Origin of the sequence: Burkholderia sp. MSMB2157WGS (assembly GCF_001532755.1) — a bacterium.
GTDB lineage: Bacteria > Pseudomonadota > Gammaproteobacteria > Burkholderiales > Burkholderiaceae > Burkholderia.
Map to the genome: position 1 here is coordinate 1 of NZ_LPJG01000010.1, position 225,312 is coordinate 225,312.

Genomic DNA, 225,312 nt, shown 5'->3' on the forward strand with positions numbered 1-225,312 from the left:
ATCAGGCCGGCGATGATGCGCAGCAGCGTCGACTTGCCCGAGCCCGATCGGCCGAGCAGGCCGACGATCTCGCCTTCGCGCAGCGACAGGTTCGCGTCGTCGAGCACGAGCAGTTCGCCCTGCGTCTTGTTGAAGCCGCGGCAGACGTGATCGACGCGCAGGATCTCTTCACCGAGGCGCGGCGGCTGGGACGTCTGGACGGGGGCGTTTACAGCATTCGGATTGTGCATCGCGTTTCGCTCTCAATCGGTCTCAGTCGAGCCGCAGCTTCGCTTCGGCGAAGGCATACAGCGGGCGCCACAGCAGGCGGTTGAACAAGGTGACGAACAGGGACATCACGGCGATGCCCAGGATGATCTTCGGAAAATCGCCGGCGGCGGTGGTCTGCGCGATGTAGGCGCCGAGGCCGTGCGCCTCGATCCGGGTGCTGCCCCACTGCACGGCTTCCGACACGATGCTCGCGTTCCACGCGCCGCCCGATGCGGTGATCGCGCCCGTCACGTAGTACGGGAAGATGCCGGGCAGAATCGCCTGGCGCCACCACTGCCAGCCGCGAATGCGGAAGTTGGTCGCCGCTTCGCGATAGTCGTTCGGGTAGGACGTTGCGCCGGCAATCACGTTGAACAGGATATACCACTGCGTGCCGAGCACGATCAGCGGCGACAGCCAGATATCCGCGTTCAGGTGGAAGCGCGCGATCACGATCACGAACACCGGGAACAGCAGGTTCGCCGGGAACGCGGCGAGGAACTGCGCGAGCGGCTGCAGTTTCTCGGCCAGCTTCGGGCGCAGCCCGACCCACACGCCGATCGGCACCCAGATCACGGACGCGATCGAGATCAGCACGACCACGCGCAGCAGCGTGATGAGCCCGAGCACGAGCACGTGGCCGACCTCGGCCATCGTCACGCCGGTCGCGACGAAACTGACGACGCGCCATACGATATAGGCGGTGCCGATCAGCACGAGCCCCGCCCACGCGATGTCGACCGTGCGCGACGCCTTCTTCTCGACTTTCGGCAACGTGAAGCGCATCGCACCGGACAGCGGCAGGCGCAGCGGGATCCGCGCGGCCTTCGCGAAAAACCAGCCGGCCGGTACGAGCAGCTGATGGATCAGCCGCGTGCGGCGCACGAGGTCGAGCAGCCACGATTGCGGCGCGTCGCCCGACGCGGTGTTCTCCATCCGGAACTTGTCGGCCCACGCGATGAGCGGGCGGAACAGGAACTGGTCATACGCGAGGATCACGACCGTCATCGTCAGGATCACCCAGCCGATCGCGCCGAAGTTCTTGTCCGAGATCGCCTGCGCGAGATACGCGCCGATGCCCGGCAGCGTGATCGTCTGGTTGCCGACCGTGATCGCCTCCGACGCGACGACGAAGAACCAGCCGCCCGACATCGACATCATCATGTTCCAGATCAGGCCCGGCATCGAGAACGGCACTTCGAGCTTCCAGAAGCGCTGCCAGGACGTCAGGTGGAAGCCGCGCGACACTTCGTCCAGATCGCGCGGCACCGTGCGCAGCGACTGGTAGAAGCTGAACGTCATGTTCCATGCCTGGCTCGTGAAGATCGCGAAGATCGCGGCCAGCTCGGCGCCGAGCACGCGGCTCGGAAACAGCGCGAGAAAGAACGTGACCGTAAACGAGATGAAGCCGAGCACCGGCACCGACTGCAGGATGTCGAGGATCGGGATCAGCACCATGCCCGCGCGGCGGCTTTTCGCGGCGAGCGTGCCGTAGACGAGCGTAAACACGAGCGACGCGACCATCGCGGCGAGCATCCGCAGCGTGGTGCGCAGCGCATATTCGGGCAGGTTCGACGGATCGAGCGAGATCTTCTGCGTCTGCAGCACGCCGATCGGCGCCATCGTTTCGTGAAAGCCGACCACCGCCATCGCGATCAGGCAGATGATCAGCGGAAATGCGATGAAGTCCCACCGGTTCGGCAGCACGCGCCACGCGGATGCGTTGGCGGTCCGGTTCGGATTGAAGAATCCGACGTTCATCAGGCGCCCTCCCCGGTAAGGCCGATCGAAGCCGGCAGTCGATGTTGATTCATGGCAAAGCGCACGGGCGCGGTAATTCGATTGACTGGCGATCTCGTGCACGCGCGGCGCGCCGTGCACGCACGCATGCGCAGCCGCGGCCGGTCGAGCCGGGCCGCGACGGCACGACACTACACCAACCTGTATTTCAGGTACAACCGTCCCCGGACGGCGCAGGCAGCGCAGGGATCGTGCCCGGCGCGTGGGCGGATGGCGGGCGCGCGGTACGGAACGGCCTGGCCGCAATCCCGCGGCCGGCACGCAGGCCCGAATTATGCCGCGATCCGGGCCGGCCGTGAACCCGCCACCCGCACGCGGGCACAAACCGTGTCCGGCATCAGCAGCCGGAGACGACGAAGCAGGTATGATCGGGGCTAGCCCCCGGGGGTCGTTTCGGCCGTGTCGCGGCAATGCGCACGCATTTTGTGTCGACAGGCCCCGGGGATCGACCGACGAGCGGGAGGAAGGGAATGGCAGGAAACTTGGTGATCGTCTGTCGCGATCAGGATGCCGATGCGTTCTATGAACTCATGCAGGAGTACGGGTCGTTCCAGACGCGGCTGTCGTCCACGGCGTGGTACCTGAACATGAACGTCGTGCCGGAATCGCTGCAGGAGGAAATCCTGGAGCGTCTCGGCCGGTATACGACCGTCTACATCTTCGAGGCCACCACGGTGACCTACAACACGATAGACAGCAACGCGGCCGAGACGCTCGGCACGCTGTTCGGCGAATGACGCCGCGCGGCGCCTGCCCGGTGGGGCAGGCGCCGCGGCCGCTCATGCGGCCTGTGCGTGACGTTCGTCGTCCTTCGGCACGACCTCGAACGGGAACGTCATCGACACGCGCAGACCGCCTTCGGGGCGATTGCCGATGTCGCACGCGCCCCCGAGCCTGAGCACGAGCCGCTCGACGATCGCAAGCCCGAGCCCGCTGTGGCCGTTCCCGCCGCGCGCGGGATCGAGCCGCACGAACGGCCGCGTGGCGGCCGCGAGGTCGCGCGGCGCGATGCCGCCGCCGCTGTCGCTGACCGAAAGCACGTAGCCGGTCGGCGTGCGCGCCGTCTCGACGAGCACGGGCGGTGCGCCGTACGCATGCGCGTTGTCCAGCAGGTTCGACAGGATCCGGTCGAGCGTCGCCGTCGGCAGCCGGAAGCCGGGATCGGCCTCCAGCCGCGTCTGGACCGTCGGCGCGTTCGGCGCGACCGCGCGGTAGCTGCGCGCGATCCGCTCGCACGCCTGGTCGACCGGCACCGGCTCGCTGCGATCGGCCCCGCCATGTGCAAATACCAGGAACTGGTCGACGATGTGCGACATCGAGTCGACGTCGCGCACGACGCCGTCGCGCAGCCGCGCGTCGTCCATCATTTCCGCCCGCAGGCGCATCCGGGCGAGCGGCGTGCGCAGGTCGTGCGCGACGCCGGCCAGCATCACCGCGCGATCGCTCTCGGCCTGCGACACCTGCTCCACCATCTGGTTGAAGCCACGCGTGAGCTGGCGCAGCTCGCGCGGCCCGCGTTCGCGCAGCGGCGGCACCGGCTGCCCGCGGCCGAAACGCGCGACCGCGCGCGCGAGCGAGCGCAGCGGCTGCTGCAACTGCCAGGCCGCGAACAGCGCGGCGATCACGCCGGCCGAGAAGATCGTACCGAGCCACAGCAGCATCCGGTCGAGCGAGCGCGGCGGCCGCAGCGGCTGCACGGGCACCACGATCCAGTTGCGGTCGGCCGGCTCCTTCACCCACAGCACCGGCGGATGGCCGGGCGTGCCGATCTCGACCTGCGTGCCGGGCGGCATGCGGTCGCTCACGTCGTCGCGGAACCGCTTCAGCGGCGGCGGCAGCCCCGCATCGCCGCCCTTCGGCACGTCGGCGCTGTCCGGCGACACGAGCCGCACGCGCGACGGCAGCGGCTGGTCGGGCGTGCGCGCCACGTGCTGGCGCACCGCATCGACGAGGAACGCCGCCTCCTCGACCGCATAACGCGTCTGCATCTGGTTGCGCTCGAGCCGCATCGCGAAGAACCACGCGAAGTGCGACAGGAGCAGGACGCCGACGACGAGCAGCGCCAGCCGCCCGAACAGCGAATCAATGGGTTTGCGCATGGGCCTCGCCATCGGGCACGAACACGTAGCCGCGCCCGCGGACCGTCTGGATGAAGCGCGGCGTCGACGGATCCGTTTCGAGGATGCGGCGCAGGCGCCACACCTGGACGTCGATGCCGCGGTCGGTGCCGTCGTACTCGGGCCCGTGCAGCAACTCGAGCAGCCGCTCGCGCGTGAGCGTGCGCAGCGCGTGGTTCACGAAGATCTTCAGCAGCGCGAATTCGCTGCTCGACAGCGTGGCCGGCTTGCCGTCGACCGACAGCGTGCGCGCCTGGAAGTCGAGCAGGAAGCGGCCGAACGCGAACGGCTCGCGCTGCTCGGGCGCGGCCGCCGACGGCGTCGCGCGGCGGCGGCGCAACACGGCCTGCACGCGTGCGAGCAGCTCGCGCGGGTTGAACGGCTTGCCGAGGTAGTCGTCCGCGCCGAGCTCGAGCCCGACGATGCGGTCGACGTCGTCCGCCCGCGCGGTCAGCATGATCACGGGGATGTCGTCGCCGGCCGCGCGCAACTGGCGCAGCGCGGTCAGGCCGTCCACGCCCGGCATCATCAGGTCCAGCACGATCAGGTCGGGCCGTTCGCGCTCGAGGCGTTTCTCGAGCGTCGCCGCGTCGTGCAGCACGGACACTTCCATCCCCTGGCGCACGAGATAGTCGCGCAGCAGGTCTCGGAGTTCTTGGTCGTCGTCGACGATGAGGATCTGGGTAGTCATGGCTCGAAGTTTATCGCGCGAGGGCGGAGTGGAAGAACGAAACAAAGGGGCGAAAGGGTTACTGCGGGTTACCGCGCAAGGGAACTGTAATGCACGGTAACCGGGCCGCCACCCCGCGTAACACCCGTCGGGGCCCGGATCGCTAACCTGCGTCTTACCGGATGCGGTACCCGGCTTTCCCGGCACCGCATCGCCGGACCCTTTGGATACAAGGAGTTTCTGAAATGTATAAGAAGACTTCCCGCGTGGCCATCGCGGCCGCCACCGTGCTCGCTCTCGCATTCGGCACCGCGCATGCCGCGCAGCCCAACGACATGCCGCCGCCGGGCGGCCCCGGCATGCACCGGATGCATGACGGCCACGAAGGCGGCCCGTTCGGCGCGATCATGAAACTGCACGATCAGTTGAAGCTCAACGCGTCGCAGGAGCAGCAATGGCAGGCGGCCGTCAACACGATGAAGCAGAACCGTGACGCGATGCGCAAGAGCCACGAGCAGATGCGCGAGCAGTTCAAGGCGCAGCAGAACCAGCCGATCCTCGACCTGAGCGCGATGCATTCGGCACGCCAGCAGGCGGAGGCGCAGAACGCCCAACTGCGCGAGCAGACGTCCGCCGCGTGGCTCACGTTCTACAACGGGCTGAACGACTCGCAGAAGACGATGGTCAGCACGGCGCTCAAGCAGCAGTTCGCGAAGATGGAGCAGCGCCACGAGAAGATGAAGGAGCGCTGGGAGCAGCATCGCGCGGCCGCCAAGAGCGCGTCGGCGCCGGCGCAGTAAGCCGGCGGGCCGCTCCCGCAGCGGCGCGGAAGGGGAACGCAGGCACCTGCCTGCGTTCCCCTTTTCGTTTCAGGCGACGTCGAACAGCAGCACCTCGGCCGCCCGGCCGCGCGCGAACGCCACCGCGTCCACGCCGCCGATCCGCGCGCCGTCGCCGACGGCCAGCGCGCGGCCGTTGACCTCGACCTCGCCGCGCGCCACGTGCACGTAGACGCTGCGCCCGGCCGGCACGTCGAATGCGGTCGTCTCGTCGCCGTCGATCAGCCCCGCGAAGATGCGGGCGTCCGCCCGCATCGACAGCGCGTCGTCGCCGCCGTCGGGCGCCGCGACGAGCCTCAACCGGCCGCGCTTCTCGTCGTCGGCGAAACGCCGTTCCTCGTAGCCGGGCCGCCCGCCCCGCTCGGCCGGCTGCAGCCAGATCTGCAACAGGTGCAGCGGCCGATCGCGCGACGCGTTGGTTTCACTATGCACGAGCCCCGTGCCGGCGCTCATCCGCTGGATGCCGCCGGCACGGACGATCGCGCCGCAGCCGAGGCTGTCGCGGTGCGCGAGCGCGCCGTCCAGCACGTAAGTGACGATCTCCACGTCGCGGCGCGGCTGCATCCCGAACCCGCGCGTCGGCGCGATCAGGTCCTCGCTCAGCACGCACAGCGCGCCGACGGGCGGACGCACCGGCACATGGGCAGGCGCCGAGCGGCACGCGGACGAAAAACTGTGACTCGATTCGAGCCAGCCGTGGCGCGTGTGGCAGCGGTCTTCGGCGCGCAGGATCTGGAACATGGGGTGAACGTTCGGGACGCAGAGTGTCGGTTCGGGTTTACCTCCACTGTAGGGTGGGGTCGAACACGCCACAATCCGTCGCCCGCGCACCGCATCGTTGCATTCGCGCAATCAATTGCCGGAATATCCGCCCCGAATGCCACGATTGCCGCAACAGCCGAATCGAGGAATCGGTCGACCGTGCCGGATTGCCGTTTTCCGGGTATCGCGTTCGGGTAAAATACCGCCCTTTTGGCGTTCGCCGTTCCGGCAGCCGCCAACGCCAGAGCGCCGATCGGCGATTTTTGGCCGTCTAGAATACGCCGCGGCGCCCGGTCCGACCGGCCGCGAGCGCCCCCGGAAAGTCAGCAACAGAAGGATGGAAATGAAGAAGGCCGCCCTGTGCGCCGCCCTCGCCCTCGTGGCGGGCAGCGCCTTCGCGAAGGAGTGGAAGACCGTGCGGATCGGTGTCGATGCCAGTTACCCGCCGTTCGAGTCGACCGCGCCGAGCGGCGAGATCGTCGGTTTCGACGTGGATCTCACCAAGGAAATCTGCAAGCGGATCAACGTGAAATGCGTGTGGGTGGCGCAGGATCTCGACGGGATCATTCCGGCGCTGAAGGCGAAGAAGTACGACGTCATCGTGTCGTCGCTGACCGTCACGGACAAGCGCCGCGAACAGATCGACTTCTCCGACAAGGTGTACGACGCGCCCGCGCGCATGATCGCGAAGACCGGCTCGCCGCTGCTGCCGACGGTCGCGTCGCTGAAAGGCAAACGCGTCGGCGTCGAGCAGGGTTCGACGCAGGAAACCTACGCGAAGGCGTACTGGGAACCGCAGGGCGTGACGATCGTTCCTTACCAGAATCAGGACCAGGTCTATACCGATCTCGGCTCGGGCCGCCTCGACGCGACGCTGCAGGACGAGCTGCAGGCCGATTACGGCTTCCTGCGCACGCCGCGCGGCAAGGGCTTCGCGTTCGCCGGGCCGGAGGTGAAGGATCCGAAGACGATCGGCGACGGCACCGCGATCGGCCTGCGCAAGGAAGATACCGACCTGAAGCGCAAGATCAATCAGGCGCTGGCCGACATGCACAAGGACGGCACGTACGACCGGCTGTCGCACAAGTACTTCTCGTTCAGCGTCTATTCGGCGCCGGCTCGCTGAGCGCCGACGTGAAGCAGCAGCGGATGCGGGGGCGGCCCCGCGTCCGGGCAGTACAGGCAGTCAACCACGCGCCGCCCGCTCCCTTGCCCGCCGCTCGCGCGACGGGCGGGCCCGGCCCCGTTGCCGGGGCGGACGGTCATGATACGCACGGGGCGTTCCGCGCAGCTTGGCGGGCGCGTCTTTCGCGGCGCACTGCGTGCGCCCTCAGGGACCACACCAGGGACCCCATATGTTTCTACAAGGCTACGGCCCGCTGATCCTCGCCGGCACCTGGCAAACCGTCAAACTGGCGGTGCTTTCGCTTGCGCTGTCGTTCCTGCTGGGGCTGCTCGGCGCCGGCGCGAAACTGTCGCGCAATCGCGTGACGAACGGCGTCGGCACCCTCTACACGACGCTGATCCGCGGCGTACCCGATCTCGTGCTGATGCTGCTGCTGTTCTACAGCCTGCAGATCTGGCTGAACATGGCGACCGACGCGCTCGGCTGGGACCAGATCGACATCGATCCGTTCCTCGCCGGCGTGCTCGTGCTCGGCTTCATCTACGGCGCGTACTTCACCGAGACGTTCCGTGGCGCGTTCCTGTCGGTGCCGCGCGGCCAGCTCGAGGCCGGCAGCGCGTACGGGATGACGAACTGGCAGGTGTTCACGCGAATCATGTTCCCGCAGATGATGCGTTTCGCGCTGCCGGGCATCGGCAACAACTGGCAGGTGCTCGTGAAGTCGACCGCGCTCGTGTCGATCATCGGCCTGGCCGACGTCGTGAAGGCGTCGCAGGACGCCGGCAAGGGCACGCTGCGGTTCTTCTTCTTCACGCTGATCGCGGGTGCCGTCTACCTCGCCATCACGACGATTTCGAACTTCGTGCTGATGTGGCTCGAAAAGCGCTACTCGACCGGCGTCCGCAAGGCTGACCTATGATCGAACTCATCCAAGAATACTGGCGCAACTATCTCTACACCGACGGCTATCGCATCACCGGCGTCGCGATCACGCTGTGGCTGCTGGTCGTGTCGATCGGCCTCGGCTTCTGCCTGTCGGTGCCGCTCGCCGTGGCGCGCGTGTCGAAGAAGAAGTGGCTGTCGGGCGCCGTGTGGCTGTACACGTACGTGTTCCGCGGCACGCCGCTCTACGTGCAGCTGCTGCTCTGCTACACGGGCCTCTACAGCCTGCAGGTCGTGCGCGGCACGCCGATGCTCGACGCGTTCTTCCGCGACGGGATGCATTGCACGCTGCTCGCGTTCACGCTGAACACCTGCGCATACACCACCGAAATCTTCGCGGGCGCGATCAAGGCGACGTCGTACGGGGAAATCGAAGCCGCGCGCGCATACGGAATGTCCACGTTCACGATGTACCGCCGCGTGATCCTGCCGTCGGCGCTGCGCCGCGCGCTGCCGCTGTACAGCAACGAAGTGATCCTGATGCTGCACGCGACGACGGTGGCGTTCACCGCGACCGTGCCGGACATCCTGAAGATCGCGCGCGACGTGAACTCGGCGACCTACATGTCGTTCCACGCGTTCGGCATCGCCGCCCTGCTCTACCTCGTGATCTCGTTCACGCTCGTGTGGCTGTTCCGCCAGGCCGAGCGCCGCTGGCTCGCGTATCTGCGCCCGCAAGGCAAGTAAGTTTCCGCAGGAATACTGATGAACTCCCAGAATCAAAAGCTTTTCGTCGACGATCTCCACAAGCGGTACGGCGACAACGAGGTGCTCAAGGGCGTGTCGCTGAAGGCGAACTCGGGCGACGTGATCAGCGTGATCGGCTCGTCCGGTTCCGGCAAGAGCACGATGCTGCGCTGTATCAACTTCCTCGAGCAGCCGAACGCGGGCCGCATCTTCGTCGACGGCGAGGAAGTGCGCACGGCGCTCGACAAGACGGGCGCGCTGCGCGCGGCCGATTCGAAGCAGCTTCAGCGCGTGCGCACCAAGCTGTCGATGGTGTTCCAGCACTTCAACCTCTGGTCGCACATGAACGTGCTCGAGAACGTGATGGAAGCGCCGGTGAACGTGCTCGGCATCCCGAAGAAGGAAGCCGAGGACCGTGCGCGCGAATACCTCGAGAAGGTCGGCCTCGCGCCGCGCGTCGAGAAGCAGTATCCGTCGCATCTGTCCGGCGGCCAACAGCAGCGTGTCGCGATCGCGCGAGCGCTGGCGATGCATCCGGACGTGATGCTGTTCGACGAGCCGACCTCCGCGCTCGATCCGGAACTGGTCGGCGAAGTGCTGAAGGTGATGCAGAAGCTGGCCGAGGAAGGCCGCACGATGATCGTCGTCACGCACGAGATGGGTTTCGCGCGCAACGTGTCGAATCACGTGATGTTCCTGCATCAGGGCCGCGTCGAGGAAGAAGGCGTGCCGGCCGAGGTGTTCGCCAATCCGAAGAGTGAGCGCCTGCGCGGCTTCCTGTCGGGCAGCCTCAAGTAACGCGTCCGTCACGCACGACGCCCGAACGGGCGCCCCGCGGTTCGCCGCGCGGCGCCCGTTTTGCGTTTACGCGGCGCTCACCGGCGCGCCGTCGGCGAACGCGCGCAATTCGTCGCCCGCCAGCCGGTAACGCACCCATTCGCTCTGAGGCGCCGCGCCGACGCGCTCGTAGAAGCGGATCGCCGGCTCGTTCCAGTCGAGCACGCTCCATTCGAAACGCCCGCAGCCCGACTCGACCGCGATCCGCGCGAGCGCCTTCAGCAGCCGCAGCCCCGCGCCGGCGCCGCGAAAACGCGGCGATACGTACAGATCCTCCAGATACAGCCCCTGCCGCGCGAGCCACGTCGAATACGAGAAGAAATACACGGCGAAGCCGGCCGGCTCGCCGTCGACCTCGCAGATCAGCGCACGCGCCGGCGAGCCTTCGCCGAACAGGCTGCGCTCGAGCGATTCCGGCGTCGCGACGACTTCGTGTTGCGCCTTCTCGTAGACGGCCAGTTCGGTGATGAAGCGCAGGATCAGCGGCGCGTCGGCGACGGTGGCGGAACGGATATCGATTTGCACGGTGGGGAGCCCTCCTTCGGCCCGGACGGAAAACGGAATACGGCGCCGGCGCTGTCGCACCTGGCGCCGGTCGGATCGACATGCTACGTTCACGGCACAACTGCAGGAAGTGCAGTCTTTTCATTCCGACCTGAACATGATGCATCCCGACCTGCGCCGCCTCGACCTGAACCTGCTGCTCGTGTTCGACGCGTTGTACCGCCACCGGTCGGTCGCGGCGGCCGCGCATGAACTCGCGCTGAGCCCGTCGGCGTTGAGCCATGCGCTCGCGCGGCTGCGCGACGCGATCGGCGATGCGCTGTTCGTGCGCCTCGGCAACGAGATGCAGCCGACCGTGCGCGCCGACGACATCGCCACGTGGGCCGGCGACGCGCTCGACGCGATGTCGAAGGGGCTCGCCCGCGCGCGCCGCTTCGATCCCGCGCAAAGCGACCGAACGTTCGTGTTCGCTGCGACCGACTACACGGCGTTCGCGGTGCTGCCGGCGTTCCTGGCCCGCATCCAGCACGTCGCGCCGCACCTGCGGATCCGCGTCATCCATTCGGACCGCAAGATTTCCGTCGACGAGCTCGCGGCCGGCCGCATCGACTTCGCGCTCGGCTACCACGAGGAATCGGCGGCCGACGCGCCCGGCATCGAGGATTTCGACTGGTTCTCCGACGACTATGTCGTGATCGCGAGCGCCACGCATCCGGACATCCGTCGGCGGCTGACGCTCGACCAGTATCTGGCGGCCCGCCACGTGGTCGTCACGCCGTGGAACGAAGCGCGCGGCGTCGTCGACCACGTGCTCGACCGGCTCGGTCTCGCGCGGCAGGTGGCCGTGCAGTTGCCGACCGTGCTGGCCGCGCCGTTCGTGATCGCGGAGTCGGCGCTGCTGATGACCGTACCGAACCGCGCCGCGCAGGCGCTGCGCCACGCGGCGCCGATCCGCATCTTCCCGGCGCCGTTCGAGATCCCGCGCTACACGGTGAAGGTCTACTCGCATGCGAAGCACGCGCGCACCGATGCGCATCGCTGGATTCGCGCCCAGTTGCTCGACGCACGACCGCGCCCGGCCTAAGCGCGACGCGTTGCGCGACGGGCATTTCAGACATCGATCGACGACGGCGGCAATCGCCCGAATCATTACGAAATACTTACCAATTTCGCGACTTTCGCGCTTACGCCGGCGCCTCGGCAACGTCAATAGTGGCAATCCTTGACCCATGCCTGCGAAATCCATGTCTGCCTTGCGGGACAAGGGTTTTCCGGCAATCGAGCACCCTTGGCCCCCCTGTTGCGCAGCGTGTTGCATGGCAATTTGGCGACAGCGGTTAGTCAAACAACGATTTCCGTCGCCACAAAATTGTATTTTTGCTAAATTAGTAACCAAAGTAGCAAAACGAAGTTCGTGAAATGTAGTTTAGCTTCACGACACAACAAGGAGACCCCGCAGGCCGACCCGGCTGCGCGGGACCGCTCAACGGTTTTCCGTCTGCTTGCCCGCGTGCCGCGCTTACCGGCCCTGCACGAGGTCTCCCTGGTTATCCCGCTTTTGCCCGGCGCTCGCGCTCCGGGCATCTCGTGCAGTCTGGGTTGACTTTTTGACAGGGTATGGAGGAGATGATGAAGAAAGCTTTGGTCGCGGCCGCGCTGATGGCTGCTGGGGTGGTGACGGCGCACGCGCAGAGCAGCGTCACGCTGTATGGCCGCCTGGATGCAGGCATCGAGTACATGAACGGCCTGCAGAACGGCCACCAAGTGCGCGCGGAAAGCGGCGACTGGGGCACGAGCCTGTGGGGCTTGAAGGGTAGCGAGGACATCGGCGGCGGCAACAAGGTCCTGTTCCACCTCGAAGGCGCGTTCAACACGATGACGGGCGGCTTCAGCGGCTCGATCTGGGATCGTTTCGCGACCGTCGGTATCTCCAACGACCGTTACGGTACGCTGCTGCTGGGTCGCGAACTCGCGATCGCCAACGGCGTGTGGGACTTCGACCCGTTCGGCCAGTCGGCGTGGTCGACGGCCTCGCTGGTACGCGGCCGTAACTGGAACAAGACCAGCAACAACGTGTCGTACCAGTCGCCGTCGCTCTACGGCCTCGACTTCTACGGCCAGTTCTCGTTCTCGAACTCGACCAGCTTCAACGGCAACACGACGGCCGGCCAACCGGGCCGTGCAATGGGCGGTCAGGTCACCTACACGAACTCGCTGTTCCAGTTGCGCGGCATCTACGACGAAACGCGCGACAGCAACGGCCGCTTCTCGGACGTGTTCAACTACTCGCGTGAATACTTCGCGGGCGTGAACGTGTTCCTCGGCCAGTTCAAGGTTCAGGCGGCCTACCAGGCATCGCGCGCCGACGGCAGCGGTGGCCCGGCAGTGAACGCCGGCGTGACGGGTACGCAACAGGTGTGGGGCGGCGTGACGTGGCAAGCAACGCCGGCAGCGGCGCTGATCGCGGCCGTGTATCACGTGAACGCGAACCACGGCGGCGGCAACGCGAACATCTATACGGTCGGCGGCTCGTACAACATCTCGAAGCGCACGCTGTTCGACCTGCAGGTCGCGACGGTGCGTAACAGCTCGACGGCCAACTTCGGTCTGAACGCGAACAACGCCGGCACGGCCGTGTCGACCGGCAACCCGCATCCGGGCGGCAGCCAGACCGGCGTCTACGCCGGCATCCAGCACCTGTTCTGATCAGGCGCCGTCAAAGAACGATTCGACAACACTTTCCACGCTGCTGCGAGAGGCGCGTATCGGTGCGGTACCCAACCGGGTATCCGCACCGTTTTTTCTTGGGCGGCGGGTTCGTGCGACCCGGCGCGCGCTCGGCCGAAGCGGCCGCGCGTGACCGAACGGCGCGAACGCAGCGCTCAGACGGCCGCTTCGTTCTCTTCGCCGGTGCGAATGCGGATCACGCGCTCGACGTCCGACACGAAGATCTTGCCGTCGCCGATCTTGCCGGTACGCGCCGCACCGATCACCGCGTCGATCACCTGATCGACCTGCGCTTCCGCGACGACCACCTCGATCTTCATCTTCGGCAGGAAGTCGACGACGTATTCGGCGCCGCGATACAGCTCGGTATGGCCCTTCTGGCGACCGAAGCCCTTCACTTCCGTCACGGTCAGGCCCGTGAGCCCCACTTCGGCGAGCGCTTCGCGGACTTCGTCCAGCTTGAAAGGCTTGATGATGGCGGTAATGCGTTTCATGGTGGTTGTCCCCCAATGCTCGTTTGGATGAAAAATCGCTTTCTCGATTGTAAGCCGGCGGGCCGCATCCGGCCCAGCGCCGCTCAATCGAGCCGTTCGGTAAAGCGTGACGTGATCGGGTAGCGCCAGTCGCGCCCGAAGGCGCGATGCGTGACGCGGATGCCGATCGGCGCCTGCCGGCGCTTGTATTCGTTGATCTTGATGAGCCGCGTTACGCGCTCGACGTCGGCCCGCGCGTAGCCGACCGCGACGATCTCGGCGAGCGGCCGGTCTTCCTCCATGTACATCCGCATGATCGCGTCGAGCACGTCGTACGGCGGCAGGCTGTCCTGGTCGGTCTGGTTCTCGCGCAGCTCGGCCGACGGCGCGCGCGTCAGGATCCGCTCGGGAATCACGTCGCGCAGCCCGTAATCGGCCGTTGCGTTGCGATAGCGGCACAGCCGGTACACGAGCGTCTTCGCGATGTCCTTGATCACCGCGAACCCGCCGGCCATGTCGCCGTACAGCGTGCAGTAGCCGACCGCCATCTCGCTCTTGTTGCCGGTCGTCAGTACGATCGAGCCGAACTTGTTCGACAGCGCCATCAGCAGCGTGCCGCGGATGCGTGCCTGGATGTTCTCCTCCGTCGCATCTTCCGCGCGGCCCGCGAACTCGCCCGCGAGCGCGGCGCGGAAGGCATCGAACATCGGCGCGATCGCGATCTCGTCGTAGCGCACGCCGACGCGCCGCGCCATCTCCGCGGCGTCCGTCGTCGAGATGTCGGCCGTGAAGCGCGACGGCATCATCACCGCGCGCACGCGCTCGGGCCCGAGCGCATCGCACGCGACGGCCAGCACCAGCGCCGAGTCGACGCCGCCCGACAGCCCGATCAGCACGCCGGGAAAGCCGTTCTTGCCGATGTAGTCGCGCACGCCGGTGACGAGCGCGCGATACACCTGCGCGTCGGTCGACAGCTCGGGCGCGATCGCACCGGGCAGCGGCCGCGCACCGTCGAATTCGACGATCGCGTGCCCCTCGTCGAACTGCGGCATCTTCGCGACGAGCGCACCCTGCGCGTCGAGCACGAACGACCCGCCGTCGAACACGAGTTCGTCCTGGCCGCCGACGAGGTTCACGTACACCATCGGCAGCCCGGTCTCGCGAATCCGCGCGCGCAGGATGTCGATGCGCACCGCTTCCTTGTTCATGTGATACGGCGAGCCGTTCGGGATCAGCAGCACCTGCGCGCCCGCCGCCTTCGCGATCTGCGCGGCCGACGCATGCCACGCGTCCTCGCAGATGATCACGCCGTATTTCACGCCGTTCAGCTCGAACACGAGCGGCTCGGTGTCGGTCGCGAAATAGCGTTTCTCGTCGAACACCTCGGCGTTCGGCAGATCCTGCTTGCGGTAGGTGCCGACGATCTCGCCGCCGACGATCAGCGACACCGCGTTGAAGGTGTCGGTGGGCGGCACGCCGCGCTCGATCGGGCGGTTTGCATTACCATCGACGGCTGACGCGCTGCCCGCACCGCCGCCCGACCCCCGCATCGGATGGCCGACCAGCACCGCGAGCCCGTCGAACGCCTTCAGCGCGTCGGCGAGCGCGTCGAGCGCGGCGGCGGCCGCCGCGTAGAACGCGGGCCGCAGCAGCAGGTCTTCGGGCGGATAGCCGGACAGCACGAGTTCGGGTGCGACCATCAGCTGCGCACCATCGTTGTGCGCGGCACGCGCGGCCGCGACGATGCGCGCGACGTTGCCGGCGAAATCGCCGACGGTGACGTTGATCTGGGCGAGAGCGAGTCGGGTCTTCATGGCGGGATCGGCGCAACCCGGCGGCGCGCCTCGAGCGGCTGACGAAATCGACCCGGGCGCGGGCCATGGCGGCCCGCACCCGGCAACATCCAACGGTACGGATTCACGCTTGAAACACGAACGCATCGATTATCGCACGGGCATCCTGTCGTCCCCCGCCGAGGTGCCAGCCGACGAATGGAACGCGCTGCTCGCGCGCGACGCGCAGCCCACGCCGTTCCTGCGCCACGAATTCCTCGACGCACTGCACGTCGCGCGCTGCGCGGTGGACGACACCGGCTGGTCGCCGCACTTCGTCACGCTGACCGACGCGCGCACCGGCCGCCTCGCGGCGGCCGCCCCCGTCTACGCGAAACAGCATTCGTACGGCGAATACGTGTTCGACTGGGCGTGGGCCGACGCGTACCAGCGCAACGACCTGCCCTATTACCCGAAGCTGCTGTGCGCGGTGCCGTTCACGCCGGTGCAGGGCACGCGGCTGCTCGCGGCCGACGACGACGCGCGCCGCCGGCTCGCGGCCACGCTGCTCGCGTTCGCCGAGCAGAGCGACGTGTCGTCGCTGCACGTGCTGTTTCCGACCGGCGACGAAGCGCGGCTCCTCGAATCGATGGGGATGATGCTGCGCGAAGGCGTGCAGTTCCACTGGCTCAACGACGGCTACCGCCACTTCGACGATTTCCTCGGCACGCTCGAGCAGAAGAAGCGCAAGAACATCCGCGCGGAGCGGCGCAAGGTGCACGACGCGGGTGTGACCTTCCGGCGGCTCACCGGCGATCGAATCGCCGACGCCGACTGGCGCTTCTTCTCGCGCTGCTATCGGCAGACCTACCGCGAGCACTATTCGAGCCCGTACCTGAACCTCGACTTCTTCCGCACGATCGGCGCGACGATGCCCGAGAACCTGCTGCTCGTGATCGCGGAAGCCGACGGCCGGCCAATCGCGAGCGCGCTCGCCGTCTACCGGCGCGGCGAACACGGCGGCGGCACGCTGTACGGCCGCTACTGGGGTGCGATCGAGCACGTGCCCTGCCTGCACTTCGAAACGGCCTACTACCAGTTGCTCGAATTCTGCATCGAGGCCGGGCTCGACACGTTCGAGGGCGGCGCGCAGGGCGAGCACAAGCTCGCACGCGGTTTCCTGCCGACCGTCACGCACTCCGCGCACTGGCTCGCGCATCCGGCTTTTTCCGATGCGGTCGCGCGCTTTCTCGAACGCGAGACCGAGCATATCCACGCGTACGTCGACGAACTGCGCGAGCACGATCCGTTTCGGCGCGGCGCCCGCTAGCGTCATCCCGCGCACCGGCATGCGGCGAAGCCATGCATGGGCTCGCCGCATGCCGCACGGCCGCCGCCGGCTCAGTGCGCGGCGAGCGTCACCGTCTGCGACAGCGCCTGCGGGTCGCGCGACGACGCGGCCGCCGACAGCCCGTAGCTGCCCGCGCCGACCCGCCACGCGTGCGCGCTCGCATCCCACACCGCGAAGCGCTGCGCCGGCACCGCGACGCTGACCGTGCGCGCCTCGCCCGGCTGCAGCGCGACCTTGGTCCAGCCGACGAGCCGCTTCGGCGGCTCGCCGAGCGACGCGGGCAGCGCCGCGTAGATCTGCACCGTATGCGTACCGGCGCGCGCCCCGGCATTCGTCACCGTCACGCCGACCGTCACGTTGCCGGCGGCGTCGGCCTGCGCGGACATCGCCGACAACGCATACGTCGTGTACGACAGCCCGTAGCCGAACGGGAACAGCGGCTCGATCGCCTTCGCGTCGAACCAGCGATAGCCGTACGCGAGCCCTTCCGCATAAACGTTCTGCAGGTTCGACGGATCGATCGTCGGCTGCGGCAGGTCGGCCTCCTGCTTCGGGAACGTCAGCGGCAGCCGGCCCGACGGATTCGCGTCGCCGAACAGCAGGTCGGCGATCGCCTGGCCGCCTTGCGCGCCCGGATACCACACGTCCAGCACGCCATGCACGTTCGCGAGCCACGGCATCAGCACCGGGCTACCGTTCTCGAGCACGACGATCACGCGCCTGGCCTTCGCGGCGACCGCGGCGATCAGCGCGTTCTGGTCGTATTGCTGGTTGTACGGGTCCGCCTTCGCATCGGGCAGCGACAGGCTCGCGAGGTCGAGCCCTTCCGTCTGCCACTGCGTGGCGAACACGATCGCGACATCGGCCTGTGCGGCCGCGCTCGCCGCGGCATTCGCGTCGGTCCCGTCGAGATAGCTGACCGACGCGCTCGGCGCCTTCGCGCGAATCGCCGCGAGCGGCGCGGACTTGTACCAGGTCGCGCAGCCGCCGAACAGCATGCCGGCCGGTTGTTGGCAGGACGTCACCGCATTGCCGTCGATCGCCGGCACCGCCCCCGAGCCGCCGCCCGACAGCACGCCCGCGTCCGCATGGCCGCCAATCACGACGACCGACTTGAGCGCGCCGGCGGCGAGCGGCAGCACCGGCTGCGTGTCGCCCGGCGCGGCCGCGTTCTTCAGCAGCACCGCCGCTTGCCGTGCGATCGCGAGCGCATCGGCATTGCCGGCGGCTTCGTCGATCGCGCCGCCCGGCTTCGGCGGCGCGTCCATCACGCCGATGCGGATCAGCGTGCGCAGCTTGCGCTGCACCATGTCGTTCAGCCGCGCGACCGACACGCCGCCGGCCTGCAGCGCCGCGCGCAGCTTCGAATTGAAGTACGAGCCGAGCGGCGCGTTGCCGTCGTCGGCCGCGCCCGGCTGTTCCTCGTCCAGCCCGGCCTGCACGGCCGCGACCGTCGAGTGCGTCGCGCCCCAGTCGGACTGCACGACGCCCTTGAAACCCCACTCGTTCTTCAGCACCGTCGTCAGCAAATACGGGTTCTCGCACGCATATACGCCGTTCAGCTTGTTGTACGAGCACATCACGTTGCCCGGCTGGCCGTCCTTCACGCCGATCTCGAACGCGAGCAGTTCCGCCTCGCGCATGGTTCGCTCGTCGACGACCGAATCGACCGTCATCCGGTTGGTTTCCTGGTCGTTGAACGCGAAATGCTTGATCGTCGCGACCACCTTCTGCGCCTGCGTGGCCTGCGTGCGCGCGGCGCTCAGCGTGCCCGCGAGCACCGGGTCCTCGCCCATGTATTCGAAGGTGCGGCCGTTGCGCGGCTCGCGCGCGAGGTTCACGCCCCCGCCGAGCCCCTCCGCGAAACCGAGCGCACGCAGCTCGAGCGCGATGCGCGTGCCGTAGGCGCCCGCGAGCGCCGGGTCCCACGTCGCCGCAAGCGCGACCGGCGCGGGAAGCGCGGTGACGCGTGCGTTCTTCACGTTCACGCCGCCCGCCGAATCGGCGCTGCTGACCGCCGGAATGCCGAGCCGCGGCACGCCCGGGATATAGCTCGCGCCGTTCAGCGCATCGGCCGGAAACGGGCCGCCCAGGCCGAGCGCCGGCATGCCGGTGCCATGCACGAGCTGCAGCTTTTCGTCGGTCGTCAGTTGCGCGACGAGGGCCGCCGCGCGCTGGTCGGCTGCCGCGTCGGGGTCGGTCGGGGCATGAATGTCGTCGCCGCCGCACGATGCGAGCAACACCGTGAGCGCGCATGCGCACGCAATCGTCGAATACCGGAACAGCGAAGTTTTCATTGATCCTCCAGAATCGTTCTGTTAGTACTTGTCGTCTCACTCCAGCGTCCAAGTCTAAAAATCGATCGGTCACCACGCTTGACCGGCAGGAGCATGCGTTGACCTCTCGCAGCGGGGACAAACCCGAACGGCATGACGACAGGGAGACAGACATGGAGTTGCAACAGAAATCGGTATCCGTCCGGATCTACCGCTGGCTGTGCGAAGACGCGCGTGCGAACGGCATCGATCCCGCACCGCTTTACGAAACGCTCGGCATCGGGCCGGCCGAGCTCGCCGACGACACGCGCCGCATCGCGGGCGACCGGCACGTGGCCGCGATGCAACTGACGAGCGGCTGGCCGTTGTCGTGGCATCGCCCGCCGCCGCAGGTCGTGCCGTGGCTCGTGCCGTTTCCCGAACTCGCGGGCATCACGTGCAATGCCGCGACGCTGCGCGACGCGCTGCACGGCTACCTGCACTATCGCGAGCTGATCGGCAACGTCGACTGGGTGTTCGCGCACGAGAACGGCGACGCGATCGCGCTCGAGTACGTGAACGAAGGCGACGGCCGGCACGCGGGCAGCGCGTTCGCGAATCTCGCGATCCTCGCGGCGCTCGCGCGCCTGTACGATCCGCACGTGCACGTCGACGACGCCGCATTCGCCGGCCGCGCATTCGCGCCCGTTGCCGCGCTGCGCGACATGCTCGGCGCGCCGGTGTCGTTCGATGCCGCGCACAACCGCATCGTGCTGCGCTCCGCGCGCTTCGACACGCCGTTCGAGCGCTACAACGCGCCGCTCGCCGGCATCCAGCGTCATGCGGCCGACGCCGCACGCGAGCGCGTGCGCGCACGTTCGACGTTCGGCGCGTCGGTCGAGCAATGCGTGCGCGACTGGCTGCGCACGTCCGACGACACCGACGTGCCGACCGATACGCTGATGCAGCACGTATGCACGCGCTTCGCGATGTCGCGCTGGACGTTGCGCCGGCGCCTGCATCGCGAAGCGGTCGGTTTCCACGCGCTCGTCGCGCAGGCGCGGCTCGGCGAGGCACGCGACCTGCTGCTCAACACGCGGTTGCCGATCGGCGAGATCGGCGTGCGCGTCGGCTTCCGTTCGACGAGCGCGTTCACGCGCTTCTTCACGCGCGAACTCGGTGCGGCGCCGAGCCGCTTTCGCGACGGGCATGGCGACCGGTGGCGTTGACGCGCATTTTTTCTGAGACACTGGCGGCTTCGCATCCCGCCGCCCTGCCATGTCCTGGTTTCTGTATCTGATCGAATGCGCCGACGACAGCGTCTACACGGGCATCACGACCGATGTCGCCGCGCGCTTCGACGAACACGCGTCCGGCAAGGGCGCGCGCTACACGCGCTCGCGCAAGCCGCGCGCGGTGCTCGCGTCGTTTCCGCTGCCCGACCGGTCGAGCGCGTCGCGCGCCGAATACTGGGTGAAGCGGCTCACGCCCGCGAAAAAGCGCGAGCTGGCGGCCGGTTTGCGGACGCTGGAATCGGTGTTGCCGGCGGCGATCACGCTCGACGAAAGCGGCGACACGGCCGGGACGAACGCGATGGCGCGCGGGCGGAAGAAAAGGAAGGCGGAAAACGTCGACGATGCGCAGAAGACGGCCGCAACGGAGGCGGCCACCGCGAAAAGGGCGAAAACCGGGAAACGTGCCGGATCCGCAACGGCCGCGAAGCCTGCGAAGGGCAAACCAGCGTCGAAGTCGACGAAGGCAAATAAAGCCGCGCCGGACGCGAAACATGCAAAAACCGACGGTGATGCCGCCGCAAAAAAGACCGCGTCGCGTGGCACACCGGTAAAAAAGGCACGCTCGCCCTCCTCCACGCAGTCGAAAAGAAGGGCCCCGGCTGCCGCCGCAGCGGCCGCGAACGTACGCGAAGACGCCGCTTCCGCACCGGGCCGGCGCCGACCGGCGGCCACGAAAGCCGCCGCGGCGATCGCTCCGGCCGTTGCCCCGCCCCGCGCGAAACGCGCGAAGCCGGCACCGGCCACCCCACTGCCGCCCGTCTCCCCGTCCACCCGCAGGAAAACCGTGCGCGCAAAACAAAACCGCGCGGTCTCCTGAAGAGACACGCGCGGTTCGTTCCGTACGCGCCGGCCGTCGGCCGGCACGCCGCTTACTTCTTGTAGTTCGCGGCGCCGTCGGTGATTTCCTTGTGCGCGGCTTCGATGCCGGCCCAGCCTTCGACCTTCACCCACTTGCCCTTCTCGAGCGCCTTGTATTGCTCAAAGAAGTGCTTGATCTGGTCCTTCAGGTACTCGGGCACGTCGTCGATCGTCTTCAGGTTCGCCGTCATCGGGCAGATCTTGTCGTGCGGCACTGCGATCAGCTTCGCGTCGACGCCCGATTCGTCCGTCATCTGCAGCATGCCGAGCACGCGCGAACGCACGATCGAGCCGGCCAGCAGCGGGAACGGCGTGATCACCAGCACGTCGACCGGATCGCCGTCGCCCGACAGCGTCTGCGGGATGTAGCCGTAGTTCACCGGGTAGCGCATGCCCGTGCCGATGAAGCGGTCGACGACGAGAAGGCCCAGTTCCTTGTCCGCCTCGTACTTCACCGGATCGCTTTGCGCGGGAATCTCGATGATCACGTTGAAATCTTGCGGCAGGTCCTTGCCGGCCGGAACATGATTGAAGCTCATGAGCACTCTCTGTAGGTCGATGGGAATTCGGGACAGGGCGCCTCGGCCGATGCATCGCCGCAGGCGTCCCCCAAAAGGAATGCGCCATTATAGCCAATCGACCGGTGGCGTCCGGATGACGATCGGCGCGATAATCGTTCCGGATGTCCGGCCGTCGAACCGGCGGCGGCGTTGCACGTCGACCGCAAAGCACGGGATCCGGGCAAGCGCCAACGCGCCAGCTTGGGTCGACCGCGATGCATGGGACCCAAGCAAGCGCTAAAGCGCTAACTTGGGTCGACCGCGTTGCATGGGACCCAAGTAAGCGCTAAAGCGCTAACTTGGGTCGACAGGAGCAGGCATGGAAGAGGCGAAGCACTTCATCGCGGGCGAATGGACGTTGCCCGCGCAACTGGAAACCATCGCGGTCGTCGATCCGTCCGACGGCCAGCCGTTCGCGACGATCGCGCGCGGCACGGCGCCCGACGTCGAACGCGCGGTCGCCGCGGCCCGCGACGCCTTCGCAGGCCCGTGGGGCGCCGCGAGCGCCGCCGAACGCGGCCGCGTACTGATGCGGCTGTCGGCTCGCGTGGCCGACCATCTCGAGGAACTCGCCGCGATCGAGGCGCGCGACACCGGCAAGCCGCTCAAGCAGGCGCGCGCCGATGCAGCCGCGCTCGCGCGCTACTTCGAGTTCTACGCGGGCGCCGCCGACAAGCTGCACGGCGAAACCCTCCCCTATCAGGCCGGCTACACGGTGCTGACGGTGCGCGAGCCGCACGGCGTCACGGGCCATATCGTGCCGTGGAACTACCCGATGCAGATCTTCGGGCGCAGCGTCGGCGCGGCGCTCGCGGCCGGCAACGCCTGCGTGGTCAAGCCGGCCGAGGACGCGTGCCTGTCCGTGCTGCGCGTCGCCGAACTGGCCGCCGAAGCCGGACTGCCGGCCGGCGCGCTCAACGTCGTCACCGGCTACGGCCATGAAGCGGGCGCCGCGCTCGCCCGCCATCCGGGCATCGACCACATCTCGTTTACGGGGTCCCCGGCCACCGGCAAGCTGGTCACGCAGATGGCGGCCGAGAATCACGTGCCGGTCACACTCGAACTCGGCGGCAAGTCGCCGCAGATCGTGTTCGCCGATGCCGATCTCGACGCGGCGCTGCCCGTACTCGTGTCCGCGATCGTGCAGAACGGCGGGCAGACCTGCTCGGCCGGCAGCCGCGTGCTGATCGAGCGCGCGGTATACGAGCCGCTCGTCGAGCGCCTCGCCACCGCGTTCAACGGGCTGCGCGTCGGCCCGAGCCGCGCCGATCTCGACTGCGGCCCGCTGATCAACGCGAAGCAGCAGCAACGCGTGTGGGATTTCCTGTCCGACGCGCAGCACGACGGCATTCCGATGGCCGCGCACGGGCAGGTCGTCGCCGACGCGCCCGAAAGCGGCTTCTACCAGGCGCCCGCGCTGTTGCGCGACGTGCCGCCGGCGCATCGGCTCGCGCAGGAGGAAGTGTTCGGCCCCGTGCTCGCGGCGATGCGTTTCGTCGACGAGGACGAAGCCGTCGCGCTCGCGAACGGCACGCCGTACGGCCTCGTCGCGGGCATCTGGACACGCGACGGCGCACGCCAGATGCGGCTCGCGCGGCGCCTGCGCGCGGGCCAGGTGTTCATCAACAACTATGGCGCGGGCGGCGGCGTCGAGCTGCCGTTCGGCGGCGTCGGCCATTCGGGCCACGGCCGCGAGAAAGGCTTCGAGGCGCTTTACGGCTTCACCGCGCTCAAGACGATCGCGATCCGGCACGGCTGAACGCACGGCGCGCGACAGTCGGCAGGCAACGCCCGGGCGCCTGCCGACGCACGACGACTCTCATGACCGGCACAGCCGTGATTCGAACTCAATGGCTCGCATGAGACACACGCTGTGCCATGGCCGCCAACCGGTCAGGCAGCCCGCCTCACGGCGGGCCACAACTGAAGTTCGAAGCAAATCGAAGATATGAGGAGACACACCATGCGGTTGAGCGGCAAGACGGCCATCGTCACGGGCGGCGGCTCGGGGTTCGGCGAAGGCATCGCGAAGACGTATGCGCGCGAAGGCGCGAACGTCGTCGTCAACGACCTGAACGGCGCGGCGGCCGAGCGCGTCGCGAGCGAGATCGCGCTCGCGGGCGGCAAGGCGATCGCGGTGGCCGGCGACGTATCGAAAGAGGACGACTGGCGCGCGCTGCTGCAGGCGGCGCTCGACGATTTCCATGCGGTGCAGATCGTCGTGAACAACGCCGGCACCACGCACCGCAACAAGCCCGTGCTCGACGTGACGGAAGCCGAATTCGACCGCGTGTACGCGGTCAACATGAAGAGCCTGTTCTGGTGCGTGCAGACCTTCGTGCCGTACTTCCGCGCACAGGGCGGCGGCGTGTTCGTGAACGTCGCGTCGACGGCCGGCGTGCGGCCGCGCCCGGGCCTCGTCTGGTACAACAGCACGAAGGGCGCGATGATCACCGCGAGCAAGTCGCTCGCGGCCGAGCTCGGCGCCGACCGCATCCGCGTGAACTGCATCAACCCGGTACTCGGCGAAACCGCGTTGATGACCGAGTTCATGGGCTGCGAGGACACCCCGGAAAATCGCCGCCGCTTCCTCGCGACGATCCCGCTCGGCCGCTTCTCGACGCCGCAGGACATCGCGAACGCCGCGCTGTACCTCGCGTCCGACGAGGCCGAATTCATCACCGGCGTCTGCCTCGAAGTCGACGGCGGGCGCTGCATCTAGCCGTACCGGGCATCACGATCATTCTCTTGCTTCGCACGAAACCGGCTCGGACGCACCGCTGCGTCTGCTCCGGCCAACGACAACGACAGTGGCGCACGGGATCCGGACAATCGCTCGAGCGCCCACCCTGATCGACAGGAGACAACATGGCAACATCGACGCAGTCGCTGCCGGGCTCGTCCGGCGCATTCGAGGAAGCAACCTACCGCAAGGTGTCGTGGCGACTCGTGCCGCTCCTGCTGCTGTGCTACGTGGTCGCGTATCTCGACCGCGTGAACGTCGGGTTCGCGAAGCTGCAGATGGCGAGCGACCTGAACCTGAGCGATACCGTGTACGGGCTCGGCGCCGGGATCTTCTTCTTCGGCTATTTCCTGTTCGAGGTGCCGAGCAACATCATCCTGCACCGCGTGGGCGCACGCGTCTGGATCGCCCGCATCATGGCGACGTGGGGCGTGATCTCGATCCTGACGATGTTCGTCACGACACCCGCGATGTTCTACGTGATGCGCTTTCTGCTCGGCGTCGCCGAAGCGGGCTTCTTTCCCGGCGTGATCCTCTACCTCACCTACTGGTATCCCGCGCACCGGCGCGGCCGGATGACGACGTTCTTCATGACGGCCGTCGCGCTGTCCGGCGTGATCGGCGGGCCGATCTCGGGCTTCATCCTGAAGGCGTTCGACGGCGTGAGCGGCTGGCACGGCTGGCAATGGCTGTTCCTGCTCGAAGGCATTCCGTCGGTGCTCGCCGGCGTGCTCGTGTTCTTCACGCTCGACGAGCGGATCGCGAAGGCGACCTGGCTGACCGATGAAGAAAAGGCGCTGCTCGCCCGCAACGTCGACGCCGAGGAAGCCACCAAGGAAGACCTGCCGCTCGGCGCGGTGATGTCGAGCCCGCGCGTGTGGCTGATGGCGCTGATCTACTTCTCGTTCGTGATGGGGCTCTACGGCGTCGGCTTCTGGCTGCCGACGATCATCAAGGCGACGGGCGTGACCGATACGATCGTGATCGGCCTGCTGTCGGCGATTCCGTATGCGGCCGCGGTGGTCGCGATGATCCTGATCGCGCGCAGCGCGGACAAGCGCCGCGAACGCCGCTGGCACCTCGCGATTCCGGCCGCGATCGGCGCGCTCGGCCTCGTGCTGTCGGTGATCTGGGCGCACCAGACTGCGCTCGCGATGCTCGGCCTCACGCTCGCGACGATCGGCATCCTGACGACGCTGCCGCTGTTCTGGAGCCTGCCGACCGCGTTCCTCGGCGGCACGGCCGCCGCGGCCGGCATCGCGATGATCAACTCGATCGGCAACCTCGCCGGCTTCCTGAGCCCGTACCTGATGGGCTGGCTCAAGCAGGCGACGGGCGCCAACGATGCGGGCATGTACATGCTGGCCGGGTTCCTCGTGCTCGGCGGGCTGCTCGCGCTGTCGGTGCCGAAGCGGCTCGTCGACAAGTGACGCGCGGCGCGTAAAGGCGCGCCGGACGTACCGAGCATCAAGCGCCCAAGCATCGAACACGCCGGTCGACGGCCGGCCCCACGAAACGCCCCGACGCCCGGCACTGCCCGGCCGCCGGGGCGTTTTCGATTCCGGACAGGCAAGACCCTGCGGCCGAATGCTTCGCCGACCGGATGACGGCGCGATGCGTCCGCACTGCGTCGCGACGGACGAAAAAAAGCCCCGAAGGCCGTTCGGCGTTCGGGGCTTTTACGCTCGCGGCGCAGCGCCGCGTCAGACCACGGTGATCGCGAGCGCGCTTTCGCGGTAGTGCTTCGCGGCCTTGTCGGTTTCGCCGAGATGCTCGAACAGACGGGCGAGCGCACGATGCGCCCGCACCTTCAGCGCCTCGTTGTCGGCCAGCTTCAGCGCCGCTTCGAGGAACGACTGCGCCTTGCCCCACAACTGCTGCTGCTGGCAGAGGCGGCCGAGTGCGAACAGCAGGTCGGCATCTTCCGGATGATCCTTCTTCCAGCCTTCGGCCTTCTGGATCAGCGGCAGCGCATCGGCGCCGGCCGTGTCCGGATAACGGCGCAGCAGGCGCGCATCCCAGTTGTGCGCGAGCGCGTCCTCGACGATCCGGCGCGCTTCGTTGCGGCGCTCGAGCGGCACGAGCAGCTCGGCCGCGAGATCGGCCAGACGCGGCGACTGGCGCTCGACCGGCGACAGCGACTGCCACACTTCGAGCAACGCGTCCGGGTCGTGCCGGCGTTCGCGCAGCAGGTTTTCCGCCGCCTGCTGGCGCAGCCGCACGGCCGCGGCCGGATGCAGCGCCTCGCGCTTTTCGAGCGCCTTCGCGAGCTTCAGCACCTCGGCCCAGTTCTTCAGTTGCTGCTGCGCACGCAACGCGACCTGCTGCGCGTGGATGCGCTTGCCGCCGGCCTGCATGTCGGCCAGCGCGGCGAGCGCACCGTCGGCATCGCGGGCGTCCGCGCGCATGTCGGCGGCGGCGAGCAGCCGTGCATCCTGCCAGTCGGGCGCGTCGATCTTCGACAGCCAGTCGTCGCGACGCGTGTACTCGTGCATCCGATGCGCGGCGGTGGCCGCGACGAGACTCGCGGCGCCCAGGTTCGCGTCGACCGACAGCGCTTCGCGCGCGGCCTTCTCCGCACGCGAGAAGCGGCCCGCGTACAGGTTCGCGATCGCATCGCGCAGCGACGCCTGCGCCTTCTCGTTGCGCGAGCGCGCGCGATAGGCGGCGACCCGCTGCGGCATGCGCCAGATGTTGCGCACGATGCGCAGCAGCGCATACACGACGATGAACAGCACGACGATGGCGATCACGAACAAGTTCAGCGACACGTCGACCCGGTACGGCGGATAGACGAGCAGCACCTGCCCCGCGTCGAAACGGCCGACGGTGGCGAGCGCGGCGGCGAGCGCGAACAGGACCGCGAGCCAGACGATTCCTCGAAGCGTCATCGTTACCCCCGGCTCTTGAACTGCTGAACGGCGTTCAGGCTCGTGTTCAGGTTCGGCACCGCGACGCTCAGCGATGCGCCGTCGACCTGCTTGAGCAGATCCTCGACGGTCTGCGTGTCCTTCGACGCCTGATCGAAATACTTGCCGAGCGACGCCTGGGCGGCGTGCAGGTCGGCCTTCATCGCGCTGTCGTTGCGCGCCAGCAGCGACAGCCGCGCGGTGAGCAGACGCAGCTTCACGTTCTCGCGCACGAAGTAGCCCTGGTCGGGCGACGCGAGCATCGCATCCGCGTGGTCGATCCGGCGCACCTGCACGAGGCCCTTCAGTTGCTGACCGAGACCGGCCGAGAAGTCGTGCCACCACACCTTCCAGCGCGGCTCGCCGGCGGCGACCGACGAAGCGGCGTCGGCCGGCGCGGCCTTCGGCGCCGCGTGCGGCACGATCGCCTCGCCCGACAGCGGCAGCGCGTCGATCTTGCCGATCGCGTCGTCGAGCTTGATCGCGAGGCCGGTGAGATCGGCTGTCGGCGCGGCCTTCAGCTTCTCGATGTCCTGCGCGAGCGCCTTGCGCACCGTGACGGCCTGTGCGCTCTGCGACGTCGCGAGACGCGCGTCGGCGTTCTGCAGCGCGATCAGCGCGAGCTGCGTGTTGCCGGTCAGCTGAAGCTGCTGGCTCGCGCTCGACAGCATCTGGTCGACTTCCTCGAGCATCCACGCATCGCGGTTGCGCGACAGGTCCTGGTATTGCTGCTGCAGCGCCTGCTGCGCGCTCTGCGCATCGGCAAGCTTGCCGTCGAGCTGCGCGAGCTGCGTGTCGACCTGGTGCGTGCCGGCGAGCGCCTGCTCGGTCTTCATCCGCGTTTCGGCCGCTTGCGCGTCGAGCGCCTTCTGGCGCGCGACGAACGTACCGTCGAGCCGATCGATCTTGCGGTTCAGCGCGTAGCCGCCGACACCCGCCGCGCAGCCGAGCACGACGACGACGAACCACAGCGCCGCGCTGCCGCCGCGGCGCGCACGCGGCTCGGGCGCGAGATAAGGAGGGTTGGGCGGCGGTGCGGATGCAGCGGCCGGCTGGGAAGCGACGCTTTTGGAATCGTTGGTATCTGTCATGCGTTTAGTCACCGGTGCGGCTGTCGCCGGTTGGACGGCCTCGTCGGCCATCGTTCGAAACGCGCGGACGATGCGCTCATCGCCCGCGCCGGTCAGCGTAATCCTATCAAAACCCAATGCGCGCGCGGTCTGCTCGATCCGCGGGTGCGGCGTCACGAGCGGCGCATGCTTCAGCGCGTCGATCTCGGCGTCGTTCAGGTGGGCGCGCGCGAGCTCGTGCAGGTTGCGCACGCCTTCCGAGCTCGTGACGAGCCATGCGTGCGGCTGGCCGTCGAGCAGCGCATGCACGCGCTCCCACGCGCCGACGCGCGGCTCGGGCACGACGCGCCGGTACGCGGCGACGAGCGTGACGTCCGCCCCGGCCTCGCGCAGGCGGTCGGCGAGCCACTCGCGCCCGCCGTCGCCGCGCACGATCAGCACGCGCTTGCCCGCCAGCGCCTGCGCGCCGCCGAACGCGGCCTCGATGCTCGCGAACAGGCTTTCCGAATCGTAATGGGGCACGCCGCCGTCGGGCGGCGCCTGCGGCGCGATCACGCGATGCGCGGGCGCCGCGATGCCGTGACGTTCGAGCGCCGCGACGCTGCCGGGCCCGACCACGCCGACCGGCAGCGCGTTCGGCCAGATCGCGCCGTAGCGCGCGAGCGCGCGGTCGATCGCGTTCGGCGACACGAAAATCACCAGCGCGTAGTCGGCCAGCGCCGCGAACGCGGCGTCGAGCGGCGCCGGATCGTTGACCGGCGCGATGTCGATCAGCGGGAATTCGAGCACGTCGCAACCGGCATCGGCCAGTTGCGACGCAAGCGCGTCGGACTGGCCGTCCGGACGCGTCAGAACAGCGGTGAACGCGCGCGCGCCGCCCGCCATCAGGCGTCGCCCTTGCCCGCGGCCTGCGAGCCCGCGAGCAGCGCCTGGACGATGTCGAGCGCGCCTTGCGCCTCGAGCTCGTCGGACACCGCGCGGCCGAGCGCGAGCGCATCGGCGACGGTCACGACGGCCCCGCACTCCTCGGCCGTCAGCACGCGCTTGCCGTCGGTGGTCGACACGCGGCCCGTCAGGTACAGCTCGCCCGCACGCCACACCGCGTGCGCGGCGAGTGGCACCTCGCAACTGCCGCCGAGCGCGCGCGACACCATCCGCTCGGCCTCGACCGCGAGCGCGGTCTGCGGGTCGTGCAGCGGCGCGAGCCACGCGGCGACGTCGTCGCGGCGCGCGGCGATCTCGATGCCGAGCGCGCCCTGGCCGGCCGCAGGCGGGCTGGCCTCGACGTCGAGCAGCGTGCGGATCCGCGCGTCGAGGCCGAGGCGTTTCAGGCCGGCCGCCGCCAGGATGATCGCCGCGTAGTCGCCGCGATCGAGTTTCGCGAGACGCGTGTCGAGGTTGCCGCGCAGCGGCAGGACCTCGAGATGCGGATAACGCGAACGCAGCATCGCTTCGCGACGCAGGCTCGATGTGCCGACGACCGCGCCGGCCGGCAGCGCGTCGAGCGACGCGTAGTCGTTCGACACGAATGCGTCGCGCGGGTCTTCGCGTTCCATGATCGCGGCGAGCGAGAAGCCGTCGGGCAGCGCCATCGGCACGTCCTTCAGCGAGTGCACCGCGAGATCGGCGCGGCCGTCGGCCAGCGCGCTCTCCAGTTCCTTCACGAACAGGCCCTTGCCGCCGACCTTCGACAGCGTGCGATCGAGAATCTGATCGCCGCGCGTCGTCATCCCGAGGATTTTCACGTCACAAGCTGGATATAATTTGCGCAGCGCATCACGCACATGTTCGGCTTGCCACATCGCCAGGCGGCTCTCGCGCGAAGCGATCGTCAACGTCGCGGGCGGCCGTGCCTGTTGCGGCCCGGCCGCGGGGGTCTCGGAATTCATTGCTGGAACATCGAAGGACGGGATTGAAGACCGAACAATGGTAGCACGCACGCCCCGGCCGCCCGAGCCCGGAGCCTGCGCCCGGCCTGCCTCCGTGCGGGTCGCGGCGCCGTGGTGCGGATGTGCCGCACGTAGCTGGTTGCTTGACCGCAGTTCCCGCAGTTTCCGCAGTTCCTTTTGACTCGAGCTTTCCCAAGGAAACCCATCGTGAAGTCTTCCGGATCGGCGCGTACGGCGCGCCGCAATGCTGCCTTGCCCTCCTCCGACGCCCCGACGGGCACGCTCGCCACCGCCGCGAACGGCCGTGCGAAAACGGCGACGAAACCCACGGCAACGAAACCGAAAGACCCGATACGTCAGACAAAAACGGCGACGAAAGCCGCCGGCGCAGCCGCCCGCCCAACCGTCGCGACGAAGGCCGGCACCCGCGCGCGCGACGACAAGGACCGTCCGCTGTTCGAAGACATCCGCTTCCTCGGCCGCCTGCTCGGCGACGTCGTGCGCGAACAGGAAGGCGATACCGTGTTCGACGTGGTCGAGACGATCCGCCAGACCGCGGTCAAGTTCCGTCGCGAGGACGACAGCGAAGCCGCGCAGACGCTCGAGAAGAAGCTGCGCAAGCTGACGCCGGAGCAGACGGTGAGCGTCGTGCGCGCGTTCAGCTATTTCTCGCACCTCGCGAACATCGCGGAAGACCGCCATCACAACCGCCGCCGCCGCATCCACGCGCTGGCCGGCTCCGCGCCGCAGCCCGGCACGGTCGCGTACGCGCTCGATCAATTGAAAACCACCGGCAACGCGTCGAAGCGCCTGCTGCAACGCTTCTTCGACGATGCGCTGATCGTGCCGGTGCTGACCGCGCACCCGACCGAAGTGCAGCGCAAGAGCATCCTCGACGCGCAGCACGACATCGCGCGCCTGCTCGCCGAGCGCGACCAGGAACTGACCGCGCGCGAGCGCCAGTACAACGAAGCAATGCTGCGCGCGCGCGTGACCGCGCTGTGGCAGACGCGCATGCTGCGCGACTCGCGCCTGACGGTCGGCGACGAAATCGACAACGCGCTGTCGTACTACCGCGCGACCTTCCTCGACGAGCTGCCCGCGCTGTACGGCGACATCGAGGCCGCGCTCGCCGAGCACGGCCTGTCGGCCCGCGTGCCTGCGTTCTTCCAGATGGGCAGCTGGATCGGCGGCGACCGCGACGGCAACCCGAACGTGACCGCTGCGACGCTCGACGAGGCGATCAACCGCCAGGCCGCGGTGATCCTCGAGCACTATCTGGAACAGGTGCACAAGCTCGGCGCCGAACTGTCGGTGTCGAACCTGCTGGTCGGCGCGAGCGACGCGGTGAAGGCGCTCGCGGCAGCATCGCCCGACCAGTCGCCGCACCGTGTCGACGAACCGTATCGCCGCGCGCTGATCGGCATCTACACGCGGCTCGCCGCGAGCGCGCGCGTGCGCGTCGGCGAAGGCACGGTACCCGTGCGCAGCGCGGGCCGCGGCGCGCCGCCGGTGCGCGCGATTCCGTACGAGGATTCCGAAGCGTTCGTTGCCGATCTGAAGGTGCTGACCGCGTCGCTCGACGAACACCACGGCACGTCGCTCGCCGCGCCGCGCCTCGCGCCGCTCGTGCGCGCGGCCGAAGTGTTCGGCTTCCATCTGGCGAGCATCGACCTGCGCCAGAGCTCCGACATCCACGAGGCGGTGGTCGCCGAGCTGTTCGCGCGCGCGGGCGTCGAGGCCGACTATGCGGCGCTCGCCGAGGAAGACAAGCTGCGCGTGCTGCTCGCCGCACTCGCCGATCCGCGCCCGCTGCGCTCGCCGTACCTCGAATACTCGGCGCTCGCGCAGAGCGAGCTCGGCGTGTTCGAGAAGGCGCGCGAGGTCCGCGCGCAATTCGGCGCGCGCGCGGTGCGCAACTACATCATTTCGCACACGGAAACCGTCAGCGACCTCGTCGAGGTATTGCTGCTGCAGAAGGAGACGGGCCTGCTCGAAGGCACGCTCGGCGTGCCGGGCGGCGACGCGCGCAACAGCCTGATGGTGATCCCGCTGTTCGAGACGATCCCCGACCTGCGCGACGCGTCGCGCATCATGCGCGAATACTTCGCGCTGCCGGGCATCGACGCGTTGATCGCGCACCAGGGCGCGGAACAGGAAGTGATGCTCGGCTACTCCGACAGCAACAAGGACGGCGGCTTCCTCACGTCGAACTGGGAGCTGTATCGCGCGGAGCTCGCGCTCGTCGACCTGTTCCGCGAGCGCAAGATCACGCTGCGGCTGTTCCACGGCCGCGGCGGCACGGTCGGCCGCGGGGGCGGCCCGACCTACCAGGCGATCCTGTCGCAGCCGCCGGGCACCGTGAACGGCCAGATCCGCCTGACCGAACAGGGCGAGGTGATCGCGAGCAAGTTCTCGAACCCGTCGATCGGCCGGCGCAACCTCGAGACGGTCGTCGCCGCGACGCTCGAGGCGTCGCTGCTGCCGCAGTCGAACGCGCCGGCGCAATTGCCGGCGTTCGAAGCCGCGATGCAGACGCTGTCCGACGCGGCGATGGCCGCGTATCGCGCGCTCGTCTACGAAACCCCGGGCTTCACCGACTACTTCTTCGCGTCGACGCCGATCACCGAGATCGCCGAGCTGAACATCGGCAGCCGCCCGGCGTCGCGCAAGCTGCAGGATCCGAAGCAGCGCAAGATCGAGGATCTGCGCGCGATTCCGTGGGGCTTCTCGTGGGGTCAGTGCCGGCTGCTGCTGACCGGCTGGTACGGCTTCGGCAGCGCGGTGAGCGCGTATCTCGACGGCGCGTCCGACGACGCAGAACGCGCGAAACGCGTCGCGCTGCTCAAGAAGATGAACAAGACCTGGCCGTTCTTCTCGAACCTGCTGTCGAACATGGACATGGTGCTCGCGAAGACCGATCTCGCGGTCGCGTCGCGCTATGCGCAACTCGTGCCCGACCGCAAGCTGCGCAAGCACGTGTTCGAGCGGATCGTCGCGGAATGGGAGCGCACGTCGCAGGCGCTCGCGGAAATCACCGGGCACGAAGGCCGCCTCGCGACCAACCCGCTGCTCGCGCGCTCGATCAAGAACCGCTTCCCCTATCTCGATCCGCTGAACCACCTGCAGGTCGAACTGATCAAGCGTCACCGCGCGGGCGACACGAACGCGCGGCTGCGCCGCGGGATTCACCTGACGATCAACGGGATCGCGGCCGGCCTGCGCAACACCGGCTGATCCGCGCGCGGCGCGGGTGCATTCCGCGCCGCCCGGGACAACGAAAGCCGCGATACGCGCCCATGCGTATCGCGGCTTTTTTCATGCGACGAGAAACGGCGCGGCGTGCGCCGCACGCTCAGCGCGCGTCGATCAGCAACGCATCGTGCTCGAACGAACCGTCGGGCTGCACCGCGTAATAGCCGCGCACCTCGTCCGGCGCATGCGCCCACAGCGCGCGAATGCCGGCGACGCTGTCGGCCGGCGTGCGGATGCGCGCGACCCACGTGTCGAAATCGATCGGCAACCGCCAGCGGCTGTGCACCTGCGCGTCGAAACCGGCCGCACGAAACATCGCGAGCCATTCGTCCGCGCGGTAGTCGCGCACGTGCGACGCGTCGCGCAGCACTTCCGCGGCCTGCAGGTACGTATCGAGGAGCGGGTGGTCGTTGCCGGCGATGTCGATCATCAGCACGCGGCCGCCCGGCTTCAGCACGCGGCGCACCTCGGCGAGCGCCGCGCGCATGTCGTGCCAGTGGTGCGCGCTCATCCGGCTCACGACCCAGTCGAACGTCGCGGCGTCGAACGGCAGCCGCTCGGCCGGGCCCTGCTGCGTGCGGATGTTCGCGAGCCCGCGCGCGCGTGCGGCCGCGTCGACGGTCGCGAGCATCGGCGCGGCGAGATCGTACGCGACCACGTCGCGCACGTGCGGCGCGACCGCGAAGCTCGCGTGGCCGGCGCCGCAACCGAGATCGAGCACCGCCGCATCGGGCGTCGCACGCACCGCGTCGGCGAGCGTCTGCAGGTCGGCGCCCGTCGCATGAACCGTGCTCGTCAGATAGGCGGCGGCCGTCGTGCCGAATGCGTCGGCGACCTGGTCGTGGTGTTTCATCGTTCGCTCCTTTTCTTGATGCAGCCGGCCGAACCCGGCGCGCCCGCGCGCGATCCGGCCCCGTGCAACGTCTCGTGGGACGCACGCTGTGTCCTGCCGGCGCGCGAGCCGCTACAATAGGCCCGCACGTGTACCAGTACAAGTTAAGCAGTTATTCTGGTATTCGATCCACCTGTCTGATCGTTGCAGACGGATCGTTGCCGCGTCTTCGTCTCCATTTCGCCGTTTCCGCATGAACCAGCCGTCCTCCGCTCCCGTCCCGCCGCTCGACGCCACGCCCGCTCGCGCGCTCGGCGAATTCATCCGCGCCCATCGCGAGCGACTGTCGCCGCAGGCGGTCGGCCTGCCGCCCGGCCCGCGCCGCCGCACGCCGGGGCTGCGGCGCGAGGAAGTCGCGCAGCTGTGCGGCGTCAGCCCGACCTGGTACACGTGGATCGAGCAGGGCCGGCCCGTATCGGCGTCGGCCGACGCGCTCGCCCGGATCGCCGTCGCGCTGCAACTGTCGAAGGCCGAGCGCGCGTACCTGTTCGAGCTGGCCGCGCAGCGCGACCCGGCCGAGCCCGATGTCGCGGGCGGCGACCTGCCGCCGACGCTCGCCGCGACCGTCGCGGCGATCGCGACGCCCGCCTACGTGCTCGACCGCCAATGGAACGCGCTCGCGTGGAATGCGCCGGCCGCCGCACTGTTTTCCGGCTGGCTCGACGGCGAGCACGACCGCAACCTGCTGCGCTTCACGTTCATGTCGCCGGCCGCCCGCACGCTGATCGTCGACTGGGAAACCCGCGCGCGGCGGCTCGCGGCCGAATTCCGCGCCGATGCGATCCGCCACCTGACCGATGCGCCGACGCGCGCGCTGATCGACGCGCTGACGGCCGGCAGCGACGCGTTCGCGCAGTACTGGGCATCCCAGGACGTGTTCGAGCGCGAAGGCGGGTTGCGCGAATTCGACCACCCGGCCGACGGCCGCCTCGTGTACCAGCAGATCACGCTGAAGCCCGCGCACCGCGAGGACCTGAAGCTCGTCGTGCTGGTGCGCGACTGAGCACCGGCCGCGCCCGCAAGGGCCGGTAGGCCGGCCCGCGAATGTTAGAATCGCGGGATTCCCTCGGCGGCGCACGCCGCCCAACTCCCCTTCGAAGAAACGCCATGACGTCCCAACTGCACAAAAAGGGCGAGGCCTGGTCGGCCCGCTTCTCGGAACCGATGTCGGAGCTGGTCAAGCGCTACACGTCGTCGGTGTTTTTCGACAAGCGCCTCGCGCTCGTCGACATCGCCGGCTCGCTCGCGCACGCGAACATGCTCGCCGCGCAGCGGATCATCAGCGCCGACGACCTGGCCGCGATCGAACGCGGGATGGCGCAGATCAAGGGCGAAATCGAGCGCGGCGAATTCGAATGGCAGCTCGACCTCGAAGACGTTCACCTGAACATCGAGGCGCGCCTGACCGCGCTGATCGGCGATGCCGGCAAGCGCCTGCACACGGGCCGCTCGCGCAACGACCAGGTCGCGACCGACATCCGCCTGTGGCTGCGCGGCGAGATCGACCGCATCGGCGGCCTGCTGAACGACCTGCGCGGCGCGCTGATCGACCTCGCGGAACGGAACGCCGACACGATCATGCCGGGCTTCACGCATCTGCAGGTCGCGCAGCCGGTCACGTTCGGCCATCACCTGCTCGCGTACGTCGAGATGTTCACGCGCGACGCCGAACGCATGCGCGACTGCCGCACCCGCGTGAACCGCCTGCCGCTCGGCGCGGCCGCGCTCGCGGGCACGAGCTACCCGATCGATCGTCACGCGGTCGCGAAGACGCTCGGCTTCGACGGCATCTGCGCGAACTCGCTCGACGCGGTGTCGGATCGCGACTTCGCGATCGAATTCACCGCCGCGGCCGCGCTCGTGATGACGCACGTGTCGCGCTTCTCCGAAGAGCTCGTGCTGTGGATGAGCCCGCGCGTCGGCTTCATCGACATCGCCGATCGCTTCTGCACCGGCAGCTCGATCATGCCGCAGAAGAAGAACCCGGACGTGCCCGAGCTCGCGCGCGGCAAGACCGGCCGCGTGAACGGCCACCTGATGGCGCTGCTCACGCTGATGAAGGGCCAGCCGCTCGCGTACAACAAGGACAACCAGGAAGACAAGGAACCGCTGTTCGACACGGTCGACACCGTCGCCGACACGCTGCGGATCTTCGCCGAGATGGTCGCCGGCATCACCGTGAAGCCGGACGCGATGCGCGCGGCCGCGCTGCAGGGCTTCTCGACCGCCACCGACCTCGCCGACTACCTCGTGAAGCGCGGCCTGCCGTTCCGCGACGCGCACGAAGCCGTCGCGCACGCGGTCAAGATCTGCGACGACCGCGGCATCGACCTCGCCGACCTGACGCTCGACGAGATGAAGCGAGAACTGCCGAACGTCGCGCACCTGATCGGCGACGACGTGTTCGGCTACCTGACGCTCGAAGGGTCGGTCGCAAGCCGCAACCATCCGGGCGGCACCGCGCCCGACCAGGTGCGTGCGGCCGTCAACGCCGCCCGCGCCGCGCTGGGCAAGTAACGAGCTGCAGCCCCCGACGGACGCCTTCGGCGTCCGTTTTTCATTCGGGCGGCCGACGCGCCGCCCGCCGCCTTCCCCGCTTCACGGATGCCCCCGATGACCTTTTCCGCCGCGCTCTTCGACATGGACGGCCTGCTCGTCGATTCCGAGCGGACCATCATGAACACGTGGATCGACGTGTCGAATGCGCACGGCGTCGTGCTGACCGAGCTCGATTACCTGCAGATCGTCGGCCGCTCGTTCGCCGAAGGCCAGGTGATCCTCGCGCGACTGATCGGCGACCCCGACACGTTCGACGCGGTGCGCATCCGCGTGCGCGAGCAACTCGCCGCACCTGAGCCCCATCCGAAGTTTCCGCTGAAGTCGGGCGCGCGTGCGCTGCTCGACACGCTCGCGCAGGCCGGCATTCCGTGCGCGGTCGCGTCGTCGTCCGCGCGCGACGTGATCCGCGCGCGGCTCGACGCCGTCGGCGTGCTGCCGTTCTTCCGCGCGATCGCGGGCGGCGACGAAGTCGCGCGCGGCAAACCCGACCCGGCCGTCTACCGGCTCGCGGCCGAGCGCCTCGGCGTGCCGGCCCACGCGTGCGTCGCGTTCGAGGACAGCGACTTCGGCGCGCTGTCGGCCGCCGGCGCGGGCGCCGCGGTCGTCACCGTGCCCGACCTGAAGGCGCCGACGCCCGACATCGTCGCGCTGAGCCTGCACGTGCTCGCGTCGCTCGACGACGCGGTCTCGCTCGTGCCGACGTGGTTCGGCCGGCTGGACACGCAGCAGAGCGCGTAGGCGACGCACACGGGCCGCCAACGCAAACGGGCACCCTCAGGTGCCCGTTTGCGTTGCCGCGCCGGATCATCGGCATCGCGGCGATGCCTACCGGTTGCCGGCCGTCTCCGACAGCCGCTTCATCGTCGCGATGCGCGCACCGATCAGGTCGACGCGGCCGTCCTCGCCGACGAGCGGCGCCGTCGCATCGCGGAACGCCACCCACGCGCGCTGCGCGCGCACGAGCGTCGCGGCCGAATGCGCGGGCATCTTGCGGCGCAGCTTCTGGTAATAGCGGTTCAGGTCGAACAGCGCGTGTTCGCACGCGGCGTCCTGCGCGCACGGCCGAACGCGGCGGATCGCCGGATCGCGCGGCGCGTTCGCCGGCTTGGCGCCGGCCGGTGCAGCCGCACCGCCCTGCGCGCCGCTCGTCGCCGCGACCGGCACGGCGGCGGGCGGCGGTGCATAGCGGTCGGCCGCCCCGCGCAGCGCCAGCGCGCGATCGCGCACCGGCTGCAGTTGCAGGTCCGCGCTCGACATCGCATACGCGGTGCCGCGCGTGGTGTCGTACACGGCCTTCAGCAGTTGCACTTCGTCCTTGCGCCACGTGAGCCAGCGACGCTGACTCTCCTGCCAGCCGCGCTTCGCGTCGGCCGGCGCATCCTTCGACAGGCGCTGGTACGCGCCGTCCATCACTGCCTGCCACTGCTGCTGCGCTTCGCCCATGCACTGGATCTGGCCGGCCGGCGACGACCGGTCGCGCCGCGCGAGGCACTGCCGCATCGCGACGTCGATCGGGTCGGCCGCCGCGACTTCCGCATGCACGACACCCGCGCCTGCGAGCCCCATCAATCCTGCCGCCCAGACGACGAGCGCGGCCAGCGCCGCGCGCATCGTCCGGAGTCGTCCGTGCGTCGCCATCAGTCGCGCACGCAGTCGACGAAGTACTCGACGCGGCCGTTCACCTCTTCCGCGACGAGGCCGTGGATGTCGGTGTGGAAGCCCGGGAAACGCTCGTTGAAGTCGCGCGCGAACCGCAGGTAGTTCACGATCGTCTTGTTGAAGCGCTCGCCCGGGATCAGCAGCGGAATGCCCGGCGGGTACGGCGTGAGCAGGATGCTCGTCACGCGGCCTTCGAGCTCGTCGAGCGGCACGCGGTCGATCTTGCGGTGCGCGAGCTTCGCGAACGCGTCCGACGGCTTCATCGCCGGCTCCATGTCCGACAGGTACATCTCGGTCGTCAGGCGGGCGATGTCGTTCGCGCGGTACACGTCGTGGATCTGCGTGCACAGGTCGCGCAGGCCGACGCGCTCGTAGCGCGGATGCTGCGCGACGAATTCCGGCAGCACGCGCCACAGCGGCTGGTTGTTGTCGTAGTCGTCCTTGAACTGCTGCAGCTCGGTCACCATCGAGTTCCAGCGGCCCTTCGTGATGCCGATCGTGAACATGATGAAGAACGAGTACAGGCCGGTCTTCTCGACGATGATCCCGTGCTCGGCCAGGTACTTCGTGACGATCGCGGCCGGAATGCCGGTCTCGCCGAACTCGCCGTCGACGTCGAGCCCCGGCGTGATGATCGTCGCCTTGATCGGGTCGAGCATGTTGAAGCCTTCGGCGAGCGGGCCGAAGCCGTGCCAGTGGTCGTTCGGCTTCAGCATCCAGTCTTCGCGCGAACCGATGCCTTCCTCGGACAGGTTGTCCGGCCCCCACACGCTGAAGAACCAGTCGTCGCCGTATTCGGCGTCGACCTTGCGCATCGCGCGGCGGAAGTCGATCGCCTCGGCGATCGATTCCTCGACGAGCGCGGTGCCGCCCGGCGGCTCCATCATCGCGGCCGCGACGTCGCACGACGCGATGATCGCGTACTGCGGGCTCGTCGACGTGTGCATCAGGTACGCCTCGTTGAAGCGATGCTTGTCGAACGTGCGGTTCTCCGAATCCTGCACGACGATCTGCGAGGCCTGCGAGATGCCGGCGAGCAGCTTGTGCGTCGAGTGCGTCGCGAACACGAGCGCGCCCGTGCGCGGACGGCCGTCGCCGATCGCGTGCATGTCGCGGTAGAAATCGTGGAACGTCGCGTGCGGCAGCCATGCTTCGTCGAAGTGCAGCGTGTCGAGCAGGTCGCCGAGCAGGTCCTTGATCATCTCGACGTTGTAGACGACGCCGTCGTACGTGCTCTGCGTGATCGTCAGGATCCGCGGCTTCATGTCCGGGTTCTGGCGCATCGCCTCGCGCGCGAACGGGTTCGCCTCGATCTTCTTGCGGATGTTCTCCGGCTTGAATTCGTCGCGCGGGATCGGCCCGATGATGCCGAAATGATTGCGCGTCGGCGTGAGGAACACCGGGATCGCGCCCGTCATCGTGATCGCGTGCAGGATCGACTTGTGGCAGTTGCGGTCGACCAGCACGATGTCGCCGGGCGCGACCGTCGCGTGCCAGACGATCTTGTTCGACGTCGACGTGCCGTTGGTCACGAAGAATAGATGGTCGGCACTGAAGATGCGCGCCGCATTGCGCTCGGACGCCGCGACGGGGCCCGTGTGATCGAGCAACTGGCCGAGTTCGTCCACCGCGTTGCAGACGTCCGCGCGCAGCATGTTCTCGCCGAAGAACTGATGGAACATCTGGCCGAGCGGATTCTTCAGGAACGCGACGCCGCCCGAGTGACCGGGGCAGTGCCACGAGTACGAGCCTTCGTCCGCATACTTGACGAGCTCCTTGAAGAACGGCGGCGCGAGCGAATCGAGATAGACCTTCGCTTCGCGGATGATGTGGCGCGCGACGAACTCCGGCGTGTCCTCGAACATGTGGATGAAGCCGTGCAGTTCGCGCAGGATGTCGTTCGGCAGATGTCGCGACGTGCGCGTCTCGCCGTACAGGAAGATCGGGATGTCCGCGTTGCGGCGGCGCACTTCGGCGACGAACGCGCGCAGCTCGATGATCGCGGTCGCGAGCTCGGGCAGCTCGCCGTCCGCGCCGGTTTCGCCGAGCATGAGTTCGTCGTCGTCGATCGACAGGATGAAGCACGACGCGCGGCTCGATTGCTGCGCGAACGACGTCAGATCGCCATAGCTCGTGAGGCCGAGGACTTCGACGCCCTCCTTCTCGATCGCTTCGGCCAACGCCCGGATGCCGGAGCCCGAGATGTTCTCGGAGCGGAAATCTTCGTCGATGATGACGACGGGGAAACGAAACTTCATGGGCGATTCTCCAAAAAGAACGACCGCGGCGCGTCACGCGCAGCGGTCACCCGGAAACTGGTGAGACGTTATGCAACCAGATCAGGTTTTCGGCAGCGTGACACCGCGCTGACCCTGATACTTGCCGCCGCGATCGGCGTACGACACGTCGCACACCTCGTCGCTCTCGAAGAACAAGACCTGCGCGACGCCTTCGTTCGCGTAGATCTTCGCGGGCAGCGGCGTGGTATTCGAGAATTCCAGCGTGACGTAGCCTTCCCACTCGGGTTCGAACGGCGTCACGTTGACGATGATCCCGCAGCGCGCGTAGGTCGACTTGCCGAGGCAGACCGTCAGCACGGTGCGCGGGATGCGGAAATATTCGACGGTGCGGGCCAGCGCGAACGAATTCGGCGGGATGATGCACACGTCGCCCTTGAAATCGACAAACGAGCCCTCGTCGAAGTTCTTCGGATCGACGATCGTCGAGTTGATGTTCGTGAAGATCTTGAATTCGTCCGCGCAGCGGATATCGTAGCCGTAGCTCGACGTGCCGTAGCTGACGATCCGGCGGCCGTCCTCGGACGCGCGGACCTGATCGGGCACGAACGGCTCGATCATCTTGTGCTCTTCGGCCATGCGCCGAATCCATTTGTCGGACTTGATGCTCATGCCAGCCTCCGCAGGGCCGTCCCGGAGGGGCTGACCGTCCCCTCGTGGGACAGCGAACGAAGTGAGCGTTGGGGTCGTTTCATATCGGGGCGCCAGGAAACGCTGCGTGACAGTCGGGAAGGGCCGCTCGCGCCAGGCGGCGGCCGGGAAAGGCGCACATTTTACGCGATCATCGGCTCACGCACGCGGCGGCCGTCAACGGATCACGCCGCAAGCCAGCGCGGGCCCCGCGCCATGCTGCGGAAACGCCGGGTCGCTCGAGTCGCGGTGCACCAGCGCCGCGCGGTTCATCGCCGAGCGCACACCGTCGAGGGCCAGATCGGGCGCGACGATGAAGCCGGCCGCGACGCCGTTCGCATCCGCATGGATGTTGCCGAGATCGCCGGCGACGCGCGCGCCCGCGCGCAGCCGGTCGGCGGCCGGCGCGAACACTTGGCCGGCGCTCGAGCCGTCGCCCGCGTTGCAGTCGCCGCGTTCGTGCACCTGCAGCGCGTGATCGCTGTTCGGCGGCAGGCCGACCAGGTTGTAGGTGACCTGCACGCCGTCCGGGCGCTCGACGAACGTCACCGCGCCGCGCGCCTGCGAGCCGACCGTCGGCTGCAGTTGCGCGTCGGCCCGTTTTTCGTGCGACGAGGAAAAGGAGGTACAGCCGGCCAGCAGGCCCAGCGCGGCGGCGGCCAGCAGCGCGCGCCGCGCGCGGCCGGCGCGCACGCCGTGATGTCGTTGTTTCATTCGATCCTCATACCGGCTGGCGGCCGTTCGAGACGACGGCCGTGCCGGGTGGGTAAAGGGACCCGGGAAAAGTCGCCATGATACCGCGCCTCGCGGCGCCGTAAACAGCGTGAGGCCCCGCCCCGCAAGGGTTTTACGTATTTTGAACAACGATCGACGGGAACTTCGACGTCATGTCGCGCGATCGCTCGGCAATCGCCAGCGCGACGCCGCGCGCGATATCGCGGTAGCGCCGCGCGAGCGCGCCGTCCGGCTCGGCCGCAACCGTCGGCGTGCCGCCGTCGGCACGCTCGCGAATCGCGATGTCGAGCGGCAGGCTGCCCAGCACGTTCACGCCGTAATCCTTCGCCATCCGCTCCGCGCCGCCCGCGCCGAAGATGTGCTCCTCGTGGCCGCAATTCGAGCAGATGTGGATGCTCATGTTCTCGACGATGCCGAGGATCGGGATGCCGACCTTCTCGAACATCTTCAGCCCCTTCTTCGCGTCGAGCAGCGCGATGTCCTGCGGCGTCGTGACGATCACCGCGCCGGTGACGGGCACGCGCTGCGCGAGCGTGAGCTGGATGTCGCCCGTACCGGGCGGCATGTCGACGATCAGGTAGTCGAGCTCGCGCCAGTTGGTCTGGCGCAGCAGTTGTTCGAGCGCGGACGTCGCCATCGGGCCGCGCCACACCATCGGGTTGTCCTCCTCGATCAGGAAGCCGATCGAGTTCGCCTGCAGCCCGTGGCCGACGAGCGGGTTCATCGACTGGTTGTCCGGCGACTCGGGGCGCTGGCCGTGGATGCCGAGCATCGTCGGCAGCGACGGGCCGTAGATGTCGGCGTCGAGGATGCCGACCGACGCGCCTTCCGCGGCGAGCGCGAGCGCGAGGTTCACGGCCGTCGTGCTCTTGCCGACGCCGCCCTTGCCCGACGCGACCGCGACGATGTTCTTCACATTCGGCAACAGCTTCACGCCGCGCTGCACCGTATGCGCGACGATCTCCTGCGACACGGCGACGCGCGCGTCGCGCACGCCCGGCACGGCCTGCAGCGCCGTGGCGACGCGCGCGCGCACGTCGTCGTGCTGGCTGCGCGCCGGATAACCGAGCACCACGTCGAGCGCCACGACATCGCCGTCGATCGCGACGTTGCGCACGCCCTTGTTCGCCGTATACGGCCGGCCGGTATTGGGGTCGACGACTGCCGCCAGCGCGGCGTCGACTTGTGCCCGGTCAATGCTCATCGAAACTCCGTGAAAACGTTTTTCTCGCGCGCAAACGTCAAAAAATATCAAATTACGCTGCGAAAAACGGGAAAAGTGAAAGAATCTGTTGCACGCCATTGCGCGAACGCGCGACCCGGCGCACTCTTCGCGTGCGGCACGCTATAGGGCCAAATCGGCCGCTTACCGCCTATATTGTAGAGGCTGACGCGTCGCACTGCCCGAACAGCCACGCTGACGGACAGGGCATGCGACCGCCTCGGCGGCTGCCGCGAGCGCAGGCCGGCCTTCCTTTTTCGGCCGGCCCGCGCAGGGAGCCGTAGCTGTTGTTTGTCGTCGTTGTCGACTCGTTCAACCAAGAGAGGAATCCAACATGAACATGAAAATCGCGACTCGCCTGTCCGTCTTCGCACTCGCCGGCGCGCTGCTGGCAGGCTGCGCCACGCAGCAGGGCAACAATACGGCCGTCGGCACCGGCACGGGCGCGGCGCTGGGCGCAGGGATCGGCGCACTGGCCGGCGGCGGCAAGGGCGCGGCGATCGGCGCGGGCGTCGGCGCACTGGTCGGCGGCGTGACGGGTTACAACTGGCAAGCGATCAAGAACAAGCTCGCACCGTCGGCAGCGCAGACGGGTACGCAGGTCACCGAACAGCCGGACGGCTCGCTGAAGCTGAACGTGCCGAGCTCGGTCACGTTCGCGACGAACCAGTACGCGATCACGCCGGCGTTCACGCCGCTGCTGAACGACCTGGCGACGACGCTGAACCAGAACCCGCAAGTGACGGCGTCGATCGTCGGCTACACGGACAGCACGGGCTCGGCGCAGCTGAACCAGACGCTGTCGCAGAACCGCGCGCAAAGCGTCGTGAACGCGCTCGTGCAGCGCGGCGTGAACGGCGGCCGTCTGTCGGCTCAAGGCATGGGCGCATCGAACCCGATCGCGGACAACGCGACCGAAGCCGGCCGCGCACAAAACCGCCGCGTCGAGATCTACCTGCGCGCGCCGCAACAGCATCAGTAAGCGCGACCACGAGAGGAAACGTGCGGGCGTCCTGCCCGCACAGCCCCGCCTCACAAGGCTTTCGGCGGGGCCGGTAACAAATCGAAAAATTTTTCGAACTTCTGTCGCAGGCCGTGGTCAGTATTTACGGTACGCGGCTGGTGTTGCCGGCGCGTCACCATTCTCCTCTTGTCGTTGTTGCTCCGGGGCCGTATCCGCCCCGGTTTTTTTTGTCCGCGAAATTCGTGCTGCAACGCAGCATGGCTCTGTCAGGCGCGCCACCTGCGCGGCCTCGCCCCTTCTGCCGCCCGGTCCGCGGCGCGTGCCCGCCGCGCTGGCCCTTGCCCCTGCTAGAATCGCGGTTTCCCGTCGTTTTTCCCGCTGTTCTTCTCCAGACCCTATGTCCGCATCCGACCTCACTTCCGTGCAGGCTGCGGCGCCGCAAGGCGGCCGCCAGATCCTCGTTACGTCCGCACTGCCCTACGCCAACGGGCAGATCCACATCGGCCACCTGGTCGAGTACATCCAGACCGACATCTGGGTGCGGGCGCTGCGAATGCATGGCCACGAGGTCTACTACATCGGCGCCGACGATACGCACGGCACGCCGATCATGCTGCGCGCGGAGCAGGAAGGCCTGACCCCGAAGCAGCTGATCGACCGCGTGTGGACCGAGCACAAGCGCGACTTCGACAGCTTCGGCGTGTCGTTCGACAACTTCTACTCGACCGATTCGGACGAGAACCGCGTGCTGAGCGAGAAGATCTATCTCGCGCTGCAGGAAGCCGGCCTGATCGCCGAACGCGAAATCGAGCAAGCGTACGATCCGGTCAAGGAAATGTTCCTGCCGGACCGCTTCATCAAGGGCGAGTGCCCGAAGTGCCACGCGAAGGACCAGTACGGCGACAGCTGCGAAGTGTGCGGCTCGACGTACCTGCCGACCGATCTGCTGAACCCGTATTCGGTCGTGTCGGGCGCGACGCCGGTGCGCAAGACTTCGAAGCACTACTTCTTCCGCCTGTCCGACCCGCGCTGCGAATCGTTCCTGCGCGAATGGGTGAGCGGTCTCGCGCAGCCCGAAGCGACCAACAAGATGCGCGAATGGCTCGGCGACGCCGGCGAAGCCAAGCTCGCCGACTGGGACATCTCGCGCGACGCGCCGTACTTCGGCTTCGAGATCCCCGGCGCGCCCGGCAAGTATTTCTACGTGTGGCTCGACGCGCCGGTCGGCTACTACGCGAGCTTCAAGAACCTGTGCGACCGCAACGGCATCGATTTCGACGCGTGGATCCGCCCGGGCTCGAAGGCCGAGCAATATCACTTCATCGGCAAGGACATCCTGTACTTCCACACGCTGTTCTGGCCGGCGATGCTCGAGTTCTCGGGCCACCGCACGCCGACCAACGTGTTCGCGCACGGCTTCCTGACGGTCGACGGCGCGAAGATGTCGAAATCGCGCGGCACGTTCATCACCGCGCGGAGCTACATCGACACGGGCCTGAACCCCGAGTGGCTGCGCTACTACTTCGCCGCGAAGCTGAACGCGACGATGGAAGACATCGACCTGAACCTCGACGACTTCCAGGCGCGCGTGAACAGCGATCTCGTCGGCAAGTACGTGAACATCGCGAGTCGCGCGGCCGGCTTCCTGATCAAGCGTTTCGACGGCCGCGTGCAGGACAGCGCGATGAATCATCCGCTCGTCGCGAAGCTGCGCGATGCGATCGCGCAGATCGCCGCGAACTACGAAGCACGCGAATACGGCCGCGCGCTGCGCCACACGATGGAGCTCGCGGACGAAGTGAACGCGTACGTCGACGGCGCGAAGCCGTGGGATCTCGCGAAGGATCCGGCCAACGCGGTCGCGCTGCACGAAACCTGCAGCGTGAGCCTCGAAGCCTTCCGCCTGCTGTCGCTCGCACTGAAGCCGGTGATCCCGCGCGTCGCCGAAGCGGTCGAGGCGTTCTTCGGGATCGCGCCGCTCGTGTGGGCCGATGCCGCGAAGCCGCTGTCGTCGGCGCAGCCGATCAAGGCGTACCAGCACCTGATGACGCGCGTCGATGCGAAGCAGATCGAAGCGCTGCTGGCCGCGAACCGCGATTCGCTGCAGGCCGAAGCAACGGGTGCAGCGGCCGCGAGCGCGAACGCCGCGAAGCATGCGAAGCGCGATGCCAACGCGAACGCGAAGCCGGCCGCCGCGAACGGCGCCGACGACGCGCCGATCTCGATCGACGATTTCGCGAAGATCGACCTGCGCATCGCGAAGATCGTCGCGTGCCAGGCCGTCGAAGGCTCGGACAAGCTGCTGCAGCTCACGCTCGACGTCGGCGAGGAAAAGACCCGCAACGTGTTTTCGGGCATCAAGTCCGCGTATCAGCCGGAGCAGCTCGTCGGCAAGCTGACGGTGATGGTCGCGAACCTCGCGCCGCGCAAGATGAAGTTCGGCCTGTCCGAAGGGATGGTGCTCGCCGCGTCGGCCGCCGACGAAAAGGCGGAACCGGGCCTCTACATCCTCGAACCGCACAGCGGCGCGAAGCCCGGCATGCGCGTGAAGTAAGCCGAACGCGCTGCTGCCGGCGCAAAAAAGCCCCGCACGATGTCGAATCGTGCGGGGCTTTTTCATTGCCGCCCGCTACGCCGCGCCCGCGCTCAGCGCTGCCCGAACCAGCGGTCGAAACGCCGCGTGTAGTTCAAGTCGACGCCCTGGAACGTGCCGCCGTACGCGGACACCGACCAGAAGCGCGTCAGGTTGATCGTCGCCTTGAACGCGTTGCTCGCCGATTGCAGCCCCTGCTCGAAGCCGAGCACGAACCGCTCGTTGATCGCCTTCGACACCAGCACGACCTGCGGATCGGTCAGGCCGACTTCGCTGCGGCCGACCGAGACCTCGTCGAGACCGAAGGTCTGCGCGACCCGCTTGCCGGTCACGCTGCCGAGCAGCCCGAGCGCCGCGGTCATCGCCCCCTGCTGGCCGACGTTGTTGCCCTGGTCGGTGCCGTGCCCGAACAGCAGCCACGACAGCTTTTCGTTGTCCGTGACGTTCGGCTCCGACACCAGCTTGGCCGTCGGCGACTGGATCGTGCCCGTCACCTGCACGCCGGCCTCGACCTCCTGGTTGCGCCGCATCGCGAGGATGTTGACGCCCGGGTTCGACACGGGGCCGTTGAACGTGAAGAAGCCGTTCTCGACCGCGAGCTTGCGGCCGAACGTCGTGTACGTCGAGCCTTCGGTCACGCGCACGTTGCCGACCGCTCGCAGCGGCACGCCCGGCGCGCTCATCACGGTGATCGTGCCGCGCAGCCCGAGATCGGCGCCGTGCCCCTTGAAGCGGAAGTTGTTGCCGAGGCCGACGTCGATGTTCGCGCGCGGCGCCAGCGACGGCGCCGGCTTGTTTTCGACCGGCTTCGGCTTCGCGGCCGCAGTGCCGGTCGGCGTCTCGCCGCGCACCGTGCCGTCCGGCTGCACGATCACGACGTCGTCGGACAGGTGCGGCGCCGATTGCTCCGGCAGGTCGAACAGCGCGCGATCGACCACGAACTTGCCGTCGATCGACAACGCGCCGCGCGGCCCGTCGTTCGCGACGGTGGCCTTGCCCGACAGCGACAGCTTGCGGTCCGGCGCCGCGAACAGTTCGAGCTTGTCCGCGACGATGCTGGCGGTCAGGTCGGGCGCCTCGCCGTCGAGGCGCACGCGGCCGAGCGCGCGCAGCGTGCCGTCGCCGCCGTGAAATTCGACCTGCTGGAATTCGACGAGGTTGTCCGACAGCTTCACGCGCACGATGCCGTCCTTCAGCTGCACGCCCTGGTCGATGAGCGTCGCGGACAGGTCGTCGCCCGTCAGCGTCCCCGACAGGTTCGGTTTCACCGGCGTGCCGGAGACCGTCAGCTTCAGCGCCGCGCGTCCGCCGAGCAGGTAGCTCGGCCCGAACAGGTTGCCGGTGGTCTTCAGCGCCGGGATGTCGGCATCGATGCGGCCCGACAGCGGACCGTCGTCGACGACCCCGAACACGCCGTCGCGCAGCGCGAACGGCACCGCGACGTTCGCATCGAGCGTGCCGATCCGGCTCGCCTTCGCGAGCGCCGTCACGTTGAGGCGGTTCCCGGGCGCGAAGCTCGCGCGTGCGGACAGATCGGTCAGGCCGAGCGACGCGATGCCGCGCCCGGTCTCGATCGTCACGTCGCCGCCGCGGCGCTTCACCTGCACGTAACCCGTCGCGTTCGCGCCGAGCGAGAAATCCCAGTCGGCATCGAGCACGACGTCGGTGCGCACAGGCGGCCGCTGTCCCGTCAGTTCCTGGCGGACCTCGAGGAAACGCGCGACCGACGCGCCGCTCACCGAACCGGCCGAACGCATCTGGCCGCGATCGAACACGAACGACTTCAGGTCGATCGCCGCGCCTTCGAGCGTGAGCCGCGTCGCGCCGAGCGTCACGCGGCCGGCGCCGGCCGATATCGTCAGCGGCGCCTGCAGCGCGAGCGCCGGCGTGCCGCGATTCGCGAGACGCGTAACGGTGCCGTCCCAGCGCATGCCGTCGCGGTTCTCGACCACGCCGCCGTTCGCCGCGAGCGTCAGGTCGATCACGCGGCCGCCGGCCGCTCCGAGCGCCGACGCGTCCAACGTGTGCTTCGCGCGCGTGCCGTCGAGGTTCGCGCGCAACGACTTCAGCTTGAACGAGCCGAGCGCGATGTCGGCCGCGTCCGCCGTGAACACGAGCGCGCCGTGCGCGCCGTCGCGGATGTCCGCGCGGCCCTGTGCGGTGCCGATCCGGTTCGACCCGACGACGACGTGCTCGGCCTTGTAGGTGGCCGTCACGTTCGGATGCGCGAAGCTGCCGGTCAGGTCGCCCTGCGCCTGCACGAGCCCTTCGACGCCGAAGCCGAGCCGGTCGAGCTGCGGCGCGTCGACGACGAAGCGCAGCCGGTCGCCGGGCACGCCGAAGCTGCCGCGCAGGTCGACGTGGTTGCCGGCGATCGACAGGGTCGCGTTGCTCGGCAGGATCCGCGAGCCGGCGAGCTGCACGACGCCGGCGCCGGTCAGCGGCACGCCGTCGTACAGGCTGTCGGCGAGCTTGAAGGTCGCCTTCGTCGAGACCTGCGGCGCAAATGCGCCCGACGCGGTCAACGTGCCCGACACGCGCGTCTCGCCGCGCTTGGCCGGCGCCCTGCCGGCCTTCGCCGGCGCCTTGCCGCCGCTCGCCTTCGGTGCGCTCGTCGCGGCGAGCAGCAGCGGATCGAACGCGGTGAGCGTCGCCTTCGCGTCGTAGCTCGAATGCGCGTCGTGGCGGAATACGCCGGTCAGGTCGATGCGCCCCTTGGCCGCCGTCACGCGCGTGTCGGTCAGCACGGTCTGCTTCTGCGTCAGCGCGACCTTGGCGCGCGCGCCGAGCGCGAGCTTCGGGTCGTTCAGGTCGAAATCGACGGTCGTCGCGTCGCCCGCGAGCGTGACGCCGAGCGGGCCGCCAAGGCGCATCGGCCGCAGCTCGGCGACGAACGCGTTCAGGTCGAGGTTCGCGACCTTCAGGTCGAAGCGGCCCTTGCCGCCCACGAGCGTGCCGCCGCCCGTCACGCTGCCGTCGCGGATCAGCTTCAGCGCGAGGCCGTCGATCCGTTGCGCGTGCGCGTCGAGATGCACGTTCGCATGCGCGTCGATCAGCGGCAGCAGATGGTCGCCGAGCGTGCCCGGCTTCGCATTGACGATCGACACCGGGCCCGTCACCGCGAACCCCTTCGCCGGCGCCGAACCTGCCGGCGCGGTCACCGGCGCGAGTTCCGCGCGCACCGCAAGATCGGCCGCCGGCGCGCCGGGCGAAAGCGCTTGCGGGTTCACGTGATCGAACGCGAGCGTCGCGCGCGTGAGCGGCACGGCGCCGAACGGCGCGGCCTCGACGTGCGCGCGCCCGTTCAGCTTCATCCCGCTCGCATCGACCTCGGCGACGAGCGCCTCGAGCGAGCCCGACACGCGGGCCCGCGCGTCGACCGCTTCGTCGGACAGCTTGCCTGCATAGGTAGCTTCGCCCGTCAGCGCGAACGGCTTCACGCCGTCGAGCTTCGCACGCGCGGTCAGCGCGCCGTACGGCGTGTCGACGCCGTCGAGCACGAGTTCATGGTGACGGCCGTCGCTGCGGCCGTTCAGCGCGAGATGGTCGAGCTGCGTCGTCGAACCGCCCTCGTGAATGGCGAGGCGGTCGACGCGCAGGTCGTCGATCCGCACCTGCAGCGGCAGGCTCAGGTCCTGCGGCATCGTACTCGGCGTCGACGGCCCCGGCGCGATCCGCACGTCGATCGTGCCGGCGCGCAGATACGCGACGGACAGCCGCCACGGCGCACGCGTCAGCGCCCAGCGGCCGTCGAGGCGGTCGATGCGCATCTCGGTGCCGGTGCCGTCGGGGCTGGTCCACGCGAACCCGCGCAGGCGCACGCCGGTCGCGAGCGAGCCGCCTTCGAGCGTGCCCGCGAGCCGCGTGCCGAGCACCTTGCCGGCCGCCTGCCACGCGAGCCGCGTCCCGCGCTCGGTCGTCACCGCGCCCAGCACGAGCGCCGCCGCCAGCACGACGAGCAGCACGACCGTCGCGAGCGTCCACGCGACGACACGCCACGCGCGGCCGCGGCGCGGCGCGCGCGGCGGCGTGTCGGGCGCGCCGTCGGGCGAATCCGGATCGTGAGGCGGCGGCGTGTCGTTCGGGTCCTTCGTCATGCGGTTCGTCGTGCGGGTCGTCGTCAATAGGGCGACAGGTTCAGAAAGCGATGCCGAGCGTCAGATACGGGCGCACGCTGTGGTTGCGCAACCCGTACGCGACGTCGACGTTGATCGGGCCGACCGGGCTGCGCCAGCGCGCCCCGACGCCCACGCCCGAGTAAAACACGCGCTCGCCCCACGCATCGGTCGCGGTGCCGATGTCGAAGAACGTCGCGGCGCCCCAGTCGCGGTTGAACCAGTGCTGGTATTCGGCCGTGCCCGTCACCAGATACTTGGTCGGCAGAACGGAGCCGTCGACGCTGTTGCCGATGCTCTGGTAGCCGTAGCCGCGCACCGAATTCGAGCCGCCGGCGCGGAACAGCAGCGACGCCGGCACGCCGGTCGAGCTGCCGCTCGTAAACACGCCGCCGAGCTCCGCGCGGAACACGAACAGGTCGCGCTTGCCGATCGGCAGGTACTGCTGCCCGCGCGCGTAGCCGCGGATGAAGGTTTCGTCGGCCAGCACGTGCTTGACCGCAAAGCCCGCCTCCGCGTGAATCAGGTTGCCCGAACGCGGAAACAGCGGATCGTCGACGTTGCGGCGGGTCCACGCCCATTGCGGCACGAGCGCGCGGCTCGTGGTCGGCCCCGCGCCGTTCTGGTCGAGCCGGTCCTGGTAATACATCAGCGAATACGAATAGTCGATGAACTGGCCGGTGCGCGTGCGCTGCACGCCGACCCGCGCGCTGTAGATACGCGTGTCGGACACGTTGGTGTTCGTGTACGACGCGAGCACGCTGTTGGTCCAGCCCTTCTCGCCCGGCGGCATCGACAGCTGGACCTGCCCGTACTGCTGGATCTGGTCGAGCCGGCCCGATACGGTCAGCGGCCACGCGGCGCCGAAGGTGTCGAGATACGTATAGGAGCCTTGCACGTGCGGCCCGGTATCGGTGGCGAAGCCGACGCCGCCGCGGATGTTGTTGTACGGGAACTCGCTGACCTTCACGTGCACGGGCGTGCGCTCGGGCTTCGACGTGTCGTCGCCGACGTCGATCGCGACGCTCGCGTAGTACGGCGTGTTCTGCAACTGCCGCTGCAATTCGTTGATCCGCCGCACGTCGTAGATCTCGCCTTCCGACAGCGGATTGACGTTCGTGACGATCTTTTCCGGATAACGGCGCACGCCGTCGACGTCGACCTTGCCGATCGTAAACGTCGGGCCGCTGTCGAACGTGACCGCGAGCGTCGCGCGCTGCGTGCGCGGATCGATGCGCGCCTCGGACGACGCGATCTTCGCGCCGAGATAGCGGCGCGCCTGCAACTGCCGGAGCGCCGCCCCCTTCGCGTCGTCCCAGTCGGACTGCGTGAACGGGTCGCCCGGCTTCATCGAGAACGCGAAACGGGTGGCCGTCTCCTGCGCCGGATCCTCGGTTTCGACGGGCCCCTTGAACGCCAGGTCGACCGTCGACACGACGGTCTGCTTCCCCGGATCAACCGCGATGCGCACGTCGCGCTTGCCGTCGCGGGTGCGCACGTCGGTACGCACGACCGGCGAGAAATAGCCGGCCGTCGCGGCCAGATCGCGCACCTGCTGCGGCGTGGCGGTCACGAGGAAGTCGAACTGGTCGTCGCTGATGTCGTCGCGCTTGGCGAAGCGGGCGATATCGAGATGGGTCTTGAGGAGCTTGCGGATCGAGCGCGGCGCGTCGATGTCGACGTCGTACTTCGCGTGGGCCGGCAGCGCGAAGCACGCGGCCAGGCAACCCGCGAGGGCCGCCCGCGCGACGCGGGCCGCGGCGCCGGCGCGATCGCGTGCCGCGCGCGGGCCCGCGTCATGTGCCGTGTGTGCTTGCTGGTTCGACTGCCCCGCCAAATATGACCTCGCCGTCCTGGATCGTTACGGTTTCGTGGAAAACCCTGTATTTGACCACAGGGCGCGGGCGTCGCAGCCAAACGATTGTGAAAGAGTGCCAGCGCCCGACAGGGCCGCCGCCCAATGGCCGTCGGCCCGCCGGCACCGCCCGCGGTTTCGACGCGCGATTGGCGCCGGCTGTTCCCCGCGATGCGGTAAAATCCCGCCATCGCGAATCCGGCGCATCGTGCGCCGCCCGAAACGGAAGATCCAGCCATGCCGTACCAGTCCGACGTCACGCAGTTCCTGAACCAGCTCAAGCAGCAGAAGCCGACGCTCGAGGAAGAGCAACGCAAGGGCCGTTCCCTGTTGTGGGACAAGCAGCCGATCGATCTCGACGAGCGCGCCGAGCAGCAGGAATCGCGCGTGAAGCAAACGCCGTACGTCTACTACCAGAACTTCTGACGACGTGAGCGCCGCCGACGAGGCCAGCGCCGCCCGGCAGGACGACGCGATCGCCGCGCCCGCGGGCGCCGATTCGACGCCCGACACGGTCGACGGTGTCGCGGCCTTCGCTCGCCTGTACGGCGAGCCGCTCTTCAAGCTGCCGCAGGATCTCTACATCCCGCCCGATGCGCTCGAGGTGTTCCTCGAGACGTTCGAAGGCCCGCTCGACCTGCTGCTATACCTGATCCGCAAGCAGAACTTCAACGTGCTCGACATCCCGATGGCGCAGGTCACCGCGCAGTATCTGGGCTACGTCGACCAGATCCGCGCATCGAATCTCGAGCTGGCGGCCGAATACCTGCTGATGGCTGCGATGCTGATCGAAATCAAGTCGCGGATGCTGCTGCCGGTGAAGAAGGCCGACACCGGCGAGGAAGCCGAGGATCCGCGCGCCGAACTCGTGCGCCGGCTGCTCGAGTACGAGCAGATGAAGCTCGCCGCGCAGCGGCTCGACCAGTTGCCGCAGCTCGGCCGCGATTTCCTGCGCGCCGAGGTGTATATCGAGCAAAGCGTCACGCCGCGCTTTCCCGACGTGAATTCGGACGATCTGCGCGCCGCGTGGGCCGACGTGCTCAAGCGCGCGAAGCTCGTCCAGCATCACAAGATCTCCCGCGAGGAGCTGTCGGTGCGCGAACACATGAGCCTGATCCTGCGCCGGCTGCAGAACGCGCGCTTCATGGAGTTCGCCGACCTGTTCGACACGTCGCGCGGCGTGCCGGTCGTCGTCGTGAACTTCATCGCGATGCTCGAACTCGCGCGCGAATCGCTGCTCGAGATCACGCAGGCCGAGCCGTTCGCGCCGATCTACGTGCGCCTCGCGTACCTGCCCGCGTAAGGGCCGCCCCCGCCGCTTCCCGTTCCCGGTTCGTTCCGACGCTCGCCGCTGCGCCGCGGCGAGTGGCCATCCGGCGGGTGTCGGGCACGCCTCGATAAAAAGTGAACGATCGTTCTTTTATCGATGCGTGCCGCGGCCAAATCCTCTACAATCCGCCGACGCCCGATGCGCCGCCCGCGCGCCGGCGTTCTCCGCTTCGACCCCGACGCCGCTGCCGCGGCGTCAACGCGCGCCTGCGCGAGGAACCCGTTACCCGATCATGAAAGTCATCAGCTCGATCCAGGAACTGCGCGACCAGCTGCGCGGACAGAACCGCACGGCGTTCGTGCCGACGATGGGCAACCTGCACGAAGGGCACCTGTCGCTGATGCGCCTCGCGCGCCAGCACGGCGACCCGGTCGTGGCGAGCATCTTCGTCAACCGGCTGCAATTCGGCCCGAACGAGGATTTCGACAAGTATCCGCGCACGCTCCAGGACGATATCGAGAAGCTGCAGCAGGAAAACGTGTACGTGCTGTTCGCGCCGACCGAGCGCGACATGTACCCCGAGCCGCAGGAATACCGCGTGCTGCCGCCGGACGATCTCGGCGGGATTCTCGAAGGCGAATTCCGTCCGGGCTTCTTCGCCGGCGTGTGCACGGTGGTCACGAAGCTGATGTCCTGCGTGCAGCCGCGCGTCGCCGTGTTCGGCAAGAAGGACTACCAGCAGTTGATGATCGTGCGCCGGATGTGCCAGCAGCTCGCGCTGCCGGTCGACATCGTCGCAGCCGAAACCGTGCGCGACGAGGACGGCCTCGCACTGTCGTCGCGCAACCGCTACCTGACCACCGACGAGCGCAAGGAAGCGCCCGAACTGGCGAAAACGCTGCAGCGCGTGCGCGACAGCGTGCTCGGCGGCGAACGCGATCTCGGCAAGCTCGAGCGGCACGCGCACACGCACCTGGCCGAACGCGGCTGGGTGCCCGACTACATCGCGATCCGCCGCCGCGCGAACCTGATCGCACCGAGCGCCGCCGAACTCGAAGCCGGCGAGCCGCTCGTCGTGCTCGCGGCCGCGAAGCTCGGCGCGACGCGCCTCATCGACAACCTGGAAATCTGACGGGCGCCCGCCCGCGCCTCTCACGACGCCTCACCGGAGACACCATGCAGCGCCACATGCTCAAATCGAAGATCCACCGTGCGGCGGTCACGCACTGCGAACTGCATTACGAAGGTTCGTGCGCGATCGACGAAGACCTGCTCGAAGCGGCGGGCCTGATCGAAAACGAACGGATCGACATCTGGAACATCAACAACGGCGAGCGCTTCTCGACGTACGCGATCAAGGGCGAGCGCGGCAGCGGGATGATCTCGCTGAACGGCTCGGCCGCGCGCCGCGCGCAGCTCGGCGACCTCGTGATCATCGCGGCGTTCGCGATGGTCGACGAAGCCGAATTGCAGGCCGGCTGGAAGCCGAAGCTCGTGTTCATCGACGACGGCAACAAGATCAAGGGCCACCGGGACCACGTGCCGACGCAGAGCTGGAGCTGATCCGCGCGGCCGCCGGGGTGTCGCGACACGCCGGGTGTCGCCGCGATGCGGCGGGCGCCCGGCGGCCCACACCGAGCCGCCACATACGGACGGAGGCCCTGATTCGGCGCGATGCCGGATCAGGCCCTTTGTCCTTTTGACGGAATCCGCCGCGCTCGCCGCCTGCAGCGCGGCCCGCGCGCGGGCGGGTCAGGACGCTTTCGCGGCCTTGTCGGCCTTCGGCATGCGGCGCTCGGCCCATTCGACGATCGGCCGCCACTGTTCGAGATCCTTCTCGACGCGGCTTTTCGCGACGTCCCACAGCGTCAGGCCGTGCGCGGCGATCTGCACGTAGTTCTGCGTGTCGCGCACGTAGCCGAGCACCGGCAGGCCGAGCCCTTCGACGAACCGGTGCAGTTGATCGGACGAGCGCGTGCGCGCATCGACCCGCATCCCGACGATCCCGACCTCGACGCCGCCCTTGCGCACGGCCTTCTCACCGGCGAGGCGCTCCAGAAACTGCTGGGTTGCGAGAATATCGAACATCGACGGCTGCAGCGGCACGATCACCTTGTCGGCCAGTTGCAGCGCGACGTTCAGCCGCGTGCCGTGCAGGCCGGCCGGCGTATCGATCACCGCATATTCGAGGCCGCGCGGCGGCTTCGACGGCGCGTCCGGATCGAGATCCCACGCCTCGATCGTCGGCAAGCCGGCCGGCCGCAGGTCGAGCCACGCATGCGCGGACTGCTGCCGGTCCAGGTCGGCCAGCGCGACCCACGCGCCCTGCGCCGCGAAATAGCCGGCTAGATTGGTGGACAGCGTGCTCTTCCCCACGCCGCCCTTCGGATTCGCCACCACGATGACCGTCATGAATTCCCCCGATAAAGCCGCGCGGCGCCGGCCGCATGGCAGGCGCCGCTCGATTGCGGATACAGGGAGCGATGATATCGGCAAACGGGGTGTCACCGGAACCGGTCGCGGCGACCCGCGGGCCGCTTTCGTGCGCGTTCCTTCACGTTACGCGCGCCCGGCCGCGGCCTCCGCCGCGCCGATCGCGAACGCGCCGCCGCCCAGCAGGGCCTGCACGGCCAGCGTGACGGCCCAGAACGCCGGATATTCCCAGCCGCCGTGCGGCGACGAGAAGCTCCAGCCGTTCGGCAGATGCGCGGCGAGCGCGCCGAGCATGAACGGCAGCAGCACCAGCGCGGCGATGCGCACGCGGAACCCCGCGAGCAGCGCCAGGCCGCCCGCCAGTTCGACGAACGTGGTCAGGTACGCAAGCCAGCCCGGCAAGCCGATCGACGCGAAGAACTGCGCGGTGCCGGGCAGCGTGAAGACGAATACTTTCTGCGCGACGTGCGCGAGGTACAGCACGCCGAGGGCGACGCGCAGCAGCGTCGCGGCGAAATCGTTCAGGCGGTTGGCGTTCATGACGGCTTCCTTCGGGAGTGGATGGGAATGGATCGCACTCTATTCGAATCGATTCGTCCGATAAACACGCCATGCCGATTAAATTGATTCTTATCCAGAACGAATCGAAGCGAAAAAAGGGCATGACCGAACATGCCCTCCGTCCTGCTCAGTAACCGCTCTTGCCTTGCGTTGCGTCGCCGCCGGACTGGCCGCCGCCCGGCGCATACGAATCGTACGCATGCGCCGCCGCCGACGCGCCCAGCAGCGCCGCAAGCAGCACGCTCCACCACCATCGAACCTTCATCGTCGCCCTCCTGCGGGCGGACCTCCGCCCTCCTTCGTTGTACGCGATCGGGCGGAAAAAGCGAGGGCGGACCGGCCCGCCGTCACCGAAACTCGGCGTACAGCGCGTCGAGGTCGAGATGCGCGGCGAACGTGTCGGCCAGCCGCTCGAGCGAAGCCTCGCGCAGCGCCGGGTAGTCGATGCGCGCCGCCCCATCGAGCCCCGCCCACGCGAGCAGCGCCGCGCACGCGTCGGGCGCGTCGAACAGCCCGTGCACATAGGTCGCGAGGATCTGGCCGTCGGCCGACATCGCGCCGTCGGGACGCACGCCATCCTGCGCGGCATCGGCGGCCAGCGTCAGCGCGGGCGTCGCGAGCGCCGGCCCGCGCGTGTCGCCCATGTGGATCTCGTAACCGCGCACGGCTGCCTCGCCCGGCAGCGCGAGTTGCCCGGTCACGTTCTTCAGCGTCTTGTCGGGTTGCAGCGTCGTGTCGAAATCGAGCAGCCCGAACCCCGGCACGCTGCCGGGCGCACCTTCGAGGCCGAGCGGATCGTCGAGCGTGCGGCCGAGCATCTGCATGCCGCCGCAGATGCCGATCACCTTGCCGCCGTAGCGCAGATGACGCCGGATCAGCGCGTCCCAGCCCGTGTCGCGCAGCCACGCGAGGTCGCGCTGCACGCTCTTCGAACCGGGCAGGATCAGCAGGTCCGCGTCGGGCACGGGGCCGCTCTTCCAGTACGTGAATTCGACCTGCGGATGCGCGCGCAGCGGGTCGAAATCGGTGTGGTTGCTGATGCGCGGCAGCGCGGGCACGACGACGCGCAACACGCCGGCATCGCCGCGAGCGGCGGCGCTGCGCGCCTGCGTGGGCAGCATGTCCTCCGCGTCGAGCAGCAACCCGTGCAGGTACGGCAGCACGCCGAACACCGGCTTGCCCGTCCGGGCGCGCAGCCAGTCGAGCCCGGGTTCGAGCAGCGCGAGGTCGCCGCGGAAGCGGTTGATCACGAAGCCGCGCACGCGCGCGCGCTCGCTGTCCGACAGGCAGGCGAGCGTGCCGACCAGATGCGCGAACACGCCGCCGCGATCGATGTCGGCGACGAGCACGACCGGGCAGTCGACGCGCTCGGCAAACCCCATGTTCGCGATGTCGCCGTCGCGCAGGTTGATCTCGGCCGGGCTGCCCGCGCCTTCGACGATCACCGTGTCGTACCCGGCGCGCAGGCGCGCATACGATTCGAGCACCGCATCGAACGCGACCGGCTTGTAGTCGTGATACGCCCGCGCGTCGAGGTTCATGCGCGCCTTGCCGTGAATGATCACCTGCGCGCCGCGGTCGCTCGTCGGCTTCAGCAGGACCGGATTGAAATCCGTATGCGGCGCGACGCCGGCGGCCAGCGCCTGCAACGCCTGTGCGCGGCCGATCTCGCCGCCGTCGACCGTCACCGCGCTGTTGAGCGCCATGTTCTGCGGCTTGAACGGCGCCACGCGTGCGCCGCCGCGGCGCGCGAGGCGGCACAGGCCCGCGACGAGCGTGCTCTTGCCCGCGTCGGACGTCGTGCCCTGGATCATCAGCGTGCCGCGCGGCCGCGGCTCGGGTGCATTCATCGTGTAAAAGGTCGTCGCGAAGCAAAGGCGGCATTATCGCCCGCGGCGGGTCGCGCGCGCCGTTACAATCACGCGATGATTCCGCACGACCTCACCTTCGTCCTCGGCGGCGCGCGCTCGGGCAAGAGCGCGCATGCCGAGCGGCTCGCCGCCGACAGCGGCCGCCCCGTCACCTACATCGCGACCGCGACCGCCGCCGATGCCGAATTCGCGCAACGCATCGCGCATCATCGCGCGCGCCGGCCGGCCGACTGGGGATTCGCCGACGCGCCCGTCGATCTCGCGGGCACGCTCGCGCGGCTCGACGATCCGCACGCGTGCCTGCTCGTCGACTGCCTGACGCTGTGGCTCACGAACCTGCTGTGCCCCGCAGAAGGCGACCCGCTCGACGACGCGCAGTACGCGACGCACGTCGAGCGGCTCGAGCACGCGTTGCGCGGCGCGCGCGCGAAGGTGATCGTCGTCAGCAACGAGATCGGGCTCGGCGTCGTGCCGCTCGGGTCGGTCACGCGCCGCTACGTCGACGAGCTCGGGCGCCTGAACCAGCGCGTCGCCGCGCTCGCGACGCGCGTCACGCTGCTGGTTGCCGGGCTGCCGCTCGATCTCAAGGCGAGCGCGCAGCCATGCTGATGCTGTCGCTGCCCGTCGTCGCGATGCTCGCCGTCGCGGCCGCGCTCGTCGACCGCGCCATCGGCGAGCCGGCCGGCTGGCATCCGCTCGTCGCGTTCGGCCGCGTCGCCGCGCGCATCGAAGCCGCGCTGAACACGGGCCGGCGCGGCCGCCTGGTCGGCGTCGCCGCATGGCTCGCGGCGGTCGTGCCGCCGGTGGCCGTCGCGGCCTGGCTCGTCTGCGCGCTGCCGTGGCCGTTCGCGGCTGCGCTGCACGTCGCGCTGCTGTGGTTCGCGCTCGGCGCGAAGAGCCTCGCCGACCACGTCGCGCCGATCGCCGCCGCGCTGCTGCGGCGCGACCTCGACGCGGCGCGCACGCTGACCGCACGCATCGTGTCGCGCGACACCGGCAGCGCGGACGAAGGCGCGCTGTCGCGCGCGGCCGTCGAATCGGCGCTCGAGAACGGCAACGACGCGATCTTCGGCGCGCTCTTCTGGTTCGTCGTCGCGGGCGGTCCCGGCGCGTTGCTGTTCCGGCTCGCGAACACGCTCGACGCGATGTGGGGCTATCGCACGCCGCGCTTCCTGACCTTCGGCTGGGCCGCCGCACGCATCGACGACGCGCTGAACTGGATGCCCGCACGCCTCACCGCCGCGAGCTACGCGCTGCTCGGCGACACGGCCGCCGCGTGGCGCTGCTGGCGCACGCAAGCGCGCCACTGGGACAGCCCGAACGCGGGCCCCGTGATGGCCGCGGGTGCCGGCAGCCTGAACGTGCAGCTCGGCGGCCCGGCCGTCTATCACGGCGAGATCGAGGATCGCCCAGCGCTCGGCACCGGCGCCACGGCAACTGCCGTCCACATCGTCGCCGCGCTGTCGCTCGTCACGCGCACGCTCGCCCTGTGGCTCGCGCTGCTGGTCGCGAGCGGCGCACTCGTCATGGCCACCCATCATGTCTGATTCATCCATCGCGCACGGCGGCAACCTGCACGAAGCCGCCCGCCGCCACGGCATTCCGTACGACGCGTGGCTCGACCTGTCGACCGGCATCAATCCGGCGGGCTTCCCGGTGCCGCCCGTCCCGGCCGACGCATGGCGCCGACTACCCGACGACGGCGACGGCCTCGCGGCCTGCGCTGCGCAGTACTACCGCGCGCCCGATGCCGCGCACGTGCTGCCGGTCGCCGGCAGCCAGGCCGCGATCCGCGCGTTGCCCGGCTTGCTGCCGGCCGGCGACGCCGGCGTCGCGGCGCTCGCGTACGGCGAATATGCGCCCGCGTTCGCGCGCCACGGCCATCGTGTCGTCGCGCTGGACATCCGCGCCGATACGCTGCCCGCGACGCTGCGCCACGTCATCGTCGGGAATCCGAACAATCCGACCGCCGAGTTCGTGCCGACCGCGCGCCTGCTCGGCTGGCATGCGCAACTGGCGGCACGCGGCGGAACGCTGATCGTCGACGAAGCGTTCGCCGATACGGGCGCCACGCCATCGCTCGCGCCGCAGGTCGATCGTCCCGGCCTCGTCGTGCTGCGCTCGGTCGGCAAGTTCTTCGGGCTCGCCGGAATCCGCGCGGGCTTCGTGCTCGCGTGCCCCGACCGCGTCGTCGCGTTGCGCGACAGACTCGGCGCGTGGACGGTCAGCGGCCCCGCACGCCACGCGGTCGCCGCGGCATTCGCCGATCGCGCGTGGCAAGCGGCCGCCCGCGAGCGGCTCGCGGCCGACGGCGAACGACTGGCCGCGCTGCTGCGCACGCACGGCTTCGCGGTTCGCGCGACACCGCTCTTCAGTTGGACCGACGACCCGCGAGCCGAGGCGCTGCATGCTGCGCTCGCCGCGCGCGGGATCTGGACGCGGCACTTCCCGACCCCGTCGAGCGTGCGCGTCGGCCTGCCGGGCAGCGAAGCCGAATGGCGGCGCCTCGGCGATGCGCTCGCACATTGCGTGCCGTTGCTGCAGCGAGTCCCGGCATGAGGCCGCGCCCGTTCCGCCGGCTCGCGCCGGCCGCACTGCTGGCGGCGCTCGCCCATGCGCCGCTCGTCCACGCCGATGTCGCGACGCGCGACGACGCCGGCGACACGGTCACGCTGCCCGCGCCCGCGCAGCGCGTGATCAGCCTCGCGCCGCACGCGACCGAGCTCGTCTACGCGGCCGGCGGCGGCGCGAAGCTCGTCGGCACCGTCACGTACAGCGACTATCCGGCCGCCGCGCAAGCGGTGCCGCGCGTCGGCGACAACAAGGCGCTCGATCTCGAACGCATCGCCGCGCTGAAGCCCGACCTGATCGTCGTCTGGCGGCACGGCAACGCCGAGCGGCAGACCGATGCGCTGCGCGCGCTGCACATCCCGCTGTTCTTCAGCGAACCGAAGCATCTCGACGACGTGTCGTCGTCGCTGCGCCGGCTCGGCACGCTGCTCGGCACGCAACCGACCGCCGATGCCGCCGCCGCTGCGTTCACGCGGGACCTCGCGGCGCTACGCGCACGCTACGCGGCACGCCCGCCCGTCACGCTGTTCTTCCAGGTGTGGGACCGCCCGCTGACGACGCTCAACGGCGCGCACCTGATCGACGAAGTATTCGAACTGTGCGGCGGCCGCAACGTATTCGCGTCGCTCAAGCCGCTCGCGCCGACCGTGACCGACGAGGCCGTGCTCGCGGCGAATCCGGAAGCGATCGTGACGACGAGCGCGGGGGCGACCCGTTCGACCGAACCGCTGCCGAGCCTCGCGCGGTGGCGTGCATGGCCCGCGCTGAAGGCCGTCGCGCGCCACAACCTGTTCGCGATCGACGGCGATCTGCTGACGCGGCCGTCGCCGCGGATCGTGCAGGGCGCGGCCGCGCTGTGCGAGGATCTGGATGCCGCGCGTGCGCGGCGGCCGGCGCGCTGATTGCCGGCGGCTGGCGCATTGTCGTGCACCGATGCCGGATGCGTGCGGCGCCCGAGACGGATCGAACGTGCGCGGCGTCGTTCATTGCGGACGCACGTGCGCCCATGCGTCCCAGTGCACGATTTCCCATGCTTGCGCGTCGTCGTTCGTGCGCAGCCAGACGACCCCGCCCGTCGGCACGGGCCGCGACAGCAGCGTGTCGAGCGGCACGCGCAACACATGCGACGCGAACGCGCGGATCACGCCCGCATGCGTGACGACCCATTGCGAGCCGTCGAGCGTCGCCATCGTATCGGCCTGCCGCGCGACCCGCGCGACGAATCGCGCCACGCTTTCTCCGCCGTGCGCGCATGCATGCATCAGGTCGGCCGCCCACGCATCGAGGGCCGCGCGGTCGATAGCGTCCCAGCGCTGCATTTCCCATGCGCCGAAATCCATTTCCTGCCAGTCGGCATCGCACCGCAGCGGCACGTCGAATGCCCGCGCGAGCCGTTCGGCAATCGACGCGCAACGTGCGAGCGGGCTCGTCCAGACCCGTTCGGGTGACGGCGCGCCGAGTGCCGACAGATGCGCACGCACGGCCTGCGCGCCGTCGTCGGCCGATTCGGCGAGCGGCACGTCGCTGCGTCCGTAGCAGATGCCCGGCTCGATGCCGACGGCCGGATGACGGATCAGGACGACGTCCATCCGAGCACCACGAGATAGAGCGCCAGTTCGCCCAGTTGCTGCGCGAAACCGAGACAGTCGCCCGTATAGCCGCCGATCCGCTTCACGAAATAGCGCGCGAGCCACGCACGCACGAGCACGAGCACCACGCACGCGGCGACGCCCATGCGCCAGTCCGGCCAGAACAGCCACGGCATCCCGAACGCCGCCGCGATGCACGCCGCGCGTGCGCCCATGCGTTGCGCAACCGGCTTCGCCTTGCCTTCGGGCCGCACGTAGTCGAGCGACATCAGCAGGCTCACGGCCATCGCGCGGCTCGCCGCATGCGCGGCGATCATCGTCCATGCGGCACGCAACGGCAGCATCGACATCAGCGCCTGCCATTTCAGTCCGAGCGCGATCACGAGCGCGACCGCGCCGAACGTGCCGATCCGCGAATCGTGCATGATGCGCAGCACGTCGTCGCGCGTGTAACCGCCGCCGAACGCATCGCAACTGTCGGCCAGGCCGTCTTCGTGGAATGCGCCGGTCGCGAGCAGCGTCGCGGCCATCGACAGCCCGACCGCGATCGACACGGGCAGCGCGCGCAGTGCGACGAGATAGACCAGCGCGCCCCATGCGCCCACGCACGCGCCGACGAGCGGGAAATAACGCGCGGCCTGATCGAGATCGCCAGCCGCGTAGCCGATCGAGCGCGGCACGGGCACGCGTGTGAAATAGCCGAGCGCGACGAAGAAGTAGCGCAGTTCGGCCCGCATGCCGCGCGCGCGCTCAGGCGTCACGATCGTCGACGCCGGCGGACTCGAAGCTCGCCATCTCGGCGAGGAACGCGGCCGCCGCGCGCACGAGCGGCAGCGCGAGCGCGGCGCCCGTGCCTTCGCCGAGCCGCAGGTCGAGCGCGAGCAGCGGCTTCGCGCCGAAATGCTCGAGCATGCGCCGGTGGCCGGCCTCGTGCGACGTATGCGAGAACACGCAGTAGTCGCGCACGCCGGGCGCGATGCGCTCGGCGACGAGCAGCGCGGCGCTCGCGATGAAGCCGTCGACGAGAATCGTCATCCGCTCGCTCGCGGCCGCGAGGTACGCGCCCGCCATCATCGCGATCTCGAAGCCGCCGAACGTCGCGAGCACGTCGAGCGGCGCGATCGCATGCGCGTGCTTGACGAGCGCGCGGCCGAGCACCGCGCGCTTGTGCGCGAGGCCCTGGTCGTCGAGCCCCGTGCCGCGACCGACGCATGCGTCGATCGGCACGTCGAGCAGGCGGCTCATCAGGCACGCGGCCGACGACGTGTTCGCGATCCCCATCTCGCCGAAGCCGATCACGTTCGTGCCGAGCGACGCGTGCAGACGCACGCGCGCCGCGCCGGCGGCCAGCGCCGTCATCGCTTCTTCGCGCGTCATCGCCGGTTCCGTCGCGAAGTTGCGCGTACCGCGCGCGACCGGCAGCGACACCAGCCGCTCCGACGGCGGCAGCGGCGACGCGACGCCCGCATCGACGATCTCGAGCGTGCTCTGCGCGACGCCCGAGAACGCGTTGATCGCCGCGCCGCCGGCCAGGAAGTTCGCGACCATCTGCGCGGTCACCGCTTGCGGATAAGGACTGACGCCTTCGGCCGCGATGCCGTGGTCGCCCGCGAACACGATCGTCACGGGACGCTGCACGACCGGCCGCTCGGTGCGCTGGATCAGGCCGATCTGCAGCGCGAGCGCCTCGAGCTGGCCGAGGCTGCCGGGCGGCTTGGTCTTGTGGTCGATCACATGTTGCAGGCGCGTGCGCAGCGCGTCGTCGAGCGGCGCGATCGCGGGCGGGAAACAGGTCGGAGTCGTCATCGGGGAGCCGTGTCGTGGGCGCGGCAGGCGCCGCGCATCGGAAAAATCGGAACGGAAAGGGTCATTGTCGCGCAGGCCATGCCGGCAGCAGCGCATCGCGGCCGTTCTCGCGGATCAGCACGAGCGGATAGCCGAACGCGTCGCTCGCGCGCTCGGGCGTCAGCACGTCGTGCACGGGGCCGGCCCACGCATGGCCGCGGCCGTCGAGCAACAGTGCATGCGTCGCGAAACGCCGCGCGAGGTTCAGGTCGTGACACGAAAACATCACCGTGCGCGGGCCTGCCGCGAGCCACGCGGCCAACGCGGTCAGGCAGTCGATCTGGTGATGCAGGTCGAGATGCGCGAGCGGCTCGTCGAGCAGCATCAGCGGCGCATCCTGGCACAGCGTCGCGGCTAGTGCGACCCGCTGCCGCTCGCCGCCCGACAGCGACATCACGTCGCGCGACGCGAGCGCGCTCAGGTCGAACGTCGCGAGCGCATCGCGCGCGGCCGTGCGGTCGCCGTCGCGCTCCCAGCCCCAGCCGCCGAGATACGGAAAGCGGTTCAGCAGCACCGTGTCGAACACGGTCGCGCTGAACGCATCGTGCAATTGCTGCGGCATCAGCGCGCGGCGCTGCGCGAGTTGCCCGGGACGCCACGCGGCAAGCGGCCGGCCGTCGATCTCGACGTGTCCGCCGGCCGGCGGCTGCAATCCCGCGAGCGTGGCGAGCAGCGTCGTCTTGCCCGCGCCGTTCGGTCCGGCGACACACCAGATCTCGCCGGGGCGGAACGCCTGCGTGAAGCGCTCGAGCAGCGTGCGCGCGCCGGCCTTCAGCGTCAGCTCGACGGCCCTGTAGCGCATGTCGCCGGCAGCGGCGTGCGGTGCGGCGGCGCCCGTCATCGCATCGGTCTCCTCAGCAACATCCACAGGAACACCGGCACGCCGATCAACGCGGTCATCGCGCCCACCGGCAATTGCGCGGGCGCGATCGCGGTGCGCGCCAGCAGGTCGGCCGCCATCACGCCGCCGCCACCCGCAATCATCGCGGCCGGCAGCAGCATCCGCTGGTCGTTGCCGAACGCGAGCCGCAACCCATGCGGCACGACGAGCCCGACGAAGCCGATCGTACCGGCCGTCGTCACGGCGGCCGCGGCGGCCAGCGACGCGACGAGATAGATCCGCACGCGCAGGCGTGCGACCGGCACGCCGAGCGCGAGCGCGGTCGCGTCGCCGCGCAGCAGCACGTTCAGTTGCGGCGCGGCCGGCAGCGCGACGCATGCGCTCAGCAACAGCGCGCCCCACGCGAACCACGGCGCCGTCGCGCCGTTCAGGTCGCCCGTCAGCCAGAAGATGATGCCGCGCAGCCGCGCGTCGGGCGCGAGCGACAGCAACAGCGTGACGAGCGCGCCCCACCCCGCCGCGATCACGACGCCCGTGAGCAGCAGCCGCGGCGAGGCGTCGCGCGATTCGCCGCGCCACAGCTCGCGCCTCGCGAGCCCGAGCACGAGCGCGACCGAGACGAGCGAACCGGCGAACGCCGACGCGTCGACGAGCCACCACGCGCCGCCCGCGATCATCGCGACGAGCGCGAAGCCGGCCGCGCCGCCGGACACGCCGAGCACGTACGGCTCCGCGAGCGGATTGCGCAGCAGCACCTGCAACAGCGCACCGGCCAGCGCGAGCAGCGCGCCGCACGCGAAACCCGCGAGCGCGCGCGGCAGGCGCAGCGTCCGGACGATATCGGCGAACAGGGTATCGCCGCCGTGCGGCACGAGCGACGCGAGCGCCTGCCACGGCGACATCGGCACGCTGCCGATCGACAGCGACGCGACGAACAGCAGCGCGACCACGGCGGCCAGCGCGGCCCAGATCGCGGCGGCGCGCGCGGCGCTCATGCCGCGCCCGGCCGCGCGCACGACGCGCGGCACATCCGCTTGCGGGAGCCGGCCGGGCGCGACAGCGGCGCGTGGCGGACGATTGGGGTCGGCATCGAAGAAACGTTCCGTGAAACATTGCGCGCCCCGCTTCCCCGCAGGCCGCGCGTCATGGAGCCCGTGCGGGCTCCCCGTCTCGGCCGGTATCCGGGCTGGCGGCGGTCCGGCTCGCCTTCCCGCGCGATGACGCGCAGTGGCCCGCGCCCGCATGCGACTGCATGCGAAACGCGCCCGAGCCGGCCTGCGTCACGCGACGCGGCCGCTTACCGTTGCGGGGGCAGCGCAGGTCGGCGCGCTCCTGGAGCCCGCACCCTGCTTCCCGTTTAACCGCGCGTCCTGCGCGCGAGCACCGAGGCGGCGCCAGTTTAGGAGCCGGTCGCGCGAGCGTCAAGGAAGCGTCCGGACCCGCGCGGGACGCGCCTATTCGCGGCAAGAAGCAGGGGTGTTACGACTGGAAACGTTACAGATGTCGGATTGCGCGTTATTCCGCGCTAAAATGCTGGGTCTTTAGAGGACGCAGCAAATGCTCAACGAACTCGAAACCCTATCTCAAAATATTGGCCGTCTGATTTCGCTGAACAAGCGCTATCACTCGGAACGGCTCGCGCTCGAGGAGCAGGTCGCGCAATTGCGCGCGGAAGCGGACACGGTCCGCGCGGAGCTCGCGCAGCTGCGCGACGAACGCAATGCGCTCGCGGCCGAGCGCGACACGTTGTCGGCGAAGATCGACGACGCCCAGGTGAAACTGAACGCGATTCTCGAAAAGCTGCCGCGCTCGAAGGGCGCGGAGCAAGCCGACAACCAGCTCGACCTGCTGGATGCGCAGGCGCGCACGGATGGCGATGACACGGCCAGCCACGGAGAACATGCATGAGCACCAAGCAGATCGAAGTCTCGATTCTCGGTCAGCCCTATCGGCTCGCCTGTTCGGCCGAGACCGAAGCGGCGCTGCTCGAAGCGGTCGCGCGCGTCGACGCCGAAATGTCGAAAATCCGCTCGAACAGCTCGGTGCGCGGCACCGATCGCATCGCGGTGATGGCGGCGCTGTCGCTCGCATCGGAATTGCTGCGGCTGCAAACGAGCGTGCGGCATGGTGAAGCATTTCCGGCGGAGGAAATCCGTCGTACAATGCACCAGATGAACGAACAGCTCGGCGCGGTGCTCGCACAGCACGAGACGCAGTAACGTTTCAAACGATGCGTCGATTCCCCTTGATCTCGACGGTCAACGGTGGTCAAATTGGCGCATCGAATCACAGTTCAGTCAGCTTCCCTGCCTGGTTCGCCAAGGTCATATATTCCTTGAACCAATGCCATGTGCACGGTTGCGGAAATTTGTAGCACGGGCGCGCGCGTCACTCTGTCTGATGTACCCGAAGTGCTGCTAACTGCGACCAATTCTGAACCTCAGGTTCAGGATGCCGGCCTAGCGGCCAAGGTGGGGGCCTATCCAACGGCATCGGGCAAGTCCCGGTGCCGTTTTCTTTTGTAGCAGCCTTTTCTGCGTCGACCACGACCATGCAATACTGGCTGATGAAGTCCGAACCGGACGAAGCAAGCATCGACGATCTCGCCGACGCACCGCAGCGCTCGCTGCCGTGGACCGGCGTGCGCAACTATCAGGCGCGCAATTTCATGCGCGACACGATGAAGATCGGCGACGGCGTGCTGTTCTATCACTCGAGCTGCCCCGAGCCGGGCATCGCCGGGCTCGCCGAAGTCTCGTCGACGCCCTACCCCGATCCCACGCAGTTCGATCCGAAAAGCCCCTATTACGACCCGAAATCGACGCAGGAAGCGCCACGCTGGCTGCTCGTCGACGTGCGCTTCGTGAAGAAGTCGCCGCTCGTGCCGCTCGCCACGCTGCGCGAGCACGACGAACTCGCCGACATGCGCGTGCTCGCGCGCGGCAACCGGCTGTCGATCACGCCCGTCACGCGTGCGGAATGGCGATTCATCACCGAAAAGCTGATGAAGTAGGCGCGCGCCAAAGGTCAAATCCGGTCAGTACGCGCGACCGTAACGGAACTCGCGGCACTGTCGCGCAGCCTAAGCAACCACTGCCGGCCGAACGGGCCGGCCGTCGTTTTTTCGTTGCGCGGTACGCCCGCGTCGCGCACGCGTGACCCGCGTGCGCGCCCTCGCACAAGGAATCCAACAATGCCCAAGAAATCCGCACTCGCGCTGTCGCTCGCCCTCGCCGCAGCCGTTCCCGTCGCGCTGACGCTCGCGTCGCCCGCCGCACACGCGCAGGCGGCGAACCCGCACTTTCCGGAGCCGGCCGGCGTGCTGTCGCTTTCGTCGCAGGCCAGTGCCGACGTGCCGCAGGACATCATCCACATCACGCTGTTCTACGAGCAGCAGGCCAAGGATCCGGGCAGCCTCACCGCGCAGCTGAACCAGCGCGCGGACGCGGCCCTGTCGCAGGCGAAGGGCGTGTCGGGCGTCACCGCGCACACGGGCGCGTTCTCCGTGTATCCGAGCACCGATCGCGACGGGAAGATCTCCGCATGGCGCGGCCGCACCGAGGTCGCGCTCGAATCGCGCGATTTCGCCGCGGCGTCGAAGCTGGCGGGCCAGTTGTCGAACCTGATGCAGGTCGCGAACGTCGAGTTCTCGCTGTCGCCGGAAGCGCAGCGCACGGCCGAGCAGAAGCTCACGACCGAAGCGATCAAGTCGTTCCGCGCCCGCGCGGACGAAGCCGCGAAGGCGTTCGGCTACAGCAGCTACACGATCCGCGACGTGAACGTCGGCAGCGGCCGCAACGTGCAGCCGTACCCGCGCATGATGGCGATGGCCGCGGCGCCGATGGACAGCGCGAAGATGAGCGCGCCGATCGCGGTCGAAGGCGGCAAGGCCACCGTGTCGGTCACCGTCAACGGCTCCGTGCAGATGAAGTAACGCGCATCGCGCGGCTGTCGGAAACGAAAAACGCCGGCCCGAGGGCCGGCGTTTTTTTATGCGCGTCCGGGTATCGATGCACGCGCCGATCGCGCATGCATCGATACCGCGTCATGCAGCCACGTCACGCAGCCGCATTCGCGTTCGCCGCGCGGCGGCGATACGCCCAGACCATCAGCGCGATCCCCGCGAGAATCATCGGCAGCGACAGCCACTGCCCCATCGACAGGCCGAGCGCGAGCAGCCCGAGGAAGTCGTCCGGCTCGCGCGCAAACTCGACCGTGAAACGCGCGAGGCCATAACCGATCAGGAACAGCGCGGATATCGCGCCCATCGGCCGCGGCTTGCGCGCGAACAAGAACAGCACGAAGAACAGCGCGATCCCCTCGAGCGCGATTTCATAGAGCTGCGAAGGATGGCGCGGCAGCATCTGGTATTGCATGAACACGTCGGCGAGATGCCACTTCTCGACGAGCTCCGGATGTTTCGGCAACCAGGCCGCGTCGTCGCGCATCGCGCCCGGGAACAGCATCGCCCAAGGCGCCGTCGGATCGGTCACGCGGCCCCACAGTTCGCCGTTGATGAAGTTGCCGAGACGCCCGGCCGCCAGCCCCGTCGGCACCATCGGCGCGACGAAATCGGTGACCTGGAGCCAGTGCCGCTTGCGCTGCCACGCGAACAGCATCATCGCGAGCGTCACGCCGAGGAAGCCGCCGTGAAACGACATGCCGCCTTCCCACACCTTGAACACGTCGAGCGGATGCGAGAAGTAGAAACCGGCCTTGTAGAACAGCACGTAGCCGAGCCGGCCGCCGAGCACGGTGCCGAGCACGCCGTAGAACATCATGTCGTCGATGTCCTTCGCGGTCCAGCCCTGCGCCGCGACATGCGGCAGCTTCAGGCGGATCCGGCCGACGACGATCGCCGCGATGAAGCCGACGAGATACATGAGGCCGTACCAGCGCACGGCCAGCGGCCCGAGATGGATCGCAACGGGGTCGAAATTCGGGTGAATGATCATGGATTAGCGAAGAAGTTTTCGAATACGGTACGGCCGTCGCACGCGCAGCACCGCGCGTTGGACGGCGCCCGCACGCCATCGTTCACGTCATGCGGCAAGACCCTGCGCGCGCACGACGTCGATGAACCCGGCAAGCACGGGGCTCACGTCGTCGGTACGCCACACGAGGCCCGTCTCGACGAGCGGCGCGTGGCCGGCGAGCGGCCGGTAGACCACGCCGGTGCGCCGCAGGTTACGCAGCGATTGCGGCACCAGTGCGACGCCCATGCCGGCCGACACGAGGCTGACGATCGTCTGCATCTGGATTGCTTCCTGACCGATGCGCGGGGTTTCCCCCGCCGCGCCGTAGCAGCCCGTAATGATGTCATAAAAGCCGGGCGCCAAACGACGCGGAAAGATCACGAGCGGCAACGCGGCGACGTCGGCAAGCTGCACCGGCTCGTCCTCGGGCGCGTCGGAAGCCGTACTCGGCATCGCGACCACCAGCGGCTCGCGCACGACGGGCAGGTACGACAAGCCGGCCGCGTGACGCGGCGGCACTGGCGGAATGACGAGCCCGGCGTCGATGCGCCCGGCGACGAGTTCGTCGATCTGCACGTCGCTCGTCGCTTCCGCGAGCTGCAGCCGCACCTGCGGATAGCGCGCGCCGAACGCACGCAGCAACGACGGCAACAGCCCGTAATCGGCGGTCGACACGAACGCGAGCGACAGCGAACCGGCCTCGCCGCGCGCGAGCCGGCGCGCGAGCGGCGGCAGCGCATCGGCCGACGCCAGCAGCCGGCGCACGTCGGGCAGCAGCGCCGCGCCGACCGCCGTCAGCGCCACCGAGCGCTTGGTGCGCACGAACAGCGCGACGCCCAGCGCATCCTCCAGCGCGCGAATCGCCTGCGACAGCGGCGGCTGCGTCATCGACAGGCGCTCGGCCGCGCGGCCGAAATGGCGCTCGTCGGCGACGGTCGCGAAATAGCGCCATTGGCGCAGGTCGGGGATCGGATCGGCCATGTTCGACTCATTCGCAAAACGACTTAATAGACGACAAATAATATATTGGACATCCCAATCGGGAAACTCCATGCTTGGTCGATCCGAACCGGCGCGCCCTCGCGAGCGACGCCCATACCACGATGGAGTCCCCCATGTCGTACAACCGTCGCTCGAAGCACATCACGCAAGGCGTGGCCCGTTCGCCGAACCGCTCGATGTATTACGCCCTCGGCTACCAGAAGGACGATTTCGACAAGCCGATGATCGGCATTGCCAACGGTCATTCGACGATCACGCCGTGCAATTCCGGCTTGCAGCGCCTGTCGGACGCGGCCGTCGACGCCGTCAAGGCCGCCGGCGCGAACCCGCAGATCTTCGGCACGCCGACGATTTCGGACGGCATGTCGATGGGCACCGAAGGGATGAAGTACTCGCTCGTGTCGCGCGAAGTGATCGCCGACTGCATCGAGACCTGCGTGCAGGGCCAGTGGATGGACGGCGTCGTGGTGGTCGGCGGCTGCGACAAGAACATGCCCGGCGGCATGATCGCGCTCGCGCGCCTGAACGTGCCGGGCATCTACGTCTACGGCGGCACGATCCGCCCGGGCAACTGGAAGGGCCGCGACCTGACGATCGTGTCGTCGTTCGAAGCCGTCGGCGAATTCACCGCGGGCCGGATGTCGCAGGAGGACTTCGAAGGCGTCGAGAAAAACGCGTGCCCGACGTCCGGTTCGTGCGGCGGCATGTACACCGCGAACACGATGAGTTCATCGTTCGAGGCGCTCGGCATGTCGCTGCTGTATTCGTCGACGATGGCGAACCCCGATCAGGAGAAGGTCGATTCGGCCGCCGAATCGGCGCGTGTGCTGGTCGAGGCCGTGAAGCGCGACCTGAAGCCGCGCGACATCATCACGAAGGAATCGATCGAGAACGCGGTGTCGGTGATCATGGCCACCGGCGGCTCGACCAATGCGGTGCTGCACTATCTCGCGATCGCGCACGCGGCCGAGGTCGACTGGACGATCGACGATTTCGAGCGCATCCGCAAGCGCGTGCCGGTGATCTGCGACCTGAAGCCGTCGGGGAAGTACGTCGCGACCGACCTGCACCGGGCCGGCGGGATTCCGCAGGTGCTGAAGATCCTGCTCGACGCGGGGCTGCTGCACGGCGACTGCATGACGATCACGGGCCGCACGATCGCCGACGAGTTGAAGGACGTGCCGAGCGTGCCGCGCGCGGACCAGGACGTGATCTTCCCGATCGAGCGCGCACTGTACAACGAGGGCCATCTCGCGATCCTGAAGGGCAATCTCGCGGAGGACGGCGCGGTCGCGAAGATCACCGGCCTGAAGAACCCGGTGATCACGGGCCCGGCGCGCGTATTCGACGACGAGCAGAGCGCGATGGATGCGATCCTCGGCGACCGGATCCGCGCGGGCGACATCCTCGTGCTGCGCTACCTCGGCCCGCAGGGCGGCCCCGGCATGCCGGAAATGCTCGCACCGACGTCCGCGATCATCGGCAAGGGGCTCGGCGAATCGGTCGGCTTCATCACGGACGGCCGCTTCTCGGGCGGCACTTGGGGCATGGTGGTCGGCCACGTCGCGCCTGAGGCGTTCGTCGGCGGCACGATCGCGCTGGTGCAGGAAGGCGATTCGATCACGATCGACGCGCACCGGTTGCTGCTGCAACTGAACGTCGACGACGCGGAACTCGCGCGCCGCCGCGCTGCGTGGCAGAAGCCGGCACCCCGCTATACGCGCGGCGTGCTCGCCAAATTCGCGGCGCTCGCCCGGCCGGCGAACCAGGGGGCGGTCACGGGTTGATGCAGAGGCGTCATCGCATGCGACCCCGATAAACGGGCCGCCCGGGGAACGCGCAAAACGTGCGTTCCCTTTGCTTCTATAATGCGCGGACCATGAAGCCGGCCGTCCCCGCCGGCGGAGAACCGCATGAAACAGACGATATTGCGCGTGCTGCTCGCCCTGCTGCTGACCGGCGGCGCGACGGCGGCACGTGCCGACCAGGCCGACGGGCTCGCGCTGGCGCAGCGCAAGAACTGCATGGCCTGCCATGCGATCAGCAAGCCGCTGATGGGTCCGTCGTTCCGCGACATCGCCGGCAAGTACGCGGTGCGCGGCGACGGCGTCGACTACCTGGCGCAATCGATCGTGAAAGGCAGCGTCGGCGTATGGGGCAGCGTGCCGATGCCCGCCAATACGCAACTGACGAGCACCGAGGCCCATACGCTCGCCCAGTGGGTGCTGTCGGTACGCTGAAAGCGAATACCCGCGCGAGTACCCACCTTGTGCGCTTGTGCGCGGGACGTCGCGAGAGGACGGCCGCGTACTGACCGACCGGCCCCTCCCCAGCGGCTTCGCACGCGTTTACTGCGCTTACTGAACCCGCATTCTCTTTTTCGCCGCCGCGAACGATTGCCCTTTCAGCCGGAATGACCGGCGCGACGGCGAGCGATCTCTTCATCGACCGCCTCGCGCACCCAGTCCATCACCTCGGTTTCCAGCGCGAGTGCGACTTCGCGCGTGACCTGGCCGACCAGCCAGGCCGAATGCTCGTGCAGCGCATCGCGACAACGCGCTTCGATGGCGTCGCGCCCTGCCCCGGTCAGATAGTTCGTCAGGCGATTGCGAAGCCGTTCGGCGATGTGCTGCGCATCTTCCGGCGTCAGCGCGACTGCGGCCTGCACATCCGGCTGCGGCGGCACCGCGCCCGGTAGGGCCACCTCCGGCGTCGCCGATTCGGGCGCGTGCGCGGCCGCGTCGCGCGCCATCGCGGCGAACGTGTGTTTCGGCAGGTCGTCATCGACGAGCGACGAGCGCAGCGGCGCCGTCATCGCCGCCGCATCCTCCGCGACCACGTGCTCGGCGGCGCCAGGCTCGGCCGGCGCATCGGTTTCGCCCACGGCGGCGGCCGTCGTCGCGTCGCCCGGCAGCTCGACCGCCGGCACGTGCGGCGTCGGCACGGGTTCGATCACGACGGAATCGGGGTCGGCCTCGGTTTTACGCGATTCGGCCGACGCGGCGCCCGCGGCGGCCGGTGGCGCGATCACGTCGGTGAGCACCGGAATCGCCGCATCGTCGTGCGGCCGGGGGGCGGCCGACGCGGGCGAGCGCGCCGGCGCCGGCTTGCCCGGCACCAGCACGTCAGTCAGCGTCGGAATCGAGGATGAATCGGCTTCTGTCACGGGAACACTCCGTCGACGGTTGCGGCTAGCCGCCCTGCTTGTAGTTGTTCAGCGCATAGCCGCGGTCGCGGTAGAACCGGTAGCGGTCGCGGCCCGCGGCCAGCTCGTCCGGCGCGTTGCCGACCACTTCGAGCAGGCGTTCGAAGCGGGCGAACTGCGCGGGCACGGTCGCGCCGAGGTTCAGCAGCACGTGATGATGCGGCGCGCGGTCGAGATCGGCGGCCAGCACGATCGGCGTGCCGGCGGCGTGCTCGCTGTCGATGCCGCAATGCGGGATGAAATCGAGCGGCGAGAACGTCCAGAGCCGCTCGTCGAGCGCGCGCAGGCGCGCGGGCTCGGCGAGCACGACGACCGGCTGCCCGGCCTGATAGGCCTTGCGCAGCAGCCGGCACGCGTACGCAAGCGAATCGCCGACGTTCGAGTGGAAATCGATCCGCGTCATTGCCCGCGCACCCGCAGCGTCGTCAGCCCCGCCATCACTGGCCGGCGCGGTCGATCAGGAACTGCGCGAGCAACGGCACCGGACGGCCCGTCGCGCCCTTCGCCGCACCGCCCTTCCATGCGGTGCCCGCGATGTCGAGGTGAGCCCACGGATAGCTCTCGGTGAAGCGCGACAGGAAGCACGCGGCCGTCACGGCGCCGGCCGGACGCCCGCCGATGTTCGCGAGATCCGCGAAATTCGACTTCAGCTGTTCCTGGTACTCGTCGTCGAGCGGCATGCGCCATGCCGGGTCGTTCGCCTCGCGCGACGCGTCGAGCAGCTCGCCGGCGAGCGCGTCGTTCGTCGAGAACAGCCCGCTGTTGTGGCCGCCCAGCGCGATCACGCACGCGCCCGTCAACGTCGCGACGTCGATCACGGCGGCCGGCTTGAAGCGCTCGGCATACGTGAGCGCGTCGCACAGGATCAGGCGGCCTTCGGCGTCGGTGTTCAGCACCTCGATCGTCAGCCCCTTCATGCTGGTGACGATGTCGCCCGGCTTCGTCGCATTGCCGCCCGGCATGTTCTCGCAGGTCGGCACGATCGCGACGACGTTGATCTTCAGGCCCATCTCGGCGACCGCGCGGATCGTGCCGAGCACCGAGCCCGCGCCGCACATGTCGTACTTCATCTCGTCCATGCCTTCGCCCGGCTTCAGCGAGATGCCGCCCGTATCGAACGTGATGCCCTTGCCGACCAGCACGACGGGCGCGGCCTTCGCGGCGGCGCCCTGGTAGTGCAGCACGATGAACTGCGGCGGCTCGACCGACGCGCGTGCGACCGACAGGAACGACCCCATCTTCAGCGCCTGGATCTGCTTGAGCCCGAGGACCTCGGCCTTCAGGCCCCAATCCTTCGCGATCTTCTTCGCGGTGTTGCCGAGATAGGTCGGCGTGCAGACGTTGCCCGGCAGGTTGCCGAGGTCGCGGGTCAGATCCATCCCGTTCGCGAGCGCGACGGCCTGCTTGATCGCGACCTTCGCGGCCTTTTCGTCCGCCGGATCGACGCTGAACACGACGCGCTTGAGCGTGTGCGACGCCGGTTCCGGCTTGCTCTTCATCTGCGTGAAGCGGTAGGTCTCGTTGCGCAGCGCGAGGATCGCGGCGCGCACGCCCCAGTCGGAGCTGCGCTCGTCGACCGGCAGTTGCGCGAGCGAGAACGTGACCTGGACGACCTTGGTCGCCAGCAGCGCGCGCCAGGCGGCGGTCACCGCGTCGTTATAGGCTTTCTGATTGAAAGCATCCTGCTTGCCGAGCCCGACGAGCAGCACGCGCGACGCGCCGATGCCCGACACTTCGTGCAGGAACAGCGTCTTGCCGCGCTTGCCGTCCATGTCGCCGGCCTTCACCACGCGCGAGATCAGCCCCTTGGTGGCCGTGTCGATGTCGAGCGCCGCGCCCGACAGGGTCTGCGCCTCGAAGATGCCGAGCACGATGCAGTCGGACTTCCCGGTCAGGAACCCCTTGGCCTCGCCTTTGCTCCAATCACAGCCTTTTATGCTAAAGTCCATCGCGCTTGTCCTCGGATAAAATCTGGGCTAAGGATGAAAGCCGCAATTATCCGCTATTTTTCCCGTGGCGGCGCGAGCGCCCCACCACGCGTGCGCAGCCTCCCGCCCTCTTCTCATCAAGAATGATCTTCGAACGCTCCCTCCAGCGCGAGCTTGCGTATACGGCTGGCGCCGTGTTCATGGTGCTGCTCACGATCATGCTCACGACGATGATGATTCGCATCGTCGGCTACGCCGCGTCCGGCGAAATCGATCCGCGGGACGTGCTCGTGCTGATCGGCCTGACCGTGATCGGCTACCTCGCCGTGATGCTCGTCGTCACGCTGTTCGTGTCGATCCTGTTCGTGCTGACCCGGTGGTACCGGGACTCCGAAATGGTGGTGTGGCTCGCGTCCGGCGTGAGCCTCACGCGCCTCATCAAGCCGATCGGCGTGTTCGCCACGCCGATCGTCCTGCTGATCGCCTTCTTCGCGTTCGTCGGCTGGCCGTGGTCGAACCAGCAGAGCAAGATGATCAAGGCACGTTTCCAGCAGCGCGACGAAATCTCGCTGCTCGCGCCCGGCCAGTTCCGCGAATCGGCCGCGAACCATCGCGTGTTCTTCATCGAGAAGATGTCGCCCGACCAGAGCAAGGTCCAGAACGTGTTCGTCACGTCGACGGAAAACGGCAAGCTCAACGTGGTCGTGTCGCAGACGGGCCATACGGAAACCGCGAAGGACGGCGATCGTTTCGTCGTCCTCGAAGACGGCCGCCGCTACGACGGCACGCCCGGCCAGCCGAACTTCAAGATCATGGAATTCGAGCGCTACGGCGTGAAGATCACCAGCAAGCCGGTCGTCAACGTGCAGACCACCAACAGCACGCCCACGCCCGACCTGCTGCGCAACCCGACGCGCGACAATCTCGCGGAATTCGCGTGGCGCGCGGGGCTGCCGCTGATCGCGCTGAACCTGATGGTGCTCGGCATCCCGCTCGCGTACCAGAACCCGCGCCGCAGCCGCACGATCAACCTCGTGATGGCCGTGCTGATCTACCTCACGTATTCGAACCTGCTGAACGTCGTGCAAGCGCAGATCGAGCAGGGCAAGATGTCGTTCGGCGTCGGTCTCGTCGGGCTGCACGTGCTCGTCGCGGCGATCGTCGCGTTCATTTTCTGGTTGCGCGTGCGCAATCGTCCGTTGTTGTCACGCGCGCTGTTCGGCCGCTCGGGAGCATGATCGATGCGGCTCTATGAAAAGTACTTCGCGCGGCAGATCTACATCACGTTCATCTTCATCCTGTTCGCGTTCTCCGGTCTGTTCTTCTTCTTCGACCTGATCAGCGAGCTGAACTCGGTCGGGCACGGCAACTACAAGTTCGGCTACGCGGTGCTCCGCGTCGCGCTGCAGACGCCGTCGCGCTTCTACGAGATCATCCCGGTCGCCGCGCTGATCAGCGCGATCTACGTGTTCGCGCAGATGGCCGCGAACTCGGAATTCACGATCTTCCGCGTGTCGGGCCTCGCGACCAACCAGGCGCTGCGTTCGCTGCTGAAGATCGGCGTGCCGCTCGTGATCGTCACCTATCTGATCGGCGAATTCGTCGGCCCGTACGCCGACCAGCTGTCCGAACGCGTGCGGCTGCAGGCGCTCGGCGCATCGGTGTCGTCGAACTTCCAGTCGGGCGTATGGGTGAAGGACACGCTCGCGGCCCGCGAGAACGGCGAGCAGGTCACGCGCTTCGTCAACGTCGGCAGCCTGTCGCCCGACTCGACGATCAGCAACGTGCGCATCTACGAGTTCGACTCGAAATTCCAGCTGCAGAACGTGCGGATCGCTCAAACCGGCCGCTACGAGCCACCCGGCCACTGGCTGCTGAAAGGCGTCACCGAAACGGAGCTGACGCCGATCAAGCCGGTCAGCGGCCAGCCGGCCGATGCGCTGAACCCCGTGTACCGGTCGCAGCAGGTGTCGCTGCCCGAATACCGGCTGCGCTCCGACCTGACGCCGCAGATCCTGTCGGTGCTGCTCGTGTCGCCGGAGCGCATGTCGATCATCAACCTGTTCCGCTACATCCAGCACTTGCGCGAGAACCAGCAGGACACGCAGCGCTACGACATCGCGCTGTGGCGCAAGCTGCTGTATCCGTTCGCGGTATTCGTGATGCTCGTGCTGTCGCTGCCGTTCGCCTACCTGCACACGCGGGCGGGCGTGGTCGGCGTGAAGGTGTTCGGCGGCATCATGCTCGGCATGAGCTTCCAGCTGCTCAACACGCTGTTCTCGCACATCGGCACGCTGAACACGTGGCCCGCGCCGCTCACCGCCGCGACGCCGGGTCTCATCTATCTCGCGCTCGGCCTGTTCGCGCTCAAGTGGGTCGACCGGCACTGAGCGCCGCGCGCGACGGAGGCTTCGACATGCATTCGCACGGTATCGTCCTGTTCGGCCACGGCGCCCGCGACCCGCGCTGGGCCGAGCCGTTCGAGCGGCTCGCCGCGCGGCTGCGCGGCGCCGGCTCCCCTGCCGCGCAGGTGTCGCTCGCGTTCCTCGAACTGATGCCGCCGTCGCTCGCCGAGGCCGTGGCCGCGCAAGTCGCGGCCGGCTGCGCGCGCATCACCGTGGTGCCCGTGTTCTTCGGCCAGGGCGGCCATGTTCGCCGCGACCTGCCGCAGCTCGTCGACGCATGCCGCGCCGCGCATCCGGGCGTCGAGATCCGCTGCGCGACGGCCGTCGGCGAAGACGACGGCGTGCTCGACGCGGTCGCGCGCTATTGCGTCGATCAGCTCGGCGACGACGCGTAGGCCACGTCTTCGCCGCGCCCAAAGAAAAAGCGCCGGCATCTGCCGGCGCTTTTTGCGTTTGGGACCGCGCGCGAGCCGCGCTCAGGCGGCATTGCGCACCGGATCGCCCGCCTGCGCCTGCCGTGTGCGTTCGGCGAATGCATCGCCGATCATCAGCAGGCTCGGTTCCGCGGGGTCGAGCCACGCCTGCGCATCGCCGGCCGCCATCCGGGCGAGCGTCAGCGTCAGCGTGCGTTCGCGCGCGGTGCTGCATGCCTCGACGATCGCCACCGGCGTCGCCGGCGCACGGCCGGCGTCGATCAATTCCTGCGCGATGCCGGGCGCGCTGTCGCGGCCCATGTAGTAGACGATCGAATCGGCGCGTGCGGCTTCGCGAATCTCGTCGCTACCCGGTGCGCGGCTGTGCGTCGCGAACGCGACGCTGCGCGATACGCCGCGCAACGTGAGCGAACGCTTCAGCGTCGCCGCGCCGGCCAGCGCCGCGGTGATGCCCGGCACGATCTCGTAGTCGATGCCGGCCGCGTCGAGTGCGCGCATTTCCTCTTCGGCGCGACCGAACAGCATCGGATCGCCGCCCTTCAACCGCACGACGCACGCGTGCTCGCGCGCCGCGTCGACGATCTGCTTGTTGATGAAATGCTGCGCGGTCGAGCGCTGCCCGCAGCGCTTGCCGACCGCGATCTTCCGCGCGTTCGGCGCATAGTCGAGCATCGCAGGCTCGACGAGCGCGTCGTGCAGCACGACGTCGGCCTGCTCGAGCAGCCGCATGCCGCGCACCGTGATGAGGTCCGCGGCGCCCGGTCCTGCTCCGATCAGATATACCTTGCCCATGTTTGTCGCTTCGCTAGGGTCCTGCAGCGGCGGCCGGTTCGCCGCCGCGCAGATTGACGATTACGCCGAGAACGCGCGGATCATCCCGGCGGCGACCGTGTGGTGCGTCGCCTCGTCGATCAGCACGAACGCGCCCGTGCCGGGGTGCGCATCGTACGTGTCGCACACGATCGGCTTCTGCAGCGTCAGCGCCACGCGGCCGATATCGTTCATCTTCAGGTCCTGGCGATCGGTCGCGTGCGACAGCGTATGCACGTCGAGCACCTGCTTGACGCCGCCGATCTTCGCGAACACCGTACTGGTGGTCTGCTTCAGCAGGTACTTGCGCTGCGGCGACAGCGGCGTCTCGTCGAACCAGCACAGGTCCGCCTCGAGCTTCTTCGCCGGCTCGACCGGCTCGGCGGCCGTGACGAACATGTCACCGCGCGACACGTCGACATCCTCTTCGAGACGGATCGTCACCGTCTGGCCCGCGAACGCGTGCGCGACCGATGCGGTGCCGCCCGGCACCGGCGCGACGATCTCGGCGACCGTCGCGGTGCGGTTCGACGGCAGCACGACGATCGCGTCGCCGACCTTCACTTCGCCCGACTCGATCCGGCCCATGTAGCCGCGGAAATCGTCGGCCGAGCTGCCGTCCTGGCGCGCGACCCACTGCACCGGGAAGCGCAGCGCGTCGTGCGCCTGCGTCTCGACCGGCAGCGACTCGAGCACGTCGAGCAGCGGCTCGCCGGCGTACCACGGCATGCGCTCGCTCGCGCCGACGATGTTGTCGCCCTTCAGCGCCGACACCGGCACGAAGCGCACGTCGGTCAGGCCGAGCTGCTTCGCGAGCGCGACGTACGCGTCGCGGATCTCGTTGAAGCGCGCCTCGCTGTAGTCGACGAGGTCCATCTTGTTGATCGCGACGATCACGTGCTGCAGCCCGAGCAGCTTGACGATCGCGCTGTGGCGCTTGGTCTGCGGCAGGAGTTGCACGACGCCGTTCTCGACCGTGATGCGTGTCGCGTCGATCAGGATGATCGCCGCGTGCGCGGTCGACGCGCCCGTCACCATGTTGCGCGTGTACTGCTCGTGGCCCGGCGTGTCGGCGATGATGAACTTGCGCTTCGCGGTCGCGAAATAGCGGTACGCGACGTCGATCGTGATGCCCTGCTCGCGCTCGGCCTCCAGCCCGTCCGTCAGCAGCGCGAGATCGAGCTCGTCGCCGACCGTGCGCTTGTTCTTCGCGCGCGACAGCGCGGACAGCTGGTCGGACAGCACGGCCTTGCTGTCGTACAGCAGGCGGCCGATCAGCGTGCTCTTGCCGTCGTCGACGCTGCCCGCGGTGATGAAGCGCAACACGCCGAGGTCTTCGGTGTTCTCGATGATGCTCATGATGTGAATGTCCTCGTGTGCTTCAGAAATAACCTTGCTTCTTGCGCTGTTCCATCGCGGCTTCGGACGCCTGGTCGTCCATCCGGGTCGCGCCGCGCTCGGTGATCTCGGTCACCGCCGTCTCGGCGATGATCTTCTCGACGTCGTCCGCGTCGCTTTCGACCGGGCACGTGCAGCTGATGTCGCCGACCGTGCGGAAGCGCACCTGCGCCAGCTCGCTCGTCTCGCCGTCACGCATCGGCGTGAGCGGCGTGACCGGCACGAGCAGCCCGTTGCGGCGCACGATCTCGCGCTGGTGCGCGTAATAGATCGACGGCAGCTCGAGGTTCTCGCGCGCGATGTACTGCCACACGTCGAGCTCGGTCCAGTTCGAGATCGGGAACACGCGCAGATGCTCACCCTTGTGCAGGCGGGCGTTGTACAGGCTCCACAGTTCCGGGCGCTGCGCCTTCGGGTCCCACTGGCCGAATTCGTCGCGGAACGAGAAGATGCGCTCCTTCGCGCGCGCCTTCTCTTCGTCGCGGCGCGCGCCGCCGATCAGCGCCGTATAGCCGTGCTGTTCGATCGTCTCGAGCAGCGTGACGGCCTGCGCGGCGTTGCGCGAATCGGTTTCGCGGCGCAGCACGACCGTGCCGCGCTTGATCGAATCCTCGACGTGGCCGACCACCAGCTCGGCGCCGAGCTCCTGCGCGCGGCGGTCGCGGAAGTCGATCACCTCCTCGTAGTTGTGGCCCGTGTCGATATGCACGAGCGGGAACGGCAGCGTCGTCTTGCGGTTCGCGCCGAGGCCGAACGCCTTCAGCGCCAGATGCAGCACGACGACCGAATCCTTGCCGCCCGAGAACAACAGCGCCGGCTTGCTGCATTCGGCAACGAGTTCGCGCAGGATGTGGATCGACTCGGCTTCGAGCCAGTCGAGGTGGCCCATGCGGCTGTCGGCGCCGGTGGGCGGGGCAAAGGCGGATTGCTCGAGCGTCGTGCTCATGATTTCAGTCCTTCTCTTCCGGGTTCGTGCCGCCCGCTGTCGCAGGCGGCGCAATATTCAGTTTCTTGTCGGTTTTCAATGCGCGGCGCCGGCGTCGGCATTCGCGGGAATCGGCGTGATCGTCGTGATGTGCAGCCCGCATTCCTTCGTGTCGCGCGACTCCCACCACCAGCGGCCCGCGCGGCTGTCCTCGCCGGGACGGATCGCGCGCGTGCACGGCTCGCAGCCGATGCTCGGGTAGCCGCGCGCGTGCAGCGGGTTCACCGGCACGTCGAACGCGTTAAGGTACGCCCACACGTCGGCTTCCGTCCAGTCGGCGAGCGGGTTGTACTTCGCGATCCCGCGCGCTTCGTCCTGTTCTTCCTCGTGCAGCTCCGCGCGCGTGACCGACTGCTCGCGGCGCTGGCCCGTCACCCACGCGCCGACGTCGGCCAGCGCGCGGTTCAGCGGCTCGACCTTGCGGATGTGGCAGCACGCCTTGCGCAGCTCGACGCTCTCGTAGAACGCGTTCAGGCCGTGCTCGGCGACGTACTGGTCCACCGCGTCCTGCTGCGGGTGGAACTGCTCGATCTCGTAGCCGTAGCGCTCGCGCACGCGGTCGATCATGCCGAGCGTTTCCGCATGCAGGCGGCCCGTGTTCAGCGAGAAGATGCCGATCGGCACGCCCTTCGACAGGATCGCGTGCGTGAGCAGCATGTCCTCCGCGGCAAGGCTGCTCGCGAATTTCACCTTGTCGTGACGGGCGCCGATCCGCGCGAGCAGCGCGTCGAGGCGCTCGACCTTCGCGGCGAGTTCCGGCGTCAGCTCGGTGGCGGTCGCGGTGCTCATGCGCTCACCTTGGTGTCGGCCGCGGCCTCGCGGCGGCGGAACAGCGGCGCCGGCTCGTCGAATGCGCCCTGGTAACGCTGCGTGAATTCCGTGAACGCATTCAGCGCGTCGTGGATGTCCTTGTCGGCGCGCACCGCGAACGCGTCGAAGCCGCAGCGCGACATGTACAGCAGTTGATCGCGCAGCACGTCGCCGATCGCGCGCAGCTCGCCCGTCCAGCCGTGGCGCTCGCGCAGCAGGCGCGCGATGCTGTAGCCGCGGCCGTCCGCGAAGCGCGGGAAATCGACGGCGACCAGCGAGATCGCGCCGAAATCGGCCACGAGATCGGCCGGTTCGCTGTCCGGCGCGAGCCACACGCCGAGTTCGTCCTTCGTCTTCGCGGCGACGAGCGCCGCACGCTCGGCCTGCCACAACGCGAACGGCACCAGCACCTTGCCGACCGGCAACGCGTCGACCGCGGGCAGCGCGCCGTCTTCCGCCGCGCGCACGACCTGCCATGCATCGTCGATCACTGCGCGGTTCTTGATAATCGAAGCCATCTGCAAATTCCTTCTACCCGGTTGATTACGCGTTCACGGCCTGGCGCGCCGCATACACGCGCTCCTTGAACGGCGCGATGCCGATGCGGTCGTACGTGTCGATGAAGCGCTCGCCGTCGATGCGCGCTTCGACGAACGTGTCGATCAGCGTCGCGATCACGTCCGGCACTTCTTGCGCGGAGAACGACGGCCCGATCACGCGGCCGAGGCGCGCGCCGTTGCGGCCCGTGCCCTGCTCGCCGCCGAGCGACACCTGATACCACTCGGCGCCATCCTTGTCGACGCCGAGGATGCCGATGTTGCCGACGTGGTGATGGCCGCACGAGTTCATGCAACCGGAAATGTTCAGCGACAGGTCGCCGAGGTCGTACACGTAGTCCAGATCGTCGAAACGCTGCTGGATCGCGAGCGCGATCGGGATCGACTTCGCGTTCGCGAGCGAGCAGAAGTCGCCGCCCGGGCACGCGATGATGTCGGTCAGCAGGCCGACGTTCGGCGTCGCGAAACCGGCCGCCTTGGCCTTTTCCCACAACGCGAACAGGTCGCGCTTCTTCACGTTCGCGAGAATCAGGTTCTGCTCGTGCGACACGCGCAGTTCGCCGAGCGAGTAGGCGTCGGCCCAGTCGGCGACCAGGTCCATCTGCGCGTCGGTCGCGTCGCCCGGGGCCACGCGGTGATCCTTCAGCGACAGCGTGACGGCGGCATAGCCCGGCACCTTGTGCGGCGCGACGTTACGCTCGACCCAGCGCGCGAACGCCTTGTTCTCGAGCAGATGCTGTTCGAACGACGCGTCGGTGTCGGCGAGCTTTTCGTAGACCGGCGGCTGGAAGTACTGCGACACGCGGTCGATTTCGGCCTGCGTGAGCGTCGACGGGCCGTCCTTCAGGTGCTGCCATTCTTCCTCGACCTGCTGCGCGAACTTCGCCGGCGACAGCGCCTTCACGAGGATCTTGATCCGCGCCTTGTACAGGTTGTCGCGGCGGCCGTAGCGGTTGTACACGCGCAGCACGGCCTCGCAGTACGTGAGCAGGTGCTGCCACGGCAGGTCTTCCTTGATCACCGCGCCGACGATCGGCGTACGGCCGAGGCCGCCGCCCGCGAGGATGCTCGCGACCACCTCGCCCTGCGCGTTCTTCTTCAGGTACACGCCGAGGTCGTGGATCTGCACGGCCGCGCGGTCGTGCTTCGAGCCCGACACCGCGATCTTGAACTTGCGCGGCAGCCACGCGAATTCGGGATGGAACGTCGACCACTGGCGCAGGATCTCGGCCCACGGGCGCGGATCGATCTCTTCGTCCTGCGCGACGCCGGCGAACTGGTCGGCCGTGATGTTGCGGATGCAGTTGCCCGACGTCTGGATGCCATGCATCTGCACCGACGCGAGCTTCGCGAGAATCTCGGGCGTCTCTTCCAGTTCGATCCAGTTGAACTGGATGTTCGAGCGGGTCGAGAAGTGGCCGTAGCCGCGGTCGTGTTCGCGGGCGATGCGCGCCAGCATCCGGAGCTGGTCGCTGCGCAGGTTGCCGTACGGAATCGCGATGCGGTGCATGTACGCGTGGCGCTGCATGTACAGGCCGTTCTGCAGACGCAGCGGACGGAATTCGTCTTCGCTCAACTCGCCCGACAGCCGGCGGCGCACCTGATCGCGGTACTGCGCGACTCGCTCGTCGACGATCGTCTGGTCGTATTGGTCGTACTGATACATTCGGGGACCCCAGGGTTTTCGTGTTGACCGCGCGACGTCCTAGCCACGTCGCGCCCGAATCTCCGTTCCGTCGTCACCGCCGCCATCCGCTGCCGGCTGGATTGCTAATGACGAAAACAGATATCCATATTTGAAAAACTCTGGTGAATCGTAATAAACTCGCCTTATATTTCAAACGACTAAAAAATTCTGTTGATATGCGGAAGGGTTATAAATGAACCTGCACCAATTTCGCTTCGTGCGCGAGGCCGTCCGGCAGAATTTCAACCTCACCGAGGCCGCCAAGGCGCTCTACACGTCGCAACCGGGGGTATCGAAGGCGATCATCGAGCTCGAGGACGAGCTGGGCGTCGAGATCTTCACGCGGCACGGCAAGCGCGTGCGCTCGCTCACCGAACCGGGCCGGATCATCCTCGCATCGGTCGAGCGGATTCTTCAGGAAGTTGAAAGCTTGAAGAGGGTCGGGAAAGATTATGCGGCGCAGGACCAGGGCAACCTGACCATCGCGGCGACCCACACGCAGGCCCGCTACTCGCTGCCGGCGGCGATCGCCGAGTTCAAGAAGCGCTTCCCGAAGGTGCACCTGTCGATCCTGCAGGGCAGCCCGACGCAGGTGGCCGAAATGGTGATCCACGACCAGGCCGATCTCGCGATCGCGACCGAGGCGATCTCCGACTACAAGGAACTCGTGTCGCTGCCCTGCTTCCAGTGGCATCACGCGGCCGTCGTGCCGGCCGACCATCCGCTGCTCGAACGCAAGCCGGTCACGCTGGACGATCTCGCGCAATACCCGCTGATCACGTACGACGACGCGTTCGCGGGCCGCAAGAAGATCAATCATGCGTTCGCGCTGCGCGGACTGTCGCCGGACATCGTGCTCGAGGCGATCGACGCCGACGTGATCAAGACCTATGTCGAACTCGGCCTGGGCGTCGGCATCATGGCCGACATCGCGTTCAATCCCGAGCGCGATCGCGGCTTGCGGCTGATCCCGGTCGGCCATCTGTTCGGCAGCAACGTGACGCGCGTCGCGCTCAAGCAGGGCGCCTACCTGCGCAGCTATGTGTATACGCTCGTCGAGCTGCTGTCGCCGACGCTGAACCGCAAGCTGATCGAGCAGGCGCTCAAGGGCGAAGCCGAATCGTACGAGCTTTGACGGACAGGTATGAACCGGGGGGCGCACATTGCGCCCCTTTTCGTTGCCCGACGGACATGGAGATTCCCGCATGACGCTTCCCGCCCTGTTGCGCCGCGCCGCCGGCGCCGCCCTCGTGTTCGCCTGCGCGGTCGCGCATGCCGACCTGAAGATCGGCGTCGATCTGTCGTCGACCGGCCCGGCCGCCGCGATCGGCATCACGAGCAAGAACGCGATCCTGATGTGGCCGAAGACGATCGCCGGGCAGCCGGTGCAGGTGACGGTGCTCGACGACGCGTCCGATCCGGGCACCGCCGTGCGCAACATTCGCAAGCTGGTCGACGAGGATCACGTCGACGTCGTGGTCGGGCCGAACATCACGCCGGCCGCGCTCGCGGCGCTCGACGCGGTGGCGGCCGCGCAGACGGCGATGATCACGCTGGTCGGCTCGGGCGCGATCGTCGAGCCGCAGGAAGGCGCGCGGACCTGGGCGTTCAAGATGGCGCAGAGCGACCGCGCGATGGCCGACGTGATGACGCGCTACATGGCCAACCACGGCGTGAAGACGGTCGGCTTCATCGGCTTCGCGGACAGCTACGGCGACAGCTGGCTCAACGAATTCACGCGCTTCGCGGACCTGCGCAAGATCCGCGTGGTCGCGACCGAGCGCTTCAATCGCACCGACGCGAGCGTCACCGGCCAGGCGCTGAAGCTGATCGCGGCGAAACCCGATGCGATCCTGATCGCGGGCTCAGGCACGCCGGCCGTGCTGCCGCAGCGCACGCTGATAGAGCGCGGCTACAAGGGCGCGATCTACCAGACCCACGGGATCGCGACGCCGGAATTCATCAAGCTCGGCGGCAAGGACGTCGACGGCACGCTGTTCCCGACCCAGCCGGTGGTCGTCGCACGCACGCTGCCTGCCGACCATCCGGCGCGCAAGGCCGCGTTGGCATTCGTCGACGCGTATGAAACGAAATACGGCGCCGGCACCGTCACGCAGTTCGCGGGCGATGCGGCGGGCGTCTATCCGCGCCTCGCCGACGCGGTCGGCCGCGCGCTGAAGGCCGCGCAGCCCGGCACGCCCGCGTTCCGCGCGGCGCTGCGGCGCGAACTCGAACGCGCGCACGAGCTCGTCGTGCCGAACGGCGTCGTCAACACGAGCGACAAGGATCACGTGGGGCTCGACCAGCGAGCGAGCGTGATGGGGATCGTGAAACAGGGTCGCTTCGTCTATCTGAGCCAGTGACTCGTACGCCGGATGCCGGGTAGCTTGCCCGCCGTCCGGATTTCCGCCATAATCCGCGTTTCGCCGCGCACCACCGCATGCGCGGCCAGAATCACGCCCAGGTGGTGAAATTGGTAGACGCAGGGGACTCAAAATCCCCCGCCGCAAGGCGTGCCGGTTCGATTCCGGCCCTGGGCACCAGTCTTCCGCAGCGTCATCCGCTGCAACGCTCGAAACCCGCGCAAGCTCGCCGCTTCGCGGTTTTTTGTTTTTGCGCCGCATCGCCGCGACGGACGTCCCGCCCGGCAGTCCAAGCATCGGGGAGATGCCGACCACGGAGGCCGCCCATGTCCATGCGCAGGATTTCATGCCGGGTCTGCCGCGCCGTGCTCGCCACCGTGCTGGCGCTCGCGCTCGGCGGTTGCGACATACTAAGCGCGCCGCCCGTACCCGACTGGCCCGGGCCGCATGCGCCGTATCCATTCCCGGACACCCTTCCCCATCGCACCGAATGACCTGACGGCAGCCTTCGTCGTGCAGCCACTTGACTCAGGCCATCAGCTCGCGGACGAAGTCGAGAAACACCCTCACCTTCGCCGACACGAGATTCGACGCGTGGTGATACGCGTAAAGCGGGAAAGTCTCGTCCGCCCACTCGGGCAACAACTGCACCAACCGACCGTCGGCCAGGACGTCCCGCGCATAGAGTTCCAGCAGTTGCGCAATGCCGACGCCGCCCAGGCACGCGCCGAGCAGCCCGCCCGTATCGTTGACCGTCAGCCTGCCGGCGGCGTCGACCGGCACGACTTCCTTGCCGCGATGAAATTCCCATTCGTACGGCCGCCCCGTCACCGGATTGCGGATCAGCACGCACCGGTGACCGTCCGCGAGATCCCGCGGGTGCCGCGGTTCGCCATGACGCGCGACATAGGCCGCCGACGCGCAGGTCAGCACGCGCGTCTCGACCAGCAGGCGCGCACGATATGACGACGGCTCCGGGATGCCGAAGCGCACGGCCACGTCGAAGCCGTCGGCGACGAGGTCGCCCATCCGGTCGCGCACGCTGATCTCGACGGACAGGTCGGGAAAGCGATCGAGAAATTCCGCCATCCGCGGCGCGAGCACGTAGTGACCGAACGTGCCGTCCACGTTCACGCGCAGCCGCCCCCTCACGCGCGCCTTCGACTGGCCGGCGTCGAGCGCCGCCTCCTCGATGCCGGCCAGCAGCGGCGCGACCGCCTCGTAAAAGCGCCGCCCTTCGTCGGTCAGCGTGATCGCGCGCGCCGTCCGGTTGAAGATCCGGATGCCGACGCGCTGTTCCAGCCGGGCGACGGCGCGGCTCACCGCCGGTTGAGTCAGCCCCATCGCCTCGCCCGCGCGCGCGAAGGTGCCGGCCTCGATCACCGCGGAGAGCACTCCGATACCGCTGAGCAGCCTGCTGTCGAACCCCATGAGACATACTTTTAGTCATTCATTGACTGATCATTATTCATTATTTTTATTGATCGAGGAAGCCTACAGTAGTCCTGTCGCCGGATCGAACGGCATTCATCCCTTCACCAAGGAGCAGGACATGAGCACATCGGAACAGGTCGCCCTCGTCACGGGTTCGTCGCGCGGCATCGGCGCGGAAATCGCCCGTCAGCTCGCCCGGGACGGTTTCCGGGTCGTCGTCAACTATGCCGGCAGCGCCGGCCCGGCCCGCGACGTGGTCGATGCGATCGTCGCCGACGGCGGCCGTGCCGTCGCGGTGCAGGCGAACGTCGCCGACCCCGCGGCCGTGGCCGCGCTGTTCGACGCCGCCCGCGACGCATTCGGCGGCATCGACGTGGTGGTCAATTCGGCGGGCGTGATGAAGCTGGCCGCGATCGCCGACTGCGACGACGCGCTGTTCGACGAAACGATCGCCATCAACGTGAAAGGCACGTTCAACGTATGCCGCGAAGCGGCGAAACGGGTGCGTGACGGCGGACGCATCATCAACCTATCGACCAGCGTGATCGGCATGCGCATGCCGACTTACGGCGTGTACGTCGCAAGCAAGGCGGCGGTCGAAAGCCTCACGCAGGTGCTCGCGCAGGAAATGCGCGGGCGCGGCGTCCGCGTGAACGCCGTCGCGCCGGGACCGGTCGCGACCGAGTTGTTCCTGCAGGGCAAGAGCGCCGAACTCGTCGATCGGCTCGCGAAGCTGAACCCGCTCGAGCGGCTCGGCCAGCCCGACGACATCGCGCGCGTCGTCGCGTTCCTCGCCGGCCCGGACGGCGCGTGGATCAACGGCCAGATCCTGCGCGCCAACGGCGGCATGTGCTGACGGACCGCCCGCTACCCACTCGTCTTTCCGCCAGGAGATCGCTCATGAAGGAAGTCATCCTCGTCACCGGCGCGTCCAGCGGCTTCGGCCTGCTGACGGCCCAGGCGCTCGCCCGCGCCGGTCACACGGTCTACGCATCGATGCGCGAGAGCACCGGGCGCAACGCGCCGCGCGTCGCCGCCGTCACCGCCTATGCGCAAGAACACGGCGTCGACCTGCGCAGCCTCGAGCTCGACGTCGGCGACGATGCGTCGGTCGACGCCGCAATCGATCGCGTGATCGCCGACGACGGCCGTCTGGACGTCGTCGTCCACAACGCCGGCCACATGGTGTTCGGGCCGGCCGAAGCGTTCACGCCCGAACAGCTCGCGCAGCTTTACGACGTCAACGTCGTGTCGACCCAGCGCGTGAACCGCGCGGCGCTGCCGCACCTGCGCCGCCAAGGCCGCGGCCTGCTCGTCTGGGTGTCGTCCTCGTCGGCGCGCGGCGGCACCCCGCCGTTCCTCGCGCCCTACTTCGCCGCGAAAGCCGCGATGGACTCGCTCGCGGTGTCCTACGCGGCCGAACTCGCGCGCTGGGGCATCGAAACGTCGATCGTCGTGCCGGGTGCGTTCACCCGGGGCACGAATCACTTCCTCCATGCGGGCAAGCCGGCCGATACCGTCGTGCAGGCCGCCTACGACAGCGGACCGTACGCGGGCGTCGCCGATCAGGCATTGCAGGGCCTCGCCGCGCTCGAGCCGGCTAACGCCGATGCAGGCGCCGTCGCCACGGCGATTGCCGCGCTCGTCGCGGCGCCGGCCGGCAAGCGCCCTTACCGCGTGTTCGTCGACCCGTCGCAGGACGGCGCCGAGGAAGTGTTCCGCGTCGGCGATCGCATCCGTCGCGAGATGTTCAGAAACATCGGGCTCGCCGACCTGCTCGCGCCGCGCGTGCACGGTTGACCCTTCCCGCGCCGGGCCGGCCGGCGCGGGTCACCCCCGCTCGCAGAACCCGAGAATCGCGTCCGCGACCGCCGCCGCGGATTCGCGCTGCGGGAAGTGCCCGACGCCATCGAGCACCTGCCGCTCGTAACGCCCGGCGAAGAACCGCTCGCGCCGGGCCGAGCTGTCCGGATGATTGCAGGTGTCCGCGCCGCCATGCAGCACGAGCGTCGGCACCGCCAGCACGGGCGCCGGGTTCAGCCGCGCGTCGTCGTCCGCATAGGCCGGCGTGCCCGGCGCGAAGCCCCAGCGCTGCCGGTACGAATGCAGCACGACGTCGATCCAGTCGGGTCCGTCGAACGCGACGGCCGCCGCGTCGAAATCGCCGTCGCGATACCAGCCCGGCGGCGACCACGTATCCCACATCAGGCGCGCGAACGCACGGCGGTCGTCGCGCAGCGCCTGCTCGCCGCGCGGCGTCGCCATGAACCAGTGGTACCAGTAGTTGCGCGCCTGCTGCAGCGACAGCGACTGAGCGGGATCGTTGGTGCCGTACCCGACCGACAGCATCACGAGATGCGATGCGGCCCCGCCGCGCAGCCCGCAGGCGTTCGCGGCCGCGCGGGCGCCCCAGTCGTGCCCGACCAGCACGGGCCGCGCGATACCGAGCGCGTCGACGAATTCGAGCAGGTCGCGCCCGAGCGCCGCGAGCTGGCCGCTGCGCGGCACGGACGCATCGCGAAAGCGCGTCGGCGCAAAACCGCGCAATGCGGGCGCGAACACGCGGTAGCCGCGTGCGGCGAGTGCCGCTGCCACCGCTTCCCAGCCGACCGGACTGTCCGGCCAGCCATGCAGCAGCACGGCGACGCGTTCGCCGCGCGGGTTCCATTCGAGATAGGCAATGTCGAGCGACGCGGTCGTCGCATGCGCATAGGTCGTCATCGGGTCCTCCATCAGGTCAAGGTCGGCACGAACGTACGATGGTAGGCCGGCCTTTCATCACGATTCGCGGAGTATCATGAATTACTCTTCAAATATTGCGTTGAATCGATCCATGGAACCGCTGACCGACCCCGCATCGACCGCGCTCGACATCGCGCTGCTGCGCACTTTTCTCGAAGTGGTCGACAGTCGCGGGTTCGCGCCGGCCGCCGAGCGCCTCGCGCTGACGCCGTCCGCCGTCAGCGGCCACATCAAGCGGCTGGAACAGGCGGCCGGCACCGTGCTGCTCGCGCGCACGACGCGCCGTATCGCGCTGACGCCGGCCGGCGACACGCTGTACGCGTACGCGCGCAACATCGTCGACATGGAGCGCGAAGTGCGCGCGCGGCTGCGCGGCGCGCCGGCGCACGGGCCGCTGCGGGTCGGCGCGTCGGAGGATTTCGCGGGCACGTGGCTGCCGCAGGTGCTGCGCACGTTCCGCGACAGCCATCCGCGCACCTCGATCGAACTGAAGGTCGGCATCACCGCGTCGCTGTTGCGGGAGCAATCGCTGGGCCGGCTCGACGTCGTGTTCGGCAAGCAGTGCCGACAGGTCGACACGCCCGGCGAACTGCTGTGGGAGGAGCCGCTCGTGTGGGCATTCGCGGCCGATACGGCGCTCGACACCGACGAAGGCGTGCCGCTCGCGCTGTTTCCGGAGCCGTGCGTGTATCGGCAAGCCGCGGTGTCCGCGCTCGCCGCGGCGCTGCGGCCGTTTCGCGTGCTGTTCGAAAGCGGGAGCATGGCCGGCTGCATGTCGGCCGCGCTCGCCGGTTTCGCGGTCACGGCGCTCGCGCGCAGCCAGTTGCGCGACGGCCTGCGCGAGTGCGGGCCGCACGACGGCCTGCCGGCGCTGCCGGCCGCACGCTTTTACGCATTCGCGTCGAAACCCGCGGGCGTCGGCGCCGCGCTGATCGACGCGGTACGGGCCACCGGGCGCACCCGGCAGTTCGCCGCTTGAGCATGCGCGGCGCGGTCGCCGCCCGTGCCGCAGCGCGCCTCGGGCGGCGTCGCGAGCCGGCGAACGGCGGAACGGCCCGTGGATACCGGCACGACGCCGCCTTCAGTCGCCGCTGCCGCTCGCGCCCGCGTCGTTCAACGCATCGGCCATCAACTCGCCGAACCACTCGATGAACGCGTTGAGCCGCCTCGAGCGATGCCGGCGGTGCGGATACACGGCCGCCACGTCCATCGGCTCGGCGCGGTGGCCGGGCATCACGTCGACGAGTGCGCCGCTGGCCAGCAGATGCTCGACGTCGAAGCGCGGAATCTGGATCAGCCCCATTCCCGCGATGCAGCTGGCGATATAGGTTTCGGCGTTGTTGACGATCACGCGGCTCGGCAGCGTCAGCGCATGCCGCTGCCCGTCCGCGCAGTATTCCCAGCCGAGCTCGCGCCCCGTCGTCGGCGACGCATAGCCGATCGCCCAGTGCCCGTGCGCGAGCGCATCCGGATGCTCGGGCACGCCGCATTCGCGCAGGTAGTCGGGGCTCGCGCAGTTGATCAGCGCGAACTGCCCGAGCGGTCGCACGACGAGGCTGCTGTCCGCGAGCCGCCCGACGCGGATCGCGCAATCGACCCCCTCCTGCACGAGGTCGATCGTGCGGTCCGTCGAGCCGAGGGACAGTTGCAGCTTCGGGTGGCGGCGAAACAGCGACGGCAGCGCGGGCGCCACGACGCGGCGCGCGATCCGGCTCGGCACGTCGACGTTCAGCCGCCCGACCACGTCGCGGTCGCGGCGCCGAAACAGGCGGTCGAGTTCGTCGGCTTCCGCGAGCAGGCGCCGGCCGCGTTCGAGCAGCAGCGCGCCGTCGGCGGTCAGCTGCACCTGGCGCGTCGTGCGATGCAACAGGCGCGTGCCGAGCGCCGTCTCGAGCTGCTGGACGGCCGCCGACACGGTCGCGCGCGGCACGTCGAGCGCATGCGCGGCCTTGATGAAGCTGCCCATCTCGGCAACCTGCAGGAAGATCCTGACCTGATCCAGCTTGTCCATCGGTGGGAAACCCGGGTTCGAACGGTCGCGGCCGCCGGCTGCCGCGCATCGCGGCCGGCTTCGACGACACAGGAAAAACGGGCGCGCGGCCTCGTGACCGCGCGCCCGTCCATTGTCCACGCAAACGCGCCATTGCGGTGCGCCGCGCGGCCGCAACGGCCGCCGGCGCGGCCCGTGAGCTGCCCGTGAGCGGCCCGGTTACTTGGTCGTATAGCCGCCGTTGATCAGGATCGTCTGGCCCGTGATCCACCAGCCGTCGGTCACGAGATGGCGGATGAACGGCACGACGTCCTCGATGTCGGTCAGCCCCGTCTTGCTGAACGGCGACAGCGCGGCGGCCGTCTTGTGGTACGCGACCGCATCGGCGCCTTCGGCCGGATAGAAGAACGGCGTGTCCATCGGGCCCGGCCCGACGGCCGTCACCGAGATGCCGCGCGCGCCGTATTCCTTCGACGCCGCGCGCGTGAAGTGCTCGACCGGCGCCTTCGACCCTTCGTACGCCGCGTAGAACGGCGTGAACGCGCCGAGCAGCGACGTCACGAGCGTGACGAGCTTGCCGTGATCCTCGAGGTGCCGCCCGGCTTCCTTGATGAAGAAGAACGCCGACTTGCTGTTGACCGCGAACATCTCGTCGTACTCGGCCTCGCTGATCTCGGTGAACGGCTTCTTCAGCACCTTGCCGACCGTGTTGATCGCGATGTCGATCTTGCCGAAGCGCTGCTTCGCGTCGTCGAACAGCTTCTCGACCGCGGCAGCGGTCGTCAGGTCCGCCTGGAACGTCGCGGCTTGCGCGCCGGCCGCGCGCACCGCGGCGGCCGTCTCCTCGGCCTGCGCCTGCGATGCCGCGCTGTTGTAGTGAATCGCCACCGCCTTCGCGCCGTGGCCAGCCAGGTCCCGGGCGATCAGGCCGCCGAGATTCTTTGCGCCGCCTGCGATCAGGACGACCTTGTCTGCGAGCGTATGAGTTGCCACGGTTGACTCCTTTTTTCGGTGAACGAAGCTAGGAGTGTAGGCATGCGCGAGCCGCCGGTCAGCCGGCCGCGGCTGGATGGATTATCCAGACAATCGATCCAATCGAAGCAATCCAAGGCGGCCTGCCGCACCGACAAGAGCGCCGGATTGCGCGGTCGATGGCACGGCCGCCGGCCGGATCAGCGTGCGTACAGCGCCGCGTCGATCTTGCCGAGCAACCACTGCATGCCGGCCAGATGCTGCTGATCGTGGCTGCACAGGTAGTGGACGAGCCCACGCACGGTCAGCGCACCGTAGCCCTCGAACTCGCCGGTACGCCCGAACTGTTCGGGCGTGAGGCGCGACAGCAACTCCAGCGTCTCGCGCCGCGCGTCGCGAATCGCCGCGAGCACGTCGGACGCATACGCGTCGTTGTAGCGCCGCTCGATCGCGAGCGCGTTGCCGTCGATCGAGACGAGCACCGGCCGGTCTTCGTCGAGCATGCGGCGCAGCCGCACGTGATAACCGTCGATCTCGATGTCGCGCACGTGGCAGAGCTGCCCGAGCGGCGAGAAATGCTCGCTCGGAATGCCGGCCCAGTCGTCGGGTGTCCAGCGCGCATAGCCGTCGGGGACGGCCGCGAAATGCGCTTCGAGCTGGCGGGGGAAATCGGCGAGTGCGTCGAGCGTCGTCGGATTCATGCCGGAGACTCCTGTCGGATAAAGGCGGCGGCAATCCTGGCACGGGCTTGCCGCCGCCGTTGCGTCACTTCACGCCGAAGCCGTACGCGCCCTGCGTGCGATGCCCGTCGGTCGCGACGGCCACCCACTTCACCGTGTACGCGCCCGCGCCGAGCGCCACGAGCGGCACCGTCATCCGCTTGCGGTTGGACGCGTCGATGCGCGCGCGGCCGTTCGACACCGTCTTGCCGTCGCCGTCGACGACGACGATCGAACTGAACGCCGGCTCCAGCGGCTCGGTGAAGTCGATCGTGACGGCCGCCGGTGCGGCTGCCAGCGCGGCGCCCGCCGGCGGATCGCTCTTCGCGAGATGCGCATGCGCGAACGCGGTCGACGAAACGGTCGCGGCGACGATGACGGCGGCAGCATGGCGGCCGAACGGGAACGAATCGAAAGGCATGGGCTTTCCGTGAAGAATGAACGGGCGCCGCGCGCCGCGCAGCGTTCCGGCAGCTTACCAGCGCATGCGCGTCCATGCCGGCCCTGCGCCGGCGCTTGATAGAATGCGCGCGCTATGGATCTCGAAAGCATTCTCTACACCCAGGGCTTCGGCTCGCGCCGCCAGTGCCGCGGCCTGATCGAAGCAGGCCGCGTCGCCGTCGCCGGCGCGGCCGCGACCGACCCGGACGCCACCTTCGATACCGACGGCCTCGTGTTCTCGGTCGACGATACGGCATGGCCGTTCCATGCGCGCGCGTATCTCGCGCTCAACAAGCCGGCCGGCTACGAGTGTTCGCGCGATCCGCAGCACCATGCGAGCGTGTTCAGCCTGTTGCCCGCGCCGCTCGTCGCACGCGGCGTGCAGTGCGTCGGCCGGCTCGACCAGGACACGACCGGCCTGCTGCTGCTGTCCGACGACGGCCAGTTCGTGCACGCGTACACGTCGCCGAAGCGCAAGGTGCCGAAGACCTACGTCGCGACCGTACGCCACCCGCTCGACGACACGCAACTGCAGGCACTGCGCACCGGCGTGCAATTGCATGGCGAGCCGAAGCCGATCGCGGCCGTCGCCGCCGCCGCCCGCGACACGCACGCGCTCGCGCTGACCGTGCTCGAAGGCAAGTACCACCAGGTCAAGCGGATGGTTGCGGCGGCGAGCAACCGCGTCGAGTCGCTGCATCGCGAAAGCATCGGCGGCTTCGCGCTGCCGGACGATCTCGCCCCCGGCGCATGGCGGTGGCTCGACGAAGCCGACCTTGCCGCGCTGCGCAATCCCGTCGAAACCCTGTAAGGGAAAATCCGCACGACCGTTCGGCATCCGGCCGCCCCTGCGCCGCAGGTTCCCCCGCTATACTGAAATCACAAGCTGCAAGAGCAGCGATGCAGGGGGGACATCATGAACATCAACCATTCTTTCGAACTGTCGTCGGTGATGATCGCGTTCGCGGTCGTCGGCGTCATCGCGATCGGCGGCCTGCTGGCCACGATGCATCTGAAGCACAAATATCATCCGAACCTGATCGGCGCGCTGATCGGTGCGCTGCTGTGCTTCCTGCTGATCGAGGCGTTACCGGCGCTCACCTGACGCGCTGCCCGGCGCGAGCGTTTGAAGGAAATCGTCTACGGTCGGATAGCGCAACGTCACGCACAATTCGGCCTTGAGCCGTGCGTTGGACAGGCGCCGCGACTCGCGCATGAACGACAGCAGCGTCGGCTCGAGCAGGCGCTCCGCGTCCGCGCGGCTGACGCGCGGCGGCCTCGGCAGGCCGAGCGCCTGCGCGACCCGGTCGAAATACTCCCCCATCCGCAGTTCGGTGTCGTCCGACGCGTGCACGACGCGCGCCGGCTTGCCGCGCTCGGCCGCACGGCGCAGGATCGCCGCGAGATCGTCCGCGTGGATGTGGTTCGTGTACACGTCGTCGGCCGGCTCGAGCGCCGGCGTGCCGCGCTCGAGCCGCGCGAGCGGCAGGCGGTTCGCCGCATAGATGCCGGGAATGCGCACGATGCGCGCCGACAACGCGCCGCGCACCGTCGCCGCGCGCAGTTGCCGCTCGGCCGACACGCGCCGGAACGCGCGCGGGTTCGCGGGGCGCAGGGGTTGCGTTTCGTCGATGCGCGCGCCGCCGCAATCGCCGTAGACGCCCGTCGTACTGGCGTAGACGAGCCTCGGCGCGCGAAGACCGTCGGGTACAATACGCGCTGCCCGAACGGGCGCGCCGGCCTGTCGCGCCGCGCTGCGCAGCGTTCGGAGCCGGCCGGCCGCCGGTGCCGGCGGCGCCGCCGGCCGACGCGCGGGCATGGACGTTGCGGCGATCAGCGCACGCGTGCGCCGGTCGTCGCGGCCGTCGGATTGCGGCGGCGCGAGATGCAGGATCGTGCGGGCGAGGCCCGCGAGGCGGCCGAGCGTCGCCGGGCGATCGAGATCGCCGACGATCGGCGTCGCGCCCACGGCGCGCAGTTCGTCGCGGCGGGCCGGGTGGCTCGTCAGCGCGAAGATGCGCAGATTGCGGCGCGCGTCACGCCATTGCGCGACGCAGCGCATGCCGACGTCGCCGCAGCCGACGATCAGTACGCGCGGCCGGCGCAGGATTCGTGTCGCGATCATGTTGGTTGCGAAATCAGTAGCCGCCGTTGCGCGACGCGCAACGGTTTTGCATTGTAGCTGCCGTGCGCGACACGCACGGTCCCCCCATTTTGTTCTAGTTTGGTTCTATGGCATTCAACGTCACTCTCAAGCAAAGCGGCCGGCAGTTCCAGGTCGAGTCGGACGAAACCGTGCTGGCGGCCGCGCTGCGCCAGAACGTCCATCTGCCGTACGGCTGCAAGAACGGCGCGTGCGGCTCCTGCAAGGGCCAGATCGTGTCGGGCCAGATCGAACAGGGCCCGCATGCCGCGTCGGCGCTGTCCAACGACGAACGCACGCGCGGCCTCGCGCTGCTGTGCTGCTCGAAGGCGCAATGCGATCTCGAGATCGACGTGCGCGAGATCGCCGGCGTCGACGGCGTGCAGGTCAAGAAGCTGCCGTGCCGGATCGCCGCGCTCGAACGCAAGGCGGACGACGTGATGGTCGTGAAGCTGCAGTTGCCGGCCAACGAACGCCTGCAGTACCTCGCGGGCCAGTACGTCGAATTCATCCTGAAGGACGGCTCGCGCCGCAGCTACTCGATGGCGAACGCGCCGCACGAGGAAGGCCCGATCGAGCTGCACATCCGCCACATGCCGGGCGGCAAGTTCACCGACCACGTGTTCGGTGCGATGAAGGAGCGCGACATCCTGCGCTTCGAAGGCCCGCTCGGCACGTTCTTCCTGCGCGAGGATTCCGACAAGCCGATCGTGCTGCTCGCGTCGGGCACCGGCTTCGCGCCGATCAAGGCGATCATCGAGCACGTGAAGCACGCGGGCATCACGCGCCCGATGACGCTCTACTGGGGCGCGCGCCGCAAGAAGGACATCTACCTCGCCGAACTCGCCGAGCAGTGGGCGCGCGACATCCCGAACTTCAAGTACGTGCCGGTGCTCTCCGAGCCGGACGATGCCGACCAGTGGACGGGCCGCACGGGCTTCGTCCATCGCGCGGTGATCGAGGACCTGCCCGATCTGTCGGGCCACCAGGTGTACGCGTGCGGCGCGCCGGTGATGGTCGAATCCGCGCAGCGCGACTTCACGCAGCACCACGCGCTGCCGGCCGACGAGTTCTACGCGGACTCGTTCACGAGCGCCGCCGATCTCGCGCATCCGGTCTGAGCGCCGGGCGCGCCCTCGCCCCGCTGCGCGCCGCCCGTGTCACATTCGTGGCATCGCGGCGGTTTACAGTGGGACGCGGGATGCCTTATGCTTGCGCACATGAACCGCTTCCTGTCCGCTCTCCGACGTCGCCGCTCGCCGCTCCGCCCGGATGCCGCCGGCTCGTCACGGACTCGCGCGTAACCGTCCTCCGCTTCACCGGTTACGCACAAGCTGTTCGACCCACCAGCCACGGCCTTCCGTGGCTTTTTTATTGCCCGTTTCCTTTCAACGCCCGCTGGAGTCTGCCGCCATGCCCCTGAACGATTATCCGATCGACTCGCTGATGTACATCACGAACCGCCCCGACATCGTGTTTACGCACGGCAAGGGTTCGTGGCTCTACGATCACACGGGCAAGCGCTATCTGGACTTCATCCAGGGCTGGGCCGTCAACAGCCTCGGCCACTGCAACGACGGTGTCGTCGAAGCACTGAAAACGCAGGCCGACAAGCTGCTGAACCCGTCGCCGGCGTTCTACAACGAGCCGATGGCGAAGCTCGCGGGCCTCCTCACGCAGCACAGCGTGTTCGACAAGGTGTTCTTCACGAACAGCGGCGCGGAAGCGAACGAAGGCGCGATCAAGCTCGCGCGCAAGTGGGGCCGCAAGTTCAGGAACGGCGCGTACGAGATCATCACGTTCGATCACAGCTTCCACGGCCGTACGCTCGCGACGATGTCGGCCAGCGGCAAGCCGGGCTGGGACACGATCTACGCGCCGCAGGTGCCGGGCTTCCCGAAAGCCGAACTGAACAACATCAACTCGGTCGAGAAGCTGATCACCGACAAGACCGTCGCGGTGATGCTCGAACCGATCCAGGGCGAAGGCGGCGTGATTCCGGCCACGCGCGAATTCATGCGCGAGCTGCGCGCGCTGACGAAACAGCACAACCTGCTGCTGATCGTCGACGAAGTGCAGAGCGGCTGCGGTCGCGCGGGCACGCTGTTCGCGTACGAACTCGCCGATATCGAGCCAGACGTCATGACGCTCGGCAAGGGCATCGGCAGCGGCGTGCCGCTCGCGGCGCTGCTGTCGAAGGCCGATGTCGCGGTGTTCGAGGCCGGCGACCAGGGCGGCACGTACAACGGCAACCCGCTGATGACGGCGGTCGGTCATTCGGTCATCTCGCAGCTCGTCGCGCCCGGCTTCCTCGAAGGCGTGCGCGAGCGCGGCGAATACCTGAAGCGCAAGCTGCTCGAGCTGTCGGAGGAGCGCGGCTTCGAGGGCGAACGCGGCGAAGGGCTGCTGCGCGCGCTGCTGCTCGGCAAGGACATCGGCCCGCAGATCGTCGAGAAGGCGCGCGACATGCAGCCCGACGGCCTGCTGCTGAATGCCGCGCGGCCGAACCTGCTGCGCTTCATGCCCGCGCTGAACGTGACGACCGAAGAAATCGACCGGATGATGGCGATGCTGCGGTCGATCCTCGACACGCTGTAAGGAGACCGCCGCGATGGATGCCGCCGCCGATGCCGTCGTGATCCGCCCGTTCGAACGCGCCGACACCGATGCCGTCCTCGCGGTATGGCGCGACGCGTTCCCGCAGTACGACGAAGCCGGTGCGCCGCCGCACCGCGATCCGCTGCGATCGATCGAGCTGAAGCTCGCGACGCAGCCGGAGCTGTTCTTCGTCGCGACCAGCGGGGCGCGCGTCGTCGGCACGCTGATGGCCGGGTTCGACGGACATCGCGGCTGGCTCTATTCGTTCGGCGTCGCGAACGACGTACGCCGGCTCGGCGTCGGCCGCGCGCTGATCGCGCATGCGGAACGCGCGCTCGCCGCGCGCGGCTGCCTGAAGATCAACCTGCAGGTGCTGCCCGGCAACGACGATGCATGCCGCTTCTACGCGGCGCTCGGCTATCGCGTCGAGGAGCGCATCTCGTTCGGCAAGACGCTGCCTGCCGCGTAACGCGGCCGCCGGCCGCGCAACGGCTCAGCGCGTGATCGGCCCCGCGCCCGGCAGCGGATTGCCGAGCGCGTCGGTCGGCACGGCCTGCTGCTCGAACGCCGCGAAATACGCGGCCCACTGCGTGTCGCTCACGCGCACGATCAGCGCGCCGTCCTGCCACACGTCGTTGTGGTCGTTGCGGTCGTCGCCCGCACGGTGCAGGTAGTTCGAACCTGTCGAGCCCTGGTTCATGTGCGTGTCGTGGATGCCGTTGCCTTGCGCATACGTGCGGCCGAACACGACCACGTCGAGCCCTTGCGACTGGGCGGCATTGACGAGCCGCAGCAGCGACGGAATCGGCTCCGCGTGCTCGGTGCCGTCCATCACGGCGCTCGCGCGCCATGCCCCCGTCTCGTTCAGGATATCGCTGCGCAGATAGTCGAGCGCAGGTAGCGCGGTGTGCCCGGTGAGGTCCGTATATCCTTCGGCTGCGGCCGCCAGCGTCGCCGTGATCGGATGATGGAAATCGTAGACGAGCTTGTAGTTCAGCAGGTCGTCCGCATCGTTGGTGCCGACGTTGATCGCGACATCCCAGTCGCCGCTCGGCAACGCGAGCGTCAGGTGGATGTGATACTGGATCTCGCTGCCGTGCGGCGAGCCCTTCAGCTGCGCCACCGACGTCACCTTCGCCTTCACGAAACCGTAGTCCAGACTCATGCGTGCTCTCCGTATCGCGATGGATCGACCATGCTACGCCACCCGCGTGTCGGTTTGCGGACGGCCGGTTGCGGACGGCCGGTCGCGGACGGCTGCCGGCAAACCGACACGCTGCCGTGTCCCGCACCGCGTCGCCGGCCTCGCTACCCGATGAATGGAGTCGCATCCGCGATGCACAGTTCGCCGCCGGACACGCCGGACGAAAAAAAAGGCCGTCACGGCATCCCGTGACAGCCTTTCGACAGCCCTTGCGCGACGCGCCAGCATCCGCCGCCGCACCGGGCCCGCTCATTCATTCACCGAGATACGCGGCCCGCACCTTCGGATCGTCGAGCATCTGCTTCGCGTCGCCTTCCATCGTGACCGTGCCCGAATCCATCACGTAGCCGCGGTCGGCCGCCTGCAGCGCGAGGCGTGCATTCTGCTCGACCAGCAGCACCGTGATGCCTTCCTTCGAGATCTCGCGCACCACTTCGAAGATCTTCTCGACCATGATCGGCGACAGGCCCATCGACGGCTCGTCGAGCAGCAGCAGCTTCGGCTTGGAGAGAATCGCGCGCGACATCGCCAGCATCTGCTGCTCGCCGCCCGACAGCGTGCCCGCGAGCTGCGTCGCCCGTTCCTTCAGGCGCGGGAAGAAGCCGAACATCCGGTCGACGTCCTTCTTGATCTGCTCGTTGTCGTTGCGCAGGTACGCGCCCATCTGCATGTTCTCGATGATCGACATCCGCGCGAAGATCCCGCGGCCTTCCGGCACCATCGCGAGGCCGCGCTTGAGCAGTTCGTGCGACGGTACGCCCTTGATCGACTTGCCGTCGTACTCGATGTCGCCCGCCGAGTACGGCTTCAGGCCGGTGATCGCCTTCATCGTCGTGGTCTTGCCGGCGCCGTTCGCGCCGATCAGCGTCACGAGCTCGCCCTGACGGACTTCCATGTCGACGCCCTTGACGGCCTGAATGCCGCCGTAGTTGACCTGCAAGCCCTTGATTTTCAACATTGCCGCTGCCATCAGTGCACCCCTGCGCCGAGATATGCCTCAATCACCTTCGGATTCTTCTGCACGTCCTGCGGCAGACCCTCGGCGATCACCTTGCCGTAATCGAGCACCGTCATCCGGTTGCACAGCCCCATCACGAGCTTCACGTCGTGCTCGATCAGCAGGATCGTGCGGCCGTCCGAGCGGATCTTGTCGAGCAGGCGCGTGAGTTCGACCTTCTCGGTCGCGTTCATCCCGGCGGCCGGCTCGTCGAGCGCGAGCAGCTTCGGATCGGTCGCGAGGGCCCGTGCGATTTCCAGACGACGCTGGTGACCGTACGACAGGTTGCGCGACGTGTAGTCGGCGTACTGCAGCACGCCGACGTATTCGAGCAGCTCGATCGCGCGTTCCTTGATCTCGCGCTCTTCCTGGCGTTCGGCCGGCGTCTGGAACACCGCGCCGAGCAGCCCGTGCTTGGTGCGCACGTGGCGACCCACCATCACGTTCTCGAGCGCCGTCATCCCGCCGAACAGGCGGATGTTCTGGAACGTGCGCGCGATGCCGGCCTTGGCCACCTGGTGCACGGCCGTCGGCGTGTAGTTCTGGCCGTCCAGCTTGAAGTCGCCGGAGTCCGGCGTGTAGAGGCCCGTGATCACGTTGAAGAACGTCGTCTTGCCGGCGCCGTTCGGGCCGATCAGGCCGTAGATCTCGCCTTCCTTGATCTGCAGGCCGACGTCGGACAGCGCCTGCAGGCCGCCGAAACGCTTGTTCACGCCCTGCACGGACAGTCGGATTTGCTTGTCGCTCATGTGTGTATCCCCTTGTCCGTCGGTTAAGCGCGCACCGGCTTCTTGCCGTTGCGCTTCGCCAGTTTCGCGATCTTGTCCTCATGCTTCGGCGCGGGCCACAGGCCTTCCGAGCGGTACAGCATGATGATCACCATCGCGAGGCCGTACAGCGCCTGACGGATCACTTCGGTATCGACGACGTCGTGACCGAACAGCGCATGCTGCAGCGGGCTCATCGTCGAGCGCAGGAATTCCGGGAAGATCGCGAGCAGCACCGCACCCAGGATCACGCCCGGGATATGGCCCATGCCGCCGAGCACCACGCAGGCGAGCACGACGATCGATTCCCAGAACGTGAACGACTCGGGTGACACGAAGCCCTGGAACGCGCCGAACATCGAGCCCGACAGGCCGCCGAACGACGCGCCCATCGCGAACGCGAGCAGCTTCACGTTACGGGTGTTGATGCCCATCGCCTTCGCCGCGATCTCGTCTTCGCGGATCGCGGCCCACGCACGACCGATACGCGAGTGCTGCAGACGCGTACACACCCAGATCACCAGCAGCGAGCAGAGCACGAACAGGTAGTAGTACATGTAGACCGACGGCAGCTGGAAGCCGAACAGCGTATGCGTCTGCGACAGGTTGAAGCCGCCGACGTGCACCGGGTCGATGCCCGTGATCCCCTTCGGGCCGTTGGTGATGTTCACCGGACGGTCGAGGTTGTTCATGAAGATCCGGACGATTTCACCGAAGCCGAGCGTCACGATTGCCAGATAGTCGCCGCGCAGGCGCAGCGTCGGCGCGCCGAGCAGGATCCCGAAGGTCGCCGCGAGCGCCATCGCGATCGGCACGATGATCAGGAACGGCACGTGCAGGCCGTTCGGCGCGAGCGCCGCGATCCACTCGAATTGCGAGGTCAGGTGCGGTGAGCTCAGCAGTGCCGCCGTGTACGCGCCCACCGCGTAGAACGCGATGTAGCCGAGGTCGAGCAGGCCGGCGAAGCCGACCACCACGTTCAGGCCCAGCGCGAGCATCACGTACAGCATCGCGAAGTCGAGCACGCGGACCCAGTAGTTGCCGCCTGCCGAGCCGATCACGATCGGCGCGGCGATCACGAGGACCGCGGTGAGAAGGCCGATGACGACGGTCTTGGCGGTGTTGCGCTCTTCGACGAGCGACGTCGACGATTCGATCGGTTGAATGGATGTCATGTTGTTTGCTCCCCTTCCGTTACGCGCGATCCGCGACCCGTTCGCCCAGCAGGCCCGACGGACGGAACACCAGCACGACGATCAGCACGATGAAGGCGAACACGTCCTGGTAGTTGCTGCCGAATACGCCGCCCGTGAGGTTGCCGATGTAGCCGGCCCCGAGTTGCTCGATCAGGCCGAGCAGCACGCCGCCGACCATTGCGCCGCCGAGGTTGCCGATCCCGCCGAGCACGGCCGCGGTGAACGCTTTCATGCCGGGGATGAAGCCCATGTAGAAGTGCACGTTGCCGTATTCGGACGCGATCATCACGCCGGCCAGTGCGGCGAGCGCGGAGCCGATCATGAAGGTTGCCGAGATCACGAAGTTCGGGTTCACGCCCATCAGGCTCGCGGTGTTCGGGCTTTCGGCGATCGCGCGCATCGCGCGGCCGAGCTTGGTCTTGTGCACGAGCAGCAGCAGGCCGCCCATCACGATGAACGCGACGGCGATGATCACGATTTCAGTGACCGAGATCACGGCGCCGGGCGTCGTGTCGGTCGCCTTGATCACGTTGATCGGGTCGGTCGGCAGCAATTGCGGGAACGGCAGCGGGTTGCGCGACCAGATGATCATCGCGGCCGTCTGCAGCAGGATCGACACGCCGATCGCGGTGATCAGCGGCGCGAGACGCGGCGCGCGGCGCAGCGGCCGGTACGCGACGCGCTCGATCGTGAAGCCGACGAACGCACAGACGACCGCGGCGATGCCCAGGCCGATCGTCAGCGTCGCGACGTTGCCGAGTCCGGGAAAGTGGTTCTGCAGCACGGTGATGGCCGACAGCGCGACCATCGCGCCGATCATCAGCACGTCGCCGTGCGCGAAGTTGATGATGCCGAGAATGCCGTACACCATCGTGTATCCCAACGCGATGATGGCGTACACACTGCCGAGCACCAGCCCGTTGAGAACCTGCTGGACGAAAATATCCATTTAAAGCTCCTTGGCCCATGCTGCCGGAGGACGTTGCGCCCCGCGGGTAAGCGAGGATTCGCGCCTTCTCGGCGACACTGCGGGTACTAGTCGATACCGGTAAGGGTGGATCGTCCCGGCGCGCGCCGCCCGGCCTGTACGGCCGGGCCTGCCGCCGGAGCGGATACAAAAACGGCACCGCACTGTTTCGGTGCCGTCATGAGTCCCGTCGCTAAATCGTCACGACATCGAGGACGGTGTTCGTGGCCTCCTTGAAGTCGTGGGGCAGCATGCCGAGACGGCCGTCGTCCGGTTGCCCGGCCTCCGTGCCTTGGCCCGTCCGATGCCACGCAAGCATCGCGCCCGGACGGAGCGGATTCCGCGCCGCGTCGCCCGGCAAGGCGTTGCGGCAATCGCGCCCGACTTCCGTCAGGACTGCATCGGAATCCATCGTACGAAGCAGGCTGCGCGCCCCGACACGGGCGGTCGCGGCGGCACGCCGTTTCGTCGAATCGAATCGAAGGGGGGACAGTGGCCTCGGCACGCTGCCGGCAACGCCGCGATCGCCCGGCATCCGTCGACCGGCCGCTTGCCGCGACACAGCCTGCATGCCCGCTGCCGGCCCGCTCGTCGGGCCAGGCGCGTGGATTTCATCGATCGTCAAACGTGCCCCGTATTCCGTGTCCGTGCCTAGTTGCGCGAGACGGCGCGCCGATGGCGCTCCCCGTCCGCTTCCGGCGACGCGCCCGCCGCTGGCCGATGGTGCCGCGAACCCCGCAGCCTCCCTGCCCGCCCCGTCGTCGCTCTTTTTGCTGCAGCCGGCAAGGATTGCAACCGGTGCGGCGACGGACACGGCGTAAGCCAACTTCACATGCATTGAATGGTCTCCCGCGCCTTGCCAAAACCCGATTTCAAAGCCATTCCGGCTTGAAAACGGGCGCATTGTAACTCCATTTATAGGACGCCAATATTCCTGATTCGATGGGGTTTTCCTGCATTGCAACCAATTTTGAGACACGATTGAACACACCGGGAGCAACCGGGTTGCACCAAGATCGGGAATCATGGTTGCGATCGCAATTTCGACGCACGAAAAAAAGCGCGCCGGGAGGCGCGCTTCGGTGTTCCGCGGGTGCGATGCGGCAATCAGGCGGCGGGCGGCAGGTTCAACCCGCGCGGCAGCGGAAACGACACGTTTTCCTCGATGCCGTCGAGTGCGCGGACGTTGCGCACGCCGAGTTCGCGCAGCCGTGCGATCACGGCCTGGGCGAGCACCTCGGGTGCCGACGCGCCGGCCGTCACGCCGATGCGGCGCTTGCCGGCGACCCATGCCGGATCGATCTGGTCGGGTGCATCGACCATGTACGCGGCCACGCCGCGCTTTTCCGCCACTTCACGCAGCCGGCTCGAGTTCGAACTGTTCGGGCTGCCGACCACGATCACGACGTCGCATTGCGGCGCCATGAACTTCACCGCGTCCTGGCGGTTCTGCGTCGCGTAGCAGATGTCCTGCTTCTTCGGTTCGCGGATCTTCGGGTACTTCGCCTTCAGCGCGCCGATGATCTCGGCCGCGTCGTCGACGGACAGCGTCGTCTGCGTGACGAGCGCGATGCGCTCGGGATCGGCGAGCTCGAGCTTGTGCACGTCCTCGACGCTTTCGACGAGGTGCATGCCGCGCTCGACCTGGCCCATCGTGCCTTCGACTTCGGGATGGCCCTTGTGCCCGATCATGACGATGTCGACGCCGTCCTGGCGCATCTTCGCGACCTCGACGTGCACCTTCGTGACGAGCGGGCAGGTGGCGTCGTAAATGCGCAACCCGCGCACGTCGGCCTCGTCGCGCACGGCTTTCGACACGCCGTGCGCACTGAAGATCACGGTGTTGCCGGCCGGCACTTCCTCGAGTTCCTCGACGAAGATCGCGCCCTTCTTCTTCAGATCCTCGACCACGTACTTGTTGTGGACGATTTCGTGACGCACGTAGATCGGCGCGCCGTGCATCGCGATGGCGCGCTCGACGATCTCGATCGCGCGGTCGACGCCCGCGCAGAAGCCGCGCGGCTGGGCCAGCAGGATTTCGGCGTCGGCGGCGACGGTCTGTCCGGACAGCGTATCGGTGGTACTCATGATTACAGGATTCCGATGATTTTCACTTCGAACGTGAGCGCCTGGCCCGCGAGCGGATGATTGAAGTCGAACAGCGCCGAGGTCTCGCCGACCTCCTTCAGCACCCCCGCGTAGCGACCGCCATCCGGTGCATTGAACTCGATGAGTTCGCCCGGCGTGAAATCGTCGCCGACCATTCCGTTCTCGCGCAGCGTCGACAGCGTCACGCGCTGGAGCATGTCGGGATTGCGGGGACCGAACCCCTGATCGGGGGCTAGCTGAAAAGTCGAGTGGTCGCCGACCCGGAGCCCGAGCAGAATCTGTTCCAGCGACGGCGCCAGTTGCCCCGCGCCCAGCAACAGCGTGGCCGGCTTGTCCGAGAAGGTGTTGACGATGTCGGCGCCGTCGGCCAGTGCCAGCCGGTAATGCAACGTGACGTGGGAACCGGGCTTCACTTCGGATAAATCGATGAGGCTCATGAATTACTCGTTCAGTCGGCGCCCGATACGGCCGAATGGCCCGGCGCAAAACCAATATTGTAAGTCACCTGAGCGTGCAAGGCGGAAAGTGCGACGACGTTGCACCCGCCGCCCGCCGCCAATGGAGTTCCGATCATGCCGTCACCCCGCCTCATCGCGCCGTCGGCCGAATGCCGTGACACCGCCGACGCGCCGGCCGATCCGCCCGGCCGCGTCATCCCGATCAACCGCCGCAGGCGCCGCCTGGGCGACTGGCGGCCCGAGCGGCCGCGCGAACGGCTGGTGGAACGCGGGCCGGCCGCGCTGACCGACGACGAGCTGATCGCGCTGCTGCTCGGCACCGGCAAGCCCGGTCACGACGTATTCGTCACCGCCCGCAGGCTGGTCGAGCAGTTCGGCACGTTGCACGGGCTGCTCGAAGCGACCACCGACGATTTCGAGGCGCACCCCGGCATCGGCCCCGCACGCTCCGCGCGGCTCGTCGCGGTCACCGAGATCGCGCGGCGCATGCTGGTGGAGAAAGCGGAAGAACGGATGCAGATCGACTCGCCCGGCGCCGTCGAGGATTGTCTGCGACTGAAGATCGGCACGCGCCAGTACGAAGTATTCATGGCGGTCTATCTCGACGCGCGCAACTGCCTGATCGACATGGAGGAAATCGCGCGCGGCTCGCTCACGCGCATGGCCGTCTATCCGCGCGAGATCGTGCGCCGCGCGATGAAACGGAACGCCGCGGCGCTGATCGTCGCGCACAACCATCCGTCGGGCGCGGTGCAGCCGAGCGCGGAAGACCGCCGCCTGACCCGCGTGCTGAAAGACGCGCTCGAGCTCGTCGACGTGCGGCTGCTCGATCACATCGTCGTCGGCGTCAGCGATACTTTTTCGTTCGCGCGGGCCGGTTGGCTGTAGACTGTGGCGCGGCGGCCCGTCCCGAGGCGCCGCAACGGCGAAGCGAAATTAGGTTTGATTTTTCTGAGCTTTTTCTGCTAGAATCGCCGTCTGTCTTTTTTCCAACCAGTTCTAGCCATCGAAGGGCCTTGTCTGTAAGGGCTACGGCGTTCTGAGTGCAGCCATGGATCACGTGGCGGTGCGATGGAACCTTCACCGGCGATCGAACCCCGAATTTAGCGTATTAGGAGTGCTCTCATGGCACGCGTATGCCAAGTAACTGGGAAAGCGCCGATGAGCGGCAACAACGTTTCCCACGCCAACAACAAGACGAAGCGTCGCTTCCTGCCGAACCTGCAAAACCGCCGGTTCTGGGTAGAGAGCGAAAACCGCTGGGTGCGCCTGCGCGTCTCGAACGCCGGCCTGCGCCTGATCGACAAGAACGGCATCGATTCCGTGCTCGCTGACCTGCGCGCACGCGGCGAAGCCTAAGCCCAAGGAGCACAATCATGGCAAAAGGCGCCCGCGACAAGATCAAGCTCGAGTCGACCGCTGGTACGGGTCACTTCTACACGACCACGAAGAACAAGCGCAACATGCCGGAAAAGATGGCGATCAAGAAGTTCGATCCCGTCGTCCGCAAGCATGTGGAATACAAAGAAACCAAGATCAAGTAATCTCCGGTTTCTGCCAGCCTGACGGCGACCGAAAAGCCCCGCACCTGCGGGGCTTTTTGTTTTGGCGCGCACGCTCGGGCTCCCGACGCGGTATGCTCTCCCCTTTCCGCGGCCGCGGCCGCCGGAACGCACAAGATCAAAAGCGTAACGATGGAGATGCAGCATGAAATTCGACGTGGCGATCGTCGGCAGCGGCCTGGCAGGGCTGTCGGTCGCACTCAACCTGGCCAGCACGCGGCGTGTCGCGCTGATCGCGAAACGTTCGATGATGGAGGGGGCGAGCGATAACGCGCAGGGCGGCATCGCGGCGGTCCTCGACTCGGCGGACAGCATCGAGAACCACGTCGACGACACGCTGGTCGCCGGTGGCGGCTTGTGCGACGAAGGCGCGACGCGCTACATCGTCGAGCACGGCCGCGAAGCGATCGAATGGCTGATCTCGCAAGGCGTGCCGTTCACGAAGGACGACGCGGCCGAACTCGGCTTTCACCTGACGCGCGAAGGTGGCCACAGCCACCGCCGGATCATCCATGCGGCCGATGCGACCGGCCATGCGGTGCTGGCGACGCTGTCGGCGCGCGCGCGCCAGCATCCGAACATCACGTTTTTCGAAAACTACCATGCGATCGACCTGATCACGTCGGACCGGCTCGGCCTGCCCGGCCGCCGCTGTCACGGCCTGTATGCGCTCGACGTCGACAACGACCGGACGATCACGATCGAGGCGCCGCATACGGTGCTCGCCACCGGCGGCGCCGGCAAGGTCTACCTGTACACGACGAATCCCGACACCGCGACCGGCGACGGCATCGCGATGGCGTGGCGTGCCGGCTGCCGCGTGTCGAACATGGAATTCATCCAGTTCCACCCGACCTGCCTGTTCCATCCGTACGCGAAGTCGTTCCTGATTTCGGAAGCCGTGCGCGGCGAAGGCGGCCTCCTGAAGCTGCCCGACGGCACGCGCTTCATGCCCGCGCACGATCCGCGCGCCGAACTCGCGCCGCGCGACATCGTCGCCCGCGCGATCGACTTCGAGATCAAGAAGCGCGGGATCGACTGCGTGTATCTCGACATCAGCCACCAGCCGGAAGCGTTCCTGCGCGAACATTTCCCGACGATCCATGCGCGCTGCCTCGAATTCGGCATCGACATCGCGAAACAGCCGATTCCCGTCGTGCCGGCCGCACACTATACGTGCGGCGGCGTCGTCACCGATCTCGCCGGCCGCACCGATCTCGCCGGCCTGTATGCGGTCGGCGAAACGTCGTACACGGGGTTGCACGGCGCGAACCGGCTCGCGAGCAACTCGCTGCTCGAATGTCTCGTGATCGGCCGCGCGGCGGCCGGGGCGATCGAGGCGGCCGGCTTCGACGCCGACGCGCCCACCGCGCTGCCCGCTTGGGACGAAAGCCGCGTGTCGGATGCGGACGAGGAAGTCGTCGTCGCACACAACTGGGACGAACTGCGCCGCCTGATGTGGAACTACGTCGGCATCGTGCGCACCGACAAGCGCCTCGAGCGCGCGAAGCACCGGCTGTCGCTGCTGCGCGACGAGATCCACGAGTACTACGCGAATTTCCGCGTGACGCGCGATTTGCTCGAACTGCGCAACCTCGTCGACGTGGCAACGCTGATCGTGAAGAGCGCGCACTCGCGCCGCGAAAGCCGCGGGCTGCACTACAGCCGCGACTGGCCGCATACGCTGCCGAAGGCATTGCCGAGCGTGCTCACGCCGCGCGTGCGCCGCTGAGCGGCGCCCCGCCCTCCCCGCTGCGTCCGCTTGATCCCTTGTTCCACTTGCCACCTCTTCGTCTCGGCGAAAAAGTGTCAACCTATTTCAGGACGGGTCAAGCACGAGAAAAAAGCCGCTGGCGTTTGCGCGCCAACGGCTTTTTTCTGTTTGGACGACATTCGATCAGTCGACGATCCGCATCGAATAGTCCGTCGCCCGCACGTCCTTCGTCAGCGCGCCGATCGAGATGCGATCGACGCCCGTCTCCGCGAACGTGCGCACCGTATCGAAATTGACGCCGCCCGATACTTCGAGCACGGCCTTGCCATTCGCCACACGCACCGCTTCGCGCATCATGTCGAGCGTGAAGTTGTCGAGCAGCACCGACTGCGCGCCATGCGCGAGCGCCGTGTGGAGCTGCGCGAGCGTCTCGACCTCGACCTGCACGGGCACGCCCGACTCCAGCGCGAACGCCGCATCGAGCGCCTCGCCGACACCGCCAGCCGCCGCGATGTGGTTTTCCTTGATCAGGATGCCGTCGTACAGCGCGAGACGCTGGTTCTCGCCGCCACCCACGCGCACGGCGTACTTCTGCGCGAGCCGCAGCCCCGGCAGCGTCTTGCGCGTATCGAGTATTTTCGCGCGCGTGCCTTCGACGCGATCGACGTAACGCCGCGTCGCGGTCGCGACGCCCGACAGCAGTTGCAGGAAGTTCAGCCCGTTGCGCTCGGCCGTCAGCAGCGCGCGCGCCGGCCCTTCGAGTTCGCACACGGTCGAATCCGCCGTCATCCGGTCGCCTTCGCGATAGCGCCATTGCACGACGATCGACGGATCGATCCGGGCGATCACGGCGTCGAACCACGGCACGCCGCACAGCACGGCTTCCTCGCGCACGATGATCCGGGCCCGGCGGCGCTCGCCGGCCGGCACGAGCCGCCCGGTCTGGTCGCCAGTGCCGACGTCTTCGGCGATCGCATCGGCCACGTTACGCGCGATCGCTGCGTCGAATGCCGCGCCGTATTGCGCGCGGACGGCTTCGAACAGCGGCGAGACTGCAGTCGCAGCGCCTTCCGCCGGGCCGTCCCCAGGGAAGGCGGGCGCCCCCTCGGTCGACAGCGAACGAATGTGAGCGTGGGGGCCGTTCATTACGCCGCTCCCACGTTCGCAAACAGTTGCTGGTCGCGCTGCAAATCGCCGCTCGCCTGCACGCGCTTCTTGTGCGCGGCCGCGAATTCGAGCATCCGGTCGATCGGCAAACGCGCGCGCTCGCCGATCGCGGGATCGACGAAAATCTCGTTGTGGCCGCGTTCGAGCACGTCGGCCAGGTTCGCGAGGCCGTTCATCGCCATCCACGGGCAGTGCGCGCAGCTCTTGCAGGTCGCGCTGTTGCCGGCCGTCGGCGCCGCGATGAAGGTCTTGCCGGGCGCCGCAAGCTGCATCTTGTGCAGGATGCCGAGATCGGTCGCGACGATGAAGCGCTTCGCGTCGAACTTGACGGCCGCGTCGATCAGTTGCGTGGTCGAACCGACGACATCGGCCTGCGCCACGACGTTTTCCGGCGACTCGGGATGGACGAGCACCTTCGCGTCCGGATATTCGGCGCGCAGCAGGTCGAGCTCGATGCCCTTGAACTCGTCGTGAACGAGACACGAGCCCTGCCACAGCAGCATGTCCGCGCCGGTCTTCTTCTGGATATAGCTGCCCAGATGGCGATCGGGGGCCCAGATGATCTTTTCGCCGCGCGCGTGCAGGTCGGCCACGATCTCGAGGCCGATCGACGACGTGACCATCCAGTCCGCGCGCGCCTTCACGGCCGCACTGGTGTTCGCGTAGACGACGACGGTACGGTCCGGATGTGCATCGCAGAAGGCCGAGAATTCGTCGACCGGGCAGCCGAGGTCGAGCGAACAGGTCGCGTCGAGATCGGGCATCAGGATCCGTTTGTTCGGGCTCAGGATCTTCGCGGTTTCGCCCATGAAGCGCACGCCGGCGACGACCAGCGTCTGCGCGTCGTGATCGCGGCCGAAGCGGGCCATTTCGAGCGAATCGGCCACGCAGCCGCCGGTTTCGTCGGCGAGTTCCTGCAGTTCGGCATCCACGTAGTAGTGGGCGACCAGCACGGCCTTTTCACGGGCGAGCAACGCCTTGATGCGCGCCTTCAGCGCAGCGCGCTCCTCGGCGGACGGCGCCTCGGGCACCTTGGCCCACGCCTGTCCCACGCCGCATACGGTCCCTGCGGCGACGGGCCGGTCGTACTCGACGGGTTTGATCGTCGATTGCATCTCCATATCTCCTGTCGATCGGAGTTAGCGCTTTAGCGCTTACTCCGATCCCATGCTTCGCGGTCGATCAGAGTTAGTGCTTTAGCACTTACTCTGATCCCATGCTTCGCGGTCGATCGGCGTGGGCGCTTCGGCGCCCTGCCCCGATCCCATCCCTTGCACTCGCCCGGGGCGCCCACTTGCCACCGCCCCAAGCCTCATACCCATTCAGGCGCTGCCGATCCGTCAAAAACCAGCGACCCAAATGAAAAAACCCCGCCAACGCGGGGTTTGTGACGTCCTGAGATTCTAATCGATTTCGAATCAGGCGTAGCGACGCAGGCGCGTCGCGAATTCCTGCAGCGCCTTGATGCCGCTTTGTTCTGCGCGATGGCACCAATCCTGCAATTGCGCGAGCAGCTGTTCGCGCGACGCGGTCGAACGATCCCAGATCGCGGCGAGATCCTGGCGCAGTTGGAAGTACGTATGCAGCTTCTGGCTGTTCGCGAAGATCTCCGGCAGCAGCTTTTTCTGCGGCTCGTCGAGGCCGTCGGCATCCTTGTGGAACCACTTGCGCGCGCTACGCATCAACTGGTACTTCTCGCTCGAACCGAGCTCCTTCAGGTGCGCGAGCTCCTGGCGGTACGCACGCTTCACGGCCTTGCCGTAGCGCGCCATCACTTCGTAGCGGTTCGACAGCACGGCCTGCAGCGTTTCCTGGTCGAGCACCGTCTTCGGCTTGTTCAGGCGCGGCGTGGGCGCAACCTTCTTCACCTTGGCGAGGCCGAATGCCGACATGATCCGGATGTACATCCAGCCGATGTCGAACTCGTACCACTTGTTCGACAGCTTCGCCGACGTCGCGAACGTGTGGTGGTTGTTGTGCAGCTCTTCGCCGCCGATCACGATGCCCCACGGGAACAGGTTCGTGCTCGCGTCGGCCGAGTTGAAGTTGCGATAGCCCCAGAAGTGCCCGAAGCCGTTGACGACGCCCGCCGCCCAGAACGGGATCCACACCATCTGCACGGCCCACACGGTCAGGCCGAGCACGCCGAACAGCGCGACGTCGATCACCATCATCATGCTGATGCCGAGGATCGGGTACTTCGAGTAGAGATTGCGCTCGAGCCAGTCGTTCGGCGTGCCGTGGCTGAACTTGCGCATCGTCTCCTCGTTCTTCGCTTCCGCGCGGTACAGCTCGGCGCCCTCGAGGAACACCTTCCAGATGCCGCGCGTCTGCGGGCTGTGCGGATCTTCCTCGGTTTCGCACTTCGCGTGGTGCTTGCGATGGATCGCGGCCCACTGGCCGGTCAGCATCCCGGTCGTCATCCACAGCCAGAAACGGAAGAAATGGCTCGCGATCGGATGCAGCTCCAGCGCGCGGTGCGCCTGGCAGCGGTGCAGGTAGACCGTGACGCCGATGATCGTGACGTGCGTGACGGCGAGCGCGAACAGCGCGACCTGCCACCACGAAAAATGCAGAAGCCCGTGGGAAAGAAAATCGAGCAGGGAATTCAACAAGGCAGTTACCCGTGATGAGAAGCGACGCCGGCTCATGCCGACGTCAGAAAAATGAAAGCATACCGCGTGTAGACCAGAATTTTACTTCAACCGTTCCAAGTCTTTGTAAAAAATGAATATTTTCTTGCCCTGACGCAATCTGCAGGGTCCACCGGCGGACTGGGAAAGGCGCGCGATCCGGTTTCGACCGCGGAATCGGTACGATTGACCGTACCCGCCCGCTACGCCGCCGGCGTGCGCGCGTCCAGCGCACCGTTGGCGGCCGCCGGATCGGGCCCGGCCGCCACGCCCGGCGCGGGATAGCCGTCCGGCAGCCCGACCACGCGCACTTCGCGCTGGGGGAACGGAATCGAAATCCCGTGCTCGCCGAACAGCCGCCAGATGTTGCGGTTCACGCTCGAGCGCACGCCCGACGTGCCTTTCGCCGCATCCTCGATCCAGAAGCCGAGCTCCAGGTCGATCCCGTCCGCGCCGAAACTCACGAGATACGGGGTCGGCGCCGGCTCGGCCAGCACGCGCGGCACGTCCTTCGCGGCGTCGGCGAGCAACGCGAGCGCCCGCTCGACGTCGCTCGTGTACGCGACCTGCACCGCGACTTTCGCATAGCCGCGCGTCAGGTACGACGACTGGTTCTGCACGACGTCGGTGATCAGCTTCTCGTTCGGGATCAGCGTCTCGTTGCCGTCGAGGCCGCGCACGACCGTGTAGCGCGTGCGGATCTGCGTGACGACGCCCTGCAGCCCGCCGACGCTGATCGCATCGCCGAGCCGCAGCGAGCGGTCGAGCAGGATGATGAAGCCCGACACGTAGTTGCTCGCGATCTTCTGCAACCCGAAACCGAGGCCGACGCCCACCGCGCCGCCGAACACGCCGAGCACCGTCACGTCGATGCCGACGAGCGACAGCCCGATCAGGATCGCCGCGAACACGAGCAGCGCGCGGCCGACACGCGACAGCACGACCTTCAGGTTCGCGTCGAGCGTGCTCGCGCGCGACAGGCGATCCTCGAGCACCGAGCCGAGCCACATCGCGACCATCAGCGTCACGCAGACCCACAGCGCGCCGGAAATCACCGACAGCAGCGTGAGGTGCGCGGTCGCGACCCGGAACTGCACGCTGTCGAGCCAGCCGAGCACGTCGCGCTGGATGCCGAGCACGGTCATCACCATCGCGGCCCACACGACGGTCGACACGATCTTCTCGACGATCGACAGCCACGCGTGCGTGTGGCCGTCGCGCGCGAACACACGCCGCGCGAAGAAGAACAGCACGTAGATCAGCCCGATACCGAACAGCGGCACGAGCGCGAGCGACAGCAGCGACGTCGACATGAACGGGTCGAACGCGAGTTGCGCGCCGCCGACGAACACGCTGCCGAACAGCGGAAACAGCGCACGCTTCAGGCTTTGCGCGCCCGCGCCCGGCGCGCGTCCGGCGGCCCGGCGCCGCGCGTCGATCCGGCCGTGCACGAAGCGCGCGGCCACCCACGCGAAACCCAGCGCCCCGACGAGGATCGCCGCCTGCCAGATCATCACCGGCTGGTGGAAATCGCGAATCACCGACGCCAGCCGGTGCGACAGCAGGCGGCTCTGCAGAGTCTCCATCGTCCGTCCGGGCGTGGTTACTGCGCGGCGCTGCGTTCGAGCACCGCGGCGAAGAAGCCGTCGGTCGCGTGACGGTGCGGCCACAACGACAGGTAATCGCCCGTCTCGAGCGCGATGCGCTGGTCGGCCAGCACCTGCTGCGCCGGCACCAGCACGAAGTCGGGGTGATCGGCCAGGAACTGTTCGACGATGCGCTCGTTCTCAGCATCGAGCACGCTGCAGGTCGCGTAGACGAGCCGGCCGCCCTTCTTCACGAGCCGCGCGGCGCTCGCGAGGATCGACGCCTGCTTGGGCGTCAGCTCGTCGATCGCCGTGCGCGTCTGCCGCCACTTCAGGTCCGGATTGCGGCGCAGCGTGCCGAGGCCGCTACACGGCGCGTCGACCAGCACGCGGTCGATCTTGCCGGCGAGCCGCTTGATCTTCGCGTCGTGCTCGCTGTCGATCAGCACCGGGTTCACGTTCGACAGCCCGCTGCGCGCGAGGCGCGGCTTCAGCTTGGCGAGGCGCTTTTCCGAGACGTCGAACGCATACAGGCGCCCGGTCGAGCGCATCATCGCGCCGAGCGCGAGCGTCTTGCCGCCCGCGCCCGCGCAGAAATCGACCACCATCTCGCCGCGCCGCGGCGCCACCAGCGAGCACAGCAGCTGGCTGCCTTCGTCCTGCACCTCGATCGCCCCTTCCTCGAACAGCTTCAGGCGCGTCAGCGCCGGCTTGCCGACCACGCGCACCCCGAACGGCGCGAACGGCGTCGCGCCCGCGTCGATGCCGCTCACGCGCAGCGCCTCGATCACCTGGTCGCGGCTCGCCTTCTGCGCGTTGGCACGCAGGTCGAGCGGCGCCGGGTAGTTCAGCGCGGCGGCGAGTTGCGCGAGCTCGTCGGCGTCGAAACGGGCCGACAGCGCCTGGTGAATCCAGTCGGGCAGATTCGTGCGAATGCGCACGGGCAGGCTCGCAGGATCGATCTTCGACACGTGCTCGAGCCATGCGGACTCGGTGTCGGACAGGAAAGGCTTCAGCGCATTGCGACCGACCGTCTGCATCAGGCCGAGCAGCGTGAGGCGTCGCGCGGGCGTGCCCGTGCCGCTCTCGGCCAGATGCGAAAACTCCATCTTCCGGCGCAGCACCGCGAACACGGCCTCGGCGATCACGCCGCGCTCGGCATGCCCGAGCTTCGGGTGCGCGCGGAAGAACCGGCTCGTCGTCGCGTCGGCGGGGCCGGCGAACTTCAGCACCTCGGCCAGCAAAGTCTCGGTCTGGCCGATCAGGAATCCGTGCAGCTTCATACGCCCTCACTCGTTTCGGTATGCGGTTCATCCGCGAAAATCCAGCGCGCCTCGTCGGCCGCCACCACTGCACGGCCGTTCTCGAGGCGCAACCGGCCGTCGACGAACCAGCGCACCGCACGCGGATACAGAACGTGCTCGACCGCCAGCACGCGCCGCGCGAGCGCGGCCGCGTCGTCGCCGGCGCGCACGGGCACCGCGCCCTGCGCGACGATCGCGCCGCTGTCGAGCTCGGGAATGACGAAATGCACGCTCGCGCCATGCAGCGCGACGCCGGCATCCAGCGCCTGCTGGTGCGTGTGGATGCCCTTGAAGCTCGGCAGCAGCGACGGATGGATATTCAGCAGCCGGCCCTCGTAACGTCTGACGAAAGCGGGCGTGAGGATGCGCATGAAGCCGGCGAGGACGACGAGATCGGGCGAGAAACGGTCGATCTCCGCAGCGAGCGCCGCGTCGAAGCTGTCGCGGCCGTCGAACGACCGGTGGTCGACCACCGCCGTCGCCACCCCGTGCGACGCGGCAAAAGCCAGGCCGGCCGCGTCGGGCCGGTTGGCGATCACGGCGGCGACCTCGGCCGGCCAGCGTTCCTGCGCGCATGCGCGGACGATGGCCTCCATGTTGCTGCCGCGACCGGAAATCAGGATCACGAGTTTTTTCATCCGCGAATTTTACCATTCGCCCCCGCGTTTCCCGCCTTCTCGGCCGCCGACCCGCCCGAACGTTTATAATCTTCTGCTTTGCGGCATCCCACCGCCCATTCCCCCGACGCTGCATCCGCTATCGTGAAAGTCTTCCGCGGCCTGCCCAACGCCGAGAGTCGCGCCCCGTGCGCGCTGACGATCGGCAACTTCGACGGTGTCCATCGCGGCCACCAGGCCTTGCTCGCGCGCGTGCGCGCGGCAGCGGACGCGCGCGGCCTGCCCGTGTGCGTGATGACGTTCGAGCCGCACCCGCGCGAATTCTTCAATCCGGCCGGCGCGCCGCCGCGCATCGCGATGCTGCGCGACAAGCTCGAGGCGCTGCGCGACCACGGGGTCGACCGCGTCGTCGTCGAGCACTTCAATCACACGTTCGCGAGCCAGTCGCCGCAGGCGTTCGTCGAGCGCACGCTGGTGAACGGGCTGCACACGCGCTGGATGATGGTCGGCGACGATTTCTGCTACGGCGCGAAACGCGCGGGCACGTTCGACACGCTGAAGGCGGCCGGCGAGCAGTACGGCTTCGAGGTCGAGCAGATGGGCACGGTCGCCGGCAGCGACGGCACGCGCATCTCGAGTTCCGGCGTGCGCACGGCGCTCGCCGCGGGCGATCTCGACGCAGCCGCGCAGGCGCTCGGCCACGGCTACCTGATCAGCGGCCACGTCGCGCACGGGCTGAAGCTCGGCCGCGATCTCGGCTTCCCGACGCTGAACCTGCCGATCGCGCACAAACGGCCGGCGCTCCAGGGCATCTTCGTCGTGCAGGTGCACGGCCTCGGCCCCACCCCGCTGCCGGGCGTCGCGAGCCTCGGGCTGCGCCCGACGGTCGACGATTCCGGCCGCACGCTGCTCGAAGTCCATCTGCTCGACTGGCACGGCGATGCATACGGCAAACTGATCCGCGTCGAATTCCTGAAGAAGCTGCGCGACGAGGCGAAGTTCGACGATCTCGAGGCGCTGTCGCGGGCGATCGCGCTCGACGTCGCGAATGCGCGCGCGTACTTCGTCGAGCGCGACCGCGCGCCGGGCAGCCGCGCGACAGGCTTCGCGACGTCGGCGACCGACCGAATTAGCTGATCCGGACGGCGGCGCCTCGCGCCGCACCCTCGCGCCGCCTTCTCGCGCGCCTACCCGATTCACGACGCCAGAGCGTCCCCCGATTTAGATAGCGATCCCATCATGAGCAACAAGAAAGCCGATTCGAAACCGCAGGCCAAGTATCCGGTCAACCTGCTCGACACGCCGTTCCCGATGCGCGGCGACCTGCCCAAGCGCGAACCGCAGTGGGTCAAGGAGTGGGAAGAGCGCGGCATCTACGACAAGATCCGCGCGGCCAGCCAGGGCCGGCCGAAGTTCATCCTGCACGACGGCCCGCCGTATGCGAACGGCGACATCCACCTCGGCCACGCGGTCAACAAGATCCTGAAGGACATCGTCGTCAAGTCGCGCAACATGGCCGGCTTCGACGCGCCGTACGTGCCGGGCTGGGATTGCCACGGGATGCCGATCGAGATCCAGATCGAGAAGCAGTTCGGCAAGTCGCTGCCGGCCGCCGAAGTGATGAGCAAGGCGCGCGCGTACGCGACCGAGCAGATCGAGAAGCAGAAGGTCGGCTTCAAGCGCCTCGGCGTGCTCGGCGACTGGGCCAACCCGTACAAGACGATGAACTTCGTGAACGAGGCGGAAGAAATCCGCGCGCTCGGCAAGATCATCGAGAAGGGCTTCGTGTATCGCGGGCTGAAGCCGGTGAACTGGTGCTTCGACTGCGGCTCGGCGCTCGCGGAAGCGGAAGTCGAGTACAAGGACCGCACCGATCCGACGATCGACGTGATGTTCGCGTTCGCGGAACCCGAAAAGACCGCGCAGGCGTTCGGCCTGCCGGCGCTGCCGCGCGCCGACGGCGGCATCGTGATCTGGACGACCACGCCGTGGACGATTCCCGCGAACCAGGCGCTGAACCTCCATCCGGAAATCGTCTACGCGCTGGTCGACACCGAGCGCGGGCTGCTGATCATCGCGGAAGAGCGCGTCGAAGCCTGCATGACCGACTTCAAGCTGACCGGCCGCGTCGTCGCGACCGCACCCGGCGTGAAGCTCGCGAACCTGCGCTTCCACCACCCGCTCGCGTCTGCGCACCCCGGCTACAAGCGCACCGCGCCCGTCTACCTCGGCGACTACGTGACGACCGACACGGGTACCGGCGTCGTGCACTCGTCGCCCGCGTACGGTATCGAGGACTTCGTGTCGTGCAAGGCGCACGGGATGACCGACTCGGACATCATCAACCCGGTGATGGGCGACGGCCGCTATATCGAATCGCTGCCGCTGTTCGGCGGCCTGTCGATCTGGGACGCGAACCCGAAGATCGTCGACGCGCTGAACGCGGCCGGCTCGCTGCTGCGCAGCGAGAAGTACACGCACAGCTACATGCACTGCTGGCGCCACAAGACGCCGATCATCTACCGCGCGACGTCGCAGTGGTTCGCCGGCATGGACACGACGCCGCGCGACGGCGGCAAGACGCTGCGCGAGACGGCGCTCGAAGGCGTCGACGCGACCGCGTTCTACCCGTCGTGGGGCAAGCAGCGGCTGTTCAGCATGATCGCGAACCGTCCGGACTGGACGCTGTCGCGCCAGCGCCAGTGGGGCGTGCCGATGGCGTTCTTCGTGCACAAGGAAACCGGCGAGCTGCACCCGCGCACGCTCGAGCTGCTCGAGGAAGTCGCGAAGCGCGTCGAGCAGTCGGGCATCGAGGCGTGGCAGTCGCTCGACCCGCGCGAGCTGATCGGCGACGACGCGAACCTGTACGAAAAAAACCGCGACACGCTCGACGTGTGGTTCGACTCGGGCACGACGCACTGGCACGTGCTGCGCGGCTCGCACAAGGATCAGCTGCAGTTCCCGGCCGATCTGTACCTCGAAGGCTCGGACCAGCATCGCGGCTGGTTCCACTCGTCGCTGCTGACGGCATCGATGCTCGACGGCCGCGCGCCGTACAAGGGCCTGCTCACGCACGGCTTCACGGTCGACGGCGAAGGCCGCAAGATGAGCAAGTCGCTCGGCAACGGCATCGACCCGCACGAAGTCGCGAACCGCCTCGGCGCGGAAATCATCCGCCTGTGGATCGCGTCGACCGACTACTCGGGCGAGCTCGCGATCTCCGAGGAAATCCTGAAGCGCGTGACCGAAGGCTATCGCCGCATCCGCAACACGCTGCGCTTCCTGCTCGCGAACCTGTCGGACTTCGACTTCGCGCAGCACGCGGTGCCGGTCGACGAATGGCTCGAGATCGACCGTTACGCGGTCGCGTTCTCCGCCCAGCTGCAGGCGGAACTGCTCGGCCACTACGAGAAGTACGAATTCCACCCGGTCGTCGCGAAGCTGCAGACGTACTGCTCGGAAGATCTCGGCGGCTTCTATCTCGACGTGCTGAAGGACCGCCTGTACACGAGCGCCGCCGATTCGCGCGCGCGCCGCTCCGCGCAGACCGCGCTGTACCACCTGACGCACGGCCTGCTGCGCGTGCTCGCGCCGTTCCTGTCGTTCACGGCCGAAGAAGCGTGGAAGGTGTTCCAGCCGGCCAGCGACACGATCTTCACGGAAACCTACTATGCGTATCCGGAAGTCGCCGGCTCGGCCGCGCTGATCGAGAAGTGGGCGCTGCTGCGCGACGTGCGCGGCAACGTGACCAAGGCGCTCGAGGAAGCGCGCACCGCGAACCGCATCGGTTCGTCGCTGCAGGCCGAAGTGGCCGTGCATGCGAGCGGCGCGCGCTACGACGCGCTCGCGAGCCTCGGCGACGACCTGAAGTTCGTGCTGATCACGTCGGCCGCGACGGTCGTCAAGGTCGACGACGAAGCGCAGGAAAGCGTCGACGTGGTCGCGTCGAAGTACCAGAAGTGCGAGCGCTGCTGGCACTACCGCGAAGACGTCGGCGCGCACGCCGAGCATCCGACGCTGTGCGGCCGCTGCTTCTCGAATCTGTTTGAAAACGGCGAAATCCGGAGCGCTGCTTAAACCATGGCGAAGACCCTGTCGAAACCGGCCAGCGGCGCGCTCGCGCCCTGGCTCGGCATTTCGCTGATCGTGATTCTGTTCGATCAACTGTCGAAGATCGCGATCCTGAAAACGTTCGCGTACGGCGCGCAGCACGCGCTGACGTCGTTCTTCAACCTCGTGCTGGTGTACAACCGCGGCGCCGCGTTCGGCTTCCTGTCGACCGCGAGCGGCTGGCAGCGCTGGGCGTTCACCGCGCTCGGCGTCGGTGCGACGCTCGTGATCTGCTTCCTGCTGCGCCGTCACGGCCAGCAGCGGCTCTTCAGCCTGTCGCTCGCGCTGATCCTCGGCGGCGCGCTCGGCAACGTGATCGACCGGCTCGTCTACGGCCACGTGATCGACTTCCTCGATTTCCACCTCGGCTCGTGGCACTTCCCGGCGTTCAACCTCGCCGATTCCGCGATCACGGTCGGTGCGGTGCTGCTGATCTACGACGAGCTGCGGCGCGTGCGCGGCTCGCGCTGAGCGCGCATACTCCGTGTCGACGGCCGGCTTCGCGCCGGCCGTTCCGTTTGACCCCAGGAGGCCTGAGTTGGCACACGCAGAACTCGCAGGAAAACACCTCGTTCTCGGCCTGACGGGCGGCATCGCCTGCTACAAGATCGCCGAGCTCACGCGGCTGCTCGTGAAGGCCGGCGCGACCGTGCAGGTCGCGATGACCGACGCCGCTACCCAGTTCATCACGCCCGTCACGATGCAGGCGCTGTCGGGCCGGCCCGTCTATACGAGCCAGTGGGACGCGCGCATCGACAACAACATGGCGCACATCGACCTGTCGCGCGAAGCCGACGCGATCGTGATCGCGCCCGCGTCGACGGATTTCCTCGCCAAGCTCGCGCATGGGTTCGCCGACGATCTGCTGTCGACGCTGTGCATCGCGCGCGACTGTCCGCTGCTCGTCGTCCCCGCGATGAACCGCCAGATGTGGCAAAACCCGGCCACGCAACGCAATGCCGCGCAGTTGCGCGCCGACGGCGTGTCGGTGCTCGGCCCGGATTCGGGCGCGCAGGCATGCGGCGAAGTCGGCGACGGCCGCATGCTCGAGCCCGAGGCGATCTACGAAGCGATCGTCGCGCACTTCGCGCCGAAGGTGCTCGCGCATCGCCGCGTGCTGATCACGGCCGGGCCGACGTTCGAGCCGCTCGATCCGGTGCGTGGCCTCACGAACCGTTCGAGCGGCAAGATGGGCTTCGCGCTCGCCCGCGCCGCGCAGCAAGCCGGCGCCGACGTGCATCTCGTCGCCGGGCCGGTCGCGCTCGACACGCCGTGGGGCGTCTACCGTCAGGACGTGCAGACCGCGCAGCAGATGTACGACGCGGTGATGCATGCGGTCGCCGATGCCGACATCTTCATCGCGGTGGCTGCGGTCGCCGACTGGCGCGTCGATCAGCCGGCCGAGCACAAGATGAAGAAGACGGCCGACCGCAAGATGCCGGCGCTTGCGTTCGTCGAGAACCCCGACATCCTCGCGTCGGTCGCGGCGCTGCCCGATCCACCGTTCTGCGTCGGCTTCGCGGCCGAAAGCGGCGACCTCGACGTGCACGGCGACGAGAAGCGCAAGCGCAAGAACGTGCCGCTGCTCGTCGGCAACCTCGGCCCGCTGACGTTCGGCCGCGACGACAACGAAGTCGTGCTGTTCGAGGCCGCCGGCCTCACACGCCTGCCGCGCGCGCCCAAGGACGAACTCGCGCATGCGCTCGTCGCGGAAATCGCGAAGCGCCTGCCCGACAACCGCCTGATCTGATCCCCGCGCGACGGCCCGTGCCGCCGCGCCCTTCCCGACCGATTCGACGACCGCATGAAACTCGACCTGAAAATTCTCGACGCGCGCATGCGCGACTACCTGCCCGCCTATGCGACGACCGGCAGCGCCGGCCTCGACCTGCGCGCCTGCCTCGACGCACCGGTCACGCTGCAGCCGGGCGAAACCACGCTGGTGCCGACCGGCCTCGCGATCCACCTCGCCGATCCCGGCTATGCGGCGCTGATCCTGCCGCGCTCGGGCCTCGGCCACAAGCACGGGATCGTGCTCGGCAACCTCGTCGGCCTGATCGACTCCGATTACCAGGGCCAGTTGATGGTCTCGACGTGGAACCGCGGCCAGACCGAGTTCGTGCTGAACCCGTTCGAACGGCTCGCGCAACTCGTGATCGTGCCGGTCGTGCAGGCGCAGTTCAACATCGTCGACGAATTCACCGCGAGCGATCGCGGCGCCGGCGGCTTCGGCAGCACCGGCCGCCACTGAGCCGCGCAGCACGGAAAAAGGGGCCTCGGCCCCTTTTCCTTTTCACGCGCCGTCACTTGCCGGTCGGTTGCGCGATTCGCGCGAGCGCCGGCTCACGCCGCCGCGCCTGCGCAATACTTGCGTAGACGACCATCGCGGCCAGCACGCCGAGCAGCACGGCGGACGAGCCGACCGTGCCGAGTGCGAGGCCGCCCTTCGCGACCGGCTTCGTCAGCAGGTCGCCGACCGTCGCACCGAACGGCCGGGTGAGCACGAACGCGGCCCAGAACAGCAGCACGCCGGAAATGCGCGTGAAGTAGTGCGCGAGCACGATCGCCGCCAGCAGGCCGCCGATCAGCAATGCGCCGCCGCCGAAACCGAGCCCCGAGCTGTCGGCGAGGAAGTCGCCGAGCGCGGTGCCGAGCGTGTTCGAGAACAGGATCGCGATCCAGTACAGCAGCTCGACCTTGCGCGTACGGATCAGGTCGACCGACAGCGATTCGCCGCTGAGGCGCCAGACCGCGAAGATCGCCAGCAGGATCGCGACGAGAATCGACGAGCCGGCCGCATAGCCGAGGCCGAGCGTGCGATCCATGAAGTCGGACATCGTCGTGCCGGCCGTGCTCGTCGCGACGATCACGGCCCAGTAGATCGCCGGGCGATAGCGCGTCGTCCTGAGCTGGGCGCCCAGCGTCGCGAGGAAGAAACCGAACAGCAGGATCGAGCTCACAGCGTAGCCGACGTTCAGCGTCATCGACAGCAAGTCGCCGCCCGTTTCGCCGAGCGTCGTCGCGCAGATCTTCATGATCCAGAACGCGAGCGTGATTTCGGGAAGTTTGTTCATTCGAACCCCTTTTTGCAGGAAATGGCGCGCCGATGCGGGCCCGCGCGCCGTGCAGACAGGATCGAATGTAGTCGCCGTTCGCTTAACGGAACCTTAGCAAGTGTGAAGAACGGCATCGGCCGCCACACCCGCGCAGTCAGCGCGCGTGCTGGTGCCGGTAATGCAGTGCGTAGGCGAGCGTCAGCAGCACGACGAACACGACGCCGACCACCATCGTCATCCGGAATTCGCGCGTGAAAGCGGTCGTCAGCAGGATCGCGGCCACGAGCCCCGCGCCGAGCAGGCTGCCGAACGGGTGTCCCCACATCCGGAACGCGAGCGCGGGACCGCGATACCGCGAACGGAACCGCAGATGCGTGACGAAGATCATCAGCCATGTGAACAGCGCGCCGAACATCGCGATCGCCATCATCACCGTGAACGCGGTGTCGGGCGCCAGCGCGACCAGCACGGCCGCCACCGCGACGCCGCTCGTCGAGATCCACAGCGCCGCGCGCGGCACGCCGTTCGCGCCGAGCCGGCCGAACACCGCGGGCGCGAGGCGCGCGCGCGACAGGCTGAACATCATCCGCGTCGTCACGTACAGCTGACTGTTCATCGCCGACAGCGCCGCGATCAGCAGCACGAAATTGATCACGCCCGCCGCGTACGGCACGTGCGTGGCGGCCATCACCTTCACGAACGGGCTTTCGTCGGTGCCGGCCTGCGTCCACGGCACGATCGCGAGCATCAGCGCGAGTGTCAACAGGTAGAACAGCACGAGCCGGAACACGGTCGAGCGGAATGCGCGCGTGACCGCGTGCTGCGGATCGCGCGCCTCGCCGGCCGCGATCGCGACGGCTTCGATGCTCATGTAGCTGAAGATCGCGACGATCACCGCGACCCACGTACCCCACGGCCCCTTCGGCATGAAGCCGCCGTGCGCGGTGTAGTTCGCGAAACCGATGCCCGCTGCGGCCGGCGCCGCCCAGACGAGATAGCCGCCCAGCACGATGAACACGACGATCGCCGCAATCTTCAGCAGCGAAAACGCGTATTCGACCGTCCCGTACAACGTCACGCTCGCGAGGTTCACCGCGATCAGCAGCGCGGAGAAGCCGATCACCCAGTACCAGCCGGGCACGGCCGGGAACCAGTACTTCATGAACACGGCGATCGCGCTGATCTCGGTGCCGATCGCGAACACGACCGCGAACCAGTACGCATAACGCACGAGAAAACCCGCGAGCGAGCCGACGTAGTGCTCGGCGTACGCACCGAACGAGCCGGCCGTCGGATGCGCGACGGTCATTTCCGCGAGCGCGCCCATCAGCAGCAACGCGATCAGCGCGCCGATCGCATAGGAAACCAGCACGCTCGGGCCGGCGAGCCCGATCGCGAACCCGCTGCCGAGGAACAGCCCCGTGCCGATCGCGCCGCCGATCGCGATCATCGCCATCTGCCCCGACGTCAGCGCATGGCGCAACCCTTGTTCGCGCGCGACGATATCGTCGAACGACCGTTGTTGTTGTGTCACTGCGTCACCACTCCCCTGCACCACCATCGCGCCGCCGGCGCCGGATAAAACGAAACGGCGCGGAGAACTTCCCGCGCCGTTCGCATGAACAACGAATTATCGCTTACTCGACTTCGACCGTCTCTTCGTTCGGCTTGTGCGGCGGATTCGCCAACTTGTCGAACGACAACTGCACCTTGTCGGCCTCGTCGACGTCGACCGTCACGTGGCCGCCGTTCAGCAGCTTGCCGAACAGCAGTTCGTCGGCCAGCGCGCGCCGGATCGTGTCCTGGATCAGCCGCTGCATCGGCCGCGCGCCCATCAGCGGGTCGAAACCGTGCTTCGCGAGATGCTTGCGCAGCGCGTCGGTGAAGAGCGCGTCGACCTTCTTCTCGTGCAACTGCTCCTCGAGCTGGATCAGGAACTTGTCGACCACGCGCATGATGATTTCCTCATCGAGCGAGCGGAAGCTGATGATCGCATCCAGACGGTTGCGGAACTCCGGCGTGAACAGCCGCTTGATGTCGGTCATCTCGTCGCCGGTTTCGCGGCGCGTCGTGAAGCCGATCGTCGCCTTCTGCATCGATTCGGCGCCCGCGTTCGTCGTCATGATGATGATGACGTTGCGGAAATCCGCCTTGCGGCCGTTGTTGTCCGTCAGCGTGCCGTGGTCCATCACCTGCAGCAGCACGTTGAAGATGTCCGGATGCGCCTTCTCGATTTCGTCGAGCAGCAGCACGCAATGCGGCTTCTTCGTGACGGCTTCGGTCAAGAGCCCGCCTTGGTCGAACCCGACATAGCCCGGCGGCGCGCCGATCAGCCGGCTGACCGCATGACGCTCCATGTATTCCGACATGTCGAAGCGGATCAGCTCGATGCCGAGCGTGAACGCGAGCTGACGCGCCACTTCGGTCTTGCCGACGCCCGTCGGGCCGGAGAACAGGAACGCGCCGATCGGCTTGTCCATCTTGCCGAGGCCCGCGCGCGCCATCTTGATCGACGCCGCGAGCGCGTCGATCGCCGGATCCTGGCCGAACACGACGCTCTTCAGGTCGCGATCGAGCGTCTGCAGCTTGCTGCGGTCGTCCTGCGACACGCTTTGCGCCGGCACGCGCGCGATCTTCGAGATGATTTCCTCGATCTCGCTCTTGCCGATCGTCTTCTTCTGCTTCGACTTCGGCAGGATGCGCTGCGCGGCGCCCGCTTCGTCGATCACGTCGATCGCCTTGTCCGGCAGGTGACGGTCGGTGATGAAGCGCGCCGACAGTTCGGCCGCGGCCGACAGCGCGCCCGACGAATACTTGACGCCGTGGTGCTCCTCGAAGCGCGACTTCAGCCCGCGCAGGATCGCGACCGTCTGCTCGACGCTCGGCTCCGTCACGTCGACCTTCTGGAAGCGCCGCGACAGCGCCGCGTCCTTCTCGAAGATGCCGCGATATTCGGTGAACGTGGTTGCGCCGATGCACTTGAGCGTGCCTGACGACAGCGCCGGCTTCAGCAGGTTCGATGCGTCGAGCGTACCGCCCGATGCGGCGCCCGCGCCGATCAGCGTATGGATTTCGTCGATGAACAGGATCGCGTGCGGGCGCTCCTTCAGCTCCTTCAGCACCGTCTTCAGACGCTGCTCGAAATCGCCGCGATACTTGGTGCCTGCCAGCAACGCGCCCATGTCGAGCGAGTACACCTGCGCGTTCGCGAGGATGTCCGGCACCTCGCCGCGCGTGATCCGATACGCGAGCCCTTCCGCGATCGCGGTCTTGCCGACGCCGGCTTCGCCGACGAGCAGCGGGTTGTTCTTGCGGCGGCGGCACAGGACCTGCACGACGCGCTCGACCTCGGGCTCGCGACCGATCAGCGGATCGATGCGGCCGTCCTTCGCCATCTGGTTCAGGTTCTGCGTGAACTGCGCGAGCGGCGTTTCCTTCTGCGCGTTCGCGTCTTCGCTTTCCGCGTTCGCGTCGGCCGACTTCGCGGCTTCGCCGCTGTTCGTCTTCGCGATGCCGTGCGAAATGAAGTTCACCACGTCGAGGCGCGTGACGCCCTGCTGCTGCAGGTAGTACACGGCGTGCGAATCCTTCTCGCCGAAGATCGCGACCAGCACGTTCGCGCCGGTCACTTCCTTCTTGCCGTTCGACGTCGACTGGACGTGCATGATCGCGCGCTGGATCACGCGCTGGAAACCGAGCGTCGGCTGGGTATCGACATCGTCGGTGCCCGGGACGGTAGGTGTGTTGTCGTGGATGAAATTGCGCAGGTTCTGACGCAGGTCCTCGATGTTTGCCGCGCACGCGCGCAACACCTCGGCCGCCGTCGGATTATCCAGCAGGGCCAGCAGCAGATGCTCGACCGTAATGAACTCATGGCGCGCCTGGCGTGCTTCCATGAACGCCATGTGCAGGCTGACTTCCAATTCCTGGGCAATCATGCTTCCTCCATCACGCACTGCAGCGGATGCCCTGCCTGCCGCGCATGGGTAACGACTTGCTCAACCTTGGTCGACGCGATGTCCCGCGTATAGACCCCACAAACCCCTCGCCCTTCGCGATGGACCTTCAGCATGATCTGCGTGGCCGTCTCGCGATCCTTCTTGAAATACTCCTGGACCACCATCACGACGAACTCCATCGGCGTGAAATCGTCGTTCAGCAGCACCACCTTGTACATCGAAGGCGGCTTGAGCTTCTGCTGCTTGCGTTCCAGGACGGTACTGTCCTGCTTGTCCGGGATAATCGCCATACACCCATTCTAAACAACTCGGACAGGCCCGCAATCCTGCCATTACCCGACCGACCGGCCGGCGCCCTCCCCGGTATCCCGGAACACGCGATCGCTCTCGCGCCATACGAAAGCCGGCTGCGGTGCCGGCTTTCACGCATGGCGCGGAACACGAACCGTCAGGGGGAATCGCACCGGAACGTCGTGTCCGCATCCAGTATCCCACAAGCCGGGACGACTCGAACGCGTGTCACTCGAGCCTGGTATATGAGCCGATTATGCGGCTTTTCAAGCCCTCGCGCTCGGCCGCATGCTGCAAAGCAAAGCCGGAAAAACCCTGAAAATGGGTTCTTTACAACGACCCTCTAAACGTCGAAAAATTCCGCTTGACACTCCAATAAAGAGCGCCAACAATCAAGCTGGCACTTTTTTCAATTCGCCGATTGGCGAAACGAGAGAGGCCGAGGTGAGCTTGTGAGGGGGGAACGGCTGTATTTTCAGTCGTTTAGCTTTTCGAGCGTGCTCGTGGTAAGTAGCAGCGACTGTGTGACAGGGGAAGTAGGAAAATGGCAACTGGTATCGTTAAGTGGTTCAACGACGCGAAGGGCTTCGGCTTCATCACTCCCGACGAGGGCGGTGAGGATCTGTTTGCGCACTTCTCGGCTATCAGCATGAATGGTTTCAAGACGCTGAAGGAAGGCCAGAAGGTGAGCTTTGACGTCGTTCAAGGGCCGAAGGGCAAGCAAGCGTCGAACATCCAGGCCGCATAAAGGCATCGGATATCGGACGAAGAAACCCGGCGCACAGCGCCGGGTTTCTTTTTTTGAGGCCGGCCCATCGATAATCGATTGGCCGGCCTTTTCGTTCAATCCCGATAATTGAACGCACATTGTCTCGTCACGCATGCGGATCGCCTGTCGAATCCGCACGTGAAACACATTCGCGGTTTCGTTACACGACCTTCAGCGTACCCATCATGCCGAGATCTTCGTGTTCGAGAATGTGGCAGTGAAACATGCGCTCTCCGGGCATGTCTTGCGTGACGAGAATCGACACGGTTTCACCGCTGCGCACGTTCACGGTATCGCGCCACGCGCGGAACGGTTCGCTCGTGCGCGAACCGGCCGACGCCCGCTCGATGACCTGAAACTGCGTGCCGTGCAGATGGAACGGGTGATCCATGTCCGTCGTATTGCGGATCTCCCAGCGCTCGACGTCGCCGCGACGGCTCGTCAGCGTCGCGCGGTGCGGCGCGTAGGTGTCGCCGTTGATCGTGAAGCGCATGCCGGCCGGGCGGCCGTGCGTCGCGCCGCTCATCATCGCGTCCATGTCCATTTCCTCGCCGAACGCGACCGTCTTGTGCGCCACCGGTTCGCCCAGCGGCCGCACCGCGCGCAGCGTGGCAGGCACCGCACGGGCCTCGGCGGGCGCAAACGCGACATCGGCCAGCGCCAGCGCCGGATCGGGCGGCAGGCTGCCGTGGCCGTCGTCGTGCGACATCGCCATCTTGCGGCGGTCGTACTCGGCCGCCTGCAGCACCGCGCGCGACGCGCGGTCGCCGGCACGCACCAACAGCTCCGCGCGCTCGCCCGGCGCAATCAGCAGCGACGTCGCGCGCCGCGGCGCGTCGAACAACCCGCCGTCGGTGCCCACGTGCTCGAACGCGCGGCCGTCGTCGAAGGCGATACGCAGGTAGCGTGCGCTGCACGCGTTCCAGACACGCCAGCGTTCGTCGCCCGCGACGTCGATGCGCGGCCGACGCGCGCCATTGATCAGCACGAACTGGCCTTCACGGCCGTTCATCCAGTCCATCATGTCGTTCGGCGCAATCGTGCCGTCGCGCGCAAGCTTCAGGTCCGACACGAACAGGTGGCGCTCGGGCCAGCCGGCAAGCGGATCGTCGGCGGCGCGCACGACGAACGGGCCGGCCAGCCCGCGGAACACCTGCTCGGCGGTCATCATGTGCGGATGCGGGTGGTACCAGTAGGTGCCGGCGCTGCCCTTCGGCAGCGTGAAGCGATATACGCGCGACGCGCCGGGCGCGACGGGATCGGACGGGTTGCCGTCCTGGTCGGGCGGCACGGGTAAGCCGTGCCAGTGGATCGTCGACGGCTGCGGCAGCTTGTTCACGAACCGGATCTCGACCGTATCGCCCTCGCGCACGTCGATCAGCGGGCCGACGACGGGGCCTTGCGTGCCCGCGCCGAACTGCCAGAAGGGGGTCGGCCGCGCACCGTGCAGCATCGGACGCGCGACGGGCTGCGCGACCAGCGTCGCGCGAAACGTGCCGGGCTCACGACTTTCGTTGGCCAGGGTACGCAACGTCGCGAGCGGCGCGCCGGCCGGCAGCGCGTCGGCGGCCGCGAGCGCGACCGGCGCGGACTTGCCGTGCTGCGCATGCGCCGACATCCCCGACATACTCGACATGCCCGGCATGTCGCTCATCGAATCCATGCCGGCCATGCCCGCGTGACCGGCATGCTGCGCCCACGCAGCGCGTGCGCATAGCGACGCGGCCGCGACGCCGACGGCGTGCGACAGGAAGGTTCTCCGTCTCATCAATCGATCCTCGTTATTCATGCGGCGCCGCGCGACAGCCGCGGCGGTCGCGTCATCATAACCGCAGGCCTTCATCGAAAAACGCCGTCGCCGGGCGGGCGGCGATACGTCGCAGCAAAGCGTCGCGACAAGGCCGGACACGGCGCCACGCTTGGCATCGCCGAGCGGCGCGTCGACAACCACCGCTGCGCTCCAGCCGTGCCTTGCACCCGCCTGCAAACGAGCTTGGCGCCTTCCGCCTCGGCCCCGCTCTTGCCCCCGCTGCATCGATGATCCACAAACCCGCCGATTTTTCACGATGCGGAACAAATCACTGCGTTATAAAAATTCGTGGTGCACGGCACAAATTTCCTGTTTCGCGATGCCGAAAAACGTTCCACAATACAAAACAACAGAAATAATTATTTGTTTTTAAACGAGAAATTTTGTTTGGAGAAGCCGTTCTACCTGCACCATCCGAGCAGGTCGCGGACGTAGACTTTGTCCCATGCACTGACGCTTCGCCACGACGTTCGATACGAAACCCGGCGCAAGCAGCCAGTCGGGCCACAGCCGGCCGAGCCGGCAGGCGGCACAACAGAATCGCTCGTGATCAGAAAGGGAGAACGGAAATGAAGGGATTTCGCTTTGGTTCAGCGCTCGGGTCGTTCTACATCCTGCCGGCAAACGGCGGCTGGGAAGCGACGTTCGGCAACGCCCTGCTCGGCGCATTCTCGTGCCCGGAAGCGGCGGCCGACCACATCTCCCGCGGCGACTGTGCGCAACCGTCCGAACTGGACACGGCCACGCTCGAAGTGCCGGACGAAATCGCCGAATGGGAAATCGTTCACGTCTGAATGGCAAGCCTGCAACGACAAACGCCCCGGGCGACCGGGGCGTTTTTCTTGAGTGCCGGGCGGCGAACGGTTCAACGCGCCGCGCCCGCACATGCATCGGCTCGCGCGATCGCGCGGCCGGCGTCAGGCGACCGCGTCGACGATGCCGTTCAGCGTCGCGCTCGGGCGCATGGCCTGGCTCGTCAGCTCGACGTTCGGACGGTAGTAGCCGCCGATCGCCTGCGGCTTGCCTTGCGCGGCCGCCAGTTCTTCCAGGATGCGCGCTTCGCTGTCGGACAGCGCCTTCGCCACGCCTTCGAACTGCGCCTTCAGCGCGGCGTCCTCGGTCTGCTCGGCCAGCGCCTGCGCCCAGTACAGGCACAGGTAGAAATGGCTGCCGCGGTTGTCGAGGCCGCCGACCTTGCGCGCCGGCGACTTGTTCTCGTCGAGGAACTTGCCGGTCGCCTGGTCGAGCGTCTTCGCGAGGACGAGCGCCTTCGGGTTCCGGTAAGCGTTGCCGAGATGTTCGAGCGACGCGGCCAGCGCGAGGAATTCGCCGAGCGAATCCCAGCGCAGGAAACCTTCCTCGACGAACTGCTGCACGTGCTTCGGTGCGGAGCCGCCCGCCCCCGTTTCGAACATCCCGCCGCCGGCCATCAGCGGCACGATCGACAGCATCTTCGCGCTGGTGCCGAGTTCCATGATCGGGAACAGGTCGGTCAGGTAGTCGCGCAGCACGTTACCGGTGACCGAAATCGTGTCCTTGCCCGCGCGGATGCGCTCGAGCGAGAAACGCGTCGCGTCGACGGGCGTCATGATGCGGATGTCGAGGCCGTTCGTGTCGTGATCCTTCAGGTAGCGCTCGACCTTCGCGATGATCTGCGCATCGTGCGCACGCGCCGGATCGAGCCAGAACACGGCCGGCGCGCCGGTCGCGCGGGCGCGGTTGACCGCCAGCTTGACCCAGTCCTGCACCGGCGCGTCCTTCGTCTGGCACATGCGCCAGATGTCGCCCGACTCGACCGCGTGCTCGAGCAGCACGTTGCCGGCTTCGTCGATGACGCGCACGACGCCGTCCGCCGGGATCTGGAACGTCTTGTCGTGCGAACCGTATTCTTCGGCCGCCTGCGCCATCAGGCCCACGTTCGGCACGCTGCCCATCGTGACCGGATCGAACGCGCCGTGCTGCTTGCAGTCCTCGATCACGGCCTGGTAGACGCCCGCGTAGCAGCGGTCCGGAATCACGGCCTTCGCGTCGTACAGTTGACCGTCCGGGCCCCACATGCCGCCCGAATCGCGGATCATCGCCGGCATCGATGCGTCGACGATCACGTCGCTCGGCACGTGCAGGTTCGTGATGCCCTTGTCCGAGTTGACCATCGCGAGACGCGGGCGCACCGCATACTCGGCCTTGACGTCGGCTTCGATCGCTTCGCGCGTGTCGGCCGGCAGATCCTTCAGGCGCGCGTACAGATCGCCGATCCCGTTGTTCGGGTTGAAACCGACCTTCGCCAGCACGTCCGCGTGCTTCGCGAGCGCGTCGCGGTAGAACACCGACACGAAGTGACCGAACAGGATCGGGTCCGAGACCTTCATCATGGTCGCCTTCAGGTGCACCGAGAACAGCACGTCCTGCGCCTTCGCGTCGGCGATCTGCGCCTCGATGAAGCTGCGCAGCGCGTTGCGGCTCATCACCGATGCGTCGATGATTTCACCGGCCTTCACGGCCGTCTTTTCCTTCAGCACCTTCTTCGCGCCGTCGGCGGTCGTGAGTTCGATCTTCACGCTGCCGGCGTCGGCGATCAGCGCCGACTTCTCGCTGCCGTAGAAGTCGCCTTCGGTCATGTGCGCGACGTGGGCCTTCGACGTGGGCTTCCACGCACCCATCTTGTGCGGATGCTTGCGTGCGTAGTTCTTGACCGACAGCGGCGCGCGGCGGTCGGAGTTGCCTTCGCGCAGCACCGGGTTCACCGCGCTGCCCTTGATCTTGTCGTAGCGCGCCTTGACGGCCTTCTCTTCGTCCGTCGACGGATCTTCCGGATAGGCCGGCAGCGCGTAGCCCTGCGCCTGCAGTTCGGCGATCGCGGCCTTCAGTTGCGGCACCGATGCGCTGATGTTCGGCAGCTTGATGATGTTCGCTTCCGGCTTCAGCGTGAGCTGGCCCAGCTCGGCCAGATCGTCGGAACCCTTCTGCTCCGACGGCAGGACGTCTGCGAAGGCCGCGATGATGCGGCCGGCGAGCGAGATGTCGCGCGTTTCGACGGCGACGCCGGACGAACGCGTGAAGGCCTTGACGATCGGCAGCAGCGAATAGGTCGCGAGCGCCGGCGCTTCGTCGGTGAGGGTGTAGATGATCTTGGGCGAAGTGGACATGGTGGTCAAAGCATTGCTACGTGATGATGGGACTGAGGAGCGCCGGCGGTAACCGGCGGGGAGCGACCGGGTCGATCGCGAAAGGGGCGCGCCGGTTCAGCCGGGCGGTGGTGTTGCGAGGGCCGTCATGGTCTACCTTGCAGGGCTTGCGGGCCGCATCGCGACGCCGCGGCCCGCATGCCGGGCCGCCCTGCCAACAAAACCTGCCATCCACGAAACGCTCCGGCGCCGGCAGTCAGCGCCGGGGCGGCCGGCAACCTGCCGGCCCACCCCGGAAGGGGTCTTACATGTTCTCGATCAGCACTTCGCCGAAACCGGAGCACGACACCTGCGTCGCGCCTTCCATCAGGCGCGCGAAGTCGTACGTGACGCGCTTCTGCAGGATCGACTTCTCCATCGCGGCGATGATCGTATCGGCTGCTTCCGTCCAGCCGAGGTGGCGCAGCATCATTTCCGCCGACAGGATCTCGGAACCCGGGTTCACGTAATCCTTGCCCGCGTACTTCGGCGCCGTGCCGTGCGTCGCCTCGAACATCGCGACCGAATCCGACAGGTTCGCGCCCGGCGCGATCCCGATGCCGCCGACCTGCGCGGCCAGCGCGTCGGAGATGTAGTCGCCGTTCAGGTTCAGCGTCGCGATCACGTCGTATTCGGCCGGGCGCAGCAGGATCTGCTGCAGGAACGCGTCGGCGATCGAATCCTTGATCACGATCTCGTTGCCCGTCTTCGGGTTCTTCACGCGCATCCACGGGCCGCCGTCGATCAGCTCGCCGCCGAATTCCTTTTGCGCGAGCGCGTAGCCGGCGTCACGGAACAGGCCTTCCGTGAACTTCATGATGTTGCCCTTGTGCACCAGCGTGACCGACTTGCGATCGTTGTCGATCGCGTACTGGATCGCCTTGCGCACGAGACGCTCGGTGCCTTCGGTCGACACGGGCTTGACACCGATCCCGGAGGTTTCCGGGAAGCGGATCTTCTTCACGCCCATCTCGTCCTGCAGGAACTTGATCACCTTCTTCGCCTGCTCGGAGCCCGCGGCCCATTCGATGCCCGCGTAGATGTCTTCCGAGTTCTCGCGGAAGATCACCATGTCGATCTTCTGCGGCTCGCGCACCGGCGACGGCACGCCCTTGAAGTACTGGACCGGGCGCAGGCACACGTACAGGTCGAGCTCCTGGCGCAGCGCGACGTTCAGCGAACGGATGCCGCCGCCGACCGGGGTCGTGAGCGGCCCCTTGATCGACACCACGTATTCCTTCAGCACCTGCAGCGTTTCGTCCGGCAGCCACACGTCCGGACCGTACACCTTGGTCGCCTTCTCGCCCGCGAAAATCTCCATCCAGTGGATCTTGCGCTTGCCCTTGTAGGCATGCGCGACCGCCGCGTCGACGACCTTGATCATGACCGGCGTGATATCGAAGCCCGTACCGTCGCCTTCGATATAGGGAATGATCGGCTGATCGGAAACGTTGAGCGAGAAGTCCTTGTTGACGGTGATCTTGTCACCGCCCTCCGGAACCTTGATGTGCTGATACGGCATGATCGACTCCAGTGACGTGGCTGAGCAGGTGATGCTGGTCGAAACTGCGCGCGCGGCGGGGGCGCGGCATGGCCACCCCGTGACGGCAACAGCGAGCCGCTATTCTAGCGCCCCAACCGGGCACTTCGGCGCGAACCGCGGCACTGCGCATCGAGACCTCACTTATGTCTTATATAAGACAGAGGACTTGCCGTTCCGTATTATGCATTAAGATTCCGCCATTTGCCATAGACCGCCCGCCCCGGCTTCCTGCGGGGCGCCGGGCGGCCCCCGCCATGAACCTGATCGCCCTCAACAAGCCGTTCGGCACGATTTGCCAGTTTTCCGCGCACGAGACGCGGCCGTCGCTCGGCGACTGGGTAAAAACGCCCGGCGTGTATCCGGCCGGCCGGCTCGACGCGGACAGCGAGGGACTGCTGCTGCTCACCGACGACGGCGCACTGCAGGCCCGCATCGCCGAGCCGCGCCACAAGCTGGTGAAACGCTACTGGGCGCAAGTCGAAGGCGCGCCGGGGCCCGCCGACCTGAAGGCGCTCGCACGCGGCGTCGACCTCGGCGACTACGTGACGCGCCCGTGCCGCGCCGAATTCATCGAGCCGCCCGACACGCTGTGGCCGCGCAATCCGCCGATCCGCTACCGCGCCGCGATCCCGACCACGTGGATCGAGCTGGCGATCACCGAGGGCAAGAACCGGCAGGTGCGCCGGATGACGGCGGCCGTCGGCTTCCCGACGTTGCGCCTGGTGCGCGTCGGCATCGGCGCGCTGGATATATTCGCGCTCGGCATTGCACCGGGCGAAACGATCGCCCTGCCGCCACGCGCGCCGTGGGACGGTTTCGCGACCGCCGGATGACGCATCCGGGACACGCGAATTTTTTCGTCATCTTTTTCGTCAACCGGCCGCGGAGATCGCGCGTTAAACCACGCAGATGCCAACCTTAGCTATCCGGCATTGGCAGCCGAACCCGTGTTTGCGTCACGAAAGCGACGTTTTATTCGAATACGATTCGGCGCCCGCAGCGCAAAGAGAAATTTCTCGAAGCGTCTGTCAACCGAAAGGTGGATGGCACCGTTAGACGACATGACTCCTATTGCCGGGTCATTTGGTTAATTAACTAAAGCTGAGGAACACAACATGAACAAACTGATCGCCGCTCTGGTCGCTGGCCTCTTCGCAACGGCTGCTTTCGCACAAGCTTCGGCTCCGGAAGCTGCTCCGGCAGCAGCAGAAGCTGCTTCGGCACCGGCTAAGCACGCTGCCAAGAAGCACCACGCTGCCAAGAAGCACCACAAGGCATCGAAGAAGGCTGCAGCAAGCGACGCAGCAGCACCGGCAGCTGCTTCGAACTAAGTAAGCAAGCTGTAATAACGCAGTCAAGAACACGCAGTTCTGCCGTTCTTACGGCGTTGAAAGGCAGATCACCGCAAGGCGATCTGCCTTTTTCTTTTTTGTGCCCGCCGGCGCGCATCGCGTACCATGCGGGTCTCGTTTTCCAGACAGGAGCCACGCTGTGCCATTCTCCCTGCGCCCGTCGCTCGGCCGCCTTGCGCGCGCCGCCGTGTTTCCCGCCGCCCTCGCCGTCCTCGCGCTCGGCATGCAGGCCGCCGGCGCGCAAGTGCCGCCCGGCGCCAAGCAGCCGAGCGAGTTCCCGCGCGTGAAGCTGCGCGCCGGCATGTACGTGATCGACGCGGCCGTCGCCGCCAACGACGCCGATCGCGAACAGGGGCTGATGTACCGTTCGCAGCTCGCGCCGAACGAAGGCATGCTGTTCGTCTTCAACGAGAACGCCGTGCACTGTTTCTGGATGAAGAACACGCTGATTCCGCTGTCGATCGCGTTCATTCGCGCGGACGGCACGATCACCGACATCGACGAGATGAAGGCCGAGACGACCGACAACCACTGTCCGCGCAACAACGGCGTCTATGCGCTCGAAATGAGCAAGGGCTGGTTCGCCGCGAAGGGCATCAAGCCCGGCATGAAGCTCGACGGGCTGCCCAAGCCCCAGTAACGGCGAATGCCGCGGCGGCGCCGCGCATCGACCGAAGCCGGCCGCCCGCAGCGCGCCGGCTTTTTTTCGCCCGCCGGCGGCGGCCGCCTTGATTCGGCCGACGGTGCCCGCATCTGCAAAAGCCACGGACAAGCGCTATCCTTTAAATCTTGCTAGTTCCAGCCCGGGCCGGCACCCATCAGCCGGCCCGCTTACGATCCGAACCACCAGGAGGTTCACGTGCCCCGCAAAACCCCCATCGAGCGCTATCGAAATATCGGGATCAGCGCTCACATCGATGCCGGCAAGACCACGACGACCGAGCGCATCCTGTTTTACACCGGCGTGAGCCACAAGATCGGTGAAGTGCACGACGGCGCGGCCACGATGGACTGGATGGAGCAGGAGCAGGAACGCGGCATCACGATCACGTCGGCGGCGACCACGGCCTTCTGGAAGGGCATGGCCGGCAACTATCCGGAACACCGGATCAACATCATCGACACGCCCGGGCACGTCGACTTCACGATCGAAGTCGAGCGCTCGATGCGCGTGCTCGACGGCGCGTGCATGGTCTACGACTCGGTCGGCGGCGTGCAGCCGCAATCGGAAACCGTGTGGCGCCAGGCGAACAAGTACAAGGTGCCGCGCATCGCGTTCGTCAACAAGATGGACCGGATCGGCGCCGACTTCTTCCGCGTGCAGAAGCAGATCGGCGAGCGCCTGAAAGGCGTCGCCGTGCCGATCCAGATTCCGATCGGCGCGGAAGATCATTTCCAGGGCGTCGTCGATCTCGTGAAGATGAAGGCGATCGTGTGGGACGACGAAAGCCAGGGCGTGAAGTTCACGTACGAGGACATCCCCGCGAACCTCGTCGAGGTCGCGCACGAATGGCGCGAGAAGATGGTCGAGGCCGCGGCCGAAGCGAGCGAGGAGCTGCTCGAGAAGTATCTGCACGACCACGAATCGCTGACCGAGGACGAGATCAAGGCCGCGCTGCGCCAGCGCACGATCGCGAACGAGATCGTGCCGATGCTGTGCGGCAGCGCGTTCAAGAACAAGGGCGTGCAGGCGATGCTCGACGCGGTGATCGACTACCTGCCGTCGCCGGTCGACGTGCCCGCGATCCTCGGTCACGATTTCGCCGATCCGGAAAAGCCGGCGGAACGCCACCCGAGCGACGACGAGCCGTTCTCGTCGCTCGCGTTCAAGATCATGACCGACCCGTTCGTCGGCCAGTTGATCTTCTTCCGCGTGTATTCGGGCGTCGTCGAGTCGGGCGACACGGTGCTCAACGCGACGAAGGACAAGAAGGAGCGGCTCGGCCGGATCCTGCAGATGCACGCGAACGAGCGCAAGGAAATCAAGGAAGTGCGCGCGGGCGACATCGCGGCGGCCGTCGGCCTGAAGGAAGCGACCACCGGCGACACGCTGTGCGACCCGGCCAAGCCGATCATCCTCGAGAAGATGGAATTCCCGGAGCCGGTGATCTCGCAGGCCGTCGAGCCGAAGACGAAGGCCGACCAGGAAAAGATGGGCCTCGCGCTGAACCGCCTCGCGCAGGAAGATCCGTCGTTCCGCGTGCAGACTGACGAAGAGTCCGGCCAGACGATCATTTCGGGGATGGGCGAGCTGCACCTCGAAATCCTGGTCGACCGGATGAAGCGCGAGTTCGGCGTCGAAGCGACGGTCGGCAAGCCGCAGGTCGCGTATCGCGAGACGGTGCGCACGACGGCCGCCGACGTCGAAGGGAAGTTCGTCAAGCAGTCGGGCGGTCGCGGTCAGTACGGCCATGCGGTGATCACGCTCGAGCCGAACCCGGGCAAGGGCTACGAGTTCCTCGACGAGATCAAGGGCGGCGTGATTCCGCGCGAGTACATCCCGGCGGTCGACAAGGGCATCCAGGACACGCTGAAGAGCGGCGTGCTCGCCGGCTACCCGGTCGTCGACGTGAAGGTGCACCTGACGTTCGGCTCGTACCACGACGTCGACTCGAACGAAAACGCGTTCCGGATGGCCGGCTCGATGGCGTTCAAGGAAGCGATGCGCAAGGCCAAGCCCGTGCTGCTCGAGCCGATGATGGCCGTCGAGGTCGAGACGCCCGAGGACTTCATGGGCAACGTGATGGGCGACCTGTCGAGCCGGCGCGGCATCGTGCAGGGGATGGAGGACATCGCGGGCGGCGGCGGCAAGCTGGTGCGTGCCGAGGTGCCGCTCGCGGAGATGTTCGGCTATTCGACGTCGCTGCGCTCGGCGACGCAAGGTCGTGCGACGTACACGATGGAGTTCAAGCATTACGCGGAAACGCCGGCGAACGTGTCGGAAGCCGTGATCAACGCGAAGACGAAGTAAGCGCCGCGCGCGCCCCGGCGCATGCACGCGAAGCCCGTCCGGTTCCGGACGGGCTTTTTTTCATCCGGCGCGGCGCCTCGCACTCGCGGCGTATTGATCGGCGCGCCGCGCTTTTTTTCGCGTGCCACAATGGATGGCGAATCGTCAGATGGAACCCGCCCGATGCCGCCCACCCCTGCCCTGCGCCGCCTGCTGACCCTCTATGCCGGCCTGATCGCCGCGAACGTCGCCGTCTGGCTGTGGGCGCTCGCGGTGCTGCGCGACCATCCGCTGCTGCTCGGCACCGCGGCGATCGCGTACGGGCTCGGGCTGCGTCATGCGGTCGACGCGGATCACATCGCCGCGATCGACGTCGCGACGCGCAAGCTGATGCAGGACGGCCAGCGTCCGGTGAGCGTCGGCCTGTTCTTCTCGCTCGGCCATTCGACGATCGTGATCGCCGCGACGCTCGGCATCGCGCTGACCGCGTACGCGCTGCGCGACCGGTTCGATGCGTTCCGCGAGATCGGCGGCACGATCGGCACGGCGGTATCGGCCACGTTCCTGCTGGTGCTCGCGTGCGTGAACCTGATGATCCTGCGCGACGTGTGGCGACGCTATCGCGGCAAATCCGCGCACACGCACGACGGCGCGCATGACCATCGTCCCGCCGGACTCGTATCGCGGATGCTGCGCCCGCTGTTCCGGTTCGTGTCGAAGAGCTGGCACATGTATCCGGTGGGCGTGCTGTTCGGGCTCGGTTTCGATACTGCAACCGAAATCGGCCTGCTCGCGATCGCCGCCGCGCAGGCGAGCCAGGGGCTGCCGGTCTATACGATCATGCTGTTCCCCGCGCTTTTCACCGCCGGCATGACGCTGATCGACTCTACCGACAACGTGCTGATGATTCACGCATACGGCTGGGCAATGGACGATCCGCAGCGCAAGCTGCTCTACAACGCGAGCATCACGTTCGTGTCCGCGGCCGTCGCGCTGGCGATCGGCGGGATCGAGGCGGCCGGCCTGCTGGCCGACAAGCTGGCGCTGACGGGCCCCGTGCGCGACACGCTCGATGCGCTCGGCGAACGCTTCGGGTCGATCGGCTACGGCATCGTCGCGCTGTTCCTCGTCTGCTGGATCGCGTCGATCCTGTTCCACCGCTGGCAACGCGCGGCCGGCGCGCCGGCGCGCTGAACGACGCTCCCGACGTTTCATTCCGGAAACAAAACGCTCCCCTGCGACGTTGCAGGCGTGGTCACGCGACGGCGACCGCCTTTCGCCACGGGCCCGAGCGGCCGATGGCACGAATCTCGCAGATAGGGATTCGCACGGCGGGCCCGCGTGCCGATCCGTGTTCGCGGCTGGCGTCGAGCGTCGGCCCGAACGCGATCGGATCACGATAGGACAACGAATCTTTTACGCCCCCCCTGCACCACACGTAGATCGTCGCGCGGCAACGAGGCATCGCGCGCATGGGGAGGCCATGATGCATAAGACGAAACAACCGTTCCGCGCAGCGGGACGGCGCCCTCGTGCAACCTTGCTGGCCGCGGCCGCGTTTGCGTGCTGCTGCTCGTATGCCGTCGCACAGAACACGACGCCCGATGCCGCGCCCGACGCGAAGGCCAGCGCGGACACTATCATGACGCTGGTCGAGAACGCATCGCCGTGCGCCGCCAATCCGGCTGCGTGCGCGGTGCACGTTTATGCCGGCCGGGGCGTCGGTAATGGCGGTGCCGGTGCGAGCGGCAGCGGCAGCGGCAATGGGAATGGAAACGGCAGTGGCACCGGTAGCGGCGGTGGCAACGGTAGCGGCGGAAATAACGGGAACGGGGCCGTCGGACCGGCCGGTGTCGGTGGAACGACAGGCGGAACTTCAGGCAGTACGAGCGGCACGGGCCGGGGAGGCAATGCGTCGGGTAACGGTGGTTCGGGTGGTGGTAGCTCGGGTGGTGGTAGCTCGGGTGGCGGCACTTCGGGCGGAGGCACTTCGGGTGGCGGTACTTCGGGTGGCGGTACTTCGGGTGGCGGCACCTCGGGTGGCGGCACCTCCGGTGGCGGTACTTCGGGTGGCGGCACCTCGGGTGGCGGCACCTCCGGTGGCGGCACTTCGGGTGGCGGCACCTCGGGCGGCGGTACTTCGGGTGGCGGTACTTCGGGCGGCGGTACTTCGGGTGGCGGTACTTCGGGTGGCGGTACTTCGGGTGGCGGTACTTCGGGTGGCGGTACTTCGGGCGGCGGTAGCTCGGGTGGCGGCACTTCAGGTGGCGGTACCTCGGGTGGCGGCCACGGTGGTGGTGGTGGCGATGGTGACGGCGGCGGCCACGGTCATGGTGGCGGCCATGGTGATGGCGACGGTGATGGCGGCGGTCACGGCCACGGTGGTGGCCATGGCGACGGCGACGGTAATGGCGGCGGTCACGGCCACGGTGGCGGCCATGGCGACGGCGACGGTGATGGTGGCGGTCACGGCCACGGTGGTGGCCATGGCGACGGCGACGGTAACGGCGGCGGTCACGGCCACGGTGGTGGCCATGGCGACGGCGACGGTAATGGCGGCGGTCACGGCCACGGTGGTGGCCATGGCGACGGCGACGGTAATGGGGGCGGTCACGGCCACGGTGGCGGCCATGGCGATGGCGACGGTAATGGCGGCGGTCACGGACACGGTGGCGGCCACGGCGATGGCGACGGTAATGGCGGCGGTCACGGTGGCGGCCATGGCGATGGCGGCGGCGGTCACGGCAACGGCGGCGGCAATGGCGGCGGCAATGGCAATGGCGGTGGTGGTCACGGCAACGGCGGAGGCCATGGTGACGGCGGTGGCGGCCATGGCAACGGCGGTGGCAACGGCGGCGGCGGTCACGGCAATGGTGGCGGCAACGGCAATGGCAACGGCAGTGGCGGAGCCGGCAATGGCGGCGCTAACGGTGTCGGCAACGGCCGTGGTAATGGTGGTAATGGTGGCAATAGCGGCAATGCCGGCGGCGGCGCGGGCAACGGTGGCGGAAACGGTAACGGCGGTGGAGGCGCGGGTAACGGCGGCGGGAGCGGCGGCGCCAATGGCACCGGCGGCCACGGCAATGGCGGCGGCAACGGTAACGGCAACGGCAGTGGCGGCGCCGGCAACGGCGGGGCCAACGGCGTCGGCAACGGCCGTGGCACCGGCAACGGCAACGGCGGCGGTCACGGCAACGGCGGATCGTCCGGCGGCAACCACTGACCCGAAGCGTTGCCCGGCCGAATATGGTCAGAGCATCTCGAGCGCGCGCTTGCTGCGCGGCGGACGGAAATACGCGTCAAGCTGCGCGCGCTCGTCATCGCTCAACACGAAATCGAGCGCGGCGCGGTTGTCGTGCACGTGTTCGATCCGCGACGCCTTCGGAATCGCGAATACCCCCGGCTGCGCGAGCACCCATGCCAGTGCGACGCGCATCACCGACACGCCGCGCAGCCGCGCGATATCGTCGAGCGGCGAGCGTTTGGGCAGCCGCCCGTGATCGACCGGGCTGTACGCCATCGCCGGAATCCGATGGTCGGCCAGCCACGGCAGCAGGTCGAATTCCGGGCCGCGTCGCGCGATGTTGTAGAGAATCTGGTTGGTTGCGCACGCACCGCCGCCCGCCTCGCCGACGAGTTCGGCCATGTCGGCCGTATCGAAATTGCTCACGCCCCAATGGCGGATCTTGCCCGCACGTTGCAACGCGTCGAAACCTTCGACGGTTTCCTCGAGCGGCACCGAACCGCGCCAGTGCAGCAGGTACAGATCGAGGCGGTCGGTACGCAGGCGCTTGAGGCTCGCGTCGCACGCGGCGACGACCCCGCGCCGGCTCGCATGGTGCGGATAGACCTTGCTGACGAGAAACACGTCGTCGCGCAGGCCCGCGAGCGCGTCGCCGACCAGTTCCTCGGTCGCGCCGTCGCCATACATCTCGGCCGTATCGACCAGCGTCATCCCGAGTTCGACGCCCTCGCGCAGCGCGGCGATCTCGTCCGCGCGCCGCGCCGGCCGCTCGCCCATTTCCCAGGTGCCCAGGCCCAGCTTCGGAATCGTCTCGCCGTTCGGCAAGGCGACCGTGGCGATCGTGTCTGTCATGCGTTCCTCGTTGCGGATTCGTGGCCGCACACCGCGGCCGAAGCATCGGATACGACGCATCAGTGTAGTCAATCGGTGCGCCGCTGGCCTATTACACGGCAAAAACCGGCTATAACGGCGCGGCATGATGACTTAGAATGGCCGCAACCTGATCGATACCCATTGTATGAAGGCACCCACGGACGACCGCTGGCAGGACCTGCGCCCCGACCCCGACAACGATACGCCGCTCTACCTGCAGCTCGCCCGCAAGCTCGGCGACGCGATCCACGACAACCGCTGGACGGCCGGCGAAGCGCTGCCCTCCGAGCGTGTGCTGTCCGAAGCGCTCGGCGTGTCGCGCATCACCGCGCGCAAGGCGATCGCGCTGCTCGTCGAGCAAGGCTTGATCCGCCGCACGCAGGGCGCGGGCAACTTCATCCAGCCGCGCTACGAGGATCCGCTGTCGCGGCTGTCGAGCTTCAGCGAAATGCTCGAGCGCCGCGGCTTCAAACCGAGCTCGCAGTGGCTCGCGCGCGAAATTCAGCCCGCGAACCGCGACGAAGTGATCCAGCTCGGGCTGTCGCCGGCCGCCTCGGTTACACGCTTGAAACGCCTGCGTCTCGCCGACGGCATCGTGATGGCCGTCGAGAACTCGACGTTCCCCGCCACGCTGATTCCCGATCCGCAGGCGATCGTCGGCTCGCTGTACAGCTATCTCGAAGCGCGCGGCACGCCGATCGTGCGCGCGCTGCAGCATTTCCGCGCGGTCAATGCGACCGACGAGATCGCCGAGCAGATGGGCATCGCTCCGCACGACGCCCTCCTGCTGATCACGCGGATCGGCTATACGTCCGACCAGCGTGCGATCGAACTGACCGATACCTACTGCCGCAACGACTACTACGATTTCGTCGTCGAACTGCGCAAGTAACGCGAGCGCACGTCGCCGGCCCTCACAGCCAGCGTGCGTCGTCGGTGCCGAGCGGCACGGGCGGCCGCGCGAACGACGGCGGCGTCGCCGACAAGCGCTCGGCCGGCCGCACGGTGTCGAGCACGCCGAACGGCGAGGCGATGCGGTCGATCCGGTCCCGCACGTCGGCCAGCGCGAGATCGGGCGCGTGCAGCCCGTCCGGCACGACGCCGAACGACTGCAGCCAGCGCCCCGTCTGCGCGAGCGACATCCGTACGTGCCAGCTTCCCCCTTCGCGCGCCCGCCGTGCGAGCGCGATCATCGCGCCGAACGCCGCGAGATACCCCGTTGCATGATCGAGCGCCTGGCACGGCAGATGGCGCGGCCCGCTCGCCTGCGCGGCCTGCTGCTCCTGCCACGCGATCCCGCTCGCCGACTGCACGAGGCTGTCGAACCCGCGCCGCACCGCCCACGGTCCTGCATGCCCGTACGCCGACACCGACACGTAAACGATGCCGGGCCGCCGCGCCGCCAGGGCCTGCGGCGCGAAGCCGCGCGCCGCGAGCGCGCCGGGCCGGTACGACTGCAGAAACACGTCCGCATCGCGCGCCAGGGCGTGCAGCGTATCGACGCCTGCCGAGTCGCGCAGATCGACCCACGTCGAACGCTTGCCGCGCCCGTTGTCGATCACGAGCGGCGCAATGTTCGGCAGGTGCGGACCGTTGACGAGCAGCGTCTGCGCGCCATGCGACGCCAGCGTGCGGCCCGCGACCGGCCCCGCGATGATGCGCGTGAGATCGAGCACGCGCACGCCCGCCAGCGGCTGGTCGGCGTCGCCGCGGCCGATCGGCTCGGCCGGCGCGTCGCCGATCCGCTCGATCTCGAACAGCGGCAGCGACGCGATCGCGCGCGCCTGCTCGTGAGCCGCCCATTCCTCAGGGGTTCTGATCAATGCCGCGCAGAGGCCGGCATCGGCCAGCGCCGTGTCGAGTGCCGCGCCGTCCCACGTACGGATCGCCGCGGCCACGTCGGCGGGCTGCGAGCCGCAGCCGAGCACGTCGAGAATGCCGTGCAGGTGATGCGGAAAATTCGCGTGCAGTTGAATCCAGCGTCCGTCGCCCGTCTCGAAGAAGCCGGTCACCGGATGGCGCAACTCCGGCGGCGGCCCGTCGTCCACGCGCAGGTAGCGTTCGCTGCGGAACGCCACGAGCGCGTCGCGCACCGACACGTCGACCGTTTGCGTCACGCCCGTTCGCAGCCGATGGCATTCGGCCGCCGCGAGCCCGGCTGCGGCGATCGTCGCGGCGGCAAGCGTGCCGACATGAAACGTCGACGGCAGCGCCGGGTCCTGCCCGGTCACGGTCGTCCGGGCCAGCGCGTCGCGCGCGCCGTCTGCGAGTTGCCAAAGATGCGCCAATGCGAATTCGGGTGTCATGGTGAAGGAGACGCCGTTGGGGAGACGGAATCGAGTCTAGAATTCGCGACGGGCACGATCAATCTTGATTGTGCGAATCAATACATAACGAATAGTTGTAGCGGACCCGCGTTTCATGCGCGGCGACAGGAGCGAGCGGCATGACATCCGTCAGCGCACAGGAAGCCGCCGGCATGCTCGGCGTCAGCGTGAGCACCCTCTACGCATACGTGAGCCGCGGCCTGCTGCGCTCGCTGCCCGACGGCGCGACCAAGCGCCGCCGCTACGACGCGAACGAGGTGCGCCTGCTCGCGCGCCGCCGCGCCGACGCGAAGCGCGCGGGCGGCGTCGCCGAACGTTCGCTCGACTGGGGCGTGCCGGTATTGGAATCGCGCATCACGCAGATCGCCGACGGCCGCCTGCGGTACCGCGGCGCCGATGCGATCGCGCTGGCCGACGCAGCGACGCTCGAAGAAACGGCCGCGCGGCTGTGGGACTGTCCACCCGCGCGGCTGGCCGCCACGTCGCTCGCATCGACCGGTTTCGATGCGGCGCAGTGGGACGACTGGGCGCGTCGCTGGGCGCATCTCGCACCGCTCGAACGGGCGCTGGTGCTGCTGCCGGCCGCGGCCGCATCGCTGCCGCGCCTATGGGCGCAGGGGCGCAACGCGCAGCTCGATTCCGCGGCGCTGCTGCTGCGCGTCGCGACGGCCGCGCTCGCCGGCATCGCGCCGGGCGACGCACCCGTGCACCACCAGCTCGCGGCCGCGTGGCGCGTGCGGCGGCGCGACGAAGCCGACCTGCTGCGGCGTGCGCTCGTGCTGTGCGCCGATCACGAACTGAATCCGTCGACCTTCGCGGTGCGCTGCATCGCATCGACCGGCACCCATCTGTTCGGCGCGATCTCGGGCGGGCTCGCGGCGCTGTCGGGGCCGCGCCACGGCGGCGAGACGTTCCGCGCCGGCACGCTGCTCGACGAAGCCGCCCGCGCCGCCGATCTCGATCGCTACCTCGCGCTGCGGCTGGCGCACGACGAACGCGCGGACGGCGGGCGCACGGCCCTGTCCGGCTTCGCGCACCCGCTGTACCCCGACGGCGACCCGCGCGCGCGGGCGCTCCTCGATGCGCTGCACGCGGCGACACCCGAGCGGCCGGCGCTGCGCAGGGCGCGCGCGCTCGCTTCGCGCGTCGAAGCGGCGACGGGCCTGCGGCCGACGATCGATTTCGCGCTCGCGGTGCTGGAGCGCACGCTCGCGCTGCCCGACGGCGCGGCGTTCACGCTGTTCGCGGCCGGCCGCACGGCCGGCTGGATTGCGCATGCGCTCGAACAGTACGCGGACGGGAAACTGATCCGGCCGCGGGCGCGCTACGTCGGCAGCGACGCGGCCGCGTGACGCCGGCCGCCGCGCCATGCGGCGAACGGGCGCCACCATGCCGGCGCGCGGCGCTCGGCCGGCGCCGCGAGCGGGCCGAACGCGAACGTCGCGCCGCGCGGCCCGGCGCTGACCCACGCGCGCGTGCCGGGCAGCAACGTCAGCGATGCGCCCGCACCCAGCCAGTGATCGTCGGGCCGGCCCTCGACGGTCACCCACACGTCGCCTGCGGCCACCTCGAGCAGCGTGCGATCGACGATCCGCCACCGTCCGGCCGGCTCGTCGCCGTCCATCACGTAAAGTCGCAGTTCGCGCATGGCAGCCTCCTGGTCGCACGGGGTCGATGCCGCCAGTATTTCGGATAGCGGCGGCACACGGACAGATACGGCCGCAGACGCTTTCGGCTGAACTGTACTGGCCGCCCGACGGAGACAGGCATCCGGCGGCCGAGCCGGGCGGGCCACCCGACACAGCACCCCGAACTGCACGGCGCGGCGGCTTTCCCTACAATGTCGGCTGTCCCGCGCCACCGTCCCCGCCGTCATGTTCCAACGCCCGCCCGCCGCCGCTCCCGGCGAAAAGAACCTCACCGTGATGCTCTGGCTCGTTGCGACGGGCTTCTTCATGCAGACGCTCGACGCGACGATCGTCAACACGGCGCTGCCGTCGATGGCCGCGAGCCTCGGTGAATCGCCGCTGCGGATGCAATCGGTCGTGATCGCATACTCGCTGACGATGGCGGTGATGATCCCCGTATCGGGCTGGCTTGCCGACACGTTCGGCACGCGGCGCGTGTTCTTCAGCGCGATCCTGGTGTTCTCGCTCGGCTCGCTGCTGTGCGCGAACGCCCATACGCTGACGCAGCTCGTCGCGTTCCGCGTCGTGCAGGGCGTCGGCGGCGCGATGCTGCTGCCGGTCGGGCGGCTCGCGGTGCTGCGCACGTTCCCGGCCGAGCGCTACCTGCCCGCGCTGTCGTTCGTCGCGATTCCGGGGCTGATCGGCCCGTTGATCGGGCCGACGCTCGGCGGCTGGCTCGTGAAGATCGCGTCGTGGCACTGGATCTTCCTGATCAACGTGCCGGTCGGCGTCGCGGGCTGCATCGCGACCTTCTATTCGATGCCCGATTCGCGCAACCCGGCCGCCGGCCGCTTCGACCTGAAGGGCTATCTGCTGCTGACGATCGGGATGGTCGCGATCTCGCTGTCGCTCGACGGGCTCGCCGATCTCGGCATGCAGCACGCGGCCGTGCTGGTGCTGCTGATCCTGAGCCTCGCATGCTTCGTCGCGTACGGGCTGTACGCGGTGCGCGCGCCGCAGCCGATCTTCTCGCTGGAGTTGTTCAAGATCCACACGTTCAGCGTCGGGCTGCTCGGCAACCTGTTCGCGCGGATCGGCAGCGGCGCGATGCCGTACCTGATCCCGCTGCTGCTGCAGGTGAGCCTCGGCTACTCGGCGTTCGAGGCCGGGCTGATGATGCTGCCGGTCGCGGCGGCCGGCATGTTCTCGAAACGGATCATCACGCGCCTGATCACGCGGCACGGCTACCGCAAGGTGCTGCTCGCGAACACGATCATGGTCGGCGTGATGATGGCGAGCTTCGCGCTGATGCGCGACACGGTGCCGGTGTGGGTGAAGGTCGTGCATCTCGCGCTGTTCGGCGGCTTCAACTCGATGCAGTTCACCGCGATGAACACGCTGACGCTGAAGGATCTCGGCACCGGCGGCGCGAGCAGCGGCAACAGCCTGTTCTCGCTCGTGCAGATGCTGTCGATGAGCCTCGGCGTCACGGTCGCCGGCGCGCTGCTCGCGACGTTCACCGGCATGCTGCGCACCGTGACGCCGAGCAACACGCTGCCGGCGTTCCATGCGACGTTCATCTGCGTCGGGATCATCACGGCCGCGTCCGCGTGGATCTTCGCGCAGCTCGCGCCTGAGATCCGCAGCACCGCGCGCAAGACCGACCCGTCCGAGCGCGCGTGACGCGCGGCGCGCGCCGAATCGGGCTCGCGCGCACCATCGCGGTGCAACGCGGCCGGGCACGCGTGCGCGTACCGGCCGCGAATGGCGGCCGCGCGCGGCGCGCTGCCGTGCATGCTTCTTGCTCGCCTATTCTGTAGGTAAACTGGCAGTCTTCCTTCGGCCGACATCATGAGCATGATCGAAATCGATCCCCCCGGCTTTCAGCCGCCCCGCCCCGTCGCCGGCGACGACGGGAACCGGCGCACCGTGCTGTACGGCGGCTACACCGTGTTCAGCGTGTTCCAGCCCGTTTTCTCGGTGTCGCACCGGCGCGCGATCGGCTATCACGCGTCGCTGCGCGCGCACGACGAGGAAAGCCGCCAGGTGGCGTCGCACGAGGTATTCACGCAGGCGGCGCGGCGCGGCGACCTGCTGGAGCTCGGCCGGCTCGCCGAATCGTTGCACCTCGGTAACTTCCACGCGTTCGACAGCCACGACGAATGGCTCTTCCTGAGCCTGCATCCGGCCGCGCTGATGGACACCGTCTACGGCGACGCGCTGCTCGCGAACCTGAAGGCGCTCGGGCTGCCGCCGCACCGCGTGGTGCTCGAGGTGCCCGAGCAGGCCGGCGGCGAGACGCCGCGCTATGCGGCGATCATCGACGGGCTGCGCAAGGCCGGCTTCCTGATCGCACTCGTCGGCTTCGGCGCGAAGCATTCGAACATCGATCGCGTGTGGCATTTGCATCCGGACATCGTCACGCTCGACCGCGGCATCCTCGCGCAGGCGAGCGAGCACTCGCATCTCGAACGCGTGCTGCCGGGGCTCGTGTCGCTGCTGCACGAATCCGGCCAGCTCGTGCTGATGGGCGGGCTCGCGACCGAACGCGACGCGCTGATCGCGCTCGAATGCGACGTCGATTTCGTGCAGGGCCAGTACTTCGCGGGGCCGAGCGTCGATCCCGTGCAGCCGCAGGCCGCCGCGGGCTGCATGGACACGCTGTCGGCCGCGCTGCGGCTGCGCGTCGCGCAGCGCGAGCGCACGCAGGCGGAACGGCTCGCGCCGTACGTCGCCGCGCTCGAGGAAGCGAGCCGCAAGCTCGGCGCGGGCGAATCGCTCACCGACGCGGCCGCCGCCGTGCTCGGGCTGCCCGAGACCGCGCGCTGCTTCCTGCTCGACGCGTCGGGCCGCCAGATCGGCGACAACGTGCTCGCGCGCGGCAGCGTGTCGCAACGCGCGAAGCGCTTCCGGCCGCTGCTGCATTCCGAAGGCGCGAGCTGGGAACGTCGCCCGTATTTCATCGACGCGATGCGTGCGCCGGGCGGCGTGCACCTGACGGCGCCCTACCTGTCGATCAACGAGGCGCACCTGTGCGTGACCGCGTCGATCGCCGCACCGGCCGCGACGGGCATGCAGGTGCTCTGCGTCGACATCAACTGGGAAGCGGCGCTCAGCCGCGAATGAGCCCGATGGCGGCCGCGTTCACGCGTCGCCGCCGGCCTTGCGCACGATCAGCCGGTGCACGCGCTTGCCGGACGACGCGCCGACGACCTCGTGTTCGTCGATCACGTGCACGCCGGCGCCCAGCGCCGCACGTATCCGCGACGAGTCGAGCGGCGTATAGAGGCGGCCGCGCTCGTCGCGCAACGCGCCGTTTCCGGCCACCCGCCAGCTCAGGTACAACGTGCCGCCCGGCATCAGTAGATCGGCCAGCCGCGCGGCGGCCGCCGCCGCGTCCGCCGGTTCGAGATGCATGACGACCGTTTCGCACAGCACGTTGCGAAACGCGCCGGACGGTACGCCGGCCAGCGCCGGCAGCGCGGCCAGCTCGAAAACCAGACCCGGATGGCGCCGTCGCGCCTCGTCGAGCAGCGCGGCGCTCGCGTCGTAGCCGCGCACGTCGAACCCGCGCGACGCGAGCCAGGCCGTGTCGCGCCCCGCGCCACAGCCGACGTCGGCGGTCAGCCCCGGCGAGAAATGCTGTTCGAGCAGCGCATACATGTCGTCGGGCGCCGCCTGGTCGAGCCAGTCCTGCGCATATTGCGCGGCATGGGCGTCGTAGGCATCGAGAGTCGGGCGATCCACCATGGCGATTGCTCCGCAAAAGCGTCGTATGGCGCACTCCGCATCTTAGCCGTTGCGCACGGACCGCGCCGCCGGCGAATGGGGCGACGCCGGCCTACGCGGCCGGCACGCGGCCCGCGCGCGGCGCCTGCGCGGACAGGTCGGCCCACAGCGCATCGCCGCGCCACGCCGGGCGCGCCGCCGCGCTTTCCGCGTCGTGGACGAGCGCGCAGAGTCGCGCATTGACCGGCGCCGGCGCACCGAAGCGGCCGGCCAGCCGCACGATTTCACCGTTGATCCAGTCGACTTCGGTCGCGCGGCCCGCCGCGAGATCGTCGGACATCGACGACCGCGCCAACGGATCGATCGCGAGCATCCGTCCGCCGAGCACGCGAAACGCCGCATCGGGCAGATCGAGCACGGCCGGAATCCATGCAGCCGGCAGCGGCGTCAGCCGCGCCGGCCGGATCGCGGCCCGCGCCAGCCAGTGCAGCGCCTCGCGCTGGGCCAATGCGACGCAGCGCCGGTATGGGCGTTGCGCGAGCTCATCGCGCAGCGGCAGGTTCGCGAGCGCGTTGATCGCGTTGTTCAGGTTGAGCAGCAGCTTCGCCCACTGCACGGCGCGCATGTCGCGATGCAGCACGAGCGGCAATCCGGCGCGCGCGAACATGCTGGCGAACGGCTGCAGCGCCGGCGCCGCGTCGGCCGCGAGCGTGCCGACCGAACCCTGGTGAAACGCGCCGGGCCCGCGCTCGATCACGTTGAACGGCACCATGCCGGCCAGCACGGTCGCTTGCGGCAACGCGTCGCGCAGCGTATCGGCGTGGTGCAGGCCGTTCTGAAAGCTGATCACGATCGTGCCGGGCCGCAGCACGCCGGCCAGTTGCGCGGCGGCCTCGCGCGTGGCGGCCGACTTCACCGCGACGAGCACGAGCCGCGCGTCGGCCGCCGCGGCCGGATCGGTCGCGAACCCGACATCGGCCGGCGCGAGCGCCGCGCGATAGCCGCGCCGATCGGTCAGCGTGAGCCCGTGTCGACGAATCGCGTCGCCGATCCGTGCGCGGCCGACGAGCGTCACGTTCGCGCCGGCCGCCGCAAGGCGGCCGCCGAGATAGCAGCCGAGCGCGCCTGCGCCGAACACGCAGACCGGCCCGGCCGGCCCGTCAGACATGCGAATGCGCGCCGCCATGCACCGGGCCCGCGCGCCGCTCGACTTCGCGGCGCACGTCGCCGCGCAGCCCCGCGAAGAATGCGATCTCGGCGACGACGAACAGCGGCCCGACGATCAGGCCGACCAGATCGTCGACGAACGCGGGTTTGCGGCCTTCGAACCAATGCCCGACGAACTGCACGATCCAGCCGACCACGAACGCGCCGACGCCGATCGCGAGCCATTGCGCGGTCGGCAGCAGCGCCAGCGCCTGCGCGGCCCACAGGCCGAGCGCGAGCAGCACGGTCATCACGATCCCGAACCGCAGGTCGAGACGCAGGTAGAACGCCGCGGACACGACGGCGAGCAGCAACGCCGGCGACAACGCAATGCCGGCCGGCGCGCCGATCGCCGGCCGCGACAGCAACACCTCGACCGCGAACACGATCATCGGGATGCCGACCAGATGCGTCGCGATGTTGCGCGCGTCGCGATGGTAGGCCGCATACTGGGAAAGATGGTCTTCGAGGGTTTTCATGGCGTCTCCTGATCGGTTATCGAGCGCTATGATGCGCGTCACGCCCGAGAACCTCTGTCAGCTACCCGACATCGCGTGCCCATGCCTTCCTCGCTCGCCCCATACCTGCCGCAGATCGAAGCGAACCCGTGGTTCGCCGCGCTGCCGCCCGCGCTGCGCACCGAACTGATCGCCCGCGCGACGCTGCGCCGTCTGCCGTCCGGCCACGCGCTGTTCCGGCGCGGCGATCCGCCGTGCGGGCTGTACGCGGTGCTGGCCGGTTCACTCACGATAGGTGCGGTCGATCCGCAGGGCAAGGAAACGCTGCTGACGGTGGCCGAGCCGGTCACCTGGTTCGGCGAGATCGCGTTGTTCGACGGCCAGCCGCGCACGCACGACGCCATCGCGCTCGACGACGCGCTGCTGCTGCACGTGCCGCAGGCCGCGCTGCTCGCGATCCTCGATGCGACGCCGCAGTACTGGCGGCAGTTCGCGCTGCTGATGGCGCAAAAGCTGCGCCTGAGCTTCCTGACCGTCGAGTCGATGAGCGTGATGCCGGCCGCGCAGCGGCTCGCCGCGCGACTGCTGATGATCGCCGAAGGCTACGGCGGCATCAGCGCCGGGCGCACGCACGTCCGGCTGTCGCAGGAGACGCTCGCGTCGATGCTGTCGCTGACGCGGCAGACAACCAACCAGCTGCTGAAGGCGCTGCAGGCCGACGGCGTCGTGCGGCTGCACGTCGGCGAGATCGAGCTCGTGGACATCGACGCGTTGCGCCGCGCGAGCGGGCTCGGCGACGGCACGCACTGAACGCCGCACAACGGCCGCCATTCGGCCTCGATCGGCCTCGATGCGCTGCCTGCGGCCGCCGAGTTGCGCTATCGTGGCGGCTCGTTCCGTCCGCCCCCCGCACCGTCTTGAACACGTCGACCCTTCCCGCCCCCGCGCGCCATCCGTGGCCCGTATTCGTCGCATTCCTGCGGCTCGGCCTCACGTCGTTCGGCGGGCCGGTCGCGCATCTCGGCTACTTTCGCGCGGAATTCGTCACGCGGCGCGGCTGGCTCACCGAGCGCACTTATGCGGATCTCGTCGGGCTGTGCCAGTTCCTGCCGGGGCCGGCGAGCAGCCAGGTCGGGATGGCGATCGGTCTCGCGCGTGCCGGCTATGCGGGCATGTTCGCCGCGTGGCTCGGCTTCACGCTGCCATCGGCGCTGCTGATGATGCTGTTCGCGCTCGGCGTTCACGCATCGGGCGCGCCGATCGAAGCGGGCGCACTGCACGGGCTGCGCATCGTGTCGGTCGCGGTGATCGCGCAAGCCGTATGGGGCATGGCGCGTACGCTGTGCCCGGATGCGCGGCGCGTCACGCTGATGGCCGCGGCCGCGTGCGTCGCGCTGCTCGCGCCGGCCGCCTGGACGCAGGTCGCGGTGATCGTCGCGGCGGCAGCGGCCGGGCTCGTGTTGCTGCCGCAACTGGCGCGCGACGCGCATGAACCGTTGCCGCTGCACGTGTCGCCGCGGGCGGGCGTGCTGTGGCTCGCCGTGTTCGCGGCGCTACTCGTCGCCCTGCCGTTCGCGGTCCGCGCGCTGCGCTCCGATACGCTCGCCGTCGTCGACGCGTTCTTCCGCACGGGTGCGCTCGTGTTCGGCGGCGGCCACGTGGTGCTGCCGCTGCTGCAGGCGGCGGTGGTCGCGCCCGGCTGGGTCGGCGATTCGGCGTTTCTCGCCGGGTATGGGGTCGCGCAGGCCGTGCCGGGGCCGCTGTTCACGTTCTCGGCATTCCTCGGTGCGTCGCTGCGCGATGCGCCGAACGGCTGGCTCGGCGGCACGATCGCACTCGTGTCGATCTTCGCGCCGTCGTTCCTGCTCATCGCCGGCACCGCGCCGTACTGGGAGCACCTGCGCCGCAGCGCGCGGATGCAGGCCGCGCTCGCCGGCGTGAACGCGGCCGTCGTCGGGCTGCTGCTCGCCGCGCTCTATCACCCGGTCTGGACCGACACGATCGTCGCGCCGCGCGACCTGGCCGCCGCGCTGGTCGCCTTCGTCGCGCTGGTGTTCTGGCGCGTGCCGCCGTGGGCCGTCGTGGTCGCGAGCGCGGCGCTCGGCTGGCTGCTCGGCATGGGCGGCTGATCCGGCCCGCGCGCCACGTTCGCGGCGGGACGAAAAACAAAAAGCCCTCGAAACGAGGGCTTTTTCGATGCTGCGCGCCGCGACGGCGCGCAAGCGCCGGACTTACGCGAAGTTCTTCGCGGCGAAGTCCCAGTTCACGATGTTCCAGAACGCTTCGACGAACTTCGGACGTGCGTTGCGGTAGTCGATGTAGTACGCGTGTTCCCACACGTCGATCGTCAGCAGCGGCTTGTCAGCGGTCGTCAGCGGCGTGGCTGCGTTGCTCGTCGACACGATGTCGAGCGAACCGTCGGCCTTCTTCACGAGCCATGCCCAGCCCGAACCGAACGTGCCGACTGCCGCCTTCGAGAACGCTTCCTTGAATGCGTCGTACGAACCCCACTTCGCGTTGATCGCATCGCCCAGCGCGCCCGTCGGTGCGCCGCCGCCGTTCGGCGACAGGCTGTTCCAGAAGAACGTGTGGTTCCAGATTTGCGCGGCGTTGTTGAAGATGCCGCCCGACGACTTCTTGATGATCTCTTCCAGCGGCAGGTTCTCGAATTCCGTGCCCGGGATCAGATTGTTCAGGTTCGTCACATAAGCCTGATGATGCTTGCCGTAGTGGTACTCGATCGTCTCTTTCGAGATGGTCGGCGCGAGTGCGTCTTCAGCGTACGGGAGCGGCGGGAGCGTATGAGCCATGGCGATTCCTTCGTTGAGTATGTAGGGAGGCTGTGTTGAATGCTGCCGAGCGTCCGATTGTAGGCGAGGACGAATATCCCCGCAAACTCACGGGCCATTTATCCGCGGTATGCGGAAAAGCGATGCTGGCGCAACGTCCGGCAGGACGAACCCGACGATGCGCAGCATTCGTGCCCGGTCGCGCGACCCGCGTTGCGGCGTTCGTCGCGTTTCGCTCGCGCCGCTTACGTCAGATCGTATCGGTCAGGCGCGGCTGCACGTCGGCGAGCGACACGTCGGCCGAACCCTCGGCGAGATGCACGGTCAGGCGCCGCTGCGGCTTCAGCGCGTTCGGCGCACGCACCGCGCGGCCCGTCTGCGCATCGATCAGCGCCGCATAGCCGCGCTCGAGCGTGCGCTGCGGGCTCAGCACCTCGAGCCGCGCCGCACAGGCTGACACACGCGCCGTGTCGCGTTCATGACGGCGCTGCAATGCGATCGCGAGCCGTTGCGACAGTCCCGCGAGCGCGTGGCGCGCCTGTGACGGATCGGGCCGCGCGCGCTGCCAGCGCAGCTGCGCGAGCGCGAAACGCGCCCGTGCATCGCGCACCGGCCGCGCTGCGGCCGACGCCAGCCGCACCGCGAGCTGCTCGACGTGCGTGCGCTGCCGCTGCAGCCGCTCGGCCGGGCTCACGAGCCGGCGCGCGAGCCAGTCGAGTTGCTGTGCACGCTGCTCGAGCCGGCGCGCCATGCCGCGCGCGAGCGCACGCCGGCGGTCGTCGACCTCGCGCAGCAACAGCGCGCGCTGCGGGCTCGCGAGTTCGGCCGCACCGGTCGGCGTCGGCGCGCGCAGGTCGGCCGCGAAGTCCGCGATCGTGAAGTCGGTTTCGTGCCCGACGCCGCTCACCACCGGCAACTCGCTCGCCGCGATCGCGCGCGCCAGCGCTTCGTCGTTGAACGACCACAAATCCTCGATCGAGCCGCCGCCGCGACAAACCAGCAGCACGTCGACCTCGCGCCGCGCATTCGCGGTCGCGACGGCCGCGACGAGCTTTTCGGCGGAACCGGCGCCCTGCACGGGGGCCGGATAGACGATCACCGGAATGTGCGGCGCGCGCCGCGCGAGCGTGGTCAGCACGTCGCGCAGCGCGGCGGCCTGCAGCGACGTGACGATGCCGATCGCGCGCGGGTGCGCCGGCAACGGCCGCTTGCGCTCGGGGGCGAACAGGCCCTCGCCTTCGAGTTGCGCCTTCAGCCGCAGGAACGCCTCGTACAGGCGCCCCTGCCCGGTGCGCCGCACCGCTTCGACATTGAGCTGCACTTCGCCGCGCGGCTCGTACATCGTGACGACCGCGCGCACCTCGATGCGGTCGCCTTCGCGCGGCGTGAATTCCGCGTATTGCGCGCGGCCGCGGAACATCACGCAGCGCATCTGCGCCTGCTGGTCCTTGATCGAGAAATACCAGTGGCCGCTCGCCGCGCGCGTGAAATTCGACACTTCGCCGGAAATCCACAGCAGCGGAAACGAACGCTCGAGCATCGTCGAAATCGCACGATTGAGCGCCGAAACGGGAATCACTTCGTCGCCGCCGCGCGTGGCGCCGGGTGCGGAAAAAGGAGAATCGGAAAGCATGGGCGGTCGGATGAATGCTGGCGGCGTCACGATAGTCCGACATGCACGCGACGTCCAGCGCCGCCGCATTCGCCGCCGGGCACGGCAAAGGTGTCCACACTCTGGCATTCGTCCGCGTAAAACGCTCGGAAACCGCTAAAAAAGCCAGACAATTCTTTGTAACACGTTGATTTTTATAATTTTTTAAAGCTTTCAGAATGATTCTCATCCGATTCGATGCCCGCCGGACGGGCGTTTGAGGCAATCGACCGGGGAGTTTTTCACAGAGTTATCCACAGCCCGACCCGATCCGGCCCCGCACGCTGCAGCGGCCCATCGCGCTTGCCGCCCCCGCGTGCGGCGCGCTAGAGTGCCGCCTTCCACGGACCCTGCGGCATGCGCCGCCCAACGGAGAATCCGCCTTGACGAATCCGTCCCTCGCCGCGGCGCACGACGCGCCGCGCCCGGCCCGATGAGCGCGCCCGGCGGCCCGCTCGCGCGACTCGAAGCGCGTCTGACACGCGAATGGCAGCGGCGCGGCGCGCTCGCGTGGGCGCTCACGCCGTTCGCATGCGTGTTCGGCCTGTGCGCGGCGTTGCGGCGCACCGCTTACGCGCAAGGCTGGAAGCAGCCGGTCGACGTCGGCGTGCCGGTGGTCGTGGTCGGCAACGTGACCGTCGGCGGCACCGGCAAGACGCCGACCGTGATCGCACTCGTCGACGCGCTGCGCGCGGCCGGCTTCACGCCCGGCGTCGTGTCGCGCGGCTATGGCGCGAACGTGAAGGCGCCGACCGCCGTCACGCCGGCGTCGCGCGCGGGCGCGGCCGGCGACGAACCGCTCTTGATCGCGCGCCGCACCGGCGCGCCCGTATGGGTGTGCCCGGACCGCGTCGCGGCCGCGCAGGCACTGCGCGCCGCGCACCCGGACGTCGACGTGATCGTCAGCGACGACGGCCTGCAGCATTACCGTCTCGCGCGCACCGTCGAACTCGTCGTATTCGACCACCGGCTCGGCGGCAACGGCTTCCTGCTGCCGGCCGGCCCGCTGCGCGAGCCGCTGTCGCGGCACCGCGACGCGACGCTCGTCAACGATCCGTACAGCGGCGCGCTGCCGCCGTGGCCCGACACCTACGCGCTCGCGCTGACGCCCGGCGCCGCGTGGCACCTCGACCAGCCCGCGCTGCGCCGCCCGCTGTCGCAATTCGCGAACGAACGCGTGCTCGCCGCGGCCGGCATCGGCGCGCCGGAACGCTTCTTCGCGACGCTGCGCGCGGCCGGCCTCGCGCCGGCGACCCGCGCGCTGCCCGACCATTACGCGTTCGCCGACAATCCGTTCGTCGACGATGCCGTCGATGCGATCCTGATCACCGAGAAGGATGCAGTAAAATTGGGCGCTTCCTGGCGCGACGCCCGACTGTGGGTGGTCCCCGTCGAAGCCGCGCTCGACCCTCGCCTCATTGCCCTCGTTGTGGAGAAACTCCGTGGACGCTCGCCTGCTTGAAATCATTGTGTGCCCTATCTGCAAAGGCCCGCTCCACTACGACCGTGCCGCGCAGGAGCTGATCTGCAACGCGGACAAGCTCGCCTACCCGATCCGCGACGGCATCCCGGTGATGCTCGTCGACGAAGCGCGCCAGACCGTCGAAGGCACGCCGGTCGACCCGGCCGGCCGCTGAACCGCCGCGCCGCTCGCCCGGCGCACCGATTCGCAACCGGCGGCCCGGCCCCGGCCGGGTCGCCGCAGTCCGCCGGGCAACCGGCTTCCGGCGTCGCCCGCCCCGTTCTTCCCAACGCTCCCGATGACTCACCCGCAACCCTTCATCGCCGTCATTCCCGCCCGGCTCGCGTCGACGCGGCTCCCGAACAAGCCGCTCGCCGATCTCGGCGGCAAGCCGATGGTCGTGCGTGTCGCCGAGCGTGCGCGCGAGGCGGGCGCGCAGCAGGTGCTCGTCGCCTCCGACGCGCAGAGCGTGCTCGACGCGGCGCGCGATCACGGCTTCGAAGCGGTGCTCACCCGCGCCGATCACCCGTCCGGCACCGACCGGCTCGCGGAAGTCGCGGCGGCCTTCGGCTGGCGCGACGACACCGTCGTCGTCAACGTACAGGGCGACGAGCCGCTGATCGACCCCGTGCTCGTGCGCGACGTAGCGTCGCACCTGGCCGCGCATCCGGCGTGCGCGATCGCAACCGCGGCTCATCCGATCCACGACGCGGCCGACGTATTCAACCCGAACGTCGTGAAGGTCGCGCTCGACGCGCAGAGCGTCGCGCTGTACTTCTCGCGCGCGCCGATTCCGTGGAGCCGCGACGCCTATCAGCCGCACTGGCCGAACGTCGCGGCCATGCCGGCAGCGGCTTTCCCGGTCTATCGACACATCGGCCTCTATGCGTATCGCGCGCGTTTCCTGCGCACCTATCCGTCGCTCGCGCAGGCGCCGATCGAACAGGCCGAGCAGCTCGAACAGCTGCGCGCGCTGTGGCACGGCGAGCGCATCGCGGTGCTGATCACCGAGTCCGCGCCCGAAGCCGGCATCGACACGCCCGCCGATCTCGCGCGCGTGCAGGCCCTTTTTCAGCCGGGTTCAAAATAACCCGTGGCATAATCAGGCGATTGTGCGAGCCGTCCGCGACCAGCGCGTCCTCGCTTGACCCCGCCCGTGGCCTTGCCGGCAGCCGCGCGTCGCCCTGGCCGACGCGCCGCATCAGACCGATCCGCCGCGCGCCGGGCAAGCCCCGCGCCCGCTGTCGCCGACGCCTTCGTGTCTCGCCACACGAATCTACATACTTGGAGATATCACCATGCGTTTGATCCTGTTGGGCGCGCCCGGCGCGGGAAAGGGCACCCAGGCAAACTTCATCAAGGAAAAATTCGGCATCCCGCAAATCTCGACGGGCGACATGCTGCGTGCGGCCGTGAAGGCCGGCACGCCGCTCGGCGTCGAGGCGAAGGGCTACATGGACGCCGGCAAGCTCGTGCCGGACGCGCTGATCATCGGCCTCGTCAAGGAACGCCTGAAGGAATCCGACTGCGCGAACGGCTATCTGTTCGACGGTTTCCCGCGCACGATCGCGCAGGCTGACGCGATGAAGGAAGCCGGCGTCGCGATCGACTACGTGCTCGAGATCGACGTCCCGTTCTCGGAAATCATCGAACGCATGAGCGGCCGCCGCACGCACCCGGCATCGGGCCGCACGTACCACGTCAAGTTCAACCCGCCGAAGGTCGAAGGCCACGACGACGTGACGGGCGAACCGCTGATCCAGCGCGACGACGACAAGGAAGAAACCGTCAAGAAGCGTCTCGAAGTGTACGAAGCGCAAACCAAGCCGCTGATCACGTACTACGGCGACTGGGCGCAGCGCGGCGAGGAGAACGGCCTGAAGGCGCCGCAGTATCGCAAGATCTCGGGCCTCGGCACCGTCGACGAAATCCGCGAGCGCGCGTTTGCCGCACTGAAGTAAGCCGCGCGTCGCGCACCCGCAAGCCGCCCGTTCCGGGCGGTTTTTTTTGGCTACTGCGACGTGCACGACCGCGTACGTGTCGCCGCTGCGCTGTGGCACCCCCGTACGATCGGCGAACGCGCGGGTCGTGCCGGCGGCGCGGCCCGGATGCGGCCGACGTCACCGCACGCGCGCAAGAAAAACGCCCGCGATGCGGGCGTTTCTTCCATATGCCGGCCGCGAACGCGCGGGCGACTCGACTCAATCTTCGCCGTCGCGCTGCATCCGCTGCCGCAATTCGCTGACCTGCGACTCGACGACGGTCGCGTCTTCCGCCTCCGGCCGCTCGCCGAGATACTGCTCGAGATCCTCGAGCGCGGGACGCAGGTAGTCGAGCCGCGCATATGCGAAGCCGCGGTCGCGCACTTCGTCGAGCTGCTCGGGCAACAGGATCACGAGCCGCTGCTGCACCGCGAGCAGCCGCTGCCAGCGTTCCGTCTGCAAGTAGATCGTCTTCAGGTTGCGCAACATCCGCGCGATGATCTCGCGGCTCGTCGCGGGCTGCAGCAGCGCGCGCAACGCGCTGTCGACCGCACCGGCCGCGCGCGCGACGTACGGTTCGAGCATCTCGACCATCTCGGCTTCGGACAGCGAATGGCCGTTGGTCGGATCGATGATCAGGTCGCCGTCCGGCAGCGTCACGCGCAGCAGGAAATGACCGGGGAACGACACGCCGCGCGCCGGCACGCCGATCTGCTCGGCAAGCTCCAGGTACAGCACCGACAGCGAGATCGGGATCCCGCGCCGTCGTTTCAGCACGGCGTTCAGGTGGCTGTTATCGGGGTCGTAGTAATCGTTGTGATTGCACGCGAAGCCGAGCTCGCGGAAGAAGAAGTCGTTCAGCGCGGCGACGCGGCCCTTCAGGTCCGTATCGTCGGCCAGCCGCCGGCGCAGCCGCGCCGCCAGCATGTCGAGTTCGGCCAGCGTGCCCTGCAGGTCGAGGTCGGGATACGCGTCCTGCGCCAACGACAGCGCGGCTTCCGTCACGGGCAGACTGTCGTCGTCCGCCACGAGCGTGCTGAAGTAGTCGAGGACGCGGGTCATTGCGGTCGTCACTTGGCGCGCCTTCTGAAGTAAGCGTATTTGAAGCCCATCACCCACAACATACCGAAATATAGTGCAGCAAACAGCACGAGACACGCAGCCATCAGCGCAATGCGATCGAGCGGCTGCGCGCGCATCCCGGTCCAGTCGAAACTGATCGCGCACCAGTGCATCAGGCCCGCGAGCACGAGCGCCGCGCCAACGAGCTGCACGAAGAAGCGCAGCCAGCCCGGCGACGGCTGGTAGATGCCGCGCTTGCGCAGCCCGAGGAACAGCAGCAGCGAGTTCAGGCATGCGCCGACGCCGATGCTCAGCGTGAGGCCCGCGTGGCCGATCAGCGGCACGAACACGTAGTTCGACAGCTGCGTGACGATCAGCACGCCGATCGCGATCTTCACGGGCGTCTTGATGTCCTGCTTCGCATAGAAGCCCGGCGCGAGGATCTTGATCAGGATGATGCCGACGAGGCCGATCCCGTAGGTGGCGAGCGCGCGCGCGACCATCGTGACGGTATGCGCGTCGAACTTGCCGTAGTTGAACAGCGTCGCGGTGAGCGGCGTCGCGAAGAAGAACAGCGCGAGCGCGCTCGGCGCCGCGAGCAGGAACGTGACGCGCAGCCCCCAGTCGAGCAGCGCCGAATATTCGTGCGAATCGGCGTCGACGTGCGCCTTCGACAGGCTCGGCAGCAGGATCGTGCCGAGCGCGACGCCGAGCAGCGCCGTCGGGAATTCCATCAGGCGGTCGGCGTAATTGATCCACGACACGGCGCCCTGCCCGAGCCGCGACGCGATGTTGGTGTTGATGATCAGCGACAGTTGCGCGACGGACACCGCGAACGTCGCGGGCACCATCTTCGCGAGCACGCGCTTCACGCCCGGATGACGCAGCGCACGCAGCGGGTTGAGGCCGATCAGCGGCACCATGTCGATCTTCTTCAGGCCCGGCAACTGCACGAGAAACTGCAGCACGCCGCCGACGATGACGGCCCACGCGAGCGCGTAGACCGGCACCTTCAGGTGCGGCGCGACGAACACGGCCGCGGCGATGAACGCGACGTTGAGCAGCACCGGCGCGAACGCGGGCAGCGAGAAGCTCTTGTACGTGTTCAGCACGCCCGACGCGAGCGTGGTCAGCGAAATGAACACGATGTACGGGAACATGATCCGCGTCATCGTGACCGCGAGCGGGAACGCCTGGCCGTCGCCGTGCAGGCCGGACGCGACCGCGAACACGACCCACGACGCGCCGGCGATCCCGACGACCGACAGCGCGGCCAGCGCCCACGCGAGCACGGTGGACATCGCGTCGACGAGCGCCTTCGTCGCATCGTGCCCCTGCTGGTTCTTGAATTCGGCGAGGATCGGCACGAACGCCTGCGAGAACGCGCCTTCGGCGGACAGGCGGCGCAGCAGGTTCGGAATACGGAAGGCGACGTAGAACGCGTCGGTGTATTGACTGGCGCCGAACGCACGGGCGATCAGCGTCTCGCGGGCCAGTCCGGTCACGCGCGACAGCAGCGTGAAGCCGCTGACCGTCAGCAGGGCTCGGAATAGATTCATGGGGCGCTTATTATACGGACGTTGCGCGGCACGGCATGGCCGGATGCCGAAAAGCGCACCCGCCGCACCTGCCCGGCATGCGTGGGCGACGCCAAACTTGCCACGCGCTTGATTTTGTTGCTATAATCCGCCGTTTCTGGGCTTGCCACATGCGTTGCGCCTGACGTTTCCATGGGTCGGCTCCGGTAAAATCACCGTTTTTTATGCGCCCCTGGGCAATCGCTCTCAGGGGACGGATCGAAAAGCAGCGCTTGGCCGTCTAGGCTCCAAGCTCTGGAAACAGGACAGGATAAGGAACCGTCATGGCTAACTCCGCACAAGCACGCAAGCGCGCCCGCCAAGCCGCGAAGGCAAATTCGCACAACTCGGCGCTGCGCTCGAAATTCCGTACCGCGATCAAGTCGGTTCGCAAGGCCGTTGAAGCCGGCGACCAGGCAAAGGCTGCCGAACTGTTCAAGGCTGCCGTGAAGACGATCGACACGATCGCCGACAAGAAGATCGTTCACAAGAACAAGGCCGCTCGCAGCAAGAGCCGCCTGGCCGCAGCCGTCAAGGGCCTGCAGGCAGCAGCGTAAATCTGGTGCGCCCGCCTGCGCGGGCGCTCCTGTTTCCTGCGATCGCAAAAAAACCCGCGAATGCGGGTTTTTTTGTTGCCTGTCGCCTGCGCATCACGCACGGCGGCGGCATTCGTCCGGGCAGGCGCGGCACGCGCCCTCGCCCGTCGACACCACTCACTTCTTCGTGTTGTAGTCCGGCAGCTCGCACGCCTCGGTCACGACGAGGTTGTTGTCCTTCGCGAAATTCAGCACGAAATCGAACGCCATCGGCTCGATGTCGCGCAACCGCGAATCGAGGATCACGCATTTCAGGTCGCCGAGCATCGTCGGGCGCACGTACAGCGAATACTTGAGACGCGCATTCGGCCCGCTCGCCCCCGGCCCGAAGCAGGCCATCACACCGGCCAGGCGTTCCGACCAGTCGCTCGGGCGAAACTTTTTCCCGTCTTTCGTGATGCCCTGGATGAAAAATTCGGTCGGAGGGGTTTCAGCCATGTGGTTACCCAAGTGACGGCCCGGCGATGCCCAGGCAACGGCGCCTGGGTACGCGAACACAAAGCTGGAGGGTCGGCGGCACGAGCCGATCGATATCCCGAAAACGGGGCGTCGAGGCGCGCCGCCGGTGGACTGCACCGGATGTGTGCAGCGCACGGCTTGTGTCCGGCAGAGCGCGAAAAGCCTTGCCTGCCGGGCTGGAGAAAACTTTCGGATTATACCGCAGCGCGCCATCGCGCGTCGTCCCGACACCCCCGCTCCCGCGCCGCCGGCCGTACGCGGCGATCCCGCGTCGCGTCGCGCCACGGCTCGTCAAAGCACGGAAAATCCTTTATGCTGCTTTGAGTTATCCACACCCGACGGCGGCGCCGTCCGGCCTCGCTGCCGGGTGAGACCCGCCGTATTTCGTTTCATGACCGCCAAAACCATTCGTCACTACCTGCAGTTCAAGGATTTCTCGCTGGAAGACTACGAGTACGTGCTCGAACGCACGGGTATCCTGAAGCGCAAGTTCAAGAACTACGAGACCTATCACCCGCTGCACGACCGCACGCTCGCGATGATCTTCGAGAAGAGCTCGACGCGCACGCGCCTGTCGTTCGAGGCCGGGATCTTCCAGCTCGGCGGCCACGCCGTCTTCATGAGCACGCGCGACACGCAGCTCGGCCGCGGCGAACCCGTCGAGGATTCCGCGCAGGTCATCTCGCGAATGGTCGACATCATCATGATCCGCACGTTCGAGCAGGACGTGATCACGCGCTTCGCGCAGAACTCCCGCGTGCCGGTGATCAACGGCCTGACCAACGAATATCACCCGTGCCAGGTGCTCGCCGACATCTTCACGTACTACGAACACCGCGGCCCGATCGCCGGCAAGACCGTCGCGTGGGTCGGCGACGCGAACAACATGCTGTACACGTGGATCGAAGCCGCGCAGATCCTCGGCTTCAAGCTGCGCCTGTCGACGCCGCCCGGCTACGCGCTCGACATGAAGCTCGTGTCGCCCGACAGCGCGCCGTTCTACGAGGTGTTCGACGATCCGAACGAAGCGTGCAAGGGCGCCGATCTCGTGACGACCGACGTATGGACGAGCATGGGTTTCGAGGCCGAGAACGAGGCGCGCAAGCAGGCATTCGCCGACTGGTGCGTCGACGAGGAAATGATGGGCCATGCGAATCCGGATGCGCTCTTCATGCACTGCCTGCCCGCGCACCGCGGCGAGGAAGTGACGGCCGGCGTGATCGACGGCCCGCAAAGCGTCGTGTGGGACGAAGCGGAAAACCGCCTGCACGTGCAGAAGGCGCTGATGGAGTTCCTGCTGCTCGGCCGCCTCAAGCACTGACGCGCCGCAACGCGCACGCGTAAAAAAGCGCCGGTCGACGATCGGCGCTTTTCGTTTGGATGCGCCCGAACCGGCGCGCGCACTGCGTTACAGACAGACCGGCTCCGCCTCCAGCTCGACGCCGAACCGCGCGCGCACGTCGGCCTGGATCGCCCGCGCCAGCGCGAGCACGTCGGCGCCGGTCGCGCCGCCGCGATTGACGAGCACGAGCGCCTGGCGGTCGTGCACGGCCGCCGCCCCGAGCGCGCGACCCTTCCAGCCGCAGCGGTCGATCAGCCAGCCGGCCGCGAGCTTCACGTGCCCGTCCGGCTGCGGATACGACACGATCTCCGGCGCGCGGGCGCGCAATGCATCGAACTGCGCGGCGTCGATCACCGGATTCTTGAAGAAGCTGCCCGCATTGCCGAGCACCAGCGGGTCGGGCAGCTTCGCGCGTCGGATCGCGACGACCGCGTCGAACACGTCGCGCGGCGTCGCCGCATCGGGCGCGATGCCGCGCGCGTCGAGTTCGCGCGTGACGTCCGCATAGCCGAGCCGCGGCGCCCATTGCTTCGGCAGCCGGAACGTCACCGCGACGATCGCGAACCGGCCGCGCCCTTCCCGCTTGAAGAAACTGTCGCGATAGCCGAACGCGCAGCGCGCGGCGTCGAAACGCTCGCGGCGCCCCGTCGCCAGCTCGACCGCGACCAGGGAATCGAAATACGCCTTCATCTCGAGGCCGTACGCGCCGATGTTCTGGATCGGCGCGGCGCCGACGGTGCCCGGGATCAGCGCGAGATTCTCGAGGCCCGGCATCCCGTGCTCGAGCGTCCACGCGACGAACGCGTGCCAGTTCTCGCCGCCGCCGGCCTCGACGTACCACGCGTCGTCGTCCTCGCGCACGACCCCGCGGCCCGCGATCTCGTCGAGCAGCACGACGCCGTCGAAATCGCGCGTGAACACGATATTGCTGCCGCCGCCGAGCACGAGCTGCGGCAGGTTCGCGACCCGCGGGTCGCGATGCAGCGCCTCGAACTGGGCCGCCCGGGTGATGCGCGCGGCGAAACGCGCGCGCGCGGTGATGCCGAACGTGTTGTGCGCGGCGAGCGGATGATCGGGAAGCAGCGACAGGGCGGAATCGTCAGGAGGCATCGGCATTCGCGGTCACGTCGGCCCGGGCGGCGCATGGCCGGCCTTGGGCAAACGGAGGGGCATCGGTAAAATGGCAAACAGTCCGCAATTATAGCGAGTGCCCGCGCGCGAGCCGGGCGCCCGCATCTCAAGGGAGAATGCCATGCCATCGTTCGACGTCGTTTCCGAAGCGAACATGATCGAAGTGAAGAACGCCATCGAGCAGTCGAACAAGGAAATCTCGACGCGCTTCGACTTCAAGGGCTCCGACGCACGCGTCGAGCAGAAGGAACGCGAACTGACGCTGTTCGCCGACGACGATTTCAAGCTCGGCCAGGTCAAGGACGTGCTGATCGGCAAGCTGGCCAAGCGCAACGTCGACGTGCGCTTCCTCGACTACGGCAAGGTCGAGAAGATCGGCGGCGACAAGGTCAAGCAGATCGTCACCGTGAAGAAAGGCGTGACGGGCGACCTCGCGAAAAAGATCGTGCGCCTCGTGAAGGACAGCAAGATCAAGGTGCAGGCGAGCATCCAGGGCGACGCGGTGCGCATCTCGGGCGCGAAACGCGACGACCTGCAAAGCACGATCGCGATGCTGCGCAAGGACGTGACCGACACGCCGCTCGACTTCAACAACTTCCGCGACTGACCGACCGCCGGCCCGTCGCGTCGTCCGGCCGGGCCCCGCCTACGCGGCGCGCCCGGCGCGCGGCAAGCGCCGCGCGTTCTCAGGCTTTTCCGCCGTCCTGCGCGCCGCCGTCCGCGGCCGCCTTCTTCTTGTCGCCGATCCGGCTCTCCTGCCCCGCCAGCAGCTTCGAAATGTTGCCGCGGTGACGCCACACGAGCAGCACGCTCATCGCGAGCACGGCCCAGGCGATCGGGTTATGGCCGGTGCCGAACAGGAACACGTCGAACACCGGTGCGAACACGGCCGCCACCAGCGCCGCGAGCGACGAATAGCGGAAGAAGAACGCGACGATCAGCCAGGTCAGCGCGGTCGCGAGCCCGAGCACCGGGTGCACGGCGAGCAGCACGCCGGCCGCGGTCGCGACGCCCTTGCCGCCCTGGAAGCGGAAGAACACCGGGTACAGATGGCCGAGGAACACGGCGATCGCGACCCACGCGACCGCGACGTCGGGCAGCCCGAAGCGCCGGGCGAGCCAGACGGCGATCCAGCCCTTGAACGCGTCGCCGACGAGCGTCAGGATCGCGGCCTTCTTGTTGCCGCTGCGCAGTACGTTGGTCGCGCCGGGATTCTTCGATCCATACGAGCGCGGGTCGGCCAGGCCCATCACGGAACTGACGACGACGGCGAACGACACCGAACCGATCAGGTAGGCAACGAGGGCGGCGAGCAGGATCTGCATGCGGGGAACTCTTCTTTCAACGTATCGGGAAAGGGACGGCGGTGCGCGGCAAGCCGGCAAGCCGAAACGGCGCCCATTCTACCGAACGGGCGCGGACTGCCACGAAGGTGAAACCCTCAGTCGACGCTCGCGCACTGCACGGGCTGCGCGCGGAGCAGCGACGTGAGCACCGCCGGCGCGAGGCTGACGAGGTAGCCGCGCCGGCCGCCGTTCAGGTAGATCGTCGGCAATTCGAGGATCGTCGCCTCGACGTAGACGGGCATCGCCTTGCGTGTGCCGAACGGCGACGTGCCGCCGACGAGATAGCCCGAATGGCGGTTCGCGACCTCGGGCTTGCACGGCTCGACCCGCTTCGCGCCGATCTGCCGCGCGAGATTCTTCGTCGACACGGTGCGGTCGCCGTGCATCAGCACGATCAACGGCTTCGCGTGTTCGTCTTCCATCACGAGCGTCTTCACGACGCGATGCTCGTCGACGCCGAGCTGACGCGCCGATTCGCCGGTGCCGCCGTGCTCGACGTATTCGTACGGATGCTCGCCGAATGCGACGCCGTGGCGGCGCAGCAACTGGGTCGCGGGGGTTTCGGACACGTGTCTGGATTTGCTCATGGCGGCATTTTAATGGCGAACGATCGGCGCGCGCGCAATGGCATGCCCGCGCCGACGGTATACTCGCGGCCCGTTTTTCCGCCGGGTGGCCCGCCGCCTCTTGACGACGATCGCACGCGTCATCGTTGCGGACATCGCGAAGCGCTATTGCCCGATTGGCCGATTGTGGCGCGCGCTCAGCCATGGCACGATCGTTCGCAAATATCGTCGGCCGCCGCCGGCCCCTCTTCTGGAGACGCCATGTCCTCGCCTCGCCGCTCATCCGAATCGCTCGACGTCGATGCGCTGCTCGCCGCGCTGCCGCGTCGCATCGCCGACGTGCCCGCCCATCGGGCCGCGCAAGCGCCTGCGCATCCGGCGCTGATCGAAGATGCGCGCCGCCTGTCGTACGGCGAGCTGGCGCGGGCCATCGAAGCGGCGGCAGCACGGCTGGCGAGCCTCGGCGTGCAAGGCGGCGACCGCGTGATGATCGTCGCGGAAAACTGCGTCGCGCAGATCGTGCTGCTGTTCGCGGCCGCGCGCCTCGACGCGTGGGCGCTCCTGTCGAACGCGCGGCTGTCGGCCGCCGAGCTCGACGCGATCGCCGCGCACGCGCGCCCGAAGCTGGTCGCGTTCACGACGGACGTATCCCCCGATGCGCGCGCCCATGCCGAGCGGCTCGGCGCCGCACCCGCCGGCGCGCTGCCGATCGACATCGGCGCGTGGTCGTATCGGGTCGATGCGGGCGCGCCCGCCGAACCGGTGGCCGCCGACGGCGCCGAGCAATGCGCGGCGTTGATCTACACGACGGGCACGACCGGCATGCCGAAAGGCGTGATGCTGTCGCACCGCAACCTGCTGTTCATCGCGGCGACGTCGAGCACGCTGCGCCGCGTGTCGCCCGACGACGTCGTCTACACGGTGCTGCCCGTGTCCCACGTATACGGGCTCGCGTCGGTGTGCCTGGGCAGCCTGTACGCGGGCGCGACGCTGCGGCTCGCGCCGCGCTTCTCGCCGGAAGCCGTCCGCGTCGCGCTCGCCGACGAAGGCGTCACCATCTTCCAGGGCGTGCCCGCGATGCACGCGAAGCTGCTCGAACACCTGCACACGCACGGTCACGCCTGGCGCGCGCCGCGGCTGCGCTTCGCGTATTCGGGCGGCTCGCCGCTCGATGCGAATCTGAAGGCGCGCGTCGAGCGCCTGTACGGCGTGCCGCTGCACAACGGCTACGGGATGACCGAAAGCAGCCCGACGATCACGCAGACGCCGCTCGACGCGCCGCGCACGGACAGTTCGGTCGGCGTGCCGATTCCGGGCGTCGACATGCGGATCGTCGCGCCGGACGGCACCGACGTGCCGCGCGGCGAAGTCGGCGAGATCCGCGTGCGCGGGCCGAACGTGATGCTCGGTTACTACCGCGACGCGGACGCGACGCGCGCGGCCGTGTCGCCGGACGGCTGGCTGAGCACCGGCGATCTCGCGCGGCAGGACGCGGACGGCGCGGTGACGATCGCGGGCCGCAGCAAGGAACTGATCATCCGCTCGGGCTTCAACGTGTATCCGGTCGAGGTCGAACAGGTGCTGAACGCGCATCCGGACGTCGTGCAGGCGGCCGTGATCGGCCGCGCGATCGAAGGCAACGAGGAAGTGCTCGCGTTCGTCGAGCTGGTGCCGGGCGCGACGGCGGACGAGGCGGCATTGCACGCATGGTGCGCGGACCGGCTCGCGGCTTACAAACGCCCTGCGCATATCCGCGTACTCGCTGCCCTGCCGGCCGCGTCGACCGGCAAGGTGCTCAAGCACCGGCTGCGCGAACTGGTCTGACGCGGCCGCCGCACACGGGTGAGCCCGCATCGGCGCGCGTGCCGCGCCGCATGCACGCATCGCGCGTCAGCCGCGCGGGTGGTGCTGCGCGTGCAGCGTCTTGAGCCGCTCGCGCGCGACGTGCGTATAGATCTGCGTGGTCGAGATGTCGCTGTGGCCGAGCAGTAGCTGCACGACGCGCAGGTCGGCGCCGTGGTTCAGCAGGTGCGTCGCGAATGCATGCCGCAGCGTGTGCGGCGACAGGTGCGCGCGCACGTCGGCCTGCTGCGCGTGCCGCTTGATGATGTTCCAGAACTGCTGGCGCGTCATCCCGTCGCCGCGCGCGGTCACGAACAGCGCGTCGGCCGCGCGCGCGCCGAGCAGCGCCGGCCGCGCGTCGCGCAGGTAGCGTTCGATCCAGCCGTGCGCGACTTCGCCGAACGGCACGAGCCGCTCCTTCGCACCCTTGCCCATCACGCGCACGACGCCTTCGTTGAGGCCGACCTCGACCGTCTTCAGCGTCACGAGCTCGCTCACGCGCAGCCCGCTCGCATACATCAGCTCGAGCATCGTGCGATCGCGCAGGCCGAGCGGCGTGCCGATGTCGGGCGCACCAAGCAGCGCCTCGACCTGCGCCTCGGACAGCGTCGACGGAAACCGGGCCGCCTGTTTCGCCGACGTGATCCGCAGCGTCGGGTCGGCGCTCGCGCGATGCTCGCGCACGGCCCAGCCGTAATAGCGGCGGAACACGGACAGGCGCCGGTTCGACGACGTCGCCTTGCCGTCGCTGCGCGCGGCGATGTAGCCCGTCACCATCGCCTCGTCGGCCGAGTCGAGCGGCGCGTCGTGCGTCGCGGCCAGCCATTGGGAAAACAGCGCCAGGTCGCGCCGGTACGCATCGAGCGTGTTGCGCGCGAGCCCGTGTTCGAGCCACAGCGCATCGCAGAACACGTCGATCGACGCGCGGCTCGCGAGCAGCGCGGGCGACGCCGCGACGGCATCGCCGTCGGCTTCGGGGGAAATCAGCGGTTCGCTCATCGGTACGGCACGCCCTCGTGCGTCAGCAGCCAGCGCTTCACTTGCTGGTAATAACCATTGTCGTCGTGGTTCGCGAACCCGCCGAGGCCGCCCGCCGCGACGACGCGATGGCACGGAATCACGAGCGGGAAGTAGTTCGCGCCGCACGCCTGGCCGACCGCGCGCGGCGCGCTGCCGATCCGCTTCGCGACCTGGCCGTAGGTCAGCACCGTACCGGGCGGGATAGCGCTGATCACGTCCCACACGCGGTGCTGGAATGCGCTGCCGACGTCGGCGAGCGGCAGGTCGAAGCGGGCGGACGCGCGCTCGAAATAACGTTCGATCTGCTCGACCGCGCGTTTCGCGAGCGCCGAATCCGGCTCGACCGACTTCATCGACTCGGGCAGATAGACGATCTCGCGCACCACCGCGGCATCGGTGCGGATGCCGACCTTGCCGAACGGCGCGTCGATGACTGCGTTGAACATTGCCTTCTCCTGACCGGGGGATGCGCGCGGCCCTGACCGCGCGCCGACGACACTTTACGCCGCCTTCACGCGGCTCGCAGCGCCCATTCGACATGCTCGCGCACGACGGGCGACGGATCGTCGGCCCGCGCGCGCAGCGCGGCAACGATCGCGTCGCGCGCGGGCCGGTCGAGCCGGTCCGTGCCGGCGCGCAGCGCATTGCCGAGCCCGACCGCGAGATTGCGCAGCCAGCTTTCGTAGCCGATGCGCCGGATCGCGCTGCCCTGCATCCGCGTATCGAACGCGTCGGCGTCCCACGCGAACAGCTCGACGAGCGTCGCGCGGTCGAGGCCGTGCCGCACGTCGAAATCGGCGACGGGCGCGGCCTGCGCGAACTTGTTCCACGGGCACACGAGCTGGCAGTCGTCGCAGCCGTACACGCGATTGCCGATCATCGGCCGCAGCGGCTCGGGGATGCTGCCTTTCAGTTCGATCGTCAGATACGAAATGCAGCGGCGCGCATCGACGCGGTACGGCTCGACGATCGCGCCGGTCGGGCACGCGTCGAGGCAGCGCGTGCAACTGCCGCAATGCGCGCCGGGCGTCTCGGGCGCGGTGTCGGGCGACGTGTGCGCATCGGTCGGCAGCGGCAGGTCGACGTAGATCTCGCCGAGAAAGAACAGCGAGCCGGCATCGCGCTGCAGCAGCAGCGTATGCTTGCCGCGCCAGCCGACCCCGGCCTTCTGCGCGAGCTCGACTTCGAGCACGGGCGCCGAATCGGTGAACACGCGGTAGCCGAACCCGCCGATCTCGTGTTCGATGCGCTCCGCGAGCGTCTGCAGCCGGTTGCGCAGCACCTTGTGATAGTCGCGGCCGCGCGCATAGATCGACACGACGGCCGCCTGCGGATCGTCGAGCCGCGCCCGTTCGCGCGCGCGCCAGTCGTGCGCGACGAGCGCACCGGGCTCGCCGCCGGACGCACCGTCGGCGCGCGTCTGGGCCGGCAAATAGGCGAGCCGCACGGAGATCACGCGTCGCGTACCGGCCACAAGTTCGGCCGGCCGCGCGCGTTTCATCCCATGTTTGGCCATATAATCCATTTCGCCGTGGTATCCGGCTTCCAGCCAGGCGGCGAGGCCTGCTTCGGCATCCGAGAGATCGGTATCGCTGATGCCGATCGCCCCGAAACCCAATTCGCGCCCCCACGCCCTGATGCGAGCGGCGAGCGCAGTCAACGCCGCATCGTCGAGCGCGCACGGCGCCGCGCCTTCGTCACGAGTCGAAGGCCTGTCGGATGCGGCGCGTTCCGGTAGTCGGTTCATCGCACTATTTTACGAGAATGCCAGCCACGTCCAGCCAACCGCCTCAGCCCACGTTGCCCGCCCCGCTCGCGGAACGCGTGGTCGCGCTCGCCGACGAAGCGGCAACCGAGGCCTTCGGCACGCGTTTCGCGCACGCGCTCGACGCTGCACGCATCGAGCTCGACCGCGCCCATGCGTTCGACGGGCTGCAGGTCCAGCTGGTCGGCGATCTCGGCGCGGGCAAGACGACCCTCGTGCGCGCGATCCTGCGCGGCCTCGGCCACTCGGGGCGCGTGCGCAGCCCGACCTATACGCTCGTCGAGCCGTACGCGCTCGAACGCAGCGATGGGGAACTCGAGGTCTATCACTTCGATCTGTATCGATTCAACGATCCGGCCGAATGGTCCGATGCAGGTTTTCGCGAATATTTCAATTCCAGCGCGATCTGCCTCGTCGAATGGCCACAACGGGCGGGCGCCCTGCTCGGCGTGCCCGATCTGGTTTTCTCGCTCGACGTGGACGGCGACGGCCGCGCCCTCACCGTCCGTGCGTACAGCGCTTCAGGAAAGGCATGTCTCGAAAGATGTTGATCAAACCGTTCCGCTCGATCGAATCGGCGGCCACCGCGACGCACAACTGGCGGCGCCGTCAAATTCTGCGCGCGGGGGCGTCGACGCTGGTGCTCGGTCTCGTCGCGCCGCGACTCGCGCACGCGTCGTCGGTGCTCGGCGTGCGCGTGTGGCCCGCGCGCGATTACACGCGCGTCACGATCGAATCCGACCAGCCGCTGCAGAATAGCCAACAGTTGCTGCAGGGTCCCGACCGGCTCGTCGTCGACCTGAGCGGCCTCGACCTGGACCAGGCGCTGCGCGACCTCGTATCGAAGATCGCGCCGAACGATCCGCAGATCCAGTCGGTGCGCGTCGGCCAGTATCAGCCGCACGTCGTGCGGATGGTGTTCGACCTGAAAGGCTCGGTGAAGCCGCAGGTGTTCACGCTGCCGCCCGTCGGCACGTACAAGTACCGGCTCGTGTTCGACCTGTATCCGGCCGTCGCGCCCGATCCACTGTCCGACCTGATCGCGCAGACGGAACGCAAGGAACAGGCGCTCAACGACACCGCGCGCGCGCAGCAGATGCAGCCGCCGCCGGCGCTGGCCGGCCCGGGCACGCCGCCGCCCGCCACGGGCGACAACAGCGACGCATTCTTCCAGCGTTTCGCGCAGAACACGCCGGCCACGCCGCATGCGCCGCCGGCCGCCGGCACGCCGTCGACGCCCGCGAAGCCGGCCGTCAAGCCGCCGCCCGTCATCGCGCGCCGCGACGACAGCGACGACGACGGCGACACCTACAAGTTCACCGCGCCGAAATCCGGCAAGGGCGGCACCGTGCGCCTGCTGACGGTCGCGATCGACCCGGGCCACGGCGGCGAGGATCCGGGCGCGATCGGCGGCGCCGGCACGTACGAGAAGCACATCGCGCTCGACATCGCGAAGAAGCTGCGCGCGAAGATCGACGCCGCACCGAACATGCGCGCGATGATGACGCGCGACGCCGATTTCTTCGTGCCGCTGAACGTGCGCGTGCAGAAAGCACGCCGCGTCGGCGCGGATCTCTTCGTGTCGATCCACGCGGACGCGTTCACGACACCGTCCGCGCGCGGCTCGTCGGTGTTCGCGCTGTCCGACCACGGCGCGACGAGCGCCGCGGCGCGCTGGATGGCGAACAAGGAAAATTCGTCGGACCTGATCGGCGGCATCAACATCAAGACGGCGGACGCGGCAGTGAACCGCGCGCTGTTCGACATGTCGACGACCGCGCAGATCCGCGACTCGCTGCGCTACGGCAACTACGTGCTGAAGGAAGTGGGCGGGATCAACAAGCTGCACAAGGGCTCGGTCGAGCAGGCCGGGTTCGCGGTGCTGAAGGCGCCCGACATTCCGTCGATCCTCGTCGAAACCGCATTCATCAGCAACCCGGACGAAGAGCGCCGGCTCAACGACGACAGTTATCGCGACGAGATGGCCGACGCGATCTTCCGCGGCATCAAGCGCTATTTCGCCGCGAATCCGCCGCTCGCGAAGAACCGGATGGCCTGAGCGCCGCCCGTTCCCTGCCGCCGGCACGCAGCGCGTGCCGGCGCGTCACGACGCCGCGACGCGGCTCAGCAGTTTCCCGCCGAACACGTTCACCACGAGCCCGCCCATCACGAGCGCGGCGCCGATCAGCTGCGCTTGCGTCAGATGCTCGTCGAGCAGCAGCGCCGACGACGCGAGCCCGACGATCGGCACCAGCAGCGAGAACTGCGCGACCTGCGCGGCCGGGTAGCGCGACAGCAGGCGGCTCCACAGCCCGTAACCGAGCAGCGTCGCGACGAACGCGAGATAGACGACCGCGAAAATCGACGCGCCGTCCAGGCCCGCGAGCGCGGTCGCGATCCGCTGCGGCCCTTCGAACCACAGCGACAGCAGAAAGAACGGCACGGGCGGCACGAGGCTCGCCCACACGACGAGCGACACGAGGTTCGCCCGCCCGACCTTCTTCGTGACGATATTGCCGACGGCCCACATCGCGGCCGAGCAGATCGTCAGCAGGAAGCCCGCGAGCGTCATCGCGCGGCCGCCCTGCGCGGCGATCACGACGAGCCCGCCCGCGGCGATCGCGAGCCCGATCAGGTTCTGCACGCGCAGCCGCTCGCCGAGGAACAGCATCGCGAACACCAGCGTGAAGAACGCCTGCGACTGCAGCACGAGCGACGCGAGGCCGGCCGGCATGCCGACGTACATGCCGGTGAACAGGAACACGAACTGGCCGAGCTGGATCGTCGCGCCGTACAGTATCAGCAGCCGCCACGAAATCTGCGGCCGGCGCACGAAGAACACCGCGGGCACGGCCGCGAGCGTGAAGCGCAGCGCGCCGAGCAGCATCGGCGGCATGCCGTGCAGGCCGACCTTGATCACGACGAAGTTCACGCCCCACGCCAGGATCACGACCAGTGCGAGCAGCAAGTCCTTGGGGGCCATCATCGGCGTCTCCTTCGATTGTCGAATCGTTGTCGTGAAGCCGGTCAGTCTACCGGGTTTCGCGGTCCGGCCCGATACCCGCGCGGCGCGCATGGAATCGGCGGCGTGCGCAGCGGCATGCGCATCGGCCCGTGCAGCGGCTTGTGCAACGCGGTGGATACCGCACGACGCATGCCTGCCGCGGACGCATCGCACCGCGCGCGTTTCGCGTTCCCGTCACGCGCGCCGCCGCGCCGCCAGTACAATGACCGGCAATCCAGCCGTTCCCACGAGGCCCGCCATGACCGACTCGATCAAAGCCCTGCTCAAGCCGCACGTGCGCGACATCGGCAACCTGCAGGTGCGCCGCACGCTGCCCGCGCTCGCCGCACGCCTCGTCGGCCCGTTCATCTTCTTCGATCACATGGGTCCCGCCGTGCTGCCGGCCGGCACGGGGCTCGACGTGCGCCCGCATCCGCACATCGGCCTCGCGACGGTCACCTACCTGTTCGACGGCGCGATCCTGCACCGCGACAGCCTCGGCTCACGACAGGAAATCGTGCCGGGCGACGTGAACTGGATGACGGCCGGCCGCGGCATCGTCCACTCGGAGCGCACGCCGGACGCGCAGCGCGCCAGCGGCCACACCGTGCACGGGATCCAGACCTGGGTCGCGCTGCCGCAAGCGCACGAGACGACCGAGCCGTCGTTCGAGCACCATGCGGCCGACACGCTGCCCAAGCGCGACGAACACGGCGTGTCGCTGACGGTGATCGCCGGCGACGCGTTCGGGCTGCGCTCGCCCGTGACGACGTTCTCGCGCACGCTGTACGTCGCGGCCGAATTCGCGGCCGGCGGCCGGCTCGAACTCGATGCGTCGCACGAGGAGCGCGCGGTCTACGTGGTCGACGGCGAGCTCGCGATCGACGGCACGCCGGTGCCGGCCGAACGGATGGCCGTGCTCGCGCCGGGCGCGACGGTCACGCTGACGAGCGGCAGCGGCGCACGCGCGATGCTGCTCGGCGGCGACCGGATCGATGGCGAACGCTTCATCGAGTGGAATTTCGTCGCGAGCAGCCGCGACGCGATCGAGCGTGCGAAAGCGGCCTGGACGCGCCAGGAGATGGGCAAGGTGCCGGGCGAAACCGAGTGGATTCCGCTGCCCGAATCGAAGCCGCGTTGAAAAAGCGGCGCGCCACCCCCATCCTGACGATATTCGAACGGAAGAGAACGCCATGGACACCACGCTTGCCACATTCGAGAAAGACGTCATCGAGGCGTCGCTGGACACGCCCGTGCTGGTCGACTTCTGGGCGCCGTGGTGCGGCCCCTGCAAGACGCTCGGCCCGCTGCTGGAAAAGCTCGAAGCCGACTACGCAGGCCGCTGGAAGCTCGTGAAGGTCAACGTCGACGAGAACCAGGAACTCGCCGCGCACTTCCAGACGCGCAGCATCCCGCACGTGATCGCGTTCGCCGACGGGCGCCCGGTCGACCAGTTCGTCGGCGTGCTGCCCGAAGGCCAGTTGCGCGCGTTCCTCGACCGGCTGCTGCCGGCCGCCGAGGAAGCCGAGCGCCGCGCCGCGCAGTACGCGATGGCCGAACAGCGCTTCGACGATGCGCGCGCGCACCTCGAAGCGGCGCTCGCGCTGAACCCCGGCTACGACGACGCGCGCCTCGACCTGATCGAGCTGCAGCTCGCGCGCAACGAGGTCGACGCCGCGCGCGCGGAGACCGAGCGCCTGTCGCCGCAAACCGTGCAGAACGGCGACCCGCGCTATCAGGCGATCAAGACCCGTTTCGACGCGCTCGACGCCACGGCCGACCTGCCGCCGACCGACGCGCTCGAAGCGCGCATCGCGGCGAATCCGGCCGATCTCGACGCACGCTTCGATCTCGCGCAGAGCCTGATCGCGCGACGCGCGTACGAAGGCGCGCTGGAACAGTTATTGGAAATCGTGACGCGCGATCGCGCCTACGGCGACGACCTCGGCCGCCGCACGATGATCTCGGTGTTCGAACTGGCCGGCGATCGCCCCGACCTCGTCGCCGCGTGGCGACGCAAGCTGAGCATGGCGCTCAACTGATGCGCGCCCGGCCGGGCCGCGATGGCCCGGCCGCATCGCCGTATCGCGCGCGGCACGTCACCCGCGCCGCGGCATCGTCTTGCCCTGCCCGCGCGCCGCGCGCTCAGCCGGCCGCCTGTGCCGCGATCGCCCGCAGCGCATGCGCGGCGGCCGCGAACCCGAAGCTCGCGGTCACGCACACGCTCGAACCGAAGCCCGCGCAGTTGAGCCCCGCGACGTGCGCGGCCGCGGACGGCTCCGCGCCGTCCTCGATGTCGCAGGCCGCCGCTTCCGGATAGATCAGCGGCTCGTCCGAATACACGGCGCTGACCTTGAAACGCGCCTTCGGCCCGCGCGGAAAACCGTGCTGCTTGCGCAACTGCGCGCGCACCTTCGACAACAGCGGATCCTGGATCGTCAGCGCGAGATCGTCGATGCGGATGCGCGTCGGGTCGAGCTGGCCGCCCGCGCCGCCGACGACGATCAACGGCTGCCGCTTCGCGACGCACCATGCGATCAGCGCGACCTTCGTGCGCACGCTGTCGATCGCGTCGATCACGTAGTCGAAACCGCCGCCGAGCAGCGCGTCGAAGTTGTCGGGCTCGACGAAATCCTCGATCCGGTTCACGCGGCACGCGGGATCGATCAGCGCGATCCGCTCGGCCATCGCGTCGACCTTCGGCTTGCCGTAATTGCCGTCGAGCGCATGGACCTGCCGGTTCGTGTTGCTTTCCGCGACGTTGTCGAGATCGATCAGCGTCAGCGTGCCGACCGCGTTGCGCGCGAGCGCCTCGGCCGCCCACGACCCGACGCCGCCGATCCCGATCACCGCGACGTGCGCCCGCTCGAACGCAGCGGCGGCCGGCGCGCCGTACAGGCGCGCGACGCCGCCGAAACGCCGCGCGCGATCCACGTCAAGCCGGATTTCCGGGGTCGGGGTAAGATCGGAAGAACTGGGCGGGACAGCATCGGCGGAGGACATGGCAGCAAGGAAAACGTAAGTCGTGCAGCCCTCTATTTTGCCTGAACTCCCCGCTCGCACGCGCCACTGTGCACGCACGATTCTCGTGCGTTCGCTATACTGGCCCTCGATTGAAGCGTTTGCATAACATGACGACTCTCGCCGATCTCCGCATCAACTATTCGCGTGCTTCGCTCGACGAGGCCGATGCCGCCCCCGACCCCTTCGCCCAGTTCGATCGCTGGTTCAAGGAGGCGCTCGCCGCCAAGCTGCCCGAGCCGAACACGATGACGCTCGCGACCGTCGGCGCCGACGGCCGGCCGTCGGCCCGGATCGTGCTCATCAAGGGCGTCGACGAACGCGGGTTCGTCTTCTTCACCAATTACGAAAGCCGCAAGGGCCACGATCTCGCCGTGCATCCGCAAGCCGCGCTGCTGTTCTACTGGATCGAGCTCGAACGCCAGGTGCGCATCGAAGGCCGGATCGAGAAAACCAGCGCGGAAGAAAGCGACCGCTATTTCGCGTCGCGCCCGCTCGGCTCGCGCATCGGCGCATGGGCGTCGGAGCAGAGCACCGTGATCGACAGCCGCGCGACGCTCGAAGCGCGCGAACGGGCCGTCAGCGAGCGCTACGGCGACGACCCGCCGCGCCCGCCGCACTGGGGCGGCTACCGCCTCGTGCCCGACTCGATCGAGTTCTGGCAGGGGCGCCCGTCGCGGCTGCACGACCGCCTGCTCTATACGCGCGACGCCGCGGCGGCGTCGGGCTGGACGATCTCGCGCCTGTCGCCGTAAGCGCGCCGCCGGCGCGTGCCGGCCGTGTCTCGTGTTGCATCCGGGCGCCCGCGCGGCAAGCGGCGGGCGCCGGTCAAGATACTTGGCTGTATTCGATTCAACGAACAAACGGAGAATCCAAATGTTCTGGGAAAAGAAGCTGGCACAGTGGGCGGACGAAGTACGGGCGAAGGCGAACATACCGGCGCGCCTCGTGCTGTGGAACGGCGAACAGCTCGATTTCGGCACCTTCAGCGCGCCGCAGGTCACGCTGAAGGTGAACAGCGCATCGGCGTTGCCGCTGCTGCTCGAACCGAGCCTCGACAATCTCGGCGAGGCGTACGTGAAGGGCAAGATCGACATCGAAGGCAAGCTGTCGGACATCATCAACATCGGCTACTCGCTCGCGCGCAGCACCGTGACGAGCGCGAGCAAGCTCGCCCGCGTGAAGCGCTACTTCAATCACACGAAGAGCACCGACAAGAAGGCGATCCAGTACCACTACGACGTCTCGAACGAGTTCTACCAGCTGTGGCTCGACGAGAACATGGTGTACTCGTGCGCGTACTTCGAGAACGGCGACGAGGATCTCGCCACCGCGCAGATCAAGAAGATCGACCACATCCTGACGAAGATCCGGCTCGAGCCCGGCCAGCGTCTGCTCGACATCGGCTGCGGCTGGGGCGCGCTCGTGCTGCGCGCCGCGCAGAAGTTCGGCGCGACGTGTCTCGGCGTGACGCTGTCGCAGAACCAGTTCGACCTCGCGACCGCGCGCGTGAAGGCCGCGGGGCTCGAAGACCGGATCGAGATTCGTCTGCAGGATTACCGCGAGATCGAAGGCCAGTTCGACCGCATCACGAGCGTCGGGATGTTCGAGCACGTCGGCCGCAAGAACCTGCCGCTCTATTTCTCGCGCATCCGCGAGCTGCTGACCGACGACGGCATCGCGATGAACCACGGGATCACGTCGACCGACGCGGAAAGCGGCGAAACGGCGCTCGGCGGCGGCGAATTCATCGATCGCTACGTGTTCCCGGACGGCGAGCTGCCGCACATCAGCCTGGCGCTCGAAGCGGCGCAGCGCGGCGGGCTCGAGGCGGTTGACGTCGAAAGCCTGCGCCGGCACTATGCGCGCACGCTCGATATCTGGACGGAAAACTTCGAAGCGAAAGCCGAAGAAGCGAGAAAGCTCGTCGACGACGAGAAATTCCGGATCTGGCGCGTGTATCTTGCCGGCTGCGCGTATGCGTTCGAGCACGACGACGTGTCGATCTTCCAGATCGTGTGCCGCAAGGCCGGACGCAGCGCGAAAACGCTGCCGTGGTCGCGGCGCTACATGTACGAACACGCGCTGCCGCGCTAGGCGGCGCCTCACGCTGGGCATGCATGGGTGACGGCAGGACGCGGCGCAAGGCGCCGCCGCAACGACAGCAGCACGACGACGCCAACGAGTCGCACGCCGACGGACAATTCGACCTGTTCGGCGTGCCGACGCACGCCCCACGTGCATCGCCCGCGGACGGCGCTCGCCCCGCCGGCCCCGAAGCGCACGTGACGCCGGACGCGCCAAATGACGCGCAACCGGCGCCGCCCGCCCGCACGACTTCCCGCCCCGCCGCCGACGACACGCCTGCCCCGTCGTCCGGTCTGCTGTGGGACGAACCGTCCCCGCCGGTCGCCACGCCGAAGAAAGGCCGCCGCCAGCGCGGCGTGCCGCCCGCGCCGGTCTCGGCGGACGTGGCCGACGTCGCGGCCGGCTTGCCGCCGAACGTGCGGCTCGGCACGTCGTCGTGGTATTTCCCCGGCTGGAACGGCATCGTCTACGACGGCGATTTCGCGCAGACGAAGCTGTCGCGCGAAGGGCTCGAAGCGTATGGCGCCCATCCGCTGCTCAGGAGCGTGAGCCTCGACCGGTCGTTCTACGGGCCGCTGTCGGTGGCCGACTATCTGCGCTACGCGCAACAGGTGCCCGACGATTTCCGCTTCGTCGTGAAAGCGCCGGCCGCGGTGACCGACGCGGTGATCCGCGGCCGGCGCGGCGAGCCGTCCGGGCCGAACCCGACCTTCCTCGATGCGCCGCTCGCGACCCGCGAATTCGTCCAGCCCTGTCTCGACGGGCTCGGCCGCAAAGCCGGCGTGCTCGTGTTCCAGTTCTCGCCGCTGCCCGATCAACTCCTCGCGGAGCCGGCCGCGCTGATCGACCGGCTCACCGCGTTCTTCGCGGCGCTGCCGCCGCTGCCGCCGGACGCCGACGGCACGCGCTACGCGATCGAGATCCGCGACGCGAGCCTGCTCACGCCGCGCTTCATCCGCGCGCTGGCCGCGCTCGGCGTGCGCTACTGCGTCGGCCTGCACGCGCGGATGCCCGACCCGCTGCGCCAGGCCGCCGCGCTCGCGCTGCTCGACGGCGACGCGCCGGGCCCGCTGATCGTGCGCTGGAGCCTGCACGGCGGCTTCAAGTACGAACAGGCGAAAGCGAAATACGAGCCGTTCGACAAGCTCGTCGACGAGGATCCGGCCACGCGCTCGGCACTCGCCGAACTGGCCGCGCGCTATGCGCTGGCCGGGCAGCCGGTGATCATCACGATCAACAACAAGGCGGAAGGCTCCGCGCCGCTGTCGTGCATCGCGCTCGCACGCGAAATCGCCGCCGCGTGCGCGCAGTGGCGCAACGAGGCGGCGTGACGCCGGTTTGCGCCGGCCATGCCCGCGCTTACGCGCCGCGCAGCGACTTCAGCCGGTGCGAGAACTTCTGCCGGAACTTCGCGAGCTTCGGCCCGATCACGACCGAGCAATAGCCCTGCCCCGGGTTGCGCGCGTAATAGTTCTGGTGATAGTCCTCCGCCGGCCAGTAGTTGCCGTCGAGCGGCACGACCTGCGTGACGATCGGCTGACCGAACACCTGTTCGCGCTCGAGTTCGCGGATCACGTCGAGCGCCGTGTCGCGCTGCGCATCCGAATGCGTGAACACGACCGACCGGTACTGCGTGCCGACGTCGTTGCCCTGCCGGTTCAACTGGGTCGGATCGTGCGTCGCGAAGAAGATCTCGAGGATCTCGCGATAGCCGATGCGCGCCGGATCGAACGTCACGTTGACGACTTCCGCGTGCCCCGTGTCGCCCTCGCAGATGTCGCGATAGCCGGGATTGCGCGTATGGCCGCCCGCGTAACCCGACTGGACGGCCGTCACGCCGTCGACGTCGAGAAACACGGCCTCCGTGCACCAGAAACACCCGCCTCCGAGCGTCGCGGTTTCAAGCATCTCGTTCCCCATGAAATCAGTCCCTCGTGGATGACGGCAGCCGGCGCGCAGGCGCCGGCGCCACCGTTTCGCGTCGCCGTCGCCCGCCCGCGACGCGGACGGCAACGGCACTTCGTCAAGTATCTCACTCGCGCGCGAACCTGGCAGATCGGCCAGGCGCCGCACGCGACCCGCCGCGGGTTTCTCGTCTACACTTAGGCACGCGCACGCGACGGCCAACCCGTCGCGAACGCGCAGCGTCCGATGCATGCCCGCCCCCGATGCCAACCCCATCTGCTGGAACATCGATATGCATGCCTTAACAGACATCGCCTGCGTCGCGGGCCCGGTCGCCGATACGTCGATCGCGCCATCGCGATCGCGCGTACCCGTTTCACCGCGGGCGCCGCGCGACAGCCTTTCGCCTTTTCCCGCTTTCACGACCTGATGCACGGCATCGCGCGCGCCGCCGACGCGTGCCGGCTCGCCGAGCGCGCCGCCGGCATGACGCGCGTCGCGCGGCAATCGCAGCCCGCACGCACGCGACGGACGGCGGCCGTGCGCCCACGATCCGACACCATCGAGAGGACATCACCATGAGCATGCGGCCCGACCCGACGTTTCACGCTTCGCCCGAGCTCGCGATGCAGGCGCCGGCCGAAGCATTCGCATATACGTTGTTGCTGAGCCCCGATTTTTCCAGACCCGACGCGCTCGCCGTGATCGACGTGAAGCCCGGTTCGTCGACGTACGGCAAGATCGTGCATACGGTGACGATGCCGAACACCGGCGACGAGTTTCACCACTTCGGCTGGAACGCGTGTTCGTCGTCGCTGTCGCCGCTCACCGGCCATGCGTTCCTCGAGCGCCGCTTCCTGATCATCCCCGGCCTGCGCTCGTCGCGCATCTACGTGATCGATACGAAGCCGCATCCGACGCAGGCACGCATCCACAAGATCATCGAACCCGACGAGATCTTCGCGAAGACCGGCTACTCGCGGCCGCACACCGTGCATTGCGGCCCCGAGGGCATCTACGTGAGCACGCTCGGCGGTGCGGGCAAGGACGGCACCGACGGCGCGCCCGGCATCTTCATCATGGATTGCGAGACCTTCGACGTGCTCGGCCGCTGGGAGATCGACCGCGGCCCGCAGGACAAGCATTACGACTTCTGGTGGAACCTGCCGCGCGACTACATGGTGTCGAGCGAATGGGCGCTGCCGCCGCAATTCGAGAACGGGATCGTTCCCGAGGATCTGCTCGCGAACAAGTACGGGCACCGGCTGCATTTCTGGGACCTGCGCGCGCGCCGCAACGTGCAGACGATCGATCTCGGCGCGCAGCACCAGATGGCGCTGGAGGTGCGGCCCGCGCACGACCCGGTGCGCGAATACGGATTCGTCGGCGTCGTGGTCGATACGACCAACCTCGAAGGTTCGATCTGGACCTGGTGGCGCGAAGGCGGCAAGTTCCATGCGAAGAAGACCGCGACGATCCCGGCCGAGCCGGCCGCGGCCGACGCGTTGCCGCCGCTGCTGCAAGGATTCGGCGCGGTGCCGCCGCTCGTGACCGACATCGATCTGTCGCTCGACGACCGGTTCCTGTACGTGTCGTGCTGGGGCACCGGCGAAATGCGCCAGTACGACGTGTCGGATCCGCACCACCCGGTGCTGGCCGGGTCGGTACGCATCGGCGGCATCGCGCGCCGTGCGCCGCACCCGAACGGCCGCACGTTCGCGGGCGGCCCACAGATGGTCGAGATCAGCCGCGACGGCCGGCGCGTGTACTGGACCAACTCGCTCTATTCGACGTGGGACGATCAGTTCTATCCGGACGGCGTGCCGGCCGCGCAGGTGCTCGCGCACGCGGGGCCGGACGGCGGGCTGACGCTCGCCGACGACTACTGGGTCGAATTCCCCGACGGTTACCGCGCGCACCAGATCCGGCTCGAAGGCGGCGACTGCTCGACCGATTCGTTCTGCTATCCGTCGGTCAAGCGTTGAGCGCCGGCCTTCACGTGCCGTTCGCGTGGTGGGCGGCCGTGCTCGCGAGCGGCGTCTATCACGGGCTGAACCCGGCGATGGGCTGGCCGCTCGCGGTGTCGAACGCGCTGATGACGCGCCGCGGCGCCGCGCTCGTCGCCGCGCTCGGCTATCTCGCGCTCGGTCATGCGCTCGCCGTCTTCGCGGTGATGCTGCCGTTCGGGCTGCTTGCGGCGCTGCTCGCCTGGCAGTCGACGATCCGGATCGGCGCGAGCGCACTCGTGATCGGCTTCGGCGCGGCGCTGCTGATCCGGCGCCGGCATCCGCGGGCGCTCGCGCGGATTCCGCCGGCGCGGCTCGGCCTGTGGTCGTTCGCGGTCGCACTCGCGCACGGCGCGGGGCTGATGCTGGTGCCGATCTACCTCGGCCTGTGCGGGCTCGACCGGGATGCCGGCCATCGCGCGGCCGCGGCGCTCGTCGATGCGCATCTCGGCATGGCGCTCGTCGTCGCGGCCGTGCACGCGGCCGCGATGATCGCCGCCGGCGGCGGGCTCGCGTGGCTCGTGTACCGCTATCTCGGGCTGAAGTTCGTGTCGCGGAGCTGGTTCAATCTGGATGCGGTATGGGCGTCGAGCCTGATCGTGACGGGCGCGTTGTCGCTCGGGCTGGCGGCGGCGCGATAGCACGGGCGGCGATGCCGGGCGGGACGGCACGGCGTCGGCATGAGCGGCAGCACCGCTGAAAAACGCGACAGAACGGCGCCGCCGGCCGCGCGCCGCAGTGTTCGCTACGTCACCCTCCCGTCGCGCTGCGCCGCCCGAGCGGGCCCGGCGGCCCCGATTCCGCTAAAATCGGGCCATGCGCACCCCTTCTTCATCGACCGCCTCGTCGCCTTTCGTCCGCCGCGCCCGTCACACCCGTGGCGTGCCGCGCCCGCCCGTTCCGTTCCGGATGGCTGCCCGATGAGCCACGCCAATCCGCCGGATTTCGACTCGGCCGCCTTCCGGCAGGCGCTCGGCCAGTTCGCGACGGGCGTGACGGTGATCACCACGCAGGCGCCGTCCGGCCAGCTGATCGGCATCACCGCCAGCTCGTTCAATTCGGTGTCGCTCGATCCGCCGCTCGTGCTGTGGAGCCTCGCGCACAAATCGGCGTCGACGCCCGTGTTCCGCGGCAACAGCCATTACGTGGTGAACGTGCTCGCGGCGTCGCAACTCGACTTGTGCAAACGCTTCTCGACCTACAAGGGCGACCGCTTCGAAGGAATCGCGCACGCGGCCGGCAACTCGGGAATGCCCGTGCTCGACGGCGCGCTCGCGTGGTTCGAATGCCACAACCGCAGCCGCTACGACGAAGGCGACCACGTGATCTTCGTCGGCGAAGTGGAACGCTGCGGCGTGCGCGCGGTATCGGAAACGGCACCGCCGCTCGTGTTCCACGGCGGCGGCTTCCACGGCCTCACACCGCTTTGATCGCCCCCGTGCGCGCCAGGCCGACCGGCGCGCCGGCTTCGTCCTTCAGCGTCTGCAGCACGATGTTCGAACGGATGTCCATCACGCCCGGCGCCTTGTAGAGCCGGTTCAGCACGAAATCCGAATAGTGCTTGAGGTTGTGCGCGAGCACGCGCAGCAGATAGTGGCTCTCGCCGGTCACGACGAACGCGCCGACCACCTCCGGCCATTCGCGCAGCGCTTCCGCGAAGCGCTCGTGCCATTGATTCTCTTCGTTGCGCATCGACACCTGCACGAACGCCTCGAGCTCGAAGCCGAGCTTCTCGCGGCTCAGGCACGCGCGATAGTGCTCGATCACGCCCTGCTCCTCGAGCAGACGCATGCGGCGCAGGCAGGCGGACGGCGAAAGCGAGATGCGTTCGGCCAGGTCGAGATTGCTGATTCTGCCCTCCTCCTGCAGTACCGCCAGAATCCGGCAGTCGGTGGCATCGAGCGTGATCGCGTGCATTTTTGGTCCCCGTTTTCCCTCTGAGTCGAATTATCTGCCAATCCGGCGGATTGTCCATGTTTATTTCGCAAGCACTTTCTGCGAGTGTCCACCTATCATTCGAAGGATCGACTCACGATTCGTCATGCCATGGACACACTCTGGGACATCTCGCCGCCCGTCAGCCCCGCCACCCCAGTGTGGCCGGGCGATACGCCGGTTTCCGTCGAACGCGTGTGGCGGATGGAGGCCGGTTCGCCGGTCAACGTCGCACGCCTGACGCTGTCGCCGCACACGGGCGCGCACTGCGACGCGCCGCTGCACTACGACGCCGACGGCGCGCCGATCGGCGCGGTGCCGCTCGACACCTATCTCGGCCCGTGCCGCGTGATCCATTGCATCGGCGCATCGCCGGTCGTGCGGCCGGCCGACGTCGCGGCCGCGCTCGACGGCGTGCCGCCGCGCGTGCTGCTGCGTACGTACGCGCACGCCAGCGTCGAGCAATGGGACAGCGACTTCTGCGCGGTCGCGCCCGACACCGTCGACCTGCTCGCCGCGCACGGCGTGAAGCTGATCGGCATCGATACGCCGTCGCTCGACCCGCAGGAATCGAAGACGATGGATGCGCATCGCCGCGTACGCGCGCACCGGATGGCGATCCTCGAAGGGATCGTGCTCGACGACGTGCCGGCCGGCGACTACGAACTGATCGCGCTGCCGCTGAAATTCGCGACGCTCGACGCGAGCCCCGTGCGCGCGGTGCTGCGCGCGCTGCCCGCGCGGGCTTCCTCGCAGGCTTCCTGATTACCCGACCTACGACCCCCATCATGATGATCAAGACCCGTGAAGACGCGCTCGCGCTCGACCGCGACGACCCGCTCGCCCCGCTGCGCGACCAGTTCTCGTTGCCCGACGGCGTGATCTACCTCGACGGCAACTCGCTCGGCGCGCAGCCGCGCGCATCGGCTTCCCGTGCGCAGCAGGTGATCGGCGCCGAATGGGGCGAAGGCCTGATCCGCAGCTGGAACACGGCCGGCTGGTTCGCGCTGCCGCGCCGCCTCGGCGACAAGCTCGCGACGCTGATCGGCGGCGCGCCCGGCGAGACGGTCGTCACCGACACCATCTCGATCAACCTGTTCAAGCTGCTGTCGGCGATGCTGCGCCATCAGGCCGAGCGTGCGCCCGAGCGCCGCGTGATCGTGTCGGAACGCTCGAACTTCCCGACCGATCTGTACATCGCGCAAGGGCTGATCGAGCAGCTCGGCGGCCATTACGAGCTGCGCCTGATCGACGATCCGGCCGACCTGCCCGACGCGCTCGGCGCCGACACTGCCGTCGCGATGATCACGCACGTGAACTACCGCACCGGCTACATGCACGACATGCGGGCCGTCACGCAGCTCGTGCACGACGCGGGCGCGCTGATGCTGTGGGATCTCGCGCACTCGGCCGGCGCGGTGCCGGTCGACCTGAACGGCGCACGCGCGGACGGCGCGGTCGGCTGCACGTACAAGTACCTGAACGGCGGCCCCGGCTCGCCCGCGTTCGTGTGGGTGCCGCAACGCCATCTCGCGCATTTCTCGCAGCCGCTGTCGGGCTGGTGGGGCCATCGCGCGCCGTTCGCGATGCAGCCGGGCTTCGCGCCCGATCCGGGCATCGCGCGCTTCCTGTGCGGCACGCAGCCGATCGTGTCGATGTCGATGGTCGAATGCGGGCTCGACGTGTTCCTGCAGACCGACATGCAGACGATCCGCCGCAAGTCGCTCGCGCTGACCGACGCGTTCATCGCGCTCGTCGAGGAACGCTGCGCGGGCCTGTCGCTGAAGCTCGTCACGCCGCGCGCGCATCACCAGCGCGGCTCGCAGGCGAGCTTCGAGCATCCGCACGGCTACGAAGTGATGCAGGCGCTGATCGCGCGCGGCGTGATCGGCGACTACCGCGAGCCGTACGTGCTGCGCTTCGGCTTCACGCCGCTCTATACGCGCTTCGCCGACGTATGGGATGCGGTCGAGACGCTGCGCGACATCCTCGCCACCGACGCGTGGAAGGCGCCCGAATTCGCCGAACGCGGCGCGGTGACCTGAGCGGTTCTGCGCGGCGCGCCGCAGTTGCATGCGGTGCGCGCGCCGCGCGTTCGTCATTCAAATCTGGAGAAAGTCGTGAATTCTGGTCATATGCAGCCCCCCGGCGGCGACGCGCCGGCTGGCTGTCCGTTCTCGGGCGCACGCGCCGCCCAGCCGGCGCAAGCCGCGCACGAAGCGCCGCACGTGCCGGGCGATGCCGCCGAAGGCGGCTGGCACGACGCGCAGCTCGATTTCTCGAAGTCGATGAGCTATGGCGACTACCTGTCGCTGAATGCGATCCTCGACGCGCAGCATCCGCTGTCGCCCGATCACAACGAGATGCTGTTCATCATCCAGCATCAGACGAGCGAGCTGTGGATGAAGCTCGCGCTGTTCGAGCTGCGCGGCGCGCTCGATGCGGTGCGCACCGACGCGCTGCCGCCCGCGTTCAAGATGCTCGCGCGCGTGTCGCGCATCCTCGAGCAACTGGTGCAGGCGTGGAACGTGCTGTCGACGATGACGCCGTCCGAGTATTCGGCGATGCGGCCGTATCTCGGCCAGTCGTCGGGCTTCCAGTCGTATCAGTATCGCCAGCTCGAATTCCTGCTCGGCAACAAGAACGCGCAGATGCTGCAGCCGCATGCGCACCGGCCCGATATCCTCGAACAGGTGCGCGCGACGCTCGAGGCGCCGTCGTTCTACGACGAGGTCGTGCGCCTGCTCGCGCGGCGCGGGTTTTCGATCGCGCCGGAGCGGCTCGATCGCGACTGGACGCAGCCGATGCGTCACGACGAAACGGTCGAAGCCGCGTGGCTCGAGGTCTATCGTCATCCGCAGCAGCACTGGGAACTGTACGAGATGGCCGAGGAACTGGTCGATCTCGAGGACGCGTTCCGCCAGTGGCGCTTCCGTCACGTGACGACGGTGGAACGCATCATCGGCTTCAAGCAGGGCACCGGCGGCACGAGCGGCGCGCCGTACCTGCGCAAGATGCTCGACGTCGTGCTGTTCCCCGAACTCTGGCACGTGCGCACCACGCTGTAACGCCCGTCGCGCGGGCGCCGTCACGACGACGTCCGCGCGAGCTCCTCCCCTTCGCACGGCGGCGCATGCGCGCGCGACAGCCGCGGAATGTGCCGCCGCACCGCGAGCAGCGCGACGCAGACCACACCCATCGCAACGGCCAGCATCGTCAGGTAGGCACCCGCGCCGCCCGCCGTGATCACGATCGCGCCCGCGAACGCGCTGAAGATCGCACCGAGCCGGCCGAACGCGAGCGCACTCGCGGTGCCCGTCGCGCGCACGGCCGTCGGGTAGATGTACGCGCACAGCGCATACATCGTCGACTGCACCGCGTTGACGAACAGCCCGTGCAAGCCGAGCCCGACGATCAGCCAGCCCGTATGGCGGCTCGCATCGACGCCCATCAGCCATACCGCACTCGCCGCACCGCCGATGCTGCACAGCGCGAGCGGCCAGCGCGACCCCGCATGCGCGATCGCCCATGCGCACAGCAGCGCGCCGACCACGCCGCCGAGGTTGTACGCGGTGAGTCCCGAGCCCGCGACCGACACGCTCAACCCGCTCGCCGCGAGCATCGTCGGCAACCAGCTGAATGCGGCGTACACGGCGAGCAGGCACATGAAGAACGCGCACCACAGCGCGATCGTGTCGCGCGCGTGGCCGCTCGCGAACAGTGCGCCGAAGCCGCCGCGGCTGCCGGGCGCGCGGGCGTCCTTCGTATCGGTGAACACGGCGCCGGGCGCGACCGGCCGCTGCATCCGCGCGAGCAGCGCGCCGAGTTCCGGCCAGCGCGCGGGGCGCCGCGCGAGATAGCGCGGCGATTCGGGCAACGCGCGCACGAGCACGAAGCCGAACACGAGCGGCAGCGCGCTGCCCGCGAAGAACAGCCCGCGCCAGCCGTAGTGCGGCAACACCTCGTGCGCGAACAGGCCGGCCAGCATGCCGCCGAGCGGCACGCAGACGATCGTCGCGGTCACCATCATCGTGCGGCGCCGCGCGGGCGTGTATTCGGCGGTCATCGTGGTGGCCGTCGGCAGCGCGCCGCCGATCCCGAGCCCGGCACAGAAGCGCAGCATCGCGATCGTCGCGACGTCGGGCGCGAACCCGATCGCGCAGGTCGCGATGCCGAACAGGAACACGCTGCCGATCACGGCCTGGCGGCGGCCGAAGCGATCCGCGACGATCCCCGCGCACGCGCTGCCGATACCCATTCCGATCAGCCCCGCCGCGACGGCCGGCGCGAACGCGCCGCGCGTGATGCCCCATTCGCGAATCAGCACGGGAATCGCGAAACCGATCAGTTGGCCGTCGAAGCCGTCGAGCACGATCGCGAGCGCGGCGAGCAGCACCACGCCGCGCTGCATCGCCGTGAACGGCCCGTCGTCGAGCGTCGTGCCGACGTCGACCGACGCCGGCAGCCGTCCGTCCAGTGGGTCGCGCGTGCTCATGCGACCTCCCGGGCGCCGCACGTCGGCGGCAACGTGCGCGAACGGCGCGCGGCAAGACAACGGTATTCGATGGCTTTCATGGCGTCTCCTGTTGTCCGGGCTGGCGCACACGCGTGCCCGGATCTCGTGCTGCGCAGTCGGCCGGCGCGCATGCATCGGCGCCGGCGTCCTGTCCTGCCCTTTACGATCCGACGCCATCGCCCCGCGTGCGCGGCATCCGTATCGTCACGCGGCGCCAGCCGGCCGCCGGCCTGCTGCTCAGTTCGTCCGTGCGTCGATCAGCCGGACGAGCGCGAGCAGCGTCTCGGCATGCGGCACCGCGACGCCCGCTTCGCGCGCGGCCGCGACGACCTTGCCGTTGATCGCGTCGATCTCGGTGCGGCGGCCCGCGAGCACGTCCTGCAGCATCGACGGGCGATGGCCGCGATGTTCGCGGATCGCATGCTCGACGTTGCGCGCAATGCGTTCGCCGTCGACCGCGATGCCCTTCGCGCGCGCGACGGCGGCGGTCTCGGCCGCGATCGCCAGCGCGAGCCGCGGACCGTCGTGACGATGGCCGAGCTGGTCGACGGTGCAGCCCGTCGCCGCGCACAGCGGGTTGAGCGCCGCATTGAACGCGACCTTCTCCCAGATCGCGGCCCACACGTCGGGATCGAGCGTGCACGCGAGCCCCGCGCGCGACAACGCGTCGGCCACGGCCGTCGCGAACGGGCGCGCCACGCCGTCGGCCGTCATCATGCGGATCGTGCCGGCGCCGTGCGAGCGCACGTGCGCGGGACCGGCCGCATCGGCCGGCCACGTCGTCACGCCGACCAGGATGCGCTCGAGCGGGACGAACGCATTCAGCGTCTCGACGTTGCCGAGCCCGTTCTGCAGCGTCAGCACGAACGTGCCCGCCGTCAGCAGCGCGCGCACGCCGTCGAGCGCCGCCCGCGTGTGCAGCGATTTCGTGAAAACGATCAGCAGGTCGAACGGTGTGTAGGGCGCGGCGGCCGCGTGCACATTCGCGGCCTCCGGCCGCACGGCCTGCAGCGAGCGGATGCGCCGCTCGCCGCGATCGTCGTCGATGCGCAGCCCGTCGCGACGGATCGCATCGAGATGCGTATCGTTCACGTCGATCAGCGTGACGGCTTCGCCGCTTTCGGCGAGCCGCCCGCCGAACAGCGAGCCCATCGCGCCCGCGCCCAGAATCGCGATTCTCATCGTCGGCGGCCTCGTCAGAACGGATAGTGGCGCGGCGCCGTCTGCACGGTGATCCAGCGCAGGTCGGTGAACGCGGCGATGCCGGCCTGGCCGCCGAAGTGGCCGAAACCGCTGTCCTTCACGCCGCCGAACGGCATCTGTGCTTCGTCGTGCACGGTCGGGCCGTTCACGTGACAGATGCCCGATTCGATGCGCGCGGCGACACGCAGCGCCCGCGCGACGTCGCGGCTGAACACGGCCGACGCCAGCCCGAACGCGTTGTCGTTCGCGCAGCGGATCGCGGCGTCCTCGCCGTCGACGCGCACGATGCCCTTCACCGGGCCGAACGATTCTTCCGCATAGATGCGCATCGCCGGCGTCACGCGATCGAGCAGCGTCGCGGGAAACAGCGTGCTGTCGGCCTTGCCGCCGCACAGCAGCGTCGCGCCGTGCCCGAGCGCGTCGTCGATCAGCGCGTTGCAGCGCTCGACGGCCTTCGCGTCGATCAGCGAGCCGAGCACGACGGGCCCGTGGCGCGGGTCGCCGAGCGGCAGCGATGCCGCCTTGGCGGCGAGCTTCGCGACGAATGCATCGGCGATCGATGCGTCGACGACGATGCGCTCGGTCGACATGCAGATCTGTCCGGAATTCGCGAATGCGCCGAATGCGGCCGCGGCGACCGCCGCGTCGAGATCGGCATCGTCGAGCACGACGAACGGCGCCTTGCCGCCGAGTTCCAGCACCGACGGTTTCAGATGGCGCGCGCAGGCTTCGGCGACGATCCGCCCGACTCGCGTCGAGCCGGTGAAATTCACGCGGCGCACGGCCGGATGCGCGATCAACGCGTCGACGACGGCGCCCGCGTCGTCGGGCGCGTTCGTCACGAAGTTGACGACGCCCGGCGGCAGCCCGGCCTCCTGCAGCGCCTCGACGACCAGCCCGTGCGTGACGGGGCACAGTTCCGAGCCTTTCAGCACGACCGTGTTGCCGCATGCGAGCGGCAGCGCGAGCGCGCGCGTCGCGAGAATCACCGGCGCGTTCCACGGCGCGATGCCGAGCACGACGCCGGCCGGCTGCCGCACGCCCATCGCGAGCGAGCCGGGCACGTCGGACGGGATCAGCGCGCCGCCGACCTGCGTGGTGAGCGACGCGGCCTCGACGAGACCGCTCGCCGCGAGCTTCACGTTGAAGCCGGCCCACAGCGCGGAGGCGCCCGTCTCGGCCGCCATCGCGGCGACGAACTGCTCGTGTTTCGCTTCGAGCGCGGCGGCCGCCTTCAGCAGCCATGCGCGTCGCGCGCCGGGGCCGAGCGCGGCCCATTCGGGAAACGCACGCGCGGCCGCGTCGGCCGCCGCGCGCGCATCGTCGACGGTGCCCGCGGGCGCGGCCGACGCGATTTCGCCGTCGAGCGGGTTGCGGCGCACGAAGGTCGCGCCGCTGGACGAGTGGCGGCGTTCGCCGCCGATCAGCATCGCTACGGTTTGCATGGCATCTCCGGAAAGACGCGCGCGGCGCGTCAGGCAATCTCGACTTCGACGACGACCGGCGTCGCGGCCCGCAGCGCGTCGGTCAGCGTGTCGCGCAGGCGTGCGGCATCGGCGACGCGCACGCCGCGGCAGCCCATCCCTTGCGCGAGCGCGACGAAATCCAGGTCGGGCAGATCGGTGCCCTGCACCGGGTCGCCCGGGCCGAAGCCGAACACTGGCGCGAAATCCTGCAGCGCCGCGTAACGCCGGTTGTTCAGGATCACGAACGTGATCGGCAGCTTCAGTTGCGCGGCGCTCCACAGCGCCTGGATCGAATACAGGCTCGAGCCGTCGCCGATCAGCCCGATCACGCGCCGGCCCGGCTGCGCGAGCGCGACGCCGACGGCGGCCGGCATCCCGTAACCCAGGCCGCCGCTGTCCATCGTGTAGAACGTGCCGCTGCGCGTGAACGGCAGATGTTCCTGCATCACCGACCGCGCGCTCGGCGCCTCCTCGACGACGATGTCCTGCGCGTCGCGCACGTCGGCGAGCGTCTGCAGCGCGAACGCGACCGACATGCGCTCGCCGGCGGCGGGCGTGCCGACACGGACGTGCGGCGGGCGCGGCGCGGGCATCGACCGCTCGGGCGGCGCGGGCCGCGCCAGGAGATCGCGCGCGGACAGCCGCAGGTTGCCGACGACCGCATCGCCCGACGGCGTCCACGCGGCGACGCCGGGATCGTCGACGAGCTGCACGAGCGTCGCGCCCGGCGGCACGTGCGGACCGAAGCCTTCGATGTGATAGGTGAACGCGGGCGCGCCGAACGCGAACACGAGATCGTGCCCGGCGAGCCGCGCGACGATCTTCTCGCGGATCGCGGGCAGGAAACCGGCGAAGAGCGGATGGTCCTCGGGAAAGCTGCAGCGCCCCGACATCGGCGCGACGTACACGCGCGCACGGTGCCGCTCGGCGAGACGCACGGCGTCGTCCCACGCCCCCGCGCGATCGACGGCCGCGCCGACCACGAACGCCGGGCGCCGCGCGGCGTCGAGCGCGTCGCCGAGCCGCGCGAGCGCGTCGGGATCGGGCCGCACGATGCGGCTGACGTCGCGCCGCGGCAGCCGTTCGGCCGGCTGGTCCCAGTCGTCGACCGGGATCGACACGAACACGGGGCCGCGCGGCTCCTGCATCGCGATGCGGTACGCACGCGCGATCGCGGCCGGCACGTCCTGCGCGCGAGCGGGCTCGATGCTCCATTTCACGTACGGCTTCGGCAGTTCGGCGGCCTGCGTCGCGCCGAGGAACGGATCGAACGGCAGAATCGCGCGCGCCTGCTGGCCCGCGGTGACGATCAGCGGCGTGCGGTTCTTGAACGCGGTAAACAGATTGCCCATCGCGTTGCCGACGCCCGCCGCCGAATGCAGGTTGACGACCGCCGCATTGCCGGTGGCCTGCGCATGGCCGTCGGCCATCCCGACCACGACGGCTTCGTGCAGGCCGAGCACGTAGCGGAAATCGTCGGGAAAGTCGCGGAACATCGGCAGCTCGGTCGAGCCGGGATTGCCGAACACGCGGTCGATCCCGAACTGGCGGAGCAAGTCGATCACCGCATCGCGAACGGTGATCGATGCGGCGGAAAGGGGCGAATGGCCGGACATGCTCGGCGCTCCTCGATGGCTTGGCGGTTTCCACAGTATCGAAGCGCAAGCCATTCACCGATACTGTATTTTCTGCGAAAAGCCATTACGTTCCGGCATGACTTTCGATCTCCGACAACTGCGTGCCTTCACGACGATCGTCGCGTGCGGCAGCCTCGGCCGCGCGGCCGATGCGCTGCACGTCACGCAGCCGGCGCTGAGCCGGATCCTGAAGCGGCTCGAGGAGCAGGTCGGCGCGCCGCTGTTCGAGCGCCATTCGAAGGGCGTGCAGCTCACCGCGTTCGGCGAGGCGTTGCTGCCGCACGCGACGCTGCTGCAGCACGAGGCCGAACATGCGCGCGAGGAGCTCGACGCGATGCGCGGATTCGCGAAGGGCACGATCAAGGTCGGCACGGTGGGCAGCATCGCGAGCCTCGTGCTGCCGGTCGCGGTCGGCCGCGTGCTCGACCGCTGGCCGAACCTGCGCGTCGAAATCATCGAGGGCGTGTGGGACCGGCTCGCGCAAGGGCTGATCAAGCACGAGATCGACCTTGCGCTGTCCGCGCACGGGCCCGATACCGACGAGATCGTCGCGATTCCCGAATGCCGCTGGGAGGACCGCAGCCATATCGTTGCGGCGCCGCACCATCCGCTGCGCGCGCTCGGCCGCCCGCCGACGCTCGCCGATACGCTGCACGCGCGCTGGGCGATTCCGCCGCGGGGCACCGCGCCGTTCGACCACATGCGCGCGACCTTCGACGCACACGGCCTCCCGCTGCCCGACATCGCGGTCGAGACGCGCTCGGTCACGACGCTGAAAAGCTTGGTCGCACATGCGGGATTCCTCTGCTGGATGGCCGAGCCGATGTACGGCGCCGAACGGCGCGCCGGCACGATCGACACGCTGCCCGTGCGCGAAGTCGTCGCGGTGCGCACGCTCACCGCATTCCGGCGCCGCCACGGGATCCTGCCGGGGCCGGCCGGCAAGCTGCTCGACGAACTCGTCGCACTCACGCGCGAGGGGTGCTGACGCTCTTTTCGCCGGCTGCGTCGCGCCTGCCTGCGTGCCTGCCCGCGTGCCCTCCCCGCCCGCGCCGCAGCGCACCATCGAAATGCCGTGTCCCAGCCTTGACTTTCGTTCGCCCGAATACGATCATTCGCTCACACAAAGAGCAAATGATCGCATTCGACAGGATAGACAGGCAGGAACAGGAGACACCGGATGAGCGACTCGCCCTCCGCCCGCGCGCCCGTGCTGCTGCACATCGGCGCGGGCTCGTTTCACCGCGCGCACCAGGCGTGGTATCTGCATCGCGTGAACGCGGCCGTGCCGGCCGACGAACGCTGGTCGCTGACCGTCGGCAACATCCGCGACGACATGCGCGCGACGATGGATGCGCTCGCTGCGCAACATGGCGCGTACACGCTCGAAACCGTCACGCCGCAAGGCGAACGCGCCTACGAGACGATCCGTTCGATCACGCGCGTGCTGCCGTGGTCGATCGATCTCGCCGCGCTGATCGACGCCGGCGCCGATCCGGCGTGCCGGATCGTGTCGTTCACCGTCACCGAAGGCGGCTACTACCTCGACGAACACGACCGGCTCGACCTCGCGAACGCCGATCTTGGCGCCGACCTGCAGGGCGCGCGCACGACGCTGTACGGTGCGCTCGCGGCGCTGCTCGCCGAACGCGTGCGGCGCGGCGCCGGCCCGCTCACGCTGCAAAGCTGCGACAACCTGCGCAACAACGGCGCCCGCTTTCGCGCGGGGATGCGCGAATTCCTCGAACGGCGCGGCGAAACGGACCTCATCGCGTGGTTCGATGCGAACGTCGCGACGCCCAGCGCGATGGTCGACCGCATCACGCCGCGTCCGACCGCCGACGTGCGCGAGCGCGCGCGCGCGGCCACCGGCGTCGACGACGCGTGCCCGGTGATGGGCGAATCGTTCATCCAGTGGGTGATCGAGGACCGCTTCGCGGCCGGCCGGCCGCGCTGGGAGCTGGCCGGCGCGGAACTCGTCGACGACGTCCATCCGTACGAGGAAGCGAAGATCCGCATCCTCAACGCGACGCACAGCTGCATCGCATGGGCCGGCACGCTCGCGGGCCATGCGTATATCCACGAAGGCACGCACGACGCGGCGATCCGCCGCTTCGCGCACGACTACGTGACGCAGGACGTGATCCCGTGCCTCACGCCGAGCCCGCTCGATCTCGCGCGCTACCGCGACGTCGTGCTCGAGCGCTTCGGCAACCCGTACGTGCTCGACACGAACCAGCGCGTCGCGGCCGACGGCTTCTCGAAGATCCCCGGCTTCATCGCGCCGACGCTCGTCGAATCGTTCGCGCGCGGCGCCGCGCCGGTCGCCACCGCCGTGCTGCCCGCGCTGTTCCTGCGCTTTCTCGAGCGCTGGGCGCGCGGCACGCTGCCGTATGCGTACCAGGACGGCGTGATGGACGACAGCGTCGCGCGTGCGATCGTCGACGCCGACGACCCGGTCGTCGCGCTGTGCGCCAACCGCGCGCTTTGGGGGTCGCTGGCCGGCAACGCGGCGCTGCTCGACGCGTTGCGCACCGGGCTCGCGCGCGTCGACGCATGGCTCGCGGCGCGCTGACCACGCGCGTGCCGGCGCCCGGCCGCGCAGCCGGGCGAACCCGCTTGGCACATGCCGTGCGGCACGGCTAAAGTAGCGGCTCCTCTCTGACGGAACGGATCGCTCATGTATCTCGGCATCGACCTCGGCACCTCGGAAGTGAAGGTGCTGCTGCTCGCCCCGGACGGCGCGGTCGTCGGCACCGCCGGCTCGCCGTTCACGGTGTCGCGGCCGCATCCGCGCTGGGCCGAACAGCATCCGGACGACTGGTGGCGAGGCACGCTCGCGGCGCTCGCGACGCTGCGCGAGCGGCATCCCCACGCGTTCGCGCAGGTGCGCGGCATCGGCCTGTCGGGGCAGATGCACGGCGCGGTGCTGCTCGGCCGCGACGATCGCGTGCTGCGCCCGGCGATCCTGTGGAACGACATGCGCAGCGCCGACGAATGCGCGCTGCTCACCGAGCGCGCGCCCGATCTCCACGCGCTGGCCGGCAACCTCGCGATGCCCGGCTTCACCGCGCCGAAACTGCTGTGGGTCGCCAGGCACGAACCCGACGTGTTCGCGGCAACCGCGTGCGTGCTGATGCCGAAGGACTACCTGCGATTCCGGCTGACCGGTGCGAAAGTGTCGGACCCGTCGGACGCGGCCGGCACGCTGTGGCTCGACGTTGCCCGTCGCGACTGGTCCGATGCGCTGCTCGCCGCGTGCGGGATGACGCGCGCGCAGATGCCGCGCATCGTCGAGGGCAACGCGCCGTCCGGCACGCTGCGTGCGGACGTCGCGCGCGAGCTCGGGCTGTCGGAGGCCGTCCCGGTCGCGGGCGGCGGCGGCGACAACGCGACGAGCGCGCTCGGCATCGGTGCGATCCACGCGGGCGACGGCTTCGTGTCGCTCGGCACGTCCGGCGTGCTGAGCGTGGTCGGCGACCGCTTCATGCCGAATCCCGCGTCGGCCGTGCATGCGTTCTGCCATGCGATTCCCGATCGCTGGCAACTGATGAGCGTCGTGCTGTCGGCCGCGAGCTGCCTGCGCTGGGTCTGCAAGCTGACCGGCACCGACGAGCCCGCGCTGCTCGCCGAAGTCGCGGCGCTCGACGCCGACGCGCTCGCCGCGGCGCCGCTGTTCCTGCCCTACCTGTCGGGCGAACGCACGCCGCACAACGATCCGTACGCGCAGGGCGTGTTCTTCGGGATGACCCACGCGACCGAGCGCGCGCACCTCGGCTATGCGGTGCTCGAAGGCGTGACGCTCGGCCTCTCCGACGGCCTCGACGCGCTGCATGCGGCCGGCGTCGAAACCGACCGGTTGTCGCTGATCGGCGGCGGCGCGCGCAGCGCGTTCTGGGCGCAACTGATCGCGGACGCGCTGAACGTGCGCACGCGCCAGATCGGCGGCGGCGAAACGGGCGCGGCGCTCGGCGCGGCACGGCTCGGCTGGCTGGCCGTCGGCGGCGATCCGCAAACGGTGCTGACCAAGCCGCCGGTGCGCGCCGAATACGAACCCGACGCCGCCCGCCATGCGCGGCTGCGCGAACGCCTCGATGCGTTCCGCGCGCTGTACCGTCACGTGCGGCCGCTGTACGAACCGTCGCGCGCACGGCTCGCGTAGGCGCCGCGCTCGCGCGGCCGGCCGCCGGCCGTGCGCGCGACATGCGGTACAGTGGATGCCGTCATGCGGCCCGCCGGCCGGTCCGCGGGGCGGCCCCCCAGATCCGAACCGAATCGCTATCGTGTCCAAGTCCTCAGAAAAACTCGATCTCGCCACGCGCGCCGCATGGCTCTATTACGTCGCGGGCGACACGCAGAACGAAATCGCCGAAAAGCTGCAGGTGTCGCGCCCCGTCGCGCAGCGCCTCGTCGCGTTCGCGGTCGAGAAGAACCTGATCCGCGTGCGTGTCGACCATCGGCTCGCCGACTGTCTCGATCTCGGCGCGCAGCTGTCGAAACGCTACGGCCTCGCGATGTGCGAAGTCGTACCCGTCGACGCCGATGCGCCCGACGCGATCGACCGCAAGCTCGCGGTCGCCGGCGCGCAGGTGATGGAGCGCTACCTGAACGAAACGCGGCCGATGGTGATCGCGGTCAGCAGCGGCCGGACGCTGAAGGCCGCGGTCGCGCAGATCGCGCAGATCGACCGCCCGCAGCACCGGCTCGTGTCGATGGTCGGCGCGATCGCGGCCGACGGCTCGTCGAACCGCTACGACGTCGCGCAGTACATCTCCGAGAAAACCGGCAGCAAGCATTTCCTGCTGCCCGCGCCGCTGTTCGCCGACAGCGACGCCGAGCGCGCGCAGTGGTGCAATCACCGGCTGTACCGGATCGTCGAGGCGCTGTCGGGCGAAGCCGACGTCGCGTTCGTCGGGATCGGCAACATCGGTCCGCACTGCCCGCTCTACGAAGACGGCTTCATCACCGAACAGGAGCGCGACGAGATGACCGCGCTCGGCGCGGTGGCCGAACTGCTCGGCGTGCCGATCGACGCGCAGGGCACGCAGATCACCGTGTCGACGAGCGCGCGGGTGACGAGCGTCGCGCTCGCCACGCCGCCGAAGCGGCCGACGATCGCGTTCGCCGGCGGCCCGAAGAAACACGACGCGGTGATTGCCGCGCTGCGCGGCGGCTGGCTGTCGGGGCTCGTCACCGACGAAACCTGCGCGCGCGCCGCGCTCGCCGCGAAGGCGGCCTGACGCTGCCGTCGCACGCGCCGGCTCAGGCCGCGCGCGACGCAGGAAACGCATGCCGGCGTGCGCGCCACGCGCCGACCCACGCCAGCGCCAGCAGCGCGACGAGCACCCACGGAATCGCGCCGGCGCCCGTCGCGCCGAGCAGCATCCCGCCCGCGATGCCGCCGCCGGCGATCGCCAGATTCCACACCGTCACGAGCATCGACTGCGCGACGTCGGCCGATTCGCCCGCCGCGTTCGCGGTGGCCGTCTGGAACAGCGTCGGCGCGCCGCCGAACGCGAGCCCCCACAGCACGACGCCCGCATAGACGGTCGTCATCCCGTAACCGGCGCCGAGCATCGCCGCTGCCAGCGCGAACAGCGCGATACTCGCGAGCGTGAGGCGTCGCTGCGCGGCGCCGATCCACGCGCCCGTCAGCGCGATGCCGACGAGCGACGCGACGCCGAACACGAACAGCACCACGTCGACCTGCGCCCCCATCCGCACGCCCGCGAGGAACGGTGCGACGTACGTGTACAGCATGTTGTGCGCGAGCACGTACGCAAACATCACCGTCAGCACCGGGCGCACGCCGGGCAGCGTCATCACGCCGAGCACCGGCTCGCGCGCGCCGGCCTGCTGGCCCGGATAGTCGGGTACGCGCATGCGGATCCAGCCGATCAGCGCGAGCGCCGCGGCCGAAATACCGGCGAACGCGAGGCGCCAGCCGAACGTCGCGCCGAGCGCGGTGCCGGCCGGAATGCCGATCGACATCGCCGCCGGTATGCCGAGCATCGCGACCGCGATCGCGCGGCCGCGCAGCGACGGCTCGACCATCCGGCTCGCATAGCCGGCCAGCAGCGCCCACAGCAGCCCGGCCGACATCCCCGCGACGAACCGCGCCGCAAGCGTGAGCGCGTAATACGGCGACGCGGCCGTCAGCGCGTTCGACACGACGAAACCGGCCAGCGCGGCGAGCAGCAGGCGGCGCCGGCGCATCGCGCGCGTCGCGGCGACGAGCGGAATCGCCGCGACGATCGAGCCGAGCGCGTAGGCGGTCACCAATTGGCCGATCAGCGCCTCGGTCACGCGCAGGTCGGCGCTCATCGGCGGCAGCAGGCCGGCCGGCAACGCTTCGGTGAGCACCGTGATGAAGCCGGCGGTGGCCAGCGCGAGCAGGTTCGCGACGGGCAGGCGTGCACGGGCCGGCGTGGACGGATCTGCCGCGCGATCGACGGCGCGCTCGGAGACGGATACGCACTCGCTCATTGCGCACTCCGATCGTCGACGCCATACACCGCATCGCGCACGTCGGTGACGATGCGCCCGTGCATCCCTTCGTACAACGTATTGGTCAGCGCCACCACCGTCAGCCCGGCCGCCCGGTCGACGAACCACGCATGCCCGTACGCGCCGCCCCAGCGCCACGTGCCGACCGATTCCGGCGATTGCGCGGCCGCCGGGTCATGCAGCACGGAACAGCCGAGTCCGAAGCCGAACCCCGGCGCGTCCGGCAGGTCGTGCGCGCCCGGCTGAACCCGCGACATCTCGTCGATCCAGCGGCGCGCGAGCCAACCGTCGCGCCCGGTGCGCAACGTATCGAGCAGCGTCATGCAGTCGCCCGCCGTAGCGATCATCCCTGCGCCGCCCGACGGCCACGCGGCCGCATCGAACGCGCGCGCCGGTGCGAAACGGATGCCGACCGTACCCTCGTACACCGGGACGAGATCGTCGTCGGTCATCCGGCGCGGTACGCCGGGCGTACTGACGTAAGGCGTCGCGAGGCGCGCCGCGTCACGCGTGAAAAACGCCGTGTCGGTCATCCCGAGCGGCGTCGTCACGAGCGCCGCCACGGCGTCGGCGAGCGGTCGGCCGTCGACCGCCTCGATCAGCGCACCGACCACGTCGGTCGCGAGCGAGTAGTGCCACGACGTGCCGGGCGCGAACCGCAGCGGCACGCCGGCGATGCGCCGCACGTTCTCCGCGAGCGACGGTCCGGCGCCGTCCATGCCGTCGGACACGCCCGCGCGCGCATACGGCCCGTCGGCGTCCGCTTCGAGAAAGCGATAGCCGAGCCCGGCCGTGTGCGACAGCAGATGGCGCAGCGTGATGTCGGCAGGCGTGCCGTCCGCGAGCGTCGGCGCGAACGCGGGCAGCCAGCGCGCGACCGGCTCGTCGAGGCCGATCTTCGATGCCGCGACCAGCCGCATCGCGGCGGCCGTCACGATCGGCTTGGATACCGACGCGAGTCGGAACAGCGTGTCCTCGCGCATCGGCGTGCCGGCTTCGCGGTCGGCCAGCCCGGCCGCGCGTGCATAACGCAATTCGCCGTCGCGCGCGACCAGCACGACCGCGCCGACCACGCGCGCGTCGGCCAGCGCGCGATCGAGCACGGCGTCGAGCCGCGCGCGCAGCGCGGCGTCCGGTTCCCTGCGGTGCGTGGTGACAGGCAGTGACGACATGGCGTGACCTCGAACAGTGAAGGAACGCCCATCGTAAGGAGCCGGCGCCGGAAGAAAAACCGGGTTAGAGTTCCGGACACTCCGGACATCGATGTCCGTAATCGAGGCCCTGCATGGAAAATCTTGGCGGTTTCGTCGTGTTCGTCCAGGTCGCGGAAACGCGCAGCTTCGTCGCGGCCGGCCGCGCGCTCGGATTGTCGGCGTCGGCGGTCGGCAAGCGCATCGCGCGCCTCGAGGCGCGCCTGAACGTGCGGCTCTTTCACCGCAGCACGCGCAGCATCACGCTGACGGCCGAAGGCGCGCGCTTTCTCGAACGGTGCCGGCGCGTGATCGCCGAAATCGATGCGGCCGAGCGGGAATTGACGCAGAGCGTCGAGGCGCCGCGCGGGCGGCTGCGCGTGAGCCTGCCGACGATCGGCACGCTGCTGCTGCCGGTGCTCGCCGATTTCATGGCCGCGTATCCGGAGATCGAGCTCGACATCGATTTCAGCGACCGGATCGTCGACGTGATCGACGAAGGCTTCGACGTGGTCCTGCGCACCGGCCGTCCGACCGATTCGCGACTGTCGTCGCGGTTGCTCGGCCACTTCCGCCAGCACCTGGTCGCGTCGCCCGACTATCTCGACCGGCACGGCACGCCGCGCACGCCGGCCGATCTCGCGCAGCACCGCTGCCTGCATTACCGCTTCCCGAGCAGCGGCAAGCTCGAGATCTGGCCGCTGCGCGCGCCGCGCGCCGGCACGCCGCCGGAAGTACCCGTCTCGATGGTCAGCAACAATGCCGAGACGCGCCTGTGCTTCGCGCTGCGCGGGCTCGGCATCGCATGCCTGCCCGAGTTCTTCGTACGCGACACGCTCGCCGACGGCAGGCTGCGCGCGGTGCTCGACGACCACGTCGCGAGCCGTACGCCGTTCTACGTGCTGTGGCCGTCAGGCCGCCATCCGATGCCCAAGCAGCGCGCGTTCGTCGATTACATGGCCGAGCATTTGCGGCTGTAACCGGCGCGCAGCAGCGGTCAAGCCGCCTTCGCGTGCGCGCTCAGCCGCCGGAACGCCTGCCCGTGCTCGTCGAACAGATGGCAGTGCTCGGGCAGCGCATGCACGCGCAGCGCCTCGCCGGTGCGATACGTGTCGAGCGGCGGAATTCGCGCGATCAGCCCGTCCGGCGCGACGGCCGACTCCGCATACAGATACGCGGCGTCGCCGAGCGATTCGACGGCCATCGTCCGCGCGGCGACGCCGGCCGCCGCCGCATCGACCAGCAGGTGCTCGGGCCGCACGCCGACGGTCACGGCCGCACCGCGCTGCAGCCCGGCCGCGTCGACCGCGACACGCTGCGTCTCGCCGCTGTCGAACCGCACGAGCACGCCGGTCGCATCGGCCGATTCGACCGTGCCCTTCAGGAAGTTCATCTTCGGCGAGCCGATGAAGCCCGCGACGAACTGGTTCGCCGGCGCGTGATACAGCGTGTTCGGCGTGCCGACCTGCTGCACCGCGCCGCCCGACAGCACGACGATCTTGTCGGCGAGCGTCATCGCCTCGACCTGGTCGTGCGTCACGTAGATCATCGTCGTCTTCAGCTCGTCGTGCAGCCGCGCGAATTCCAGCCGCATCTTCACGCGCAGCGCGGCGTCGAGGTTCGACAGCGGTTCGTCGAACAGGAACACCTTCGGCTTGCGCGTGATCGCGCGGCCGATCGCGACGCGCTGCCGCTGGCCGCCGGACAGTTGCTTCGGCTTGCGGTCAAGCAGATGATCGATGTGCAGGATCTTCGCGGCCTGCTTCACGGCCTGGTCGATCTCGGGCTTCTTCGCGCCCGCGAGCTTGAGGCCGAACGCCATGTTGTCGTACAGCGTCATGTGCGGATACAGCGCATACGACTGGAACACCATCGCGATGCCGCGCTTCGCGCTCGGCACGTCGTTGACCTTCGCGCCGTCGATCAGCAGGTCGCCGCTCGAAATGTCTTCGAGGCCGGCGATCATCCGCATCAGCGTGGATTTGCCGCAGCCGCTCGGCCCGACGAATACGACGAATTCGCCGTCGGCGATGTCGAGGTTCACGTTGCGCAGCACTTCGGTGTCGTCGTAGCGCTTCGCGATGTTGCGCAGGAGCACGCTTGCCATGATCTGTCTCCGTTCGTTCGTGATGCGTCGCCTGGCCGGCGGCGCGTGATCGTTGCTAGTTCGGCAGCACCGCGCCCGTCGCCTGCCAACGCGCGACGTAGCCGGGCAGCTCGTGCATGTCGTCGAATACGTGACGCGCGCCGATACCGCGCAGCGCGTCGATCTGCGCGGCCGATGCGTGCCCGCCGCCGACGAAGCCGAGCACGGTCATGCCGGCCGCGGCCGCCGCGGTGATGCCCGTCGCGCTGTCCTCGACGACGAGGCAGTTCGCGGGCGCCACGCCGAGCGTGCGCGCGGCCGCCAGATACACGTCCGGCGCCGGCTTCGGCCGCGCGACCGAATCCGCGCAGAACAGCCGGTCGCCGAAAAAGCGCGCGAGGCCGGTGCGCGCGAGCGCCGCTTCGACGTATGCGCGATAGCTGTTGCTCGCGCAGGCGGTCGTCAGCTCGATCGCCGCGAGTGCCGCATCGATGCCGTCGACCATCGGCGCGTTGACGGCGGCCGCCTCGACCGCGCGGCGGATCGCGTCGACGTCGGTGGCCGACAGCGCGCGCCCCACCGCGTCGCTCGCGCCCGCCAGCACGCGCTCGATGCGCAACCCGAGCAGCGGCATCACGGCCGGCCGCGCATCGACGCCCGGCCAGCGCGCGTCGAGCTCGCGCACGATCACGTCGGCGGCCACGGCCTCGCTGTCGATCAGCACGCCGTCGCAATCGCAGATCAGCACGTTCGTTCCTGCACTCGCACCGCTCATTTGACCGCCCCGAACGTGAGCCCCCGCACGAGCTGCTTCTGCGACAGCCAGCCGACGATCAGGATCGGCGCAACCGCAAGCAGCGAAGCGGCGGACAGCTTCGCCCAGAACAGCCCTTCGGGGCTCGAGTACGACGCGATGAACACGGTCAGCGGCGCGGCGTTCGAGCTCGACAGGTTGATGCTCCAGAACGCCTCGTTCCACGACAGGATCACGAGCAGCAGCGCGGTGGACGCGAGCCCCGGCAGCGCCATCGGCATCAGCAGGTAGACGATCTCCTGCCACGTCGACGCGCCGTCGATGCGCCCGGCTTCGAGGATGTCCTTCGGGATCTCGTTGAAGTACGTGAAGGTCATCCATACCGCGATCGGCAGGTTGATCAGCGTGTAGACGATCACGAGCCCCGACACCGTGTCGAGCAGCCCGGAGTTCTTCCACAGCAGGTAGATCGGCACCAGCACGCCGACCGACGGCATCATCTTGGTCGACAGCATCCACAGCAGCACCTTCTGCGTGCGATGGTTCGGGAAGAACGCCATCGCGTACGCGGCCGGCACCGCGAACAGCAGCGAGATCACCGTGACGCCGGCCGAGATCAGCACCGAATTCCATGCGAACGCGAAGTAGTTGCTACGCGCGAACACCTCGCGGAAGCTGTCGAGCGTCGGCATGAACAACAGCGTCGACGCATACGCCTGCTGCTCGGTCTTGAACGCGGTGATCGCCATCCAGAAGATCGGGAAGAACAGCAGCAGCGCGATCAGCCATGCGAGCGTGCCGGGCAGCGCGCGCCGCACGAGGTCGAACACGGCCGGCGTGCGCCGGCCTTCGAAGGTCAGGTCGCTCATTTCTCGTACTCCCCCTTCAGGTTGCGCGCGAGCATCCGCACGAGGAAGAACGACACGACGTTCGCGACCACGACGGCGATGATGCCGCCCGCGGACGCGAGGCCGACGTCGAACTGCTGCAGGCCGAGCGCATAGATCAGGTAAGACAGGTTGGTCGTCGCGTCGCCGGGGCCGCCGCCCGTCGTCGTATAGATCTCCGCGAAGATCGACAGCAGGAAGATCGTCTCCATCATCACGACCACGGCGATCGCGCGCTTCAGGTGCGGCAGCGTGATGTAGAAGAACATCGCGACCGGACCGGCGCCGTCGATGCGCGCGGCTTCCTTCTGTTCCTGGTCGAGCGACTGGATCGCGGTGAACAGGATCAGGAACGCGAACGGCAGCCATTGCCACGCGACGATGATGATCACCGCGGTCAACGGGTAGTCGGCGAACCAGTCGATCGGCGTCATCCCGAGCGCGCGCATCGCGTTCGCGACGAGCCCGTACACCGGATGCAGGATCATGTTCTTCCAGATCAGCGCGGACACCGTCGGCATCACGAAGAACGGCGCGATCGCGAGCAGGCGCGCGATGCCCTGCCCGTAGAACTTGCGGTCGAACAGCACGGCCATCAGCACGCCGCCGACCACGGTGATCGCGAGCACCGCGCCGATCAGCACGAGCGTGTGCCAGATCGCGGGCAGGAACGACGGATCGGTCGCGAGGAAACGGTAGTTGTCGAGCCCGGCGAAGCCCTTCACGTCCGGGTTCAGCAGGTTGTAGCGCGAGAACGAATACCAGATCGTCATCGCGAGCGGAATCGACATCCACAGCAGCAGCACCGCGACGGACGGCGACACGAGCCAGCTTGCGCCGCCGCGCGCGCGGCGCGGCGCACCGGGCGGCGACGACGCGTCGCCGACCGACGGCGCGTGACTCAGGGGAAGACGCAGGTGACGCATGATCGGAGTCCCTCCGGTTGATGCGCGGGCGCGAACGGCCTGCCCGCCTGTCGGCTGCGCCGGCTCGCGCCGTGCGCCATGGCGCACGATGCGAGCCGCGCGACGGCTTGCGCGTTACTTCTTGTAGCCGGCCTGCCGCACCGCGCGGTCGGCGGCAGCCTGCCCGGCGGCGAGCGCCTGGTCGACCGACATCTGGCCCGCGACCGCGCCCGCGATCGACTGGCCGACCACCGTGCCGAACGACTGGAATTCAGGAATCCCGACGTACTGCACGCCCGTGTACGGCACCTTCTTCAGCGACGGATCGTTCGGGTCGGCCGTCTCGATCGCCTTCAGCACGAAATCCGAGAACGGCGCGGCGGCCTTGTACTCGGCGCGCTGATACGTCGACGCGCGCGTGCCCGGCGGCACCGAGGCCCAGCCCTCGTCCTTGCCGACCATCTCGATGTACTGCTTGGACGTCGCCCACGCGATGAACTTGCGCGCGGCGTCCTGCTGCTTCGACGTCTTCGGCACGGCCAGCGCCCACGCCCACAGCCAGTGCGAGCCCTTCGGCGTGACGGCGACCGGCGCGGCCGCGAAGCCGATCTTGTCGGCCACCTGCGACTGCTGCTTGTTGTAGAGCATCCCGGCCGCGACCGTCGCGTCGATCCACATCGCGCACTTGCCGGACGCGGTCAGCGTCAGGTTCTCGTTGAAGCCGTTCGAGCTCGCGCCCGGCGGGCCGTTCTTCTTCAGCAGGTTCACGTAGAAATTGATCGCCTTCTTCCATTCGGGCGACGTCAGCTGCGCGTTCCAGTTCTCGTCGAACCAGCGCCCGCCGAACGTGTTCACGACCGTCGACACGTACGCCATGTTCTCGCCCCAGCCGGCCTTGCCGCGCAGGCAGATCCCGTAGGTGCCCTTCGACTTGTCGGTGAGCTTGTCCGCGAATTCGGCGATCTGGTCGTAGGTCGGCTGGTCGGGCATCTTCAGCCCCTTCGCCGCGAACAGGTCCTTGCGGTAGAACGTCATCGAGCTTTCCACGTAGAACGGCAGCGCGTAGAGCTGGCCGTTGTACGACAGGCTGTCGCGCGCGGTCTTCACGATGTCGTTCAGGTCGTAGTCGGCCGGCAGCCCCGTGATCGGCGCGAGCCAGCCGCGCTTGCCCCACTGCGGCGTTTCATAGGTGCCGATCGCCATCACGTCGAACTGGCCGCTGCCGGTCGTGATGTCGGTGGTCGCGCGCTGGCGCAGCACGTTCTCCTCGAGGATCACCCAGTTCAGCTTGATGTCGGGGTTCGCCTTCTCGAACGCCGGCGACAGCTTCTTCAACTCGATCATGTCGGGGTTGTTCAGCGTCGCGATCGTCAGCGTGCCGGCGGACGCCGCGCAGGCCGCCGTCGCGAGCGCGGCTCCGGCGAAACAGCGTGCGGCGGCGTCGAGCATCTTTCGTTGCATGGCATGTCTCCTGGGATTGTTCGAAATGTCGTCGGTCTTGCGTCGGTGTTGCATCGTTTCCTTCGCGGCCCGTCATGCCGGCCGCTGCATCCCGCACGCGCGCGCATAGTGCGCGATCACGTCGCGTATCCGGTGGCGCACCCATGCGCGCGGTTCCTTCGCGAGGCCGCCCGCACGGCACGCCGCGTACACGTCCGGCAGCCATTGCGCGACGAGCGTCTCCGGCACCGGCTGCCGCGCGAGGTTGTCGAACAGTTGCTCGACCGCGGCCGCGACGGCCGGCTGCAGCCAGTAATAGCGGATGCGGTCGCTGTAGCTGAACTGGCGCGCGAGCCGCTGCGCGGTCTCGTCGCCGCGGTAGTACGGCGCCCAGTGCTCGGGCTGCGCGCGCATCGCCGCATCGACGACGTCGCGCAACCGCGAGCGCTGCGCGACGTCGTCGATCAGCGCGTCCTCGATGAACGTCAGCGCGAACAGCGCCTCGCGCAGCGCGAACGTCAGCGCGGGGCCGACCTTCAGCACCGCGAAGTGGTCGCGCACCAGCGCGGCGAGCGAGGCCTCGGTCTGGTAATCGGTCGAATGCGCTTCGAACACGAGGCGCGGCGTCTGCAGGATACTCGCGCCCAATGACGCGGCCTTGGCGCCGTCGTAGTCGAGCACGTGGCGATCGTCGAAGTCGACGCCCGGCTGCGCGACGACGGCGACGACGCGCGTCCACGCGTCGTCGAGCCCGGCCACCGAGAATGCACGGCGATGCGCGTCGAGCGTCGCCGCGATGCTGTCGCTGCGCGTGACCGCGATCCGCGCGATCGCGGCGCCGTCCGCATCGCCGTCGCCGGCCACTTCGCCGCCCGGCGTCGGCACCTCGGTGCCGATCACGTAGACGGGCGCGATCCCGGCGCGCGCCGCCGCGTCTTCCGCGACGCGGCACAGCTCGGCCGCGCGCGCGGCGATCGTGCGATCGTCGAGCCGCGCCGGGTCGTCCGCGCACGCCATGCTCGCATCGAGATGGATCTTTTCGAACCCGGCTTCGACATACGCGGCGACCATCGCACCGGCCTCGCGCATCGCGTCGGCCGCGCGGCGATGCCGCCAGGGGTTCGGGCCGAGATGATCGCCGCCGAGCACGAGCGCCGACGGCGCGAGCCCGCAGCGCGCGGCGATCGCATCGACGTCGCGGCGAAAATCGGCCGGCGTCATGCCCGTGTAGCCGCCGAGATGGTTCACTTGATTGCAGGTCGCCTCGATCAGCAGCGGCGAGCCGTCGGTGCGCGCGGTTTCGCACGCGGCCTCCAGCACGAGCCGGTGCGCGCTGCAGATCGAATAGATGCCGCGCTGCGCGTCGGCGCGGTTCGCGTCGAAGATCATCCGCAGCACGGTGTCCGCGTGCGCGGTGCGCGTGCGTTCGGCAACGGTCGTCAGGCCGGACATGCGATACCTCGTTCGGTCAGGAAACGGTCGATCTCGGTCGCGCTGCTGTTGCCTTCCATCGGGCCGCGCCGCGTGACCGCGATCGCGCCCGCCGCGTTCGCGCGGCGCAACGCGACATCGATCGGCAGGCCCGCGACGAGGCTCGCGACCAGCGTGCCGCCGAAGCAGTCGCCGGCGCCGGTCGGATCGAGCTCGTCGACGGGATAAGCCTGCGCGTCGATGCGGCTCGCACGGTCGAACGCGACACTGCCGGCTGCGCCGCATTTGAGCACGACGCGCTCGAGCAGCGGATGCGTCGCGAGCAGGCCCGCGATCGCGCGCTCGGCCGGCTGCGGCCCGCAGAAGAACGGCAAATCGGCTTCGCTCGGCAGGAACAGGTGGCACGCGGCGAGCATCTCGTCGAGCGCCGCGCGCATCGGCCGGAAACTCAGCATCTCGGGCCGCACGTTCGGATCGAACGACACCTTCGCGCCGGCGCGCGCGGCCTCGATCACGCCGCGCTGCACCGCCGCGATCGCCGATTCGCTCGTCAGCGACGAGCCCATCACGTGGAAATAGCGGCAGCCGTCGAACATCGCGGTGTCGACGTCGGACGCATCGACGCACGCGGCCGCGCTGGTCGACAACGTGAAGACGAAACTGCGCGAGCCGTCGTCGCGATACGCGACGAACGCGGTGCCGGTCGGACGGGCGACGCGGCGGATGCGCGCGACGTCGACGCCGTCGCGTGAGAGCCGCGCGACGATCGCGTCGCCGAACGCGTCGCGCCCGACGCAGCCCGCATACGCGACGCGCGCGCCGAGCCGCGCGGCCTGATCGGCGAAGATCGCCGGCGCGCCGCTCGGGAACGGTCCGGCGAACAGGCCCGGCGTATCGAAGCCCTGGCCGCGCTCGGCGGCGACGAATTCGGCCAGCAGCTCGCCGGCGACGACGATCTCGGCCATCAGGCGTGTCCTCGTGCGGCGGCGGCCGCGTGCAGCGAAGCCGCCGGGGTTGCGCGTGCGAGCGGCGGCATGTCAGCTCATCCAGTTGCCGCCGTCGACGTTCAACGTCTGGGCGGTGATGTAGTCGGCGTCGGCCGACGCGAGGAACAGCGCAGCGCCCGTCAGGTCGCCCGGCACGCCCATGCGGCCGAGCGGCACGGCTTCGCCCACGAGCCGCTTCTTCTCGCCGAGCGGCCGGTTCTCGTAACGCGCGAACAGCGCATCGACCTGCTCCCACATCGGCGTGTCGACGACGCCCGGCGCGATGCCGTTCACGTTGATCCGGTGCGGCGCGAGCGCGAGCGCGGCCGACTGCGTATAGCTGATCACCGCGGCCTTGGTCGCGCAGTAGTGCGACACGAGCGCCTCGCCGCGACGGCCGGCCTGCGACGACATGTTGACGATCTTGCCGCCGCGCCCCTGCTCGACCATCCGCTGCGCGACGGCCTGCATCAGGAAGAACAGCCCTTTCACGTTGACCGAGAACAGCCGGTCGAACACGTCCCACGATTCGTCGAGGATCGGGCGCATGTCGAACAGCGCCGCGTTGTTGAACAGGATGTCGACGCCGCCGAAGCGCTCGACCGCCGTTGCGACGATCCGCGCGATGTCGTCGCGGCGCGTGACGTCGGCCGTGACGGCCACCGCGCGGCCGGGGCTGGCCTCGATCAGCCGTGCGAGCGAGCCGCTCGCAGGCTTCAGGTCCACCAGCACGCAGCGCGCGCCCTCGTCCAGATAGCGTTGCGCGACCGCCTCGCCGATGCCGCTTGCGGCGCCCGTCAGGATCGCGACCTTGTCTGCCAGTCTCACTGGTTGTCTCCGGTTCGTTCTGTTGCACGACGGTCGCGAGGTGAGCGAACGCTCGCAGACCGATCAATTGCTCTGTTGGTGATCGAATGATCGGATACGCGATACGCGCTGTCAAGACGACGCGACGGCTTTCTATGACGCGCTGCGGCACGGCCGCGCACGGCGATGCCCCGCCGCGCCCGCACGGCAAGGCGCGGAGGCGCACGGTGCGGCGCAGTGGCGTTGACGGTGAAGGGGACGCAGCAAGGGCGGGGAGCAAGGGCGTCGAACGGAATTCGCGCTGCATGGCGCGGCGATACGTTATATCATCGCTGTACTTTGTTTCAGCGCCTGCTTCACGCCATGGCTACCTCATCGTCCATTGACGCCCGGCTGTCCCGGGCCGACGCATTCGCCGCCGAGCACGGGCTCGCGTGGACGCCGCTGCGCCGCCAGGTCTACGAACGCGTGCTGGCCGCGCAGCGCCCGATCGGCGCGTACGACCTGCTCGCGGAACTCGAACCGCAGCGCGGCCGCGTGCCGCCGACGACCGTCTATCGCGCACTGGATTTCCTCGTCGAGCACGGCTTCATCCACCGGATCGAATCGAAGAACGCGTTCTTCGCCTGCTGCGAGATCGGCGTGCCGCACGAAGGCCAGTTCCTGATCTGCGATGCGTGCGGCGACACCGTCGAGATTCCCGGCGGCGACCTCGCGAAGCAGTTGTCCGCGAGCGGGCCCGCGCACGGTTTCGAAGTCCACCACCAAGTCGTCGAGCTGAGCGGCCTGTGCGGGCACTGCAAGCGCAAGCCCGCGCAGCGCTGACGCCGACTCGCGCGGCGCACGCGCCGCCCTTCCAACGAGGAGTTCCATGTCCATTGCCCTGAAGCGCGCGCCGCGGCGCGCCCTGTCGCCTGTCCGCTGGCTGGCCGCCGCCGTCGCCGCGCTGTCGTTCGCCGCGCCCGTGCTTGCGCAGGCCGCGACCGTCAACGTCGTCGCCGCCGAGAATTTCTACGGCGACGTCGCCTCGCAGATCGGCGGCCGCCACGTCGCGGTCACGAGCATCCTCAGCAATCCCGACCAGGATCCGCACCTGTTCGAAGCGAGCCCGAAGACCGCCCGCGCGCTCCAGCACGCGCAGGTCGTGATCTACAACGGCGCAAACTACGATCCGTGGATGGCCAAGCTGCTCGGCGCGTCGAAGCAGGCGAAGCGCGCGACGATCGTCGTCGCCGATCTCGTCGGCAAGAAGGCCGGCGACAACCCGCACCTGTGGTACGACCCGGCGACGATGCCCGTGGCCGCACGCGCGATCGCGGCCGAGCTCGGCCGTGCCGACCCGGCGAACAAGGCCGAGTACGACGCGAACCTGCAGAAGTTCGTCGCGTCGCTGAAGCCCGTCGACGACAAGGTCGCCGCGCTGCGCGCGAAGTACAAGGGCGTGCCCGTGACGGCCACCGAACCCGTGTTCGGCTACATGTCGGACGCGATCGGCCTCGACATGCGCAACCAGCGCTTCCAGCTCGCGACGATGAACGACACCGAGGCGAGCGCGCAGGACGTCGCCGCGTTCGAGGGCGACCTGCGCAAGAAGCAGGTGCGCGTGCTGATCTACAACAGCCAGGCCGAAGAACCGATGACCAAGCGCATGCTGAAAATCGCGCGCGACGGCGGCGTGCCGACCGTCAGCGTCACCGAGACGCAGCCGGCCGGCAAGACCTTTCAGCAATGGATGGCCGGCCAGCTCGACGCGCTCGGCAACGCGCTGTCGGCCGGCAAGTAACGGACGACCGTAACGACATGACCGTCACTCCCCACGCCCTCGCCGTCGATCGCGTCACGCTCGAACTGGGCGGCCGCACGATCCTGCGCGACGTGAGTTTCTCGATCGAGCCCGGCGAATTCGTCGGCGTGCTCGGGCCGAACGGTGCGGGCAAGACGACGCTGATGCGCGCGGTGCTCGGCCTCATTCCCGTGTCGACCGGCACGCTGTCGGTCGGCGGCGTGCCGGTCGTGCGCGGCAACGCGTCGATCGGCTACATGCCGCAGATCAGGAGCGGCCTCGCGAATCGACGGATGCGCGGCTACGACTTCGTCGCGATGGCCGCCGACGGCCACCGCTGGGGCCTGCCGCACACGAACGCGGCCACGCGCCGCGACGTCGATCGCGTGCTCGACCTCGTCGGCGGACCGTCGCTCGCGCGCCGGCCGCTGTCCGAACTGTCCGGCGGCGAACGGCAGCGGCTGCTGCTCGCGCAATGCCTGCTCGGCAACCCGAAGCTGCTGCTGCTCGACGAGCCGCTGATCAGCCTCGATCCGAACCACCAGCGCGGCGTCGTCGAACTCGTGCGCAACGTGCAGCGCGAGCTCGGCATCACCGTGCTGTTCTCCGCGCACGAACTGAATCCGCTGCTGAACGCGCTCGACCGCGTGCTGTATCTCGGCAACGGCGTCGCGGCGCTCGGCACCGTCGACGAGGTGATCACGAAGCCCGTGCTGTCGCGGCTCTACGGATCGCCGATCGACGTGATGCGCGTGAACGGCAAGATCTTCGTGATGTCGGGCGACGTCGAGATCGAGAAGCACGATCACGAACACGAGGACGACGATCATTCGCACGGCGGTGGCGGCGGCCACGGCCATCATCACCATGGACACGCCCATCCCGGGCATTCGCACGATGTTTGAATACGACTTCATGATCAACGCCTTCGCGGCGTCGGGAATCGTCGCGGTGCTCGCGGGCATCGTCGGCTATTTCCTGGTGCTGCGCGGGCAGACCTTCGCCGGCCACGCGCTGTCGCACGTCGGCTTCACCGGCGCGACGGGCGCGGTGCTGCTCGGCCTCTCGCCGATCTGGGGGATGGTCGGCTTCACGCTCGCGGCCGGGATCGGCATGGGCGCGCTCGGCGAACGGCTCGCGGGCCGCGACGTCGCGATTGGCGTGATCCTGTCCGGCGCGCTCGGCTTCGGCCTGCTGTTCCTGCACTTCTACACGTCGTTCGCGACGCAGGTCACCGCGCTGCTGTTCGGCAACGTGCTCGCGGTCAGCCGCGACACGCTCGCGGTGCTCGCCGGCATCGGCGCGGTGAGCCTCGCCGCGCTCGCGCTGATCGCGCGGCCGCTGTTGTTCGCGTCGCTGCAGCCCGAGCTGGCCGAAGCCAAGGGCGTGTCGCTGCGCACGGTGTCGATGCTGTTCCTCGCGGTGTGCGCGCTCGCGGTGGCGGCGGCGACGCAGATCGTCGGCGTGCTGCTCGTGTTCACGCTGCTGGTGGGGCCGGCGGCGGCCGCGCAGAACGTGTCGACGCGCCTGTCGACGGGCGTGCTGCTCGCCGCGCTGTTCGCGCTGTTCGAAGCGTGGGTCGGCATCGTGCTCGCGTATCACACCGACTGGCCGACGAGCTTCTGGATCACCGCGCTGTCGGCGCTCGTGTACGGCGCGAGCCTGTTGCGGCGCAACTGATCGCGGCGCGGCGCTCGCCGCCCGATGCCAATGAAAACGCCGGCGTGCCCGAGGGCAGCGCCGGCGTTTTTTCATGCGAACCGGATGCGTGACCGGCTTGCGCCGATACTCACCGCGCCAGCACGCGCGCGTGATGCGCGAGGTGATCCGCGATGAACGTCGAGATGAAGTAGTAACCGTGGTCGTAGCCCGGATGGCGGCGCAGCGTCAGCGGCTGGCCGGCCTTCGCGCACGCGGCTTCGAACACGTCGGGGTTCAGCTGGTTCGAGAGGAATTGATCGGCGAGCCCCTGATCGACCAGGATGCCGTTCGCGAACTTCGGTGCATCGGCGCGCGCGACCAGCTCGCTCGCGTCGTGCGCCTTCCACGCTTCGCGATCGGCGCCCAGGTAGCCCGTGAACGCCTTCTCGCCCCACGGGCAGCGCGTCGGCGCGGCGATCGGCGCGAACGCCGACACCGACCGGTACAGGCCCGGATGACGCAACGCGAGCGTCAGCGCCCCGTGGCCGCCCATCGAGTGGCCGAAGATCCCGAGCCGCGCGCCGTCGATCGGCAGCTCGGCCGCGACGAGCTCGCGCAGCTCGCCGGTCACGTACGACTCCATCCGGTAATGCGTCGACCACGGCGCTTCGGTCGCATCGACGTAGAAGCCCGCGCCGACGCCGAAGTCCCACGCATCGGTCTCGCCCGGCACGCCCGCGCCGCGCGGGCTCGTGTCGGGCATCACGAGCGCGATGCCGTGCTGCGCCGCGTACTGCTGCGCGCCGCCCTTGATCGCGAACGTCTCGTCGGTGCTCGTGAGCCCCGCGAGATAGAACAGCGCTGGCACGCGCCCGTGCACAGCCTGCGGCGGCAGATACACCGAGAACTTCATCGGCAGGCCGATGGCCGCCGAATCGTGACGGTAGAAACGCTGCTCGCCGCCGTGGCACGCATGCGAGGAAACGAGTTCGAGCATGGCGGTATGCCCCCGGTCAGTACAGCACGACCGAGCGGATCGACTCGCCGGCCTTCATCAGGTCGAAGCCTTCGTTGATCCGCTCGAGCGGCAGCGTGTGCGTGATCAGGTCGTCGATGTTGATCTTGCCTTCCATGTACCAGTCGACGATCTTCGGCACGTCGGTGCGCCCGCGCGCGCCGCCGAACGCCGAGCCCTTCCATTCGCGGCCCGTCACCAGCTGGAACGGACGCGTGCCGATTTCCTCGCCGGCTGCCGCCACGCCGATGATGAACGACTGGCCCCAACCCTTGTGCGTGCACTCGAGCGCCTGACGCATCAGCTTCACGTTGCCGACGCATTCGAACGAATAGTCGGCGCCGCCGTCGGTCAGCTGCACGATGTGGTCGACGACGTTCTCGACTTCGTTCGGGTTGATGAAGTGCGTCATCCCGAACTTCTTCGCGAGCTCGACGCGCTTCGGGTTGATGTCGACGCCGATGATCTTGTCCGCGCCGACCATCTTCGCGCCCTGGATCACGTTCAGGCCGATCCCGCCGAGGCCGAACACGACGACGTTCGCACCGGCCTCGACCTTCGCCGAGTACACGACCGCGCCGACGCCCGTCGTCACGCCGCAGCCGATGTAGCAGATCTTGTCGAACGGCGCGTCCTCGCGCACCTTTGCGACGGCGATCTCCGGCACGACGATGTAGTTCGAGAACGTCGACGTGCCCATGTAGTGGAACAGCGGCTTGCCGTCGAGCGAGAAGCGCGACGTCGCGTCCGGCATCAGCCCCTTGCCCTGCGTCGCGCGGATCTTCTGGCACAGGTTGGTCTTGCGCGACAGGCAGAACTTGCATTCGCGGCATTCGGGCGTGTAGAGCGGAATCACGTGGTCGCCCTTGCGCACGGTGCCGACGCCGGGGCCGACGTCGACCACGACGCCCGCGCCTTCGTGGCCGAGAATCGCCGGGAAGATCCCTTCCGGATCGGCGCCCGACAGCGTGTAGTAGTCGGTGTGGCAGATGCCCGTCGCCTTCACCTCGATCAGCACTTCGCCGGCGCGCGGCCCTTCGAGATCGACTTCCTCGATCGTCAGCGGCGCACCGGCCTTCCATGCAATCGCGGCTTTCGTTTTCATCGTGTCACTCCTGTGTGTCTGTGAGATCGGCCCGAGCCGGCGTGCCGGCGCCTGCCGGGGTTTCGTGCAAAGCGGTCGAAGCCGTGCCGCGCGTGGCACGGCGCAAGAATCTCGTGCTCGCCATGATGGCTGCTCCCGCCGCGCGTCGCGTGCGAGAAACGGTCGCCGGCTTGCCAGGATGCGTCATCGCTGGCGCAAAAGAACAAGTGCCCGAGTTTAAACGCCCGTCGTGAACCATGCATCCGTGCGCGCGTACAGATCGACGAAGCGCGCGTGGCGTGCAGCCAGCAGGCGGTCGTCATGCGGCGCGGCAACCGGCGACGCGCTCGGCGCCAGCGTGTGCAACGCATCCTCGCGCCAATGCCCGATCGCGACGCCTGCGAGCAGCGCGGCGCCGCGCGTCGCGGCGTTCGGGCAGTCGATCGCCTGCAGCGATGCGCCGAGCGCGTCGGCGAGCAACTGGCGCCAGCGCGGATCGACCGAGCCGCCGCCCGCGAGGCGCAGCGTCGTCACCGCGTCGCCGCGATCGGCGTCGCGGATCGCATCGAGCCCCGCGCGCAACGCGAACGCGACGCCTTCGAATGCGGCGCGCATCATCGCGCCGCGCGTATCGCCGAGCCCGAGGCCGAGCCAGCCGCCGCGCGCATCGGGGTTCATCCACGGCGAGCGCTCGCCGGTCAGGTACGGCAGGAAGCACAGCCGTTCGGACGCCGGCTGCGCGAACGCGTCGTCATACGCATCGGCCCATCGCGCGTAGCCGAGCCAGCCGCGCACGGCTTCGAGCGCGAGCCCGACGTTCTGCATCGCCGCCATCGTGTAATAGCCGCCGCCCGCCGCCGCACGATAGCGATGCAAGCCGCGCCGCGCGGGCGGCAGCGCATCCGCGAGCACGACGATCTGCCCGCCGCTGCCGGTCGTCAGCAGCGCATCGCCTGCCGTGGCCAGCCCGCTGCCGAGCGCCGCGCACGCGGTATCGGCCGCGCCCGTCGCCAACGGCACGCCGGCCGGCAGGCCGAGCGCGGCGGCGGCCTGCGCGCCGAGCACGCCGCCGCGCGCGGTGGACGCACGAACCGGCGCGAAGCGGTCGGCCGGCAGGCCGAGCGCGTCGATCAACGCGATATCCCATGCGCCGTCGGGCGTGGCGAGCGCGGTGGCGCACGCGTCGCTCGGATCTGCCGCCACGTCGCCGCCGAGTGCGATGCGCAGCCAGTCCTTCGGCTGCACGGCCCAGCACGCGGCATGCAGCGCATCGGGTGCGTGCGTCGCCAGCCAGCGCAACAGCGGGCCCGCCATGCCGGGCGCCACGGGGTTCGATGCGACGGACGATCCGGACGCCGGCCAGCCGGCCGCATCCGCCTCGCGCGCCGCGCGCGTGTCGGGCCACAGCAGCGCGGGCCGCACCGGCTGGCCGGCCGCGTCGATCAGCACGACGCCATGCATCTGTCCCGAAAACCCGATCGCCGCCACCTGCGCACGCTCGTCGGCCGGCAGCCGCGCGGCCGCGCGCACGAGCGCCTGCCACCACGTGTCGGGCGCGATTTCCGCCCAGCCGGGCTGCGGCGACGACAACTCATAAGGCTCGCTCGCCACCGCCCGCTCGACGCCGTCGGCATCGAGCGTGACGAGTTTGATGGAGCCGGTGCCGAGGTCGATTCCGAGCAGGCGCATGACGTGAAGGGGAGTCGTATGAACGGATATCGATGATAACGGGATCGCGACGCGCGCCCCGTTTTTGGCCGTCGCTTCGACGCATCGAAAATGCGGTCGAGTCGCGGCGTTCCACCGGGCTGCACCTTGCACGCGAAAGCGGCCGTTCGCGGGTTAACCCGGCGCGATTTCCGCACCCCGCTTTTTGCCACTATGCGGCCGGCCCGATACACACCATAAAGCGACCCATATTTGACATGGGGGCCGGCGCTATTTTGAAGCGCTATAAAACCGGTACACCTCACTCCCGCGGCAGTTTCCCGATGATCGATCCCCTGCTCCATGCCGAAATGGCATATCGAACCAGCAAAGAGCGGAATAGAACCCAGTGCTCTTGTTGCATGGACTCATTCCGAATAACTTCGTATCACCCCGAAAACAAGATCATGGAGTGAGACAGATGCAATCGAACACGGTCCATCCGTGCGATGAGGTGCTGCCGACCGGCAAGCTGGTAACGCTCGGCCTGCAGCACGTCCTCGTCATGTACGCCGGCGCCGTCGCCGTGCCGCTTATCGTCGGCGCGGCGCTCAAGCTGCCGAAAGACCAGATCGCGTTCCTGATCAGCGCCGATCTGTTTTCGTGCGGCATCGCCACGCTGATCCAGACGCTCGGCCTGTGGATCTTCGGCATCCGCCTGCCCGTCATCATGGGCTGCACGTTCGCGGCGGTCGGCCCGATGATCGCGATCGGCACGAACCCCGGCCTCGGCATTCTCGACATCTTCGGCTCGACCATCGCCGCCGGCATCATCGGCATCGTGCTCGCGCCGATGATCGGCAAGCTGTTGCGGTTCTTCCCGCCCGTGGTCGTCGGCACGGTGATCGCCGTGATCGGGCTGTCGCTGATGGAAGTGGGCATCAACTGGGCGGCCGGCGGCGTCGGCAACCCCGAGTACGGCAGCCCGGTCTATCTCGGCCTGTCCCTGCTCGTGCTCACGCTGATTCTGCTGATCAACAAGTTCGGCCGCGGCTTCATCGCGAACATCTCGGTGCTGCTCGGCATCATCGCCGGCTTCGTGATCGCGTTCGCGATCGGCCGCGTGAACACCGACGGCGTGGCGCATGCGCCGTGGGTCGGCTTCGTGATGCCGTTCCACTTCGGCCTGCCGCACTTCGATCCGCTGTCGATCGTGACGATGGTCACGGTGATGTTC

209 protein-coding genes, 1 tRNA gene, 1 other RNA gene and 1 riboswitch (1 of these 212 only partly in view) are annotated in these 225,312 nt (G+C 68.4%); of the genes, 104 read left to right on the plus strand and 107 right to left on the minus strand.

Features of this window, described 5'->3' with window-relative positions; all coding sequences use genetic code 11:
* Positions 1-230 (minus strand): ATP-binding cassette domain-containing protein (locus WT53_RS03620; protein ID WP_156447854.1); only part of this gene is annotated, 230 nt, incomplete at its 3' end.
* Between the two features lie 22 nt (positions 231-252).
* Positions 253-2,010, minus strand: a complete 1,758-nt coding sequence (locus WT53_RS03625) for an ABC transporter permease subunit (RefSeq protein ID WP_059504874.1) — start codon at positions 2,008-2,010, stop codon at positions 253-255.
* 509 nt (positions 2,011-2,519) lie between these two features.
* On the opposite strand from WT53_RS03625, the gene WT53_RS03630 reads away from it, so the two are divergent.
* Positions 2,520-2,786 (plus strand): hypothetical protein, encoded by a 267-nt coding sequence (locus tag WT53_RS03630; protein WP_011545926.1) that lies wholly within the window; start codon positions 2,520-2,522, stop codon positions 2,784-2,786.
* A gap of 42 nt (positions 2,787-2,828) precedes the next feature.
* Here the strand turns inward: WT53_RS03630 and WT53_RS03635 are convergent, their stop codons facing one another.
* Together WT53_RS03635 and WT53_RS03640 are read right to left on the minus strand one after the other, a co-directional pair.
* On the minus strand, positions 2,829-4,148 hold the full coding sequence (locus tag WT53_RS03635; RefSeq protein WP_059504872.1) for an ATP-binding protein: 1,320 nt from the start codon (positions 4,146-4,148) through the stop codon (positions 2,829-2,831).
* Positions 4,132-4,857 carry a response regulator gene (locus WT53_RS03640; protein ID WP_006493394.1) on the minus strand — a complete coding sequence of 242 codons (726 nt, stop codon included), beginning with the start codon at positions 4,855-4,857 and terminating at the stop codon, positions 4,132-4,134. Before WT53_RS03640 ends, WT53_RS03635 begins: the two co-directional genes overlap by 17 nt.
* A gap of 224 nt (positions 4,858-5,081) precedes the next feature.
* Here WT53_RS03640 and WT53_RS03645 point away from each other — a divergent pair, with 224 nt between their 5' ends.
* Positions 5,082-5,636 carry a periplasmic heavy metal sensor gene (locus WT53_RS03645; protein ID WP_059782332.1) on the plus strand — a complete coding sequence of 185 codons (555 nt, stop codon included), beginning with the start codon at positions 5,082-5,084 and terminating at the stop codon, positions 5,634-5,636.
* Between the two features lie 69 nt (positions 5,637-5,705).
* On the opposite strand, the gene WT53_RS03650 is transcribed toward WT53_RS03645, so the two are convergent.
* Positions 5,706-6,416, minus strand: a complete 711-nt coding sequence (locus WT53_RS03650; RefSeq protein ID WP_060258539.1) for a pirin family protein — start codon at positions 6,414-6,416, stop codon at positions 5,706-5,708.
* A 364-nt stretch (positions 6,417-6,780) separates the two neighbouring features.
* Here WT53_RS03650 and WT53_RS03655 point away from each other — a divergent pair, with 364 nt between their 5' ends.
* The 4 genes from WT53_RS03655 to WT53_RS03670 all read left to right on the plus strand — a co-directional run bounded on the left by WT53_RS03655 (position 6,781) and on the right by WT53_RS03670 (position 9,990).
* The gene (locus tag WT53_RS03655; RefSeq protein ID WP_034208095.1) at positions 6,781-7,563 is read left to right on the plus strand and encodes an ABC transporter substrate-binding protein; all 783 of its coding nucleotides are present in this window, start codon (positions 6,781-6,783) and stop codon (positions 7,561-7,563) included.
* Positions 7,564-7,792: 229 nt separating this feature from the next.
* Entirely contained in the window at positions 7,793-8,482 is a 690-nt protein-coding gene (locus WT53_RS03660) for an ABC transporter permease (protein ID WP_034208096.1), read from the plus strand.
* Positions 8,479-9,192 carry an ABC transporter permease gene (locus WT53_RS03665; protein WP_034208097.1) on the plus strand — a complete coding sequence of 238 codons (714 nt, stop codon included), beginning with the start codon at positions 8,479-8,481 and terminating at the stop codon, positions 9,190-9,192. Before WT53_RS03660 ends, WT53_RS03665 begins: the two co-directional genes overlap by 4 nt.
* Positions 9,193-9,210: 18 nt before the next feature.
* Positions 9,211-9,990, plus strand: coding sequence for an ABC transporter ATP-binding protein (locus WT53_RS03670; protein ID WP_034208098.1), 780 nt, complete (start codon positions 9,211-9,213; stop codon positions 9,988-9,990).
* 66 nt (positions 9,991-10,056) lie between these two features.
* Here the strand turns inward: WT53_RS03670 and WT53_RS03675 are convergent, their stop codons facing one another.
* Complete coding sequence (locus WT53_RS03675) at positions 10,057-10,554, minus strand: GNAT family N-acetyltransferase (protein WP_034208099.1); 498 nt, start codon at positions 10,552-10,554, stop codon at positions 10,057-10,059.
* A 136-nt stretch (positions 10,555-10,690) separates the two neighbouring features.
* Here WT53_RS03675 and WT53_RS03680 point away from each other — a divergent pair, with 136 nt between their 5' ends.
* Positions 10,691-11,617 carry a LysR family transcriptional regulator gene (locus tag WT53_RS03680; RefSeq protein WP_034208100.1) on the plus strand — a complete coding sequence of 309 codons (927 nt, stop codon included), beginning with the start codon at positions 10,691-10,693 and terminating at the stop codon, positions 11,615-11,617.
* 542 nt (positions 11,618-12,159) lie between these two features.
* Positions 12,160-13,239: a porin gene (locus WT53_RS03685; protein WP_034208101.1), complete on the plus strand. Its 1,080-nt coding sequence runs from the start codon at positions 12,160-12,162 to the stop codon at positions 13,237-13,239.
* A 176-nt stretch (positions 13,240-13,415) separates the two neighbouring features.
* Here WT53_RS03685 and WT53_RS03690 read toward each other — a convergent pair whose 3' ends face one another.
* Entirely contained in the window at positions 13,416-13,754 is a 339-nt protein-coding gene (locus WT53_RS03690; protein ID WP_006398637.1) for a P-II family nitrogen regulator, read from the minus strand.
* A gap of 83 nt (positions 13,755-13,837) precedes the next feature.
* Positions 13,838-15,547: an NAD+ synthase gene (locus WT53_RS03695; protein ID WP_034208102.1), complete on the minus strand. Its 1,710-nt coding sequence runs from the start codon at positions 15,545-15,547 to the stop codon at positions 13,838-13,840.
* A 109-nt stretch (positions 15,548-15,656) separates the two neighbouring features.
* Here WT53_RS03695 and WT53_RS03700 point away from each other — a divergent pair, with 109 nt between their 5' ends.
* Positions 15,657-16,835 carry a GNAT family N-acetyltransferase gene (locus WT53_RS03700; protein WP_034208103.1) on the plus strand — a complete coding sequence of 393 codons (1,179 nt, stop codon included), beginning with the start codon at positions 15,657-15,659 and terminating at the stop codon, positions 16,833-16,835.
* A gap of 71 nt (positions 16,836-16,906) precedes the next feature.
* Here the strand turns inward: WT53_RS03700 and WT53_RS03705 are convergent, their stop codons facing one another.
* Positions 16,907-19,153, minus strand: a complete 2,247-nt coding sequence (locus WT53_RS03705; RefSeq protein ID WP_034208104.1) for a glycoside hydrolase family 3 C-terminal domain-containing protein — start codon at positions 19,151-19,153, stop codon at positions 16,907-16,909.
* A gap of 152 nt (positions 19,154-19,305) precedes the next feature.
* Between WT53_RS03705 and WT53_RS03710 the strand changes: the two genes are divergently transcribed.
* Positions 19,306-20,340 (plus strand): AraC family transcriptional regulator, encoded by a 1,035-nt coding sequence (locus tag WT53_RS03710; protein WP_034208105.1) that lies wholly within the window; start codon positions 19,306-19,308, stop codon positions 20,338-20,340.
* A gap of 49 nt (positions 20,341-20,389) precedes the next feature.
* Positions 20,390-21,223 (plus strand): GIY-YIG nuclease family protein, encoded by an 834-nt coding sequence (locus tag WT53_RS03715; protein WP_034208106.1) that lies wholly within the window; start codon positions 20,390-20,392, stop codon positions 21,221-21,223.
* A 52-nt stretch (positions 21,224-21,275) separates the two neighbouring features.
* On the opposite strand, the gene ppa is transcribed toward WT53_RS03715, so the two are convergent.
* Positions 21,276-21,803 carry an inorganic diphosphatase gene (ppa, locus tag WT53_RS03720; protein ID WP_034208107.1) on the minus strand — a complete coding sequence of 176 codons (528 nt, stop codon included), beginning with the start codon at positions 21,801-21,803 and terminating at the stop codon, positions 21,276-21,278.
* A 340-nt stretch (positions 21,804-22,143) separates the two neighbouring features.
* On the opposite strand from ppa, the gene WT53_RS03725 reads away from it, so the two are divergent.
* The 3 genes from WT53_RS03725 (at position 22,144) to WT53_RS03735 (ending at position 25,997) form a co-directional block, all read left to right on the plus strand.
* Entirely contained in the window at positions 22,144-23,583 is a 1,440-nt protein-coding gene (locus tag WT53_RS03725) for an aldehyde dehydrogenase family protein (protein ID WP_034208108.1), read from the plus strand.
* Positions 23,584-23,787: 204 nt separating this feature from the next.
* A complete protein-coding gene (locus tag WT53_RS03730) occupies positions 23,788-24,546 on the plus strand; it encodes an SDR family oxidoreductase (protein ID WP_034208109.1) in 759 nt (252 codons plus the stop codon).
* Positions 24,547-24,692: 146 nt separating this feature from the next.
* Complete coding sequence (locus WT53_RS03735) at positions 24,693-25,997, plus strand: MFS transporter (RefSeq protein ID WP_034208110.1); 1,305 nt, start codon at positions 24,693-24,695, stop codon at positions 25,995-25,997.
* A gap of 273 nt (positions 25,998-26,270) precedes the next feature.
* Here WT53_RS03735 and WT53_RS03740 read toward each other — a convergent pair whose 3' ends face one another.
* Genes WT53_RS03740 through hemC form a run of 3 tightly spaced genes read right to left on the minus strand, consistent with a single transcriptional unit; the run spans position 26,271 to position 30,435 of the window.
* Positions 26,271-27,458 (minus strand): heme biosynthesis protein HemY, encoded by a 1,188-nt coding sequence (locus WT53_RS03740; protein ID WP_034208111.1) that lies wholly within the window; start codon positions 27,456-27,458, stop codon positions 26,271-26,273.
* A 2-nt stretch (positions 27,459-27,460) separates the two neighbouring features.
* The gene (hemDX, locus tag WT53_RS03745; protein ID WP_059782313.1) at positions 27,461-29,431 is read right to left on the minus strand and encodes a fused uroporphyrinogen-III synthase HemD/membrane protein HemX; all 1,971 of its coding nucleotides are present in this window, start codon (positions 29,429-29,431) and stop codon (positions 27,461-27,463) included.
* Complete coding sequence (hemC, locus tag WT53_RS03750; protein ID WP_060258542.1) at positions 29,431-30,435, minus strand: hydroxymethylbilane synthase; 1,005 nt, start codon at positions 30,433-30,435, stop codon at positions 29,431-29,433. The genes hemDX and hemC overlap by 1 nt, the downstream gene beginning before the upstream one ends.
* Before the next feature lie 207 nt (positions 30,436-30,642).
* On the opposite strand from hemC, the gene ppc reads away from it, so the two are divergent.
* Positions 30,643-33,672, plus strand: coding sequence for a phosphoenolpyruvate carboxylase (gene ppc, locus WT53_RS03755; RefSeq protein WP_060258546.1), 3,030 nt, complete (start codon positions 30,643-30,645; stop codon positions 33,670-33,672).
* Between the two features lie 118 nt (positions 33,673-33,790).
* Here ppc and WT53_RS03760 read toward each other — a convergent pair whose 3' ends face one another.
* Positions 33,791-34,543: a class I SAM-dependent methyltransferase gene (locus WT53_RS03760; protein ID WP_060258550.1), complete on the minus strand. Its 753-nt coding sequence runs from the start codon at positions 34,541-34,543 to the stop codon at positions 33,791-33,793.
* Positions 34,544-34,775: 232 nt separating this feature from the next.
* Here WT53_RS03760 and WT53_RS03765 point away from each other — a divergent pair, with 232 nt between their 5' ends.
* The 3 genes from WT53_RS03765 (at position 34,776) to WT53_RS03775 (ending at position 37,879) form a co-directional block, all read left to right on the plus strand.
* The gene (locus tag WT53_RS03765) at positions 34,776-35,585 is read left to right on the plus strand and encodes a helix-turn-helix transcriptional regulator (protein ID WP_034208116.1); all 810 of its coding nucleotides are present in this window, start codon (positions 34,776-34,778) and stop codon (positions 35,583-35,585) included.
* Between the two features lie 104 nt (positions 35,586-35,689).
* Positions 35,690-37,099 carry an argininosuccinate lyase gene (argH, locus tag WT53_RS03770; protein ID WP_034208117.1) on the plus strand — a complete coding sequence of 470 codons (1,410 nt, stop codon included), beginning with the start codon at positions 35,690-35,692 and terminating at the stop codon, positions 37,097-37,099.
* Between the two features lie 96 nt (positions 37,100-37,195).
* Positions 37,196-37,879, plus strand: coding sequence for an HAD family phosphatase (locus tag WT53_RS03775; RefSeq protein WP_034208118.1), 684 nt, complete (start codon positions 37,196-37,198; stop codon positions 37,877-37,879).
* Positions 37,880-37,966: 87 nt separating this feature from the next.
* On the opposite strand, the gene WT53_RS03780 is transcribed toward WT53_RS03775, so the two are convergent.
* The 5 genes from WT53_RS03780 to apbC form a co-directional block, all read right to left on the minus strand.
* On the minus strand, positions 37,967-38,779 hold the full coding sequence (locus WT53_RS03780; RefSeq protein ID WP_059824955.1) for a lysozyme inhibitor LprI family protein: 813 nt from the start codon (positions 38,777-38,779) through the stop codon (positions 37,967-37,969).
* Positions 38,779-41,058, minus strand: a complete 2,280-nt coding sequence (locus WT53_RS03785) for an arginine/lysine/ornithine decarboxylase (protein ID WP_059782305.1) — start codon at positions 41,056-41,058, stop codon at positions 38,779-38,781. Before WT53_RS03785 ends, WT53_RS03780 begins: the two co-directional genes overlap by 1 nt.
* An 81-nt stretch (positions 41,059-41,139) precedes the next feature.
* Positions 41,140-41,709: a dCTP deaminase gene (gene dcd / locus WT53_RS03790; RefSeq protein ID WP_006398615.1), complete on the minus strand. Its 570-nt coding sequence runs from the start codon at positions 41,707-41,709 to the stop codon at positions 41,140-41,142.
* A 195-nt stretch (positions 41,710-41,904) separates the two neighbouring features.
* Positions 41,905-42,441 carry a superoxide dismutase [Cu-Zn] gene (sodC, locus tag WT53_RS03795; RefSeq protein WP_034208121.1) on the minus strand — a complete coding sequence of 179 codons (537 nt, stop codon included), beginning with the start codon at positions 42,439-42,441 and terminating at the stop codon, positions 41,905-41,907.
* A 133-nt stretch (positions 42,442-42,574) separates the two neighbouring features.
* Positions 42,575-43,666, minus strand: a complete 1,092-nt coding sequence (gene apbC, locus WT53_RS03800) for an iron-sulfur cluster carrier protein ApbC (RefSeq protein WP_060258553.1) — start codon at positions 43,664-43,666, stop codon at positions 42,575-42,577.
* 352 nt (positions 43,667-44,018) lie between these two features.
* On the opposite strand from apbC, the gene WT53_RS03805 reads away from it, so the two are divergent.
* Positions 44,019-44,666 (plus strand): OmpA family protein, encoded by a 648-nt coding sequence (locus tag WT53_RS03805; RefSeq protein ID WP_006485420.1) that lies wholly within the window; start codon positions 44,019-44,021, stop codon positions 44,664-44,666.
* 379 nt (positions 44,667-45,045) lie between these two features.
* Positions 45,046-47,202: a methionine--tRNA ligase gene (gene metG, locus WT53_RS03810; RefSeq protein WP_059782302.1), complete on the plus strand. Its 2,157-nt coding sequence runs from the start codon at positions 45,046-45,048 to the stop codon at positions 47,200-47,202.
* Positions 47,203-47,294: 92 nt separating this feature from the next.
* Here metG and WT53_RS03815 read toward each other — a convergent pair whose 3' ends face one another.
* Both WT53_RS03815 and WT53_RS03820 read right to left on the minus strand, forming a co-directional pair.
* A complete protein-coding gene (locus WT53_RS03815) occupies positions 47,295-51,338 on the minus strand; it encodes a translocation/assembly module TamB domain-containing protein (protein WP_060258650.1) in 4,044 nt (1,347 codons plus the stop codon).
* 40 nt (positions 51,339-51,378) lie between these two features.
* The gene (locus WT53_RS03820) at positions 51,379-53,193 is read right to left on the minus strand and encodes an autotransporter assembly complex family protein (RefSeq protein WP_034208124.1); all 1,815 of its coding nucleotides are present in this window, start codon (positions 53,191-53,193) and stop codon (positions 51,379-51,381) included.
* 255 nt (positions 53,194-53,448) lie between these two features.
* Here WT53_RS03820 and WT53_RS03825 point away from each other — a divergent pair, with 255 nt between their 5' ends.
* The 4 genes from WT53_RS03825 to panD all read left to right on the plus strand — a co-directional run bounded on the left by WT53_RS03825 (position 53,449) and on the right by panD (position 56,044).
* Positions 53,449-53,637: a DUF3460 family protein gene (locus WT53_RS03825; protein ID WP_009692996.1), complete on the plus strand. Its 189-nt coding sequence runs from the start codon at positions 53,449-53,451 to the stop codon at positions 53,635-53,637.
* 4 nt (positions 53,638-53,641) lie between these two features.
* Positions 53,642-54,514 (plus strand): ScpA family protein, encoded by an 873-nt coding sequence (locus WT53_RS03830; protein ID WP_006478106.1) that lies wholly within the window; start codon positions 53,642-53,644, stop codon positions 54,512-54,514.
* A gap of 259 nt (positions 54,515-54,773) precedes the next feature.
* Positions 54,774-55,613: a pantoate--beta-alanine ligase gene (gene panC / locus WT53_RS03835; RefSeq protein WP_034208125.1), complete on the plus strand. Its 840-nt coding sequence runs from the start codon at positions 54,774-54,776 to the stop codon at positions 55,611-55,613.
* A 44-nt stretch (positions 55,614-55,657) separates the two neighbouring features.
* Positions 55,658-56,044 carry an aspartate 1-decarboxylase gene (panD, locus tag WT53_RS03840; protein ID WP_034208126.1) on the plus strand — a complete coding sequence of 129 codons (387 nt, stop codon included), beginning with the start codon at positions 55,658-55,660 and terminating at the stop codon, positions 56,042-56,044.
* A gap of 189 nt (positions 56,045-56,233) precedes the next feature.
* Here panD and WT53_RS03845 read toward each other — a convergent pair whose 3' ends face one another.
* From WT53_RS03845 to WT53_RS03855, 4 genes are all read right to left on the minus strand, one after another.
* Positions 56,234-56,893 carry a ParA family protein gene (locus tag WT53_RS03845; RefSeq protein WP_034208127.1) on the minus strand — a complete coding sequence of 220 codons (660 nt, stop codon included), beginning with the start codon at positions 56,891-56,893 and terminating at the stop codon, positions 56,234-56,236.
* A 147-nt stretch (positions 56,894-57,040) separates the two neighbouring features.
* The gene (locus WT53_RS03850) at positions 57,041-57,454 is read right to left on the minus strand and encodes a DoxX family protein (RefSeq protein ID WP_034208128.1); all 414 of its coding nucleotides are present in this window, start codon (positions 57,452-57,454) and stop codon (positions 57,041-57,043) included.
* A 148-nt stretch (positions 57,455-57,602) separates the two neighbouring features.
* On the minus strand, positions 57,603-57,740 hold the full coding sequence (locus tag WT53_RS33765) for a hypothetical protein (protein ID WP_179948986.1): 138 nt from the start codon (positions 57,738-57,740) through the stop codon (positions 57,603-57,605).
* 82 nt (positions 57,741-57,822) lie between these two features.
* Entirely contained in the window at positions 57,823-59,325 is a 1,503-nt protein-coding gene (locus WT53_RS03855) for a cobyric acid synthase (protein ID WP_034208129.1), read from the minus strand.
* A 75-nt stretch (positions 59,326-59,400) separates the two neighbouring features.
* On the opposite strand from WT53_RS03855, the gene cobU reads away from it, so the two are divergent.
* From cobU to WT53_RS03875, 4 genes are read left to right on the plus strand one after another with little or no spacing between them, the layout of a single operon-like run.
* Positions 59,401-59,955, plus strand: a complete 555-nt coding sequence (cobU, locus tag WT53_RS03860; protein ID WP_034208130.1) for a bifunctional adenosylcobinamide kinase/adenosylcobinamide-phosphate guanylyltransferase — start codon at positions 59,401-59,403, stop codon at positions 59,953-59,955.
* Positions 59,949-60,893, plus strand: a complete 945-nt coding sequence (gene cbiB / locus WT53_RS03865) for an adenosylcobinamide-phosphate synthase CbiB (protein ID WP_034208131.1) — start codon at positions 59,949-59,951, stop codon at positions 60,891-60,893. Before cobU ends, cbiB begins: the two co-directional genes overlap by 7 nt.
* Positions 60,886-61,905 carry a threonine-phosphate decarboxylase CobD gene (gene cobD, locus WT53_RS03870; protein WP_034208132.1) on the plus strand — a complete coding sequence of 340 codons (1,020 nt, stop codon included), beginning with the start codon at positions 60,886-60,888 and terminating at the stop codon, positions 61,903-61,905. Before cbiB ends, cobD begins: the two co-directional genes overlap by 8 nt.
* Positions 61,902-62,819, plus strand: coding sequence for a cobalamin-binding protein (locus WT53_RS03875; RefSeq protein ID WP_034208133.1), 918 nt, complete (start codon positions 61,902-61,904; stop codon positions 62,817-62,819). The genes cobD and WT53_RS03875 overlap by 4 nt, the downstream gene beginning before the upstream one ends.
* An 81-nt stretch (positions 62,820-62,900) precedes the next feature.
* On the opposite strand, the gene cobC is transcribed toward WT53_RS03875, so the two are convergent.
* The 5 genes from cobC to WT53_RS03900 form a co-directional block, all read right to left on the minus strand.
* Complete coding sequence (gene cobC / locus WT53_RS03880) at positions 62,901-63,506, minus strand: alpha-ribazole phosphatase (RefSeq protein ID WP_034208134.1); 606 nt, start codon at positions 63,504-63,506, stop codon at positions 62,901-62,903.
* Entirely contained in the window at positions 63,491-64,243 is a 753-nt protein-coding gene (locus WT53_RS03885; RefSeq protein WP_034208135.1) for an adenosylcobinamide-GDP ribazoletransferase, read from the minus strand. Before WT53_RS03885 ends, cobC begins: the two co-directional genes overlap by 16 nt.
* A 13-nt stretch (positions 64,244-64,256) precedes the next feature.
* Positions 64,257-65,312 carry a nicotinate-nucleotide--dimethylbenzimidazole phosphoribosyltransferase gene (gene cobT, locus WT53_RS03890; protein WP_034208136.1) on the minus strand — a complete coding sequence of 352 codons (1,056 nt, stop codon included), beginning with the start codon at positions 65,310-65,312 and terminating at the stop codon, positions 64,257-64,259.
* Positions 65,313-65,373: 61 nt separating this feature from the next.
* Positions 65,374-66,192: an ABC transporter ATP-binding protein gene (locus tag WT53_RS03895; RefSeq protein ID WP_034208137.1), complete on the minus strand. Its 819-nt coding sequence runs from the start codon at positions 66,190-66,192 to the stop codon at positions 65,374-65,376.
* Positions 66,189-67,187, minus strand: a complete 999-nt coding sequence (locus WT53_RS03900) for an iron ABC transporter permease (protein WP_034208750.1) — start codon at positions 67,185-67,187, stop codon at positions 66,189-66,191. Before WT53_RS03900 ends, WT53_RS03895 begins: the two co-directional genes overlap by 4 nt.
* 159 nt (positions 67,188-67,346) lie before the next feature.
* Positions 67,347-67,595: riboswitch (cobalamin riboswitch) on the minus strand.
* 154 nt (positions 67,596-67,749) lie between these two features.
* Between WT53_RS03900 and WT53_RS03905 the strand changes: the two genes are divergently transcribed.
* The 5 genes from WT53_RS03905 (at position 67,750) to WT53_RS03925 (ending at position 70,126) form a co-directional block, all read left to right on the plus strand.
* Positions 67,750-68,100: an ATPase gene (locus WT53_RS03905; RefSeq protein WP_034208138.1), complete on the plus strand. Its 351-nt coding sequence runs from the start codon at positions 67,750-67,752 to the stop codon at positions 68,098-68,100.
* Entirely contained in the window at positions 68,097-68,411 is a 315-nt protein-coding gene (locus WT53_RS03910; protein ID WP_006478091.1) for a cell division protein ZapA, read from the plus strand. Before WT53_RS03905 ends, WT53_RS03910 begins: the two co-directional genes overlap by 4 nt.
* A gap of 81 nt (positions 68,412-68,492) precedes the next feature.
* Positions 68,493-68,674: non-coding RNA, 6S RNA (gene ssrS, locus WT53_RS03915), on the plus strand.
* 69 nt (positions 68,675-68,743) lie between these two features.
* Positions 68,744-69,205 (plus strand): EVE domain-containing protein, encoded by a 462-nt coding sequence (locus tag WT53_RS03920; protein WP_034208139.1) that lies wholly within the window; start codon positions 68,744-68,746, stop codon positions 69,203-69,205.
* A 180-nt stretch (positions 69,206-69,385) separates the two neighbouring features.
* The gene (locus tag WT53_RS03925; RefSeq protein WP_034208140.1) at positions 69,386-70,126 is read left to right on the plus strand and encodes an SIMPL domain-containing protein; all 741 of its coding nucleotides are present in this window, start codon (positions 69,386-69,388) and stop codon (positions 70,124-70,126) included.
* Positions 70,127-70,250: 124 nt separating this feature from the next.
* Here the strand turns inward: WT53_RS03925 and lgt are convergent, their stop codons facing one another.
* Both lgt and WT53_RS03935 read right to left on the minus strand, forming a co-directional pair.
* A complete protein-coding gene (lgt, locus tag WT53_RS03930) occupies positions 70,251-71,147 on the minus strand; it encodes a prolipoprotein diacylglyceryl transferase (protein WP_034208141.1) in 897 nt (298 codons plus the stop codon).
* A gap of 87 nt (positions 71,148-71,234) precedes the next feature.
* Positions 71,235-72,149, minus strand: a complete 915-nt coding sequence (locus WT53_RS03935) for a LysR substrate-binding domain-containing protein (RefSeq protein WP_034208142.1) — start codon at positions 72,147-72,149, stop codon at positions 71,235-71,237.
* Positions 72,150-72,283: 134 nt separating this feature from the next.
* On the opposite strand from WT53_RS03935, the gene ilvD reads away from it, so the two are divergent.
* Together ilvD and WT53_RS03945 are read left to right on the plus strand one after the other, a co-directional pair.
* A complete protein-coding gene (ilvD, locus tag WT53_RS03940) occupies positions 72,284-73,957 on the plus strand; it encodes a dihydroxy-acid dehydratase (RefSeq protein WP_034208143.1) in 1,674 nt (557 codons plus the stop codon).
* Positions 73,958-74,083: 126 nt separating this feature from the next.
* Positions 74,084-74,410 (plus strand): c-type cytochrome, encoded by a 327-nt coding sequence (locus tag WT53_RS03945; protein WP_034208144.1) that lies wholly within the window; start codon positions 74,084-74,086, stop codon positions 74,408-74,410.
* Between the two features lie 164 nt (positions 74,411-74,574).
* On the opposite strand, the gene WT53_RS03950 is transcribed toward WT53_RS03945, so the two are convergent.
* The 3 genes from WT53_RS03950 to WT53_RS03960 are packed head-to-tail and all read right to left on the minus strand — an operon-like array spanning position 74,575 to position 77,324.
* Complete coding sequence (locus WT53_RS03950) at positions 74,575-75,336, minus strand: DUF2486 family protein (protein WP_034208145.1); 762 nt, start codon at positions 75,334-75,336, stop codon at positions 74,575-74,577.
* Positions 75,337-75,361: 25 nt separating this feature from the next.
* Positions 75,362-75,778 (minus strand): DNA polymerase III subunit chi, encoded by a 417-nt coding sequence (locus tag WT53_RS03955; protein WP_034208146.1) that lies wholly within the window; start codon positions 75,776-75,778, stop codon positions 75,362-75,364.
* A 34-nt stretch (positions 75,779-75,812) separates the two neighbouring features.
* Positions 75,813-77,324 carry a leucyl aminopeptidase gene (locus WT53_RS03960; protein ID WP_034208147.1) on the minus strand — a complete coding sequence of 504 codons (1,512 nt, stop codon included), beginning with the start codon at positions 77,322-77,324 and terminating at the stop codon, positions 75,813-75,815.
* A gap of 122 nt (positions 77,325-77,446) precedes the next feature.
* Here WT53_RS03960 and lptF point away from each other — a divergent pair, with 122 nt between their 5' ends.
* The 3 genes from lptF to WT53_RS03975 are packed head-to-tail and all read left to right on the plus strand — an operon-like array spanning position 77,447 to position 80,103.
* A complete protein-coding gene (gene lptF, locus WT53_RS03965) occupies positions 77,447-78,541 on the plus strand; it encodes an LPS export ABC transporter permease LptF (RefSeq protein WP_034208148.1) in 1,095 nt (364 codons plus the stop codon).
* 3 nt (positions 78,542-78,544) lie between these two features.
* Positions 78,545-79,693 (plus strand): LPS export ABC transporter permease LptG, encoded by a 1,149-nt coding sequence (lptG, locus tag WT53_RS03970; protein ID WP_034208149.1) that lies wholly within the window; start codon positions 78,545-78,547, stop codon positions 79,691-79,693.
* 26 nt (positions 79,694-79,719) lie between these two features.
* Positions 79,720-80,103 (plus strand): sirohydrochlorin chelatase, encoded by a 384-nt coding sequence (locus WT53_RS03975; protein ID WP_034208150.1) that lies wholly within the window; start codon positions 79,720-79,722, stop codon positions 80,101-80,103.
* An 81-nt stretch (positions 80,104-80,184) separates the two neighbouring features.
* Here WT53_RS03975 and cobA read toward each other — a convergent pair whose 3' ends face one another.
* The 6 genes from cobA to WT53_RS04005 all read right to left on the minus strand — a co-directional run bounded on the left by cobA (position 80,185) and on the right by WT53_RS04005 (position 86,368).
* On the minus strand, positions 80,185-80,934 hold the full coding sequence (cobA, locus tag WT53_RS03980; RefSeq protein WP_034208151.1) for a uroporphyrinogen-III C-methyltransferase: 750 nt from the start codon (positions 80,932-80,934) through the stop codon (positions 80,185-80,187).
* Between the two features lie 60 nt (positions 80,935-80,994).
* On the minus strand, positions 80,995-82,311 hold the full coding sequence (locus WT53_RS03985; RefSeq protein ID WP_034208152.1) for a sulfate adenylyltransferase subunit 1: 1,317 nt from the start codon (positions 82,309-82,311) through the stop codon (positions 80,995-80,997).
* Between the two features lie 22 nt (positions 82,312-82,333).
* The gene (gene cysD / locus WT53_RS03990) at positions 82,334-83,296 is read right to left on the minus strand and encodes a sulfate adenylyltransferase subunit CysD (protein ID WP_006478076.1); all 963 of its coding nucleotides are present in this window, start codon (positions 83,294-83,296) and stop codon (positions 82,334-82,336) included.
* 75 nt (positions 83,297-83,371) lie between these two features.
* On the minus strand, positions 83,372-84,124 hold the full coding sequence (locus WT53_RS03995; RefSeq protein WP_034208153.1) for a phosphoadenylyl-sulfate reductase: 753 nt from the start codon (positions 84,122-84,124) through the stop codon (positions 83,372-83,374).
* Positions 84,121-84,663, minus strand: a complete 543-nt coding sequence (locus tag WT53_RS04000) for a DUF934 domain-containing protein (protein ID WP_034208154.1) — start codon at positions 84,661-84,663, stop codon at positions 84,121-84,123. Before WT53_RS04000 ends, WT53_RS03995 begins: the two co-directional genes overlap by 4 nt.
* A 25-nt stretch (positions 84,664-84,688) precedes the next feature.
* Complete coding sequence (locus WT53_RS04005) at positions 84,689-86,368, minus strand: nitrite/sulfite reductase (protein ID WP_034208155.1); 1,680 nt, start codon at positions 86,366-86,368, stop codon at positions 84,689-84,691.
* Between the two features lie 214 nt (positions 86,369-86,582).
* Here WT53_RS04005 and WT53_RS04010 point away from each other — a divergent pair, with 214 nt between their 5' ends.
* From WT53_RS04010 to WT53_RS04020, 3 genes are all read left to right on the plus strand, one after another.
* Entirely contained in the window at positions 86,583-87,524 is a 942-nt protein-coding gene (locus WT53_RS04010) for a CysB family HTH-type transcriptional regulator (RefSeq protein WP_006478072.1), read from the plus strand.
* A gap of 70 nt (positions 87,525-87,594) precedes the next feature.
* The gene (locus WT53_RS04015) at positions 87,595-88,752 is read left to right on the plus strand and encodes an ABC transporter substrate-binding protein (protein WP_034208156.1); all 1,158 of its coding nucleotides are present in this window, start codon (positions 87,595-87,597) and stop codon (positions 88,750-88,752) included.
* Positions 88,753-88,847: 95 nt separating this feature from the next.
* Positions 88,848-88,932, plus strand: a tRNA-Leu gene (locus WT53_RS04020).
* A gap of 348 nt (positions 88,933-89,280) precedes the next feature.
* Here WT53_RS04020 and WT53_RS04025 read toward each other — a convergent pair.
* A complete protein-coding gene (locus WT53_RS04025) occupies positions 89,281-90,183 on the minus strand; it encodes a LysR family transcriptional regulator (protein WP_034208157.1) in 903 nt (300 codons plus the stop codon).
* A gap of 121 nt (positions 90,184-90,304) precedes the next feature.
* Here WT53_RS04025 and WT53_RS04030 point away from each other — a divergent pair, with 121 nt between their 5' ends.
* Together WT53_RS04030 and WT53_RS04035 are read left to right on the plus strand one after the other, a co-directional pair.
* Positions 90,305-91,042, plus strand: a complete 738-nt coding sequence (locus WT53_RS04030) for an SDR family oxidoreductase (RefSeq protein ID WP_034208158.1) — start codon at positions 90,305-90,307, stop codon at positions 91,040-91,042.
* A gap of 44 nt (positions 91,043-91,086) precedes the next feature.
* Positions 91,087-91,986, plus strand: coding sequence for an SDR family oxidoreductase (locus WT53_RS04035; protein ID WP_034208159.1), 900 nt, complete (start codon positions 91,087-91,089; stop codon positions 91,984-91,986).
* Between the two features lie 30 nt (positions 91,987-92,016).
* Here WT53_RS04035 and WT53_RS04040 read toward each other — a convergent pair whose 3' ends face one another.
* Positions 92,017-92,907 carry an alpha/beta fold hydrolase gene (locus WT53_RS04040; RefSeq protein ID WP_034208160.1) on the minus strand — a complete coding sequence of 297 codons (891 nt, stop codon included), beginning with the start codon at positions 92,905-92,907 and terminating at the stop codon, positions 92,017-92,019.
* A 112-nt stretch (positions 92,908-93,019) separates the two neighbouring features.
* Here WT53_RS04040 and WT53_RS04045 point away from each other — a divergent pair, with 112 nt between their 5' ends.
* Positions 93,020-93,907 carry a LysR substrate-binding domain-containing protein gene (locus WT53_RS04045; protein ID WP_034208161.1) on the plus strand — a complete coding sequence of 296 codons (888 nt, stop codon included), beginning with the start codon at positions 93,020-93,022 and terminating at the stop codon, positions 93,905-93,907.
* Positions 93,908-94,009: 102 nt separating this feature from the next.
* Here WT53_RS04045 and WT53_RS04050 read toward each other — a convergent pair whose 3' ends face one another.
* The 4 genes from WT53_RS04050 to copC form a co-directional block, all read right to left on the minus strand.
* Complete coding sequence (locus WT53_RS04050) at positions 94,010-94,939, minus strand: LysR family transcriptional regulator (protein WP_034208162.1); 930 nt, start codon at positions 94,937-94,939, stop codon at positions 94,010-94,012.
* A gap of 198 nt (positions 94,940-95,137) precedes the next feature.
* Complete coding sequence (locus WT53_RS04055) at positions 95,138-95,911, minus strand: SDR family oxidoreductase (RefSeq protein WP_027785181.1); 774 nt, start codon at positions 95,909-95,911, stop codon at positions 95,138-95,140.
* A 179-nt stretch (positions 95,912-96,090) separates the two neighbouring features.
* Positions 96,091-96,591: a DinB family protein gene (locus WT53_RS04060; RefSeq protein WP_034208163.1), complete on the minus strand. Its 501-nt coding sequence runs from the start codon at positions 96,589-96,591 to the stop codon at positions 96,091-96,093.
* A 64-nt stretch (positions 96,592-96,655) separates the two neighbouring features.
* Positions 96,656-97,030, minus strand: coding sequence for a copper homeostasis periplasmic binding protein CopC (gene copC / locus WT53_RS04065; protein WP_034208164.1), 375 nt, complete (start codon positions 97,028-97,030; stop codon positions 96,656-96,658).
* A 114-nt stretch (positions 97,031-97,144) separates the two neighbouring features.
* On the opposite strand from copC, the gene WT53_RS04070 reads away from it, so the two are divergent.
* Together WT53_RS04070 and WT53_RS04075 are read left to right on the plus strand one after the other, a co-directional pair.
* Positions 97,145-97,861, plus strand: a complete 717-nt coding sequence (locus WT53_RS04070) for a 16S rRNA pseudouridine(516) synthase (RefSeq protein WP_034208165.1) — start codon at positions 97,145-97,147, stop codon at positions 97,859-97,861.
* A gap of 105 nt (positions 97,862-97,966) precedes the next feature.
* Positions 97,967-98,155 carry a hypothetical protein gene (locus tag WT53_RS04075; RefSeq protein WP_034208166.1) on the plus strand — a complete coding sequence of 63 codons (189 nt, stop codon included), beginning with the start codon at positions 97,967-97,969 and terminating at the stop codon, positions 98,153-98,155.
* Here the strand turns inward: WT53_RS04075 and WT53_RS04080 are convergent.
* Positions 98,138-99,175 (minus strand): NAD-dependent epimerase/dehydratase family protein, encoded by a 1,038-nt coding sequence (locus WT53_RS04080; RefSeq protein WP_034208167.1) that lies wholly within the window; start codon positions 99,173-99,175, stop codon positions 98,138-98,140. The two genes, WT53_RS04075 and WT53_RS04080, sit on opposite strands and share 18 nt — an antisense overlap.
* A 107-nt stretch (positions 99,176-99,282) precedes the next feature.
* Between WT53_RS04080 and WT53_RS04085 the strand changes: the two genes are divergently transcribed.
* From WT53_RS04085 to WT53_RS04095, 3 genes are all read left to right on the plus strand, one after another.
* On the plus strand, positions 99,283-100,314 hold the full coding sequence (locus WT53_RS04085; RefSeq protein ID WP_034208168.1) for a CDP-6-deoxy-delta-3,4-glucoseen reductase: 1,032 nt from the start codon (positions 99,283-99,285) through the stop codon (positions 100,312-100,314).
* Positions 100,315-100,606: 292 nt separating this feature from the next.
* Positions 100,607-101,791, plus strand: a complete 1,185-nt coding sequence (locus tag WT53_RS04090) for an acetylornithine transaminase (protein WP_034208169.1) — start codon at positions 100,607-100,609, stop codon at positions 101,789-101,791.
* A 13-nt stretch (positions 101,792-101,804) separates the two neighbouring features.
* Entirely contained in the window at positions 101,805-102,260 is a 456-nt protein-coding gene (locus WT53_RS04095; protein WP_034208170.1) for a GNAT family acetyltransferase, read from the plus strand.
* A 24-nt stretch (positions 102,261-102,284) separates the two neighbouring features.
* Here the strand turns inward: WT53_RS04095 and WT53_RS04100 are convergent, their stop codons facing one another.
* The 8 genes from WT53_RS04100 to WT53_RS04135 all read right to left on the minus strand — a co-directional run bounded on the left by WT53_RS04100 (position 102,285) and on the right by WT53_RS04135 (position 109,468).
* Positions 102,285-102,956 carry a DUF2278 family protein gene (locus tag WT53_RS04100; RefSeq protein WP_034208171.1) on the minus strand — a complete coding sequence of 224 codons (672 nt, stop codon included), beginning with the start codon at positions 102,954-102,956 and terminating at the stop codon, positions 102,285-102,287.
* Positions 102,957-103,248: 292 nt separating this feature from the next.
* The gene (locus tag WT53_RS04105) at positions 103,249-103,965 is read right to left on the minus strand and encodes an ABC transporter ATP-binding protein (RefSeq protein ID WP_006750046.1); all 717 of its coding nucleotides are present in this window, start codon (positions 103,963-103,965) and stop codon (positions 103,249-103,251) included.
* A complete protein-coding gene (locus tag WT53_RS04110) occupies positions 103,965-104,741 on the minus strand; it encodes an ABC transporter ATP-binding protein (protein ID WP_034178806.1) in 777 nt (258 codons plus the stop codon). The genes WT53_RS04105 and WT53_RS04110 overlap by 1 nt, the downstream gene beginning before the upstream one ends.
* 23 nt (positions 104,742-104,764) lie before the next feature.
* The gene (locus WT53_RS04115) at positions 104,765-105,934 is read right to left on the minus strand and encodes an ABC transporter ATP-binding protein (RefSeq protein ID WP_034208172.1); all 1,170 of its coding nucleotides are present in this window, start codon (positions 105,932-105,934) and stop codon (positions 104,765-104,767) included.
* 19 nt (positions 105,935-105,953) lie between these two features.
* Complete coding sequence (locus tag WT53_RS04120) at positions 105,954-106,904, minus strand: branched-chain amino acid ABC transporter permease (protein WP_034208173.1); 951 nt, start codon at positions 106,902-106,904, stop codon at positions 105,954-105,956.
* A 211-nt stretch (positions 106,905-107,115) separates the two neighbouring features.
* The gene (locus WT53_RS04125) at positions 107,116-107,760 is read right to left on the minus strand and encodes a hypothetical protein (RefSeq protein ID WP_034208174.1); all 645 of its coding nucleotides are present in this window, start codon (positions 107,758-107,760) and stop codon (positions 107,116-107,118) included.
* A gap of 269 nt (positions 107,761-108,029) precedes the next feature.
* Complete coding sequence (gene ispH, locus WT53_RS04130; protein WP_034208175.1) at positions 108,030-109,010, minus strand: 4-hydroxy-3-methylbut-2-enyl diphosphate reductase; 981 nt, start codon at positions 109,008-109,010, stop codon at positions 108,030-108,032.
* Positions 109,011-109,012: 2 nt separating this feature from the next.
* Positions 109,013-109,468, minus strand: a complete 456-nt coding sequence (locus WT53_RS04135) for a peptidylprolyl isomerase (protein ID WP_034208176.1) — start codon at positions 109,466-109,468, stop codon at positions 109,013-109,015.
* 135 nt (positions 109,469-109,603) lie between these two features.
* Between WT53_RS04135 and radC the strand changes: the two genes are divergently transcribed.
* The 4 genes from radC (at position 109,604) to nadB (ending at position 112,783) form a co-directional block, all read left to right on the plus strand.
* The gene (radC, locus tag WT53_RS04140) at positions 109,604-110,377 is read left to right on the plus strand and encodes a DNA repair protein RadC (RefSeq protein WP_034208177.1); all 774 of its coding nucleotides are present in this window, start codon (positions 109,604-109,606) and stop codon (positions 110,375-110,377) included.
* A gap of 237 nt (positions 110,378-110,614) precedes the next feature.
* The gene (gene rpmB / locus WT53_RS04145) at positions 110,615-110,848 is read left to right on the plus strand and encodes a 50S ribosomal protein L28 (protein WP_004186391.1); all 234 of its coding nucleotides are present in this window, start codon (positions 110,615-110,617) and stop codon (positions 110,846-110,848) included.
* 17 nt (positions 110,849-110,865) lie between these two features.
* Positions 110,866-111,033 carry a 50S ribosomal protein L33 gene (rpmG, locus tag WT53_RS04150; RefSeq protein WP_006478046.1) on the plus strand — a complete coding sequence of 56 codons (168 nt, stop codon included), beginning with the start codon at positions 110,866-110,868 and terminating at the stop codon, positions 111,031-111,033.
* A gap of 163 nt (positions 111,034-111,196) precedes the next feature.
* Positions 111,197-112,783, plus strand: a complete 1,587-nt coding sequence (gene nadB, locus WT53_RS04155) for an L-aspartate oxidase (RefSeq protein WP_034208179.1) — start codon at positions 111,197-111,199, stop codon at positions 112,781-112,783.
* A 165-nt stretch (positions 112,784-112,948) separates the two neighbouring features.
* Here nadB and nadC read toward each other — a convergent pair whose 3' ends face one another.
* The 6 genes from nadC to purN form a co-directional block, all read right to left on the minus strand.
* Entirely contained in the window at positions 112,949-113,911 is a 963-nt protein-coding gene (gene nadC, locus WT53_RS04160; RefSeq protein ID WP_230624934.1) for a carboxylating nicotinate-nucleotide diphosphorylase, read from the minus strand.
* The gene (nadA, locus tag WT53_RS04165; RefSeq protein WP_034208752.1) at positions 113,911-115,047 is read right to left on the minus strand and encodes a quinolinate synthase NadA; all 1,137 of its coding nucleotides are present in this window, start codon (positions 115,045-115,047) and stop codon (positions 113,911-113,913) included. Before nadA ends, nadC begins: the two co-directional genes overlap by 1 nt.
* Before the next feature lie 303 nt (positions 115,048-115,350).
* Positions 115,351-116,547, minus strand: coding sequence for an acyl-CoA desaturase (locus tag WT53_RS04170; protein ID WP_034208180.1), 1,197 nt, complete (start codon positions 116,545-116,547; stop codon positions 115,351-115,353).
* A gap of 221 nt (positions 116,548-116,768) precedes the next feature.
* The gene (locus tag WT53_RS04175; RefSeq protein ID WP_060258556.1) at positions 116,769-118,151 is read right to left on the minus strand and encodes a mechanosensitive ion channel family protein; all 1,383 of its coding nucleotides are present in this window, start codon (positions 118,149-118,151) and stop codon (positions 116,769-116,771) included.
* Positions 118,152-118,168: 17 nt separating this feature from the next.
* Positions 118,169-119,434, minus strand: coding sequence for an RsmB/NOP family class I SAM-dependent RNA methyltransferase (locus tag WT53_RS04180; RefSeq protein WP_060258559.1), 1,266 nt, complete (start codon positions 119,432-119,434; stop codon positions 118,169-118,171).
* Positions 119,431-120,093 (minus strand): phosphoribosylglycinamide formyltransferase, encoded by a 663-nt coding sequence (purN, locus tag WT53_RS04185; RefSeq protein ID WP_060258561.1) that lies wholly within the window; start codon positions 120,091-120,093, stop codon positions 119,431-119,433. The genes WT53_RS04180 and purN overlap by 4 nt, the downstream gene beginning before the upstream one ends.
* Before the next feature lie 123 nt (positions 120,094-120,216).
* Between purN and WT53_RS04190 the strand changes: the two genes are divergently transcribed.
* The 5 genes from WT53_RS04190 (at position 120,217) to dut (ending at position 126,433) form a co-directional block, all read left to right on the plus strand.
* Positions 120,217-121,209, plus strand: a complete 993-nt coding sequence (locus WT53_RS04190) for a bifunctional riboflavin kinase/FAD synthetase (RefSeq protein WP_034208184.1) — start codon at positions 120,217-120,219, stop codon at positions 121,207-121,209.
* Positions 121,210-121,311: 102 nt separating this feature from the next.
* Entirely contained in the window at positions 121,312-124,149 is a 2,838-nt protein-coding gene (gene ileS, locus WT53_RS04195; protein ID WP_060258565.1) for an isoleucine--tRNA ligase, read from the plus strand.
* A 3-nt stretch (positions 124,150-124,152) separates the two neighbouring features.
* Positions 124,153-124,653 (plus strand): signal peptidase II, encoded by a 501-nt coding sequence (gene lspA, locus WT53_RS04200; RefSeq protein ID WP_060258568.1) that lies wholly within the window; start codon positions 124,153-124,155, stop codon positions 124,651-124,653.
* A 67-nt stretch (positions 124,654-124,720) separates the two neighbouring features.
* Positions 124,721-125,932 (plus strand): bifunctional phosphopantothenoylcysteine decarboxylase/phosphopantothenate--cysteine ligase CoaBC, encoded by a 1,212-nt coding sequence (coaBC, locus tag WT53_RS04205; RefSeq protein ID WP_059782242.1) that lies wholly within the window; start codon positions 124,721-124,723, stop codon positions 125,930-125,932.
* 54 nt (positions 125,933-125,986) lie between these two features.
* On the plus strand, positions 125,987-126,433 hold the full coding sequence (gene dut / locus WT53_RS04210; RefSeq protein WP_034208188.1) for a dUTP diphosphatase: 447 nt from the start codon (positions 125,987-125,989) through the stop codon (positions 126,431-126,433).
* Between the two features lie 52 nt (positions 126,434-126,485).
* Here the strand turns inward: dut and WT53_RS04215 are convergent, their stop codons facing one another.
* From WT53_RS04215 to clpS, 4 genes are all read right to left on the minus strand, one after another.
* Positions 126,486-127,256: a hypothetical protein gene (locus WT53_RS04215; RefSeq protein ID WP_060258571.1), complete on the minus strand. Its 771-nt coding sequence runs from the start codon at positions 127,254-127,256 to the stop codon at positions 126,486-126,488.
* A 136-nt stretch (positions 127,257-127,392) separates the two neighbouring features.
* Entirely contained in the window at positions 127,393-128,772 is a 1,380-nt protein-coding gene (locus tag WT53_RS04220; RefSeq protein ID WP_060258653.1) for an amino acid permease, read from the minus strand.
* Positions 128,773-128,875: 103 nt separating this feature from the next.
* Complete coding sequence (gene clpA, locus WT53_RS04225; RefSeq protein WP_059782238.1) at positions 128,876-131,176, minus strand: ATP-dependent Clp protease ATP-binding subunit ClpA; 2,301 nt, start codon at positions 131,174-131,176, stop codon at positions 128,876-128,878.
* Positions 131,173-131,487 (minus strand): ATP-dependent Clp protease adapter ClpS, encoded by a 315-nt coding sequence (clpS, locus tag WT53_RS04230; RefSeq protein WP_006398529.1) that lies wholly within the window; start codon positions 131,485-131,487, stop codon positions 131,173-131,175. The genes clpA and clpS overlap by 4 nt, the downstream gene beginning before the upstream one ends.
* Positions 131,488-132,032: 545 nt before the next feature.
* On the opposite strand from clpS, the gene WT53_RS04235 reads away from it, so the two are divergent.
* On the plus strand, positions 132,033-132,236 hold the full coding sequence (locus WT53_RS04235) for a cold-shock protein (protein WP_034208192.1): 204 nt from the start codon (positions 132,033-132,035) through the stop codon (positions 132,234-132,236).
* Positions 132,237-132,417: 181 nt separating this feature from the next.
* On the opposite strand, the gene WT53_RS04240 is transcribed toward WT53_RS04235, so the two are convergent.
* A complete protein-coding gene (locus WT53_RS04240; RefSeq protein ID WP_060258657.1) occupies positions 132,418-134,025 on the minus strand; it encodes a multicopper oxidase family protein in 1,608 nt (535 codons plus the stop codon).
* Between the two features lie 611 nt (positions 134,026-134,636).
* Here WT53_RS04240 and WT53_RS04245 point away from each other — a divergent pair.
* A complete protein-coding gene (locus WT53_RS04245) occupies positions 134,637-134,861 on the plus strand; it encodes a hypothetical protein (RefSeq protein WP_034208193.1) in 225 nt (74 codons plus the stop codon).
* A 123-nt stretch (positions 134,862-134,984) separates the two neighbouring features.
* On the opposite strand, the gene WT53_RS04250 is transcribed toward WT53_RS04245, so the two are convergent.
* Positions 134,985-137,213, minus strand: coding sequence for an NADP-dependent isocitrate dehydrogenase (locus WT53_RS04250; RefSeq protein ID WP_060258573.1), 2,229 nt, complete (start codon positions 137,211-137,213; stop codon positions 134,985-134,987).
* A gap of 283 nt (positions 137,214-137,496) precedes the next feature.
* Positions 137,497-138,753, minus strand: a complete 1,257-nt coding sequence (gene icd, locus WT53_RS04255) for an NADP-dependent isocitrate dehydrogenase (protein WP_006478026.1) — start codon at positions 138,751-138,753, stop codon at positions 137,497-137,499.
* 275 nt (positions 138,754-139,028) lie between these two features.
* Between icd and WT53_RS04265 the strand changes: the two genes are divergently transcribed.
* The 6 genes from WT53_RS04265 to WT53_RS34035 all read left to right on the plus strand — a co-directional run bounded on the left by WT53_RS04265 (position 139,029) and on the right by WT53_RS34035 (position 146,299).
* Positions 139,029-139,607 (plus strand): pseudouridine synthase, encoded by a 579-nt coding sequence (locus tag WT53_RS04265; RefSeq protein WP_034208196.1) that lies wholly within the window; start codon positions 139,029-139,031, stop codon positions 139,605-139,607.
* Positions 139,608-139,889: 282 nt separating this feature from the next.
* Positions 139,890-140,105, plus strand: a complete 216-nt coding sequence (locus WT53_RS31815; protein ID WP_011352970.1) for a hypothetical protein — start codon at positions 139,890-139,892, stop codon at positions 140,103-140,105.
* Positions 140,106-140,265: 160 nt separating this feature from the next.
* Positions 140,266-140,766, plus strand: coding sequence for a DUF192 domain-containing protein (locus tag WT53_RS04270; RefSeq protein ID WP_034208197.1), 501 nt, complete (start codon positions 140,266-140,268; stop codon positions 140,764-140,766).
* Positions 140,767-140,985: 219 nt separating this feature from the next.
* Positions 140,986-143,097, plus strand: a complete 2,112-nt coding sequence (gene fusA, locus WT53_RS04275) for an elongation factor G (protein WP_059782232.1) — start codon at positions 140,986-140,988, stop codon at positions 143,095-143,097.
* A 162-nt stretch (positions 143,098-143,259) separates the two neighbouring features.
* Entirely contained in the window at positions 143,260-144,270 is a 1,011-nt protein-coding gene (locus tag WT53_RS04280) for a HoxN/HupN/NixA family nickel/cobalt transporter (protein ID WP_179948988.1), read from the plus strand.
* 292 nt (positions 144,271-144,562) lie between these two features.
* Entirely contained in the window at positions 144,563-146,299 is a 1,737-nt protein-coding gene (locus tag WT53_RS34035; RefSeq protein ID WP_082727462.1) for a hypothetical protein, read from the plus strand.
* A 27-nt stretch (positions 146,300-146,326) separates the two neighbouring features.
* Here the strand turns inward: WT53_RS34035 and WT53_RS04290 are convergent, their stop codons facing one another.
* Positions 146,327-147,172, minus strand: coding sequence for an aldo/keto reductase (locus WT53_RS04290; RefSeq protein ID WP_034208200.1), 846 nt, complete (start codon positions 147,170-147,172; stop codon positions 146,327-146,329).
* Positions 147,173-147,338: 166 nt separating this feature from the next.
* Between WT53_RS04290 and WT53_RS04295 the strand changes: the two genes are divergently transcribed.
* Positions 147,339-148,085 (plus strand): GntR family transcriptional regulator, encoded by a 747-nt coding sequence (locus tag WT53_RS04295; protein ID WP_006489667.1) that lies wholly within the window; start codon positions 147,339-147,341, stop codon positions 148,083-148,085.
* Positions 148,086-148,107: 22 nt separating this feature from the next.
* Here the strand turns inward: WT53_RS04295 and WT53_RS04300 are convergent, their stop codons facing one another.
* Positions 148,108-149,499, minus strand: a complete 1,392-nt coding sequence (locus WT53_RS04300) for a CoA transferase (protein WP_060258580.1) — start codon at positions 149,497-149,499, stop codon at positions 148,108-148,110.
* 140 nt (positions 149,500-149,639) lie between these two features.
* Here WT53_RS04300 and WT53_RS04305 point away from each other — a divergent pair, with 140 nt between their 5' ends.
* Positions 149,640-150,872 (plus strand): citrate/2-methylcitrate synthase, encoded by a 1,233-nt coding sequence (locus tag WT53_RS04305; protein WP_060258583.1) that lies wholly within the window; start codon positions 149,640-149,642, stop codon positions 150,870-150,872.
* Here WT53_RS04305 and WT53_RS04310 read toward each other — a convergent pair.
* Positions 150,845-151,168 carry a DUF2917 domain-containing protein gene (locus WT53_RS04310; RefSeq protein ID WP_034208204.1) on the minus strand — a complete coding sequence of 108 codons (324 nt, stop codon included), beginning with the start codon at positions 151,166-151,168 and terminating at the stop codon, positions 150,845-150,847. The genes WT53_RS04305 and WT53_RS04310 overlap by 28 nt on opposite strands.
* A gap of 226 nt (positions 151,169-151,394) precedes the next feature.
* Between WT53_RS04310 and mdtD the strand changes: the two genes are divergently transcribed.
* Together mdtD and WT53_RS04320 are read left to right on the plus strand one after the other, a co-directional pair.
* Positions 151,395-152,831 (plus strand): multidrug transporter subunit MdtD, encoded by a 1,437-nt coding sequence (mdtD, locus tag WT53_RS04315; protein WP_034208205.1) that lies wholly within the window; start codon positions 151,395-151,397, stop codon positions 152,829-152,831.
* A 168-nt stretch (positions 152,832-152,999) separates the two neighbouring features.
* Entirely contained in the window at positions 153,000-154,274 is a 1,275-nt protein-coding gene (locus WT53_RS04320) for an EAL domain-containing protein (RefSeq protein ID WP_060258587.1), read from the plus strand.
* Positions 154,275-154,292: 18 nt separating this feature from the next.
* On the opposite strand, the gene WT53_RS04325 is transcribed toward WT53_RS04320, so the two are convergent.
* From WT53_RS04325 to WT53_RS04335, 3 genes are all read right to left on the minus strand, one after another.
* The gene (locus tag WT53_RS04325; protein WP_060258590.1) at positions 154,293-154,898 is read right to left on the minus strand and encodes a bifunctional 2-polyprenyl-6-hydroxyphenol methylase/3-demethylubiquinol 3-O-methyltransferase UbiG; all 606 of its coding nucleotides are present in this window, start codon (positions 154,896-154,898) and stop codon (positions 154,293-154,295) included.
* Positions 154,899-154,989: 91 nt separating this feature from the next.
* On the minus strand, positions 154,990-156,045 hold the full coding sequence (locus WT53_RS04330; RefSeq protein WP_060258663.1) for a 2-dehydropantoate 2-reductase: 1,056 nt from the start codon (positions 156,043-156,045) through the stop codon (positions 154,990-154,992).
* Positions 156,038-156,562 carry a DUF962 domain-containing protein gene (locus tag WT53_RS04335; RefSeq protein WP_059782214.1) on the minus strand — a complete coding sequence of 175 codons (525 nt, stop codon included), beginning with the start codon at positions 156,560-156,562 and terminating at the stop codon, positions 156,038-156,040. The genes WT53_RS04330 and WT53_RS04335 overlap by 8 nt, the downstream gene beginning before the upstream one ends.
* An 81-nt stretch (positions 156,563-156,643) precedes the next feature.
* Between WT53_RS04335 and WT53_RS04340 the strand changes: the two genes are divergently transcribed.
* Complete coding sequence (locus tag WT53_RS04340; protein ID WP_059782212.1) at positions 156,644-157,351, plus strand: Crp/Fnr family transcriptional regulator; 708 nt, start codon at positions 156,644-156,646, stop codon at positions 157,349-157,351.
* 107 nt (positions 157,352-157,458) lie between these two features.
* Positions 157,459-158,670 (plus strand): chromate efflux transporter, encoded by a 1,212-nt coding sequence (gene chrA, locus WT53_RS04345; RefSeq protein WP_060258593.1) that lies wholly within the window; start codon positions 157,459-157,461, stop codon positions 158,668-158,670.
* A gap of 102 nt (positions 158,671-158,772) precedes the next feature.
* On the opposite strand, the gene sodB is transcribed toward chrA, so the two are convergent.
* The gene (gene sodB, locus WT53_RS04350) at positions 158,773-159,351 is read right to left on the minus strand and encodes a superoxide dismutase [Fe] (RefSeq protein ID WP_034208212.1); all 579 of its coding nucleotides are present in this window, start codon (positions 159,349-159,351) and stop codon (positions 158,773-158,775) included.
* A 229-nt stretch (positions 159,352-159,580) separates the two neighbouring features.
* Positions 159,581-160,963: an exodeoxyribonuclease VII large subunit gene (xseA, locus tag WT53_RS04355; RefSeq protein WP_060258596.1), complete on the minus strand. Its 1,383-nt coding sequence runs from the start codon at positions 160,961-160,963 to the stop codon at positions 159,581-159,583.
* Between the two features lie 451 nt (positions 160,964-161,414).
* Here xseA and lpxK point away from each other — a divergent pair, with 451 nt between their 5' ends.
* The 4 genes from lpxK (at position 161,415) to adk (ending at position 164,404) form a co-directional block, all read left to right on the plus strand.
* Positions 161,415-162,443: a tetraacyldisaccharide 4'-kinase gene (gene lpxK, locus WT53_RS04360; protein WP_027812762.1), complete on the plus strand. Its 1,029-nt coding sequence runs from the start codon at positions 161,415-161,417 to the stop codon at positions 162,441-162,443.
* Positions 162,424-162,618 carry a Trm112 family protein gene (locus tag WT53_RS04365; RefSeq protein ID WP_006482216.1) on the plus strand — a complete coding sequence of 65 codons (195 nt, stop codon included), beginning with the start codon at positions 162,424-162,426 and terminating at the stop codon, positions 162,616-162,618. The genes lpxK and WT53_RS04365 overlap by 20 nt, the downstream gene beginning before the upstream one ends.
* Before the next feature lie 123 nt (positions 162,619-162,741).
* The gene (gene kdsB / locus WT53_RS04370) at positions 162,742-163,533 is read left to right on the plus strand and encodes a 3-deoxy-manno-octulosonate cytidylyltransferase (RefSeq protein ID WP_034208215.1); all 792 of its coding nucleotides are present in this window, start codon (positions 162,742-162,744) and stop codon (positions 163,531-163,533) included.
* Positions 163,534-163,741: 208 nt separating this feature from the next.
* On the plus strand, positions 163,742-164,404 hold the full coding sequence (adk, locus tag WT53_RS04375; protein WP_034208216.1) for an adenylate kinase: 663 nt from the start codon (positions 163,742-163,744) through the stop codon (positions 164,402-164,404).
* A gap of 240 nt (positions 164,405-164,644) precedes the next feature.
* On the opposite strand, the gene WT53_RS04380 is transcribed toward adk, so the two are convergent.
* Both WT53_RS04380 and murJ read right to left on the minus strand, forming a co-directional pair.
* Complete coding sequence (locus WT53_RS04380; protein ID WP_011546044.1) at positions 164,645-165,487, minus strand: SirB1 family protein; 843 nt, start codon at positions 165,485-165,487, stop codon at positions 164,645-164,647.
* A gap of 8 nt (positions 165,488-165,495) precedes the next feature.
* Positions 165,496-167,046, minus strand: a complete 1,551-nt coding sequence (murJ, locus tag WT53_RS04385; protein WP_059782205.1) for a murein biosynthesis integral membrane protein MurJ — start codon at positions 167,044-167,046, stop codon at positions 165,496-165,498.
* A gap of 302 nt (positions 167,047-167,348) precedes the next feature.
* On the opposite strand from murJ, the gene rpsT reads away from it, so the two are divergent.
* Entirely contained in the window at positions 167,349-167,621 is a 273-nt protein-coding gene (gene rpsT / locus WT53_RS04390; RefSeq protein ID WP_006482211.1) for a 30S ribosomal protein S20, read from the plus strand.
* 156 nt (positions 167,622-167,777) lie between these two features.
* Here the strand turns inward: rpsT and WT53_RS04395 are convergent, their stop codons facing one another.
* Positions 167,778-168,098, minus strand: coding sequence for a DUF3579 domain-containing protein (locus WT53_RS04395; RefSeq protein WP_011546046.1), 321 nt, complete (start codon positions 168,096-168,098; stop codon positions 167,778-167,780).
* A gap of 412 nt (positions 168,099-168,510) precedes the next feature.
* On the opposite strand from WT53_RS04395, the gene argF reads away from it, so the two are divergent.
* Positions 168,511-169,440 carry an ornithine carbamoyltransferase gene (gene argF / locus WT53_RS04400; RefSeq protein WP_006482207.1) on the plus strand — a complete coding sequence of 310 codons (930 nt, stop codon included), beginning with the start codon at positions 168,511-168,513 and terminating at the stop codon, positions 169,438-169,440.
* Between the two features lie 87 nt (positions 169,441-169,527).
* Here the strand turns inward: argF and murB are convergent, their stop codons facing one another.
* Positions 169,528-170,577, minus strand: coding sequence for a UDP-N-acetylmuramate dehydrogenase (gene murB / locus WT53_RS04405; protein ID WP_060258600.1), 1,050 nt, complete (start codon positions 170,575-170,577; stop codon positions 169,528-169,530).
* Positions 170,578-170,713: 136 nt separating this feature from the next.
* On the opposite strand from murB, the gene WT53_RS04410 reads away from it, so the two are divergent.
* On the plus strand, positions 170,714-171,199 hold the full coding sequence (locus WT53_RS04410; protein ID WP_034208219.1) for a YajQ family cyclic di-GMP-binding protein: 486 nt from the start codon (positions 170,714-170,716) through the stop codon (positions 171,197-171,199).
* Between the two features lie 79 nt (positions 171,200-171,278).
* Here the strand turns inward: WT53_RS04410 and plsY are convergent, their stop codons facing one another.
* Positions 171,279-171,917, minus strand: coding sequence for a glycerol-3-phosphate 1-O-acyltransferase PlsY (gene plsY / locus WT53_RS04415; protein WP_060258603.1), 639 nt, complete (start codon positions 171,915-171,917; stop codon positions 171,279-171,281).
* A gap of 116 nt (positions 171,918-172,033) precedes the next feature.
* On the minus strand, positions 172,034-172,525 hold the full coding sequence (gene ybaK / locus WT53_RS04420; protein ID WP_060258606.1) for a Cys-tRNA(Pro) deacylase: 492 nt from the start codon (positions 172,523-172,525) through the stop codon (positions 172,034-172,036).
* Between the two features lie 240 nt (positions 172,526-172,765).
* Here ybaK and WT53_RS04425 point away from each other — a divergent pair, with 240 nt between their 5' ends.
* A complete protein-coding gene (locus WT53_RS04425) occupies positions 172,766-174,328 on the plus strand; it encodes a class I adenylate-forming enzyme family protein (RefSeq protein ID WP_060258610.1) in 1,563 nt (520 codons plus the stop codon).
* A 66-nt stretch (positions 174,329-174,394) separates the two neighbouring features.
* Here WT53_RS04425 and xerD read toward each other — a convergent pair whose 3' ends face one another.
* From xerD to queG, 3 genes are all read right to left on the minus strand, one after another.
* Entirely contained in the window at positions 174,395-175,345 is a 951-nt protein-coding gene (gene xerD, locus WT53_RS04430; protein WP_060258613.1) for a site-specific tyrosine recombinase XerD, read from the minus strand.
* Entirely contained in the window at positions 175,342-175,812 is a 471-nt protein-coding gene (locus WT53_RS04435) for a methylated-DNA--[protein]-cysteine S-methyltransferase (RefSeq protein ID WP_034208224.1), read from the minus strand. The genes xerD and WT53_RS04435 overlap by 4 nt, the downstream gene beginning before the upstream one ends.
* 65 nt (positions 175,813-175,877) lie before the next feature.
* Complete coding sequence (gene queG, locus WT53_RS04440) at positions 175,878-177,113, minus strand: tRNA epoxyqueuosine(34) reductase QueG (protein WP_060258618.1); 1,236 nt, start codon at positions 177,111-177,113, stop codon at positions 175,878-175,880.
* A 17-nt stretch (positions 177,114-177,130) separates the two neighbouring features.
* Between queG and tsaE the strand changes: the two genes are divergently transcribed.
* Both tsaE and WT53_RS04450 read left to right on the plus strand, forming a co-directional pair.
* Entirely contained in the window at positions 177,131-177,682 is a 552-nt protein-coding gene (gene tsaE / locus WT53_RS04445; protein WP_060258622.1) for a tRNA (adenosine(37)-N6)-threonylcarbamoyltransferase complex ATPase subunit type 1 TsaE, read from the plus strand.
* Entirely contained in the window at positions 177,664-179,190 is a 1,527-nt protein-coding gene (locus tag WT53_RS04450) for an N-acetylmuramoyl-L-alanine amidase (RefSeq protein ID WP_034208227.1), read from the plus strand. The genes tsaE and WT53_RS04450 overlap by 19 nt, the downstream gene beginning before the upstream one ends.
* 45 nt (positions 179,191-179,235) lie before the next feature.
* Here the strand turns inward: WT53_RS04450 and WT53_RS04455 are convergent, their stop codons facing one another.
* The gene (locus WT53_RS04455) at positions 179,236-180,114 is read right to left on the minus strand and encodes an EamA family transporter (RefSeq protein WP_179948989.1); all 879 of its coding nucleotides are present in this window, start codon (positions 180,112-180,114) and stop codon (positions 179,236-179,238) included.
* 280 nt (positions 180,115-180,394) lie between these two features.
* On the opposite strand from WT53_RS04455, the gene WT53_RS04460 reads away from it, so the two are divergent.
* On the plus strand, positions 180,395-181,276 hold the full coding sequence (locus WT53_RS04460; protein WP_034208229.1) for a pirin family protein: 882 nt from the start codon (positions 180,395-180,397) through the stop codon (positions 181,274-181,276).
* A gap of 52 nt (positions 181,277-181,328) precedes the next feature.
* A complete protein-coding gene (trxA, locus tag WT53_RS04465; RefSeq protein WP_034208230.1) occupies positions 181,329-182,177 on the plus strand; it encodes a thioredoxin in 849 nt (282 codons plus the stop codon).
* Positions 182,178-182,280: 103 nt separating this feature from the next.
* Here the strand turns inward: trxA and tcdA are convergent, their stop codons facing one another.
* Complete coding sequence (gene tcdA / locus WT53_RS04470) at positions 182,281-183,138, minus strand: tRNA cyclic N6-threonylcarbamoyladenosine(37) synthase TcdA (RefSeq protein ID WP_034208231.1); 858 nt, start codon at positions 183,136-183,138, stop codon at positions 182,281-182,283.
* Between the two features lie 128 nt (positions 183,139-183,266).
* On the opposite strand from tcdA, the gene pdxH reads away from it, so the two are divergent.
* From pdxH to WT53_RS04485, 3 genes are all read left to right on the plus strand, one after another.
* Entirely contained in the window at positions 183,267-183,911 is a 645-nt protein-coding gene (gene pdxH, locus WT53_RS04475; protein WP_034208232.1) for a pyridoxamine 5'-phosphate oxidase, read from the plus strand.
* A 121-nt stretch (positions 183,912-184,032) separates the two neighbouring features.
* The gene (locus tag WT53_RS04480) at positions 184,033-185,253 is read left to right on the plus strand and encodes a cyclopropane-fatty-acyl-phospholipid synthase family protein (protein ID WP_034208233.1); all 1,221 of its coding nucleotides are present in this window, start codon (positions 184,033-184,035) and stop codon (positions 185,251-185,253) included.
* Positions 185,254-185,276: 23 nt separating this feature from the next.
* Positions 185,277-186,575 carry a DUF72 domain-containing protein gene (locus WT53_RS04485; protein WP_060258625.1) on the plus strand — a complete coding sequence of 433 codons (1,299 nt, stop codon included), beginning with the start codon at positions 185,277-185,279 and terminating at the stop codon, positions 186,573-186,575.
* A 28-nt stretch (positions 186,576-186,603) separates the two neighbouring features.
* Here WT53_RS04485 and msrA read toward each other — a convergent pair whose 3' ends face one another.
* Complete coding sequence (gene msrA, locus WT53_RS04490) at positions 186,604-187,164, minus strand: peptide-methionine (S)-S-oxide reductase MsrA (RefSeq protein ID WP_059578436.1); 561 nt, start codon at positions 187,162-187,164, stop codon at positions 186,604-186,606.
* Positions 187,165-187,395: 231 nt separating this feature from the next.
* Between msrA and WT53_RS33335 the strand changes: the two genes are divergently transcribed.
* The 4 genes from WT53_RS33335 (at position 187,396) to WT53_RS04505 (ending at position 190,585) form a co-directional block, all read left to right on the plus strand.
* Complete coding sequence (locus WT53_RS33335) at positions 187,396-187,731, plus strand: hypothetical protein (protein WP_155294476.1); 336 nt, start codon at positions 187,396-187,398, stop codon at positions 187,729-187,731.
* Positions 187,728-189,134: a selenium-binding protein SBP56-related protein gene (locus WT53_RS04495; protein ID WP_034208236.1), complete on the plus strand. Its 1,407-nt coding sequence runs from the start codon at positions 187,728-187,730 to the stop codon at positions 189,132-189,134. Before WT53_RS33335 ends, WT53_RS04495 begins: the two co-directional genes overlap by 4 nt.
* Positions 189,131-189,796 carry a hypothetical protein gene (locus tag WT53_RS04500; protein WP_034208237.1) on the plus strand — a complete coding sequence of 222 codons (666 nt, stop codon included), beginning with the start codon at positions 189,131-189,133 and terminating at the stop codon, positions 189,794-189,796. Before WT53_RS04495 ends, WT53_RS04500 begins: the two co-directional genes overlap by 4 nt.
* Positions 189,797-190,075: 279 nt before the next feature.
* Entirely contained in the window at positions 190,076-190,585 is a 510-nt protein-coding gene (locus WT53_RS04505) for a flavin reductase family protein (RefSeq protein WP_034208238.1), read from the plus strand.
* On the opposite strand, the gene WT53_RS04510 is transcribed toward WT53_RS04505, so the two are convergent.
* On the minus strand, positions 190,572-191,072 hold the full coding sequence (locus WT53_RS04510) for an Lrp/AsnC family transcriptional regulator (RefSeq protein ID WP_006477992.1): 501 nt from the start codon (positions 191,070-191,072) through the stop codon (positions 190,572-190,574). The genes WT53_RS04505 and WT53_RS04510 overlap by 14 nt on opposite strands.
* 129 nt (positions 191,073-191,201) lie before the next feature.
* Here WT53_RS04510 and kynB point away from each other — a divergent pair, with 129 nt between their 5' ends.
* The 3 genes from kynB (at position 191,202) to kynA (ending at position 194,158) form a co-directional block, all read left to right on the plus strand.
* A complete protein-coding gene (kynB, locus tag WT53_RS04515; RefSeq protein ID WP_034208239.1) occupies positions 191,202-191,855 on the plus strand; it encodes an arylformamidase in 654 nt (217 codons plus the stop codon).
* 26 nt (positions 191,856-191,881) lie between these two features.
* On the plus strand, positions 191,882-193,135 hold the full coding sequence (gene kynU, locus WT53_RS04520; protein WP_373558441.1) for a kynureninase: 1,254 nt from the start codon (positions 191,882-191,884) through the stop codon (positions 193,133-193,135).
* 90 nt (positions 193,136-193,225) lie between these two features.
* On the plus strand, positions 193,226-194,158 hold the full coding sequence (gene kynA, locus WT53_RS04525) for a tryptophan 2,3-dioxygenase (RefSeq protein ID WP_034208241.1): 933 nt from the start codon (positions 193,226-193,228) through the stop codon (positions 194,156-194,158).
* A 20-nt stretch (positions 194,159-194,178) separates the two neighbouring features.
* Here kynA and WT53_RS04530 read toward each other — a convergent pair whose 3' ends face one another.
* The 4 genes from WT53_RS04530 to mdlC all read right to left on the minus strand — a co-directional run bounded on the left by WT53_RS04530 (position 194,179) and on the right by mdlC (position 199,891).
* Positions 194,179-195,585, minus strand: a complete 1,407-nt coding sequence (locus WT53_RS04530) for an MFS transporter (protein ID WP_034208242.1) — start codon at positions 195,583-195,585, stop codon at positions 194,179-194,181.
* A gap of 258 nt (positions 195,586-195,843) precedes the next feature.
* Positions 195,844-196,788 (minus strand): ketopantoate reductase family protein, encoded by a 945-nt coding sequence (locus WT53_RS04535; protein WP_034208243.1) that lies wholly within the window; start codon positions 196,786-196,788, stop codon positions 195,844-195,846.
* A 14-nt stretch (positions 196,789-196,802) separates the two neighbouring features.
* Positions 196,803-198,254 (minus strand): aldehyde dehydrogenase family protein, encoded by a 1,452-nt coding sequence (locus WT53_RS04540; RefSeq protein ID WP_034208244.1) that lies wholly within the window; start codon positions 198,252-198,254, stop codon positions 196,803-196,805.
* A 29-nt stretch (positions 198,255-198,283) separates the two neighbouring features.
* Positions 198,284-199,891 (minus strand): benzoylformate decarboxylase, encoded by a 1,608-nt coding sequence (mdlC, locus tag WT53_RS04545; RefSeq protein WP_034208245.1) that lies wholly within the window; start codon positions 199,889-199,891, stop codon positions 198,284-198,286.
* Between the two features lie 97 nt (positions 199,892-199,988).
* Between mdlC and WT53_RS04550 the strand changes: the two genes are divergently transcribed.
* The 4 genes from WT53_RS04550 (at position 199,989) to WT53_RS04565 (ending at position 205,152) form a co-directional block, all read left to right on the plus strand.
* Entirely contained in the window at positions 199,989-200,900 is a 912-nt protein-coding gene (locus WT53_RS04550) for a LysR family transcriptional regulator (RefSeq protein ID WP_034208246.1), read from the plus strand.
* Between the two features lie 192 nt (positions 200,901-201,092).
* Positions 201,093-202,487: a D-arabinitol 4-dehydrogenase gene (gene dalD / locus WT53_RS04555; RefSeq protein ID WP_060258628.1), complete on the plus strand. Its 1,395-nt coding sequence runs from the start codon at positions 201,093-201,095 to the stop codon at positions 202,485-202,487.
* 105 nt (positions 202,488-202,592) lie between these two features.
* Positions 202,593-204,074, plus strand: a complete 1,482-nt coding sequence (xylB, locus tag WT53_RS04560; protein WP_034208248.1) for a xylulokinase — start codon at positions 202,593-202,595, stop codon at positions 204,072-204,074.
* Positions 204,075-204,195: 121 nt separating this feature from the next.
* A complete protein-coding gene (locus WT53_RS04565) occupies positions 204,196-205,152 on the plus strand; it encodes a sugar-binding transcriptional regulator (protein WP_034208249.1) in 957 nt (318 codons plus the stop codon).
* Between the two features lie 22 nt (positions 205,153-205,174).
* On the opposite strand, the gene WT53_RS04570 is transcribed toward WT53_RS04565, so the two are convergent.
* Both WT53_RS04570 and WT53_RS04575 read right to left on the minus strand, forming a co-directional pair.
* On the minus strand, positions 205,175-206,398 hold the full coding sequence (locus tag WT53_RS04570; RefSeq protein WP_060258632.1) for an MFS transporter: 1,224 nt from the start codon (positions 206,396-206,398) through the stop codon (positions 205,175-205,177).
* Positions 206,395-207,591 (minus strand): serine hydrolase, encoded by a 1,197-nt coding sequence (locus tag WT53_RS04575; protein ID WP_034208250.1) that lies wholly within the window; start codon positions 207,589-207,591, stop codon positions 206,395-206,397. Before WT53_RS04575 ends, WT53_RS04570 begins: the two co-directional genes overlap by 4 nt.
* 113 nt (positions 207,592-207,704) lie before the next feature.
* Here WT53_RS04575 and WT53_RS04580 point away from each other — a divergent pair, with 113 nt between their 5' ends.
* Complete coding sequence (locus WT53_RS04580; RefSeq protein ID WP_034208251.1) at positions 207,705-208,589, plus strand: LysR family transcriptional regulator; 885 nt, start codon at positions 207,705-207,707, stop codon at positions 208,587-208,589.
* Between the two features lie 17 nt (positions 208,590-208,606).
* On the opposite strand, the gene WT53_RS04585 is transcribed toward WT53_RS04580, so the two are convergent.
* From WT53_RS04585 to WT53_RS04620, 8 genes are all read right to left on the minus strand, one after another.
* Positions 208,607-209,716 carry an ABC transporter ATP-binding protein gene (locus WT53_RS04585; RefSeq protein ID WP_034208252.1) on the minus strand — a complete coding sequence of 370 codons (1,110 nt, stop codon included), beginning with the start codon at positions 209,714-209,716 and terminating at the stop codon, positions 208,607-208,609.
* Positions 209,717-209,771: 55 nt separating this feature from the next.
* Positions 209,772-210,470: an HAD family phosphatase gene (locus WT53_RS04590; protein ID WP_034208253.1), complete on the minus strand. Its 699-nt coding sequence runs from the start codon at positions 210,468-210,470 to the stop codon at positions 209,772-209,774.
* A complete protein-coding gene (locus WT53_RS04595) occupies positions 210,467-211,318 on the minus strand; it encodes a carbohydrate ABC transporter permease (RefSeq protein WP_034208254.1) in 852 nt (283 codons plus the stop codon). Before WT53_RS04595 ends, WT53_RS04590 begins: the two co-directional genes overlap by 4 nt.
* On the minus strand, positions 211,315-212,262 hold the full coding sequence (locus WT53_RS04600) for a carbohydrate ABC transporter permease (RefSeq protein WP_034208255.1): 948 nt from the start codon (positions 212,260-212,262) through the stop codon (positions 211,315-211,317). The genes WT53_RS04595 and WT53_RS04600 overlap by 4 nt, the downstream gene beginning before the upstream one ends.
* Before the next feature lie 114 nt (positions 212,263-212,376).
* Positions 212,377-213,702 (minus strand): sugar ABC transporter substrate-binding protein, encoded by a 1,326-nt coding sequence (locus WT53_RS04605; RefSeq protein WP_034208256.1) that lies wholly within the window; start codon positions 213,700-213,702, stop codon positions 212,377-212,379.
* 72 nt (positions 213,703-213,774) lie between these two features.
* Positions 213,775-215,133 carry a D-tagatose-bisphosphate aldolase, class II, non-catalytic subunit gene (locus WT53_RS04610; protein WP_034208257.1) on the minus strand — a complete coding sequence of 453 codons (1,359 nt, stop codon included), beginning with the start codon at positions 215,131-215,133 and terminating at the stop codon, positions 213,775-213,777.
* On the minus strand, positions 215,121-216,077 hold the full coding sequence (locus WT53_RS04615; protein WP_034208258.1) for a sugar kinase: 957 nt from the start codon (positions 216,075-216,077) through the stop codon (positions 215,121-215,123). Before WT53_RS04615 ends, WT53_RS04610 begins: the two co-directional genes overlap by 13 nt.
* A 72-nt stretch (positions 216,078-216,149) precedes the next feature.
* The gene (locus WT53_RS04620; RefSeq protein WP_034208259.1) at positions 216,150-216,926 is read right to left on the minus strand and encodes an L-iditol 2-dehydrogenase; all 777 of its coding nucleotides are present in this window, start codon (positions 216,924-216,926) and stop codon (positions 216,150-216,152) included.
* A 342-nt stretch (positions 216,927-217,268) separates the two neighbouring features.
* Between WT53_RS04620 and WT53_RS04625 the strand changes: the two genes are divergently transcribed.
* Genes WT53_RS04625 through WT53_RS04640 form a run of 4 tightly spaced genes read left to right on the plus strand, consistent with a single transcriptional unit; the run spans position 217,269 to position 220,368 of the window.
* A complete protein-coding gene (locus WT53_RS04625) occupies positions 217,269-217,730 on the plus strand; it encodes a Fur family transcriptional regulator (RefSeq protein ID WP_027785279.1) in 462 nt (153 codons plus the stop codon).
* A 46-nt stretch (positions 217,731-217,776) separates the two neighbouring features.
* On the plus strand, positions 217,777-218,688 hold the full coding sequence (locus WT53_RS04630) for a metal ABC transporter solute-binding protein (protein ID WP_060258637.1): 912 nt from the start codon (positions 217,777-217,779) through the stop codon (positions 218,686-218,688).
* A 17-nt stretch (positions 218,689-218,705) separates the two neighbouring features.
* A complete protein-coding gene (locus tag WT53_RS04635) occupies positions 218,706-219,593 on the plus strand; it encodes an ABC transporter ATP-binding protein (RefSeq protein WP_060258641.1) in 888 nt (295 codons plus the stop codon).
* On the plus strand, positions 219,586-220,368 hold the full coding sequence (locus WT53_RS04640; protein WP_034208755.1) for a metal ABC transporter permease: 783 nt from the start codon (positions 219,586-219,588) through the stop codon (positions 220,366-220,368). Before WT53_RS04635 ends, WT53_RS04640 begins: the two co-directional genes overlap by 8 nt.
* Positions 220,369-220,477: 109 nt before the next feature.
* On the opposite strand, the gene fghA is transcribed toward WT53_RS04640, so the two are convergent.
* The 3 genes from fghA to WT53_RS04655 form a co-directional block, all read right to left on the minus strand.
* Positions 220,478-221,326 (minus strand): S-formylglutathione hydrolase, encoded by an 849-nt coding sequence (gene fghA, locus WT53_RS04645; RefSeq protein ID WP_060258644.1) that lies wholly within the window; start codon positions 221,324-221,326, stop codon positions 220,478-220,480.
* Positions 221,327-221,342: 16 nt separating this feature from the next.
* Positions 221,343-222,449: an S-(hydroxymethyl)glutathione dehydrogenase/class III alcohol dehydrogenase gene (locus WT53_RS04650; protein WP_034208263.1), complete on the minus strand. Its 1,107-nt coding sequence runs from the start codon at positions 222,447-222,449 to the stop codon at positions 221,343-221,345.
* Between the two features lie 216 nt (positions 222,450-222,665).
* On the minus strand, positions 222,666-224,117 hold the full coding sequence (locus WT53_RS04655; RefSeq protein ID WP_060258647.1) for a xylulokinase: 1,452 nt from the start codon (positions 224,115-224,117) through the stop codon (positions 222,666-222,668).
* Between the two features lie 439 nt (positions 224,118-224,556).
* Here WT53_RS04655 and WT53_RS04660 point away from each other — a divergent pair, with 439 nt between their 5' ends.
* Positions 224,557-225,312, plus strand: partial view of a nucleobase:cation symporter-2 family protein gene (locus WT53_RS04660; RefSeq protein WP_034208265.1) — the 5' portion only. It continues 621 nt past the right edge of the window; only the first 756 of its 1,377 coding nucleotides appear in the window; it begins with the start codon at positions 224,557-224,559; its stop codon lies beyond the right edge, outside the window.

Excerpts from the sequence above, each read along its gene's own strand:
- WT53_RS03625 (WP_059504874.1), bottom strand. The coding sequence starts at position 2,010 with ATGAACGTCGGATTCTTCAATCCGAACCGGACCGCCAACGCATCCGCG.
- WT53_RS03630 (WP_011545926.1), top strand. The coding sequence starts at position 2,520 with ATGGCAGGAAACTTGGTGATCGTCTGTCGCGATCAGGATGCCGATGCG.
- WT53_RS03635 (WP_059504872.1), bottom strand. The coding sequence starts at position 4,148 with ATGCGCAAACCCATTGATTCGCTGTTCGGGCGGCTGGCGCTGCTCGTC.
- WT53_RS03640 (WP_006493394.1), bottom strand. The coding sequence starts at position 4,857 with ATGACTACCCAGATCCTCATCGTCGACGACGACCAAGAACTCCGAGAC.
- WT53_RS03645 (WP_059782332.1), top strand. The coding sequence starts at position 5,082 with ATGTATAAGAAGACTTCCCGCGTGGCCATCGCGGCCGCCACCGTGCTC.
- WT53_RS03650 (WP_060258539.1), bottom strand. The coding sequence starts at position 6,416 with ATGTTCCAGATCCTGCGCGCCGAAGACCGCTGCCACACGCGCCACGGC.
- WT53_RS03655 (WP_034208095.1), top strand. The coding sequence starts at position 6,781 with ATGAAGAAGGCCGCCCTGTGCGCCGCCCTCGCCCTCGTGGCGGGCAGC.
- WT53_RS03660 (WP_034208096.1), top strand. The coding sequence starts at position 7,793 with ATGTTTCTACAAGGCTACGGCCCGCTGATCCTCGCCGGCACCTGGCAA.
- WT53_RS03665 (WP_034208097.1), top strand. The coding sequence starts at position 8,479 with ATGATCGAACTCATCCAAGAATACTGGCGCAACTATCTCTACACCGAC.
- WT53_RS03670 (WP_034208098.1), top strand. The coding sequence starts at position 9,211 with ATGAACTCCCAGAATCAAAAGCTTTTCGTCGACGATCTCCACAAGCGG.
- WT53_RS03680 (WP_034208100.1), top strand. The coding sequence starts at position 10,691 with ATGATGCATCCCGACCTGCGCCGCCTCGACCTGAACCTGCTGCTCGTG.
- WT53_RS03685 (WP_034208101.1), top strand. The coding sequence starts at position 12,160 with ATGATGAAGAAAGCTTTGGTCGCGGCCGCGCTGATGGCTGCTGGGGTG.
- WT53_RS03690 (WP_006398637.1), bottom strand. The coding sequence starts at position 13,754 with ATGAAACGCATTACCGCCATCATCAAGCCTTTCAAGCTGGACGAAGTC.
- WT53_RS03695 (WP_034208102.1), bottom strand. The coding sequence starts at position 15,547 with ATGAAGACCCGACTCGCTCTCGCCCAGATCAACGTCACCGTCGGCGAT.
- WT53_RS03705 (WP_034208104.1), bottom strand. The coding sequence starts at position 19,153 with ATGAAAACTTCGCTGTTCCGGTATTCGACGATTGCGTGCGCATGCGCG.
- WT53_RS03710 (WP_034208105.1), top strand. The coding sequence starts at position 19,306 with ATGGAGTTGCAACAGAAATCGGTATCCGTCCGGATCTACCGCTGGCTG.
- WT53_RS03715 (WP_034208106.1), top strand. The coding sequence starts at position 20,390 with ATGTCCTGGTTTCTGTATCTGATCGAATGCGCCGACGACAGCGTCTAC.
- ppa (WP_034208107.1), bottom strand. The coding sequence starts at position 21,803 with ATGAGCTTCAATCATGTTCCGGCCGGCAAGGACCTGCCGCAAGATTTC.
- WT53_RS03725 (WP_034208108.1), top strand. The coding sequence starts at position 22,144 with ATGGAAGAGGCGAAGCACTTCATCGCGGGCGAATGGACGTTGCCCGCG.
- WT53_RS03730 (WP_034208109.1), top strand. The coding sequence starts at position 23,788 with ATGCGGTTGAGCGGCAAGACGGCCATCGTCACGGGCGGCGGCTCGGGG.
- WT53_RS03735 (WP_034208110.1), top strand. The coding sequence starts at position 24,693 with ATGGCAACATCGACGCAGTCGCTGCCGGGCTCGTCCGGCGCATTCGAG.
- WT53_RS03740 (WP_034208111.1), bottom strand. The coding sequence starts at position 27,458 with ATGACGCTTCGAGGAATCGTCTGGCTCGCGGTCCTGTTCGCGCTCGCC.
- hemDX (WP_059782313.1), bottom strand. The coding sequence starts at position 29,431 with ATGGCGGGCGGCGCGCGCGCGTTCACCGCTGTTCTGACGCGTCCGGAC.
- hemC (WP_060258542.1), bottom strand. The coding sequence starts at position 30,435 with ATGAATTCCGAGACCCCCGCGGCCGGGCCGCAACAGGCACGGCCGCCC.
- WT53_RS03760 (WP_060258550.1), bottom strand. The coding sequence starts at position 34,543 with ATGAAACACCACGACCAGGTCGCCGACGCATTCGGCACGACGGCCGCC.
- WT53_RS03765 (WP_034208116.1), top strand. The coding sequence starts at position 34,776 with ATGAACCAGCCGTCCTCCGCTCCCGTCCCGCCGCTCGACGCCACGCCC.
- argH (WP_034208117.1), top strand. The coding sequence starts at position 35,690 with ATGACGTCCCAACTGCACAAAAAGGGCGAGGCCTGGTCGGCCCGCTTC.
- WT53_RS03775 (WP_034208118.1), top strand. The coding sequence starts at position 37,196 with ATGACCTTTTCCGCCGCGCTCTTCGACATGGACGGCCTGCTCGTCGAT.
- WT53_RS03780 (WP_059824955.1), bottom strand. The coding sequence starts at position 38,779 with ATGGCGACGCACGGACGACTCCGGACGATGCGCGCGGCGCTGGCCGCG.
- WT53_RS03785 (WP_059782305.1), bottom strand. The coding sequence starts at position 41,058 with ATGAAGTTTCGTTTCCCCGTCGTCATCATCGACGAAGATTTCCGCTCC.
- dcd (WP_006398615.1), bottom strand. The coding sequence starts at position 41,709 with ATGAGCATCAAGTCCGACAAATGGATTCGGCGCATGGCCGAAGAGCAC.
- sodC (WP_034208121.1), bottom strand. The coding sequence starts at position 42,441 with ATGAAACAACGACATCACGGCGTGCGCGCCGGCCGCGCGCGGCGCGCG.
- apbC (WP_060258553.1), bottom strand. The coding sequence starts at position 43,666 with ATGAGCATTGACCGGGCACAAGTCGACGCCGCGCTGGCGGCAGTCGTC.
- WT53_RS03805 (WP_006485420.1), top strand. The coding sequence starts at position 44,019 with ATGAACATGAAAATCGCGACTCGCCTGTCCGTCTTCGCACTCGCCGGC.
- metG (WP_059782302.1), top strand. The coding sequence starts at position 45,046 with ATGTCCGCATCCGACCTCACTTCCGTGCAGGCTGCGGCGCCGCAAGGC.
- WT53_RS03815 (WP_060258650.1), bottom strand. The coding sequence starts at position 51,338 with ATGACGAAGGACCCGAACGACACGCCGCCGCCTCACGATCCGGATTCG.
- WT53_RS03825 (WP_009692996.1), top strand. The coding sequence starts at position 53,449 with ATGCCGTACCAGTCCGACGTCACGCAGTTCCTGAACCAGCTCAAGCAG.
- panC (WP_034208125.1), top strand. The coding sequence starts at position 54,774 with ATGAAAGTCATCAGCTCGATCCAGGAACTGCGCGACCAGCTGCGCGGA.
- panD (WP_034208126.1), top strand. The coding sequence starts at position 55,658 with ATGCAGCGCCACATGCTCAAATCGAAGATCCACCGTGCGGCGGTCACG.
- WT53_RS03845 (WP_034208127.1), bottom strand. The coding sequence starts at position 56,893 with ATGACGGTCATCGTGGTGGCGAATCCGAAGGGCGGCGTGGGGAAGAGC.
- WT53_RS03850 (WP_034208128.1), bottom strand. The coding sequence starts at position 57,454 with ATGAACGCCAACCGCCTGAACGATTTCGCCGCGACGCTGCTGCGCGTC.
- WT53_RS33765 (WP_179948986.1), bottom strand. The coding sequence starts at position 57,740 with ATGAAGGTTCGATGGTGGTGGAGCGTGCTGCTTGCGGCGCTGCTGGGC.
- WT53_RS03855 (WP_034208129.1), bottom strand. The coding sequence starts at position 59,325 with ATGAATGCACCCGAGCCGCGGCCGCGCGGCACGCTGATGATCCAGGGC.
- cobU (WP_034208130.1), top strand. The coding sequence starts at position 59,401 with ATGATTCCGCACGACCTCACCTTCGTCCTCGGCGGCGCGCGCTCGGGC.
- cbiB (WP_034208131.1), top strand. The coding sequence starts at position 59,949 with ATGCTGATGCTGTCGCTGCCCGTCGTCGCGATGCTCGCCGTCGCGGCC.
- cobD (WP_034208132.1), top strand. The coding sequence starts at position 60,886 with ATGTCTGATTCATCCATCGCGCACGGCGGCAACCTGCACGAAGCCGCC.
- WT53_RS03875 (WP_034208133.1), top strand. The coding sequence starts at position 61,902 with ATGAGGCCGCGCCCGTTCCGCCGGCTCGCGCCGGCCGCACTGCTGGCG.
- cobC (WP_034208134.1), bottom strand. The coding sequence starts at position 63,506 with ATGGACGTCGTCCTGATCCGTCATCCGGCCGTCGGCATCGAGCCGGGC.
- WT53_RS03885 (WP_034208135.1), bottom strand. The coding sequence starts at position 64,243 with ATGCGGGCCGAACTGCGCTACTTCTTCGTCGCGCTCGGCTATTTCACA.
- cobT (WP_034208136.1), bottom strand. The coding sequence starts at position 65,312 with ATGACGACTCCGACCTGTTTCCCGCCCGCGATCGCGCCGCTCGACGAC.
- WT53_RS03895 (WP_034208137.1), bottom strand. The coding sequence starts at position 66,192 with ATGACGGGCGCCGCCGCACCGCACGCCGCTGCCGGCGACATGCGCTAC.
- WT53_RS03900 (WP_034208750.1), bottom strand. The coding sequence starts at position 67,187 with ATGAGCGCCGCGCGCGCCGCCGCGATCTGGGCCGCGCTGGCCGCCGTG.
- WT53_RS03905 (WP_034208138.1), top strand. The coding sequence starts at position 67,750 with ATGCTCAACGAACTCGAAACCCTATCTCAAAATATTGGCCGTCTGATT.
- WT53_RS03910 (WP_006478091.1), top strand. The coding sequence starts at position 68,097 with ATGAGCACCAAGCAGATCGAAGTCTCGATTCTCGGTCAGCCCTATCGG.
- WT53_RS03920 (WP_034208139.1), top strand. The coding sequence starts at position 68,744 with ATGCAATACTGGCTGATGAAGTCCGAACCGGACGAAGCAAGCATCGAC.
- WT53_RS03925 (WP_034208140.1), top strand. The coding sequence starts at position 69,386 with ATGCCCAAGAAATCCGCACTCGCGCTGTCGCTCGCCCTCGCCGCAGCC.
- lgt (WP_034208141.1), bottom strand. The coding sequence starts at position 71,147 with ATGATCATTCACCCGAATTTCGACCCCGTTGCGATCCATCTCGGGCCG.
- WT53_RS03935 (WP_034208142.1), bottom strand. The coding sequence starts at position 72,149 with ATGGCCGATCCGATCCCCGACCTGCGCCAATGGCGCTATTTCGCGACC.
- ilvD (WP_034208143.1), top strand. The coding sequence starts at position 72,284 with ATGTCGTACAACCGTCGCTCGAAGCACATCACGCAAGGCGTGGCCCGT.
- WT53_RS03945 (WP_034208144.1), top strand. The coding sequence starts at position 74,084 with ATGAAACAGACGATATTGCGCGTGCTGCTCGCCCTGCTGCTGACCGGC.
- WT53_RS03955 (WP_034208146.1), bottom strand. The coding sequence starts at position 75,778 with ATGACGCGGATCGATTTCCACTCGAACGTCGGCGATTCGCTTGCGTAC.
- WT53_RS03960 (WP_034208147.1), bottom strand. The coding sequence starts at position 77,324 with ATGGACTTTAGCATAAAAGGCTGTGATTGGAGCAAAGGCGAGGCCAAG.
- lptF (WP_034208148.1), top strand. The coding sequence starts at position 77,447 with ATGATCTTCGAACGCTCCCTCCAGCGCGAGCTTGCGTATACGGCTGGC.
- lptG (WP_034208149.1), top strand. The coding sequence starts at position 78,545 with ATGCGGCTCTATGAAAAGTACTTCGCGCGGCAGATCTACATCACGTTC.
- WT53_RS03975 (WP_034208150.1), top strand. The coding sequence starts at position 79,720 with ATGCATTCGCACGGTATCGTCCTGTTCGGCCACGGCGCCCGCGACCCG.
- cobA (WP_034208151.1), bottom strand. The coding sequence starts at position 80,934 with ATGGGCAAGGTATATCTGATCGGAGCAGGACCGGGCGCCGCGGACCTC.
- WT53_RS03985 (WP_034208152.1), bottom strand. The coding sequence starts at position 82,311 with ATGAGCATCATCGAGAACACCGAAGACCTCGGCGTGTTGCGCTTCATC.
- cysD (WP_006478076.1), bottom strand. The coding sequence starts at position 83,296 with ATGAGCACGACGCTCGAGCAATCCGCCTTTGCCCCGCCCACCGGCGCC.
- WT53_RS03995 (WP_034208153.1), bottom strand. The coding sequence starts at position 84,124 with ATGAGCACCGCGACCGCCACCGAGCTGACGCCGGAACTCGCCGCGAAG.
- WT53_RS04000 (WP_034208154.1), bottom strand. The coding sequence starts at position 84,663 with ATGGCTTCGATTATCAAGAACCGCGCAGTGATCGACGATGCATGGCAG.
- WT53_RS04005 (WP_034208155.1), bottom strand. The coding sequence starts at position 86,368 with ATGTATCAGTACGACCAATACGACCAGACGATCGTCGACGAGCGAGTC.
- WT53_RS04010 (WP_006478072.1), top strand. The coding sequence starts at position 86,583 with ATGAACCTGCACCAATTTCGCTTCGTGCGCGAGGCCGTCCGGCAGAAT.
- WT53_RS04015 (WP_034208156.1), top strand. The coding sequence starts at position 87,595 with ATGACGCTTCCCGCCCTGTTGCGCCGCGCCGCCGGCGCCGCCCTCGTG.
- WT53_RS04025 (WP_034208157.1), bottom strand. The coding sequence starts at position 90,183 with ATGGGGTTCGACAGCAGGCTGCTCAGCGGTATCGGAGTGCTCTCCGCG.
- WT53_RS04030 (WP_034208158.1), top strand. The coding sequence starts at position 90,305 with ATGAGCACATCGGAACAGGTCGCCCTCGTCACGGGTTCGTCGCGCGGC.
- WT53_RS04035 (WP_034208159.1), top strand. The coding sequence starts at position 91,087 with ATGAAGGAAGTCATCCTCGTCACCGGCGCGTCCAGCGGCTTCGGCCTG.
- WT53_RS04040 (WP_034208160.1), bottom strand. The coding sequence starts at position 92,907 with ATGACGACCTATGCGCATGCGACGACCGCGTCGCTCGACATTGCCTAT.
- WT53_RS04045 (WP_034208161.1), top strand. The coding sequence starts at position 93,020 with ATGGAACCGCTGACCGACCCCGCATCGACCGCGCTCGACATCGCGCTG.
- WT53_RS04050 (WP_034208162.1), bottom strand. The coding sequence starts at position 94,939 with ATGGACAAGCTGGATCAGGTCAGGATCTTCCTGCAGGTTGCCGAGATG.
- WT53_RS04060 (WP_034208163.1), bottom strand. The coding sequence starts at position 96,591 with ATGAATCCGACGACGCTCGACGCACTCGCCGATTTCCCCCGCCAGCTC.
- copC (WP_034208164.1), bottom strand. The coding sequence starts at position 97,030 with ATGCCTTTCGATTCGTTCCCGTTCGGCCGCCATGCTGCCGCCGTCATC.
- WT53_RS04070 (WP_034208165.1), top strand. The coding sequence starts at position 97,145 with ATGGATCTCGAAAGCATTCTCTACACCCAGGGCTTCGGCTCGCGCCGC.
- WT53_RS04075 (WP_034208166.1), top strand. The coding sequence starts at position 97,967 with ATGAACATCAACCATTCTTTCGAACTGTCGTCGGTGATGATCGCGTTC.
- WT53_RS04080 (WP_034208167.1), bottom strand. The coding sequence starts at position 99,175 with ATGATCGCGACACGAATCCTGCGCCGGCCGCGCGTACTGATCGTCGGC.
- WT53_RS04085 (WP_034208168.1), top strand. The coding sequence starts at position 99,283 with ATGGCATTCAACGTCACTCTCAAGCAAAGCGGCCGGCAGTTCCAGGTC.
- WT53_RS04090 (WP_034208169.1), top strand. The coding sequence starts at position 100,607 with ATGCCCCTGAACGATTATCCGATCGACTCGCTGATGTACATCACGAAC.
- WT53_RS04095 (WP_034208170.1), top strand. The coding sequence starts at position 101,805 with ATGGATGCCGCCGCCGATGCCGTCGTGATCCGCCCGTTCGAACGCGCC.
- WT53_RS04100 (WP_034208171.1), bottom strand. The coding sequence starts at position 102,956 with ATGAGTCTGGACTACGGTTTCGTGAAGGCGAAGGTGACGTCGGTGGCG.
- WT53_RS04105 (WP_006750046.1), bottom strand. The coding sequence starts at position 103,965 with ATGGCAGCGGCAATGTTGAAAATCAAGGGCTTGCAGGTCAACTACGGC.
- WT53_RS04110 (WP_034178806.1), bottom strand. The coding sequence starts at position 104,741 with ATGAGCGACAAGCAAATCCGACTGTCCGTGCAGGGCGTGAACAAGCGT.
- WT53_RS04115 (WP_034208172.1), bottom strand. The coding sequence starts at position 105,934 with ATGACATCCATTCAACCGATCGAATCGTCGACGTCGCTCGTCGAAGAG.
- WT53_RS04120 (WP_034208173.1), bottom strand. The coding sequence starts at position 106,904 with ATGGATATTTTCGTCCAGCAGGTTCTCAACGGGCTGGTGCTCGGCAGT.
- WT53_RS04125 (WP_034208174.1), bottom strand. The coding sequence starts at position 107,760 with ATGCATGTGAAGTTGGCTTACGCCGTGTCCGTCGCCGCACCGGTTGCA.
- ispH (WP_034208175.1), bottom strand. The coding sequence starts at position 109,010 with ATGAGTACCACCGATACGCTGTCCGGACAGACCGTCGCCGCCGACGCC.
- WT53_RS04135 (WP_034208176.1), bottom strand. The coding sequence starts at position 109,468 with ATGAGCCTCATCGATTTATCCGAAGTGAAGCCCGGTTCCCACGTCACG.
- radC (WP_034208177.1), top strand. The coding sequence starts at position 109,604 with ATGCCGTCACCCCGCCTCATCGCGCCGTCGGCCGAATGCCGTGACACC.
- rpmB (WP_004186391.1), top strand. The coding sequence starts at position 110,615 with ATGGCACGCGTATGCCAAGTAACTGGGAAAGCGCCGATGAGCGGCAAC.
- rpmG (WP_006478046.1), top strand. The coding sequence starts at position 110,866 with ATGGCAAAAGGCGCCCGCGACAAGATCAAGCTCGAGTCGACCGCTGGT.
- nadB (WP_034208179.1), top strand. The coding sequence starts at position 111,197 with ATGAAATTCGACGTGGCGATCGTCGGCAGCGGCCTGGCAGGGCTGTCG.
- nadC (WP_230624934.1), bottom strand. The coding sequence starts at position 113,911 with ATGAACGGCCCCCACGCTCACATTCGTTCGCTGTCGACCGAGGGGGCG.
- nadA (WP_034208752.1), bottom strand. The coding sequence starts at position 115,047 with ATGCAATCGACGATCAAACCCGTCGAGTACGACCGGCCCGTCGCCGCA.
- WT53_RS04175 (WP_060258556.1), bottom strand. The coding sequence starts at position 118,151 with ATGGAGACTCTGCAGAGCCGCCTGCTGTCGCACCGGCTGGCGTCGGTG.
- WT53_RS04180 (WP_060258559.1), bottom strand. The coding sequence starts at position 119,434 with ATGAAGCTGCACGGATTCCTGATCGGCCAGACCGAGACTTTGCTGGCC.
- purN (WP_060258561.1), bottom strand. The coding sequence starts at position 120,093 with ATGAAAAAACTCGTGATCCTGATTTCCGGTCGCGGCAGCAACATGGAG.
- ileS (WP_060258565.1), top strand. The coding sequence starts at position 121,312 with ATGAGCAACAAGAAAGCCGATTCGAAACCGCAGGCCAAGTATCCGGTC.
- lspA (WP_060258568.1), top strand. The coding sequence starts at position 124,153 with ATGGCGAAGACCCTGTCGAAACCGGCCAGCGGCGCGCTCGCGCCCTGG.
- dut (WP_034208188.1), top strand. The coding sequence starts at position 125,987 with ATGAAACTCGACCTGAAAATTCTCGACGCGCGCATGCGCGACTACCTG.
- WT53_RS04215 (WP_060258571.1), bottom strand. The coding sequence starts at position 127,256 with ATGAACAAACTTCCCGAAATCACGCTCGCGTTCTGGATCATGAAGATC.
- clpA (WP_059782238.1), bottom strand. The coding sequence starts at position 131,176 with ATGATTGCCCAGGAATTGGAAGTCAGCCTGCACATGGCGTTCATGGAA.
- clpS (WP_006398529.1), bottom strand. The coding sequence starts at position 131,487 with ATGGCGATTATCCCGGACAAGCAGGACAGTACCGTCCTGGAACGCAAG.
- WT53_RS04235 (WP_034208192.1), top strand. The coding sequence starts at position 132,033 with ATGGCAACTGGTATCGTTAAGTGGTTCAACGACGCGAAGGGCTTCGGC.
- WT53_RS04240 (WP_060258657.1), bottom strand. The coding sequence starts at position 134,025 with ATGAGACGGAGAACCTTCCTGTCGCACGCCGTCGGCGTCGCGGCCGCG.
- WT53_RS04245 (WP_034208193.1), top strand. The coding sequence starts at position 134,637 with ATGAAGGGATTTCGCTTTGGTTCAGCGCTCGGGTCGTTCTACATCCTG.
- WT53_RS04250 (WP_060258573.1), bottom strand. The coding sequence starts at position 137,213 with ATGTCCACTTCGCCCAAGATCATCTACACCCTCACCGACGAAGCGCCG.
- icd (WP_006478026.1), bottom strand. The coding sequence starts at position 138,753 with ATGCCGTATCAGCACATCAAGGTTCCGGAGGGCGGTGACAAGATCACC.
- WT53_RS04265 (WP_034208196.1), top strand. The coding sequence starts at position 139,029 with ATGAACCTGATCGCCCTCAACAAGCCGTTCGGCACGATTTGCCAGTTT.
- WT53_RS31815 (WP_011352970.1), top strand. The coding sequence starts at position 139,890 with ATGAACAAACTGATCGCCGCTCTGGTCGCTGGCCTCTTCGCAACGGCT.
- WT53_RS04280 (WP_179948988.1), top strand. The coding sequence starts at position 143,260 with ATGCCGCCCACCCCTGCCCTGCGCCGCCTGCTGACCCTCTATGCCGGC.
- WT53_RS34035 (WP_082727462.1), top strand. The coding sequence starts at position 144,563 with ATGCATAAGACGAAACAACCGTTCCGCGCAGCGGGACGGCGCCCTCGT.
- WT53_RS04290 (WP_034208200.1), bottom strand. The coding sequence starts at position 147,172 with ATGACAGACACGATCGCCACGGTCGCCTTGCCGAACGGCGAGACGATT.
- WT53_RS04295 (WP_006489667.1), top strand. The coding sequence starts at position 147,339 with ATGAAGGCACCCACGGACGACCGCTGGCAGGACCTGCGCCCCGACCCC.
- WT53_RS04300 (WP_060258580.1), bottom strand. The coding sequence starts at position 149,499 with ATGACACCCGAATTCGCATTGGCGCATCTTTGGCAACTCGCAGACGGC.
- WT53_RS04305 (WP_060258583.1), top strand. The coding sequence starts at position 149,640 with ATGACATCCGTCAGCGCACAGGAAGCCGCCGGCATGCTCGGCGTCAGC.
- WT53_RS04310 (WP_034208204.1), bottom strand. The coding sequence starts at position 151,168 with ATGCGCGAACTGCGACTTTACGTGATGGACGGCGACGAGCCGGCCGGA.
- mdtD (WP_034208205.1), top strand. The coding sequence starts at position 151,395 with ATGTTCCAACGCCCGCCCGCCGCCGCTCCCGGCGAAAAGAACCTCACC.
- WT53_RS04320 (WP_060258587.1), top strand. The coding sequence starts at position 153,000 with ATGAGCATGATCGAAATCGATCCCCCCGGCTTTCAGCCGCCCCGCCCC.
- WT53_RS04325 (WP_060258590.1), bottom strand. The coding sequence starts at position 154,898 with ATGGTGGATCGCCCGACTCTCGATGCCTACGACGCCCATGCCGCGCAA.
- WT53_RS04330 (WP_060258663.1), bottom strand. The coding sequence starts at position 156,045 with ATGTCTGACGGGCCGGCCGGGCCGGTCTGCGTGTTCGGCGCAGGCGCG.
- WT53_RS04335 (WP_059782214.1), bottom strand. The coding sequence starts at position 156,562 with ATGAAAACCCTCGAAGACCATCTTTCCCAGTATGCGGCCTACCATCGC.
- WT53_RS04340 (WP_059782212.1), top strand. The coding sequence starts at position 156,644 with ATGCCTTCCTCGCTCGCCCCATACCTGCCGCAGATCGAAGCGAACCCG.
- sodB (WP_034208212.1), bottom strand. The coding sequence starts at position 159,351 with ATGGCTCATACGCTCCCGCCGCTCCCGTACGCTGAAGACGCACTCGCG.
- xseA (WP_060258596.1), bottom strand. The coding sequence starts at position 160,963 with ATGCTTTCCGATTCTCCTTTTTCCGCACCCGGCGCCACGCGCGGCGGC.
- lpxK (WP_027812762.1), top strand. The coding sequence starts at position 161,415 with ATGAGCGCGCCCGGCGGCCCGCTCGCGCGACTCGAAGCGCGTCTGACA.
- kdsB (WP_034208215.1), top strand. The coding sequence starts at position 162,742 with ATGACTCACCCGCAACCCTTCATCGCCGTCATTCCCGCCCGGCTCGCG.
- adk (WP_034208216.1), top strand. The coding sequence starts at position 163,742 with ATGCGTTTGATCCTGTTGGGCGCGCCCGGCGCGGGAAAGGGCACCCAG.
- WT53_RS04380 (WP_011546044.1), bottom strand. The coding sequence starts at position 165,487 with ATGACCCGCGTCCTCGACTACTTCAGCACGCTCGTGGCGGACGACGAC.
- murJ (WP_059782205.1), bottom strand. The coding sequence starts at position 167,046 with ATGAATCTATTCCGAGCCCTGCTGACGGTCAGCGGCTTCACGCTGCTG.
- rpsT (WP_006482211.1), top strand. The coding sequence starts at position 167,349 with ATGGCTAACTCCGCACAAGCACGCAAGCGCGCCCGCCAAGCCGCGAAG.
- WT53_RS04395 (WP_011546046.1), bottom strand. The coding sequence starts at position 168,098 with ATGGCTGAAACCCCTCCGACCGAATTTTTCATCCAGGGCATCACGAAA.
- argF (WP_006482207.1), top strand. The coding sequence starts at position 168,511 with ATGACCGCCAAAACCATTCGTCACTACCTGCAGTTCAAGGATTTCTCG.
- murB (WP_060258600.1), bottom strand. The coding sequence starts at position 170,577 with ATGCCGATGCCTCCTGACGATTCCGCCCTGTCGCTGCTTCCCGATCAT.
- WT53_RS04410 (WP_034208219.1), top strand. The coding sequence starts at position 170,714 with ATGCCATCGTTCGACGTCGTTTCCGAAGCGAACATGATCGAAGTGAAG.
- plsY (WP_060258603.1), bottom strand. The coding sequence starts at position 171,917 with ATGCAGATCCTGCTCGCCGCCCTCGTTGCCTACCTGATCGGTTCGGTG.
- ybaK (WP_060258606.1), bottom strand. The coding sequence starts at position 172,525 with ATGAGCAAATCCAGACACGTGTCCGAAACCCCCGCGACCCAGTTGCTG.
- WT53_RS04425 (WP_060258610.1), top strand. The coding sequence starts at position 172,766 with ATGTCCTCGCCTCGCCGCTCATCCGAATCGCTCGACGTCGATGCGCTG.
- xerD (WP_060258613.1), bottom strand. The coding sequence starts at position 175,345 with ATGAGCGAACCGCTGATTTCCCCCGAAGCCGACGGCGATGCCGTCGCG.
- WT53_RS04435 (WP_034208224.1), bottom strand. The coding sequence starts at position 175,812 with ATGTTCAACGCAGTCATCGACGCGCCGTTCGGCAAGGTCGGCATCCGC.
- queG (WP_060258618.1), bottom strand. The coding sequence starts at position 177,113 with ATGAACCGACTACCGGAACGCGCCGCATCCGACAGGCCTTCGACTCGT.
- tsaE (WP_060258622.1), top strand. The coding sequence starts at position 177,131 with ATGCCAGCCACGTCCAGCCAACCGCCTCAGCCCACGTTGCCCGCCCCG.
- WT53_RS04450 (WP_034208227.1), top strand. The coding sequence starts at position 177,664 with ATGTCTCGAAAGATGTTGATCAAACCGTTCCGCTCGATCGAATCGGCG.
- WT53_RS04455 (WP_179948989.1), bottom strand. The coding sequence starts at position 180,114 with ATGGCCCCCAAGGACTTGCTGCTCGCACTGGTCGTGATCCTGGCGTGG.
- WT53_RS04460 (WP_034208229.1), top strand. The coding sequence starts at position 180,395 with ATGACCGACTCGATCAAAGCCCTGCTCAAGCCGCACGTGCGCGACATC.
- trxA (WP_034208230.1), top strand. The coding sequence starts at position 181,329 with ATGGACACCACGCTTGCCACATTCGAGAAAGACGTCATCGAGGCGTCG.
- tcdA (WP_034208231.1), bottom strand. The coding sequence starts at position 183,138 with ATGTCCTCCGCCGATGCTGTCCCGCCCAGTTCTTCCGATCTTACCCCG.
- pdxH (WP_034208232.1), top strand. The coding sequence starts at position 183,267 with ATGACGACTCTCGCCGATCTCCGCATCAACTATTCGCGTGCTTCGCTC.
- WT53_RS04480 (WP_034208233.1), top strand. The coding sequence starts at position 184,033 with ATGTTCTGGGAAAAGAAGCTGGCACAGTGGGCGGACGAAGTACGGGCG.
- WT53_RS04485 (WP_060258625.1), top strand. The coding sequence starts at position 185,277 with ATGGGTGACGGCAGGACGCGGCGCAAGGCGCCGCCGCAACGACAGCAG.
- msrA (WP_059578436.1), bottom strand. The coding sequence starts at position 187,164 with ATGGGGAACGAGATGCTTGAAACCGCGACGCTCGGAGGCGGGTGTTTC.
- WT53_RS33335 (WP_155294476.1), top strand. The coding sequence starts at position 187,396 with ATGCATGCCCGCCCCCGATGCCAACCCCATCTGCTGGAACATCGATAT.
- WT53_RS04495 (WP_034208236.1), top strand. The coding sequence starts at position 187,728 with ATGAGCATGCGGCCCGACCCGACGTTTCACGCTTCGCCCGAGCTCGCG.
- WT53_RS04505 (WP_034208238.1), top strand. The coding sequence starts at position 190,076 with ATGAGCCACGCCAATCCGCCGGATTTCGACTCGGCCGCCTTCCGGCAG.
- WT53_RS04510 (WP_006477992.1), bottom strand. The coding sequence starts at position 191,072 with ATGCACGCGATCACGCTCGATGCCACCGACTGCCGGATTCTGGCGGTA.
- kynB (WP_034208239.1), top strand. The coding sequence starts at position 191,202 with ATGGACACACTCTGGGACATCTCGCCGCCCGTCAGCCCCGCCACCCCA.
- kynU (WP_373558441.1), top strand. The coding sequence starts at position 191,882 with ATGATCAAGACCCGTGAAGACGCGCTCGCGCTCGACCGCGACGACCCG.
- kynA (WP_034208241.1), top strand. The coding sequence starts at position 193,226 with ATGCAGCCCCCCGGCGGCGACGCGCCGGCTGGCTGTCCGTTCTCGGGC.
- WT53_RS04530 (WP_034208242.1), bottom strand. The coding sequence starts at position 195,585 with ATGAGCACGCGCGACCCACTGGACGGACGGCTGCCGGCGTCGGTCGAC.
- WT53_RS04535 (WP_034208243.1), bottom strand. The coding sequence starts at position 196,788 with ATGAGAATCGCGATTCTGGGCGCGGGCGCGATGGGCTCGCTGTTCGGC.
- WT53_RS04540 (WP_034208244.1), bottom strand. The coding sequence starts at position 198,254 with ATGCAAACCGTAGCGATGCTGATCGGCGGCGAACGCCGCCACTCGTCC.
- mdlC (WP_034208245.1), bottom strand. The coding sequence starts at position 199,891 with ATGTCCGGCCATTCGCCCCTTTCCGCCGCATCGATCACCGTTCGCGAT.
- WT53_RS04550 (WP_034208246.1), top strand. The coding sequence starts at position 199,989 with ATGACTTTCGATCTCCGACAACTGCGTGCCTTCACGACGATCGTCGCG.
- dalD (WP_060258628.1), top strand. The coding sequence starts at position 201,093 with ATGAGCGACTCGCCCTCCGCCCGCGCGCCCGTGCTGCTGCACATCGGC.
- xylB (WP_034208248.1), top strand. The coding sequence starts at position 202,593 with ATGTATCTCGGCATCGACCTCGGCACCTCGGAAGTGAAGGTGCTGCTG.
- WT53_RS04570 (WP_060258632.1), bottom strand. The coding sequence starts at position 206,398 with ATGAGCGAGTGCGTATCCGTCTCCGAGCGCGCCGTCGATCGCGCGGCA.
- WT53_RS04575 (WP_034208250.1), bottom strand. The coding sequence starts at position 207,591 with ATGTCGTCACTGCCTGTCACCACGCACCGCAGGGAACCGGACGCCGCG.
- WT53_RS04580 (WP_034208251.1), top strand. The coding sequence starts at position 207,705 with ATGGAAAATCTTGGCGGTTTCGTCGTGTTCGTCCAGGTCGCGGAAACG.
- WT53_RS04585 (WP_034208252.1), bottom strand. The coding sequence starts at position 209,716 with ATGGCAAGCGTGCTCCTGCGCAACATCGCGAAGCGCTACGACGACACC.
- WT53_RS04590 (WP_034208253.1), bottom strand. The coding sequence starts at position 210,470 with ATGAGCGGTGCGAGTGCAGGAACGAACGTGCTGATCTGCGATTGCGAC.
- WT53_RS04595 (WP_034208254.1), bottom strand. The coding sequence starts at position 211,318 with ATGAGCGACCTGACCTTCGAAGGCCGGCGCACGCCGGCCGTGTTCGAC.
- WT53_RS04600 (WP_034208255.1), bottom strand. The coding sequence starts at position 212,262 with ATGCGTCACCTGCGTCTTCCCCTGAGTCACGCGCCGTCGGTCGGCGAC.
- WT53_RS04605 (WP_034208256.1), bottom strand. The coding sequence starts at position 213,702 with ATGCAACGAAAGATGCTCGACGCCGCCGCACGCTGTTTCGCCGGAGCC.
- WT53_RS04610 (WP_034208257.1), bottom strand. The coding sequence starts at position 215,133 with ATGTCCGGCCTGACGACCGTTGCCGAACGCACGCGCACCGCGCACGCG.
- WT53_RS04615 (WP_034208258.1), bottom strand. The coding sequence starts at position 216,077 with ATGGCCGAGATCGTCGTCGCCGGCGAGCTGCTGGCCGAATTCGTCGCC.
- WT53_RS04625 (WP_027785279.1), top strand. The coding sequence starts at position 217,269 with ATGGCTACCTCATCGTCCATTGACGCCCGGCTGTCCCGGGCCGACGCA.
- WT53_RS04630 (WP_060258637.1), top strand. The coding sequence starts at position 217,777 with ATGTCCATTGCCCTGAAGCGCGCGCCGCGGCGCGCCCTGTCGCCTGTC.
- WT53_RS04635 (WP_060258641.1), top strand. The coding sequence starts at position 218,706 with ATGACCGTCACTCCCCACGCCCTCGCCGTCGATCGCGTCACGCTCGAA.
- WT53_RS04640 (WP_034208755.1), top strand. The coding sequence starts at position 219,586 with ATGTTTGAATACGACTTCATGATCAACGCCTTCGCGGCGTCGGGAATC.
- fghA (WP_060258644.1), bottom strand. The coding sequence starts at position 221,326 with ATGCTCGAACTCGTTTCCTCGCATGCGTGCCACGGCGGCGAGCAGCGT.
- WT53_RS04650 (WP_034208263.1), bottom strand. The coding sequence starts at position 222,449 with ATGAAAACGAAAGCCGCGATTGCATGGAAGGCCGGTGCGCCGCTGACG.
- WT53_RS04655 (WP_060258647.1), bottom strand. The coding sequence starts at position 224,117 with ATGCGCCTGCTCGGAATCGACCTCGGCACCGGCTCCATCAAACTCGTC.